The sequence below is a fragment of the Shewanella sp. WXL01 genome (assembly GCF_012263345.1).
GTDB classification, from domain to species: domain Bacteria; phylum Pseudomonadota; class Gammaproteobacteria; order Enterobacterales; family Shewanellaceae; genus Shewanella; species Shewanella maritima.
Genome location: NZ_JAAIKQ010000001.1, coordinates 1,038,087 through 1,237,819, shown reverse-complemented (window position 1 = coordinate 1,237,819; position 199,733 = coordinate 1,038,087). Strand labels below are relative to the sequence as shown.

Here is a 199,733-nt window from a genome sequence, read left to right as displayed (position 1 = left end):
AATGCACAAAGCGCGATCCAAGGGCTGAAAACAGGTGAGTCGCTCACCGACACCCTGCTGGTACACTCGGTTGATGGCACTGAGCAGAAAATTACTGTCACCATTAACGGCACGGACGATAAAGCGGTAATTGCAGGAACGAGCACTGCGAATCTTACCGAAGACAAAGATGTCCATAGTGGTCAACTGCGCGTCGATGGTGCACTTAACATCACAGATCCTGACCACGGCCAAGCCCAGTTCAGCGCTGAAACTCTGCAAGGGCAATATGGTGAGCTGAGTATCAGCAACTCTGGCCATTGGATCTACACAGCTGACAATTCACAAACAGTGATTCAAAGCCTAAAAACAGGCGAGTCGCTAACAGATACTCTGATCGTACGCTCCGTGGATGGCACAGAGCAGCAGATCACGGTGACCATTAACGGTACAGACGATAGAGCAGTGATTACAGATGCTCAAACAGATATCAATTTACGTGGTGTTACCGAAGATCGAGGATATACCGATACCCATTACGATCTTCATTATGAAGGCAAATTGAACGTTAAAGACCCCGATAAAGGAGAAGGCAGTTTTGACCCCAATATCGGCCCACAAACCTATCAAGGCATTGGATACGATACCAAGTTAGGTGGCCATGTATTATTAATGCGAGATGGCCGTTATACCTACACCTTAGATAATCGCAACATTCAAAACCTCGCTGAGGGAGAAACTCAAAAAGACTCCGCGGTGATCAGAACCGCTGATGGCACAACGCATACCATAGAGCTTACCGTTCATGGCACCAACGATAGGCCAACCATTGCTGCACAGTCGCAATCGGTAGTCGAAGGTGGCACATTGTTGCATGGACAGATGCTAGGTCAAGATATTGATCACGGTGCTATCCTGAGCTATTCAGCCCCACAAATAGATGGATTCACCTTAAATACCGATGGTAGCTACAGCTTTGACCCAAGTCATGCAAGTTATCAATCACTGGTCGCAGGGGCAACAAAAACGCTAACGATTCCAGTTACCGTGACTGATGAGCATAACACCAGCGCAACTCAAAACCTGACGATCACCATTAAGGGCATAAATAATGGCGCGACGATAAGTGGGGTTGATACAGGTGATGTCAATGAGGGCCAAGGCAGTTACGCAGATATGTCTCCAGACTATGCCCAGCCAGGCATGGCTAAGCTGGGTCAAGCCGCATTAACGGCTGATGGCAAGTTAGACATTATTGACCCTGACACTGGTGAATCCCTTTTTGATCCTAAAGGCGGTGCCTGGAATAACTCTTACCATGGACAATATGGACACTTACTTTTAAACCCAGATGGAACGTGGCATTACCATGTCACCGTTGGGAATGTCGATTGGGTAGGAAACCGCAAAACAACAATTGGCACAACCATTGATCAATTAGGTGAGCATCAAACGTTAACTGATACCATTACCGTATACTCCAAAGATGGCACATCTCACGATATTGTTATCACCATTCATGGCGACAATGACCGCCCATACTGCTCTTCAGAAGTGCAACTTGCCAGTGGTAAAGAAGATCTAGCTCAAACCATCTCTGTTACGGATCTTTTAGCAAACACCGTCGACGTGGATGCCAATGACGTCGGCAAACTAACCATTGCCAATATCAGCGTCAATCATGGCTCACTCAAAGATAACCAAGATGGCACCTTTACCTTTACCCCAGACAGAGACTACAACGGTCAAGTCCATTTCAGTTATGACGTAAAAGATGCCCATGGGGGGCTCACGCATACTGGCGCTACTACCACCTTAAGCGCTGTTAGGGATACGGCTATCATTAGTGAAGTCACCACAGAAACAGTTATCGAAGATGGTTCTCATAACAGACAGAACCTTGGACATATCACAGAGCTTGCCTCAGGTAGTTTACAAGTTATTGACCCTGATAGCGGCGAAAATAAATTTAGATATAGCCAATTCGGTGAAACAGCCATAAAAGATCAATTCAATGGTCAGCTTCGAATAGATAGTGCTGGCAACTGGGGATACAGCGTTGACAATAGCAAATTACAACATTTAGCTGCCGGCCAAACTGAAGAAGTGGTTTATCGAGTTCATAGCCAAGATGGCACGGCATATGAACTCCATATCCAAGTTGAAGGTACAAATGATGCCCCGGTGGCCAATATTGTCACTTTATCCAATGGCACTGAAGATACTCATTATCAGATGCAAGCGAGTCAATTTGGCTTTACAGATATCGATACTGGCGACACCTTACAATCTATTGCCATCACCGACCTACCACCAGCATCACAAGGTAAGTTTGTCTTTGACGGACAAACTATTACCGCAGGCCAAAGTATTACGACTGCGGATATCAGCAAGCTGCAATTTATTCCGGCCAAAGACTTTAACGGAGATGTGCAGTTCACCTTCACAGTTAATGACGGTCACGTTGATTCCGCACCAGCTAAAACATCAATTCATATCGCTTCTGTTGATGATCCATTAATTGATAGCGGTATGCGTGATTTAGGTACAGCGGATGAAGATACCACCACACATTTTACAGACGCGCAATTACTCGCAAACTTATCAGATGCCGATGGTGTCTTACATGTAAGCGGCGTGCCGACATCAACTCATGGCACAGTAACAGCGAATGCAACAGGAGGGTATGACTTTACCCCGAATGCAAATTACCATGGACCAGCTGAAATTGATTATAAAGTCAGTGACGGAACGACCGAGTACGCCCAAACGGCTCATTTAAGTGTGAGCTCAGTTACCGATGCAGCAACGACTTCCTTGTCTGCAGAAGTTCAACGTACAGCATTTGGTTTAACCTCATCATCCGACCATGGATATATCAAACCACAAGGCGATCAAATTAATTCGGGAGGTGACTTACACGCTTTTACGGCTGAATTCACTTATATCCACGATCCAAAAATCACCATTGGTACTTATCAGGATTTTGTTATGTTTCATGGGGTTAAACCTGATGGCACGCCTGATATGGATGGCGTTAATTTCGGCATGTGGACCTTTGGCGGTAATTTGAAGTTTACCAGTTCACATATCAGTGGTGATAACGGCAACCCTGGAGTCAATTTTAACGATGGGCAAGACCATCGTATAACCATGACATGGGATGGTAAAACAGATACCGCAAGACTTTACGATAACGGCGTTTTAAAAGTTACCGTTTCTGGTTTCGCTGGAAGCGATCACATTGCTGCCAACCCATTTCTTAACGTAGGCAGTAAATACGTGCCAGGGCATTTTGCAGGACAAGATAAATTTCCAGGACGATTGCTCTCAACTAGTTTTGCCTCGCAAGCACTTACACCAGAACAAATTCAACATGGCCCAGTCTATGAGTCTGTTAGTAAAAATAATGGCCTATTAATCGACATTCGATCCGACAGTCATGGGATTATATCTGACCAGACAGGTCACCATCAGCTTGATATTGCTGACTTACATACGTTTACAGGTGAAATGGTCAATATTGGCTCAACGGCTTTAGCACCAGGCGATGTATTACATATGCACCTGTCAGTAGCCGCTCCTATAGATCATGACGATGTTCTCAGCAAAATAGAGGTATTGGGACTTGCGAAAGGCACGATTCTTACCGATGGCCATCATAGTTTAACGATTGGCTCAGCGGTGCAACATGCGGATGTTACCGGTTGGGATTTAGATAAAGTGACCGCAACATTACCTGCTCATGGCGATCAGAACATGTTAATGCAATTAATCGCTACCACAACAGGGCCAGATGGAGTAAGTGCAACCGATAGTGCAAAACTGCCAATAATATTAGATGTTAATTCCCCGGTTCCTGATGCTGTTATTACCGGAGATGAACACCTAGTAACAGATGAAACCTCTACTGTTTCTGGCCAACTAATTATTACAGATACAGATCCATCGCAAGCACACTTTATTGCTGAAGTGATACCAAGTGCTCATGGTCAATTTATAATAAAGTCTGACGGAAGTTGGGAATTCACCCCTAGTAAATTGGCTGAAACCTTGACTCTAAACCATAACGCCACTGACATCGTTACCGTAAAAACCATTGATGGAACAGAGCAACAATTGAGTGTAACACTCATCGGTAGCGACACCGCCCCAACCACCGTCACCACGGATTTAGGCAAGGTTGAGTCTGGCCACTCCCACGACTTCCAGGCAACAGATTTGCTTGCTAATGTTACCGATGTCGATACCAGTGCAGCGGGATTATCGATTGTGGCAGGCTCACTATCCTCCCCCCATGGAACTGTAGTAACTAATCCTGATGGCAGCTATAGCTTTACTGCAAGTCCAGGTTTTGTTGGTAACGATTTAGCCATTAGTTTCAAAATCAGCGATGGTCATAATACTGTTGATGCCAATGCAATAATCGATGTTACTCCGCCTTTAGCGATTACCCGATTAGAACATGATACAGGTACCAGTGATAGTGACTTTGTTACTAGTGACGGTCGCATAATCTTATACGGAACTGGTGAGCCGGGTGCCACAATCATGGGAACAGGGATTCTCACAGGCCCTAAAACGATTGTCGATGACAATGGACACTGGAAATTAGATGTTAGCGCAACAGATCGAGCCGATGGCACCTATACGCTGGCTGTATATGCACTCAAAACAGACGGTAGCTATGCACAAGCACATCATCGAGTCACTATCGATACAGCCAAACCAACCTTGTCTATCGACCCAATTTCCGACGACGATTGGGTGAATCATCATGACCACCAGCAAGATTTAACGATTACGGGCACCACTACCCATGTGGCTGATGGTAATTCAGTTGAGGTGATTGTGGCTGGTACACACTATAGCGCCAGCGTAAGTAACGATCATTGGCACCTGGTCATTCCGGCAAATCAAGTTGCCAATATTGGCGATAACGCATACCTAGTCCATGCTGAAGTTATCGCTACAGCTACTGGCGATAGTGCTCATGAACAGCGACAACTGGTGGTTTCAGCAGATCTCACCACACTGGTACAAACTAGAGGTGTTGAGGAAGACACTAAGACTAATGCAACGGGAACGTTATTTGCCGTGGGCGCCAGTGAAACAGTTACCACTACGGGCTTATTACAAGGTAACTACGGCACGTTACAGATGAATGCAGATGGTAGTTACCAATACACATTGGACAATAACTCAGCCACTATTCAGCAAATGGGGCAAACCGATAGCCATGCAGACAATTTTTTCATTAGTTACACCAATAACCACGGCGACACCAAGCATGCCGTAGTTAATATAGGTATTCATGGCACCAACGACGCGCCACTACTAACAGGCACCTTTGAGATATCCCGTTCGATTACCACGGGCACAATGACCAATACTCACTCATATGGCTATATCAATATCGATGATATTGATAGCACTGACAACCTCAGCGTCGAGTACATAGATAAACAAGGCGCTCATCATCAATTGGATTTCACTCCCGGTAGCAGTAATAGAATTGATGTACAGGGTATTGGCCACTTTAATATTGATGCAGACGGGCGCTGGGACTTTACCTTTAGCCATAGTGGCTCAGAGCGAGACAAACTCACTCAAGAGGTTGCTGCAGGTAAAATTCATACCGAAAGCGTTACTCTCAGAGTAACAGATATCAGCGGTGAGAGCCGAGAAGAGCATCTGACCGTGCATATTGGTGATGGTAAAACCGGACCGCAAATTTTCGGCGCTTCTGAGTCTGTAGTCACGGAAGATAAGGTCACACGCTCGCACGGTTTACTCGATTTATTAGTCGGTGATGTCAAAGTCGCCAGCGGAGTCACCTGGACATTGCAAGCCGGAACACGTCCGCAATATGGTGACCTAACCTTAAATAGCGATGGCAGTTGGCAATATCAGGCTCATAACGATTCGGCTCGAGTGCAAGCCCTAGCTCAGGGTGAGCGACTTGAAGAAACTGTCATGGTGACAGCTACAGACTCTCTTGGTCACAGCGTTGATCAAGCCATGAAGTTAGTGATCATTGGCACCAATGATATACCCGTTGTCGGCCATGCGCTTTCAGGTACCGTGGTCGAAGATCATCTACTTACACTCACTAAAGCAGATTTACTCGCTAACGTTCATGACTTTGATTTACTTGATCATTTTAATATTAGCCAATTACGCCTTGAAGGTGATGGGAGTATTACCCAGAAAGGTGATCACTGGGTCGTCAATCCAGGCATTAATTTTAGTGGTGAATTAAGGCTGGCTTACAAAGTCTCAGATGGCCACACATCGGTCGACAATAGTATGGCTATCCATGTGTCACCTGATGCTGACACGCCCGCCATGATATTCACTAAACATGTCGGTGACTTATCAGCGCCATTGGATAGTTTTGCTATTCAAGGTAATCAAAATACTGAGCTTGCACTAAACATCAACGTCTCCAGCCCTGACAACAATGAAACGCTTACTGTAGAGATAAGTGGCCTTCCCTCAGGTGCGAGCTTATCTGCTGGTACAGAACATAATGGTGTATGGACCCTACTACAAAATGAGTTAACCAACCTGAAACTGCTGCCTGAAACAGACTTTAGTGGTCATTTTGATATTCAAGTTGTTGCTACAGCCCACGATGGTAATTCAACGGCAAGCAGTCGTCAGACACTTGGTGTCGATGTGCTTCAAACTGTCGCGGCTGTCGCACAAACCTCTGCTGCCGACGAGCCGATCGAGGACAGTCAGGCCAACGTTGTTGAAGAGGTAAGTTCCACCATTGAGCCTAGCTCACCTGTTGACCATTACTTCCAGATGATAGGGATCACCCCGACAGAGGATACGGTTACACCCGCTAATTCACCAACAGAACCGGTAGCCGAGTTTACCCGTACAGTTCAATCGGGTGCTGACGCAGATATGCTAGACGTGACTCTAACAGATGGATTTGAAAATCCGCTGGCTGATCACGACGACCTTTTACCTCATTCTCAATCAGAAGACGTAGATGGGATACCTGGAGACCAAACCGATCATATTGTTAGCGATGATGATCTGTTGAGTCAGGCATTAAACGATATGCACAACCAAATGTAGCCAAACATTAAAAAGCTCACCTTCGGGTGAGCTTTTTGCTTTTATATAGGCAAAATATTCAACCTTGCTATACCCATAAAAAAACGCCGCTAGTTTCCACTATCGGCGTTTTTGTTTAATCAATTTGATAGCTTACAAGCCAACCTCGATTAAAGAGTGACCTAAACCAATATTGTCGGTTTGTTTGATAATCGACAAACCCGCAAGTTCGATAAGCGGCAAGAACTCGTGGCTCATATAGAAACGGCTATTACCATTGGCAATGGCAGTGAAATACAAGCTAGTCGCGTTAAGTGAGTAGCTTGCTGATTCAAATTCCTGACAATCAGGAAACAGCTCAAGAATAAAGATACGCGAGTCTGGGCGCATGGCTTCTTTCACGCGCATCAAGATGCTAACGATTTCTTCTTTTGAGAAGCAATCAAGGAACTGGCTCATCCAGTAAACATCTTTACCTTTTGGCAGAGCATTTTTAGGTGCAAGCAAATCACATGGGAAGGCTTCAACACGCTCGCTATAACCAGCTTCTTCCATATTCACCGTTGCAACGGCTAGCTGCTGCGGCAAGTCAACCATAGTGACCTGAACATCACTGTTATGATTACAGCATTGCTTGGTCCATTTACCGGTATTGGCACCAATATCACACAGTGTGGCAGTAGGTTTGGCAAACACTTCTTTTAACAGCGTTGGAAAGCTGCGATCAGAGTAATAGTGGTCAAAACCAAACCAGCTGTCTTTTTCACGTTGAGTAAGCTTAGACAAACCTTGGTATAAAGTGTCCCACTCGCCTAAGTGCTTTAGTCCTGCAGGCTTAGTATCTTTGATCGCTTCGGTTAACTCACCCATGCCCTGGTAGCAAATGTCTGCGACAAAATCCATGTTAGCAATAGTCATAGGATCAAAGTCGACAAACTGGCCCAGCTTAGTAATTTGGTACTTGCCGTCATTCCAGGTCACAAGGCCTGCGGATAAACCCATATCGAGTAGCACAGCTACGCCGTATTCAGTAACTTGAGTTTGCTCTGCGAGCTCTTTTGCGCTCGCACCTGCTTTTGGTGCATTACCTAAAGCGGCCAGAATACCTAAGTCGCGCAAGCTCTTACTTGCCTGAAACGCAATCGGCGCAAAAGCAAGCCTTTGCGCCTCTTCTTTCGCACTTAATGCGGTGCGATTATCTTCATTATAAAACTTCATTAACTTCTTTCTATCGAGGGTCTACTATTTAGCAGCTGCTTCTCGGATCGATTTCTTAATGTCTAAATTAAGGTTTCTAACCCAGGTCGCTACTTTCTTATGAATTTTGCCGTCTTTATATTTCAGGTTTTCAGAACCGTAATAAAGAATAGAATAATCTTCAGCGCTATATGGAATATCCACTTCCAACATGTGTGAGCGAACATTTAACGTACCGCGCAATAAATTGTCGTTTACTGGAGTAATTTGCCAATTACGAACATAGCCAGCGTCAACAATCGCATTTTTTACTTGCTCTTGAGTCAAGTTGTATCCCACGGGCTCACTTTTAAGCTCAGGCACAGGAATTGTTTTACAGCCAACTAATACAAGTGTGAATATAAGTGCAATTAATTTCTTCATACTTACTCCATGTAACATTCCGTTGATTTAACTCACTAAAATCGATCTAAAAAACAGGATTAAACTCTTGTTTTTAAAATTTATTTTACAGCGTTTTTGTTATCGCTTTGAAAGGTGGTAGCATACTCCATTCGTTAATAAAGAGATACCCCAAATTCGTATGCAGTTTCGCTGTGACATCCAGGCCTGGCATGCTTGTTCAGAGCATGTTTTAGAACTAACCGGACACCCACTTCCGCCAACGCAAAGTAAGGTACCAGCAGGTATAAAACGCCGTGCTAGTCAGTTAAGTAAACTTGTGATCAATACCTGTTTACCTATTATTGCCGAGCGCTCAGTTGACTATATTGTTTTCGCCACTCAACACGGTGAGATTCATCGCACGCTTAATTTGCTAACGGATTTAGCCAGCGAAGAAGAGTTGTCACCAACTGCATTCGCACAATCAGTTACCAGCACAGCACCCGGCTTATTAACTATTGCTAGTAAGCAACCGATTGCATTTACTACGGTTTCTGGCGGTAAAAATACCCTGCAAGCAGGTTTAGTTGAAGTGGCAATGCGATTTTATCAGCAGCCACAAAGTAATATTTTATTGATAGTAACTGATGAAGCCCTACCAGAGATTTATCAACATCACAGTGCTGAACAGCACCAGCAAAACCTGTTAGCGCTTCATTTTACCCAAGGTCAATCCTGGCAAATTGAATGTAACTCTGGCAATAACGGTGAGCACTCAGCAGGTGAAGCAGGACCTGCAGAAACATCAGCACGTACACGATTTGCAGACAAACTTGCTGATAAAACTAGTTTTGATTTCGATTTTACGAACACGCGTTGGTCATGGAAAAAGTTGTAAATAGCCTAAGTAAGTCTCTTAGGGCATGTGCATCGGCAATCTCATTTACGTTTTTTGGGGCTGGCGGCTTAATCCTATCTTACGTGTGGTTTCCGCTACTTTGCGTAGTACACCGCGACAAGAAAAAACGCGAGCTAGCCTGTCAAAAGAGCATTTGTAAAAGCTTTCGTTTTTTTACCTTGTTTATGCACTGGTTGCGGATTTTAGATCTCGATGTAAAGAACCAGGAGAGATTGTCGCAGCGTCACGGTTGTATTGTGGTGGCCAATCACCCTACCTTAATCGATGTGGTCATTTTAATGGGTTACATGGACCAGTGTGATTGCATCGTTAAAAGTGAGTTGTTCCACAATCCTTTTGTGCGTCATATTGTTAACTTGGCAGGTTTTATTCCTAACCAATCAGAAGATCTCATTAACTTGTGCCAGCAAAAGCTCTCACAAAAGCGCAAATTGCTGATTTTCCCTGAAGGCAGTCGCACAGTCCCTGGAGAAAGTGTAAAATGCCAGCGAGGTGCAGCTCATCTTGCAGTGCGATGCGATACAGATATCCAAACAGTGAGAATTCATTGCTCGCCAATCGCGCTATACAAAGGCAGTGCTTGGTATCAAATGCCCGCGTCACCAATGAAATTTACCATAGAGGTCGACCAGCCGATTTCGATAATGCCAATTATTGAAGGCTCGCCGGCACCAGCAACCGCGGCACGACGACTAACACGCTATTTGAATAGCCACTTGCAGCCGAATGTAGCTGACAAATGATTTAAGGACCCAAAAGTGAAAGACTTAGAATTACAACTAAAACAACTAATTATCGATACATTGAACTTAGAAGATTTAACCACTGATGACATTGAGTCTGCTGAGCCACTTTTTGGTGACGGCGATGGTTTAAACCTTGACTCAATTGATGCGCTAGAGCTTGGCTTAGCCATCAAGAAACAATTCAATGTACTTATCAATGGCGACGACCCAAGCGTACGTGAGCACTTTACTAGTGTTGACACCCTAACTCGTTTCATTGAATCGCAACAAACCGCTGAGGTGTAAAGTGACCCGCCAACAGATTTTCGATCTTATTAAAGATGCCATGGTCGAGCTATTTGAGCTTGAGCCAGAAGAAGTAACAGCAGAAGCCAACCTGTTTGAAGACTTAGATCTAGACAGCATTGACGCGGTTGACCTAGTGGTTTTCTTGCAAAACAAAACTGACACTAACTTTGAAGCTGAAATGTTTAAGTCAGTGCGTACCGTGCAAGATGTTGTCGACGCAGTAGTAAAATTAGAAGCAGAATCTAGCGAAATCGCATGAAGCTAGGGAGCTTGATACCAGCCGCTTTGCTGGCTTTGTATCCCTTTCTGGTTTATCTCGCAGTGCAGCACCAACAAACAACAGCCTTACTGTTGCTTCTTGGTGCTGTGTTTATTGCGCGTTTTATTTTTGCGCCGAGCAACAAGCCACTCAAACTGATGACCTATGTCACCAGTGCGATAGGTCTTGCCTTAGTGTCCGCCAGTAGCTTAATGCCTCAATCAAACTGGCTGCTGTTTTACCCTGTGGTAATTAACGTCAGCCTAAGTTTGATGTTTGCCGGCAGCGTGTGGCTAAAGCAGCCCATTATCACCGCGATTGCTAAGTGGCGTGCCCCTAATCTGCCTGAGTCTGGCATCGTCTACACCAGAAAACTGACGTATGTATGGGCAGTGTTTTGTGGCCTTAACGCCGTTGTTGCAGCTATTACAACCACAATGTCTATCGATATCTGGACCTTATATAACGGTCTTATCAGCTATTTGTTAATCGGCACATTTATGCTGCTTGAATACCTGTACCGCCTAAGAGTAATGCGCCGTGAAAACTAGTCTTCTTCATCAACTGCTACTCTCAAACGAGCTTGAGCGCACTATTGCAATCAATGGCCAGCAACAACTCACCATTGCCGACTTGCAGCGTGATGTAGCCGCATTAATGGCAAGCTTAAGTGCACGCTTGGAGCTGTTATCTACCTCTAACGCACACAGCAACGAGGCTAACCTCGCTGCCGAAAACATAGGGATTATTTGCCAGCAGCCATGGACTTTCTTGGTTGCGTTGCTAGCAGTGCAGCAGCTAGGTAAGCAGCCACTGGTGTTTTCCAATATTCAAGACCGTCAAGCGGCTGAATATTGTCAGCAATGGTTGTGTATTACGGATAAAGATGCGCTTGCTGATAATGCCAACACCCTCGCTATCAAGCAGGTGTTGAGCACCGAGGTGCAGCAAGCTGCCGCAACTGTTCTCAAGGCTGTTAACAGCGAACAAGCCAAACTCACCCTGTACACATCTGGCAGCACAGGTGAGCCAGCGGCAATTGCCAAAACCCTTGCGCAACTTGAGCTTGAAGCGCAAACGCTAGAGCGTGACTTTGGGGCTGAGCTTACAAAAGGCAGTGTATTTGTTGGCACTGTGGCGCATTATCATATCTACGGAATGCTGTTTCGCCTATGTTGGCCGCTACTAAGTCAACGAAAGTTCGATTGCGCACTAATCCAGACTGAAGAGCAGCTGTTACCTAAGCTAACAAAGCCATTAGCCTTTATCTCCAGCCCTGCTTTTTTATCACGATTGCGAGCGATGCCAGGTGTGCAGGCCAAGTCGGGAGGACAAGAACAGCAAACAACCTTTAGCTCTGGTGGCCCATTAGATTTTGCCAGTGCACAACAGGCGAAGATGCAACTTGGCGCATTGCCGATTGAAGTATATGGCAGCACAGAAACGGGCGGCATAGGCTGGCGCAGACAAGATAAGCCAAGCACGCCATGGCAAAAGTTTAGTTTGGTAAAACTTGCGCTTAATGATGGCTGCTTGCACGTTAGCTCTGATTACATCGACGAAGGTCAGTTCCAAACCCAAGATTTAGTTGAGCTGATTGACGAACAACACTTTCGCCTAAAAGGCCGCGCTGACCGTATTGTGAAAATCGCAGAAAAGCGTATCTCCCTTGATGAGCTAGAAAAAACACTCTCCTCTTGTCAGGGCATTGAACACTGCGCCATCATAGCCCTTAAAAATGCCGAGCAAATACGCATTGGCGCGGTCGTCACCTTAAATACTGACTGGCAGCAACAAGTCGCTGATAATGGTCAGGCTTGGTTATGGAAAAATATTCGCGCTCAGCTAAAAGGATTAGTTGAGCCAGTTGCACTGCCAAGGCAAGTTCGCGTTGTTGAAGCGATTGCCGTTAATCAACAAGGCAAGCGCAGCTATGTGGAATTAGAGAAACTATTTCAATGACAGTAAATAAACTTCCTCGGGTCATCAGCGCTCAAACCCAAGACAACACAGCAATCGTTGAGCTGTTTGTTGGCGATGACATTGAGTACTTCAAAGGCCATTTTGACGGACACCCGCTTCTACCAGGTGTGGTGCAGCTTGACTGGGTATTACACTTTTTCAAAGCGCATTTAATCAGTAATTTTCAATTTAAAGGCTGTGATGTGATCAAATATCAGCAGCCAATTTTGCCAAATATGCAGGTCACCCTCACCATGGTATGGAAGAGTGAACGTAGCAAACTTGAGTTTAAATACAGCTCAGCGTCTGGCAATCACGCCTCGGGTAAAATTAAGGTGTTACCTCATGAGCTTTAAGCTGGCAGCGATTATTCCATGCTACAACCACGGCGACACGGCTGATACCGTGGTTGTTGCCTTGCAAGCCAAAGGTTTAGATGTACTCATCGTCAATGACGGCAGTAATCAAGCCACCACAGACACATTGCGGGCGATAAAAGCGAGTCGCGGCATTCATCTGTTAGAGCTTGAGCAAAACTCAGGCAAAGGTGGCGCTGTGATGGCAGGTTTACGCCACCTACACCAGCTAGATTATAGCCATGCGGTACAGGTTGATGCAGACGGTCAGCACGATCTTTCTAAACTCAGCGAGCTAATTGATAGCGCAAAAGCCCATCCGCAAGATGTGATTTCAGGTAAGCCTGTTTACGGTGATGATGTGCCAAAAGGCAGGCTTTATGGGCGCTACTTAACCCATGTGAGCGTGTGGATTGAAACCTTGTCACTGCAAATTCAAGACTCCATGTGCGGCTTTCGCGTTTACCCGCTAGCACCAGTCGAGCAACTGCTAAGCCGCAAACAGCTTGGCACCCGTATGGATTTTGATATCGAAATTCTGGTGCGTCTGTACTGGCAAGGCTTAACCATTCGTCATGTCGATACGCCAGTGAGTTACCCAGAAGATGGCTTAAGTCACTTCAATGCCATAAGCGATAACGTCAAAATATCCTGGCTACATACCCGCTTGATCTGTGGCATGCTGCCGCGTATTCCAAAACTGCTACTGCGAAAGTTTGCCAATGAAGACTAATTCATCAAAGCCAAGTAATTCGCCAAAGCCAAGTAATTCGCCAGATACTTCGCCAGAGCCAGCAGAGGCGCAATCAAGCAAGCAGCACTGGTCTAGCTCTAAAGAGCGCGGCAGCGTGCTGGGTATTAAGTTTATGCTGATCACCTACCGCCTGTTTGGTCGCAAGGTGTTCTCGCTATTCTTGTATCCAATTATTGGCTACTTCTACTTAATGGATAAAGTGAGCCGCAATGCATCTAAGCAGTTTTTAACCCAGCTTGACCAACATCTCATTGCACAAGGCGAAGCGCCGAAACAGCTATCAAGTTTCAAGCACATTTATGCCTTTGGTCAAAGCATTCTCGACAAACTTGCGGGCTGGGGCGGCGACATAGATTACTCCCAGCTTCAGTTTCATAACGAAGATGTACTGCAGCAAATTCTGACCACAGGTAAAGGCGGTCTGATCCTAGGTAGCCATTTGGGTAACTTAGAGCTGTGCCGCGCATTGAGCAGCAAATATGTTGATTTAAAAATCAATGCATTGGTCTTCACCCAGCATGCTGAGAACTTTAATAAAGTCATGGGGCAAGTTAACCCAAGCAGTAATTTGAACCTTATTCAGGTTAACGAGCTTGGGCCAGATACCGCCATGTTGCTAGAGCAGAAGCTAAATGATGGCGAATGGGTGGTGATAGTTGGCGATCGCACCTCAGTTACCCAGCATAAGCGCGTGGTGTGGCAGTCGTTTTTAAGTAAAGATGCGCCGTTTCCGGTTGGGCCTTTTGTATTGGCGGCGATCTTAAAACACCCCGTTTATTTAATGTTTGGTTTTGCCCGTGAGCAAGACGCAACTTACGATATTTTCTTTGAAGAATTTGAAGCGAACCCAAGTCTACCGCGCAAAGGCCGCGACCAAGCTTTACAAGATTTAATTGCACGCTACGCCAGTCGACTAGAGCATTACGCACTGCGCTACCCGCTGCAATGGTTTAACTTTTTTGATTTTTGGACACTAGATAATGACACTAAGTAGTACCCCAGTCGTTTTTGGCGACAGCGAAATCTCAATTAACGAGGTTTGCCAAATAGCCCAGCGCAAGCGCATTGCCGCGCTATCTACCCAGGACGCATTTATCAATAAAATTGATGCAGGGGTAAAGTTTCTTGACGACCTACTTAAAGAAGATGGCGTGATTTACGGTGTTACTACGGGTTACGGCGACAGTGTTACCGTATCAATTCCAAGCCATTTAGTAGAGAGCTTGCCTCATCAGCTTACCCGCTTCCACGGCTGTGGTTTAGGCGCACACTTTGATGAAGCAGAAACCCGCGCCGTTATGGTAGCGCGTCTGGCTTCACTAAGTCGCGGCATGTCAGGTGTTAGCCACGAGTTATTATCACTGCTCACCGCGTTGATTGAGCACGACATATTACCGCTTATTCCAGAAGAAGGCTCAGTTGGTGCATCAGGCGACTTAACCCCACTGTCATACCTTGCAGCCGTGTTAATCGGCGAGCGTCAAGTGCGTTATAAAGGGGAGATTGTTGATACTAGCGTTGCATTTGAGCGCGCTGGTTTAACGCCAATCAAATTACGCCCGAAAGAAGGCCTAGCCTTAATGAATGGCACAGCTGTAATGACAGCCATAGCTTGTTTAAACTGGCAACGCGCAGAGTACCTATGCCAAATGGCAACCCGCATAACCGCTATGGTGAGCGTGGCAATGCAAGGCAACGCATTCCACTTTGACGAAGCGCTGCACGCAGTAAAACCTCATCAAGGACAAATGCTGTGCGCCGAGCGTCTGCGCCATGACTTAAACTCAGATCTGCCACCAAGCAACTCAGATCGGCTGCAAGACCGTTACTCACTGCGCTGTGCACCGCATGTGATTGGTGTGTTGCAAGACACCCTAGATTGGGCCAAAGGCGTGATTGAAATCGAGCTAAACTCAGCCAACGACAACCCAATTATTGACGGAGAAAACCGCCGCGTACTGCACGGTGGTCACTTCTATGGTGGTCACATTGCAATGGTAATGGATAGCCTAAAAACAGCGGTTGCCAATGTGGCAGACTTACTTGATCGTCAACTAGCGCAGCTTTGTGACTACAAGTTTAACAACGGCTTACCGTATAACTTAAGCGGCGCTCCTGAAGACATTCGCCCAATTAACCACGGCTTTAAAGCAGTGCAAATTGGCGTATCATCATGGACAGCTGAAGCATTAAAGAACACCATGCCAGCGTCGGTATTCTCACGCTCTACTGAGTCGCACAACCAAGATAAAGTTAGCATGGGCACCATTGCATCTCGCGATTGTCGCCGCGTACTTGAACAAACCGAGCAAGTATCGGTAGCCTGTTTATATGCAGCAACTCAAGGTGTCGAGCTACGCATTAACGCGCAGCAACTGTCAAAAGGCAGCCTAACGCCAGCGCTACTCACTACCATGGATGATGTTAGAACCGTATCGCCGTTTTTAGCAGAAGATCGCCCATTAGAAACTGAGCTAAGAGCAGGTTTAGCGGCAATTGCCAATCAAGAGTGGCACTTTTACGGCTAGCCCCGAGTTTAGTTAGCGATACACAGGCGAAACCAACAACAATTAGGTTACCCACATTTATAGGGATATAGGCGATGAAAATCACCGCAGAAGCTGAATTATCTGTGCCATTTCAAGATTGCGATCCTATGCAAATTGTCTGGCACGGCAACTACTTCCGCTACCTTGAGGAAGGCCGTCTGGCCTTGCTCGACAAAATCGACTTTGGCTACTTAATCATGCAGCAAGAGGGGTATGCCTATCCTGTTGTCGATACTCGAATGAAGTTTGTCGACTCGGCGCGTTTTCGCGACCGCCTCAAAGTCATCGCTACCCTCGATGAGTGGGAAAATCGCCTCAAAATAAGCTATCGCATTGTACGTGTCAGCGACGGCAAAACCTGCATTAAAGCCTACACCACACACTGCGCTGTAGGATTGGAAGATGGCGAAATGCGCTTTGCTTCGCCATCTTGTTTGCTTGATAGAGTGAATCACTATTTTCAAACCCAGCAAGCGCTAGCGCTAAACCAACAAACGCAGGAGCAATAATGAAGTTACGCTTTGCGAAAAACTGGCTACCACTACCACGCTATCTGGCAGCAACACTCATCTGTCTAACGTCGATTTGTTCGTTACCTAACGCAGTAGCTAGCACTGAAGCGCTTAATATCGACAGCCTAGCTGCTATGTTTAACGAAACTAGCCCAACCCACGGCAGTTTCGAGCAGCAAAAGAACATGTCTGTGCTCACCCTGCCGCTTAACTCCAATGGTGTTTATTTTGTTGACCCAGGCAAGACCATTGTTTGGCAACAGCTCCAGCCTTTTACGCAAACCACCTTGATCCAAAATGGTGAGTTAACCCAACTGGTAAATGGTGAGGTGCAGCCCAGTAACCAAGCGGCTGCCAGTGATATGGTGTCAGAGATGATCATGGCGCTATTTTCTGGCAACTGGCAACAGCTAACCCAAGATTTTGCTTTTAAGATCAGCGGCGATAAAAGCAATTGGCAAGCCGAGCTTACGCCAACATCTGGAGCCATGGCTAAGGTATTTAAAGCGATTTACATTCAAGGGTTAGATACACATATTCGCCGTATCTCACTACATGAACACAGTGGCGACAGCACCAACATTAGCCTTGAAGCCGATGATGCGAGTGAGCTACCAGCGTCAATTGAACGAGTGCTAAAACTCGCCGCTCACTAAGAAAAAGCTAATAATAAAAAAGCTCAAGCGAATGAAATCTGACCGACAGACTCAATCACGCAATCATGCCGACAATGCACAGCCTGCCAGCAACAAGCCTCGCTACGCCATGTGGCTATGGCTTGTGTGTCAGCTTGGCTTGTGTATATTGCTGGTTACTCAGGTTATCAATGGTCTGCGCCCAAACAACGACTTTTTAGCTCTGCTCCCCAAAGATGAGCAGCGCCCATGGGTGCAACAAACCATTGAAGCTGCAGCCGGCAGTCTTGAGCAGCGCATGGTGTTTGTAATTAAAGCTGACTCTAAAGCGCAGGCGCTAGATGCAGCCCAAAACTGGCAACAAACGCTTACTGGACTTGAACATGTAGAGCTCATCACTCCAGAGCAAAGTCAGCGCACTTACTATCAAGGGCTGTTTCCTTATCGCGGACAACTGTTAGACGCTGACGCCAAAAACTGGCTTGAGCAGCAACAAGCAGACAAACTCACAACGCGAGTATTAACCCAGCTTTATAACCCTTTTGCAGGTGTCACCGCAGGAGAGCTTGAGCAAGACCCTTGGCTGCTATTTCGTCACTATATGCAGCAAGGCTTTGCCGATAATCAGTTCGAGCTGGTCGATAATCTGCTGTATCTAAGCCAAACAGCAGATAACGACAACGCCGAGCAACAAGCGCACTACACGCTTATTCAAGCCAAGCTAAACGTCGGTGCTTATTCCCAAGCTGCACAGCAAACCATTGATGCAATTAATACTCACGCTGAGCAACTTCAATCCAAGCACTTACAAGCAGGACAAAGCATAGACATCTGGCGTCAAGGCGTGGCGTTTTATGTAGTTGAAGCGGCAAGCAGCGCGAAAAGTGAAGTCAGCATTATTGGCGGCGGCTCATTGCTTGGGGTGATATTGCTGATCTTATTGGTATTTAAAAGCGTGCGCCCATTACTGATGTGCCTTACTTCTATCAGTATTGGGGTAATTAGCGCCGCTGGCATTACCGTGCTGCTGTTTGGCGAAATCCACAGTTTTACGCTAGTGATTGGCGCCAGCTTAATCGGTGTGTCGGTAGATTATGCGTTCCACTATTTAAGTTGCCGCGCTTGCAGCAGTCACTGGCACAGCGTTAAGGCCGCAGCCCACCTGCGCCCAGTGTTACTACTTGGGCTAATCTCAAGTGTGCTCGCCTACAGTGCCTTGTTATGGGCAAACTTTCCTGGGCTAAATCAGGTCGCGGTGTTTTCAAGTGCCGGGCTTATTGCCAGTTTAATCACCGTGCTTATACTCTACCCTCAGCTGTCACAAGCGAGCGCCAAACACAAACCCATCAAGCTTGCTAATGGTCTACTAAATCTGGTGCAAGGCTATCAACAAAGTAAAGTGGCGTGGGCGGTCATTACGCTAATGACGCTAGGTAGCGTTGTTGGCATCAGCAAACTTAATTTTGATGACGATATTCGCTTGCTGCAATCAGCGCCTCAATGGCTAAAACAGCAAGAGCAGCAAATCGCTGAGCTAACTGGCGTGAGTCAATCGCAGCAATGGTTAGTGCTTAATGGCGAAAGTCAGGCGCAATTACGCCAAGCAGAACAAACGCTTGCGCCTAAGCTAAATGCGCTAAAGCAGCAAGGCATCATTAGCGACTTTAGCGGCGTGTATCAATTGCTGCCTGGCGAGGCTGAGCTAAAGCACAACCATCAATTAATCGACAAGCTTTATCGCGAGCAAGCAAGCGCGCTAACCGCGCAAATTGGCTTGCAACCTAACGCATACGCGCCATATCAAGCGCTCGACTGGCATGCTTTGGCAGAACTTGCGCCACACACGCCCTATCTTTGGGGCGAGCTTGCCAATGGCAGAGCTTATAGCGTTATCACCTTATCAGGCGTTACCGATGTCGCGCCGCTAGTTAAATTAACTACTCTTGCAAACAAAGCATCTCTTGCAAACAGAGATTCGATTCGTAGCGGATCAGCACTCACTCTCGCTTATGTTTCCCGCGCTGATGAAATAAGTGCCCTGCTAGGCGATTACCGTAAATTTACCCTATACATGCTCGCCATCGCCTATGGCCTAGTGCTGCTGTTATTAACCATGCGCTATTCATTTAAAGATGCTATTTGCGTACTTGCCGCGCCGCTACTTGCTGGCATCTTTGCCCTTGCATTGCCTGGGCTATTTTCCATGCCAGCCAATCTGTTCAATGTAGTCGCGCTGCTGCTCATTTTTGGTATTGGTATCGATTACAGCTTGTTTCTGCGCTTTCATCTCAATCAGGCTCACGCCACCCTTGCGGTGCTGCTTGCAGGTATCACCACCTTGTTATCGTTTGGGTTAATGGGACTTTCCAGCAATCATGCAATTGCCAGCTTTGGCTTAACCATCGCAGGCGGTATTTTGGCATCTTGGGTATTAGCGCCGGTATTTTCGCAGTATTTACATACTCGCCATCAAGCGGTTCAAAACCGCATAGGAGGCAATCAATGATGCGTTTACTCATTATCGCGCTTTTACTGATTGCGCCGCTAATCTCTGGTTGCACTGCGCTTAAACAAAGCGCTGCTCAAGCCATGATGCCGGCCTCGCAGCAGCCACATTGGCCAACGCCTGAATCACTTGGGTTTAACTTACAAGCCCAGCAAGTGCTCTCCATTAATCATGGCGATGATTCCCATACCATGACGGTGGCGCTAGAAGTCAATCCGCAAAAGCTCACCTTAGTAGCGCTGTCGCCTGTAGGCCTACCTATCGCAATCATCACCTGGGATGGTGTTAAGCTAGATAAACAAAGCCCGACTGGAATGGATATCAGCGTTATTCCGTTTGAGCTAATCTTAGATAGCATTTTCTACAGTTACTGGCCTGAGGCAGCACTTGAGGCCATGCTAGATGATCGCAATTGGCAACTGCAGCAAACATATGACACAAATATTGCCGCCTCAAACGCTAGCCAAACAAGTCTGATCGAGCGTAAAGTGTTGCAAAATAATAAGTTAATTTTAGAGATTAACTATAAAAAACACCGTCAGCCACAAGGTCAAATCAACCTAGTTGACCACCGCACAAAACTTGCCACTGCGCTGACGACAATTCAATGGATCCAATCATGACGCCAATTTACATTCATGGCATCGCTGCACTAAGCGCCTTAGGCAGCGGAAAACAGGCCACCTTAGCAGGCATTCGCAGTGGTCAATCAGCAGGGCTACAAGCCTATGACGCTAAGCTGTACTCAGGCCGCAGCACCTTTGTCGGTAAGGTTACTGAGCCTTTGGTTGAACTGGCACCAAAGCTTAATGACGCCAAAAACCGCAACAACTTGATTGCTGCCACTGCCTATCAGCAAATAGCTGATGTAATTGAGGCAATTAAACAAACTACCGCAGCTAGTCGCATTGGCGTAGTGGTTGGCACCAGCACTACAGCTATTGCAGAGGGTGAAAGCGCGATTAAGCATCATCAACAACATGGCGAGTTGCCAGATGATTTTCGTTTCGCTCATCAAGATATTGGCGACACTGCAGACTTTATCGCCCGCCTAGCACAAGTATCAGGGCCAACTTACAGTTTATCGACCGCTTGCTCGTCATCAAATCGCGCCTTTATTTCAGCCCAAGGGCTGTTGGAGTCAGGTTTATGTGATGTAGTGATTTGCGGCGGTGTCGACAGTTTGTGTGAACTGACCGTCAATGGTTTTGATTCCTTAGAGCAAGTCTCGCCAGAGCCAAGCCGCCCATTTGATTCTCGCCGCCGTGGCATCAATATTGGTGAGGCAGCAGGTTTATTCGTACTAAGCAAAACACCATCAAAGCTGGCACTTGTTGGTTGGGGCGAGTCTGGCGAGGGCCATCACATGTCTGCGCCTATGCCTTGTGGTAGCGGCGCAAAACGCGCAATGGAGCAAGCGCTTGAGTCAGCAAACTTGCAGCCAGCTGATATTGGCTACATCAATGCCCACGGCACCGCAACTCAGCTAAATGACGCCATGGAGTCTACCGCGATTGAAGAGCTATTTGGCAATCAAGTGCCAGTTAGCTCAACCAAGGCATTAACTGGACACTGCTTAGGTGCAGCTGGCGCGATTGAAGCCGCCATTTGTTGCTACTTACTTGAGCAAAAGCAATCTGCGCCGCAATGGCCACAAGACTTTACACAGGCAGATGACGTAAAATCACTAAACTTTACGGCAAGTTCAGGACAACTATCCAGCCTAAGGATATTATCTAACAGCTTTGCCTTTGGCGGAAACAACGCCTCATTAGTTTTTGAGTTAAATGAGCACAACCATGACTGAACCAACCTTTCCAGACATTGAGCAGCTATTGCCCCATCAAGCTCCTATGCTGCTTATCGACCGTGTACTTAGCGCACAGGAAGACACCATTAGCTGCGAAGTTGTCATTAAGCAAGACAGCATCTTTTTTAATGAGTCGCTAAACGGTATTCCGTCACACGTGGGTATCGAGTACATGGCACAAACCATTGGCGCATTAGCAGGCTTAAAAGCCCACAAAAAAGGCGAACAAGCTCCCATTGGCTTGCTGCTTGGCGGCCGCAGTTATAAAGATGTCGGCCTGACCTACCCGCTAGGGCAAAAACTAGTGGTGTCGGCAAAATTAACCATGAGCGATGAATCTATGGGCGTTTACCACGCAAAGATTGAGCTCGACGGCGAAGAAGTGGCAAGCAGTCAAGTTAACGCATACGTACCAAGCAAAGATGTGCTAGCACAATTAACCTCAGCCCAATAATGCTTTTTGTAAAGAGTTCGGAAAATTTAGGAATAGTGATGAAACAAGTATTGGTCACTGGTGCCAGCAAAGGTATCGGTAAAGCAATCGCAATCGAGCTAGGGAAAGCTGGCTATGAAATTGCAATCCATTATGGCCGCGATGAGCAAGGCGCACTTGATACCCTTAGCCAAATTGAAGCCGCTTCGGGCAAAGGGCGTATTTTAAGTTTTGATATTTCAGACCGCGAACAATGCAAAGCTGAAATTGACAAAGACATCGCCGAGCATGGCGCTTATTACGGTGTGGTAGTCAATGCTGGTATTACCCGAGATACCGCTTTTCCATCTATGTTAGGCGAAGAGTGGGATCAGGTTATCCATACCAACCTAGACGGTTTTTATAACGTGGTTCATCCAACCATTATGCCAATGGTTGGTGCGCGCACTGGCCGTATCGTGACTATTTCATCCCTGTCTGGGCAAATTGGTAACCGTGGTCAGGTGAACTATTCAGCCTCAAAGGCTGGCCTGATTGGCGCAACCAAAGCGTTAGCTACTGAGCTAAGTAACAAACGCCGCGCGATCACGGTTAACTGTGTCGCACCAGGCTTAATCGACACAGGTATGGTGGAAGATCATGTAAAAGATCACGTGCTGCCAGCAGTACCGTTAAAGCGCATGGGTAAGCCAGAAGAAGTAGCTGGTTTAGTGGAGTTTTTACTAAGCGATAAAGCCGCCTACATTAACCGTCAGGTGATTGGCGTGAACGGAGGCCTACACTAATGGCAAAGCGCGTTGTTGTAACCGGCATGTCAGGCATTACTGCTTTAGGTGACAACCTAGAAATGGTAATGGCGGCCCTTAAAAAAGGCGAAAATGCCGTGGTAAAAATGGACGACTGGCAAAAGTATCAAGGATTGAAAATCAATCTTGCGGCGCCGATTGCAGATTTTAGCTTACCTAAGCACTACACCCGCAAACGCATTCGCTCAATGAGCCGCGTCTCGCATCTATCAACGCGCGCAACTGAGCTAGCACTTGAGCAAGCTGGTCTGCTTGAAACCGATATTCTCACTAGCGGTCAAACCGGTATCGCTTACGGCAGCTGCTCAGGTAGTACAGTTGCAGGTAACGCGTTTACTACGGTACTTAAAGATCACAGCACCCGCGACTTAGACGCCAACACCTATGTGAAAATGATGTCCCATAGCGCTGCAGTTAACACAGGCTTGTTCTTTGGTTTGCGCGGCCGCGTAGTGCCAACATCAAGTGCATGTACCTCTGGCTCGCAAGGTATCGGCTTTGCCTATGAGGCAATTAAATACGGTCAGCAGCAAGTCATGGTCGGCGGTGGAGCAGAAGAGCTTTGCCCGACTCAGTCGGCTGTATTTGATACCTTATTCGCCACCAGCGGCAAGAACGACACCCCCAAGCTAACCCCGCGCCCATACGATAAGGACCGTGACGGCCTGGTAATTGGTGAAGGTGCTGGCTCACTGATTTTAGAAGATGCCGATTTTGCCGCTGCTCGCGGCGCTAAACCTATCGCTGAAGTGGTCGGTTTTGCCACCAATTGTGATGCGGCCCATGTGACGCAACCGCGCGCAGAAACCATGCAAGTATGTATGGAAATGGCACTTCGCGATGCTGGGCTTAAGCCTGAGCAAATTGGCTATGTGAATGGTCACGGCACCGCAACAGACTTAGGCGATATTGCAGAAACCACAGCAACCAATGCGGTATTTGGTAGCCAACAAAAAATCTCTAGTCTTAAAAGCTACTTTGGTCACACCTTAGGAGCCTGCGGCGCAATTGAAGCCTGGCTGAGCATTGAAATGATGCGCAGCGGCTGGTTTGCACCAACGATTAACCTGGATAATGTTGATGAGCGCTGCGGCGAGCTAGATTACATTACTGGCAACGGCAGAGAAATGGATTGCCAGTACGTTATGACCAACAACTTCGCATTCGGCGGCATTAACACCTCGCTTATCTTTAAGTTGTTGTAGCATTGCACGAGCTTATTAACGGCGAGCTAGACAATCAGCTCACATAACAAAAAGGCTTAGCCAGTAATTGGCTAAGCCTTTTTAGTGCTTGTTCTTCTAATGCGGTTTCACAACAAGCTTCTGTTTATATTGGTTCTTGTAACCCACTAATTTTGGTAATCCACTAACTTTGCCTGGCGCTTAGCAAGATTTGTTGCGGCGCGTTCAGGGGCGATAGCTAGCACCTCGCGGTTACCCTGCTCGCTAGGCTCAGTTAAGGTCACTGAAGTGATTAACCAGTCACCGTCAATCTGGGTCAGAGTAAAATGGTAGCGCCCAGCCACTTGCCAAAAGCCTTTATCTTCGTGCTCTTTAACGCTAACACCGTTCGCGTCAGCCTTATCGCGATTACCAGCATCTTTAATAAAGTGGCTTGCACTAAAGCGCATCGTAGCTTTTGCGTTGGTAGCATTATCTTGATCAAGCTCTACCTTAATATCACTGACTTGATGGTAGGTCACATCGAATCCAGGTAAAAAGCCTGCCCATTGTTGCATTAAGGCCTCGCGAGTTAAGCTCTGCGGTTCACCACCCCATAGCGCGGTGTAATCAACAGTCACCTTTGGCGCAAATAGGCGACCTAAATATGCAAACGCATTTTGGTCGGCAAGCACCGCATAACTTGCTAGATTGCGGGCGATTGTCGCCTCAGCCATTGATGGTGTTGTTAACTCACTACCACTTGTGTTGGCTTTAACACTCGTTTTCGCGTTAGCACTCATTGATGCAACTCCCAAAATCAAACCTAAGACCAGACTAAAAACCATGCCCTTATTCGGGGTACACATCACAGTTAAAGCTCGAGTAAACATCTCTTCCCTCCTATTGCTTTGCAGCCTATAAATGGGCGTTAAAGTGTTTCGCAATATTTTCTACCGCTTGTGATACCGCATCAGCTTGGTCATAGAAATCAAACTGAGTCACATTATCTAGCCACACCGCTGATACATTGCCTTTTGCGGCATCTAGATATTCATGAGCGCCTGCTGGCAACGCCATTGCTTCAGATGCCACCATTAACGTTGGCTGCTCAAGACTTGTCGCGCTTAACTGCGCATTGTAGTTAAGCCAGCCATCCCACGATGCCACATTGAATTGGTTATCATACTCAGGGATTAAGCCGCGATCGTTCTCGGTGTAGTAAGGCGCTTGATACATCAAGGCGTTCTCATTGGTTAAGCTTGCAGCTTCAATATAAACTTCAGCGCCTTTGGCTGCAGCCGCGGCTTTTAACAAGCTTGCTGCTTGCTCATCACCACCATAAATTTGTGTTGCCATTGCTGGAGTATGTAACCAAGGTGCCACCACGGCAGCGGCGCTTACCTTGCCATTGCCAGCAACCGCATCAAGCATATAACCAGCCGATGCACATATTCCCACGCCAGCAATACGGCTAGCATCTACTTGCTCTACACTCGCTAAGGCGTCAATCACAGCGCGAATATCGTCGGCTTTACGGCTTGGGTCTTCTAAATAGCGAATCGCATCTTCTGATCTGCCCCAACCACGAAAATCAAAAGTAATTGCTGCAAAACCTTTATCGGCTAGCGCTTTAGCATACACAGCTGGCATTTGTTCTTTCACCGTAGTCCAGGCTCCTGTCACCACAACAACAGGCGGATTTTCAACACCTTGAGGTAGGTATAGGTTTGCCGCTAATGTACCAAGGCGTGTATCTAGATTAATTGATTGCATAGTAAAACCCTCTTGTTGTGAATTGGCAGAAAATGACAAAACTAATAACGCTAGTAGCAACAGCTTGTTAATCATCTCGTCCTCCTTGATTAAATACGCTCACATGATTGCGAGTGCTCAGTTGTTGATGACTAGAATAGCGATACCTTGAAAATCAATATTGAAGATTGCTGCTCAGGTTTTTGTACATTCTTGCTTGGTAAATAGTTGCTCAGTGAGATACTTGCCCAATAAAGAGTTGCTTAACACTGGTAAAAAAAAAGAAGTGGCCTTTAGTGTTTGACCCTAGCCAATTCCATAAGCTAAGGTCAAAAAACTAAGGTAATAGTGATGAGAGCTATGGGCAGCCAAAGAAGCGAGCCACAAGCTGACTCAAGTGCAGTACAGAGTACGCAAGCCTAAGTGAAGAGAAGAGAAGAGAAGAGAAGAGAAATAAAGGAAAATACTCAGCGATGAAGTCAAATTTAAAGTTCTTCGACTATGACTCAAAGCAATTGTCTAACTGCGGCGAGGTGCTCAATATTGAGCTATCGAGTGAGCCACTAAATTGGCAAGGTGTGGCACTGGAAAAAGGCGCATCACCGCACTTTTATCCGCAAAATGTGTATACGCCCTACTTTTACTTCGCGCTGGCATTAGATAAAGACCTAACCTGGTCGGCGATGAACGATGGCAACGTAACGCCGCTACAAACTACGCCCGGTGATATTTGGATAAACCCACCTGCCACGCCTTTTACTCATAATATTGATGAGCCTTGTTACTTCATTATTCTAGCCATTGAAGAACAAACATTACTGGCGAACTGCCCACTCAATCTACAAGGAAAACAGCTTAACTTCCTCAACAACTACAATGTGCATGACGATGTCATCAAAGGCTTAATGGAGCTGTTCCTGCTAGAGCTGCGCAACAAGGGGCGAAATGGCAGCGTGTATCTCAATAACCTAATCTCGCTGCTAGCAATCCACTATATTCAAAACTATTCCAACTATGCCGATCTGCAAACTCAGCAAAATGACGCGTCTAAGTTTGATCAAGCCCAAATCAGCAAAATCGACGCCTACATCGACGCCAATATTTCAGAGGCTATCACAGTTGATGACCTAGCCGAGCTACTTAACTGCAGCAAGTTTTACTTTCTGCGAGAGTTTAAAAAACTCATGGGCAACACGCCCTATCAATATCTAATGAGCAAACGCCTAGAACTTGCCAAACAGATGCTCGGCAATAACAACGCCAGCATCTCCATTGTCGGTCAAGAAGTCGGCTTTAACGACCAATCACACTTCACCCGCGCATTTAAAAGCCAGTTTGGCATCACGCCGAATCAGTTTTTGAAAGGCAACTGATCGGCAAGCACACTGAGGTTCGCCATTCACAATTTTCAACACAGTAGATCCTGCAACAAATTCTGTCGAAGCTGAGTCAAAATTGCTCAACATCCATGAATTTTTGCAGCAACATTCGCAGGTGAAAGATGATGAGAAAGCGGATGATGACAAGCACTGAAATGATGGTTACCTAGATTTAGACGTGCCAACATATAAGCGCAAGCAAAGTTGATGCAAACTAGGTTAACCCTGAGTGACGACTGGTGCCCTTGAGCGTAAGTTATCTAAACTTACGCTGCCAGCTTTGCCAATCTCGCTCCAAGCCGCTAAAACCATTTGGGTAAAATTTAATTAATTGATCAACATTTTTCGCTGTGCAGCGGTTTTCAGAAAAATATTTAAACAAGCTTCTTAGGTAGCTTCGTCCTTTAGAAGTCGTCATTAGCATTCGCATAAGTCGATGTGAATTGTCATATAGCTTACTGCGTAAACTGCCTTGCCAATCGCGACCATCACTATACAACACCGCCTTTAATGGCAGCCAAGCCGCTCGCTTAAATTCCAGATTATCACGCCTTAGCTGTTTGTCACTGACCAACTGGTAATAATCACTATTATGTACTGTCGTTAAAAATGAGCCTGATTGAAAATACTCTGCTAACCCTTCATTAAACCACATTGGAGTTGAGCCGAATTGCCCTGCATTCATTACATGCACACTTTCATGAATGGCTGTAGTAAATGCCTGCAGGTCGTTGCGATGCCAAACCGCCGCTAAATTGCGGCCTGGAGAATAAAAACCTTGGGAGTTATTTGCAGTAAAACCGTCACCAGATAGCTTGTTGTACTCATGCTTGTTGCCTGCGAGCATGATATTAATCTTGATCGGCTGCAATTGCTTTTTAGGTAACAATTGGCGGTAGCGTTTATCAATATCTTTTAATGTAGCTCGCATTTTGTCGCGCAAAAAGGCTGGAGGGTTGGTTGCTTTTGAGTCGATAAAAATTGAAAAATTGTACTGAGCATCTTTGTATTGAGTTAGTTCACTTGCAGCACTTGCATTAGCTGCGTCACTAAAGTGCTGCTGACCATTTTCATCAACCCAACTGTATATGCCACGATCTGTTTTTTGCAACGCATTTGCTTGCGATACAGCCAATGAGCCACAACCTGCAGGCTTAAACGACAGATGCTTTTCATAAGCATAATCAGTAGTTATTGACTCTGGTTGTTGCAAATCTAGCATTTCCGCCTGCTGCTCAATTTGCGTATAAAGCCAGCCCAAAGACACTCTTACCCACTTACCGTTATAGTGATCAATAATCAGCGCCAGTGTCACCATCAAACTTATGACTAAAATGTATCTTCTTAATTGGCTATCCATTGCCACTCCAAATCAAAGTTAACTAAGCAGTAACCCGCTATTTCCATGTGATTCAAATTGCTTACCGTGAAGCCATAACGAAGAATTGCTATTGGCAGCCATTTGATACGCCCAAGTGGTAATTGCCTCGCTACGCTCGCTTTCGCATACAAAGTATTTACTCATTTCAGCGTCAATAATGTGTTTGTGCTGGATGATATTTTGTTCAAACCAACGGTCTTTGTGCTGCTCTGCAGCAAGGTAATCTTTCTTAGCATTGTTGCAGCTACTGTGTGCAAGCACAAAGTTATGGGCAAGGTCATTCGGGTAGCGCGCCCAAGGGATAAAGTGGTCGACTTCGCCGTTTTCTTTCAGCGGTTTACCACAATAAAAGCAATTACCATGTTGGATCTCGGTCAAGATGGGTCTAGCGGCTGTGATGGTTTGTCTGTCTCGACCGAATAAGAAGTCAGACACATTACCCAAGCCGCCAATCACAGATTGGTTTGCAGGAATATCACAAACCTTTTGCACCCAATGAGTTCGCGCAAGCGATACAACTAAGTCATAGAAACGCCTAAAGCAGTAAGCTATGCCTGAGTTGAGGCGAATATGTTTAAGCTTTTTGTCATGGGCGTAGTAAAAACACTCTTCTTGTCCAGATAAGATCTGTAATCGCCACAAAGGCCCCTCTTTAAAGGTTGCTCGAGTTTTGCTCTTAAGTGTTTTCCACTTCGGGTGCATTTTTAACTGAGTAAATGATCTGACGCCTTGGGCGCGAAACTCACTCAAGTTACGGATCAGCGCTGATTGCTTACCGGTATTTTGCAGCAAGATAATCGCTTGACTGTCTTCAACGCCATACGGCAACGAGTGATACCAGTAGAGTTCAATAAACTTCTCAACAAGAGCATCAATGGTAATGATGTTTGGGTCTAATTCTGAACTTGGGTTTTGCTGTAAGTGAGCCGCAAGCTCTGCAGTAATTGGCCTTTCAATGCAAATATCCGCAATGGCATGTAGTAAGGCAAACTTGTAGGTTGCGACAAACTCGCCCTCAACTAATAAGCGTTGTAGATAAGCAATAAAATCGACCTGTTGCTGAGCTGTTGCAGGTGTAGTTGGCATCAAGCACCTCGCTGCAATACGATTGTTTGCCATTGCACATGGCTGCGCCCTAGCTGGTCTTGATTAAGATCGGTTACAAGCATTGTAGATAATAGATTGTTGTTAGCTAACGCTAGCACCTCTTTGGCATCTACATGGTGCATAGCGCGGCCTCTAAGCTCTTGCTCAGTTTGCCCATGGCGCAGTGACATTACCAGTAAGCCTTGTGGTTTAAGTAAGCTTGCAAGGCTCGCCATTGCCTCTGCGCGCAGCTGTGGATCAAGATGCATCCACACGGCGCTGAGTAAAATTAGGTCAAATTGCTTATCGAGTGCTTTAATTGCCGTCAGCTTGGGCATTGCATCATCTAACCAATTCACACTTAGCTCTTGGGTGTTAGCTTGCCCTAACCTACGCAGCTGCGCTGCTGGCTCAACTGCCACAAAGTATTGAGATGAGTGAGATTCAGATAAATGAATCTTTGCTTGAGCAGCTAAATAACCAATATCGCGCCCTGAACCAGCGCCAACATCAAGTACTGCGAGCTCATGCTTCGTAAGCTTGTCTGGTGACTTGAACAAGCCTGGCAATAGATGCGCCCAGTCACTATGCACCTGCATAAAAGACTTAGACTGATATTGCTCTGCTAACTCAGCGGCATTCTGGTTATAAAACTGACTACTCGGCGTTGACAACTAAACAAGCCCTATTAGTTAAAATATGTAAGCTAAATAAAAACTTAGCTAAGTTCCTTTACGATACTGCGATTGTCACTATGGGTAAATAGCAAACAAAACAAAAACACCCGCATAATCTCAATTATGCGGGTGTTTTTTAAACTAAACCTCACTAGGAGGTTTAATCATGCTCTTAAAGCGCTGTCAGTGAGTCTATGCTTGAAACACTTAAAGCGCGTTACACCAAATTAGTTTTGCTTACGCACAAACTTAGATTTCAGCATCATTTGGCCGTGGCCATCTACTTTACAATCAATGTCGTGGTCAGCGTCTACAAAGCGCTTGATAACCGCTTTAGTGCCTACTTTAAGTACCAGTGAAGAACCTTTTACTTTAAGGTCTTTGATTAAGGTTACCTTGTCTTCTTCAGCCAGTAGGTTGCCTACTGCATCTTTTAAAATGATTGCATCTGGGTCTTCAATCACTTCATTTGGGTTCCACTCATGAGCACACTCAGGGCAGATTAGTAGTGAACCGTCTTCATATACATATTCAGACTCACATTTTGGGCATGGTGGGATATTGCTCATGGGTATGTTCTCTTTTACTTGGTACAAATAATTTAGCCTAATGTTTATGCAAACAACCATAAGCATTAGGCAATAGATAAGTAGAATTATACGTAAAACTAGGCAAAGCAGCTATATTGGAGATATGAGCCTACTCACATAATGTGTAGTTTTTCATTCATGACTAGTGCAAGTTATGCGTGCCTTTTAACTTGGTAACAATATGTATCACCAAGATTCATCAAGCAGTTGTTTCTGCTAAGAAATACTGAAAAATATCTTATTCATGCTTTACTATCGTCCCGATAAAATGCCAACATGAGCAAGATATGAATATGCTGTACGCTAACCAAGCTAGCATTATAGGTTGAGATACAGCATTAATCTTTTTTAAACACCTAGCACCGATAAAGTCAGGACAAGTTAACTAAGGAAAGGTTGCTTTTGAGTTTATTTAAGCACTACGCCCATAAGTGGAAAAGCAGACTACTAATGTTCGCTTTACTGCTGTGCTTGCTACCAATTCAAACTTGGCTGATTAATCACCTCGCATCAGATTCACTCGAGCCACACACCTTAACCGTATCCCTGCCCTTACCTGACTCAACTCTTGAGCTCAACGGCATCAGTCAGCCAACAAACATAGATAAAATATTTATCTCAGGTAACTTTTCAGATTGGTATAGCGATGACCCGTTTTATCAAATGCAACAAGTTGATGAAAATCGATGGCAATATCAGCTCGCGCTGCACCCTGGACTGGTTGAATACAAGATGGCTATATACCTAAAAGATAGCCCTGACCCAGTTTGGATAACCGACCCCAGTAACCCAGACACTGCCGAGAACCCTTGGGGCGGCATTAACTCAGTATTAAATGTGCCTGACTGGCCGAAAATTCGCATTACTACCAAGCTATTTACGCTATCTCTGCTCGGCGCGATTTTACTGTTCTTTTGTTTAGAGCCAATTCTGTATTGGCTATTGCATTTAAACATGCCGTTCCATCGCAAGTTGATGTGGGCGAACTTGTTAATTCTTATTTGTGCGCAAGTGGTGTTCTTTGGCTATCAGCTGCATCAAAGCCGCCAACTGATCAAGCTGAGCCTAACTGATGCTGTGCACAATATGCACCTGATGCTCGCCTCTGAAGACATTGACTTTAACCGCCTGCCAGAGCAACGCGCCAAATTAAAGTATGAGATAGATGACTTTTTTACCCGCGCAACCACGCGAATTGACAGCAAGCAAAATAGCCTATTTCAAATCACTATTTCAGATTTTGCGGTATTTGATGCCAATGGTGAACTGCTTACGCTGCACCATAGAGATCAAAACCGTGGCATACAGCAAGACCGAGCAGCACGATTAGGGTTCGATAGTACCGAAGACTATTTTACCCAGGGTGTGTGGGCCGAGATTATTCCTATAGCTAAAGCGCAAGCTTTGTCGGGGCAGCTAGTCACTGGCAAACGCTCACGATTAATCAATAGCGTAGAAACCGGCCGCACCTTTCAATCTGAATGGGCGTTAGGTTTTAGCCAGATGATCCAGCCGATTGTTATTAGAGGTCAGCTGCAAGGTTTTTACGGCGCGTCAATTCAGGTGAAACTGTTCGGCGCTGAGCTACTTAAAATGCTGCTATTCCAGCTGTTATTGCTCTCTGGCGTACTCGCGCTAGCTAGTTGGCTGCTGATCCGCGTGGGTAAGATAGTCACAGAGGATGTACTACTGCTTACAAGCTGGACGCAGAAGATTGTTAAAGGCGATTTGAACGAGCAATTAAAGATTAACAGCCAAGATGAGATCCAGCAGCTGGCCGAAAACTTTGAGCTTATGCGCCAATCACTCAACGGCAGTTTTAACCGCATTGAACAGCAAAAATCTAACCTCTATTTTGAGGCTTACTTTAATAACCTAACTGGCTTACCTAACCGTAAAAAGCTCTACAGCGATATGGCTGAGCAAACACCGCATGCGTTGATGGTGCTAAACATCAATCAGTTTGGGCAAATTAACGACTTTTATAGCCTGGCTACCGGTGATGCTATCTTGCAAGAAGTGGCCAGCCGTTTGGTCGATTATGCTAAAGAGCACCACGCTAACGAGCATCAGGTATACAAAACCAGTGCAGATGAATTTGCCATTACCATTGCCAATCCGATGGACGAGCAGCAACTGATGACCTTGGCTGAGCGCATTATGGATGAAGTGAGCGAGCATGCTATTGAAATTGATGACAATGAGCTTTACATCAATATGATCGCTGGCGCGGCGCTGTGTGTCGATAACAATTATTCACGCTTGCATCAACAGGCTGACTTAGCAAGGCGTTTTGCCCGCGACCGCCACCAAAGGTTTAGGCTATTTACGGAAGACCTTCTCGACCCTAAAGCTTTTGAAGACAACATGCATCAAAGCCGTTTAGTAGCACAGGCGGTGCAAAATGACTTGGTCGTACCGTTTGTACAAATGATTAAGCCGCTTACAGGCGGCGTTCCTAAATTTGAGTGTTTAATGCGTATTCGCCTTGAAGACGGGCATATTCTAACGCCAGCCATGTTTATGCAAACCGCGCTGCGCTCACGCTTGTACCCACATTTAATGCAAAGCATGCTCGAGAAGTCATTCGCGCTATTTGCTAATCAACCTTACGATTTTTCGGTTAATGTCACGCTAGATGATATTGCCGACCCTATTCGCTTAAAACAGCTACAGGCACTACTACAAGCTAACCCAGAAACCTGTAAGCGCCTGACGTTTGAGCTGTTAGAGAGCGAGCAAATCACTAACTATGATCTAGTGCGCGACTTTATTAAGCTGGTGAAACCTATGGGCTGTACCATCGCCATTGACGACTTTGGCGCAGGTTACTCGAACTTCGTGCACTTACTAGGCCTAGATATCGACATAGTAAAAATTGATGGCTCGCTTATTCGTAATTTAGATACCGATGCTAAGGCGCAGCAGCTGGTAGAGACTGTGGTGAGTTTTGCTAAGAAGATGGGGATTTTAACTGTTGCCGAGTTTGTCGACTCACAACAAGTGCTTGATAAAGTGATTGAGTATCAAATCGACTTTGCCCAAGGCTTTTATCTTGGTAAACCCCAGCCTTGTATTAACTCAGCTAGGCGCTGTCGTTCTAGTAATTAACCCCAATGTTTCCTTTGATAAAGCGCATTCATCAGACACAAAAAAATGACACCATTGGGTGTCATTTTTTGGTTAACAGCCTTTCGCAATGGCCTGCAGCGTGAGTGATAAGTTACTCTGCTACAACCTTTTGCGAATATACACGCTCGCCCAATGAGTTCAGAATTCGACACTCACCATCTAGTACCGCAATAATGGATTTATTGACCCTAAAATCATCAGGAATAATCACCCTGCCACTTTGGCTGATATCAAGGTCGTACAGCACAGCATTGTGCATTTCTAAGCCCACTGGCGCTTCATAATACAGCACGGTCACAGTGGCTTTACCAGTGTCATTGGTTGACGAAAGCACTTGTTGTACTACTTGTTCTGAACTCATAAATTGGACTCACTTAAATTTGTCACATGCTTAATGTCATCGCCGGTCAACAACCTAGCAACAATTAAGCTTTATCGGTTGCCATACTAATAGAGTTACCCCTTATTAGCTAGCCTCACTCATCAGTTACTATATTGACTGAAGGTATTGCAGAGCCAAACGTACATGAAACTCTACATGGTGTGAGACACCACAAGTCTATAACAAAAATTGCTAAATCTGGTTGGATATCAGTCGCTTTTTTATGAATAAATTCAGTCATCCGCTAAACAGTCGTGGGGAATCCTGCTAGAATCGGGAAAATTTAAAAAATCCATTATAGATACAAAACGAGATTAAGATGGGCAGAGCATATCAAAACCGTAAAGAATCAATGGCTAAAACAGCCGGTCAAAAAACCCGTTTATATTCGCGCTATGGTAAAGAGATTTACGTTTGCGCTAAGCAAGGTGGTGTTGACCCTGACGGTAACCTAGCATTACGTAGCTTGATTGCTCGCGCAAAGAAAGACCAGGTACCTGCACACGTTATTGAGCGCGCGATTGAAAAGGCTCGCGGCGGCGGTGGTGAAGATTACGACACCGCACGTTACGAAGGTTTCGGCCCAGGTAACTGTATGGTGATTGTTGACTGCTTAACCGACAATGGTAAGCGTACCTTCACTGAAGTTCGTCAAGCGTTTGTAAAAAATGGCGCTAAGTTAGGCGGTCCAGGTACAGTTGCACACATGTTCGATCACCAGGCTGTATTCGTGTTTGAAGGTGACGACGATGAAGCAATCTTAGAAATGCTAATGATGGCTGATGTTGATGTAACTGACGTTGAACTTGAAGACGGTATGATCAGCGTATTTGCTCCTGTACCTGAGTTTAGCAAGGTACGTAACGCGCTAACTGAAGAAATGCCAAACATCGACTTTAAAGTTGAGAACCTATCTTTCGTGCCACAAACCATGGCTGAGATCAGCGGTGAAGACGTAGAGATTTTCGATAAGTTTATCGCAGCACTTGAAGATTGTGACGACGTACAAAACGTTTACCACAACGCTGAGATTAACGACTAGTCTAATACGGCTAAGCCAAAAGCTTAGTTAGAAGATAGATAATAAAAATGCAGCCAATTGGCTGCATTTTTTGTATTCGATTCCTGAAGCTTTAGTTCAGGTTCATTTCTTGTACTTTTTCGTACGCAATTTCAGGGGCTGTTACATCAGGCTTTGCATGCTTGTCTGCTTTCAGTTGGCCTTTACGATGTTTTAGTGCCGCGTCTAGTTTTTTGTTTGCTGCCGCAATAGCTGGCCACATAACAGGATCTGTACCTTTAGCCGCAACGCTCGCACCTTCATAGTTGGTACGAACTTCAACTTCAAACTCACCATGTTCTTTAGTGATGGTGACATCTAGTGAAATAAGAGTGGGGAAATGGCTAGCAATCTTGGCAAATTTTTCGTCTACATGTTGTTTTACAGAATCTGTTACGTCGACGTGGTGTCCTGAAAGATTTATTTTCATAAAGTATCCTTAATTCAGCTTGCCTATTATTTCAATTTCATACATTTACATGCTCGCTTTAATAGACATAAGGGCATGGTTTGCTAAAACAAGAGGCTAATACAAACGGGCTACAACTTTGATAGCTGGATCACATTGCTTAACTTCATCATGTACGAAATGTTCGCTGAGATAAAACAAGATTTACGAGCTTTACATTGTCAGCGATGCGCCTTGTTGGCGCAGTGTAAGCACCTTGCAACGTAAGCGTTGTCAAAGTGCTGTTAAGCTTGAGTATAGCCCTATTCTTCAGGCAAAGGTTGCAACTTTTGGTTTGTTTGCTCAAAAAATGACAAGCTAGTTGATATAAAACAAATTTACTGAGCCTTTTTGTTTAAAACTTAGTCGCTACAACTATAGTCGTAACCCTTAAAGCGCATTTTTTGTGGAGCAAAAACAAAGCCCAACTTAGCGTTGGGCTTGGTAGTTTGCGACTTATCTTATTACTTCTAGCTAGGAGCTCTTAGTAAAAGCTTCTCAAAAAGAGTCTCTCTAGCCATATTAAACAGCTAGTTCAACTCAGTCACCATAAGGCTCGGGCTATCAGCAGATGGCCCTGTGATAGTGAAGCGGTATGTTGCAGCATTTGGCACATCAAACTTAATGTTTGCGCCTTTTCTTGCCATGGTTTTAGCTTCACCAACTACCACATTTTCATCGCCACCAATTGCGCCAAAGTCCACTGTATCCCAGTCACCGGTCGCAACCTTAAATTCAGTCGCACCAGCTTCTAGGGCTATGTCGACACTATAAACCGAAGAGCCTTGATAACTTAATGCGTCAACCTCACCCCAACCGTTCATGCCGCCGCGGATATAAACCGTGTTACCTGCGAACATGTCTGTCTTATTAATGGTTAGCGTAGGCTCGTCGCGATTACTCATGTCAAAGGTAAAGGTGTACATTTCTTCGCTGTCGAACTCGAAGCTTAAGTTGCCACCTTTTACTGCTAACTGTTTTACCTCGCCTAAGCTAACTACACCGTCAGCTTCGCCGCTACCATAATCAACCGTGCTCCAGTCAGACGATGCCACTTTAAACTCGTGGGTCGCAACACCAACCATCACCTCAGCCTGATAAATACTGCCGCCCATGTAGACTAACTCATTATCAGTCGACCAGCCGTTCATGCCACCGCGCAGGTACACTGCCGTGCCTACAAATGGCTCCTCGTTGTAAACGGTTAACACTGGGTTATCTTTATCTGATGCATCAAGTGAGAACACATAGGTACCAGCCATGCTCGGCGTAAAGCTTAGGTTTGCACCTTTTGCTGCTAATGCTTCAGCTACGTCTTCGTCCACACCAGCCTCAGCTGCACTTACGCCACCAAAGTCGACGGTGTTCCAGTCTGCTGAAGCAATCTTGAACTCATAAGACTCGGCATTGAGAGCTATCGCTACGCGGTATTCTCCGCTACCGACATATTCAAAGGCATCGACTTCACCCCAACCATTCATGCCACCTCGGACAAACACGGTTGTGCTGCCGTAAGGTACAACATCAGGCGCTCCTGCTGTGGCATCTGCACTTAAGCCGCTGCCTTGAGCCTCGCCCTGAAGTTTTACAAACACAGCTGTCGTGAGTGCCGGTACTGTAAATGTGCCTTCACCTTCTCCCTGGTTAAAGCTTGCATCAGCCATGCGACTATCAACCGAGCTTGCCAGTGCGCTGTGTAGACTAAAGTCTGCTGCGGTTGAAACAGTGATTGACTGCGACTCGTGCGAGCCATTTACCATCACGACCATAGCATCAACGGCAGGGTCGATATCAACCAGCCCTTCGCCGTCATCAACACTCATGACAATTACGCCTTGAGTTTGGTTTTTGCCAATGTTGTGGAAGCCCACGCGGTCGATAATATCTTGCGCTGTGGTCAGGCGCAGAAGCGGGCTGTCGCGGCGGATAGATAAAAACTCATTGAATACGCCAGAGGCAAACTCAATTTCGCTCATCGACGCCGCAGAGTTAGGGTTACCCGACAACTCGATAATCTGCTCCATTTTAGCGTTGTTATCTTGAGCCAGTGGTAAACCTACATTCCAGTTATTGGTCTCCATAGTGAAGTCGACATAGTTAAACCAATCGCCTGAGTCATAGGTGTTACGGTCAAGTGATTTAGAACGCATCATGTCGCCGCCCATTTGCAAGAATGGGATGCCCTGACTCATTAGCGGAATTGTTGCGGCAATGTTTTGTACGCGTACGCGATCTTCAATCGACAAGGTAATGTCGTTTGAGTACTGCAGAATATCCCACAAGCTTTCGTTATCGTGCTTCGACACATAGTTAATACTATCGGCAGGGTCTTTGGCATAAGCCGTTGGCTGAGTATTCCAGCTGAAGCTACTACCTGTTGCAGTATTACCGTTGAAGTCTTTGAGCACATAGGTGTCGATGTTACCTGCCATAGACAAACGCAAGGTGTCATGATCGCGCAGGTAGTCGTCTTTTTGCTCCATGGCAAACAGTGCACCACCACGGACAGCTTCACGGATGCGGTCGTTAAAGGTACCCACTTCGGTACCTGCCATATTGGCTTGTACCGCTTGCTCAAATAGGCGGTTATCCACTACTTCGCCAAAGTTCCAACCTTCACCATAGAAGTAGTTGTCAGCATCAACAGCTTGTACAGCGTCACGTGCAGCCAAGATGCTACTTTTTGGCATGTGTCCCATGATGTCAAAGCGGAAGCTGTCAAAACCATATTGTTCAGCAAGGATCACCATAGAGTCAGCAACAAACTTATCCATCATCACATGCTCTGTTGCCGTGTTATCACAACAGGTTGATGATTCAATTTTGCCGCTAATCTCGTTGTATCTGTGATAATAGCCGGGCACAACTTTATCGAATACTGAGTTATCCCACAGTCCAGATGCATTGGTGTGGTTGTAGACAACATCTAGCACCACTCGCAAACCAAGCTCATGCAGTGCTTGGTTCATCGCGCGCAGCTCAACAATACGCGCGGTACCTTCAGCGCTGCTGGCATAGCTGCCTTCAGGTGCAATAAAGTGGTGAGGGTCGTAACCCCAGTTAAAGCTGTCATAGCCGCGCATCGCATTAACTAGGTTTTGCGCGTCATCAGAGCCTGCAATAAAGCCAGCTAAAACTTCTTCGATAGTGGAGTTTTTATCTTCAGTTTTACAAGCATCAGCGTTGTCATCAATCTTGTCACACAGCTTGCCTAAGGTATCGCTAATATCAACGCGCTCTGCAGCGTCTTCGTTAACACTGGCGATGTCATTCACTGGCAACAGATGGAAGTGAGTCACACCACTTTGTGTAAGCTTACGTAAATGCTCAACTGGCGCACTGCCTTCCTCAGTAAAGGCTAAGTACTTACCGCGGTTGGCGGCTGAGGTTGACTCATCGCGTGCGCTGAAGTCACGAACATGACCTTCATAAATCACCGCATCTTCAACATTAGTGATAGTTGGCACATCGTGACTGTCCCAACCCTCAGGCTTTAAGTCTGCATCAGCAAGGTTCACAAACTGACTATAACGACCATTGGTTGATACATTAAGCGAGTATGGATCGGTGGTTTCTAGCACTTCAATCTTAGCGCTGACAGGGTGATAAACTGTCACTTCATAACGGTAGTATTGACGGTCTAACTCACTGCCGCCCATGTATGACCATATACCCGTAGCGCTGTCTTCGCTCATGGCATGGGTTGCCAGCTCATTTTTAGCCGCGTCATATACTTTTAAGTTTACGCTGTGCGCGGTTGGCGCCCACACTTTGGCGCTGATGTTATCACCCGAGTAAATCACACCTAGGCTTGCTTCGTTAGCATCCATCTCACCCTTGGTGTAAAGATCATCGAGCACTTTCGCCACTTGCACATTGGATGCTGCCGATGGTTTGCCATCAGCATCGTAGGCAGCCATGACCAATTGTTGCTTGGCAATGGCTTTGGCTGCGTCCATATCAAGCTGCGCTTGATAAGCTGGCCAATCAGCTAGGTGCGGGACTAAGGCTTTTTGGGCATCGGTAAGCTCGGTAGCCATTACCTCAAACTGCTCTCCGCCAATAGCCGTGCCATCATCATTTAACACAGCTTCTGCTGTGCTTGAGTGATGTACTAAGAACTTAGCGATACCATCAGGGGCGGCATTCCAAATAAAGGTATTTTGGTCTAGCCAATGGGCGCTAGCACCTTCGATTGCAAAGCCCACTTCTAACAATGGGAAGTCGTACACATCCCCTTGCCCATGGATAGTGAAGTTAGCGCGATCAAATAGCGCCTCTGGCGCAGATTGGTCATCATAAGGTTTTAGGTTCATCTTAAGGTCGGCATCACCCAATGCCTTGCCTGAACCTTCAGTGCCGATGTGAACGATAAAGTTGGCACATTCACTGTGGCCTTCTTTTAAGTCCAAAATCCAATAGGCACCATAGTTAGGGTCGATACCATCATAAGAGTGACCATTGGCCCAGTCGGTAGAATCAAACGGCGGCGCGTAAGCGTCACACGCATCGTTATTCCAAGTATGCAGCTTGTAGCCAGGATAGTTTGGGTTGCTATCAGAGTTATCGTTATCTTTAATGCGGTTGTAATACAGCACTGCCTGATTAGGGCCAGCAAGCGCGACTGGCTCTGGTAATTCAGGGTTATAACCGACAATACATGATTCATTTTTAGCATCTGGGAATTGCGGCGCCGGGCAGCTAAGTGGCGGCGGCGGTACACACTCAGTTCCTGCCGCATTTGGCACGTTTGGCACATCACAGGTCAGTAGCACTTCACCAGGCTCTGAGCTATCGCTGCCACAAGCTGAGAGCATTAGCGCGCTGGCTGCCAATAGCGGTAATTTTAGCGGTTGATAAAAGCGACTCATGGTAGCTTTCTCCCTCATTATTGTTATTTTTTGTGGGTTTTTACATGACATAGTTCACCCCCAGATAAAATTCGCGGCCAAAGTATTGAATGGTGCCGGTTTTAGACTCAGTGCCGAAGTAACTCTTGGTTGGCTCGTCGGTTAAGTTATTCACCTGGAACAACACACCTAAGCCTTCAGTGACTTGATATGACGCTTGATAATCCACAACGGTTTCGGCATCGAAGTTGACCACTTGCTCGTTAATTGCTACCTGCTCAGAAACAAAGTCAGAGCGGTAACGAGCACTAATGCGGGTTTCAAAGCCTTCGTACTCATAGAACAAGGTCGCATTAGCAACGTGATCAGATAAGCCATCAAGCGATTGCTTAACGCTATCGCCACCAAGGCTAGTGATAGATTCAACTTCTGATTGTGTATATGAGTAGCTACCGCTAAAGCCTAAGCCTGAGAATGCATCAGGTAAGAAAGTGAAGATTTGCGTATACGCTAGCTCTAGGCCACGAATGTAACCACCATCAGCATTGTTTACCGCCGTTGTGTAGGTGCCATTGGTGGTTTTGATTTGCTCGCCGCTGTCTTCGTCAATGATGTAGTCAGGTACGTTGAAGCCGTTACCTTTGAAGTCATAGCCCTCAATGGCGAAAGTATCGATAAATGAGTCGATATCCTTATAGAAAAGTGCTGCGACAAACGCGCCCTCTTCAAAATAACGCTCATACGATAAGTCATACTGAGTCGCATAAAACGGTATTAAGAATGGGTTATTTGTACTTGAGCCGTTAATCTCACCATCGTCATTAACCGTGGCGCTAATATCGCCTGCTAGGCGGTTAATTGGTGGGCGCGACATAACCTTCGCTGCCGCAAAACGAATTTGCGAATTATCAGTAATGCCAAAATTTAAGTTAATTGACGGTAGGTAATCGGTATAGGTTAAGCCTTGCACCGTTGGTGCATAATTTTGGTTAATAATGCCGATTTCATCGGTTATGTTTTGCGCACCTAACTCAGGGTCGCCCTCAACATTTTGCAGCATGGTTGCTGACTGGTCGGTATGCACCACGCGCACACCAAAGTTACCGGTGACAGGAATATCACCTAACTCCATGTTGATGTTGGCCATCACATAACCCGAAGTGACCTTTTCAAACACATCACCACTTTGCAGCACCGACCAAGAGTAGTTAGTGGTGTAGCCTTTAGGGTCGATTACACCACCAGCATTACCCCAGGTTTGTACAGGTTGTGGAATACCGCTCGGGAACCAGGCATTTAAGGCGCTGTTTAAATCGATAGCAAGGTAAGATGGGAAGTAGCTGAAGTCGCCCTCCCAATTCACCACAGTTGCCATATCTGAAGTGAGTTGTAATGGCGGCTCAGATTTTGAAAACGCGCCGTCGTTACCATATTCAAATACTGAGCGATCGTTTGAATAAGTGCGATCAGAGTAGCGCGCACCGAACTCAATACTTGAGATGTATTCGTTGTCTAAGGTGTATTCAAAATCAACGCGGTAAGCTTTAAGTTCATCTTCATTTTCAAATGGGTAGATACCGTATTTACTCACCATCACCCGGTCGATATCGGTAAAGGCATCAGCTTGATTAAAACCAACATCAGGTAAATCTAACCCATTCAGCAAATAGCTAATTGACACGTTTTCATCAAACAGTGGTGTGTCTGCGGTTGCATCCACCGCAACGTTAGACCATAACAAACCGTTGCGAAAATCGCTTTTAGCCGAAGATAACGACACGTCGACATTGACGTTTAGATTGTCTGTGACTTGCCAGTCGGCATTGATGCCATAGTTGTCGACTTCATCGAAGTCCTGATTATCGTCATTCACTAACTCAACGCGGGTAAAGCTTTTAGAAGTACGATTGAACGTGCCACCAATCACTGAATTACCATCAAGCACAGGGTTGGCAACTGATGCACCCTGCCCGCCCAGCTTAACCCTAAAGCCACGTGCAAAGGCTTCACTGTCAAAACGCGAGATAAAGGCATCGGCTTTTAAGGTGAAATTATCAACTGGCGCCCATTCAATCGCGCCCATGTAACCGTTACGCCTCTCAACGCCGCCTAAATGCTGCAGCTCGAATCCTTCACTGATGTATTCACACTCAGGACAATCTTCAGTGCCGTCCATGTCACCTGCGATACCGTCAACGTCTTTGACATCGTTGTAAGCCAAACCAATAAACTGAGTAGCTACGCTAGGCTGATCTAGACGAGCATAACCCACTGCCACGCCTAAGGTGTCTTCAAGGTACTTACCTTGATAAGAAAAACTGACCCTGTGACCATATTCCTCAGCGCCATAAACCTCGCTCGCACGGTCGTTGTACATGCCGCGTACATTGGCAACAAAGTTATGAGTGTCAGTTTTACTCAGCGGGCTAACTGTTGCTAGTTCAACCGTACCCGCAACACCGCCTTCAATTAGCGATGCTTTTGGTGACTTATACACCGCTGCTGACGTAATTAGCTCAGATGGATATTGGTCAAACTCAATACTACGTGAGCCACTGGTTGATACCTGCTCACGACCATTCAAGGTTGAAAAAACAAAACCACCAGACATACCGCGAATATTGATTTCGGCAGCCTGACCACCAGTACGCACCGCACTGATCCCCGGCAGACGCGTCAGTGCATCGGCCATGGACACATCAGGTAGCGAGCCTAAATCATCGGCAGATAACTGTTCAGAAACGGTATCACCAAAGCGTTTTGCATTAATCGAATCAATCAAGCTGCGGCTATAACCACGAACACTGATACGCTCAATATCGCCCGCTTCTTCTGCGGCAGCATCGCTAGAGTTGGTGTTACTTGTAGTCGTTGAAGCTGCATTTTGCGCAGCGGTGGCTGAAACTTCTATTTCGGTTTCAGCATTATTGGTGGTTTGTTCTGCAGCTAGAGCAGTACTGGGTATGAACATCATTTTCATACCAGCAGCCATAGCCACAGTCAAAAGACTGGGCTTGAACTTGAGCATCGGCTTCCCCTTGAACCATATTGGTTTTTTAGTCACCCAATACTCAGTCATACAACTCATCCTAAAAGAGTGTATGGGCAGTTTTTTATCTCGATATACTAGGCATCGTCAGGATTTTCTAACAAGCTAATGCATACGTATTCATTACAACTTTGTAACAATCATAGGTGGGTGATATATGAGTTAAATCGGTTAAAATCCAATTAAGTCAATCGATTAGCCAATAATACTTTTAGGTAGGTTAGATTGGCGTTTTTTTACTGGTTAGCCAAAGGTGTGAAGAAGTTATGCCACTTTCGGGTATATCTGATGTCATATTTTCATAAGTTCTGTGACCAAACAGGCTTACATACTGGCTAAATTTTCTTGTAAACTCTGGATTCATTTTTCCACTCCCTGCCAGTATTGGCACCTTGGAGCAAGTAATGGGATTTAATTTAACTGTTAACTGGCAAACATCGCCAGCAGACGAAGGTGAGTTCAATCGCGACCATCAAATTGAGTTTGGCAGTGGTCAGGTTATTCAGGCCTCATCAGCCCCTGAGTACAAGGGCAGCGAAGACAAGATTAATCCAGAAGAGAACTTATTAGCGGCGTTATCTTCTTGCCACATGCTAACCTTCTTAGCCATTGCCCACTTAAAGCGCTTACCGGTTGCCAGCTATGTCGATAACGCCAAAGCTGAACTGGGTAAAAACGCCAGCGGCAAAATTGCTGTGACTAAAATGAGTTTGTTTCCAGAAGTGGTATTCGCCGATGGTGTTGAAGTTAGCCCTGAAGTGATTGATAAAATTCATCAAAAAGCCCACGCGAACTGCTTTATTGCAAATTCTCTCGCCTGCGAGGTTGAGATTAACTACTAGCTTGTTAGCTAATCTCTCACGAAGCTAGCTAGACACTAAAAAGCCCACCTAAAATAATTTAGGTGGGCTTTTGTTTGTAAGCGGTTTAGCTAGCTAATATGCAGGCTTACTGTTTAATTAGCTTAACGTCTGCTGCAGGGCCGTTTACTGGCATAGGTTTGACTTCAAACGGCAAGATTGGCTGCTTTTGCACTTCATCTTTAAGATATTGAATTGCTGCATCAAGCTGCGCATCGCCACCTTGGTATGTCGCGTACGGCAGGTTATCGACTTCAATGTCAGGCTCAACACCATGACCTTCAACTACCCAAGTGCCATCTAGCGAGTATTGTGGGTACTCAGCGACGCGCGCCATACCATTATCAGTAACCGCGTTGCGACCAGATAACCACACTCCCGCGCCCGCAGTTTGCTTACCAATCAATGGTGCTAAACCAAGTGATTTAATACCTGCCGAGAAGGTCTCGCCATCTGAATAGGTCATTTGGTCGGTTAACACGACCAGGTGGCCGCGGAAGGTTTGCTGCATGTTACCCCAGCTGCTGCCACGAGTTGGCTGCCAGAACATCCAGCTACGGCGCAATAACTTCTCTATAATCCAGCTATCAATGTTGCCACCGCGGTTACGGCGTACGTCGATAATCAAACCCGGCTTGTCATAGTGAGTGTAAAACTCACGAGCAAAGCTCTCGATGTCGTTAGACACCATGGAGTAAAGATGCAAGTAACCAAACTCACCTTTGGATTCTTCAGTCACTTTTTCAGCGTTTTGGAATACCCAATCGTGATAACGCATATATAAATCATCGCGTGATGAATACGGCTCAACCACGGTTTGATGCTCATTGCGACCACGCTTAAGGGTTAACAGCACTTGTTTACCCACTTGATTGCTTAGCATCTTAGTCAGCTCGGCAATGCTCGCCACATTTTGGCCATTCATTGCGGTGATCACATCACCATTTTGAACATCCACACCTACGCGGGCTAAAGGTGCGGCATGACTTGGCTGCTCAGGATCGGTTTGGTAAATATGCTCAACCTTTACACCACCTTTAACGTTAGCAAACTTGGCACCCAAAGCTGCAGCTTGTGGACGATTAGGGTCTTTAGCGATATCACCACCGCGCACTTGTGAGTGCAATGAATCAAGCTCGCCCATCATTTGCTTAAAGATGTCATTAAGCTCGTTACGGTCGGTCAATCTATCGAGTAACGGCTGATATTTTTGCTTGGTCTTGGCCCAATCCAGACCGCGCATATTGGCGTCATAGAAAGAGTCGCGATGCATTAACCAAGCATCTTCAAACATTTGTTGCCACTCAAGTTTTGGCGAGATGCTTAGCTGCCAGTCACTCACATTCACTTTGGCATCTGCAGTGTCGCCCGGCAGTTTATCACCAGCATCAACAATCAGAATTTCACTTGGGTTTGATGCTCGGGTTAGCATCAGTTTGTCAGCATCATTCGACAGTTGGTAATCAGCAACATCTTCACTGAAGATTTCAGCTTTAGCGCCGCGATTGCTGAACTTAACCACTAACAAATTGGCTGATTCAGCTTGATGGTCTAGTAGGTAAAGCTTACCTTTGGCAGCGCTAAGGCTTGAGTAGTTACCGGCATCGACCGGCACTTGCCATAAGCGAGTGTTGATGTCGTCCCAATCAACTTTAACCTTGGCTTGCTTGTCATCTTTATCGTCTTTCTTTGCCGCTTTAGTTAGCTCAGTGGCTTTAGCAAACGGGAACTTGGCTTTTGGATCGAGGGCAATCGCGAACACTTGGGTGCGCTTATCAAACATTGGCCCCATGTTTCTGTCACCCCAAGGAGATGTTGGGTTAGCATTAAATTCGCGGTTAGATAAGAAGTACAGCCATTGACCGTCCTGACTAAAGGTCGGCGAGAAAGATTCATATTTGTCTGTGGTTAACGGCACTTCTTTGTTATCAGATATCGAGTACAACACCACTTGCGAGCGCTGTTTACCCACTTCTGATTTGGTCAGTGCTAGGTAGCGATTATCGTGCGACCAAACAATATCTTGGTATTCGCCAAGACCTTCACCATTAGTGATAATTTTCTTGTTTTTGTTGTCACTTAAATCAAGCAACCACACATTACCCTGGTAGTCTTCATGGGCGATAAGCTTACCGTTTGGCGACAGGTGTAATCCGGTGCGTAAGGTGTTGCCATCTTTGGTTAATTGTTTGGCATCACTGCTACCATCTGCGGCAAAGCGCCAAATTTCTTGCTCGCCAGAAGCATCGCTAATGGCATAAACATAGTCACCATTTTTCGATAACACACCATTACGCAAACGACTATCTTGCGGCGCACTCACTTGAACTAAGCGGCCTGACTCGTTACTGGTTATGGCTATGTGGCTGCGGGCAGTAATGGCTACTTTATCGCCCTCTCCTGCAAAGTTGATTGAAGTGGCGTAATCCATTGGGTTATTGACCCACTTGGCGCGGCGTTCGCTAAAATCAGAGGTTAAGCCGATATCTAGATTGATTAACTGCTGAGAGGCTAGGTCGAATAATTTGATGTCGGCGCCTTGTTGGAATACTACGCGACCATTATTTAGCTGGGCATCACGTACTTGCCAGTCTGCAAATTGAGTGTGCTGCTTAAAGTCGCCACCGCGCTGATTCATCGACCAAATGTTGTCATTACCTGAGGCGTCAGAGATAAAGTAAACCCTTTCATTCCAGTACATTGGTTGACGCACTGTGCCGATATGCTCGCCAGTTAGCTTTTCAGCCTCTTGTTTGCTGCCAAGCTTAAAACGCCAGATATCACCTTTAGCGCCGCCGCGATACACCTTGGCATTGTCGGTACTTAATTGCAGGCCAAACTGGGTGAAATAAATGTACTCACCTTTATCATCAAGGCTGCCTTCAACGGCGTCAGCTAACGGGATATCAGTAACGGTTAAATCGGATGGGTCGACAATTTTAAGCGCCCATGAATTAGCTGGGGTAAAAGCATGGTCAGTTGCATATAATAGCTTGCCGTCTGCGGTCCAACCTTGCACTGTGACTCGGCTGTTCTCAAACGTAACTCGCTTGGCAACGCCGCCAGCAATAGGCATCACATAAGCTTCTTTTACGCCGTCATAATCTGCGGTGTAAGCCACCCATTGGCCATCATGGGAAATACTGGCATCTATTTCTTCAGTGACTTGAGTGGTTAAGCGTGTGGCAGATTGTGCGTTGATGCTCGCCTTCCACAAATCACCTTCGGCGGTAAAGACTACAGTCGTGTCATGCAGTGCTGGCGCACGGTAGTAGCCTTTTTGACTATTCTCTGCAGCGACAGCCTCTACCGCAACAGCTGCGCTTGATAATGTGCCGAGTGCGAGCAAGCAACTCAAAACAGATTGGCGTAGTTTCATTGTTATATGCCTTTGAAAGGGTTACTAAAGTGCCCTCACGTTAGCAAAGATTCGCCTGAGTGTCAGGCAGACATTGTTTCAAGAAGTAACGGGGCTAATACTAGACTCAGAGAATATGTAAAAGCTGGATTACACCGCTTAAGACGAATGGCTTTGCTGCCCTTGAGACTTGCGTCAATGAGGCTTGCTTCAATGAGGCGCATGAGTGGCAGCCATAACATCGCACAACCCCTTAAAGCTATTAACGCTTAACCGAGTCAACCTCGGCCTGGATTAGCTCGCGATACTCACCTAGCGGCAAATCTGCCAGTTTTATTTCGCCAATAGCAGTGCGATGCAGCGCGACCACAGGGTTACGAAAGCGGCCAAACATGCGCTTAATTTGATGATACTTGCCCTCTCGCAGTGTCACTTTAGCTTGATAATCTGACACTATCTCAAGCTCAGCGGGCTTGGTGGTAATGTCTTCATAGCCGAAATACATGCCATCTAAAAAGGGCTGAATATAGCTAGCATCAATTGGATTACCTAAGGTGACCAGATACTCTTTGGCGACTTTGCGCTCGGGCGCCATTAATGCATCTGACCATTTGGCATCATTGGTTATGATAAGTGCGCCAGTAGAGTTCAGGTCGAGCCGACCGGCAATATGTAGCATTGCTTGTTCACTTTCTTTTATCGGCAGCAAACTAAGCGCGGTTGGATGAATATCATCTTTAGTCGCACTCACTACGCCAACGGGTTTATGCAGTAAATAGTAACGGCGGGTAAATTGTTGCAACACCTCACTAGCACACACAATATGGCTAAACTCATCGATTTGCTGATCAAGCCCAGTGGCTAATTCACCATCAACCCATAATTGTTTTTCAATCAGCAGATTACGCACCGCTTTTTTCGAAATTTGCAGCCGTTTGGCAACAAAACTATCGAGTCTGCCTCGCTTAGCCATTCACTGATTCCTCAACCATACGTATGCAAAACTCATCTAAGTTATACATTTTAGGTTGTAAACAAATTGTAAATATATGCATAATTATTCAAGTCAAAGTGTTTGCAGAAAAAATTGGGGTTGATACAACAGATATGTTTTCGTTACCAGAAGCCGCTCAGCTACGCGCAGATATGACCATCAGCGAGCTAAAACATGCGATAAAAGCACTCGATGAGCAGCTTCATGCGTGCATTTTAGATTATTCAATTAACGAAACGCTACTAAAACGCGCCGAGTTTTTTGACCAGCTACTAACATTGCTTTGGCAGCAACAAGGTTTTGATTCAAACAACCTATCGCTCAATGCTGTCGGCGGTTATGGCCGCAAAACACTGCACCCTTATTCAGACATCGATATCTGCATCATCCATAGCAATGCGTTAAGTACAGAAGACGGCGACAAAGTCGGCGCATTTCTTACCGCGTTATGGGACTTAAATCTCGACCTAGGTCATGGCGTTCGTTCACTAAATGATACCTTCAGCGCCTGTAAAGATGACATCACCATTGCCACCAGCCATTTAGAAATCCGCCATATTTGCGGCAATAGTGAACACGAGCAACAAGTACTACAGGCCATGTATGCCGACAAGCTTTGGAGCAGCCAAAGCTTCTTTTCTGCAAAACACCAAGAGCAGCAATTGCGCCATCAAAAAGCGGGCGGCACAGCTTATAGCATTGAACCCAACCTTAAAAATAGTCCAGGTGGCATTCGCGATATTCAAACGCTGACCTGGATTTCACGCAAACACTTCAACGCCGCTGATATGCATGGTGTACGTAGTCAGGGTTTTTTCAGTAATGACGAATACGCCGAATTAATTGAGTGTCAGAACATTTTATTTAGAGTGCGCTTTGCTTTGCATCAAGTTGCAGGGCGCAGTGAAAACCGTTTACTACTGCAATATCAGGCCGATGTCGCCAAAATGATGGGCTTTGGCGAAGGCTCTTCCTTAGGTGAAGGCGGCAATATCGCCATTGAAAAAATGATGCGCCAGCTATTTAGAGTAATGAAGCGCATCCGCGAGCTTAATCAGCTACTTATGGCGTATTTTGAGCGCGCGATTTTGCCAAAAAACCATACCGAACCACTGGTGCTCAATGAGCAATTCGAAATAGTCGACAATCATATTCACGTGCGCCATGACGATGTATTTATTGACCGCACGCAAATTCTGGCTTTGTTTGAACTCATCGCTGAGCACCATGAGCAAATCGTTGGTATTACCCCTGAAGCTCTGCGATTACTAAGGCAGGTTCGGCGCCGTTTAATGGCCGATTTGCAAGATTTTCAGGCATGCCGTGAAAAATTCGTTGCCATATTTAACAATCATCGCGGCCTAGGTTTAGCGCTCACCTTAATGCATCAGCACGGTATTCTGTCATCTTATTTACCCCAATGGCGACAAATCGTAGGCCAAATGCAATTTGACCTATTCCATGCTTACACGGTCGATGAACACACTCACAAGGTGGTGCAGAACGTACTTAGATATGCCCACACCAAACCAGATGGAGCGGTTGATTCAGCTACACGCCTAGCAAGTGAGATTTATCAAAAGATGTCGAACAAATCGAGCTTGTTGTTTGGTGCCTTATTTCACGACCTGGCCAAAGGTCGCGGCGGCGATCACAGCGAATTAGGCGCTGTCGATGCGCTGCACTTTGCCCGTTATCACGGCTTAAAGCAGTCACAGCAACAATTGGTCAGCTGGCTTGTTGAGCAGCACTTGTTAATGTCGGTCACCTCCCAGCGCATGGATATTTACGACCCTGACGTGGTACAGCGTTTTGCTAAACAAGTCGGTACCCAAACACGGCTGGATGCGCTTTACTGCCTGACGATTGCCGACATTCAGGCCACTAATGTCGATTTATGGAATGACTGGAAAGCAGCGTTAATTCGCGACTTGTATTTCGCCACTCGTAATGTGCTGAGAAGCGGCGGCGAAAATGTACTGCAACTGCGCACCATTGTCAGAGAGCATAAACAAGAAGCCCTTGGTTTAATGCAGCTAGACGATAATGGCGCACAGGCGGTCAAAGAAGTTTGGAAACAATTACCTATTTCGTTTTTCAGCCATGCCGAAGCAGACGACATCGCCCGTTACTCCAAAGCATTAGTCGCTCACAAAGCCAATTTGCCAAATGCCGATAACCCGTTTGACACCTTGATTGTCATCGATGACACAGTGGTTAAGGGCTGCAGCGATGTGTTTGTGTACACTCAAGATAGAGCAGGTTTATTTGTTAAGTTATTCAAAACCTTATCGGCGTTGAAGATATCGGTGAAACAAGCGCAGATCTCGCGCACGAAAGATGGTTATGTGGTTGAGTCATTCAAAATTCTCGACTTTGATGAAAAGCCAATCGACAGTCAGTCTCGCCGCGAGCTGATTATCAACAAGCTTAAAAGCGTGCTCGACAATAACGCCAAACCGCCTAAGCAGCGTTTATCACGCCAACACCAAAGCTTTGATAACCAGCCAAACGTTGAATTCCTGTATTCGCGCCACTCAACCCGCAGCCTGATAAGTGTATCTGCACTCGACACTCACGAGTTTATGGATAAAGTCGCCAGTGCCTTTAGAGAGTTAGACTTAAATATTCACTCAGCGACCATTAGTAGCGTGGGTGAGCGCGCAGATAACGTGTTTTTGGTATCCAACAGCCAAGGACAGCAGCTTGACCAGAGTGAGCAACAGGCATTATCTAACTTGCTGATTAATAGAATTAATGACGAGCAGGCTGCTGTAGGCGAATTTGAAATTTAATCTTGGACTGTGCTAGTTCTGTGTTTGGGGCAAATTTTGCCCGTGCTCTTGGATATGCGACAATACGCCACAGTCGCCATAGATTGATAGAGAGCCACAGTGAGCCAAGCACATTTCCAAGCCCGCTACACCCTAGATAAAGCCTATTTTGCCGAATGCTTTGACCAAACCGCCAGTATACCCACTGGCAAAAAGCCGTTTTATAAAGCCATAGGCTTTGCAATTGCAGGCTTATTACTGATCACAGTATTCGCCAGCCTCGCCAGTGATGAGTTAGTACAAAACACCTATTACCTGGGTTACTTCTTTATCGGTCTAGCGGTGGTTGAGGTGTTTAGCATCAAGTTTAAACGTACCTGGTGGCTGTGGCGTCAAATGATGAGTAAAGCAGCTGGCAACCCGTTAACCCTTACCATTGATGAACAAGGCATTCATAGCTATTCAGATTTTATTAACCACAAACTCAGCTGGCAACAAATCACCAGCCACACTGAGTCTGAAGTGGGTTTTACCTTACAAGTTGACCAGCAAAAACAATATCTTTCTAAACGTGAACTCAGTGAAGAATGTATTGAATTTGTCCGTGAACAGCTAGCTAAAGTCTAAAGCTTGCAACAAGCTAATATTTTTTAAAAGACTCGCTAAAACGCCTGACAAAAAATCCCAATTGCGCTGCCAATGGCTACAAACCATGATAGGGAGCGCAATGTCCCTTTCCCTGCCAAATAGAAAATGTGATACACACAGCGAGCCACAATGTGAACAACTGCCAGCGTTGCTGCAGTGTCATTAACTTTGTCGGTCGCGAGCACAACCAAACAGGCAATGGCAAACAGAATTAGCGATTCAAACGCATTCTCGTGTGCAGCTAATGCTCTTGCGCCAAACCCAGTTAACTTTGCCTGCTGTAATCTTGGGTGCTCATTATCATAACCTTGTAAATCAGCCATGGCTTTGGCAACCGGCGCTTTAGCCAGGTAAGGCAGTATCATCGCAATTAGCAGGCAAACCAGTATTGTTGTCATCACATTTCCTTATTTTTGTGTATTCAATCAGCTTCGCAGGGTGTTAACACCTAGCAAGCTAGGGTTCTTAGGGCAAGCGCATGAGTGATTAATCATCTGCCATGTACTAAGGATTAACGAACTTTGATTGCGCAAGGCGCCGTTAAATCCCCCCCTATGGTTACGTTAGGGGCTCCGCTTTAGCATCCCTGCTAAAGAGGCTTGCTTACTCAAAGCTCATTAATCTCATAAAATAACGCGCGAAATGTTCATGTTCTCGCCCAGCTAGGCTACTAAGGTATTCACCTGCTAAACGCTCGCATAGCAGAAACCTACTGCTTTAGTATGATTTTTTATATCCAATAATTAGTAGTGCTAGTAGCAAGCTAAACCAAAGTCATCAAATCGGACTATCTACATCTTAAACTTGTGTTTTAAATACGCCTGCAAAGTCAGGCAGGATACAAAATATTAACATCAAGCTTGTTACAATTGAGCCGAGTCACTCTTCCATGTATACGCGAATATACTCTCTAGTGATTAATTTCAAACAGTAAAATACAAATATCCTTCGCAATTATTGTAAACGACCTTTGACACTGTTGTTAAATCTTTGTTAACTTAAAGCTTGAGCTCAATAGCTCCTAAAAACAATACTAAAGTATGGATGCGCTGGCTTTAATGACCTAAGTAACATCAGCATTTTGTCTGTTGTACTAACAAATATGTATGACTAAAGCTCAAAATTAACTGTTACTCGCCTGCGTCCAAAAACAATAATAAGGATGCGCCCGACAATGAAAAAACTGCTAGCGGCAACTGTGCTACTTTTCAGTCTGCCTGTATCTGCAAAATCACTTCCGCCAATTCTTGAGTATTTACCAAGCTGTTCCCCGAATGTTATTGATGGTATTTATGTTGAGAAACAACTTGCGGATATTCCTAAGAACAAATTGATTGAAAGCAGTTTTCATCAGGTGCGGACTATCGCCAAAGATAAACGCGTTGATGCAGTCATTATTACCAACCTAATTCAAACCAATAAGCTGATCATCACGGCAGATCTGATTGACTATTGTGATGAAGACCGCAGCTTGTCGGGGATTCGCACCGCATATAATCAACTAAGCCGCAGACCGATTACCTTTGAGCGCACCAATCCAAGCTCAATTAGCACGCCAAAGAAAAAGTCGCCTGCCAGTATTTCAATTCCTGAAACCCGTGTAGCCCAAGCTCAAACTTCGCCGCAGCCTAAAGCTAAGCCTGCGCCAAAGCCTGCAGCTCGCGCATCTAGCACCCCTAGATATACAGGCGTAAGGAACTTTAAGTCAGAGCTTTTGAGCGAATTGGAGTTAGCTAAGATAGCCGCTAAAGCTGACCGTAATTCAGGCTCAAACGTGACACTATCTGGCGCTTATGGCGTCAACATTAACAACTCAGCCAAATACGTTCGTAACCTACTAGGACCTGCTAGCGCAGAGTTCACCCTTGGCCGAGATACTAAAGCTTGGTTATATGGCCGCGACTTATGGGTGATTTTTGAAAACGATAAAGTGCAAAAAGTCACTTACCGCGAACGCTCACTGTTGAACTACACTGGCCGTAATATCATCTTGTACGATCAAGACTTTGATAATAACTGGCTAATCGATGACAAAGCAGGCTTTAGGGACGATGTTCCTAACGTGCGCCGCAAGCTGAACTATCTAAAACAGCAGTCTAAAACCGAGTTCACTGTATCGAACCAAAAGAACTTGCTGAAACTCGACTTTGCTGAGTTCTCGTCATACAACACTACCGAGCCAGAGGTGCTACTAAGTGGCTTTACCTTCCACTCGCGCGACTACTACCAAGATATAGGTGACATCATTTACTCGCAAATTGATGAAACTTTGCTTGATGATTTGCTATTGCCTAACTTTAATGCGCCTGATTTAAAGTTAGAAGATATTGTCGTTAGCTACGTACCTAATATCATTAACTACTCTCAAGACGGCAGCTGGGAGGTACTATCTAAGTACCTACAAGTGAAACATGACGACCATGAAATCACTCAAGTCAGACTCACAGAAAGTATTAACTACCCTGTTGAAACTGATCAGGACTTTATGAACTTCTTAAGACAAGCCAATATTCCGGCAACGAAAGAAGAGATGATGAGACAGTATCCAACCAATGCAGAAGTATGGGCTGAAAACTTGATGGTTACCCATGACGACTACGAGGTTAGAGCGGAATTCGCCTCAGATGATGATGACGCTATGCTGATTTCTCTAGAGGTGATTTACCTTTAAAGTTCAACGCACATCAAGCTAGATTAGTAATATAAAAACGCCTGCGACGATGCAGGCGTTTTTTATTACGGGTGGTTTATCGGGTTTGGTTTAACTCACAGCTTGGTGCACATCAACTGGCAGCCATAGGCTGACACTCAAGCCACCTTCTGCGCGATTTTTCATACTGATATGTCCGCCGTGAGCTTCAACTATCTCGCGGCACAATGGCAAGCCAATACCTGTACCTGATTGTTTAGTAGAATAAAACGGTAACAAGGCTTGGGCTAATACCTCACTCGGCATCCCTGAGCCAGCATCATCAAGGGTAATCAACACCCCTTGCATTGGCTGTGCAAGGTAACGAATATCTAACGTGATTTCATCTGGGTTTGAGCCAGATTCATGGGCGTTTTTAAGTAGGTTTATCAATACCTGTTCAAGCTGCACACTGTCTAACAACACCTGCCGGTATACGTTAGCATCTTGCCCGACTTGAGACTGATGCACATTGTTTGCGGCATCAGGAACTAAAAGCTCTGGCACAATCGGCCTTAATAAACGAAAACGATACTGCTGTTGTAGCTGCGCAACCAAACCTGTCCAATCCACTACCTTTCTATCTGGCAGCGGCAACTTAGCAAACTGAGCGTAATGAGAAATAAACTGACTTAGGTGCGAGGTGCGGCTCTCGATGGTATCGAATATTAACTGCAGCTTACTGTTTTGCTGGTCTTGAGTCAGCAGGCGTCCTGAATTGACCATAGATGCGATCGGCGCTACCGAGTTGTTAAGCTCATGGCTGATAATACGGATAACCTTTTTCCACACTGCCACTTCTTGTCGATTTAGCTCCTTGGTGAGCTGTTTAAGTAAAATTAGGTGATGTTGCTGGTTATTCTGATTAAAGCTACCACGGGAGATATGCCAGCGCTCAAGTTCTGCTTCATTAAGGTTGTCTGTATCAACATCACTATTTTCAACTTCACCAACATCGTCAGCATGCACCGTAAACAAGCCTTCTTGCTCGCTCGCCAATACCTGACGCAGGCCTTGAGGTAAATCGGCTATTAGCTCAGTTAACGCCATCCCCTCAATGCGAATGCCCTTATTAAATAAATGCCGCGCGGCGTCATTGGCGTATAAAATTCGCTGATGATCATCCACCAGCATCATTACATTGGGAGAGTTTTGAATGACTTTATCGAGCATTAATTCACGCTGATAAATATATTGCCGCTCATCGCGCATCTTAGCAGCGGCCTGATTATAAAGCTTTGCAATCGCATCAAGCTGTGGCTCGCCGTAGGTGTGCAATGCTGCGCTAAATTCGTTGTCTTTAAGGTTAAGCAAACCAATCTCTAGTGATTGCAAGCTGGCATCAAGTTTACGGGTAAGCCACATGACTAATAAAAAACACATCCCAAGCCCAAGCAGCACGGCTGAAACAACTGAATCAAGCGCTAAGTAATGCCAACATAGCCACACGACTGTACCGGCAATAGCGCAGCTTAGCATGCTGCCAAGTACCAGTTTATATCTGAGGCTAAGCAAGCCTCGGGATGTCATTTTCGGAGTTGATTTTGCCGCAGGTTTATCGATTGTCGCGCTCATTGTGCTCACTTATTTTTTACTAGAAAGGGCGTGCTTCTCCATACGGCGATATAACGCCTGACGGCTCAAGCCGAGTGACTTTGCCACTCTGGCGATCACGCCATTATGCTCAATTAGCGCGGCTTCGATATCACTCTTACTTGGCTCATAATTTGCGCTTCTATCTAGCTCTGGGCTGACGTTTGTTGGTTCACTGATATTGTTGCTTACCGCTGAAGTAGAGTTAACTGATTGAGCTATATCAAGCTGTGAAGCTTGTGCTGGCTGAGCCGTTTGCTCGAGATGCTGTTCAGGCCGCGACTCAAAGCGCTCAAGACCTAAATCGGCAACACCAATTAAATCAGATTGCGCTAGCAACACTGCACGCTTACACACATTCTCAAGTTCACGTACATTGCCTGACCAAGCATGAGCTAACATGGCTTGCTGCGCTTGCTTATCAAAGCGATAACCTTGGCCGACAAAGTGCTGAGCCAGCGGCAAAATATCATCCACACGCTGATTTAACGGCGCGAGTGTTAGCTCAATTACATTGAGGCGATAAAACAAATCCTCGCGGAAACTGCCGTTACTGATATCTTGTGCAAGATCAGCATTGGTTGCGCTAATCACTCGCACGTTTACTTTGCGCGTTTGATGGCTGCCCAAACGTTCAAATTCTCCCGTTTGTAGCACTCTTAATAGTTTAATTTGCCCAGATAACGGCAGATTACCGATTTCATCAAGAAACAAGGTGCCGCCATCTGCCGCTTCAAATCGCCCAATCCTAACTTTAGTCGCGCCTGTAAATGCACCAGCTTCAGCACCAAATAACTCGGCCTCTAATAAATCGACAGGCAAAGCGCCAATGTTAACCTTAATGAAGGGTTTGTCATGCAGCAGCGAGTTTGCCTGAATAATGTCGGCGAGCTTGTCTTTACCCGCGCCATTTGGCCCAGTGATCATCACTGACACATCAGACTTTGCCACTTGCAGCGCTAAATCAATTGAGCGTTGCATAGCGCCGCTACCGAAAACAATGCCGCACAAATTAGCCTGACTAATCGCCTGCATGCGCTCTGAGTCAACTCGGCTCAGCTGCTGATTTTGTTTAGAGAGATGATATATCGATAGCAGGTTATTAATGCTAGTGAGCAACTTAGCATCATCCCATGGCTTGCCCATATAATCTGCCGCGCCAGCTTTAACTAGCTCAACGGCGGTTTCTAATTGGGTCCAGGCGGTCATTAAGATGATAGGCAACTGAGCTTGCTGCTCACGCAAGGTATAGAACAAGCGCTTGCCTTCCTCGCCGGAGGTGGTGTCACGGCTAAAGTTCATGTCCTGAATCACCAAGCTTATATCCTGCTCGGCAACCAGCTTTATCGCATCCTCTGGAGTATGACAAACTAGCGTTTTGTAGCCGTGGATTTCCAGCATAAGAGAAAGCGCGCTGCAAATAGCCTGATTGTCATCGACGATTAAAATGCTATCCATAAAAAACAGTAAATTATCCTTGTGTTGCTTGTTTAAAACTCTTGCCGCCATGCAGTCAAAAGGTAGCTCAGCTTCTTAATCTAGCGACTTAATCTTGCTAAGCTATCTTATTTACTAGCATTTTTCGAGTTTGCGCTTGAATCCACTCAAAGCTGTTATACCGTTCTGGTTGCAGTGGCAGGCGCGATATTAGCCGCCCTAAAGGCTGGGAAGATAACCGCGAGCGTTGTGACTAATAGCAATCCAACCACTGCGGCAATTGGGTACATATTAGGTAGCATAGGCAACGAGTACAGGTTCATTAGCTGCTCACCAAGCTGCAGCGCTAGCAAGCCTCCAATAACGCCACCAGCGATACAAATCAGGTAGTTTTCCACCATAAAGTGCTTAATGATATCCATTTTGCTTGCACCTAACGCGCGGCGTGTGCCGATTTGTTTAGTGCGGCGCTGAATATTAAACATCACCATACCGGTTAAACCTAAAGCAGTGATCAGTAACAAAAGCACCACCATGGTACTTAATAGCCATGCCATTAAGCGGTGATTATTGTAGGTAAGCTGCTTAATATCGCTTAGGGTATCGAAATCGTTAATCACTCGATTTGGGTTTTCGGCAAGTAGCGCTTCGGTTACCTGCTCTTCAAAATTTTCCATATGCTCAGGCAATAAGCGCACTGCATAGGTTTTGTTTTGCGAGCTGCCACCAAAGTCGATGTTTTGAATGACGCTGTACTCAAAATGGCGGTGATCAACCCAGGCACCTTGCAATTGCTTGATAACACCGATGATCTCAATAGTTTGGTCGCCTTGATACATAATTTTGCCAACTGGAGACTCATCTCCCCAAAACTCAGTTGCCAAAGCTTGTGACACCATGGCTTTCATGCCTGTGTCATCCAGGCGAGTATTAATCTCATCTGGGCGGAAATTACGTCCGTCGGCTAACTCTGCGCCAAATACATCAAGTAGATGCTGATTACCCAAATACAAAGCAAAACCAGGCATGCTTTTAGCGGTATCTGGATTTGGGCCGTCTACGTAGCGGTCCATCCAACCACTGCCGCTCACAGGCATCATATTGGTTGAACTTACAGCCATCACATTTGGCAGGTCTCGAATAATTTGCTGATCAATGACGTTTTGCTGCACATGGTCAATTGTTGGCTCAAAGCTATACACGTTAAAACGTACAATTTGCTCTTCAACCACGCCTGAGTCGCGTGCCATTAACGACAGGCGCTCGTGGATAATAAAGCTAGCATTGGCAACAATCGCTACCGACAATATAATCTGTAATAGCAGCAGTATTGGGCCGCTTTTGCTACGTAGTAGGCTAGAAATAATAGGTTTAATATGTAACATGGTTTGGTCCTTGCTTAAGACTCTCGCGAAGTAGCTTCTTGCGAACTAGTTTTTACTAAGTTGCTTCTTGCCACTTGTTTTTGGCTAAGTTGCTTTTTGCAAAATAAATCACTGCGCTTTTAAGTACACGCTCGGTTTGGTTCGACACACCACCCAGGCTGGATAAACGCCCGCAAGCACGGCTGTCGAAATAGCGATAGCTGGCGTGATAATCCACATACTGGCATCAAGGCCTGTTACCGCGGCGTCCATGCCAAACTCACCATGTAAGATTGATAGTGCGCCCCACGCCCAAAGCAGACCAACGACACCACCGATAAAGCCAATCACGCCCACTTCAACCATATACTGGGCGAATATTTGCCCCTGGCTGGCACCAATGGCTCTACGTACTCCTACCTCTGGCGCGCGTTTTAGGAATTTAGTTAGCAGTAATCCAAGAATGTTCACTAAACACACACTTAAAAACAGCGCGCTTAGCCCAACCAAAATCTTGCTGTCACGAGGAACCACATTGTTATCCTCTAACCACTTATCTACATCGCTTATTTGCGCCAACTCAGTCACTTGCTTGGCTGTGTCGGTATAACGCCCCATTTGCCTTTGCTCTATAACATATTGGGTTAGCCATTGCTGCAGTTGCGCTTTATCTTCTTTAGTATCTAAAAATGTCCAAAATTGAATCCACACCTTTTCAGAGTTGAGCCTGTCTTGATGGTTGAGCATAGGCTCAAACTTCCAACCACTGGTGTTGCCCCAAACAGCAAACTCTTGCTCTGCGACTAACGAAAATGGAATAAAGATTTGTTCGGCATCATTAAAAGGGCCATTAAGTGGGTCAAAATACTTAGGCTGCGGATTCCATTCTTTTATCACCCCAGCTATTTGAAACGGCTTGCGGTCTAAAAACACCGTTTGCCCAACACTATTAGCACCATTAAAGAAGGTTTGATTAAGCTGCTCACTGATAACAACTTGATAACCGCCCTGCACGTCTACCTCTGCCGCCCATTTATCACCGTATAAAAACTCCACCTCGAAAATGTCGAAAAAGTCACGGTCAGTCATGCGCACGCTGTTAAGTTCAGGCTTGATGTCTGTGTTTTCGGATTGAATAGCCAAGCCTGTACGAAAGGATGCAGCTTTTAAGGAAATATCCTGGTTATTGCGCAGATTCATAGCATCGGTATAGGTGATGTTTGAACTAAACTCATCCCAGGTATCAAGCCCTTGCGTCCAAAGCTGAATCGAGTTGATTTGCTCACTACGATCGCCTGCGGGGTTATAAGACATGGTCTTGTAAACATTAAGAGTGGTGATGGTAATTCCAATACCAATCGAGATAGCAAGCACCATTAGCAGCGACAAAATAGGCGTTTTTTTAATGCTGCGCCAGGCAAGATCACAATAATAAATAAACATAATGACCTCCGCTTACTGACCACTATTGGCGACTTGTTGCAGCTCTTGCATCATCTGCTGCGGCTTTTGATACTGAGTAAAATCACACACCTGACCGTCGACAATTTGAATATTGCGCTGGGCGCGGCGAGCAAGCTCAACATCATGGGTCACCATAATGATGGTAGTGCCAGACTGATTAATATCTTCAAGCAGCTCCATCACCTGACGCGCCATTAAGCTATCTAAATTACCGGTTGGCTCATCGGCGAGTAAGAATCTAGGCTCGCCTGCAAGTGCACGCGCAATAGCTACGCGTTGCTGCTGACCACCAGAAAGCTGAGTTGGCAAGTGCTTCATTCTCGATGCTAACCCCACTTTCTCCAACGCCTCAGTCACACGGCGTTGGCGCTCTTTGGCATTGATGCCACGATAGCGCAATGGCACTTCAACGTTCTCAGCTAGGTTTAAATCAGGAATTAGGTTAAAGCCTTGAAAGATAAAGCCAATCTTTTCGTTACGTACTTTAGCGCTGTGGTTATCTGATAGGTTCGATACATTGACGCCATCAAGTAAATACTCACCTGAGCTAAAACCTTCTAGTAAGCCTGCTATGTTCAAAAACGTAGTTTTACCTGAGCCTGACGGGCCAGTTACCGCCACAAATTCGCCTTCATTAACTTGCAAACTAAAGTCTCGCAGCGCATGGGTCTCCACTAAATCCGTTTTAAATACCTTGCTGATGTTGGTCATGGTTAACATGGTGATGTCCTTGTAATCTAATTCTGTTGTTTATAAATGTTGCTGACGGTTAAAACAGCCAATCCAATATCAGCCGCATAAGCTCTGCTGCGTTAATTCGTAACGCCTCGCCTGAAATACTGATAATCGGTGTATCTGGCACTGCTGGCATTTGCATTGAAGTGGTGAATTGCCCGGTGGCATCAATAATTTGAAAACTAACCAGTAACCAGTCGATGCCTTGCTCTAGTCGATAACTAATCGCCAGCGCCAGTACCGCAAGGGCGATAAAACCTAATAACTGCTTTGATTTGCTTGTGTGTCTGCTAACTTGTTTCATCTCTGACTCCACTTCCTTGAATCTTTGTCTTATTGCTAGGTGCTAGGTGCTAGGTGTACTAGCGCAGTTGAATTTGTTTATCGCGACCAAACTCTTCAGTACCTGATACCACCCAAACATCGCCCTCATTAGCACCTGCGATAACTTCAACATGGCTCATGCTACGCGCGCCTAGCGTCACTTCCGCTAGCGAAGCGACATCATCATTCACCACAAAGGCACTTGCGCCGCCATGATTTAAAAAGTCGCCACGTTTTACCATCAGCACATCTGGGCGATGCTCTAGCAATACACGGGCTGAAAGTCGTTGATTTTGTCTAAGAGATAATTCATCGGTTGGGGTGAAGCGCACTCTGGCAACCACTTCACGATTGCGCACTTCAGGAGAAATAGATGCCAGCTGACCTATCACCTTGATATGACCAAAGCTCAGCTCAACATCCATGCCTATTCCGAGGTCATCAGCGTAAGATTCAGGCACAGCTAACTCAGCTTCAAAGGCGCTTAAATCCACAACCGTTAGCAATGATTGGCTAGCACCAATACGCGCTTTTTGCTCGACTAACCAATTACCAATAATGCCGTCAACAGGTGCCTTGATATTCAGCGCTTCAATTTGTCTTGCTAGCTCATTGACCACTAACGCTTGACGGTCAACTTCTAAAGCGCGGTTTTTTAACTCAAAGGTTAAGGTATCGCGCATCAGGTCAACTTCTTGCAACGCATGCTTATGCAGCAGCTTAGCTTTATGCAGATCATCTTTGCCTTTTTCAAAGTCGATGCGGCTAATTAGGCTGGTTTCAATCAATTGATCGCCGCGGCGACTTTCACGATCTGCTGCTTCTAAATCCACTTTGGCCATATCGAGCACTTGACTAACGCGCAGCTGCTCACGCCTTGCATCAAGCTTGGCGCGCTCTAAATCGCTTTGCATCGCGGCAAGTAACGATTTTTGTTGCTCAAAACGGCTTTGCAATTTAGGGCTGGCAATGGTGGCGACCACTTGCTGGGCACTGACAGTGTCACCAGGCTGACTCAGTAGGGTTACCACCCCTTGCTCTGTGCTGTACAAAATCGGCGCGTTTGCCGCAACAATTTTACCCGTCGCAGCAATATCACGAACCAGAGTGCCGCGACTCACGGTAGCGAAACGGAGTTGCTCACTGTCTACCGAGCGAATGCTGGTATCACGGTCGAAACTGGCAAAGCCAAGAGCGCTAACCAGTAATAAAGCGCCACCAGCAACTAAAGGTATGCGGAATTTCTGCCCTAGCTTTTGCCCTAGCGTAGGTGCGATAACGGTATCTTGTGCACTGGTATCTTTAATCATCTGTCGTCCTTAAACCCAATCGAGCTGTCCGCAACAATATTCAATGACTAGATACAGCACAGAGTGTGCCATAACGAATAAAACACTACATAACAGATAGTTAGACTTTAACAGGTAAATTAAAAGTGTCCGCGGACACTTAATAATCTATGAACGGACACAAAAAAAGTGTCCGGCGGACACTTTTGAGTTAAGTGAGGTTTACTTATTCGAACTTAGGTGGACACTAGGTCGATGACTAGGTTAGAGATTGACTCAACAAAGTCGCTATCTCGCCTTATCAATCGCCTCACACATAGCGCGAACGCCTTTAACCGCTCGCGGCGCGGCGCGGTGAAGTAAGTCGGCATCTAACTGATAAATGTGCTTATTGCTCACTGCTGGTAACTCTGGCCATTTGCTCCATTCAATACCAAGGTAGTTACCCTTTTCCTGACTTTGCAAAATCACCTCTGCGCCGCCTAACAGCACGTTTTCAATGCTCACTATCGGGTATTCACTTGCTGCATCATAAAAGATGTTGTCGCCATTACAGGCGCTGATGATTTGCTCAATCCAACTGCCCTTTGCCACTGTGCGCAGTGGGTTTGACCACAGCTGGTAAAAAACCTTTACTGGCGCTTTTGTCTGGTACTGGGCACGAATTGCGGCAAGCTCAGTTTCATACGCCGTCGCGGCTTGCTCAGCTTGAGAGCGATGACCGGTTAGCTCGCCCAGTTCACGTAAATGCTTGGCAACATCATCTAAGGTTTTGGCGCTAGAGTTGTAGATAGGAAAACCAAGCTCAATGAGTTGATTAATATCATTAAGCTTGTTGCCTGATTGCCAAACCACGATTAAATCTGGGTCAATCTCAATCACACGCTCGATTTGAATACCATGATAACCGCCAATACGCGGAATTGATTTAGCCGCTTCTGGGTAATCAGCGTGTTCAGTAGTGCCAAGGATTTTATCTCCTGCGCCGATGGCGTATAGCAGCTCGACAGAGTGCGGTGACAAAGCGATGATTTTTTTCGCAGGTTTCACGCTTGTTTCAAAGCTGTTTGCTTCAGAGCGGTTAGTCTCAGCTTGGCTGTTAGCTTCAGAGCGGCGAGTCTCAGCTTGTACTTGCAAAGTAATGACCATTGCAGAGGCAGATAATCCACACACCACAGCAAAGCCTAAAAGGCGGCACGCTTTAGCAGCTACCCTTGTTCCTACTCCAAATGACCCAGCTCCTAAGGACTCTGCTCCCAATACCGCCGCAGCCTTTGATTTTTTTACTAACAAAACAATTCCTTATCCCCAGCTTTATCTGGCGCTAGTCTACCAAATTATCGGGCCAACCAAAGTCATCGATATAAGATTGTAAGTTCTTAGGACGGTAGCTTGCGTCATTGTCCCAGCGCTGTTTTACTGAGCGGTGGATCAGCACTGGCGCAACCTGGTTATCTAGATCGCGATAAAATTTACGTTTAATGCGATAAAAACTGCGCCTTGAATTGTGCAGTCTTGCCATCGGTGTAGGCGCGAGTCTGTCAGTAAGATGAGCCTCAATCTGCAAATTTGCGGCTGTTGCCTGCTGCAGCATCCAAATAAGTGCGTTGTCAGATAACATTTGCCCATTTTTATCGGGTAAATAGCTACCACCAATATTGCTGTGGGCGCCTGCAAACCAAACCTGCTGCATGTCTACACCGTCACGTACCTGCCAAATTGTCGGCTCGAAATCACGTCTATGCTCGTCGATGGCTAAAGCGTGACGGGCAATCGACACATTGCTACCTATCTTGGTATCGTAAAACTCGTCTTTATCTTCAAACAAACCCAGCAGTGAACTAGGTATCCCCATTGCGCCAACGGTATCCCAAACACCAACAAAGTGAATTTGCCTTGACTGATGGCTGTACTGCGCGCGAAATTGCAGCGATTTAGCACCATCTGGTGCATAGGATTTAGCTTGGGTTTTATAATGGTCAAATGCTTGCTGGATCAGTTTGGCATCAGCGCGTTTTACTATGCCGCAATTGTTGATCAGCCCGCATAGACAGCGCACGGTATAAGCACCTCGGCTAAAGCCAAATAAATAGATTTGATCGCCAGCTTCATAGTTCTGCACTATGTAGCGATAGCAGTCGACAATATTTTTATGTAACCCTCGACCTGTAGCACCGCCAATCACATTGTCGTAATACGAACCTACGCCCCAGTCGTAAAACACTTGCTGATTGACCCCATCACTTGCCACAGGCGTTATCGCTCTGGCAAGCTGCAGTACATTACTGGCTTGATCTTTAGTTAGATCTTCTTCTGGTCGATTCCAGGTGCCATCAGCACATATCACTATCCGTTTTGCCATTTTAATCCCTCGCGCATCGTGCAGCTATTACCATACAGGCAAAAGCTGCAGTTTGCTTAATACCTATGATTGCTTTTGTCGCTAGTTCAACTTTTGCTGAGAAGTTTCAACGAAAGTTTGGCTGATATTTTTAACCGTATTGTGTATCACACCCTCTAAAAACCGCAGCAATTATTATTGATAAGTTAACTAAATTAGCTAATTGATATATTTGGAGCGATTCCATTGCTTAGTCCTTGCAATACGCTATTTTACAACGCAAAATCGCGCGGTTATTACAACATCCCCATGATAAGACATTTACGCCACCGCTATTTAGCTAGGTTTATGTCACGAACTGGTAACGATACACTGCACAGAGAGCAAGATGAAACAGTCAATCCTCCATCCACACAGATTGAATCAAGTAAGCAAGCTTGTTACCCGCATCGCTTCATCAAAAGCCCTGAAAACCGGTTTGATCGCCGGTGCATTAACCTTACCCGGCTATATGACTGTCGAAGCTGCGCAGTGTAAAACCAGTTCGCAACACGCAAAAATGCCAGCACTGAAAAAAGGCAAGTTCAGTGTTAATCGCATTACCAAAAACGTGTATATGCATAGCTCGTACGTGCAAACGCAAAACTTTGGCATGGTTGGCTCAAACGGATTAATTTATGTGGATGGTAAACAAGCCTATTTGATCGATACGCCGTGGACAGCAGAAGACACCATGCAACTGGTCGCCTGGGTTGATAAGCAAGGTTTAACCTTAGCAGCTAGCATTTCGACCCATTCCCATGCTGATCGTACTGGTGGAGTTGGCTATTTAAACAGCATTAACGTGCCAACTTATGTGTCTGACAAGACCAATGCGCTGCTACAAAAAACAGGTCAGCCACTGGCAAGCGAGAGCTTTAGTGGTGACTTTTTTGCAATGCTAGAGAATAAAATTGAAGTCCACTATGTTGGCGCAGGCCATACCGAAGACAACCTAGTCGTCTGGTTACCTGAACATAAATTCCTGTACGGTGGCTGCCTAGTAAAAAGTATCCGCAGCCGCACTTTAGGTTATGTGGGTGAAGCCAATATTGACGCCTGGCCGAGCTCAATTGCCCATCTTAAAGACAAATTCAAAGATGCAAAAACCATCATGCCTGGCCATGGCGCCATTGGCGATCAGTGTCTGCTAGATCACACCATAGATCTCATTGAAAAATACACCGCGGGTATGATGAAGTAAGCCTAGCGGTTCGCTATTCAAAGCTAGCTCGAACAAAGCTAAACATCACTGAATGTGAGAGCCACCTTGTTGCTAAGGTGGCTTTGTTATTTAGAGGCTATGTTATTTAGTGACTCTGTTAGCTTACTTCTATTAGCTAGCTTACTTTTAACGGTAGCTTTTTGGGTGACCGTTAGTAATACTGGCGCTATAAACGTCACAAGTATGAGCCACAGCTAGGTGCAGCTGCTAAAACGAAAGCGCGCTAATATTCTCCTATGATCAATCAAATCAATCTCGCGGACCTTAGGGCATTTGTAATAATTGCCGAGCAAGGCAACCTCACTAAAGCGGCTGAAATACTGGCCGTTTCGCGCTCCCATGTGTCACGTCAATTAAGCTCGCTTGAAAAGCAACTAGGTGTCACCCTGGTGATCCGCACCACTCGCAGCTTAAAGATCACCCAAGCAGGTGAACAGCTATTAAAACAGGCACAAACAGCATTAAACCAACTTGATCAGGCGCTACTTGCCACCATTGATGATAATGACGCCATTCGCGGCAAACTCGCAATCAATTGTGTTGGCGGTCCGATTGGGGAAGATGTGGTTACTGAACTGATTAGCGATTTTATGCTGCAACACCCTGAAGTGGATATCGAGCTCGATTTTAGCAGCCATCGAATTGATCTGATTAAAGATGAGTTTGACCTGGCATTTCGTATGGGTGAGTTAGATGATGCAGGTTTCGTTGGCCGTAAATTAATGCAAATAGATATGCTTACCCTAGCCAGCCCAGCTTATTTAGCGAAGTATGGCAAGCCAAAGCATCCAAGCGAACTAAAACACCACCGTTGCATTACAGGGTCAGTGACTCAATGGCGCTATCGCGCAAGCGAAGCAAATACAGAATTGAACAACACGGCTACTGACAAAAACGGCTCTGTGCAGCAGCAAACTAGCCCTCATTACGAAGTCAATATTGCGGGTAAACTTCGCTGTAAAAATGGTCGTACTTTGGTTAACGCAGCGCTTAAAGGCAACGGCATTATTCGCGTGCCTGAAATGTATTGCCGAGCACAAATTCAGTCAGGTGAACTCGTCGCAATTATGCCCAATTGGCATATCGCCAGCGTCCCCTTTTATGCTATTTATCATAAAGACAAATATCAACCAAAACGCCTCCGTGCCTTTATCGAGTTTTGTGTTGAGCGCTTTAGGTATTAGGCATGCACTACAAGATAAAGATGACATAGACCCAATTGTACCTATGCCAAATTGGCATACTTTAAACCCACAGCGTCCCCTTTTACGCCATTTACCATAAAGACAAATATCAACCCAAGCGCCTGCGTGCCTTTATTGAGTTTTGTGTTAAGCGCTTTAGGTAGTGATAGCATGCGCCATAAAACAATGATGACAGAGACCCAATTGTACCTATGCCAAATTGGCATACTTTAAACCCACAGCATCCCCTTTTACGCCATTTACCATAAAGACAAATATCAACCCAAGCGCCTGCGTGCCTTTATCGAGTTTTGTGTTAAGCGCTTTAGGCACTAATAGCTATCTAATTTAGTAGCCTTTTTAAAAAAGCATTGATTCACAAGCTATAAAAATACAAAAGGAAGCACTTGGCTTCCTTTTGTTTAAGTGCGGCCAACACTGCCATCTACACGCTACCTAACTCTACCATTAACGCGCTAATTAACACTAAGAGCTAATTATGGCTGCTGACGTGTTGGTGCCAATGCAATCTCACGAATACACACATTTTGTGGTTGGCTATAGGCAAAGCTTACCGCGCGCGCCACATCATCAGCAGCTAATACGCCGCCCATGTCTTGTTTCCAACTATCGTAACCAGCTTTGATTTCATCAGATGTTGTATGTGATAACAGCTCAGTTTCAACGGCACCTGGAGAAATCGTGGTTAAACGCACATCACTATCTGCGACTTCTTCACGAACGGTTTCAGTAATAGCGTGAACCGCGAATTTAGTACCACAGTAGGCGGCATGGTTAGCAAACGTTTTACGACCAGCAATCGAGCTGATATTAATCACAGTACCTGTTTTACGCTGCTTCATATCCTTAAGTACAGTTTGCATACCGTGCAATAGCCCCATGACATTGACATCAAACATACGCTGCCACTCGTCACTATCTTGAGTGTCGATTTGACCAAGCAACATCACGCCTGCATTATTAATTAAGCAATCTACCGCGCCAAATTGTGCCTCAGCCTTTGCCACTGCAGCACTAAACGCTTGTTTGTCAGTCACATCAACTGCTTCACAAAGCGCATTTGGTAAATTTAGCGCAGTTATACGCTCAACACGACGAGCAATCAGTAGTAGAGGATGACCCTCATCGCTCAAACGTTTTGAAATGCTTTCACCAATACCTGAACTTGCACCTGTAATAACCACTAACTTTTTCATCGCTTACCTCTAACTTGTATATCTACCAATTCAGTTTGCGCAGCCGGTATCTAGTTGGCTGCGACAGTGAGGTAATAATAACGAGTCAAGTTTTGTTGATATATAGCGATAAAGCTCACAGACTGTTGCCAAATTACAACAATAAAACTTAGGTTTGGGCTTGTGGCTTAGCTTTGAGGGCTAAGCTTTGAGAATCGAGAATTAAAATTGCTGATTGGTTTAGCTTTGCTCCGCTTTAGCTTGTTGACGTTTAGCGCGCTTTTTCTTGTAGTGCGCTTTAGTGGAGATATACAAGGTCTTCTTCACTTCGCAAAATACCTTGTCTCTGGCTTTGTTGGTTAATTGGGTAGTTTTAATCAGGTTGATTTCTTGTTGCTGCTCAACATCGCGCTTGATTTGCTCAAGCTCTTGCTCAGTAAATACAAAATCAGCATATAAATCTTCACGGGCTGGCGCTTTAAAGTAGATTTCAGCTGACTTATCCCACACCACATACTGACTATCAAGCAGGTTAATCAGTTGCACCATAGGAATTGGGTCAACCGCAGAAAACATACTGCCACCAAAGATAGAGCCTACATAGTTGCGGTTGCGGTAAGACAAAGGTAAACGCATAGTCACCTCGGTTAAGTCTTTCGACACCGATACTATCCGCCCAGTACTGCGACGATACATAGGCAGCCAATTAAAACCGTATTTAAACAGCTTATCTTGACCAATTAGCTTAGGCCCAACTTTGGCAATCTTTTGATAGATAGTCACAGGCAACTTCTCCCTAACTTGCTCAGCAATAAAATCAAACACTCGTTTGAACAGAGTATAGAAAACTCAAGTTGGAGTAAATGCCCTATTACTGCAAGCCCACCACTACGACTACAACACTAAACTACTTATCTAAATTGGGTCAGAGTAAACCTATAAAGCATTGATTAAACTTAACTTTAAAAAGTAGTTTTATTCCAAATGGAATCAGTTAAGCGTTATCTAAAGAACAGATACCTATTCCCAAGCTTGCTAGGCTCTTAAGCTTATTCTGTTTTAAAGAGGGCTCAAGATGATGTATCGACGCGCAACTATTGAAGATGTCAGCCAATTAGTTGCTTTGCAGCAATCCTGCCATATCGACAGTCTCGACGGGCAAGATAAGTCGCAAGGGTTTCTCAATACTGTATTAAGCGCTGAGCAACTCACTCACATCATCGAAACAGAACAAACGGTTTACGTAGCTGAGTTAGGCATCGCTGAGTTAGACGTCGCTGAACTAAAAGCTGACAAGTCGAAAGTAAAAGAACTCAATACCTCTGGGCCTTATAACTCTGAACTCAGCGTTACTCAGCAACGCAGGCAAATTGTCGCCATGGCGGTTTGTGCTTCATGGCAGTTTTGGCAGTGCTCTGCCACGCTGACTCAGCTAAGTGGAAGCCTAGTGAACATTAGCCATAAACAAGGTGTTATCACTCCAGCAAATAGCTATTTTTGGGGACCTGTATGTGTGGGTGAGCAGTGCCGCGGCCAAGGAGTATTTGCCAAACTTTACGAGTACAGCGCAATGGAAATGGCAACAAACTACCAGTTTGTTTACACCTATGTTCATCAAGATAACGCCCGCTCTCTTGCGGCTCACATCAACAAAGCTGGTTTTAGCTATATCAAAGATATTGAATTTAACGGCGATACCTTCAAAGAGCTTATCAACACCACTTCCAGCAACTAAAGCAGCAAATTGGGTCAGAGTAAAACGCTAAGCAACTGAATTTATTACAAGTGAAAAGACTCATCTATGCACTTAGATTTCAATTTGGTTGCTTAAGACTATCAAGGTAAAATAGCGCGAATTTTATTTTAGGTTGTTAGTTGTAATATGTCGGTGAAAACAAGCGGTTCAATAGATAGTGCACAAGCTGATATCAATGCCAATGCGTACGATGCAGACTGCTTTATTGAGTTTAATGATGATATCAGTCAAATCGCTTTGCCTGAGAAATTTACATTTCCCTTCTATTATCAGCCGCATGCGCTGTCTGAGCTAGCGGCGAAACAACTGCAACAAGATTATCTTGAGCCTAACCCTTGGCAGCATAACTTTGGTTTAAATGACAGTGATGAACAACAATCTGCTGTCGGTAAGATGTTTGGTGTATTAGTGGTTAAAAACCAGCAGGGCAAGCTGGGTTTTATTGCGGCATTTTCAGGCAAGCTTGCCGATCAAAATCTACTGTCTCCGTTTGTACCACCTGTATTCGACATGCTGACGCAAGACAGTTTTTTCGCCAAGCAGAGCCAAGAAATAAACCAAATCAATGCGCAAATTGAGTCGCTGAGTCAAAGTGAGCAACTCGCGCAATTCCAAGTTAACAAGCAATCGCTAACCGAGCAGCGTGACCAAGCGATTCAAGCCCAACAACAGTTAATGGTAACTGGGCGCAAACAACGAAAAGCCCAGCGAAAACAGGCTCAGGCGCAGCTAGAGCAGCTAGTCATTACCGAGCAAGTATTCAATAACTTATCGATAGAACTTAGTCGCCAAAGCGTGACACAAAAAAACCAGCTGGCTGAGATAAAAGCACATTGGCTTGAGCGAATCACTGAAGTTGAGCGCGCGTTAGATAAATTAACTGACGAATTACAAGGCTTAAAGGCGGCTCGCAAACAGCAATCAAACCAATTGCAGCAGCAACTATTTGCCGAGTACCAATTCAACAATGGCCTGGGTGAGATTAAAGATCTCAATGCGATTTTTGCTGATACCCCAAATCACTTGCCACCAGCGGCGGCAGGAGAGTGCGCGGCACCTAAGCTACTGCAGTACGCCTTTACCCATAAGTTTGAGCCCATCGCAATGGCGGAGTTCTGGTGGGGTAAAGCGCCTAAGTCTGAAGTAAAGCAGCATAAAAACTACTATCCAGCCTGTCACAGCAAATGTCGCCCTATACTTGGCCACATGCTACAAGGGCTAAATGTCGAGCCAGACCCGCTACTGATCAATACCGCTGCGGATAAACAAATCGAAATTATTTATGAAGACGCGCACATCGTAGTCATTAACAAGCCTGCTGAAATGCTATCAGTTGCGGGTAAACATATTAGCGATTCGGTGCAAACACGAATGAAGCAGCGCTATCCGAAAGCTAGCGGGCCGCTAATTGTTCACCGTCTTGATATGTCTACTTCAGGCTTGATGGTTATCGCCCTTTCTAGCGAAGCCAACAAAGCGTTAGTGCAGCAGTTTATTGAACGCACTGTATGTAAACGTTATGTGGCATTAATTGACGATGTGCCAGCGCAGCAAAGCGGGGATATCAGCTTACCACTGCGAGTCGATCTCGATGATAGACCTAAGCAGCTGGTGTGTTATGAACACGGCAAGCATGCCGAAACACACTGGCAGCTTGAGCGCGTGATTGATGGTAAAGCCTTATTAGCCTTGTATCCAAAAACAGGACGTACTCATCAACTAAGAATGCACTGCGCCCACCACCTTGGATTAGGCATGGCGATCGTTGGTGATGACTTATATGGCAAGCACGATAAGCGATTACACCTCCATGCCCAGCAATTGAGCTTTAATCACCCGGATACGGGCGCACTGATGCAATTCGAAGTGAAAGCCGAGTTTGAATAATCTCGTCTATCGGACGGGTAAGATTAGGAAAGCTTAGCTTTAAGCGCCTTTACCTCATCATACTCATACGTGGTTATCTCGAACGGATTAGCAAATGGGTCGCTAAAGTAAATCGACCAGCTTAAATCATGATCGTACTCTTTAAAGACCACATTGTGTTGATTTAGTTGCGTTTGCCAAGCTAAAAAGTCTTCAGCGCTTACCCCAAATGCCACTGTAGTGCGCTTGTTGGCCTCAGACTCAAACAAGGCAAGGTGAATATCATCATGTTTAATGGTTAGCGGGCCGCCATCTTTACTCCAAAAACGAAGCGCTTCAATCACATGAAAATCTAACACCTGTTGATACCAATCAACAGCCTGCTCGCGGTTGGACACATAGATATGAATATGATCAATCCTTTGTAAACTAGCCATAGCATGCTCCTACTGCAACAAACGGGGTAACACTCGGTAGAACTCTAAGTCTGAATAGTGTTAATTCAAATTTATTAAAAACAACACTTTACACCAGTTAGTGGCTAGTTAGTATAGCGGTATTAATTTTGACTAGGATGGATTATGTCAACGCCCAGCCAGCCTCAAAGGATGGATAAACCCTACAACAATAAACAGCTCAGCCTATTTTTAGCCAAGCTTAAACGCCAGGCTACGGGCTCACCCTCGATTGATACCATTAAAGACTGCCTTGATCAGGCTATTGCCCTGCCCTATGCCACCAAGTATCGCAATCAGTACCATTATATTTCGCTGCTACTTGGCACCATCGCCAGTATCGGACTATGGCTGTATCTCGACCGTCTGGGCTATAGCTTTTCATACTATCAACAGACTCATTGGCTGGCGTTTGCGCTGCTATTTAGCGTCATAATTGGCTGCGTTATCACCCTAACCATTCGCCATAAGCGTATTAAAAGCACTTCCAAGCTGCTGCGCGATGAAACCATTAAGCATCTCTATAATATGACTGAGTGTGATGGTATATTTTTGGCGCAAGCCCAAAGCAAGTTTGTTGATTTTCAGCGTGGTAATCACAGCCGCAATGTTGAGTGGGGCAAGGAAATTGACTTTCATACCCAAGCCGGAGTTATCCGCGCTAGCGTAATTCATCATCACTATGTTGACCAGCGCCAGGAAACCTATACTGAGACCGATAGCAAGGGGAATACTCAAACCCGTACTCGCACCGTTTACGACCATTATCATCGCGAAGGGGTGATTTTCCCACCAATTAATAAGTGTCATAGTCTGGTCATGAGCGAGCTTAGAGCGCAAAAACATTGGCCAGAGAAGTTTATGCCTGCATCGCGCGAGTTTGAAAAACGTTTTAATGTGCAAACCGCTAGCGAGTTTGAAGCCGCCAAGTTCCTTGAACCCGTTGTGGTTATCGCCTGTGAAGAGCTTGGCAAACAATTACCGCAACTCACCATCGAGTTTGCAGCAGATGGCAGCTTACTCATCAACCAAAATGAAGCCAACCTACTTAACCCCAAAATGGATCACGATATAACGACTCCACGCGCGTTTAAAAACGAGCTGTTAACTGACACCTCGCTTGATACAGTTAATCGCATATTTGGCTTCGTAAATAAGATTATTCACCACAGTGTCGGCCCTACTCGATAAGGATTAAAAATGGACGTTTCTATGATTTTGCTAATAATTGCTGGCGTAGTGTTACTCGGTATTTGGATTATTTATAACCGCATCGTTAAAGAGCATAACTCGGTGCAACGAGGTTGGGCTGACGTGCTTACCCAAGAGCGCCAACGTGGTCGTATCATTCCCGAGTTAGACCGCGTTTTGCAGCGGCATCAAGATTATGAAAAGCAAATCTTGCCGCAGATCACTGCGCTGCGCCAAGGCATTAACGCCCTAAAAGATGGTGAGATTGATACTAAGCTGCAAAACCAAATTGACCAACAATCACAAGAGCTAATTAAAGGCATCAATGTGGCGGTAGAAGCCTACCCAGAACTACGTGCGTCTGAGTCGTTCTCGAAGTTTATGTATGAAATTACCGAACAAGAAGAAAACGTTGGTGCAGCGGTGCGTATTTTCAACCAAAATGTTGCCAGCTTTAACTCATGTATTCAGGTATTTCCTAACAACCTGGTTAACGGCATGTTCAATAAAAAGCAGGTAATTGAAGTGTTTAGCGACTCAACAGCGTCGGAGTCGTTTGAATACAAGCCTAAGTTTTAGGGCTTATCAATAAGACTAAACGTTGTCGCCCAGCCAGTTGAAGTCGATACTGGCGGGCAATTAATTTTAACCGTTTTGGAGAGTCAGAGACGTTACAGCTTAAAAAGCACTATTCCACCAAAGCACCACATTTATGACACTTATCTTGTGGCCAACGTAACGAGAAAATACTCAAACCCCAAAATACTTGTCTCGCTCCGCATCGGTTGCAACCTAAGCTAAATGCGTACACAAAAGTAAAGATGCCCCAGCACATTCCAAGCCAGTAAGTCCAATTTGATATGTGGTAAAAATTAGTTTCATCAAACAGGGTTGGTGTAGCTTTATGAATGACAGTAATGGCTAGCTGGACAGATAAAATCACAATCAGTCTTAGTTTATATTTATTCACATATCACCAGTAGAAACCAACTAACCACCGAATCGATGAAAGGCATTGATTAAAATCCTGCTGCCTAACTTAAATCGCTGGCACTTTAAACTCAGTGCCGTCGATATCTAAAATCACATCGCGCGGACGAATTTCAATGATGGTCATCTTACCGCCAATTTTGTCACCTTGTTGCAGCTCAGCGCCATCGACATTTAACCAACGCTGCGCTGGCTCTGATGAATAGACATGGGCGACAATATTAAACTCAGGCACTTGCAATTGTACGCTAGCTGGTAAGTCACCATAGCTAGGAAGTACCTTGTCTTGGGTTTTAGGGATAGGATCAAGCTGCTCAGCAGTTACCGACTGATTTGCAGATTGCTCATACTCAACTTCTTTTAAGGCAGCCTCAAAAGCGAGCATCAAGTTATTGCGCTCAGCCTGCTCAACTTTAGTTTGTTCAAAGTTGACCGATTTAGCCGCACTATCCACTTCATATTGCAGCTTGGCTAACTCTTTGCGTCCACGTTCATTCGGATTAGCGCCGAGAATAATCGGCTCTTGCTCATTAACACCCGTATTTGCTGCCAAGTCAGGCATTTGTGATGCTTGGTTAGCTGCACCAGTTGACACCAAGCCATTCTCAACATCGTACTGATAACTTAAGGCCTCAAGCTGCGCCAAGGTAATGCCAGAGTAGGTGGGCTCTAATGGCTGAGATTGCGCTATAGATTGAGCATTTTGGTTAGCTGATGCATAAGTTGCAGCCACATTTTGACCAACTCCCGAAGGCTGAATGCTTGAAGCAGACGGTTCTAAAGTTTGCTGATAACTAGGTTGGTTAACTTGCCCCTGCACAGGTCGAGTATTACTGATTGCTGTAGTCGAATAATGCTTAGCCACAGGCAAAGCCACTTTCCCAGCCAAGCGCACGTTAGCGCTAGATTCAGCCTGGCTACCGTTTGATTTGATATTATCAGGCAGCGGCGACTGTTTACTTGCCGCCATTTGCTCAACATTCTCTGCAGTACTTGTCTGGTTAGCTTGACTGCCATTAGTCTGAGTTTCTACAGTTTTAGGGCTAAGTAACCAAGTATGGCTTGCCCAGGCTAGCGCGCCGCCTAAACTCACTGTAACAACTAAACCTAGCACTTGCTTAACCGCTAATGGCAACTGCGCCTTTGGCTTTGCAGTTACAGGCGCGGGCTGGGTTACCATATCAATTGGCGATTGCTGCTGTTGGTTTTGTTGCTGCTTTTGCTTCGACACAGCGTCCAATAAAATCGACATTAGCTCAGCTCCTGCCCGCTCGCGTTATTCACTATAGATTTTGACTGATTGCGTGAAAGGTTAAATGAAGCTTGGCTTGATGTACGAGACAGTTTTGGCCCGTGCTGGCTTAGCAACAAGTGTATTTTCACCAGTGTTTGACTACCCGCAATACCGTCCGCTTTTAAGCCATTACGACGCTGAAACTCCATCACATGTTGCGATAGTTGCTGATCAAAATTACTTAATAAGCGAGACGGCCGCTGCTGAATACTGGCTAGACTATTTTCAAGCCACTGAGCGTGCGAAAGGCTTGCGGTTGGGCCAATTTCGCGCGGAGTGTTATCTGCACCCGCCCAAAGGATCTCAAAGGTGCCAGCGAAATGACGTTCGAACCAGGCTTTATCTACCCAAAACTGTTGCTCAGATAGTTGCAGTAAAATCTGCTCACCTTGACGCTCAACCACGACACCATAAAAGTTATCGCCAGCATTGTTATAAAGGTACACAACCGCTGGGTAATTAAGCTGAGCAACACTGTTCCAGTTGCCTTGCTGTTGGTAACAAGCTAACCCTTGCTCAGTTGCGGCCTGACAAAAAGTCAGCCCAATAATCGGTTGCTTTTGCCATAAACCAAACAGCGCCGCGTAAGCGTGGTCGATTTGCTTAGCACTGCTCATTGCCGTGCGTAATATCGATTGCTCAATTCCCTTTGGTGCTTGTGGCTTAACAGAAGTCTGCTTAGAAGATGCTTGTGTATTGACAGTTTGCGCACTATCGGTTTGCTCAACTTTGGCAGCAACCTGCTGATTTGAAGAGTTACCATCCAGCTGCTGCAGCACAAGCAGCACACCAACGAAAGCAACCACCAATGAACCGGCTAACACCCAAGGCCAACGCTTGCTTTCAATCACTTCATCAGCACCTAACACTTCTTTGGCAGCCTGATTCACCATTTTATGATCAACCGGCACTTTTGATTGCCCGTAGCCTGCCATTAGCGCACGCTCACATAATAGGTTGGTCAATCTTGGAATACCGCCACTGTACTTATGTAGCACCTTAATGGCTTTGTTGGTAAACAGTGGTTCATGGCGACCAGCCACTTGCAAACGGTGACGTACATAAAAGCCTAACTCTTCAACTGAAAGCGGCAATAAGTGGTATCTGGCGGTAATTCGCTGCGCAAGCTGACGCAGATCCTGGCGCTTCAATAATTGTTGCAGTTCAGGCTGACCAATAAGGATAACTTGCAACAGCTTTTTGGTGTCGGTTTCAAGATTTGTCAGTAAGCGCAGTTGCTCGAGCACTTCAGAGCGAAGATGCTGCGCTTCATCGATAATTAATACGGTATTGCGCTTTTTCTCATGATTTGCGAGCAAGAACTGACTGATCAAATCGGTAAGCTGTTTAAGGCTTGGGTTTTCACCATATTTAATCCCCAGCTCATCACACAAGGTTGCGAGCAATTCAAGCTCAGTCAGTGACGGATTGAGAATAAATGCAGTGTCGGTATTTTCTGGAAGCTGCTGTAATAGACAACGAGACACTGTGGTTTTACCCGTGCCGACTTCACCAGTTAACAACACAAAGCCACCCGTTTCCCCAAGGCCATAGGTTAAATGGGCCAGTGCTTCTTTATGGCGATCACTTAAAAATAAATAGTGAGGATTTGGGGCAATAGAGAATGGATTGTCAGTTAATCCATAAAAGGCTTTATACATCCGACTTGAGTCCTAATTTGACAGTACCGCGTCAAGTTAATACCTGCGCAAGGTGATGTCAAAAGTTAGCCGCGAAAATCTATCTCTGGTAAGCTGTTTGCCAGTATTCTTTATCAAAAATCAGCACTAGCACACATGCAAGTATTTCTCGTCGGCGGCGCAGTTCGCGATAAATTATTAAACCTTCCAGTGAAAGACAAAGACTATATGGTGGTCGGCAGCACGGTCGAAGCCATGTTAGATAAAGGCTTTCAACAGGTTGGTAAAGACTTCCCGGTTTTTTTACACCCGAAAACCCAGCAAGAGTATGCGCTCGCGCGTACTGAGCGCAAAAGTGGCCGTGGTTACGAAGGCTTTGTTTGCCACGCTGATGAAAGTGTCACCCTTGAACAAGACTTACTGCGCCGCGATTTAACGATTAATGCCATTGCTGAAGATGAATCAGGCAAGCTACACGACCCGTATAACGGCATTAAAGATCTTGAAAGCCGCATTCTGCGTCATGTATCCGCCGCCTTTAGTGAAGACCCTCTTAGGGTACTGAGAGTCGCGCGTTTTGCCGCGAGATTTGCTCCGCAAGGATTTACCGTTGCCAGTGAGACCGTGGCATTAATGCAGCAAATGGCGGACTCAGGCGAGTTAAAAGCGCTAACTGCAGAGCGAGTTTGGCAAGAGATCGACAAGGTACTCGATTGCGCCCAGCCGCAGGTGTTTTTTGAGGTACTCAGGCAATGCGGCGCACTTAAAGAGATATTGCCAGAGATAGATGCATTATTTGGTGTGCCGCAACCAGAAAAGTGGCACCCTGAAATAGACAGCGGCATCCACACCATGATGGTGCTAGAGCAAGCCGCCAAATTAACCACAGATAAAGCAGTGCGTTTTGCCGCACTTACCCATGACTTAGGCAAAGCATTAACCCCAAAAGATCAATGGCCAAAGCACCATGGTCACGGCCAAAAAGGTTTAGCACCAATTAAGCAACTCTGCAGTCGTATTCGCGTACCGAATGAGCTACGTGATTTAGCCTTGCTGATGAGCGATCAGCACCAGAACATCCATAATGCGTTTGAGCTACGAGCTGAAACCTTACTCAAAATATTCGACAAAGCCGACTTTTGGCGTAAACCACAAAGACTCAGTCAATTGCTAGTATGCTGCCACAGTGATATTCGAGGCCGCACTGGATTTGAAGATAAGGACTACCCGCAAGCTGAGTATGTCACTCAATGTTTTAATTTGGCGTCAGAGATTGCGGTCAAACCTATTGTTGAAGCAGGGTATAAAGGGGCTGATATCAAGCAGCAGCTGAGCAAACAACGTATTGAGGTGATTGCTGAGTATAAAGCCGCTCAGTCAAAAGCGCGATTTTAACTCAAACTTCATATTCACCATTTATACTAAATGTTTACAGATGGATGACACTGGCACATCTAACAAAGGTGCAGCTAGGTAAAACAAGGATTTACCTATATTCAGTGGATTCTGCGTAAATTTGTGCAAAAACCCAACCAAGGCCATGTTTTTTGGTGGTGTAGCCCACATTTTTGCTTGAATTCATTAATTTAAAGCAATATCTTATATCTACCCATGGTATTTGAAATATTGTGTGTCGTTTAGACGTTACTGTCGTAAAGACAATGGTGCAGAAATATGTTCTGCATTATCTACAACCTATTTGATTAAGGGATTTACCCATGAAAAAAACTATGATGATTGCTGGTGTTGCTTTAACTGCTCTTTTAGGTGGCTGTGCTAACACTACTGCTCTAGAAGAAAGCGTCGCAAACCTAGGTAACAAAGTAGACCAACTATCTGCTGAAGTGGGTGCACTAAAATCTGAGCAAAGCAAACTTTCTGCTGACGTTAAAGGCGCTAAAGCAGCTGCAATGGACGCTCAAGCTGAAGCTAAACGTGCTAACGACCGTTTAGACAACATGGCTTCTTCTTACAAGAAGTAATCGCCATTTAAATTAGCTTATTTTATAGGTTGATTATTAAGGCTTGATACTAAAGTCACTCACAAGTGGTTTTAGTATCAAGCCTTAATTTTTGTGCGAGTATAAAATTAGTGAGATTATCTAAATTACAGAGCTTATCTAAACTCGCATACAATCAAGGCACTCTCCCCAACAACTTTCACTACTATCTAAAATCGCTAAACCCAGTTACCAACCATTCTGCTCACCAGCCGATTCCCCTCGCCAACCAGGTCTAGTTAACTTATCCGGTTGGTTTCATTCAGCACTCCTGATACTACAAAAAGTCTATTGTGCTTTTGCAAGCTCCAATATTTGCCAGGCAAAAGTTAACTTCATTGGTGAGAACTGAGTGACTTTTTGTGCTTGTTTGCTGGCGCGCCAACCAAAACTTGTTTGCTCATATAAGCTTTGAGCTTGCTCAGCGCTAACGTCTTGCACAAGTTGAACACTGTGATCAACAACTAGCTCTAATCCGCTGGGTAAATTTAACTGCGTAGGTTTTAGTTCAACATCACCTTGCTGCAACTGCCTAAGCTCAAGTAAATGTTCTGGTGTTGGCACAACAAGTAACATACGACCATCGGCTTTAAGCACGCGCTGACACTCTTTACCTTTAAGCTGACTATCCAGCACTGTGATGAGATCAAAGCTTTCATCATTAAACGGTAAGCCCTTAGCTGAGCCATTGAACAATTGCGCAGGTGTTTGCTGCTTACTGGCAGCAAATAGCGCGTTTTCAGCATCTGAAAAACCATAGCAATTAACAGCGCCAATCTGACTTTCATCACCACTGTTGAAGCCTATAACCTTGCTAAGCTCACGAAGATAAAAACCTTCACCACACTGATAGTCCAGCCAGTTTAGTGGCTGTTTTTCATCTGCAGCGTGCTTGTGCATCGGGCGAATTACATCTGCGAGCTTATCCACTAAGCCTTGATACAAGCCCGATGCTAACAAAAACTGCTTTGCACGCATTTGCGCGCGAGTCATGGGTTTCGGCTTGTTTTTATTGTTAATAAAGCACGGGTAAAAGCCTTGCTCAGTCTTATCTAGGCGGTGCTTGTTATCACAATAATAGCCGTTTGAGGCTTGATGAAGTTGCATCGGTGACTGGCAAATTGGACAGCGAACTGGCGTGGTGGTCATATCAATCTCGGCTATAACGAGTCACTGTTGAGAATAAGTGACGACTAAACAAAAGAGTCGGGGTAAACCCGACTCTTAACAATATTTGTGATTAATTCTAGCGGCAACGGCAGTTAATCGCAGCCTTTAACTAAGGCATCAATAAGGGACAACATACTAGGCAATTATCACAGACACTTATCACTATCAGCGTAAGTCTCTGCTACATAAACACAAAACCGCACAATACTATGCCTAAGGCCAGACGATAGATGACAAACGGCGTCATGCCCATTTTACTGATGATTTTCAAAAAGAAGAAAATACAGGCATAAGCCGCGATAAACGACATCACGATGCCTAAGCCCATTGCTTGATAGTCAATCACTGCATCCGTATTCATGGCATCTTTACTCATTAGAATCGCAGCGCCAAGAATCACGGGAATTGACATTAAGAATGAGAAACGAGCAGCTGCTTCGCGCTTGAGCCCTAACAATAATGCTGCAGTAATAGTAATGCCACTACGTGATGTACCTGGGATAATCGCAATAGCTTGAGCAAAACCAATCAGCAAGGCTTTACGCCAACCTGTTTGATACTCGGTTAGCTCATCGCGCGATAGCTTGTCGCCCACCCATAGCAGCAAACCAAATACGATAGTGGTAATTGCAATGACGCCGGGGCCGCGAAGGTGCTCTTGAATAAAGTCTTTTGCAACAAAGCCAAAGGCTACAGCTGGCAAGGTGGCCAAAATAATCCACCAAGCGAGCTTACTGTCTTCAGTATGCAGCCCTTTAAAAATACTAGCTAGCCAAGCTTTAAGCATGGTCCAGACTTCAACGCGGAAATAGATAATCACAGCTAGCAGCGAGCCAATATGCACTGCGACATCAAATGATAAGCCTTGATCTTCCCAACCGAGTAGCTGCGCGGGCAAGATGAGGTGCGCCGAGCTAGAAATTGGCAAAAACTCAGTTAAACCCTGAATTAATGCCAGTAAGATAACCTGCAAAGTGTCCATAATACTCCTTGTTATTATCTTTAAAGCTTCTAACTAGCATTGGCTGAAACTACTTCCTGATTAGTAAAAACTACGCAGTGTCCACCAATGCTAACTCTATCTCCGCTTAGGTCTTATTGTGCAGTTTAAACCTAAGCAAGAGAAATTAAGTCGATGATTAAGCCTGATTTTCTACCATGAATAAAGTGAAACTTAGTTTACGAGCTCGTTTAATACGTTATAGGGTTAATTGCTCGGGAAATGTAAATTCTACTGGCCATAATTGTTGCGACGGTTTGTCGTACTCGTGCCATAGCTGAGCATAAGTTTTACCAGCAATAGGGTGTGTTAATCCCGGCGCGACTTCCGCCATCGGCCACAGAACAAAAGCATTATAGAGGATTTCACCGCGAGGCAAACTTACCGGCAGCTCACATATCACATCGTCATAAAGCAATAGGTCGATATCTAGACTACGTGGGCTAAACTTTTTCTCGCCTCGAATACGGCCGTTGTCTTGCTCAATTTGCTTAAAAATAGCCACCACTTCGGCAATAGGCAGCTCAGTTTGTGCAGCTGCCACCATATTTAGAAAGTTAGTGCCGTTAAAGCCAACGGGTTCACTTTCAAACACGCGCGATAGTGCAAGCTTGCCAAAATATTGCTGTAGCTCTACAAGCCCTGCACCAAGGTGCTTATGGGGCTCAATGTTAGTGCCTAAACTAATATAAATAGTTGCCATCTGCTTAGCTCGCTTGTGACGCTGATTGGCTGCGCTCAATTTCAACTGCAACTGATTGCGCCTGCTTAACTGCACCAGGTTTCTTCACTACCACCTTTACCCAGCTCACATTAAACTCTTCAAGCAAAATCGTGGCGATCATTTCTGCTACCGTTTCAATTAACTCAATAGGCTTTTCGATGATTTTCTCAATCACGCGGTTAGATACAGTTTCATAACACAGCGCATATTGATAATCATCGGTCGCAGCCGCTTGGCGGTTATCCCAGGCCATGTCTAAGTCGACGAGTAAACGTTGCTCTATGGTTTTTTCCCAATCATAAACACCAATAACAGTGTTTATCTCTAAACCACGGATAAGCACTTTATCCATTACGACTCCTTGTTGCATTTGACCTTAAGCTTGCGACTAGGCGTAGCTCAAAACAATCATTACGCAGAATTATTTACGGTTAGCGGATAGGATATTGACAGATATTACGCAATAAGCCTTTTTCATTGCCTATTAAAGCAGTAGGATAACGGCATAAAAATTATCTGATAACGTCTCTTCCAGAATTTGCAGGCGCGATAATACCCTAACAAGCGTAAGGAAACCAAGTTGAACGACATTGCCATTACCCTTTTGATGATCACTGCTGCATATATTGCTGGCTCGATCTCAAGTGCGATATTGGTATGTAAGCTTCGTCGTTTGCCAGACCCACGCACCAACGGCTCAGGTAACCCAGGGGCAACCAATGTATTGCGTATTGGCGGCGCAAGCTCTGCGGCTATGGTGTTGTTCTTCGACATGCTTAAAGGCGCTGCGCCATCTTATATAGGCTATAAAATTGGTCTCGATGCGCCATCACTTGGCTTTATAGCCATTGCTGCCTGTCTTGGGCATATCTTCCCATTGTTTTTTGGTTTTAAAGGCGGCAAAGGTGTAGCAACGGCTTTTGGGGCGATGGCACCGATTGGCGGTGATTTAGCCATTACCTTGATGATAACCTGGGCTGTACTGGTATTTATTACTCGCTATTCATCCGTGGCGGCAATGGCAACCGCTGTGCTTGCGCCAGTATATACATGGTTTTTCGATGAACGCTTTGTGCTCCCTGCTGCCATGCTATCCACACTCATTCTTATTCGCCACAAAGATAATATTGAAAGGCTGCGCATAGGCGAAGAGTCTAAAGTATCGCGAAAAAAGAAAGCCTAGTGTCTTTGACACGCTAATGCTTCGAGACGTTTAGTCTTTTGACACGCTGAGCAGCATTCAAAAATAATTAACAAAAAGCCCGCTTAGATTAAGCGGGCTTTCATTTTCTCAATAAACTAACACTTACTCAGGTATTTGAGTATCAAAAACGGTTACACAGGCGGTAAGCTATCTAATGGCCAGCGTGGTTGCCCTTTAACTGCTAAGTCTTCAGTTTGCTCCGCTTTTAAACGTTGCAAACCTGCATAGGCAATCATCGCGCCATTATCTGTGCAAAACTCACCGCGTGGATAAAACACTTTACCACCGATGTTGCTCATCATCTCAGCCAAAGATTCACGCAAGCGAGTATTGGCACTTACGCCACCAGCAATGACTAAGCGTTTATAACCTGTTTGCTTTAATGCACGTTTACATTTAATCGCCAAAGTATCAACCACAGCCTCTTCAAAAGCGCGAGCAATATTAGCGCGAGTTTGTTCATCATCAGGCTCTGCATTAATGGTATTAGCTGTGAAGGTCTTTAGACCTGAAAAGCTAAAGTCAAGCCCTGGTCTATCAGTCATTGGTCTTGGGAATTTATAGCAGTTAGGCTCACCTTGAGCAGCCAACTTGGCAAGACGAGGGCCGCCCGGATAATCAAGGCCCATTAATTTAGCGGTTTTATCAAACGCTTCACCGGCTGCATCATCAACGGACTCGCCAAGTACTTCATATTGACCAATACCTTTTACATCTACCAGCATGGTGTGACCGCCAGATACAAGAAGCGCAATAAATGGAAACTCAGGCGCGTCGTCTTCTAGCATAGGAGCAAGTAAATGACCTTCCATATGATGCACGCCAACCGCAGGCTTGCCCCAAGAATATGCTAGTGAGCGACCAACACAGGCACCAACTAATAGTGCACCGATTAAACCTGGTCCCTTGGTGTAAGCGACACCATCAATGTCATCGAGCGTTGAATTAGCATCTTTCAGCGCCTGTTTAATTAACGGCACAATTTTACGAACATGATCGCGCGAGGCCAGCTCTGGCACTACTCCGCCGTAGTCTGCATGCAATTTAACCTGGCTATATAACATGTGTGACAGCAAACCTTGTTCGTCATCATAAACGGCGATACCGGTCTCATCACAAGAGGTTTCAATTCCTATTACTCGCATAGTTCTATCTTGTTCGCTCAATCAGCTTAGGGAATGGGCGCTAATTCTACCTAGATAGATAAGATTGCGCCAGTTGTGTGCCATAGCCCAACTCGACGACAATGCGCCGCGTTAAAGAAGACCAACCTGATATCAGCTAGCTGAATGTCACTGACTCGTAACTTATATACGTTAAGATGCTAGGATTATTGGCCTAATATCAACAAGCTAGCGCCCAGATATCTTCGAAATACATTCAGGGGTTTACAAGTCGTATTTAGTCGGTGTAAAATTCCGCACCATTTTAATTAGCCTTTGGCCTATTTGGGTGCCGATTTTTCGGGATTTAACGGGTCAACACAACTACACCTAAGGGGTGATGGCGTATGCCAATTATTAAAGTACGTGAAAACGAACCATTCGACGTAGCTCTACGTCGTTTCAAGCGCTCTTGTGAAAAAGCAGGTATCCTAGCAGACGTGCGTGCTCGTGAATTCTACGAGAAGCCAACTACTGCACGTAAGCGCGCTAAAGCTGCTGCAGTTAAACGTCTTGCGAAGAAGCTTTCTCGCGAAAACGCACGTCGCGTACGTTTATACTAATATCTCATTATGAGCCTAGTAGACCAGCTTAAAGACCAAATGAAAGTTGCTATGCGCGCCAAAGAGAAGGTGCGCTTAGGAACAATTCGTATGGCACTTGCCGCCATCAAACAAGTTGAAGTGGACACACGCGAAGCTTTAACTGATGAACAAGCGATAGCTGTTTTAACCAAAATGGTAAAGCAACGCCGCGATTCTATTGCTCAATATGAAGCAGCCAATCGTCCGGAGTTAGCTGAAGCTGAAGCGCTGGAAGTTCAAGTCATTGAAACCTTCTTGCCAAAACCACTAACTGAAGAAGAAGTTGCAGCATTAATTGACGCAACTATTGAACAAGTTGGTGCGGCGTCCATGGCGGATATGGGTAAAGTAATGGGAGCATTAAAACCAAAAGTTCAAGGACGTGCAGACATGGGAGCCATTAGCTCTCTTATCCGTGCCAAATTAAACTAGTAGGTTTTTAATGTTGAATAAGCCGTGCACCTGCACGGCTTGTTTGTTTTAATCAGTTGATAAACGTAAAGTCTCAATTGATAAAGGTAAAAAGTCGAGTAACTAGCAATTCATGGCGATCCCTCGTGATTTTATCAATGAGCTTATTGCTCGCACAGACATAGTCGATCTCATTGATCGCAAAGTTCCGTTGAAAAAAGCCGGTAAAAATCACACGGCTTGTTGTCCTTTTCATAGTGAAAAATCACCTTCGTTTACCGTCAGCCGCGACAAACAGTTTTATCATTGCTTTGGCTGTGGTGCACACGGCAATGCGATTGATTTTGTCATGGAATATGATCGCTTAGAATTCGTTGATGCCATTGAAGAGTTAGCCGGCCAACTTGGACTTGAAGTACCAAGAGAGAAAGGCACTGGCAAACGCGTTGACCATGGTTTAAGCCGCGATTTATATGAGTTGATGGATGAAGCAAACCACTACTTCCAAACCCAGCTGCGTCAACACAGCGACAAACAAAAAGTTGTCGACTACCTCGCCTTTCGTGACTTAAGTGACGAAGTGGTTGAAAAATTCGGGATTGGTTTTGCACCCGATGGCTGGGACGGACTATTAAGCCGTTACCGTCAAAATCAAGATGCGCAAGACAAGTTACTAACCGCGGGAATGCTAATTGCCAACGATAATGGCAAACGTTACGACAGGTTCCGCGACAGACTCATGTTTCCAATTCGCGACCGCCGCGGTCGTGTGGTTGGCTTTGGTGGCCGAGTATTAGGAGACGGTACTCCTAAATACTTGAATTCACCAGAAACGCCCATATTTCATAAGGGTAATGAACTTTATGGATTATACGAGCTAAAACAGCAGCATCGTGACCCTCAACATGTACTCATTGTTGAAGGTTATATGGACGTTGTCGCACTAGCTCAGTTTGGCGTTGACTACGCTGTGGCATCTTTGGGAACCTCCACCACAGCAGAACAATTTCAACTTTTGGTTCGCAGTGCTAAAGAAGTCGTATGCTGCTACGACGGTGATAACGCCGGTCGTGAAGCTGCATGGCGAGCACTAGAAACCGCATTACCTTTGCTCAAACCTGGTGACACTGTGAAGTTTATGTTTTTACCGCAAGGTGAAGACCCAGACACTATGGTAAGGCAAATCGGTAAACAAGCCTTTGAGCAGTTAATTGAACAAGCAATGGGGCTTCCTGAGTTCCTGTTTGACACACTAACTCGCACTCATGGCACCGATAAGGGTGCATTGGCAAAACAAGCTATTGCTCTTATCCAAAAGATTCAGGACTCCGTTCTACAAAACTTGTTGCTCGAAAACCTCGCGCACAAACTTGGTATGAACAGTGCTGATGACTTAAAAAAGAAACTAGGCTTTGTTGAACAAAAAGCCAAACCGCTAAATGCCAAGGGCTTACAAGGTAGAGGAACGCCATTAAGGCTCGCGATTGCCTTACTCGTACAGGCCCCACAATTGGGCTATGGCTTACCTAAGCAACCAGCATTAAGCAAAATACAGCTCACAGGCATAGACTTATTCAATAGCCTGTTGGATATAACTCGCGACAAACAGTTGAACAGCGCACAACTACTTGAACTATATAGAGAGCATCAACAACATTCGATGCTGATCAAATTGGCCCAATGGGACCATCAAGTGGCGGATGAAAACCAGGAATCCGAGTTTAAACAATCCTTATTATGGCTGAGTGATAAATACATCGAGCAGCGATATCAAGAGCTTAGCCTTAAACAACCATTGTCGAAAGAAGAGAAAGTACAACTACTTAAACTGATCACGATAATGAAAGGCAAAAACAAATAAAGCAGATTTTTCTGCGCTAGAACAAAGTCTCGGACTAGCTTACAAGCTAACGCGAGGCTATAATGTTCGATTCGCATAAATCTTAACCCAGTTAAGATGCGGTCGATTTTCAGTTACCAAAACTTGGATGATATCTATGGATCAAACTCCGCAGTCGCAACTTAAATTGTTGCTAGCTAAAGGTAAAGAACAAGGTTACTTAACCTATGCAGAAGTGAACGATCACTTACCTGCAGACATGGTCGACTCTGACCAGATTGAAGATATTATCCAGATGATAAATGACATGGGTATCCGTGTGTTTGAAGAAGCACCCGATGCCGATGACATGATGATGTCGGAAGACAGCACAGACGAAGATGCAGCTGAAGAAGCTGCCGCAGCCCTTGCTACCGTAGAAAGCGAATTAGGCCGCACCACTGACCCTGTACGTATGTATATGCGTGAAATGGGTACAGTAGAGCTACTTACCCGCGAAGGCGAGATTGTTATTGCTAAGCGCATTGAAGAAGGTATTAATACCGTTCAATGTTCAGTGAGTGAATACCCACAAGCAATCGCCATGATCTTGGAGCAATTCGACCAGTACGAAGCTGACGAAATTCGCTTGTCTGATATTATCTCTGGATTTGTCAATCCTGACGAAGATGACGTTGCCCCAACCGCGACTCACGTTGGTTCTGAGCTTTCTGAAGAAGAGCTTGAAGATGAAGACGATGATGGCGACGATGACGAAGAAGAGGAAGAAGGCAACAAAGGCCCTTGCCCTGAAGAAGCCAAAGAAAAATTCACTCAACTTCGTGAAGCTTATGAAAAGAGCTTAGCAATTATCGCTGAGAAAGGTCGTGACCACCCTGAGTCTATCGGCTCACTATTCATAATCGGTGAGCTATTTAAAGAGTTCCGTCTTGTACCTAAGCAATTTGACCGACTAGTTAAAAGCATGCGCACCATGATGGACCGCGTACGCGTACAAGAGCGTCTAATTCTTAAGCTGTGTGTTGAACAAGCTAAAATGCCTAAGAAGAACTTCGTTAAGGCATTTACTAGCAACGAAACCAACCTTGAGTGGTTTGAAGCAGAGAAAACTAGCACTAAGCCATACGCAGAAGGCCTACGCATGGTTGAATTCGACGTAGAACGCTGTGTTGGTAAGTTAGAAGCTATCGAGCAAGAAACTGACCTAACCATTGCTGGTATTAAAGACATCAACCGTCGTATGTCTATCGGTGAAGCAAAAGCTCGCCGCGCTAAGAAAGAAATGGTTGAAGCGAACTTACGTCTAGTAATTTCTATCGCGAAAAAGTACACCAACCGTGGCCTACAATTCCTGGATCTTATCCAGGAAGGTAACATCGGTCTGATGAAAGCGGTAGACAAGTTCGAATACCGTCGTGGTTACAAGTTCTCGACTTACGCAACTTGGTGGATCCGTCAGGCGATCACTCGCTCGATTGCTGACCAAGCACGTACAATTCGTATTCCTGTGCACATGATTGAGACGATCAACAAGCTAAACCGTATCTCTCGTCAAATGCTACAAGAAATGGGTCGTGAGCCATCTCCAGAAGAGCTAGCTGAGCGCATGATGATGCCTGAAGACAAGATCCGTAAGGTACTCAAGATTGCTAAAGAGCCTATCTCAATGGAAACCCCAATCGGTGATGATGAAGATTCGCACTTAGGTGATTTCATTGAAGATACCACGCTAGAGCTGCCATTGGATTCAGCGACAGGTGAAAGCTTACGTAACGCAACTCACGAAGTGTTAGCAGGTCTAACGGCTCGTGAAGCTAAAGTGCTACGTATGCGCTTTGGTATCGACATGAACACAGACCACACGCTTGAAGAAGTAGGTAAGCAGTTTGACGTTACTCGTGAGCGTATCCGTCAGATTGAAGCGAAAGCACTGCGTAAACTACGCCACCCTTCTCGCTCAGAGATCTTAAAGTCGTTCTTAGACGAGTAAGTCCACAAAGAGACGAGTAAGTCAATTGAGAGTCGAATAAGTCTGCAATCGCGATATCGACATTAAAAACCTGCTACGGCAGGTTTTTTTATGCCTGATACATTTAGTAGCTTGAAGCAACAGCCTATGTTTGTACAACAGATAACCAAATGAATCTCAAAATGAAAATTCAATGACAAACACAGGTGACAAGCCAATATAAACTTCGTATACTCTTTTTCGCTTTCAGTAGTGACGACTACTTTAAGTCGGCCCCTTAGCTCAGTTGGTTAGAGCACACGACTCATAATCGTTAGGTCCCCAGTTCGAGTCTGGGAGGGGCCACCATCAGATTTTACAAAAAAGCCCATCATTAGATGGGCTTTTTTGTGTTTATGTCCAGTCGATAAACACTGCAGCTTGAACTTGGACGCCATTTGGGCGCGCATTTATCCACCACGCAATGTCATACTCCCTCAAACGCGAACCAAATCTAAGGCAACGGGAACTCGCTAAAGTGCGCTTTAGCCATGGCGACAAAGCTGCTGATCTTGTTAGTCAGTTTTAGTCGGTGTGGGAATACCGCTGATACCATCAAATTGTTAATGCTATATTCAGGCATAACTTCTACAAGACGCCCCTGATTTACATACTCATTTACTGAATAGGTTGGCGCTTGAATAATCCCCTGCCCGCTAGCAGCGGCTTCATTAAGTAAACGGCCATTGTCTGATGACCAGGTCCAAGGCAACTTTTGAGTAAATCGCTCACCGTTATGCTCAAATATCCACTGCTCTTTACGAATGCTGTGAGAGAAAAATAACAGCTCGTGCTCAATCAAACCTTCGGGCGATGTCGGCTCGCCGAATTTAGCTAGATAATCTGGGCTTGCCCATAAGCTCAGGCGAGATTGGCCGATACTTTGGGCTATGTAACTAGCATTGGGTAAATTAGGCGCGACGCGAAAGGCGAGATCAATATCAGATTCGAATAAATCTGCGGGGCTATTTGCCAAGCGAATATTTAACTCAACCTTTGGATATTGCTTGCGATATTTAGCAATCAGAGGCGCAAAGTATTGCCCACCCATTTCGAAGGTAGTTGATATGGTCAGCTTGCCGCTTGGCTGCTCACTAAACTGCCCCATCATAGCTTCAACTGAGTTGAGTTTCTTAAGCAAAGGGCGAATTTGCTCAAGGTATTGTTCACCTGCTGGGGTGAGATAAACCTTGCGCGTATTGCGCTTCAACAGCAAGCACCCCAAAGTTTGCTCAAGCTGTTTCACATGACGACTCACTAACGTGTTCGACACACCTAACTCTCGCGCCGCTGCTGAAAAATTTTGCTGCTCGGCAACCACGCAAAATGCCGTCATGGCCTCTAGCTTATTCATTCACGCTCCAAATATAAACAATATGTTTATAGACTATAAACCAAATCGCAGTTTTTAGTCACCTAGGTTTAAGTTAACCTCTCGATAACAAATGTTTTGTGCCCTAAACAACGAGAACAACTATGGCTAATCATTCATGTCTATCAACAGCATCGCTAGCATTTGCTATTGCAAGCCTATTTAGCGCGCCGAGCATCGCTGACTCTATCGCGCTAACCAATATCAATATTATCGATGTAGAAAGCCTCACAATAAATAAGGCGCAACACGTGCTGATTGAAGACGATAGAATTGTATCAATCAAGAGCCGTAAACCTCGCTATAAAAAGCATGTTCGAGTGATTGATATGAGCGATAAATATCTTATCCCAGGCTACATCGACACTCATGTGCATCATGCAACTGTGCCCGATGGCAGCGACAACGACATAACGACCCGTAAGCGGCTGCGCCACCTACTTCAGGGCGGTGTCACTTCAGTTAGAGACATGGGCGGTGATGTGCGTGCACTTAGTTCGCTTAAACGCCGCGCTGAGATTGATGCGATTCAATCGCCTGATATTTACTATTCGGTGATCATCGGTGGCGAGGAGTTTTTTGCTGACCCACGCACTGTGGCATCTGCATTAGGTCGCGAGCCCGGTAAGGTAGATTGGATGCGTGCGGTAGATGAGAATAGTGACTTTGATACCATCATGCTACGTGCCCTTGGCACAGGTGCAACTGGCATAAAAATCTACGCCAAGGTGCCAGCAAATGTCGTTGAAATGCTTGCAAGTGCAGCCAAGAAACATGGATTAAAAGTGTGGTCTCATGCCTATATTGGCCCAGCTAAGCCGCAAGAGATTGTTAACGCTGGGGTAGAGACGATTTCCCACGCGCCAGATATCTCTGCCCATGTGGTTGATAACTTTTACGAGCTGCGCCGTAAAGGTGAGTTAATCACCGACAAGCAACTACAAGACTCGCAGCAATTGTCGCGCTATGAAGGGCTAATGCAAGACATGCTAAGCAAGGACACTATTCTCGACTCGACCCTTACCGTGTTTGAACAAACCAAAGCCCAGCGCGGCGCTCGCGGTGAAATGCTTGAAAACTGGGGCTATGAATTTACCAAACTGGCGCACATGAACGGCATTACCATCGCCACAGGTACAGACTCAGCCAGCGACTACTTTGGTCATACGACGCCATTAGTGTTCAACGAAATGCAGCTGCTGGTACATGAAGCAAGCCTTTCACCATTAGAGGCGATTCAAGCGGCAACGATTAATGGCGCTAAAGTGATTGGAATCGAGCAAGACTATGGCTCAATTGCAGTGGGCAAAAAAGCCAATCTAGTGGTGTTAAATCAAGACCCAAGCGACAACATTCATTTTGCCAGTGACATCGCCCACGTGATCAAAAATGGCGAGTTTGTGTATCGCGGCTCTAACCCTAAGCTGCCATTTGTAGATGCAAAAAAAGCTGGCGGCATGCTGTGGATGTCAGGACAGCTCGGTAATTACCCAACCACAATGACCTTGGCGGGCGATGATATTAAATCGCAAATGACTCAGGCGATGAAGAACATAGGCAATGTGCTTGAGCAACACGATTTAGGCTATCAAGACATCGTTAAATGCACCCTGATGTTGGAAGATATTGACCAGTGGCAAGCAGCGAATGAAGCCTACACACCGTTTTTTGACTCTTACCCAACTCGCAGCGCCTTTGGTAAGGCTGACTTGGCGTTAGGCGCCAAAGTCGAAGTTGAATGTATTGCCGAGCTATAAGGAACTAGCCATGGATATCGAACAAGTAAATTCGCAGCAACTCACTAAACGTCAAACAAGTCGTCGGCAATTCATCAAACTTTGTGGCCTCACCACCTTAGCAGCTAGCTTGCCATCACTGAGTTTATCCGTTATCGCACAAGAACAAAGCTGGGCAGCTTACAACAAAAGCATAGTGATAGATGGACTCAGCGCGCTGTTTGATTATGGTATCAATGAGTTAAGTGCTGAGACGTTAGCGCAATTTAAACGCTCAGGTGTGACGGCGGTAAATGCAACCGTACCTTACCCCGGTGATGATTTTGCTGCAGCAAAAGCGAAAATTGCCCATGTAAAACAAATCACCGCTTTGTACCCGCAGCATCTTCGCATTGTGTACAACCTTGATGATATTTTGCAGGCTAAAGCACAAGGGCAAATAGGGATTATCATCGGCTTTCAATCAACAGAAATGTTCGCCGATGACTTAAGCCGAATTGATTATTTTGCCAAGCAAGGCGCGCGCTATATGCAGCTGAGCTATAACGGCCCATCGCAATATGGCTCAGGCGGTTTGGTAAAACACGATACAGGCCTAACCGAGCTTGGCCGTCAGGCAGTGGCACAAATACAAAATGCTAAGGTGTTACTTGACCTATCCCACTCGGGCAAACAAACTGTCGCTGATGCGATTAAAGCTGCAAGTAAGCCGTTAACGCTCTCCCACACGGGTTGTAACGCGGTTTATCAGCACCCGAGAAACAATGACGATACTGAGCTAAAAGCAATAGCAGATAAAGGCGGCGTAGTCGGTATTTATCTGATGCCATTTCTTGAAGGCGGCGATGGTGAAATTACCGCAGCCGCCTTTATGCGCCACTTAAATCATGCCATTAATGTCTGCGGTGAAGACCATGTTGCCATTGGTAGCGATCAGGGGATCTTGCCTGTCAACGATGGCCCTGAGTACCGCGAGATGATCCGCAAAGATGTTGAGCGCCGCAAAGCTGCTGGTATTTCAGCGCCAGGTGAGTCAGCTAATCGTCCGCCATTTATCCCGCAACTAAACAGCATTCGCCGTATGGAGCTTATTGCCCACTATATGCAACGTTCAGGGCATTCAGACAAGGTGATTACTAAGGTACTTGGCAGCAATCTCGTTAATCTCTATCGAGAGGTTTGGTAATCGCTTAGCCTGTTAAACTAAACAAGAGCAAAATGAAACAGGCAGCTAAAAGCTGCCTGTTATGTATAACGCACATGTATGTACTGCAGATATGTGAAGTGTAAAAAACCTTATTTTACCCGTGCAATTTCTTCATCGGTCAAATAACGCCATTCACACTCTTCGAGATCATGATCCATCTCTATTGGGCCAATCGCCTCGCGGTGCAAGTTGACCACTTTGTTACCTACAGCTGCAAACATGCGTTTTACCTGATGATATTTACCTTCGACAATTGTCAACCTAGCATTATGGCTGTCGATAATATCTAACTCAGCAGGTTTAGTGAGCCCATCTTCACTTTTCAGCTCAATGCCCTGCTTAAATACATCAACTAAGTCTTTGCTAAGTGGCTCAGCTACTTCGACTAAATAACGCTTACCACAGCCTTTTTTTGGTGAAGTGATCTTATGTGACCATTGACCATCGCTGGTGATTAAAATCAATCCTGTGGTATCAACATCTAAGCGGCCAGCAATATGCAGTGCTTCAGGCTTTTCAATGTCCATTAGACTCAGCACAGACTGATATTCCTCATCAACGGTTGAGCAAATAGTATCGATGGGCTTGTGCATCATAATATAGCGCTCGCCGATTAGGTTAAGCTCATTACCATCAACCTCAATCAGCATAGCATCGGTAACTTTAAAGCTTGGATCTTTAACCACTTCACCATCACAGGTGACTTCACCTGATTTAAGCAGCTTTTTCGCCATAGAGCGGGTTAGCTCGGTGCTTTCGCAAATGAATTTATCTAATCTCACGGGGATCTCTTACCAAAATCAATGAGGGCAGATACTAACATATCTGACCCTAACCGAATACTTACGCACAATTCTGTAGCAAGGCTAAACCCTCTTAGGCGATAACAATAGCCGCTTTAGCTTGTTAGGCTTGATTGGTTTAAGCAGAAAGGGATAAGGCAAAATGGAGCGAACGCTGGCTTCTGCCGACATCACGATAATATTCACTGGTTCAAACAAGCGACCGTTTTCGGCTAGCACCCGAGCGCTGTCTGTATTTTGCAAATGAAAATCTAGCAATAACCAATCAGGCGTGGTTTGCTCAAGTGCGCTAATTAAGCTGTGATGGTCATAGAAAATACGATACTCAAGCTGCCACTTGCCAAGTACAGTCGCCAGTGAGTCAGCGCTTTCTTGATGATCATCAAGCACCCATACCTCGCCAATATTGGTACTTGGCTCAGCGTGAGCAACCTGTCTCGCCAGCGGCAAGCTAAAACTCATTTTAGTGCCTTTGCTGCTTGAGTTAACCGCTAAGCCAAGATTGAGAACATGGTTGATTTTATTAACAATGGTCAAACCAAGGCCAGTACCGGACGCTTTATTATGGGTAACAAATGGCTCAAACAGCTGCGACTTAATCGATGCAGGAATACCAGCCCCTTGGTCGGTAATTTCCACTACACACATATCATTTAGCTGTTTCGCAGCTAAACTCACCGTCAGCCCCGGTTTACTGACCTCAATGGCGTTGATGACTACATTAAGCAGCACCCGCTCTATCAACAAGCTATCGCTTTCAACATTCAAATTGTGCCAGGCGCTGCACTCAAGATTAACCTGGTATTTAGCCGCAACCGGCGATAACTCTACAATTAAATCATTCAGCAAATTTTGCGTTTCAAATGAGCGCACAAATGGCTTAAAGTGCGCCGATTCGACTTTAGATAAATCGAGAATCGACTCAATTAAACGCGACAAGCTGCCTATGCTGTCTTGCATGCGTTTAAAGAACATTGTTTGACCCACTTCATCATTTTGATTCGCTTCAAGTAGCAATTTCGCTGAATTGAGCGGGTGGCGAATGTCATGGCTCGCGGTGGCAATAAACGCGGTTTTATCCTGGTTAGCTTGCTCGGCGTCTAAGGTTTTCTGCTCAAGCACCGCTGTACGCTCATTAACTAACTGCTCGAGTTGCTCATTAAGCTGAGTGAGTTGCTTGGCTTCTTGCTCTTTAAGCTGATACTTAAGTCTAGCCGCGCGCAGTTTCAACAGCACAATCCATATGAATATCGCAATGGAAATAATGAAATAAGCCGCATAGGCATAGTAAGACTTGTACCAAAGCGCAGTGACTTTTAGTGGGTAACGGCTGACTTCAGAGGTGTCTCCGGCGTCGTTATAAGCGTATAACTCAAGCTGATAATCACCAACAGGTAAGTTAGTAAATACAAACTCGTTGCTGCGTGAGATAAGCCATTGTGACTGATAGCCTTTTAGGCGGTAACGATAAGTCATATTTTGCATCAACTTATCGGTATTAAGCGTCACCACAAAACGATAAATCGGGTTTTCTGCTACCTTTTGGGTTTGTTTTCCTAGCACGGTATTGATTTGTTTGTCGGCACTTAATAGCTGCACTTGTTGCGGTGCAATGGTTTTCGCGCGTTGTACTTGAAGGTTATCAGCATCAACCAAATCAATGGTGTTATAGCCACTAAAATAAAGCTGTTCGCCAATACTGCCACAGGCTTTTTGATTAAAATCAGAATTACTCAAACCTTCCATTTGTCCAAAATGAATCAGCTGCTGCGAGCCTGGTACTGACATTATCAACCCATCTAAGGTTGCCATCCATAAACGCTGCTGTTTGTCTTGCGCCATACAAACAATGGTGCGACTAGGGAATTGATCATTTAACGCAAACGGTTTAACACTGTATTGGCTGTTAGAGCGCGATGGCGTATTGAGGCGGTACATGCCATCTTCTGCCGTCATCAACCAAATCTGACCGTCACTGGCTTGAAAGCTCTCTAGCACCATCGCGGGTTTTGATGCTATGTATTGCTGCTTGGGCGACTCACCTTGAGCGCTAAACACCCAAGTACCATCGCGAAAGCTGGTCGCAACCACAATATCGCCAAACTGATTCAAGCTGAAAAATCGTCTTGATGCAGTAGATGCGATCAAATCATGTTCAAGCGTCTCAAAATCAACAAGATAGATACCATCGGGAGTCGCTAGCCATAGCTTACCTGCAATCACTTTCATGTCGTATATGGTGACAGCAACATCAGATTGCCTCAGCAACTCAAACTGCTCGCTTAGCTCGATAAAACCAAGCCCTTGAGAAGCGACATAGGTCTTACCTTGATACTGCAGCATTCTGATAAATGTTTGATTTGGCCTAGCTGAATACAACCGCTGCTTTTGCTGGGTTTGAATATTGAGGCGATAGATAGCTTCGCTATCAAGTACTAGAAAATCAGTGGTTGAAGTATTGGTACCACCATCTAGCTCGAGTGTTTGCACTGCATCGATGTTTTCAAAACCCTCTTCCTTTACCTGAGGAGTGCGCCCTATATACCTGGAGCTATCACTTAACGCTAATATCCCGGTACCAGAACCAAGTAGATATTGTTCAGAGCTCAGTTGCAGAGAAGAAAATATATTTAAACCACTCACATAGTTTCGATTAAACGCAGTCAGGTGAAGTTTCTTTAGCTGCAGGTCTGATAAATTTAAGCTAAGAAACTGATTATGCAGATCAATAAGTAACTCATCATTAAATAAACTCAAACGATAGATATTTACCCCTTCAATCACCTGTTCAACTGAACTTTCATCAGTCAAATTTAATGCTTTTAAGCCATGATGGCGCGTCCCTAGCCACAGCTTACCCTTGCCATAAACCATTGAGCGAATGATCAGCCCATCAGTGGCATTAAGTTTAGTTAGCGACGTAGAGGCTAAATTCAGCCTATAGACCCCTTCATCACTGCCTAAATACACCTTACCAGCCGCCGACACTAAATGTGGGAAGCGCAGTGTCACGCCATATTTAGCAAAGTCGATATGGGCATCAATTTTATGGGTATTGATATTGGCAATGATTAAACGCTCGCGCGTAGCAAATAACACTTGATCGCCGACAACCAGCAAGGCACGAATGTCACGGCTATATTGCTCTGGCCAGGTGCTAATTAATGATGACGGTGCAAGCACATTGTTGCTGAGGTCGAACTCATCAAGCCCTTTAGTACTGGCAATCCACAAACGATTATTACGGTCAACTTGCAGAGCATTGATTAACCCACCCGATAAGGTTTGTCCACCATGAGTACCGTAACCATATTGAGTAACTTCGTTACCCGAAATTCGATTAAGACCATTTTGGGTTCCAACCCATAAATTGTGCTGCTGGTCTTGTGCCAGCGCCATAATGGTACTTTGCGATAAGCCATCAAGATAATCGATGACCTTTACTGTGCGACTGCTTGATGGTATTTCGTTTGCAACGAGCCCAACCTGGGTATTTTCAGCAGTAATATCTACATCAGAAAGCATCTCATCATTGGCATTCACTTTATTTGGCAGCAATAGAATGAAAGACGCCAGCAAAACCAGCGATAATAGCAACCTACTTTTGCCTAAAGCACTCGCATTTAATTCACGCAATCGATGGGACAAGTTCGCCACGCTAATGCTGCCAAGATGTCGTTAAGGCTAATCCAGCGACAAACTTAGCCGCCTGAGTGCGGTTACCCACATCGAGAATTTTAAAAATTTTCGATAAGTGTGCTTTCACCGTTTTCTCAGAGATTTCTAGCTGCGCGGCAATTTGCTTATTGAGCAAACCATCAGCAACTAAGGACAGAATATGAAATTGGTGTGGCGTTAATTGCATCACCTTGTGATAGCGCAGCTGCTCTTGCTGAGCTAATGCAGCCATATTTAATTGCGGGGACAACACATCATCGCTTTCAAGTAAGTGGCTTATTTTGCTCACGATGGTATCGCTTGATGCCGTTTTAGATACGAATCCATCTGCATTAAATAGCTGACACTGACTCATAATTTCTGCGCTGTTATGGGCGGTAATAATCAGTACCGGAATTTCAGGGAAGTACTTCTTAATAAAGATTAAGCCACTATAGCCCTGACAACCGGGCATACTCAAATCCAGTAATACCAAATCAATCTCGTCGCGCTGCTCCTTAAGCATGTCAAACAGCGACAAATAATCTGCAGATTCTAATAGCGTAAGTTCGGGTAACTGTTTAACGATTGAACCAATCAAAGCTTCACGATATAGCGGGTGATCATCTGCAATGACGACGGTACTTTGCATAGTGACTCCATTGTTATTATTAGGGGCGAGCACTCTTTCCTTTTACTTGTTTTCATTAAAGAATTCAACGACCAAACATGTAGGACTTTAGTCTTACCGTATGCAGTCCCAAGTCCAATTTAGCTCACTTCCCTTACACGATACGATGCAAAGGTCAACATCACTATAACAAAGCAGTAATGACACGGTAATCAACATAAGAGTCGCATTTCCCACCAAATTCTAACGATAATGAAGGACGAATAATGACTACAAAAACCCAACTCGGGCTAGCGATAGGACTGGCATTAAGCTCAATGTCAGCCTCAGCAGCTTGGCATAATGATCAAACTAATTTCGCTACTATTGCCAGTGAGGGTGTCATCCCACAATGGACGACCACCAAAACCGGTAACCATTACGCAGGTTTCCTTAAGGCCGATGACTGGGAGAACTCGGTTTATCACGGCTATGACATGTACCTACAGCGCGTTAACCAAAAAGGTGAAGTCGTTTGGGATGATGAGCCGCTATTAGTTATTGATAGAAGTAAATCATATGTTTATGACTATTCTATCGCAGCGCTAGATAACGAGTCAGTTCGTATCGCTATTCGTGATGAGCGCGAAAACACTGACGGTAATATTCAAGATGTCGTAGTGATCTATGAAGTCAGCGCAGACAAAAAGTCTCGTTGGGAAACAGGGATTGAAATTACTTCACCGACGGGCCTAAGCCATGTTGGTGTACCGCATGTTACTGCTGTTGGTAACGGTTCAATCGTGACCTGGGATGAATCAGAAGATGTTAATGGTGACTTAGACTATTACGGTGACCCAACTAACGCGCACATCGCTTATGTTGATGAAAACGGCGAAATAAAGTGGCACGTTCATGAACAACTGCACGATGCGAGCTACCCTGTAGAGCGCGCATTAGTAAGCGATGGCTTTATTGTTGTTTATCAAGATATCGCCCCTGAATATGGCTCACACCTAAGTATTCAAAAGTACTCACTGGAAAATGGTGAGCCAATGTGGGGTGATAAGCCAGTTGCCTTTACCAAAGGCGATTTAGAGAACATTCCAGACTCACCTGCTCCTAACTCAGATATTACTATCGATGAACACGAGAACGTAATTATTGCATGGCGTCTACCAACAGACTCTGGTGCGATGCTAATGATGCAAGAATTTGATCGCATGGGTAACAAGCGCTTCAGCGGTAACCTGCGTATCTCTCATGGCGATGCTGACTACAACCCAAGTGGTCCTAGCATTGAAGTGGTGAACGGTGACCGTATCATCACATTCGCAGTACTCCTTGATGGCTCGACACCTGAAACAGGTATTTTTGCGCAAAAAGTTTCTGCTGACGGCAAAGTTATTTGGAGCGAGCCAAGAGAAATTGTTCAATTGACCTCTGGTGATTTCGATACCGGCTTCAACGGTTACTTAGACGTGGTTAACACTTCTAGCCGCAACGGCGTTGTTAATGCCTACTTCATGAAAGTATGGGACTACTGGCCAATTACCTATAACTATGTGCAGTTTGATGCTGACGGTAAGGCTGGTGAAGAAAAGACAATCGATGGCAACAAAAACACCAAAGGCAACCTGCAGCTACATACTAACCCTATCGGTGATGTCATTTATTGGTCAGAAGACGGTACTAATAACAGCCCTATATATGCTCAAAACATCCATAACGATGGCACCCATGGTTTAACTGCTGATATTAAATTAGCCGTGAAGCCAAACCTTGCCACATTAGAAGACATGAGCAAGGTAATGACATTTACCATCCATGATGAAACGTCGCAAAACCATGATGTCCAGTTAACCACAGAAACCACTGATATCACTATCACAGACGTAGTTAAGGCCGCAACTCATGTTAGCGCGACCATCACACCTAGTGCTGATTACATTGGTGAAGCAACTTTCACACTTGCAGTAACCGATTTAGACAACAGCTCACGCTCTGCCACTCAAGACTACACCCTTAATGTTGTGACAATTGACGATGCTCCAGAAATTGAAATTGCCAACAACATCGAAGTTTTTGAAGGCGAGTCCACCACTGTCAGCGCCGTCGTGACTGATGTTGACTCAGATGATGTATCAGTAAGCTGGACTCACAATAGCGACATCGAGCTTAACGTTTTTTGGTCGAACAACGAACTGACAGTTTCTGCTCCACTTGTTGATAACACTCAAAGCATTGAATTAACCGGAACACTTGATGATGGCGTCAATACTGTAGAAAAAACAGTGACCGTTAAGGTTAATAAAGTCGAGTCTGACTCAGGTAGTGCACTTGGTAGCTTATGGTTATTCGCTTTACTTGGCTTATTCACAAGAAAAATTAAAAAATAATAAGGGCCTAATTCATGAACAAATCAAAATTATGGTTAGCACTATCTGTTGCAATGCTAACTGGCGCAAGTGCCCAAGCCGCACCTGTAAAAAGCAACGTTCAAAAGACCTTCTTAGCAGGTCACAAAAACCACGTAGGTATTAGCGGTAAGATCACCAATGCAGAAAAGCAAACCTACATTATCGAGCTTAAAGATGACGCGGTAAGCAGCTTCCAGGGTAATGATAAGTTTGCTGGTACTAAGCAACTGCTTAAGCAAGGTGTAAAAACCAAAGCTGCGCCGCAAATTCAGCAGTACAAGCAACACCTACAAAGCCGTCAAAACAGCGCGTTAGCTAGTATTGCTAAAGCAACAAGCTTATCGGTTTCGCCAACAGTGCGTTACCACTTCGCGATGAATGGTTTTGCTCTTGAGCTTTCGAAAAAGCAAGCTCAGCGCATTGCACAGCTAGCAGAAGTAAAAGCAGTATACCCAGAGCAAATTCACCAGTTAAACACTGATGTTGGCCCGCAGCATATTGGCGCGGACAAAATTTGGGAAAGCGCTGTACCTGAACTTGCAGGCAAAGGCGAAGGTGTACTGCTAGGTATTATCGACAGTGGTATCAATACAGATAACATTTCATTTGCTGAAGTAGGCGGTGACGGTTACGTGCACACCAACCCGTATGGTGATGGTGTATTTGTTGGTGACTGTGAAACAGACGCTAGCCTATGTAACAACAAGCTAATTGGTGTATATAGCTTCCCAGAAGTCACCGACAACTATGCAGGCTTGGCAGCACCTGTTGGTGAAGATTATAACGGTCACGGCTCGCATACCTCTGGTACTGCTGGCGGTAACGTACTAGCAGACCAACCTATCCTTAAGCAAGACAACACAAATCAAGGTGATGGTACACCAATTGGTGATGCGAAATTTGCGCGCCTATCGGGTGTTGCACCACATGCAAACATCATCTCGTACCAAACTTGTAATGAAGAAGGCTCGTGCTTTGACTCACTGACAGTTAAAGCGGTTGACCTTGCGATTGAGCATGGCGTAGATGTCATCAACTTCTCTATTGGCCCAGGCGGTGATGGCGGTAGCCCATGGACCTCGGCTTCAGGTATGGCTTTCTTAAAAGCACGTGAAGCGGGTATCTTCGTTGCAGCCGCTGCGGGTAACGCTGGCCCTGGTGAAAGCACTGTAGGTAACGTTGCCCCTTGGACGACCGTTGTCGCTAACTACACTCACTCGCGTATCTTTACTAAGTCATTCACTGGTACAAACGATGAAGGTGTCGACTTAGCGACTATCGAAGGTGTTGGTGGACTGAGCGATGAAGTCACTGCTGGCGTGGTTTACGCTGGTGACTTAGGTGACGGCTCAATCGACTACAGCCTTTGTGATTTCACCTTCTATGATGACCTTCCTGAAATCCAGGACAAGATCCTCATCTGTGACCGCGGTGACATTGCGCTATATGATAAGTCAGTCAACGCGCAAGACAAAGGTGCTGTAGGCGTACTAATCCGCAACGTACCGCAAAGCGGCTCAGATATGTACAACATTCCTTATGCAATTCCTGGCATGTTGTTGACCGAAGAAAGCGGTGAAGAGCTAATGAACTGGGTTGCAAGCTCAACTAACCCAACATTAACCATTGCTCAAGGTGAAGTCGGTTATTCAGACCTAATGGCAAACTCTGCTAACGCGTCTAGTTCACGTGGTCCGTCTCTGTACGCAGCAGAGAACATGGTGCCGCACATTGCTGCGCCAGGTACTGACATTTACGCCGCTTACTCTGATGATCAACCATTCGCGTGGGAGCCAGGTACTGCAGACTTTGCGTTCCTAACCGGTACGTCAATGGCATCACCTCACGTAGCAGGTGCTGCAGCACTATTTACTCAGGTTCACCCTGACGCAACACCAGCACAGATTCAATCAGCGTTAATGTTGACCGCTAACAGCGAAACCACCATTCAAGACTTAGCAACCCCATCACAAGTATGGGATCACGGCTCAGGTATGACCCAAGTTGACCTAGCAGTGAAAGCAGGCCTGTGGATGGATGAGACCATTGACAACTATGTTGCAGCGAACCCAGAAGTTGGCGGTACACCAAAAGAGCTTAACGGTGCTTACTTCGTTGACAGTAACTGTAAAGGTGAATGTGAGTTCACTCGTGCCTTTACCGCAACACAAGCGGGTAACTGGTCACTGGCTTACACTGGCGCATCAGAATTAGACGTGACTATCTCACCAACCTCAGCAGTACTAGCTGAAGGTGAGTCACTTGAAGTGACTGTAAGCATCAAGGTTGCTGACAACGCAGGTGATAGCTGGAACTACGGCCGCTTGAAACTAACCGACAGCACAGGTGCATCACCAGAGCTATCATTGCCTATTGCAATTCAACCTATGGTTGCAGATATTGCTGATTGGAACACGGTTGAAGTCTTCCACGGCAATGCAAGCATCGAAAACAATGACTATGCATTCCGCCGCCCATTGGCGGTATCAGCAACCTCTGATGGCTTAATGCCATCTGAGTCATTCCACTTCTCGCTAGCAGGCGACACTGACAACCGCTCACCAGTAGATGATCTAACTGATGGCGTAAAAGTGGTGACTGTTAACGTGGGTGACGACGTTGAAGAGCTAGTCGCCATCATTGGTAAAACTAAGAGTTATGACGCTGATATCTACATCGGTTGGGATAACAACAATAACGGCACAATTGAAGAAGTAGAGTTTATTTGTGCTGGTAACTATGCAGACCTTGCACAATTTGAAGTTTGCAGCATCGACAATCCAGCTCCAGGCCAATACTGGGTGATGACTCACAACTGGTTATCTGAAGCAGATGGCTCGATTGACGATTTCCGTGTTGATGTTATTCAACGTCGTGAGGCAGATATGATCCCAATAGATATCACTGTTGACAGCTCTGTTGAGCCATACTCAACAATGCCATTAACCATCGAGTGGGCGTCTAAGCTTGCTAATAAAGCTTACTACACAGCGATTGATTTCACTGAAAACAACGACGGTGTAGAAATGGAGCTAGGTCAATCAATCGTAGTATTCGACCACACTCGCAACGCGCTAAACGTTAGCACTGATGCAAGCTCTGTCACCTCAGGTCAAGAAGTCGCATACTCAGTGGTTATCCCTGAAGGTGCAGCATCTGCTGATCAACCAATGCAAGTTGAGTTAAAGCTATCTGAAAAAATGCAGTGGTTAGACTCAGAGCAAGGTAGCGTAAGCGGTCAGACCCTAACGTTTGAAGCGACTCAAGGTGGTGAGTTTGTAGCTAAAGCTCAAGTGCTAGCGAACCAAAGTGGTGACATGTCTACCGCGTGGAGCTACAGCGTTGAAGGCACAAGCGTAACAGACAGCGGCGCAGTTGCCCTTTCTAACCCTAACTCACGTCCTGATGCAAAAGTGAAAGTGGCTTCAATGAGTGCAGACGAAGGTACTTCGGTAACCCTAAGCGCACAAATGAGTGAAGATGCTGACAACGACGCACTAAGCTTTACTTGGACGCAAGTTGAAGGTACTAAGGCGACCATCAGCTCAGCTGACAGCGCAGAAGCAACAGTTTCACTACCAAATGTTAGTGGCAATGAAACCCTAGTGTTTGAAGTGACTGTATCTGACGGTGAGCTAAGCGAAACCGAAACAGTTAAAGTTGATGTTATCAACCAAGACGACGGTGGCTCGCTAGGTGCACTATGGTTGAGCATACTGGCTATGCTAGGCCTACGCCGCCGCGCCAAAGCTTAATTACCAAGAGTTAAGTGAACGAATAGCCCGGCACTCCCAACTGCCGGACAAACTAAAAAGCCATACCTGCAAAGGTATGGCTTTTTACATGTCAGCTTAGTCGCGAGATACAGCGTTACACTTGTGCGCAGCGACTGCGACTTATATTGTAAGCGACCTTCGCTAACGCGGTTAGCGCCATAAATACCGCAAGTGTTGGAATAATCCACGCGGCATTGTATTGGTATAGCGGTAAGTATTGATTAAATGCTTGCTCTAGATCCGCTGGCATCTGACCTAAGATGTTTAACGCATCAATCACACCAAATAAGATTGCCGTCGTTACCGTTGTTCCCCACACCATTAAATTAAACGGCTTATGTTTGTAGAACACGGCTAACGCTACAACACTAATGGTCACAGGGTGCAATACCACCACCAGCGGTAAGGTGATTTCAATTAACTTAGCTAAGCCTACGTTAGCAACAACCGTAGTGACTGCCACAATAGTAACTACAGCTGGCTTGTAGCTAACAAACTTAAAGTTATCACTAAAGTACTTAGCGCTCGCGCAGCTAAGGCCAATTGCCGTGGTTAGACAAGCTAACGTCATGATTGCGCCAAGTAAAATTGCGCCTGTATTGCCGTACATCCACTGAGTGTAGCTAGACAACAGTTCACCACCGTTGCTCACCTGAGCGCCATATTGGCTACCAATCCATGCCATTGCCATATATAACGCAGTAATGATACTGGCATACACAACCACAATCTTGCTCATTTTTTTGGTTAACGAGCCAGAATCTGCGTTCATGCGCTGACTGATAATCGCAATAACTAAGCCACCAAAACCAATTGCGCCTAACACGTCCATAGTCATATAACCTTCACTTAAGCCAGAAGCAAAAGCAGATTCAAGGTAACGAGCAGATACGTCAGTTGGGGTGCCGTGAGGCATCATGTAAACACTTACAATCAAAACCACGAAGATAGTGATTAAACACGGGGTGATTAGCTTACCGACCCTGTCCATCAACTTGCTTGGTGACAAAGCAAAAAACAAGGTGATAGCCGCAAACACTAAGGTAACGAACGGCATTAAATCATCGCCGTAGAATGGCTTAGCAGTAAACTCATATGCCACGCTGAAGGTACGCGGCATATTGAAAAATGGACCAATGGTCAGGAACAAGGTGCTCCAAAAGGTGAGTTGTAACCAACGCGGTAATTTCTCGGTCACGCCCTCGCCACTGCCCATCCAGGCAATGGCTATCAAGGTAACAGCGGGCAAGCCTACCGCAGTTAACAAAAAGCCAATTAACGCTTGAGAAAAGAACTCACCCGATGCAAATCCCAGCATCGGCGGGAAAATAATATTACCAGCCCCTAAAAACAGTGCGAAAACCATAAAACCAGCAAACAATGTTTGTTGTCTTGTCACTCGGAGCCTCTCTTGATGAATTTATACAATTTTCTTTATGTTAAAGCCTGAACTATTACCAAGAAAGTTAACTACTATTACTAATTCCTATTGATGCCCTTGCGAAAAAATACCGGCAAATTTAACAGCGCCGGCTGTCAGGCCGAATTTATTACAAAAGATAAACCCAATAATTTCAGAAACATAACCAATAGCGAAACATCGAAATTGTCAGTTATCCTGTTGGATACTGCTCGATTACCGCGCAAAACTCGAACTGCAGACTTACCGCTATTCATTGTTTTTTAGTGATATGCCTAGTAAAACCATAAAAACGCTTACTCATTCAAACTGAGTTACAAGGAACGCGTTTGCCATAAACCGATACTGTAACCGCCAACGACCTTGAATATATTGCGCTCAAAAGTGTAATTGAGTAGCCCGTACAGATTAGTCAGTCAGCAATATTGCATAACCTCTCACTAGTAACTTTTCGTCACACAATATCCAATAAAACTGCGGCAAAAACCTTGTTAATCAAGGGTTACATCCTTAACATGGAGTCCACAATAACAATATACCGAACGCAGTGAGGCGACTTGTGAGCAAATTGCATAAGCCCCATTAACGACTCGGTAATCCAATCCGTCATTTGCCAAACTGACTTTTGATGAGTAACAGTCAGATTTAGCAAAAGGCGGATGCAACCAACAACACAAATAACAACAGCAGGGATTCAACATGAAAAAACTAGTTATTAGTGGCCTGTGCGCCTCACTAATTGCAAGTCTTAGTGCATGTAACTCAGAAAAAGCACCTGAACCACAAGCCGCTGAAACACCAGCGCCGCAAGTCGCTAAAAAGCCAGCAGCGGCTGCAGTTGAGCAAGCGCTAACATCAGGTATCGATTTCGAAAACATTGATAAAAGTGTCCGCCCACAAGACGACTTCTACTTATACGTGAACGGCGGCTGGCTGAAAACAGCTGAAATCCCAGGCGATCGCACGAACATTGGCGCATTTTACGACCTACGCGAAAAAGCCCGTGAAGACGTAAAAGCGATTATTGAAGACGTAAGTGCCACTGAAAACCTAGAAATGGGTAGTGACGAGCAAAAAGTAGCTGACCTTTACCGCGCATTTATGGATGTTGAAACCTTAAACAAGCTAGGTATCAAACCAATCCAGCCAACGCTTGATAAAATTGCCGGCCTAAAAGACAAAGCTGCGATAACAGCCTTCTTTGGTGAAAGCCAGGTTAATGGCGGCGGCACCCCACTTGCATTTTACATCAACCCAGACGCAAAGGACTCAACGCGTTACGCAACTCACATCTGGCAATATGGTTTGAGCCTGCCAGAAAAAGACTATTACTTTAATGAAGAAGAGCGCTTCGTAAATATCCGCGCTAAATTCGTTGAGCATATTGAGAAAATGTATGACCTAGCGGGCTTACCAAACGGTAAGCAAGCAGCGAAAACCATCCTAGCGCTAGAAACAGCGATTGCAGAAAAGCACTGGGATGTAGTTGAAGTACGCGACAGCACCAAGACCTATAACAAGTACCAGGTTAAAGATCTTGCCAAGCTTGCACCAAACATCAACTGGGATGGTTACTTAAAAGCACTAGGTGGCGACAAGCAAGCTGACATCATTATCAATCAACCAAGCTTCGTCTCTGGTTTGAGTGAAGTGATCGGCGCTCATAGCTTAGAAGACTGGAAAACCTACCTAACCTGGAACGAGCTAACTCACAGTGCCAGCAACCTAACTGAAGCACTAGACACTGAAAACTTTGAGTTCTTCTCCAAAACTCTTAACGGTCAAGCTGAACAAGAACCACGTTGGAAGCGCGGCGTAAGCAGTGTCAGTAACACCCTAGGTGAAGTTGTAGGTAAAGTTTACGTTAAGCGTCACTTCGTACCTGAAGCGAAAAAACGCATGACCGAGCTAGTAGAGAACCTACGCAGCGCCTATGGTGCGAGCATTGACTCTTTGGACTGGATGAGCGATGCAACTAAGGTTGCCGCAAAAGATAAACTTGCCAAATTCAATCCAAAAATTGGTTACCCTGATAAATGGAAAGACTACAGCAAGCTAACCATTGCCGCTGACGACCTAATCGGTAACAAGGTTCGCGCCGCCCAGTTAAGCCATGCACAAAGCGTTGCTAAGCTTGGTCAGCCTATCGATAAAGGCGAGTGGTTTATGACCCCGCAAACCGTGAACGCTTACTACAATCCAACAATGAACGAGATTGTGTTCCCGGCGGCTATCTTGCAACCACCATTCTTCAACCTAGCGGCTGAAGATGCGGTTAACTATGGTGGTATCGGCGCGGTTATCGGTCACGAAATGGGTCATGGTTTTGACGACCAAGGTGCTAAGTTTGACGGCGAAGGTAACATGCGCGATTGGTGGACAGAGGAAGACCTAAAGGCCTTTACTGAAAAAGGTGCTGCACTTATCGCTCAGTACGACGGCTACCAAGTTTATGACGATTTAAACGTCAATGGCGAGCTAACCCTAGGTGAGAACATTGGTGACCTTTCAGGCGCAACTATTGCCTACAAGGCGTATAAGATGTCGCTTAACGGTAAAGAAGCACCGGTAATTGACGGCCTAACAGGCGATGAGCGTTTCTTCATGGGCTTTAGCCAAATCTGGCGCGTGAAAATGAAAGAAGAAGCAATGCGTAACCGTGTTGCAACTGACCCACATGCACCTGGTCACTTCCGCGCTATTGGCGCACTGTCTAACATGCCAGAGTTCTACGAAACATATGGTGTGAAAGAAGGTGACAAGATGTACCTACCACCAGAAAAGCGTGTAAAAATCTGGTAATCACTGCAAGTATTACAATCTTAAAAAGGTGCCTCACGGCACCTTTTTTATTACCGATTAACGAAAACTTTGATACTGCCCCCGCGAATTTAAGGTTTCTAAATCAAGTTTAATCTTGCAGGTATTTTCGTTCAGCAAAGATTCAGTATGCTATAGGTACATTGACATAAATACATTGATATCAGTTATTTTTTGACAGCGATCCACTTACCACTGTCACAGACTGATTAGTTTCACAAAGAGGTGAATTAATGAATCGATTGTTTCGTACCCTTTTTATTTTTCTTGTCCTGTTAACCACCCGCGGCGCAGTCGCCCAACCAGTGCAAGCCAAAATTAGTGTCGTCAACTCTAACGGTTATAGCGTCACTCAAGCAGCCCGCAGTGAAGTCGACGAGCTAAATGAACTAGAAGACTTCCAACGTTACTTACCATTGCAAAATAGCCGTGACCTTGACGAGTTAATGCAACAAACCGAGGCAGCGCAAAGCGAGCTTACTAGCCTAATTAATCTTGTCAGTGCACAGACTCAAACCCAGGCGATTATCGCCCAGCCAAAATCACGTATTCGCGCAGAGCAAAAAATTGCCACTAAATTTGCTGGTGAAACGGCAAAAATCACCGACCTTGCCCGTGCAAGCATTGTTGCCAGTGATGTAAGTAGCCTAATGAGCGCCTACAAACAGCTAGAACAACATGCTGAAATTGTGCAGCTTAAAAATCGTTTTGCTAACCCAAAAGCATCTGGCTATCGCGATCTAAATGCCTTGGTGAAACTGCCTAACAGCCAAATGATTGTTGAAGTGCAATTGCACCTTAATGACATTGCCGAAATCAAAAGCGGCGCAGAGCACGACACCTATGTTCAGGTTCAAGCTATTGAAGCAAATGCTAAACGCCAGCAGCGCCAATTGAACGATATTGAAACGGCGCAAATAACCAAGTTAAGACAAGCCTCTCACAAGCTGTATCACAAAGCGTGGCTTGGCTATAAACGCCAAAATATGGCAGCTCATACCCTAACGGCGGCTTAAACAACGACCATAGTTATTACCGACTCTCCACCAACCTTGGCCCACTTTTACAGTGGGCTTTTTTTGTCTTGAATAAGCGACACGGCTCATTGAGCCCCAATTAAATCTCGGTGATTTATGGATGTTTTGCTATACTCGCGCTCATTAATTCGAGCCAGTTGAAATAACCATGAACGAAATTATTGAGCAGCTACAAGAGCTCAGCGAAACCGTGCCAGTACCGCTAACTCTGCCAACCTTTGAGCAGCTAGTTGAAGTGGAAGAGCAAATTCTGATCTCTCTGCCAAATGCATTAAAAGAGTACTTACTGTTCGGCAGTGACGTTATTTATGGTGTGTATGAGCCTGTAACGGCATCAGATCCCTACTCTCACACTTATTTACCTGAAGTGACCAGCTACGCTTGGTCGATTGGTATGCCACGTGACTTAATCGCAATTTGTCAGCAAGGTGATGATTTCTATTGCATCGACCAGGAAGGTCAGGTGCGCCTATATCAAGATGGCGACCTCACCGATGACCTTTGGGAGTCAATCTGGGATTGGATTGAAGAGGTTTGGCTAGCGCACTAGTTAAACTGGACACCGCCAAAACAAAATACAGTTAATTTTAACGCTAGTGACATATATCGATGCCATTAGCGAAACGCACAAGCGAGATAAACATGTCAAAGATTACTCCGATGAATGCCATCGAAATGCAATGCCTGCGTCAATCATTCGCACTCAGCACAGCTCAAATGGCTGAGTTGACCAAGGTTAGCGAAGCAGAAGTCATTGCCTGGGAAAATGGCGAAGCAGAAGCGCCAATGAAAATTCAAAAGCAACTGACTGAAATCGATGACACCATCGAAATGCAGGTGCTTAACACCACTGACGGCATTGAAGCCTTATTTAAAACAGAGCCAAAACGCCGTTTAGCTTTTGTGGTTTACCCAACTCAAGCGATTTACACTCAGTACAACCCTGAGTTTTTAAGCTCGCTGCCATTAACAGAGCTGTACAACACAGCTGCATGGCGCATTAAAAAAGAGTGCAAGATTGTACTCGATGTTGAAGTGACTTTAATCCCGCTAGATGTTGAAGCTTACAAAGCGTACAGAGCGGATAACAATATGAGTGAAAGCCGCGAAAGTCGCGCTAAATGGGCAAAAACACAATTATAATTTGGCCTGCTAGCTTGGCTTGATGCTGAAGCATTAATGCTAACTTGAAAAAAGCGCTAGCAACGAATACTGAAGCAAAAACTAAAAAAGGAAGCCTTGGCTTCCTTTTTGTTTAGCTAATGCAGCGCAGTTATGATTACTCTTGTGCTAGCACGGCTTTGGCAATAGCTTCGGTCTTTTGCAGTGCACTCGCGAGCGCTGGTCGATGCTGCAGTCTATCGCGCAGTGCGGTTAATTTAGGAGGCAAGTCTTGCTCAAATACAGTTGCCCACAGCAAGGTTTGTCCGATTAAAATATCACTGTAGGTAATAGTCTCGCCTAGCAAGAAACCATCTTCTGGCGTCCACTGCTCAGCAATTGCAGCCGCCCTATCAAACTCGAATTTCGCGACTTTCTGCATTTCTGGCAGACGCTGCTCTTCAGGTAAGGCAAATTTATGCTTGCCCATGCTCCACAAAGGCTGCTCTAGCTCAGTCATAATAAAACTTACCCAGCGATGATGTTTGGCAGCATCAGCTGTACCTGCCGCAGGTACAAATGCGCCACCACCATAACGCTCCACCAGGTACTGCATAATTGCCGCAGACTCAGTCAGCACTATATCGCCGTCGGTGATCACTGGCATCTTGCCGCTTGGGTTTAATGCTAAAAACTCCACCGAGCGATTATCGCCCTTAGCAAAGTTTAGAAACTTAAATTCCCACTCAAGATTAAGCTCTTCCAACAGCCATGATATACGCAGCGCGCGGCTTCTTGGGGTGCCATACAGTGTGATCATTGCAGCTCCTTTCTTATTGTATTGATACAAGTATTAATCCATTCTCAACGCTAAGTATTAAACCTAGCGTAAATTTTAAACAAGCTAAAACAAATTTACTGCACCTTTGGTTGAACCTAGGCTAATTTAGCGTATGTTACCAATAGTAACTTAGCGCTAGTCGACTCAAGCTAAATGAAATATGCGAAGGATATGTTATGCAAGAGCAAACCTTATTAACCGCCACTTTCCACAATAAACTCGCTACTTACTGGCTCACCTCGGGTGCTGTTGTGTTGGCTATTACGCTAGTAGGGATCCCATTGTTGCTATTATGGTTTCCGATAGGCTTACTGCTTACTCGAGCTTACATCAACAACATGAGCGCAGAGCTAACCGAAACTAAGCTTATCGTTCGTAAAGGCATTCTGCAGCGTACCGAAAATACTGTACCTTTAGATAAAATTACCGACCTTGCATTAATACAAGGACCGTTAATGCGCATGTATGGCATTCATAAGCTAACTGTTGAAACGGCAGGTCAATCTGGTGCTGGTGCCTTGATCAATCTAATTGGTGTTAACGATGTAGAAGCGTTTCGCGCTAAGGTATTAGAACAAAAGCAAATACTTAATGACAAAGTAACACCAGTTAGTAGCCCTAATGGTCAACATGAAAGCGACCAAAGCCTGGTATACCTAGCGCAAATGAGTCAGTCACTAAAGAACATTGAAGCAATGCTGGCTAACTCTCAAAACAAATCCAAATAGCAAGACTAATACCAAACAAGCAGGCCAACTAAACGCTTTATCGGTAAATCATCAATAGCTTTCACTTAACAACTAGCATTATGAACAAGCTTACCCACTTTACATTCGCCCTTGCTGTGCTTGCATACTTAGCCCTAGCCAGTGGTTCTATTAAAGCTGAGACGCAAACCGCAAGTCACCCAGGTTTTCCACGTCAAGCACTAGCGCAAATCATCGAACAAGAATTAGCTCAGGCACCCCGCCCCTTTTTCGGCACCATTTTGATAGCTGATCATGCCAGCACTCAGGTACTCATAAACAAAATGACTTCGGGTGTAAGTGAGCCAGCTGTCAGCGAGCCGCAATATATCATTGGCTCACTATCTAAGATGATCACTGCAACACTGGTGTTGCGCGCAATCGACCAAGGTAAATTACAGCTCAATGATAAAGTCAGCCTTTATCTCGGCGATAATATTCACGCTGACGTGACCGTTGCAGGGCTGCTAAGCCACACATCGGGAATTAGGGGGGATGCTAAAATACTTACTGATGAAAACGCTTATGCAAACAAGCACTTTCAGTACTCAAACCTTGGCTATCAATTACTTGGTCAGCTACTCACTGCAATCAATAACCGGCCATTAGCTAAGCAAATCAGCGATTTTGGCAGACAGTTTGATCTCAATTTACATGCAAGCTTTGGCGACCTTAAAGACGCGCAATTGCAAAACCCATCTTTACTGGCAGGCTTTAATGAGAACGTTGCTGTTAAACCCACTCAAACCAGTGAAGACAAACAGCTTAAAAGTGACAAGCCAAACACAGCAACCTACCAACGTAGTCAGGTTGAGAGCTTAAACTTTACCGAGAGCGAGCTAGCCTCAGGATTTATCCAGACAGATGCAGCCAGCTTTGCTCGCTTTATGCACTTGCTACATACAGGCAAGCTATTGTCGTCTGCTAGCTATCAGGCAATGACCACAACTTATGGGGAGCGCAAACATCGTTGGGGGCAATTGGGCTATGGGTATGGCGTGCAGATCAATCAAATCACTCAAATCACTAACGCTCAGCGAGTAAAACCTATTGTTGAGTACAGCCACTCTGGCTATGTTAGTGGCTTTATCAGCAGCAGTATTTACTATCCTCAAAGCCAAACCAGTATAGTGATTTTAGAAAACACTTCTTGGTCATTGGATGACATATCTAGAGTATTTTCTGTGCACGACATCATTCGCCAGCAAGTATTACAACAGCTCATTGTAAAATAACGCGGTAGTCGATGAGTAAGGCAATAAAGCTGCACATCAGCGGCCTAAAGCAGGTATAATTTGCGCGAATTAAATAATCGCGCAGCCGCGCATGAGAGAGCTATGTTAAACAACGATATTCTTCGCCGTGTCCGTTTTGTCTTTGATTTTTCAAATGAAAAAATGGTTGAAATTTTTGCTAAAGCCAATAAAACGGTCACTACCGAGCAGGTTATTGCCATCCTAAAGAAAGAGGATGACAAGGGTTATCAAGCCTGTAACGACCTAACAATGTGCCAGTTTTTAGATGGGCTTATCATCAATAACCGTGGCCTTAAGCCTGGTAGCGATGTCCCTGAACCAAGTAAAAAGCTGAACAACAATCTGATCTTTAAAAAGCTGCGCATCGCATTAGAGCTACGTGAAGAAGACATTATTGCCACACTTGAGCTGGCTAAGTTCAGAACCTCTAAATCAGAGCTAAGCGCGCTATTTAGAAACCCGGGCCATAAAAACTTTAAAGTCTGCGGCGATCAGTTCTTGCGCAACTTTTTAAAAGGCTTATCAATCAAACACCGCGGCATGTAGTGCACAGCATCAACTTGCACAATCAAACAAGTCCAAACTCAATATACTGAGTTAAATACCGTAAAAAACGCAGCCAAGGCTGCGTTTTTTGTTATTTACCTTTACGCGTTTAAAATTTTAACGAAAAAACGTGAAATACCTCACTTAACAGACCACAATCTGTAACAGTCGTGGTAATCTAGCGACATTTTCAAAAGAACCCATAAATCGATAATACTAAACACTAAGGTTCCCCATGGACGATAACAAACGCCCCCTCTATCTTCCTTTTGCAGGTCCAGCAATCCTTGAGTCTCCACTACTAAACAAAGGCACAGCCTTTAGTGAAGAAGAACGTATTTTCTTTAACCTAGAAGGTTTGATCCCATGGGAGATCGAAACCATTGAGGAACAAGCAGAGCGCGCTTATCAGCAATACACCAGCTTTAATAATGATCTCGATAAGCATATTTATCTGCGTAACATTCAAGACACCAACGAAACCCTATTTTATCGATTAGTACGTAATCACATTAGTGAAATGATGCCTATCATCTACACCCCAACTGTGGGTCTGGCGTGTGAGCGTTTTTCTAAAGATTATCGTCGTAACCGTGGCCTGTTTATTTCATACCCAAATAAAGACCGCATTGACGACATTCTCAACAACTCAACTCGTCACAAAGTTAAAGTGATTGTTGTTACCGACGGTGAACGTATTCTTGGTTTAGGCGACCAAGGGATCGGCGGCATGGGGATCCCAATTGGTAAACTGTCGCTTTACACCAGCTGTGGCGGTATCTCACCTGCGTATTGTCTACCTATTACCCTTGATGTGGGTACAGATAACCCACATCTTCTTGAAGATCCTATGTACATGGGCTGGCCACATCAGCGCATTGTGGGTGAAGAATACGACGCGTTTGTTGAAGAGTTTATGCAAGCGGTTCATCGCCGCTGGCCCGATGCGCTAATCCAATTTGAGGATTTTGCGCAAAAGAATGCTATGCCGCTGCTTGAGCGTTACAAAGACAAATACTGTACCTTCAACGATGATATTCAAGGCACAGCAGCCGTCACGGTTGGTTCACTGTTAGCCGCCTGTAAAGCTGCAAAAACTAAGCTTTCACAGCAGCGAATTACTTTCTTAGGTGCAGGCAGTGCTGGTTGCGGTATTGCTGAAGCGATTATCGCGCAAATGGTATCAGAGGGGATCAGCGAAACTCAGGCTCGCTCTCAAGTATTTATGGTAGACCGTTGGGGTCTACTGCAAGACAATATGCCGAATCTGCTGCCATTCCAGCAAAAGCTGACGCAAAAAGCCGAAGTTATCGAAAGCTGGCAGCACGACGGTGAAAACGTGTCACTGCTTGATGTCGTCAACAACGCTAAGCCAACCGTGCTCATTGGTGTGTCTGGTGCGCCAGGATTGTTCACCGAAGAAATCATTCGTGCCATGCACAGCCATTGCCCACGCCCAATTGTGTTCCCATTGTCGAATCCAACTAGTCGCGTGGAAGCAACGCCAAAGAACATCATTCACTGGACCGACGGTCAAGCATTGGTGGCGACAGGTAGCCCATTTGAACCTGTAATTTATAACGATGAGACTTACCACATTGCCCAGTGCAATAACTCATTTATCTTCCCAGGCATTGGTCTTGGCGTATTGTCATGTGGTGCATCACGGGTATCAGATGAAATGCTGATGGCATCAAGCCGTGCACTGGCTGAGTGCTCACCACTTGGTGAAAGCGGTGAAGGCTCATTGCTGCCAGATTTAGAAGATATTCAAAAAGTGAGTAAGTACATCGCCTTTGCGGTAGCGAAAAAAGCGATTGAAGAGGGTCATGCCCTGCCTTGTGATGATGAGCTGCTAAAACAGCGCATTGAAAACAACTTCTGGGAGCCTGAGTATCGCCGTTACAAGCGTACTTCGTTCTAGCCCCACTAGTCATAAAAAATTGGGTCAGAGTAAACGGCCATTCAATTGGAAATAACCGTTTACTCTGACCCAGTTTTAGTTCTGCTACTCAGCCATCACTTGCTTGATACTGTTAAGTAAGGCGCGGTCGGTACGTGCTTTCTTAAGCTTACGCAAACTCTCTTTCAATGATGCTTCCGCTAGACGCCCAAATACACCGTCGTATTGCTTATCATTCATTTCTTCTTCGGTTTCCGCGCTGTCAGCAATCTCTTGCGCTACACGACTTAATTGCATCCAGGCATTAGCGATGTAAAAACCATGGAACTCAGCAACAGGAAACAACTTTTGTGCACTTGCCGGCAATGCATCCCAAGATGCTTGAAAGTGGCCTGTTTTGTCAGCAATCAGTTCAGCAAATAGACCTTCATAGGCTTCAAGCAAGGTTGCCGGCATTTTTGCCATAGGTAGTACACGGTTTGACACGTTGTAAGCTACCTTTTTGGCTGTTTCAACGTACTGTGGATCTTTATCGCTCATAATCGTTACTCTTTAACTATCTTGGCAGCGAAGTCAATACAGAGTTGACCACGCTTAAAACTTTAAACGCAGCATTATACTGCATTCAAACCGGGATTTAGACTGCTTTATTATTGATACTCAATATCACAGCTAAACTCGCTACTATTAACAATGTAAAGTTGTGAAAAGTCGCCGCTGCAGCTATCAAAGCAGTTTAAAATAGCCACCTATTAGCAAAGTGGTGATAAATGTAACATTTTTATCCAAAACTCAAATGTTACCTTCATGTTACACAGCTTTGTATCTATAATAGCCTTATGCATTTCATGGGAATGCGCTGTCTCAAACACTGCGCGACCTAAAAATAATAATTGATGCTCAGGAACGCCAATTGCTCAAATTCATGCTCAATCGTGGACACGTGAAGTATAGTTTTGTTATCGCTAAGCTAAGCGTTATTTCTATATGTATCAGTTTTTTAAGCTTAACAAGCTTGAGCCTAAAAGCAGAAGAACTCACCAATTCCGAAAAGGCTGATGCCATCTTTCGTCAGTTCGATTTAGGTGAAATCGATTACCCAGAGCAAAGCGACAAAATGCTTGCTGAATTAGACAGATTAATTGCCGATGACGACCTTAAACGTCGTCATAAACTTGTTGGGCTAAGGTGTTGGTATCAAGACAGCGCAACGACTGAGGAAATTAATGTCGCTATTGAGCATGCCAGTAAGCTAATTTTACTGTATTCAGATCCAAAGCCGTCATACATTTTAACTGAGCTGCTAATGTGCCGCGGCTTTTACTACAACCTTAATTCATTTACTGATAAAGCTTTAGTCGATTACAACAAAGCGGTAGATGATTCTTACAAGCTAGAAAGCCCAAGACTCATCGCCGATGCCCGCAGTTTGCGCGGTACCATGTTTTCTTACCAGGGTGAATACAGCACCGCACTTGAAGATTTAATTACTGCTCAGCAAATCTATGAATCGCTAGACACACCATACTGGGAAATTTTTAATCTCACCGAGCTTGCTACCGCATACCGCCGCTTTGGCGATCCTGCCACCGCTCTGCGTTATCAAGAAAAGCTGCTAGCAAGCTTTACCGAAACGGATCAAAATCTGGATGCCAATGAAGTGCGAGTACAAATGGGATACTCCTATGAAGCGCTTGGGCAGTTCGATAAAGCAATTGAGCATTTCAAGGCTGCAAAACTATACTGGGAAGCCAATGACGACCCGGAAATGGCAGCTGATATGGCGGTGACTATCGCAAATGCGTACATGGCACTAGGCCAATACGACAAAGCTAAGCCACTTTTAGAGAATCATAAACACATTATCCCTGCGGATTTTGATGCTCCCTATAGCCACCTCATGTACGCTCTTGCCCAAATGGCCCACCATGAAGGAAATAGCAAACAAGCTTTAGCCTACCTTGAAGAGTCACAACAAGCATTCAACAAAAGCGCCAATAATCGCGGTCTGACCGATGCGCAAAAACTCACCAGTGAGGTTCATGCTAGTGAGCAAAACTGGCAACAAGCCTACCTAGAGTTAGTTGAATACAACAAAACCCACGCAGCTTTAGATGAGAAGCTATTGTCAGATCGTAATGCCGAAATGTTGGCTCGTTTTGATAACTCCAAGTTTAAGCGTGAAAACGAATTACTAGAACGCGCGGCTAAAGCAAGAGAACAACAACTTGCAGTTATGGAGCGTAACGATACTCTGCAAATTGTGGTAATCGTGCTCAGTGTGATTATCCTAGTTATCCTGTCGATTTTTGCCTACAAACAACTGATTAGGCAGCGCACCTACCGCCAGCTTGCGCTGACAGATGAATTAACAGGGTTATCGAATCGCCGTGACACATACAACCAAGGGCAATTATTCCTTAAGCAGGCTAAAGCTTCAGGTAAACCTTTCTCGGTAATATCGTTCGATGCGGACCACTTTAAAGCAGTAAATGACACCCTAGGACATGAAGTAGGCGATAAAGTACTGATAAAACTTGCCGAAATAGCCTCGAGCATGATGCGTGATACTGACGTGGTCGGCCGCGTCGGTGGTGAGGAGTTTTTAATTCTGTTACCAAATGTAGAACAAGGCACTGCGGTGGAAATTGCCAACCGACTATTAAGCACTATTGCCAACTTTGACTGGCAACAGGTGGCACCTGAATTAAAGCAAACCGTTAGCGCCGGTGTAGCTAGTTTTAGTAATGAAACCACCCTATCTCCGCTGTTACTCAAAGCAGATAAGGCGCTTTATAAGGCCAAAGAGTCAGGTCGTAACTGCGTGAAAGCAGTGTAACTACCTCATTACTTGACCATGTAAAATCTTGATTTTATAAAACGCAAAAGAGGCTGATTATTCAGCCTCTTTTATTTTGTGCGGCGACTTAGTTCAACAGCGAATAGTCTGCCTTTCGGTCAGTTGTTACCATCAATACCTTGTTAGTATCAAATAGGCACTTGCCAGTACCTTGCTCAGTTGGACTGCGGAGAAATTTAAAATGCGCTTTTCCGCCAGACTTATCAGCATACAACTCGGTATCAATAAGCTCGATATTCGTTCCGACATTGGCTAAACGAGCCTTACAAATCTGAATATGTCCATCGACAGAGGTTTCAGTCATATCTTCTGCTTTGTTCCAACCAAACGGAATACCTTCAGTAGAAATCCCCATCAAGCCTAACCCTTTACTATCAACATAAACGCGCAAGGCAGTGCCATTAGGCCAGGTTGCCGCATAAGGCGTGTTCCATGATTTAGCAGGGAGTTCGCCAGTTAATTTACTCACTGTACACTTACTTGAATACAATGGCTTAGCTGCTGCCTCACCTTGTGAGCGCTTATATAGCATTCTTGCGGTTTGACACACGGATCTTGCATCCCACTTCGAAGATATATCTACACCGCTATACAATTTGTCATCATTGCCACACCCAGTAATCAAGCTAGTTAATGCTATTGCTATCAGTACTTTTTTCAACTTTATCTCTCTCATATCTATTTGGACTAAGCGGCTACAGACATATGGTCATAGCTGCTGACTAGCGCTAGCTAATTAACAACAACTGACTCAGCTAACCTGGTTTGATTGGCTGTGCCTAAGAAAGTTAGAAACTGGGCAGGAGCTAACGGCACACTATATAAGTATCCTTGAATCGCATGGCAATCGTGAGACAAAAAGAACTGTGCTTGTTCTCTGCTCTCGACCCCTTCAGCGACGGTTTTTATGCCAAGGGATTTTGCCAACGACATAGAGGCATTAATCACCGCCATGCTCTTTTTGTCGGTAAACATGTCTCGCACAAAGCTGATATCAATTTTCAGCTCAGAAAATGGCGAACGAATGAGCTGCATCAGTGAAGAGTGGCCTGTGCCAAAATCATCAATTGAAATGTTTACTCCACGCATGCGTAGGCGCGTTAAAATTTCTAATGATTTCGCCAGGTCGAGTGTCATTTCAGTTTCGGTGACTTCCACCGTGAGAAAACGTGGATTCAACTGACTTTTATCCAGCTCAGCCAAAATGTAATTGGCGAGATGAGTATCAGATAAATCACTTGCCGACACGTTGACCGATACACCAATTTCAAACCCAGCTTGATGCCACTGTTTACACTGCTTAACCGCGCTGCGAATAACAAAACGCGCCATTTCCAGTGACAAACCATGACTCATGATAGAGCTTAAAAACTTATCAGGCGTTAGTAGGCCTAAGCTTGGATGCTGCCAACGTACTAAGGCTTCTGCACCAATGACCTGCTCTTTAGCTGGGTCGACATGGGGCTGATAAAACAAGCACAGCTGATTATGAAACATAGCTTGAGTGAGCTCTACGTCAGTAAACCCTTGCGCAGCGCTATCGGTATGCTGTTGAGGTTTATGCGACGTCGTTTGCAACGCTTGCAGCAACACCAGCTCAAGATCTTTGCTAGTAATGGGCTTTTTCAAACTGTTTACACTGGCAAAACCATAGCTTCTAGACATTAGCTTAACCGACTGCAAAATCTCATCAGACTCTGCACTTAGCAGCACGATATGACCGGTAAAATGCAAAGTTGCAATAATTCTTAGTAACTCAATGCCGTCAACACCAGGCATATTTAAATCGCAAAAAATCACGTCTGGCTGAAAACCATTAATCATCGCCAGCATCGCGGCTTCACCATCCTCTGCCGCTACGACTTCTGAATTACATAACTTGGTAACTTGTTTGTTAACTAGGTGGCGTTGAAAGTCGTCATCTTCAACAATCAGAATACGCTCAATCGCGGTTAAATCTTGCTTATTTGAAATATCTAGCATCACAGTTAACTCGCAAGTTGTAGCTGACGGTTCAGCACAGTCATTTCAGAGCTGATATCAGTATTAATTAAACTGCGATTATCCTGCAGTAAGGTTTTGCACTTGGCTACAAGCGATGAAACAGTGTGCTTGTCCCACTCTTGCGGCCAGGCTTTTGATAAGTTCTTCAGCAATAATTCGGCGATAGAGAGGTCATATAACCCCACTTCAAATGCTTTTGAAAGGCGCTTAACACCAGGCTCAAACTGCTGCTTAGCAAAGTCGGCCAACGCTTGATCTTTTAGCTGCGCGACCAATTTTGTCTTAGCGCTGAATTGACCATACCAGGCGCCGTAATATTGCTTAACACACAAGGTGCGCATATCCATTTTAGCAACTGGAATAGTTTCAAATTGCTTTAACATCTTAACCAGGCTTAACTCTCCGCGCAGCCTATGTAGCACCCGTGCATATTCTATTTGTTCTAACTGACTACCACTTTTACCCGCCACAGATTCAGCTAACCACTGCTCATATTCTTCTAATGACTGATTGGCTTTTTCATAGCGGCCAAGCAAGGCATGAGCACGGGCAAACAACAACAGCTCAGCGCCAATATAATATTTCTTTAAAAACTTGCTGCGCCAGGTAATCGCAAGCTTAAGTAACTGATTGATGTAATTACTGCGCTCTTTGATATCAAACTCTTGCTCAGCGGCGTCAAGTAACATGCTGCCTTTACTGAAATAAAGGTCGATATGCTCTCTAAAGGAGTCACGGGTTAAGCGAATAACACGATTAATGCTTTGTAATCCCGTCTCAAAATCACCACTGGCACAGGCAATCTGGAACTGAGTGCCTACCTGCTCAATACTGCTTGGTGCTAGTTTGACGGCTTCATTGATGATGGCTAAGGCTTTTGGCTTATTGTCTTGGCGCAAAGCAATCTCAGCAGCGTACTGCATTGCTTTTGGCTTTTGGAATGGGAAACCTTCTAACTCAGATATGAGTGACTGGGCTTCGTCATAGTGTTGATGTTGAATAGCATGGCGCAGCAATACACCTAGGGCTTTAGTGTGCAGCGTTGAGCCAAGCAAGCTCTTTAACAAGCTCACTCCTACATCTGCATCACCCATTTTAAGGTATGACTTAGCACTTAGGTACTGGCACCACTGCATCAACTCAGGATTAGTGGAGTCATATTGCTTAGCGGTTTCAATCACCAACTCATACTCACGCGCGGTATACATTTTTAGCAGAGGTTCAAGCTCACGTTTACGGCGGGTAAAACGCGGCAGTCGGTCAGCTAGCGTGACATAGTTAAGCGGCTTGATCAGGTAGCCATCGGGATCTTGCTCAGCAAAGCCTGTCACTACGCCCTTACTTGAGTCTCCGGTTACCACTACTAACACACAGCTAGGAGGAAGTAATTTGCTAGATTTCAGTTCATCCAACAACTGAATACCATTTTTGCTGTCGCCCAAGTTATAGTCGAAGAACACAAGCTTCAACTCTTTGGTACGGGCGATCTGCAGCGCCGAGTTAGCGTCAGCAGCAAACAGTACGTTGTCATTATGAAAGCCCATCTTCACTAGCATTCCTTTGAGTGCAGTTCGATACACCGGACAATCATCGATAATCAACACAGACTTTTTACTGTTAACAAACTCGTTAAACTTCATTGGCATCCCCACCCAGTTCAAAATTCGAACAGATGTTACAAAATGCCAATCTATACTTCTGTTACGACAAGAACAGAACCCAATTCATATTCGGCTAATATAACGTCAATTATTGTTGGGGGGATGTATGGTAAATAGTGGCGTTAAGTTGTCATTAAGATCTTTGTTTTTGTTATTTTTTTCTATCGCTTTGCTAAATCAAGCAAGTGCTTATACCGCTATAGAGGTAGTTGATAAAAGCACAGCTACAGAGCAAACAGGTGTACGTCAAACCGCTTCAGAGGCGATTGCAGTTACGTCTGATTCAGCCACTAACGAGCGTCAGACTGATACAAATATAATTGACCACCAGCAAAAACAAACCTTCCGTGTAGGTATTCCTGATATCAACGATATAAGTCAGGATTACAATTTTGATTACTTTCAGGGCATTCAGTTTGTTAAAAAATTCTGGCAATACTGGGGCAAGGAGAACAACTATCACATCGAGTTTGTGGTCATCACCTATGCACAAAGCACTGATGAGCTTCTAGAAAAAGGCGCTTTTGATATTGCGGCGCTTACCACCTATCAACCTACTAAAAGTGAGCGCTACGCCTACAGCGTACCCTATTTCTCGATTGTGCCTGCGGAATATGTATTAAATGAGGCAAAGCAAACTGGCTTAAATATTGGTGTACATTCACCTTATCACTTCAACCTCGGCTGGTCTGGTCAAGCTATTGCTAACCTAACAACAGACAAAAGTTCAGCCAAATTGCTGACAAGTACAGAACCATACGATGTAATTTATAGCTGGCTCCCTAAGCAATTTGAGGTAGAGCTAAGAAAGTCTCAATATGCTGAGCAATACACTCGGGTTAACAATGCTAAACATAAGGTATTTTTAAGAGCAAAAGTAAAACCTGAAAATAAACACCTACTGCAGCAAATTAATACATTCATGCACGGGAAAGGCGGTAAATTGGCAAAAGATTTACCACCAAGCAAGAGTGGTAGCCCAATTATTAATGGTCTGGCTCGCAATTTAAGCGATGATCTTCAACAGTACATCATCGACAACCCAATGGTTAATTATGGTTTTTTAACCGACGGAATTTTGCCTTATATTTATGTTGAAAATGGTGTAGCCAAAGGTTACATCGTGGAACTACTTCAGAAAATCACTGAAAAGACAGGTATTGAATTTAGTTACCATACCTACCGCAATATTCCACTTCTGGTAAAAAGCCTAAAAGAAACAGGCGACGTGCGCTTTGTACCCAATGTCATCCAAACCCCAGAACGTATGGAGCAATTCAACTTTTCAACCGCCTATGAGCCTATTACACCGACACTGGCCGCGATTGCTGATCATGAATTTACCCATATTAGTGAGTTAGAAGGTGCAACCATCGCAGTCGTGCCTGGCGCTTATTTCACTAAGAGATTGAGAACTAGCTTATCCCGAGCCAAGTTCATTGAAGCGCAGACCATTCCTGAAGCACTGAAACTCGTCAACAGTAAGCAGGCTGACTTTTATCTGGGTAGCAGTATTAACACCACTTATTATCGCAGTAAGCTCAGTTACACCAATATGGAACTGACGCAAATTGATATTGGCGATCACAACTACAGTTACCGTTTTGGCTTCAAAAAATCAGAAACCGTCCTAAGAGAACTCGTCAACGCTGCCCTTGCAGATATGAGTACCATGGATATTGAGTCTGTGCGCCAGCAATGGATTAACAGCCTAATTATCGACAATTCCAACAACACCCAATACAACCAACTCTACAAACGTAGCTTGCTTGGCTTTGGTATGTTCTTTGGCATCTTGTTGTTGCTCGCTATTATCTTTAAGTGGCAACTTAGGGTAAAAGCCAGCCACCAAAAAGAGTTAGAGGCTGCGTTAATTAAAGCGCAACAAGCAGAGCTTGCCGCCATTGAAGCGGGTAAATCAAAAACCAACTTCCTTGCTAAAATGAGCCATGAAATCCGTACGCCTATGAACGGTATTCTCGGCATGACCGAGTCGTTAAGTTATACCAATCTATCTCCAGCGCAAACCGACCTGCTCGACACACTAACAGGCTCAGCCAAACATTTAATGGGCCTACTCAATGACGTACTCGACTTCTCCAAAATGGATGCCGACAAGATGGAGTTGGAGCTGATTGAGTTCAATTTACAGTCGATTTTACAGGCAAGCTTAGACAACTTTAAATACAAGGCACAAAGTGCGGGTATCGCGTTGAGCCTGGCGATTGATAGCAGTAAAGATCAGTTATTTATTGGTGACCCAAGCCGTTTAATGCAGGTCGTCAACAACCTTATTTCTAACGCAATTAAGTTTACCGAAAAAGGTAGCATTGATATTCGCGCCCATATAATCAAACAACAAGATGATGTATTCACCGTAAAAATCGACATTCGCGATACAGGTATCGGCATCGATAAAACTAAGCTTGCAGGCTTGTTTAACCCGTTTGAGCAAGCAGAGTCTGACACCACTCGCCGCTTTGGCGGCACAGGTTTAGGGCTAGCTATTTGCCGCGAAATTGTTGAAGCGATGGCAGGTGAAATTAAGGTTTCATCCATCATAGGTCACGGCAGTTTATTTAGCATAGTGTTGCCACTAAAACAGGCTGAGCTAACCTTAACCGAGCATCGTCAAAACCAGCTGCAACCTGTGGTTGGACCGCAATTATATTCGCCGCACACCCTGTCTAAACTGTCAGTACTAATGGCTGAAGATAACCCGGTGAATCGTAAAGTCATCACTGGTCAGCTGCACCGATTGGGCATTTCTGCCGACGTTGCCCATGATGGTCAGCAAGCGCTAGATATGGCAAATGCAAAGCATTATGACCTGATCATCTCGGACTGTCATATGCCAAACCTGGACGGATTTGGCCTAGCTGCAGCCCTAAGAAATGACAAAAAACATGATAATACTTATCTGATCGCACTGACTGCAGACGCCTTAAGCGGCTCAGCGCAGAAGTGTTTGGACGCAGGCTTTGATGACTATCTGTCTAAGCCTTGCCCACAGGATTTACTGTCACAAAAAATCAGCGCTGTTATTGAGCGTTTAGATAACGATGAGCAACACGACATTCAAACTAAAGCCGATCCACTGGCTGAGTTTGACTACATGGATGAAGTTAATCTTGATGAGTTAAACACGCCTGCTGATGTAAACCTTGATGACTTTGATGAAATAGATGAACTTCATCATCAACTAAGCGACTTTGCTAACTTAGGTCAAAGCCAGACTGAGCAGTCTCCTTATAACAGTCCTGCTTTAGCTGAGCTGCAGGATTTATTTGGTGATATCGAGTTAGTCAGTAAGCAACAAACAAAAGTACAGTCGGATGTTGAGCAACAAGTTCGTGCTCAATTTGAGCTCGATGAGTCAGCAGGTGTTGCAGGCGAACCACAAGATTTAAAAGCTAATGACAATATTGAACAAGACGAAATGAGCACACTCGCCGCAGAGTTTGGTCTTGAGTCAATTGAAAACAAACCTGATAACAGCCTTGAGCCAGCAAACAGCCTTGAGCCAGTAAACAGCCTTGCACAAGACACAATCTACCAAGCCAACGATGTACCTCGCACCGCGCCATCTTCAGCTAGTTACTCTAAGCAATTGTTTATTGCAGATAAGCTCATCCAACTGAGTGACGATGACACTGAATTAGCGGTCGATATTTTGTCGGTATTTGTTGAGTCTGCTCCCGCAGATATCAGTAAACTGCGTGAAGCCTATGACACTAAATCGAGTGAAACTCACAATATTGCACATAAAATCAAAGGCTCATTGCGCTATCTTGCTGCAGAGTCGTTAGTAGATGCAGTAACGACTATTGAACGATGGCAGCAAATCACCCATAGCGACGAGCAAAATACCCTAGTTGACAGCTTTTTTAACGATCTTGTTGTCATGCTAGAGCAAGCACAAGCCTGGTATCAAACTCACAAGGTGGCATCATGATTTTGAATATTCCACTGAAAAAACAAGTTTGCTTATTTACCATCATCGCGATTGTGATTGCAGTGATTTATCAGTTCACCGTGAGCATGAGTATCTTTGATAAGCTCAGACAAGACGGAGAAGTGCAGCGTCTTAAAAACCTTGGTGAGGTGATCATCAAGCTGGAAACTCGCCGCTTTGAAGATCTTTCCACCATGACCCAGGACTATGCCATTTGGGAGCAAACCTATAATACGATTGAGGAGTTCAATCGCACTGGTAAACAAAAACAAATCTCTACTGCGACCGCAATAATTGAAGCCGAGCAACTGCAGCTATCTAATCTGGTAGCAATGCGCCTAAGTAATAATGCAAACCAAACCGTTAAAACCACCAGCATTTTTGACGACACCACTCATAACCAACTAATGAGTCTGTTTTCAGTTCAAGAAAGCCTGAACCCAGAGAAAGGTATCGTGATTTTGAACGGTCAAATCATTGATTATGTTTCCATGCATGTAAAACAAGCTGAAAACAAACTACATAGCAACGGCATGCTGACTTTCTTTCGTAAACAAAACCAAATGGTCATAGACGATATTGCCGAAGACTTTGGCGTTGATATTCATCAGCAAATCAAAGTCGGTGACGGCAAGCCATTTCGCGTGGAAATAGATGATATTATTACAACCAAGTTGCAGCTACACCAATGGTCTGGCGATACGATTATTGGTAACTTTTCATTGCACCTTAAAGGTAGAGTAATGCCGGTTGAGCTGTCGGTCGCAATCCCTGTTAACCAAACCATGCGCCAAAAACTCAGTATTATTTTGGTAATTCAATCGTCCATTTTGATTATTGCAGCATTGATTTGGGTAAGCTTCATGCGCCGCAAGGTAGTATTGCCAATCAGCGCTGTGATTGAGCAAGTTAATACAGCAAAACAGGTTAATGCCAGCCACCTGCCAAAGCTTGAAAATATACAAAGCGGCAGCCACTTTGAAATTGATCAACTGATCAACGATATCAATCATTTCTCGAGCCAACAGCAACAGCAACTTGAACGTTTTAAGCAGTTACTCGATGCTAGTCAGGACCTGATTATTATGGTTAATACTGAGCAGGAAATTGATAGCGTCAACCAAAAAGCGCAGCAATGGCTAACAGTCGATACCAAGCAGCTTGTCGGACAACCTGTGGACTTTTGCTTACAGCAAGCTTCACCATTTAAGTATTCCATTGCCTATGTGATAAATCAGGTGTTTACCAGCAAACAGCCACAAACTATGCCTGTGAAGCTAAAAAATAACCTGGCTAACTCGCCAGAAATTCACGGTCAAATTGTAGTGAGCTTTTTGATGGATGAGCAGCAACAGCCAAAAGTGATGTTGTCGATTCAGCCTAAGTACAACCTGATATAAGAGCGATACAACCTAGCGTAGTCAGCTAATTATTAAAGCTGCTAAATCTTGAAAACACTAGAATTTACAGGCAAAGCCTAATTGATGATACCCACCGACCAAAGCAGGTGATTAAGGGCCTGAAAAGCAAAACGCTAACCCAAAGGTTAGCGTTTTTCATGCCAGTAATATTCAAACTCGTTACTCTGGATCCGCTGATGCAACCCGGGTAAATCCAGCAAGGTGATCCTACCTCGGTCAATGGCTATTAATCCTTCATTGACTAACGCTTTTAAGGTTTCATTGGTGCGTGGGCGGCTCACATTGATAATTTCGCTAAGCAGTTGCTGAGTAATCGACAATGATGGTTTTACACCTGCTGGCGTTTCAACCTTACGCATCATTTCCGTTAGGTAAAAAATCACCTTAGACTCAGGCTTAAAAAAGCTAATATGCGAGCTTTGCATTAGTTTATTGGTCATCCGCTTAGCAAGATAAAACAGAAACTGATACACAGAGCTATCCTGTTGCATTAACTCTACTATTGCTTTCTCTGGGATATACAAAAACTCGCTATCTTGTACTTCATTAACGGCGATATTGGCTTTTAATGAAGCTAACGCTGTCTTAACTGGCGTTAATGCCAAGCCATCATCAATACGATTAACCCCAGCCCAATCGCCTTTACCCACAACCAAAGACACGAGTAACTGCCCATCCAACCGGGTATTACTCATGGTGCTAATACCTTTAGTGCAATAAAGCAGTCCACGAAAAGTCGGGTCATCAAACATTTTGTTCAGTACATCTATGCCTTGATAAGGCTGACTCGCCTCGAGCAATTTTTGCTGCACGTTACTGTCCATTTTGCATGGCCAGTTTATTTCATCGATTGTATACGGCTTACTCAAACTCATATCCTTAATGCCGCTTCGTCACAGTCACCCCTGCTGTGCAAAGCTTATTTATCGGTAAATCTGACTCTTTAATGGAATTGAGTCACTGTTAAACCATTTTTTATATAATTTACGGTATTCGTTTGTGGCTTTAAACTCAACAAGTGTATCAAACCATTGATTAATTATTTGATCCTGCGTTTGTTTTGAAAAAGCAAAGTACAAGGTAAGCTCAGAAAGATTCACAGCCACTTTAACCCGGTCTTGTTCGGCATTGATTAAATTAAGCATGAAAGGCACCCCAAGGTCAGCCTGACACCAGAAACGAATGCGTCCTTTAAGCAGTTGTTGCGCGGTTTGTTTAGGAAAGCTAGCAATAGAAAAGTTACTTAACCCATGTTTTTTTAGTTGATACTCGCAGGCGCCATCACGATAAATGCCTATGCGCCCTTGACCGCTAAGCTCACTAGGGTTAGCAAACTCAGCGCTGTCATCTGCGCGCATATACACAGCAATATTGCCTTCGGCTACAGGGCCAACAAAGCTAAAGTGTTCTAATCGTTCAGGGGTTTTGACCATTGAAATCAGCAATACATTGGCGCGACTACGCCCTAACTGCTGCGCCCTTGCCCAGGGAAGAAAAAAGATGTCTTGGCGCATACCCAGGCGCTGCTGAATGTGATTTACCAACTCAATAGCAAAGCCTTTATGCTCTCCATTTTGATGAAAACTCACTGGTGGCCAGTCTTCAGCAATAATGGTTAAACGCTCATCGGTGGCAAATGCCCCACGTGATAAAAAAGCATATAAGATTAAAATAACCGCAGCGGCGAGCTTCAATAGTGACTCCTATTATAATTATTTGTCTCTATGCGACTTGCATTGGCGTATAATCGACAACGAACAACACTCGCAGATAAATCAACCACATGGTTCAACACGCATGACACAACAACCCCAAGCCAATAGCGGTAACACCTGTGTGACCTCGTCATATTTAAGTGTAACCGAACTAGATGAACTTGCTGGCAAAATCAAAGTTTGGGGTCAGGAATTAGGTTTCGCTCATGTCGGCATTACTCACGTCGATTTATCTGCGCATGAAAATAAACTACAGCAATGGTTAGACAACAACTACCATGGTGAAATGAGCTACATGGCAACCCATGGCATGATGCGCGCTCGCCCGGCAGAGCTGCACCCAGGCACAATTAGAGTGATCAGCGCGCGTATGGACTATCTTCCACCCAACGCCGGTTTCGCTACCAACCTTGCTGACCCTAACCTAGGTTATATATCACGCTACGCTGGCGGACGTGACTATCATAAACTCATGCGCCAACGCCTTAAGAAACTCGGTGAGAAAATTAGCTCCCACTGTGAAAGCTTAGGTTCTAGCAAGCACAATTTTCGTCCTTTTGTCGATTCAGCACCTATTCTCGAGCGGCCACTCGCTGACAACGCAGGCCTAGGTTGGACCGGCAAGCACACCTTACTCATTCATCCAGAGGCCGGCAGCTGGTTCTTCTTAGGTGAGCTGCTCGTTGATATTCCACTGCCAATCGATGAACCAATTGCGCCGCAATGCAACACCTGCGTAGCCTGCATAAAATCTTGCCCAACCGATGCCATCGTGGCTGAAGGTATTGTCGATGCCCGCCGCTGCATCTCCTATTTAACTATTGAGCTTCAAGGCGTCATCCCAGTTGAATTTAGGGAAGCTATTGGCAATCGCATTTACGGGTGTGATGACTGTCAGTTAGTGTGCCCGTTTAATGCGAGCGCGCCACTGACCCAAGAGCGCGACTTTCACACCCGCGACAACCTAATTCAGCCAGATTTGCTCACCCTATTTGCCTGGGATGAACAACACTTTTTAACCACAACTCAAGGCAGTGCTATCCGCCGTATTGGTCATAAAAGCTGGCTAAGAAATATTGCTATTGCGCTGGGCAACGCGCCATACAGTGAAGATATTGTTCAAGCGCTACAAGACAAGCGCAGCTCACAGCAAGTTGATGACATGGTAATAGAACACATCGACTGGGCAATAGAGCGACAGCAAACTAAAAGCGTTGAGATTAGCCGCAAAACCCAAAGGGTTATCAGAACAGTACAAAAAGGGTTAAGCCGCGATGCTTAAACTAGAGATGATGAGTCGATAGCGATGCAAATTAGCTAACTCGCCATTACAGATCCAACGTAGCATACCGAGCCTAAACTAGCAGCGGCGCGGGCGAGGTAGCTTAGGTAGCTCGAGTCCTACGTGAAGTAAGCGTACCATTAATGGTAATAATGGCATTAGCACAAACCACACAGCCAACGGCATAAAATCAGGTTTAGTGTCGCACACGGGAGCGGGTTCCATATGACAAGTGCGAAACTCATCATTTTGATTAGCAAATGAATAATCTGGCGTAACGTTAATCGCTTCAACTGGGATCATTACCTGACCAAATGCTTGAGCTGGTAAAATGCATAAACACAGAACAAACAGCATAAACTGACGATTAAAAAACAACACATTTACCTCCCATCATACGATTAATCACTCACGTTATTCGCCACAAATGTTCTTCAAAGAACAGACAGAGCGCCAAATTTCAGTGCGTATAGTTAAACGGCAATCGTCAATAAGATAAAGCGGTAAATTTTATGGATTTTTCATTTGTTGATCTGCAACAGCCTTTCAAGACAAAAGCGAACCTGTATCACGGGTTCGCTTTTTAAGGTTAAGTTAAGACTGTTAACACAATTGGCGTCTAAGTTCTCTTGTTGCTGCAACAATATTAACCAATGCAGGCTCAACCTCATCCCAAGTTCGGGTTTTTAAACCACAATCTGGGTTAACCCAAAGTCGAGACACAGGGATTTTATCCGCCGCTTTTTGCAATAAGTGAGTAATATCTTGCTGTTTAGGAATGTTCGGTGAATGAATATCATAAACACCAGGGCCAATCTCATTCGGGTAAGCAAAATCCTCAAACGCATCAAGTAATGCCATTTGCGAGCGCGAAGTTTCAATGGTTATTACATCCGCATCCATTGCCGCAATCGCTTCAATAGTATGATTGAACTCGCTATAACACATATGGGTATGGATCTGGGTTTTATCCTCAACACCACTGGCACTTAACCTAAACGCCTTCACCGCCCAATCAAGATAACCTTGCCACTCACTTTGCTTAATCGGTAACCCTTCCCTAAAGGCTGGCTCATCAATTTGGATAATACCTATCCCTGCTTGTTCAAGGTCTACAACCTCATCTCGTATCGCCAGTCCAATTTGGTTAGCAATCACCTCGCGGTCAATATCTTCGCGAGCAAACGACCAATGTAAAATGGTAACAGGTCCAGTCAACATACCTTTCACCGGCTTGTCGGTTAGGCTTTGAGCATAGGTTGTCCAATCTAGCGTCATTGGTTTCGCGCGGCTAACATCACCATAGATGAGCGGCGGTTTAACACAACGTGAACCATAGCTTTGTACCCAACCTTTTTGCGTAAAGGCAAAACCTTCGAGCTGCTCGCCAAAATACTCCACCATGTCGTTACGCTCTGATTCACCATGAACCAGCACATCAATGCCAATACTCGACTGACGCTCAATGGTGTCTTTAATCACTGCTTTTATATGCTGCTGATAATCAAGTTCAGCAAGCTCGCCTTGACGCCAGCGGCGGCGCAGACCTCGAATCGCAGCAGTTTGCGGGAATGAACCAATCGTTGTAATAGGCAAACTTGGCAGTTTTAACGCATTGGCTTGTGCAACTTGGCGCTGCTTGTAAGCACTGCCGCGCTCAAAATCTTGCTCAGTGAGATTATTAAGACGTTGATAGACGGCCTCGTTACGCCTTGCACTACGTGCTTGCTTGCGCTTAGCACAAAGGCTACGTATATGTTGGCTGCGCTCACTTTGTGGATGGGTAACAAGATGCCCCAGTTCAGTTAGCTCATTGAGTTTTTGCTTGGCAAACGCTAGCTGCAGCTTAAGCTCATCATTTAGCTCAGTCTCAGCATCAAGATCCACAGGGCTATGTAGCAGCGAACAAGACGGCGCCAGCCAGATTTGCTCATCATAATCATTGATTAAGCTTTGTACTTGCTCAGCAATATCGTCAATATCTGCTGCCCACACGTTGCGACCGTTAATGACCCCCAGCGACAGCACTTTTTGCTGTTCAAGCGTTGGTAAAAACGGTGCTGCAGTTTGGCTGCCCGCAACCAGGTCAATATGCAGACCTTCAACCGGCAGTTGATTAACAAGCTGGGCATGGTGCTGAATGTCACCATAATAGCTAGCAAGTAAGACTTTAATAGACGAGGGCTTGCTATCAGCAAAATACTGATAAGTTTGGCTAATAGCCTGCTGCCAGCTCTGACTCAGCTCGCTAGCGAGTATAGGCTCATCAAACTGCACCCAAGTCACACCTTGCTCTGCAAATCGCTGTAATATAATTTCATAAACTGGCAGTAATTTCGTCAATAGTTGTAGCTTATCGAACTCGCCTTTTGCTTGAGACAAGGCTAAAAAGCTCACTGGGCCAAGTAACACAGGTTTTGGCTGATGACCGCAGGCTTTAGCCTGCTCTACCTCTTCAAAGATTTGCTCAAATGCCAACTCAAACACCTGATCTTGTTCTAATTCAGGTACTTGATAATGATAGTTAGTATTAAAAAACTTCTTCATTGCGCTAGCACTTGCTTGCTCGCCATTCACCTCAGCGCCCCGGGCAATATTGAACAAAGTGTCTAGGGTAATCTTTGCTGCAGTGCCGTCTGCATTGAGTTGGCGATGGCGCGCCGGAATAACATTGAGCGTCGCGCTTAACGTTAAAACATGGTCATAGTATGCAAAGTCACCAACCGGGATAAGCTCGATACCGGCGTCAGCCTGCCATTGCCAGTGAGTTTGCTTAAGGGTTAGCGCTTGAGCTTCTAACTGCGCCTGATCAATCTCTCCGCGCCAATATTGCTCTAAAGCGAACTTTAACTCGCGATCACGACCAATCCTTGGAAATCCTAAGTTTGTAATTTTCATACCCTTTTCTCCTAACACAGCAGTAATTGTTGCCTATATGTAAAAAAATTACACAGGCGTCTGGACGTCTAGAAGTTTATTGTGTTAGTCTGAATGCAATCAATCGAATTGATTTCAATGGCAACGTGAACAGATTTCATGTGGGGACAAAATGATAGAGCTAAGACACCTTCGCACTTTAATGGCGTTAAAAGAGAGCGGCAGTTTAGCGGGCGCAGCAAAGAAGCGCTTTGTAACTCAATCTGCCTTGTCACATCAAATTAAGGAACTGGAAACTCGCATTAACTCTGCGATTTTTGTTCGTAAAAGCAAACCGTTAGCCTTTACCCATGAAGGTGCGCGCTTGCTCGATCTTGCCGAAGAAATTCTGCCGAAAGTGATCGAAACTGAGTCTGATCTGAAACGCGGCCTAGAGGGAGAAGCCCAAAGCTTTAAACTGGGCATCGAGTGTCATAGCTGCTTTCGCTGGCTAATGCCTGTCATTGAAGAGTTCAAAGCTCAATTTCCACAGGCACAAATCGATATTTCTAGCCGCTATGCATTTGACTCGCTCAATGCGCTGCAGTCTGGTGAGCTGGATATTGTATTGACTTCAGACCCTGTGCCGGGGCACACGGTGTCGTATCAACACCTATTCGACTTTGAAGTTAAACTGCTGGTTTCGACCGAGCATCCACTTGCAGCAAAATCTGTGGTTGCGCCAAGCGACTTAGGCCAGCAAGCCATTATTAGCTATCCAGTGCCGCTAACTAAACTTGATTTATACAAACACTTTTTGGAGCCAGCAGGTGTTGAACCTGGAGTGCAAAAGCAATGTGAGCTCACACCAATGCTGCTGCAACGTGTCGCCTGTAATGACGGCGTGACGACTTTGCCGAACTGGTCTATGAATGAGGGTCAAGGCTTGAGCTTGAAAGCGCTAAAACTAGGCAGTGAAGGATTGAAGAGGCCGCTGTTTGGTGCGTATCGTCGCAACACAACCAACACCAACCTCATCCATAAATGGTTTGAGCTAGTCGCTCAGGAAGGGCTAAAACTACAGCGCATGAATTAATACCGCTTTACAGGAACAGCTCACTTATAAAGCAACTGCTCGCTTACAAAGGGTTAATCAGCAGTTGTCTCTTGGCCAATACTCGCCTTAGCACAAGCCCTGCCGAATTAGGGTTTGTGGTTTGTGCGAGGTTATGGGCAACCATAAACTCCTGCCTTAAATCGTCATCTAAGCCTAAATTTTCAAACGCATCTAATGACAACGATTTTTGCTGCTTATCAATTATCGACTTTACGATTCGCAGTGACAGCGGCGGCTCAGCATTGGCATTTAAATAAGCAAACGCAGTTAAAGTGATCACCTGCCCAAACACACTAAATAGCGCTAGGGTTTGCACTTCGTCAACATCAATATTGACCTGTTTGCCTGCATCAACATCTTGCTTGATTAACTCTAAAGCAGAGCTGGCAATATCCTCAGTTAGCTGCCAATAACCGTGTACTAACTTACGGTATGGCTCAACTAAAGCATCAAGTCGCTCTTTTAAATAAAACGCAAAAGCGTAGCGATAAATATTCACCTGCCCTAAACGGATAAGCGCATCTTTCACACTGCGATTTTTTGATTGCACAGCGCCTGCGGCTTGAGCTGAATTGGCGCGAATAAGTAAGTGCGCAGCTAACGCGGGGTCGGCCGATACTGTATCGATAACCACACGAATATCAGCTTCATTGATTAAGGCTTTTTTTAGCGGAGTGAGAATGTCTCGGCGACCTAACACTTGCTCTTCATTGCTAATGATAGCTCGTACCTGATCGAACACTTCACGCTCTAATGACGTCATATTTATCCAGCACCTTGTTATTATTTTTACCTTGGAATTTATCCATAGAAGTGAGCCCTAGGTCAAGCTATCAGCACCAAAGAATACAAAAAAAGCCAGCATAGTGTGCTGGCTATTATCTTCAATGCTGTCTCTATCAAATTTATTAGAAACGGTAGCCTGCGGTTAAACGAATTTCACGCCCAGTACCTGAGTAGTAACCATTACCCCAAGTTGAGAAATAACCAGAGCTAACATACTGTTTATCGAACAGGTTATCGACACGTAGGCTAGCTTTCCAGTCACCACGGTTATAGTTAACTGCAAGGTTAGTCAGCAGGTAACTATCAATCTTGTTCCCAACATTGGCATTGTCGCCCTGCATGAAGCGATCGCCGGTATAGCTCGCCTCTAAAAAGGTTTGTAGGTTGTCAGTGATATCGTAGTTAATAAAGCTGCGACCTGAATGCTCAGCAACCCAAGACAGCTTTTTGCCTTTGTTAACGCCTTCGGTAAACTCAGCATCGATATAGTTATACTCGATACCCCACAACCAAGCTTTGGCGAAACTAACTTCGTATTTTGCATGTACGCCGTAACGACGCGAAGCTTCCGCGTTAACGTTAGCGCCGTTGAAGTTACCACCCTCAGGCTTTTCAGCACTTGGATCAAAGATGATTTCATCTTCAAGGTCTAAACGGTAAGCGTTGATGCTAATCGCGTTGGCACCGCTTGCAAAGTCCCAACCGGCTTCATACGAGCGACCAACCTGAGGTTTTAGACCAACCACGCCTTTAGGTGTATAAGCTTGCTCATCAACCTTAGCAAAACGGAAGTTATCATCTGCGCGCACATATAAGCGTTGTGACTCAGTTGGACGATAGTTCAAACCTAGCTCAAATGCATGAGCTGACTGGTCTAAATCAACACCTGCAGGATAAACCGCTTGGTCGACTAAATCGTCTTTTGCTTTCGCATAACGGCCACCCACAACGTAAGACACACTGCTGGTTAATGGCACGGTTGCGTGGACATAGCCACTTAACTGAGTTTGGGTATTGCTACGCCCCATAGAAGAAAAGTCAGCCTTGCCGCTAAGAATGTCTGCACCAGCAACAATGGTCATTTCACCCTGCTCCAACTGGTAAGTACCAACAGCTTTAGGTAAAAAGGCGAATTGGCTGCGTTTGTTACGACTAGCTGACCAGTTAAAGCTTGTGGTCAAAGTATCTGTATAACTAACACCTGTATCAATTGCCCACTGTTCAGAGAGTTGACGCACATAACCCAAACGCGTTGAGTTGGTCATTTCATGGGTATACTTGCTGCTGTCATTATTTGAATGACGTGGGTCCTTGTTGAACTCATCTTCACTAATCGCGCCAGCAAGCAAACGATGGTTATCATAGTAGTTGGCCTCAACAAAGAAGTCCTGCACGTCATCAGCGTATTGCAAACGACCTAAAATAGAAGCGGTTTTACTCTCGTTATTCTTACGGTAATTGTCTGAATTCTTTTGACTACCCGCTAAAAAGTAACGCCAGTTATCGTTAATCTCACCAGCGATATCACCTTTAGCTTCTAACGTATTAAAGCTACCACCAGAAAGCTCAATACCACCGCCGCTGGCTTGTGGTGCACGGGTCACAATATTGATAACGCCGCCAACGGCTTGGTCACCGTAAAGCACACCAGCACTACCTGAAAGCACTTCAACACGTTCAATTAGGTTAACTGGGATTGCACCAATCGTTGGCGCAGAAATATCGATATTATTTAAACGACGGCCATCAACCAAAATGAGTGTGTTGTTTGCCGCACCTGATGAGCCAAAGCCGCGCATTGAAAATACTGGGCCGCTGTTGCTATCAGAAATTTGAATACCCGCCTGGTTGCGCAGTAAAGACTCAATGTTAGTTGCGCCGCTCATTTCAATCTCTGCAGCGTCAATTACCGTCACATTGGCAGCCATATTAATTGGGGTTTGCTCGCTGCGACCAATGACCACAATCTTTTCGATGTCTTGGTCATTAGCGCCGCTTGAAGCCGTTAATTGCTCATCAGCAGCTTGAGCGGAAGAAATGCTAAAGAATGCACTGATAGCCAATGCAGTTAATGTTGGTTTAGTACCCATTTACCTTTAACTCCTAAAAGGAAAAATGGGGCAGGAATGCCGTCATACATAGCCAAGTTGTTTCTTATAGGTGTTAATAAGCAAGCAGCTTCACCGAGAATAACTTGAATATCACACTTCGAGATCTGCCCACCGAAATCTTCGAAATCATCTTTAGGGCCGGTCTCCGGACTTAGGTTCTATATCGCTTTGCAGCGATATACAAATGTCGGTTTTAACGCTGCACATTAAGTAATGCCGCGCCCAACATTCTCACCATTCACCGTTGCGGGGGCAGTAACAGGTTCACACTGTTTTCCCGATTATCCAATAGTGTTTGTCACTATCGGCACCACAAAAGATTGATCATCATTTGCACTCGCATACCATCCAGTATGCGAATGAGGCGTGATTATATACAAGTTGCAGCCCCAGCGGGAGCGATAAACGACTGAAAAGAGAATATTTCATTTAGGACGGAGCAGAGTTGCTGTAAAGCCGCTGAAACTGTTGTAGATAATAGCTGATGATGAGCTAGATTCATAATAATTAGCTGATTAACTATGGTTTCTTGAAATAACTAGATTCTATAACCAATCATGACACTTTTGACTAATTACTACGCGATAAAAAACAAAACGGCTGCTGTGGTAACACAGGCTAGGTCACTCGCAAATCCCCCCAATGAGTTCGAAAATAAGTGATTAAACCCAACCACGCCTGTGGTCATATTTGTTACCTGCGTATTGGTTATCAACGCAAACTATTGAATGCGCACCGAATCGCGCGGCTGTACCAATGACAACAGGGACTATCTCATTAACAACAGTTCAAGGCTAATTAGAGTTCTATGAGGACGCGACATCGTGACCTCCTTTTAATGCTCAAACAAAGCCTAGGTCAGAAACAACAAAGCCCGCAAATACGGGGTTTGTAATCACTTTAACTGATAGACTAAATATTTTTAACTATGGGTGTCTCGCTAATTGCTAAAAAATGCTAAATACCATTTGCTACCTCAGAAAGTACCAAATGCAAAAATTTACAGCTATCAGGGTGTAAACAATCACACTATGAATACGAATTTCTTTTGACAGTCTTGTTAAAACTTCCTCACCCTTATATACATCTAAAAACCTTTCCATCTTATACGTTCCCAAAGTACTGGCTATCAAAAACACTAATATTAGCTCAAGTGCATAATTATCAATATAAAATGACAGTTCTTGAAATAAATAAAGCCCTATACCTATCAAAATCAATGTGGGCAAGCCAATAACAGGTAGCATTAACATGGTCACCGCCTTACCATGCTCAAACTTTTTATTTCTGTAATATGCATAGCCACCAATAATAAAGCTACGAAGATAGTGCATATTTAATTGCCTCTCGATTAGAACTATCACCTGACACCCATTATTAAAACTTAAGATACTTCATTTCACATCGAAGTGTCAGTCATCTCCAACCTCGCACTCCATCTAGCAATAAACCAAGTTTATGAATTGGTCTGAGCAAAAAACGACCTACTTTCTTATTTTTCAGACACGCTGACACTGCAAACTAAAAGTCCGCATAAGAGTTTGTACTTTAGCTAAATATTTGGGATTGACTCTAGGTTGCTAACCAGCGCTGGCAATTAGCAACACCTTGCCGTCGTTTTCGGTGAGTGTGTTCGCAGTACTGAGTAAGAGCAGGTAAATTGCCAACCGCTCCTTTGAATAAGACTTCAAACTCTGTACTTATTTTTAACCAATTGTCTTCTGGAATATTGAGTCTGTTGATGATGTGTAACGTACTGCCGCTAATCGCACCACGTTTATCTTCTCTCATTACCCGGCCAGTATCTTCAACTAGGCACAAGTAGTCTTTGACGCTAAACAACAAACCATTTGGCATATTCATTCGCTCATTACCAACAAACGCCAGCAATTCTTGAGGTTGCTCACCTTTAATTGCCGACTTGATACGCCTTTGAATACTGGTGAAGTCTGACTGTTCGGGCGTAGCTGCCATATTAGCCCTAACAGGATTTAGGTCTACATAAGCCATACAAGCAAGTAAAGCAGCTTCATCGAGTAATGCTTGAGACTTGAACCTTCCTTCCCAGAATCTCCCAGTACAGTTATCTTCTCGATTGGCTTTACGAGCAATGGGTTCACACAAGGAGCGCATAAACCAGCTAATGTCGGTGAGTCGTTCTCGGTATTGAGCTATGCACTCTTTCACTGTTGTTAGCTCAAAGCTTTCAAGCTTATCGCCGTTAACGAACTTGCGAGTAAGCAAGGTACCTTTAAAACCTTTGTGCCATTGCTCAAGGACTTGCTTGTTGCTCCAGCTTTTGGCTTTATCTACATCAACTTTTAGTACAACATGCAGATGATTCGACATCACGGCATAAGCACAAATATCAATGGCAAAGATGGGCGCTAGCTCAAGCATGCGAGACTCTACCCATTCTCTACGATGCTCATAGTCGTCACCAGTGGATTTATCATACCCACACAAAAACGCCTTACGCACCACACGTGATACACAGTGGTAGCAAGGCGTATCTTCTAAACTCACCAACGTCCTTCTCGGCCTTGCCATCTTGAAATCCTTTTCAGTAAAAAAGCGAGTTCAATAAGCGTAGTTTAGCGCTTGCGAATATTCAATAACTATGGGTGGCCATGTTATCTTTATTGCTCAAGAACTTGTTTGTCGCTCCAATTTTTGGCTTTATCCGTATCAACTTTAAGCACAACATGCAGATGATTAGACATCACAGTATAGGCACAAATATCAATGACAAAAATGGTTGATAACTCAAGAATACGAGATTCAACCCACTCTCTGCGATGTTCATAGTCATCACCTGTGGATTTATCATACCCACACAAAAACGCGTTACGTACCACACGTGATACACAGTGGTAGTAAGGCGTATCTTCTAGGCTCACCAATGTCCTTCTCGGCCTTGCCATCTGGAAATCCTTTTCAGTAAAAAAGCGAGTTCAATAAGCGTAGTTTAGTGTTTTTAATATTCAATAACTATGGGTGGCCATATTTTATCAAAAAAGCCCAAAAATGGGGCTGTATGTAAAGATGGTTATATTACTGCCATTAGCAATGGGTGGCACCTTACTTTGCCCGAGACTCAACCCATTCTCTGCGATGTTCATAGGCATCACCTGTAGATTTATCGAATCCACACAAAAATGCCTTACGCACCACACGTGATACACAGTGGTAGTAAGGCGTATTTTCTAAACTCACCAACGTCTTCCTCGGCCTTGCCATCTTGAAATCCTTTTCAATTAAAAAGCAACTTCAATAAGCGTAGTTTAGTGTTTTACAATATTCAATAACCATGCATACCCATAATATTGCCTTATTTTTATTTATGGTGTACATAGGCCACCCACCAAGATAAAATAATAAATAACACCGACACAAAAAAGTAAATCAAATTAGAATAAAACTTCTCCCTTTTTATATTGGTAACATTCATTTTCTGTGCATCAGGGTAGAGAGACTCGTCTGCCATCCATTTATTGGACACCATAATGTATAAAACCCCACTAACAACTGGCACAATCCCAACAATCAGAGATAAATTATTAAAAGCACCAACGCTTACATATACACTCAATGGCAACGTGATTATTGCCAATATTAAACCGATATTTATCCGAGTGAAAAACATAGCCTTGTTTTTCCCCCATGATAATTGATGCCCAATATAAGTTCCCCTAACGAAAACCCTAAACACACTAAATAACATTCCCACAACCTCCATTATAATTAAAATCTTGGAAATAAATTGTACGGATTTTGAGTGTAAGGCAGCTGATTTTTTGGTTGTTCATACCTATTTTCAAAGTGCTTAACAACATCCCGCTTGAGCTGAATGATCCCTGTAATATTTTTATCATTACTATAATTCATATCGACTACCCCATAAACTGTCGCCACTGCTAGTCCATATGGGGAGCTAGTTCCAACTTTTATAGCTGAAGCATCAAAGAAGAACTTTGTAATCCCCTCTGAATAAGAAATATGCCCCTGATTAGCATTATAGAAATTTGACACAAATGAATGTCCTAAAATTGCCGAACCAGTTACACCGCCAATTATTTTTCCCATAACCCCTATATTATTTAAACTATAAGAGCCAGCAGATTGCGAAGCCCCTCTAACAGTTGTCCACTCATTCATGGTCACTCCAGTTGCAAATAATGCCGTTGCTGCACCTTTAGTCGATACTAACGAGTTGCCGCTAAAAGCTAGATCCGCCGCAGCTCCGGCCGTAGAGGCACTAGAAAGAAGATTTCCTGCATCTATTGATTCATAAAAATCTAAAGCTTGTTGTGCGTAATCGACACTAGTATCACTTAGGCTCTCTTGCTTAGCGGCAACTTGCTTTAAGCTGCCAGCATTAGAAATCTCGCTAACACTTGCACTAGAAAGTTTTCCGCCACTGAAGTCTGCAGTAAACGTTTGTGTAGCTCCATTAGAATATGTTGCAGTTCCGGACACTGAAGACGTTACCTCTCTCTTAATCCTAGAACCCGTTACAGCAACCTTTTCCGTTTTTTTGGTGTATTCAATTTTCTCTAGCTCTGGCTCCTCCGCCACATACCCTGTCGGATCCGTTCCCGCTAACGGGTTATTCATGATGTAGGAATAAGGGTTAGGCGACTGCGTAGATGTAGGTGATTGTATAAACGGGTCAACTGACAAGAAGCGGCCAATGTTGTAATCGTACACCCGACCGTTCATATGAATAAGCTGCTGCTCATTCATATGTTCATGATCGGTGAAGCCACGACGATAACGATTGGTTATGTCTAAATCACCATGCCTAGATTTATCAGTATTCTTGTTAAGAATATCACTACGGTGACTCACTCCCATATTCGCTGTTCGGCCAAACGGGTCAAAATAGCGTTGCGTAACGATATCGCCAGTATGGTTTGCGAGTGTTGTGGCACTGCCTAAACGGTCTCGTAAGGTGTATTGCAGTAGATGCTTACGACTCGGGGTGTAACTTAATACTGCAACGTCTTCAATGTATGCACGCCAGCTACCATCGTTATCTGCCTCATATAGCTTATCGACGTAATAGGTTGTCACTTTATCTGAGCTGCGTGTCTGCTTAACACGCATCCCGTCACTGCCGTACCTAAACGTTGTTGTCGTACCGGAGCGATTAATAGATATCGGCTTGTCCATTTCGTTATAAACAAGGCTCAAGCCATCACCTGTCAGCAGGTTTCCTCGCTTATCGTATTGGAAACTCACGTTGCTGCCGTTGAGCTTTGTTAGCCTACAAATTGCGTTTGGCCCGGCATTTTGGCTAGATGAACACCCTGTATCAACGCCGTAACGGTATGCGTTTGCAATGTTGGCACTGTAGTCGGTTTTCTTTAGGAAGTTACCCACACTGTCATAGTCATAGTTTACCGTCGCAGTATAGGTTGGGTTGTTATTACTAAACGTGTAGGTTGTTAAGCGATTTAATGTGTCATAGCTATATTGCTTCCTTAACCCTGTCACACCGTTATGCTCATCTTTAATATTCATAAAGCTGTCATACTCATCGTAGTAATGAGCATGGATTAAGCCGAGTGCGGTATCAACTTTAGTGTAATTTAAGGTGCCTTCTGGGTTGTATAGGTTGGTTTGCGTCATCACCTGGTTGCCAAGTTGCGCGCCTGTGATGTGGCCTTGCTCATTCATATTGGTGATATGACGATACACGTAACCCGATGCGGCATTTGATGTGCTTTCCAAATAACCAAAGTCGTTATAACCGTATTTAAGCGTCAGCCCATTTGGGTACTCCAATGCTTTAGGGCGACCATAGAAACCATCATATTGATGCTTAATCGTATGACTAATACCATTCACGCTAACTGTCATACTGGTTAATTGGCTGCGCGTGTTGTAGCCATAGGTGCGTGTTACATCTGCATTTTTTTCTGATGTCAGCAAGCCTTTTTTGACCGTATCCCAAGTGTAAGTTGACGTATCAGCAGCGTTGCCACCTGTGACTTTCTTTACCGAAATACGACCAAGTTGGTCAAATGTAAATGTTTGTACCACACCATTTGCATCGGTTTGTTTATCTAGCTCACCAAAGGTGTTGTATCCAAATAACGTGGTGCCTTGGTTAGGGTCTATGACTTTTGTTTTATGACCAAAACCGTTGTAGCTGGCGATTATATTTTGTTTGTTAGCGTCTTGGATAACCAGCGGCCGCTTAGCACCATCATAGGAGAAGCGATTTGTTCCGCCTTTTGCGTCAACGGTTTCATACAACAAACCGCCTGCGCCATAGGTGCGTGACATTGAGCGACCTTCAACGTCTATGTCTGTTCTAGTGCCATAATAAGTATAAACCGATGTCAAACCACCAGAAGTACCGTTAGGTATGCTTCGTGAGCCGGGTCTATCCAGCGCATCAAAATTAAAATACTGGGTATATTCGGCGCTGCTTCCATTTCCATATGGTGTTGACTCCTTTGTTAACCTCCCTAGCGCATCATAGTGTTTATCGACATATTGGTATCCCCCATCAAACCCTTGAGTCGCAATACGAACTTCACGGCCTAAACTGTCAGCATACTTTTCAGTTGTAGGCTGCCCAGCTGCAGTCACCCTTACGACAGTCTTGGCGGTATTTACCGTAAATGGTTGATTATCACCTTCGTTCGCCCAAAGGTAACGTAAATATTGCGTAGGCTTGCCAGTTGATGCAACCTCAATTGGACGACCAGCCCCATCATACTGAGTGGTTGTGACCAAGTTGTTTGGGTCTATCACCTTAACGGGTAGCCCAAGCCCCATATCGTAATGCGTTGTGGCTTTATGGCCTTTTGCATTAGTGACCACAAAAGGCAGATAACCGTCAGATGCTGCACTTGTGCCGTTTTTAGTGTAGGTAAATTGTGTTTTTCTGACTGGCAGCGAACCACATGAGCTTGAGCGACCAGTCACTTGTACCCAATTAGGCATGCCGTATGTGTTTAGGCTTAATTCTTCAACACGATTGCAACTACTACCGATTCCGCTCGCAGTAACCGTTGTTTTAGTGGGTTTACGATGGGTTGAGTCCCAGGTATTAACAGTTGTTGTCTGCCAACTGGAAACATCACTTCCAGTAAATGGATCATCAGACCAATTGCGGATAACCTTGCCGTACCAGATTTTCTTCCAGTTATATTTGTTAATCCACCAATTGGACTCACTTGGAACGTAATCGGCTAACTCAACAGAAACATAGCGAATGCTTTGTGTGCCAATATAATCCCAATGGTATTTCGTCCTGCGCTCAATATTTGAATAGGCGTCAATGTCGGCATCATTCACCACAGTTTGTGTTTTAGCTAACCTAACCCCATTTAAATCCCATGTTTGGTTTATGGATTTATGTAAGTAACGACTTTCTACTCCAGAAACATTATGAGCAGGGTTATCCTTCCATGTGTTGTCAGTTTGAGAAATTAGTCTTGAGCCTACTTTTACGGTTTGCTTAGTCAGTAAGCCGATTTCTGGAAACTTTTGTTTAAACGTAGAATGCACGGTTTTTCCCCGTTGCATGTCTTTTTCCCAGATCTGATTAAACCCTGTAAACCCTAGCCCTTGAAGGTTGTACATAGCCCCTTTGTAAGCATATTGAGTTTCGTTGGTTCCACCCTGACCATTTGACTGTTTGAAGGACTGAACGACATACATGCTTGATGCGAAGTGAATATAGCCGTCGCCGACATAGTCATGGTCGGTTTGGTACAATTTATCCTGCCCTGCGCCGCTTTTTCCGGTCGATAGCGGAAGATAACGCCACTCACTACGACTGCCAAAACCATCGGTTATAGACCCGAGATAATCTGAAGGTGCGTAATCACTTTCTGAATACCCCGAACCAGAACCATAGTTTCGAACGATATACGCGCCAAAATCACTTCCAAACGGGCTCGAGCTTTTATTCTTAATCCAGTTTCGCCCTCTTTCTGCATAGATAAAAATAGCATCGAGATTACCATCACCAAATGCGTCAGTTAGCGCAAACTCCGTCGCCGAGCCTACAATTTGAGTACTCTTCTTACTAATTGATATATCGGACTCGGAGTTAACGTCAAAATATATTGCGTCATATTGGTAAATCGAGTCATCATGTTTGTTGGCATCAATAGGCGCAGTAGGGAACTCTGCTCTAGAAGGGTGATATGTGCCGTAAATATCATCGCCACAGAGAGTCTTCTCAACTGGCCCGGCTTTACCGTATACCCAGTTATCCCATACTTTAGTACAAGCTTGGACAATTCTTTTTCCGGGAAATACTAGTTCATTATTGCCATCGCCATTAACGTCAGCCACCCTCAAGCTTGCATAGTATTTTGGGTATTCAATTGTAAACGGCTCAAACTGATTTGCTGAAACTAAAGTGTCATAAGTTCTGGACTCCAATATCCCACTACCGCCCAATGAAACTGGTTCAAAAAAACTAGCATCACCTCGATTAATTCGAGCATACAAACCTCCCTTGCTCCACGTTAAGAAGTCTGCGCGAGCGTCCCCATTAATATCAATTAAGTAATTAAAGATAGATGCCGCACCATCAACCGATAAACTCGGATTTCCAATGCTTGCCGGGACCTCGAAACTAGTGAAGTCGATGCTGCTTCCGCGGCTGTTGTTTAAAAGAAATCTAGCAGGGTTGGGGACAGGTAATGAGCCTAAACGTGCGACGTTGACTTGGCTAACCATCAAGTCTTCCAAACCATTTCCATCAACGTCACCAACAAAAGTTACAGAGTTTGTTGCAACTCTTTCATTTCCAAGTGGCTTAGTCGTAAAGGTGAAAATAGTTTGCTTGCTCGAATAAAACGGTGCAGTTGAAGACCGATTATGAGTATATAACTCTAACCTTGGTGAAACCGCATCGTACCTGTAAATAATAAGGTCAATACTGCCATCACCATTGATATCCTTAGCGTCATAAAGTCTGTCACTTCTAGATGTGCCAACATTTGCAAGTGGGATATTTGTAGAACGGTAACCTGCATCCGTGTGTGAAAAATAAACCTCTAAAAAGCCATTACTTATCCTGTAGGGGTCAGTAATGCCATCGGCATCTAAATCAAAACTGACGCAGTTGTACGTAGCAATTTCGTGATAATAATGGCAAGAGTCTCTGAAAGTAGAATCATTATAAGAAGTTAGCTCAGCTTCTGCGTTCGTATTGTAACCTGGCCAATCAAGAACACCGTCACCATTGACATCCCCTACTGGAATAACTTCTCTTATTGCATTCGCATCTTGAAATACTCTCTGTCCACTAAAAGATAATGCACTAGCACTTCCCCACTTTCGACTATCCTTCCAACCCAGAGAAACCGAAGGTGTGCACTCTATACCAAATTCAGTATCTACACACTTTTTGTAACTTTGTAATAAGCTACGGTTTGTCCCTTTGCTCGACTTATACGAGAGAACAAACTCTGATACAGACTCTAAGCTTCCTAACTTCGATGTAATCGATTTCAATCTGCGCTTAATTTTGATTGCACCACGAGATAGGAAGGTTGTACTTTCATCGGGCCTTGCTTCATATTCAAAGTGAACGGTTCTGGCACCAAGTGAATTAGAAGTTCCCGTATAATAAATTTTCGATAAAAGGTGCTCACCCACAATTGAATTATCATATTCATAGTCAATGGTATTAGAACCATTGGAATAAGACTGTTGAGAAATCTTCCAGGTGAGCGGTGTTGATAAGCCGGCAGGTACAAAGCGACTGTTGGAGGTTCTGCCAAAGGTTGCCGTATGACCATCAGGGTAGTACACAGTAAAGTAGCTGCTGGAGCTATTAATGTGAGAGCTTTGGACGACTTTTACGAAGCTATCCATTTCAGTTCGGTAAGTAGTGCCACTCTGACCATAAGTGCCTGATACCGCTATAAGGCGGTGACCGTTATAGCAAAGTCGATCCGTCGAATCATCAAATGTTACCGAGCGTGTGAATCCATCTTGAGCAAATGTGGCACCACAGCGAGAAATTGAGGAGCCTGCATTCAACGACCAACCGACACCAGCAATACCATTGCCTGATTGAGAGTTATAACTCAGCGATACTTGTGGTTGAACTCCGTTACGCCCTGGGGGTAATTGAATAGGTATTTGATAACTTGCTTGACCACCGCTAACGCTTGCTTGTCCATCCATGACGGCGGTTTTTAAACTCACACTTTCTGAAGGAGGCTGATTTGAGCCATAGTCATCCGGCACTGTAACTTTAGTAAAGTCTTTCCAATTTGACCCACCAATAGAAATCGATACATCAAAACTCGATGAAGTCTTCCAGGCACTGCAGCTTGTCGAACATGCTCTAACACGATATCGATAGGTTCCAGACATCATTCCTTGCGACTTGAATGAGCGGTTACTACCTGAGTATATTGCTGACCAAGCGCCATTATTCACCTGTCTTTGTAGTTGATACCCAGTTGCACCTGAAGATGCAGACCAAGAAACGCTGTAAGTACCTGACGAATTTGTAGAAGGAACAGAAATGCCTGATGGAACTGGAGGGGCAGACACGCCTACTTGCTTAACTAGACTGTACGCACTACAGCCGCCTAAGGAGCACGCATTTATTCGATATGAATAACTCGGTAACGCCTTATTGCTTAAATAAACATGCCTATTAGGATCCCAGTTAATGCATCCACCAATACTACTTGTTGTGGCTTGCATACTCATAATGCCACCACCACTTGCATTACCAACACCCGAATATACCGTCGTCCAAGTTTGCCCATTAAGTGACTCTTGAATGTTCACTTGATGAACATCACACGACATAGACCACTCAAGAAAAACATTACTTCCACTTTTACTGCCATTTAAAGTCAATACTGGTGGTGGAGTAAAGCCACCTCCAGAAAAAGCAAAAGACTCAACAGGTAAAAAGAACAGCAGAAAGGTTAACTTGAATGCTATATAAACAGCATGCATACGCAGTAAAGCTGGCATTTATTCTTCCTTGAACAAAAAACATCCATATAAACGTGAATACCTTACTTAAGAATAAAGTTCACCGCAACAACATTGAAACATAACAATCTAATTGTATCTAAAACACTTTGAATGAGATCTCTTAATAACGATGCAGTAACCAAGACAGTTTTTTGATAAGTAGAATTGAAAATAAGCAGGATCGATTACCAACTCACACGCAACAAAACAACCTATAAAATATTGAAAAAATAAAATTCTACTAACCTATCGATAAGCTTAGCTTGCTATCGGGGGGTAAACTGACAACCCAAAAAAAGAAGATATAAAGAGGAAAGTTGAGGAAACAGCTTAATCCTTTGCCATAAACTCGCGGTAGTTCTCAACGGTGATGGGCGCGTTTTCAACGGTAAAGGTTTTAGTGCGCATCGACTTGTGGATCAGGTACATATCTTCACTGCCGCTCACCACAGTAAAGTAGCCTATCTCACCTTTGAGCTTGGTTAAAAAAGTTTGCGGTGCAAATGGTGTGGCGTGATGAATGTTTGGCATGACAGTGCAGCCAAGAATGCCATGCACAGCGGTTAAGTCATCAACCTTTGATCCACCAAGCTTGTGGTAGATAATCTCGCCCTCGCAATGGTCGCGGTATTTATCTGCCATGGTGTCTAAAAAGCGCTCAGGGTCAACATCATTCGCTAAACCTTTAAAGCCTTGCATACACACCATGCCGCTCCAGTCGTTAAGTGATTCGTTAGCAGGAATAAACTCCGCCATAAACATATCACCTAAGATTTCATGAAACGCCAGCTTCCAATCTTGCGGAGGTAAAAAGCCGAACTGCTTAGCGAACTTAGTTAGCTGCTGCACGTTTTGCGGCATGCCTAAATCTTCTTGCTCGCCAGAGCCAATGGCAGGTAAAACATGGGATTGTTGAGGGGCTTGATTAACTGGCACAGACTTATCAACCGCGCTCACAACAAGTGGAGTGCTTAATAATATAAGCCCTCCAATCAGTGCTAGCTGAGTCGGTTTATTCATCGTCCATGCCCTAAATCATTGCTCACTTGGCGCAAAGATAGTTGCGCGAAAGGTGCAATTGTTTATCTAAAAGATAGTCCAATATCTAAACAGTATATCCTATCAATAACAGGATTGGATAAAAATTGTTTTATTTAACACTATATTAGCAGAATTTATGACCTTTAGTTGTAGCGGTTGCCAACAGCAAAAATCAAAAAAGCCGAATATGAGCAGCACTGATGCGGCATATTCGGCTTTTTCTTTTAACCCATTTATCGTTTTAACGATAACTAACGCTTAACTAACTGATTCGAGCCAACAATCATCATTTCGCACTTCTGGCAGTCAAACACTAGCTTAAGCTTGTCTTTGCCAATATCTAGGTGCATCGGCTCAGCTTTAATGCCTTCAACTTCTTTAGGGCATAAATTAAAGCTGTAACGTAAGCAATGCTTAGTCACCATTAACGGCGCATCGGTGAGGATCTTATTTTTCTCATAGGTGTCTTCAATTTGAATCACACCATGTTGCTCATAAAAGCTACGAGCTTTTTCGTTGGCAACATTCGATAAGAAACTCAGCGACTTTTGTGGGTAAGTGGCACTCGCATCATACTCACCACGCGTTGGACGCTGATAACCGTCAATACGCACCTGCGTTAGCTTTTCAATGGCTTCGCGGCGCAGCTCATTCACTTGCGAGGCTGGCATAAACCACATTTGCTCAGTTTGGAGCTTGGCTTGATTAAGCACAAAGTCAGTTGAACCTAACTTGCCCAATTGCTTTTTCAAGTTAGCTGCGGTTTTCGCCTGGTCATTAGCGGCTTGTTTGTCACACTCTAACTCTACTGTCGCTTCAAAGCCATGAACGTCACGCATAGTCAGTGCGATGCCATTATCGGTATCAGTTAACAATGCATCAACTGCCACTTTGCGCTTGGCTGACTCTTTGTTTAACCCTAACTCAAACTTATGGTCAAAGTTACGGAACATCATCACGCCGACTTTTAAATCTTTTGGCATTTCAGTGAAATGCAGCACATTGCCATCAGCGCGATTCACCCTTAGACCAGCAATTTTATCGTCAGACAAGCGCTGCTTTTCAAAATGCTCAACAAAGTAACAAAGGCCGTCACCATTATTAAAGGTGATGTCTTTACCCGCTTCAGTGGTATCAATCTCAATAAAGTCTTTGCCCATACGCTTAATACGGCCGATTTTCTCACCAATAAACTTAGGCGAGCTAAAGTGCTCAATCGTTTGGGTACGCTCAGTGACGAAGTAGTCTGTTTTACCGCGGTTAAAGCTCTTGTCAGGATCTGGCGTGAAGTTAAACTCACAGCGACCATGAGAGATAGACTCTAGGTCATCACGACGATCGATAATCGCATCAAGCTGCTGACGATAATGTGCGGTGACGTTTTTAAGGTAAGTAATATCTTTTAAGCGGCCTTCAATCTTGAATGAAGTCACACCAACATCAATTAAGGCTTCAAGGTTTTCGGTTTGGTTATTATCTTTTAGCGATAACAAGTGCTGGTTTTCAGCAAGCACTTCACCGTCACGGGTTTCCAAATTACAAGGCAGGCGACATAGCTGCGAACACTCACCACGGTTAGCACTGCGGTTAGAAAACGCATGGCTCAAGTTACATAACCCACTGTAGCTCACACAAAGCGCACCATGAATAAAGTACTCAAGCTTCATCTTGGTGTTATCGGCAATGGCTTTAATCTGCGGCAGATTTAGCTCACGAGCTAACACCACCTGAGTAAAGCCGACTTGCTCTAAGAACACCGACTTTTCAGGAGTACGGTTATCCATTTGCGTACTGGCATGCAGCGCAATTGGTGGCAAATCTAATTGCAATACGCCCATGTCCTGAATAATTAACGCATCAACACCCGCATGATATAAATCCCAAATTAGCTGCTGCGCTTTATCTAACTCGTCATCCATTAAAATGGTGTTCAACGCCACAAAAACTTGGGCGTGATACTGATGGGCAAAGGCACATAAACGCGCAATATCTTCAACACTGTTACCAGCATTATGGCGCGCGCCAAAAGCTGGGCCGCCAATGTATACTGCATCGGCACCATGGCGGATCGCCTCAATACCATAGTCAGCACTTTTCGCCGGAGCTAACAATTCTAATTGACGTTTACTGCCGTCTGCTGCCGGCGTAATTTTTGCGTTATCCAACACTAGCTCGCGAGATTCCTGAGCAGGAGTTTGGAATGTTGCAGGGTTAAAAGTTTCTACAGAAGCCATAGGGTTATTCATCGCAAGAAGATAAAAAAGTGCGCCAACACCACTGTTGACGCACTCTTATCAATAAAACTAATTGAGCTTATTCTAACAAAACTGAGTTAAAAATACCCAGCTTAGATAAATAAATCTTGGATGTTCTTTAAATCGGACTTGCCGTTAGCAATTTCATCCGGCGTTAAACCAGACACTTCATGCGGGAACACTAGCCATTCTTCAGACTCATGAATGAAGTAATCAGGCTTCAAATCTACCTTGGTGTTCTTTGGCTTGTAGTAAGGGCAAGCAATACGAATATCTTTAGGCGTGTTTAAGCGCATAAACTTGTTTAGCTTTTTAATCAGCGCATCAACACTGCGGCCTGAGTCGAACACGTCATCAACAATCAATAAACCGTCGTCAGCGTTAGCATTTTCAATAATGTAATGCAGGCCATGTACTTTAATATTTTTATCTTGCTTGTCGGTACCAATACCATAGTAAGAAGAGGTACGCACAGCAATGTGGTCAGTCTCAACTTGTTTAAAGTCAAAATACTCTTGTACCGCGATACCAATTGGAGCACCACCACGCCAAATACCCACAATAAACTGCGGTCTAAAGCCACTTTCATATACTTGAGCAGCGACTTTGAACGAGTCTTCAAGTAGCTGCTGAGCGCTAATATATAATTTATCTGACATTGGTGAACCCCCTCTAATTTTTGTGCGGCGAATTCTATATCAAATCAGCGACTTTTGCTGCCTGCTTACATCAAAAAAGCGCAAAAATTGTCGAGGCTGGATTGCAATAGTTGATTAATCGAATTTTGGCTAGCCCAAGCTACTAATACTTCCCTAGTACTTTCAGGTGAAATAAGCTAAAAACTTATCGAGATATCGTGCCGTTAGTGTAGATTAGACAAAGCTTGAGTAAAGCGCGAATGCCAACAGCGGCAATGTGTTAGCCAGCAATACTGAGAATTATCGAATAATGCTCGGCAGAACTAACACGGGACAAAAATAAAAAGCACTGGATTGCAAACATGAGTAACTCTCACCCATTAGCCTTACCCTTGGTTAATATTTATGCCAAGGGCGGCTACTGCGTTACATTTGAAATTGGTAGCGAGAAAACGCCGGTAAACCTGATTGTGGATACAGGCAGTAGCACCCTAGTTGTCGGTCAACTCGCCTACAAACCCGAAAACGACACGAGTTTAACCGCAACGCCATACGCACAAGCGGTTAAATATGGCCTAGGCGGTTGGGATGGCCCTTTGGTACACACTGATGTCACCATAAGTAACAATGTGTTCTCCATCACCCTTGAGCAATGCCCATTAGCCATAGTCTCAATCATGGAGCAGCGTAAAACCTTTGCTCAGGCCAATGGTATTTTGGGGCTCGCATATCGCCAACTTAACCCAGGCTATGACTTAACCGAGTACCTTACCGAAGAAGGTCACGACCCGGCTGTCACCTACCCCTGGCCATTTGCCGAACCTGGCTCTGTTTGCCCGCATGAACATAGCGAAATCCAGATAGCCCATGAACAGAAGCAAGAGCAAAGCAATAATGCCAACGCACAAGTCGAAGCAGCGCAATGTGACGATGCCTTTAGTAGCAACGATCTGGCTCGCTTTAAAGCATTTCTTCGAGAGCAACCAGAGCAAGACATCATCCCCTACTTTACCGAATTAGAAACTCAAGGTTTGTGTGCTAACAAGTTTGCTTTTTATTCTCAGCGCAGCAGTATTCACCATGCCACTGACAACCCAACTACAGAACAATTAAAGCAAGATCCACTCAACCAAGGCTGGTTAATTCTCGGCGGCGGTAAAGAGCAAACCCAGCTGTATCAAGGCGAATTTCAACATATTAAAGTAGAGCACGACGTGCACTACAACGTCACCTTGCTTGGCATAAAAGTTGGCGACTTCGACATGATTGAAGCTGCGCCATTAAAACCCCAATACGACTACTTTTTAACGAATGCCATTGTCGATACTGGCGTTAGCGGCATAATGCTGACCGACGTGTTATTTGAAGGCTTTAAGCGTAATCTGGCTGAACTAAAGCAGCAGCGACAAGCAGCAGGTTTACCCGTGCAAGATTACTTAAACTTAATTGCCCCTTTTGTCGATTTGACTTACCAAGATGTTGGCATTGATGCCAGCGAGCTAGATCTAACGCTCTGGCCAGATATTACCTTTGTATTTGCAGGGCATAGCGAGTGTGACGGTACGCCTCACAACGATCACCATGATGACCATCACCACGACCCAGATAACCCAGAGCCTATGATGCTCACCTGCAAGCCACATGACTACTGGCAGGTAAACGCGCCAGCCAAAGGCAAAGCGTGTTTCAAAATAATTGGCAAACTTGCAAGCTGGGCCAACCAAACCCTGGTCGGCTTGCCGCTACTCAATAATTACTATGTGATTTTTGACCGCGAAGAACATGGCACAGGAGTAATTCGCTTCGCCGAGCAAAAACCGCCACATGGCGTATTACCGCAAGTAGAGGCCTAGCAAACAGATGCAATTAAACTTTGCCACCCCACAACTCAAGATGCGCCTGTTAAGCAAAGATGACTTTGCGCTATTTGCCTCACTCTATGGCGATGAGAAAACCATGCGTAAAATTTGTGCACCATTTGATGCTGAGCAATTGGCTAACACTTTCGAGTTGGCGCTAACTCGAACCCATGACCAAGACTACCGTTACTGGATGTGGGTCATTGAGCATCAAGGTAAAGCCATTGGATTGCAGAGTTTGGAACAGAGAAACTCGATTCCAGAACATGCAGAAGCTGGAATAATGTTGCTTCAATCGGCAAATAACAAAGGCCACACTATTGCCGCATCGAAAGCTATAGTCTCTTATGGGTTTAAATGCCTAGATTTCAAGCGAATATATGCAGAGTTCAATGCCACCAACCTTGCAACAAAACGAATTCTCGAACGATTAAATTTTACTTATGAATCAGCACGCAATACCGATAACGGTGACAATACAGTGCAAAAATCGCTCATTTATTATCTAGAGGCTGAAAAATGGCATTTTTAACTGCCCATACGCCGCACAAACTGTTAACTTAACGTAAAAAAACCAACAAACCAGTAACCTTAGGCGCTATTACAATGAAAGGAAGTCTAACCTGCGTCGGCCTTGGCATGACACTAGGTGCCCACATTAGCCCAATTAGCAAAAGCTATATCGATAATGCAGATGTGGTGTTTTCTGGCGTGTCTAATGCCATCGTTGGCCTATGGTTACAAGAAATGCACCATGACGTGCGCGACTTACAGAAATACTATCAACAAGGAAAATCACGTAACACAACCTATCAACAATGGGTCGATGCCATGCTAGAGCAAGTTCGCCTTGGTAAAAATGTTGTCGGTGCATTTTACGGTCACCCAGGCGTATTTGCCAAAGCCCCCCATGTCGCGATTGCACAAGCTAAAAAAGAAGGCTTTGATGCCAAAATGCTACCCGGTATATCTGCCGAAGACTGCTTATTTGCAGATCTTGGCATAGATCCAGGTCGGGTAGGATGCCAGCAATACGAAGCCAGCCAGTTTATGTTTTATCGCCGTCAGCTCGACCCATCGGCCTATTTAATTTTATGGCAAGTAGGTGTGGCTGGAGACATGTCTCTAGGCCGCTTTAAAACTGGCTGTGCTCATAGGCAGCTTCTAGTCGAATTGCTGCTAGAAACCTACCCTGCACAGCATGAAGTAATTTTGTATGAAGCGGCGGTATTACCTATCGATAAAGTACGCCAGCAAACGGTGACGTTAGGCGAACTAGCTAAAGCGCAGGTCCACCAGCACACAACGCTAGTTATACCGCCAAGCGAAAAGCTGCAACAAAACACGGATATGCTTGCACGAATAGAACTGCTAGAAGCTGAGCTCCTCGCCCAAGCTGAGGCTGTAACAGAATAAAAGGCTAGCTAACTGGGATATTTAAAGTTAGATAGCAAGAACTTAATAGTAAACCAACGACATTTGCAAAGTACTAGTAGGATTTGCAATAAAAATTAAGGAGATAAGATGTCAAATATCATTCAACTTTTAGAGCGTATGGGTCAAGATGCTCAGCTACAAGATGCGCAGCAACTGGCTCAAGAAATTGCTCAAGCTGAAATCTCAGCGGAGCAAAAGCAAGCACTGATTAACCAAGATACGCAAGCGCTACACGATGAGCTAGATGTATGTGCAGATGTGGTATGCATGATGGTTCCAGCAAAAGACGACAAGCCAAAGGATGATAAAGAGTCAGAAACGAAACCTGACTCCGAAACCTCATCTCTTTTATTGCAAGCATAATCAAGAGCGAAGATAAATATGTTCAGTAAGTTGTTAAAAATGTCGATATTTATCTTCGCCTTTAGCTTGTCGACAAACTTAAATGCTAATTACTTGGATAATTTGCTAGAAAAAGCAGATAAAATTCGAAGTAGCAATCCAGAAGAATTCAAAAGTATCCTAACAGAATTAGAACAAAGCCATTTACAGCTAACTCCCGCACAACTTGGATACTATCAATATCTACTTGCTTATCAAAAGTCGTTTGAAGGTGATTTCAAAGAGGCTATAAGCATTTACGAGAATATCGTTAACCAAGCGCATTTTCCAAAAGAAGTTGTTTATCGAGCAAACCTTTCACTAGTGAACATTTACGCAATTTCTAAAAATTGGAATAAAGGACTCAAGCACCTGCTTCAGTCTCAGCAAGCAATGATAGCTATAGATAAAAAAGAACTGCTTGATATGGGGCTGCTGGTCAACAGCGTTTTCTATAATCAGCTAGGACAATACGAGCTCGGTCTTGACTATGCAGAAAAGCTGACTTTGTCAGTTGAAAGTGGAAGAGAGCACTGTTTTGCTCTTCAGCACATGGTCGAGTCAAGGTTCAAACTAGGCTCACTAAACCAAGACACTGAACTCGTTGGTTCCGCTATAAAATCGTGTGAAAAAGCAAATGAACCAGTGTTGTTGAGCGGCATATATATTATCGAAGCCGATGTGTACATTAAATCAAATGATTATTTAGCGGCTAAGTCCAAACTTGAAAAACATCAGTCATTGTTTGAGTCAACTCAGTATGCTCCAATCTTGGCATATGCATATAGCTTGTTTTCTCAAGTTCATTTCGCTTTAAACAACAATGAAACAGCAGAGAGTTTCGCATTAAAAACTCTAAGCTATGCCAAAACACTCGGCAGTTCCGAATCAAAAGTTATCGCCAATCAAGTGCTTTATAGTTTGGCTGAGCAGCGTGGTGACACCGAAGCAGCATTGAAGTTCTTCAAACAATACGCAGAGGCTGACAAAGCCTATTTGGACGATATTAAAACCAAGCACCTTGCGTTCCAGCTGGCACAACATCGAGCTGCCGAGCAGCGCAGTCACATCGAGTATTTAAGCCAGCAGAATAACCTGCTGTTACTAAAACAGAAATACGACAAGGTTCAGGCTGAGAATAACCGCCTGTTTATCGCCCTACTCATCCTCGCGATTTCACTGCTGTCGATTTTCGCTTATCGCAGTAAAACGACTCAGGCTAAGTTGCGCCATCTGGCACAGAATGACGGTTTAACCGGCCTGTTCAACCGCCGCCACTTCACTCAAGAAGCGAACCGCGCGATTGCCAAATGCCTTAAGTACTCGCAATCGGGTAGCTGTATTTTGTTCGACCTGGATAAGTTTAAGTCCATCAATGACACCTACGGCCACAAAACCGGTGACTGGGTGCTAAAACAAGTGGCGCAGCACTGTAAGCCTATGGTGCGCAAACAAGATATTTTCGCCCGTATTGGTGGTGAAGAATTCTGTTTGTTCTTACCTAACTGCACCAAAGAAGATGCGGCAGCGATAGCTGAAGAATACCGTGAAAAGCTCACCCAAATTAGCACGCAAGAAACTAGTTTTAGCTTCAACATTAGCGGCAGTTTTGGCGTCAGTGACTTTAGCTCGTCAGGCTCATCGCTCGATAAGCTTATTGCAGATGCGGATGCGGCGATGTATCAAGCTAAAACATCTGGGCGTAATAAGGTGTGCCAATTTAACACTGATGCCAACACCTAACATTTTGTGTAGATAATAAAGGTGCGCTCAATGCCCCAGCTCAATAGCAATAACAATACAAATCCAAATGCTGCATCTACCGCCCAAGCGAGTGAGCCAACATCACCGCTACGAATAGCCGTGTTTGGCGCAGGTGCCACTGGTTGTTATCTAGCTGGTAAGTTATCGCAGGCAGGATTTAACGTCACTGTTATTGGTCGTGACTACACCAAGAGACTAATTACTGAAAACGGCGGCATTGGTTTAAGCCATTACAATGGCGAGACCGACAGAGTACAAGTAGACAACGTAATTACTCGTGCCTCTGAAGCTAATGAGTTATTCGACATCATTTTTATCACTCTAAAATGCCACCACTTACCACTGGTTGCTGAAGACTTAGTTGCCATCAGCCATCAACAAACCTGCATGGTGTTCATGCAAAATGGCTTAGGCAGTCAGCAGCAAATTGCTGAGCAACTAATCCCTCGCCCATGTGTGCAAGGTATTACTCAGTTCAACGTGATAACCAAGGCTAACGGTGTATACCATCAAGCGACTGAGGGCATATTTTTATTTGCCAAACACCCTCAGTTAACAGCGGTTACTACTGCGCTGGAGCAGTTAAACTCTGCGCAAACAAGTGATGACATTAACGCAATCATCCACGGGAAATTGCTGCTAAACCTCAATAATGCCATCAACGCCATTAGTGACTTACCGCTAAAAACTCAACTTGAGCACAAGCCATATCGCAAGCTGCTCGCCAGTGCGATGCAAGAATGGTTGGATATCTGCGCCGCAGCCAAGTTGCCGATTGCGCAACTGACTAAAGTAAAACCAACATGGTTACCCCGCATTTTGCGTTTACCCGACTTTTTATTTACCCGTGTAGCAAAACAAATGCTCGATATAGACCCAAGTGCCCGCTCGTCTATGTGGCAAGACATTCAAGATGGACGCAAAACTGAGATTGAATTTCTAAATGGTGCTGTTGCGGATTTGGGTAAACAACATGGCATCGCCACGCCTGCCAATGCAGCAATAAGCCGTGCTATTGGTCAGCTAGAGCAAGGACAAACAGTGAGTATTGAAGCAGTTTTGGTTGAGGTGCGAGCTTAGACAAAGTAGAGATAGAAGCTTAGATATAAGCTGATGAATCACTTGCTGGAGCGCGTTAACCATTAACCATTAACTAGCGTGCATCGCCATATAAGCTGCCATCCCTGTTTGCTGATTGGCTTTATCAGCCAGTACCTTTTCAGCCTCAGATGCAAATTCACAATCCCACGCCTTTAGCTTGGGGATCATCAGCTTGTGCCACAGTGGCGGGATCATCGCGATGGTTACAGTAAACAGATAACCGCTGATCATCATTGGCGCATCTTGGTAGGGTTTTAAGTCTTGATACTTAACCTGAGCTTTAGCGTGATGATGCGAGTGACGGGTTAAGTTAAACAACGACCATGAGCTAACCAGCTTATTGGTATTCCAGGAGTGATAGGCTTGCACTCGAGTACCGCGCTCACGCACCAGTCCATAGTGCTCCATGTAATTAACAATCTCCAACGTGGCTTTCGCCCACAAGGCTGTAATGACGAAAAAAGCTAAGCCTTGCCAACTCGTCAGCATACTGACAATAACAACTAGCAATAGACTCATGGCATAGCCACGCAACGCTTGATTATGAACGGAGAATAAAGCTTGCTTACGCTTAGCTAATCTATGCTGCTCTATACGCCAGGCACTGATATTGCCATCAATGGTAGAGCGCCAAATATGCTGATAAACATTACGCCCTCTTGGGGCTGAGGCAGGGTCGATGTCGGTACTCACATGTCTATGATGGCCAAACACATGCTCAATCGAGAAGTTCGCATCAAAGCTAAATGCAAGTAGCCAGCGGCCAATGGTGAGCGATATTTTGTCATTTAGTCGATGGATTAACTCATGGCCTGTCACAGTACCAATCACACCAATGACAAAGCCAACAAACACACATAATACGAGGTTGGCATACCAAGGTGTCGCACTCTTAGCAGCATTGGCGTTATAGCCCGTTAGCTGCTCAACAATATAGCCATAGTTAGCAATATCGGTTGGCGCGAAGTGCCAGCAAAACACAAAGGTAATTAAACAAAGCAGCGGCAGGGCCAGCCATAATTGCCAGGTCAGCAACTTAGGATACTTATACTCAGGCGTACTGGTGTCATCGCCCAAGATGCCATCACCGCCGATGTAGAATATCGTCCATAATAGATAGCCATAGACTATGTACTCCTGCCCTAGGGTGATCACTACCACGGCATACAAGCCCATTAAGTGAATGGTCATAAACTTTAAGTAATGCCATATCGCCATCTTGTTATCCTTTTCGCACGCTTATTGATTGTGACTGATATCTTGCCTTAACTGTTAAGCCACGATTACCACCAACCTAGTATCTAATATGACTGCTTCGTTTACTTTAGCAACAGTTAAATCATAGCCTCAAAAATAATTTTAAATTTTTTAACCCCTTTTCAGGTTTGCTGCGTTTATAGGATTAACTTTCACATACAACAGTCGTTAGTTTACGCAAACTAGCTACACATTATTTCTTTGGAGTATTTTATGAAGCTATCTCAAAAACTGTCTCAAAAGCCGTCTCGCCAGCCTTCTCGCCTAGCAGGTCAAATTGGTGCTGTTGCGTTGCTTATTAGCTCATGCTTTTTGTTCTCAAACGCGGCAAATGCCAGTGCGCCAGAGTTTCCTCACCTTGAAACTGTGGGTAGTAGCGAGATTTTAGTATCACCAGATATGGCTGAAATTGTTGTTGCAGTGCGTGTTGAAGCGGCTAATGCCAAACAAGCTAAGGCTGAATCAGACAAAGCGGTTGCCGCCTTTGTCAGCAAACTCAAGCAAGCCCAAATTGCTACCAATGATATTGCTAGCGCTAACCTAAACTTGCGCGCCCAATATCATTACGACAAAGAAAATGGCAGGCAACTTACAGGTTACGAGGCGCACCGTGATATCACAGTGACTGTGCGAGACTTAAATATACTAAATGAGCTACTAGATAGCGCGCTTGAGCAAGGTATTAACCATGTAAATCAAATCAATCTTAAGTCGAGCAAAGAGGCGCAATACAAGCAACAAGCACGTGAGTTAGCGATTAAAGATGCCCGCGAAAAAGCACAAGCTATCGCCAAGAGTTTTGGCACTCAGGTACAAGGAGTATGGCAAGTGCGTTATCACGACTATCAAGTCCCTAAGCGTCACACAGAAATGCGCGCAATGGCAGATGCAGGGGCAATCAACCAAAGCTATCAGCAAGGACAAATCGCCATTACCGATACCATTGAAGCGATATTTCGTTTGCAGGATTAATTGGTTAACTAACCCGTACGAACCAAGTAGATTTAACCAAGTCTTCAACCTATAAAACAGCGGCGTAGATTATCTACGCCGCTGTTTTATAATTATCGATAGTAAGACCTATGCCTTAATCCAAGTGCCCTGCTATATGAACTGAGTCACGTGTACTGAGTAATGCGCTCTAAAGCATACGCACTTAACCATACACACTTAGCTATACGCACTTAACCATACGAACTGGGAACGCGAGCCACCATGCAGTTAATTGAAGTTGGTCCAAATGACCTACCCACCGAATTACTACTCGAAGCCGACCCATGTGTTAACAGCATTGCACGCTATTTAAATGAACAGAGTTTCTGCTTTGCGGCATATGTGCCTACCACTGAAACAGCTGTTGGGGCATGTATTGTTGCTAAAAAGGCTGCGCATAGCGTTGAGATTATGAATATCAGTATTACCCCTGAACATCAAAAACTTGGCATAGGCACTGCGTTACTAAAGTTTGTACTGGAGCAATTAAAAACCAAAGGTGTTACTCGCGTGGAGCTTGGCACTGGCACCTTTGGTCATCAACTAAGCTATTATCAACGCTGCGGTTTTCGTGTCGATGCAGTGATAAAAGACCATTTTATTGATAACTATGACCAGCCAATTTTCGAAAACGGTATTCAACATCAGGACATGCTTAGGCTTTATATTGAGCTCTAGCTAATACTCAATCCCCTTGCGGGCCTGCAATCCTTGCTCTAAACCATGTTTGACATTGTTGACTTGTGAGACTGTATCGGCGATTTGCTTAAGCTTTCTATGCGCGCCGCGGCCAGTCAAAATAACTGATTGATTTTCCGGGCGAGCTTGAATAGCAGCTACCATGTCATCCACATCTAAGTGTTTGCGCGCCAGAGTGTAAGTCACCTCATCAAGCAGTAGCACGTCGATCCTAGCATCGTTAAGTAGTGGCAAAGTTTGCTGCCACACTTGCTGAGCACGGACTCGCTCATGCTCGGCGCAGTAACCATCCTTAAACGAGCAGCCTGTATTCATAGTGATCACTTTAACGCCCAATTGCTCGAGCAAATTACGCTCTCCGCACTGGGCATCACCTTTTAAAAACTGCACCACAGCGCAGGTTTGCCCATGGCCTAATGCCCTAAACACCATGCCAAAGCCCGAGCTGGTTTTGCCTTTACCATTGCCTGTAAGCAACACCACGCGGTGGCAGTCTTGGGTTGCAAGTGCAGATTTCTGCCTAACTTGCTTTTTAATCTGCTGATGACGCTGTGTTTGTTTAGCCAGTTTTTGTTTTTCAGCAGCAGACAGCGAACTAGATTGGTGAGTGACTGTATTAGACATGGAATAAAATGCGAGAAAAGATAAGCGAATGAGGCCGATACTAGCGCTAGCACACACTCGCAGCAAGGACATTCGTTAACGATTCATCATTACGTACGGTAACTGATGGCAAGCTATACAAGTTTTCAGATAAACAGCCTTTTACTTAACTTACGGTTAAATAAACTGTGCTTGCTTCACCTGTCCGTGAACATCTAGATTGATCACACATTGATAAAACGAAAAGTTAATTGGGCTGCTAAAAGTAATGGTACTGCCGGTATCAGTAGGCACAATTGAATAGCGTGACAACTCAGCCGTATCGAGCTGCCTAAGTACACTGCGCTCACTCACCCCAATATGAAAATTGCCACACAAAAAATACACTTCGTCACGGGCGAACTTCCAAAACGCGCCATATACAATAACTAACAATGCAAGCACTATTGTTAAGGCTAATTGCATTTGTTTCGCTAAATCCATTTATGCTGCTCCTAGGCTGGAATTAAACAATATCCATTTGCTAATTAAAGTTTGAGCCTCGACACGACTACAGCATTAAAGCTCAAAATCAAAATCGTAAAAGTGCTGACCATTCTCGCGATGAATTGCCATGCTGCCGCTCAACCCAACTAACTCACTGGTACCAGAGTCGGGCACAACCTCTAAAATCAGTTGCTCACCGCCTGCTCCCATAATGCCATAGTGCTGCAATACAAAAGTGCCCTGCCTGCCACAAAGCGTGCCATCTACTTTCTCAATTGCCACATATCCCGCCGAGCCTTTAACTGGAGTCATTACACTTAGCATGTTGCCTTGGCTTTGCGCTGTTAAATCTCCCTGATAACGTTTCAACAATTTATTTTGCCCGAGGTGATTACCGTCTGTACCAGCGATATCAACATCCATTGGTTGCATTTCAACGTCGAAAGAGCCAGATATTTTCATCAGTGTTCCTTACCAAGTATCTGTTTTGTATGACATACCCTTGTAAAAATATGTCTGTATAAAGGTATGTATAAAACATACCTCAATTTTGGCAAACAAAAACGCCTACTGGTCAACCTGTAGGCGTTTTACAACTAAAGTGCTAGATATTCGTACAATGATTGAACAAGTTATACCCTTCAGGGTCAACAAGTTAGCACTGATTAGTCAGCATAATTAATCAGACAGGCACAAAAAAAATGCAGCTGCGGAAATTGAATCATCAACGCCACAACTGCATTTTGATAGCTCAAATTAAGCTCAAGCCAGTTAAACCATTCTCTATTAAGCCACGCTCTATTAAGTCATGCCCTATAAAAATCAGGGGCTATCAGGCTTTATCAGGTTTTTCTGCGACAAATAAAGCGCGAGCAAATAGCACAATACCCACAGCTAAAAACGGCACGCTTAACGCTTGGCCTGTTGTTAAGAACTGCTCTTGGTATGCAGTTTGACTCACTTTCACCGCTTCAATTGCCCAGCGAGCGCTAAAAATAAGCAGCAGGAATAGCCCGAAAATACCACCATGTTTTTGCTTGAGTGAAGTGAAATGGTACACACAATAAAGCACGGCAAAGCTAGTGAGGTAGGCAATTGCCTCGTAAAGCTGCGCAGGATGGCGAGCAACACTATCGATGCGGGCAAACACAATGCCAAATGCTGAGTTTGTCGGCTCGCCAAGGATTTCTGAATTGACAAAGTTCGCCATGCGCACGAAAAAGCCAAAAATTGCCGTCGCAATGGCTAAGCGGTCAAGTAAGAACAAGAATGGTAGTTGCATCTTTTTGTGATAATAAAACAGCGCTAGAATCGCACCTAAACCACCACCATGACTGGCTAACCCACCTTCCCAGATATATAAAATCTTAATTGGATTACTCAGATAAAAATCAGGATCATAGAACAAGCAATGGGCAAGCCTTGCGCCTACAATGATGCCAACAACGCAATACATCAATAAATCGTCTAACGATTGTACAGGCAAGTTTTCACGCTTATAGATATGCTTCATCACCATAAAACCAGCGGCGATGGCTGTTGCAAATAATACACCGTACCAGTGTACTTTCAGAGGCCCCAGACTAAGCAGTACAGGGTCAACGTTCCATACAAAATGTTCCAAAAGTGGTTCTCCAAATGGGTTTATCGCAGCAATCATATCCCTATCAACAGCGGATTTCGAGTTAACATTATTTGAATCTTGTGCCTAAACAAATAAATAACGTAAGATCGCCTTTATTCAATGGCTTTGCCGCGATCAATCACAACAAACTACCCCATGACCCAAAGCAAAATAGAGTGCCATATTAAGGTAAGCCAGCCAGACCAAGATGCAGTGAGTCTGCTTGCTGAGCAAACCAAGTTGTCAAAACAGGTGATTAAAAATGCCATGCAAAAAGGTGCGGTATGGCTTACTCGTGGTAAGCAAACCTCGCGCTTGAGACGTGCCAAAAAAGCACTAGCTGTGGGTAACGAGCTACACCTGTACTACAACGCCCATATTCTTGCGGAGCAAGTTACTCCAGCAAAAATGCTATTTGATGAAGGGCAATACAGCTTGTGGTACAAGCCTTACGGCATGCGTTGTCAGGGCTCAAAATGGAGCGACCACACAACGATTGATCGCTTTGTTGAGCTAAACGCCACGCCGCAGCGCAGTGCCTATCTAATTCATCGACTAGACAGAGCTGCAACAGGCTTGATTATTCTTGGGCATACCAAACAAGCAACTCGCGACATTGCAAAAATGTTCGAAACCCGCAATTTGAGCAAACATTATCAGGTCATCGTCAATGGTCGTTTCCCTGATGATGAAGTCACCATTAATACCGATGTTGATAATAAACCTGCGTTATCGCGAGCCAGACGTTTGCAATACAACAGCGAGCTAGATCAATCATTAGTTCAGGTAAAAATTGAATCAGGTCGCAAGCATCAAATACGCATTCATATGGCAAGCTTAGGTCACAGCGTAGTTGGCGATCGCCTCCACGGCGATGCCGACGAAACCAGCCCAGACTTAAAACTCACCAGTTGCTACTTTGAGTTTATTTGCCCAGTAAGCAATGAGCGCAAAGTGTTCGAACTACCAGAGCAATATCGCCCCACGTTTGGCTAAATAAGCAACTTAGCTCAAAGTTGGGATTGAGTATGACACTTGGATTAAATAATCAAAGTCGCCGCCCATTTTACGCTAAGCTAAAAACACAAACTCTCATGGAGCATCTCACTATGCAAGTTCGCCTTTTAAACCGTCTGTCTCAGGTAAGTATTTTTATCGCCTTGTTAGCTGCTAATACACTTATTAGCACCAATGCGAGTGCCAACATAGATTTGAAGTATGACGACAACATTGAGCTCATTGCGGTTAACGGCGAGCTAGTTGAAGATGAGGGCACAACAAGACTAGAAGACACCAAGGCGAAACAACAGCTAGTGTTTAATGTGCGCAGTTTTTTCATGGAACGAGGCAATCGCGAGAAGTTTATCTCTGATGTAATTGTCGTAACCTTTGATACTGCCTCGGTTATTTCTACAAATGCGCTTACCCTAAGCGCGGGTACGGTGCGCTCAAAAAAGGCTGGGAAAAAGTTTAATAAAAATCCTCAAATTAGCCTTGAAACCAATACTGGCAATCAAGTTAGTTTTGTATACGACACCCTAAAGGTCAGTGGAATGCAACTTGGGCGTAACTATCAAGCAGAAATCGCAGCATATAATCAAAGTAGTGATAGAGCATCTGTAGCCGCGCTAGCACCTGCGGTTACGGTTGCAACGCCCGTAGCAGCTTCAATAGCACAAGTACAACCCCAACCTCAATCAACGGTACCAAGTGCACCAGCACCGCAAGCTAGCACAGAAATGACAGTCAAAACCATTGAGCAAGATCAAGCTGAAATCTTACAAATGCTGGATTACTGGTACAACAAAGCAGACGATACAACTAAGGCTAAATTTAAAGACAAGATCAACAACTGATTTTCGTCGTTTTCCCTATCAGGATATCTAGTCATTTACGGGTAAGGTTTGATAGTATTTCTGAAACGATAACAATCAGATAAATCATGCAAATCCTTACCCTTACCCAAGCTCAAGGTCCACTTTGGGATCAATCAATGGCCATCTATTGTGAGGTATTCCCCCAGTGGGAGCGTGAGCCTATTGATGAAATGGCGGCTGCTGTTAATGCAGGTTCATCGCGCTGTATTGTCGCTGTTATAGACGGTAAAGCTGTTGGAATGACACTTACCGAGCTGTATCCCCAAATGAACTTTGCCCTACTGGGTTATCTGTTTATCTCGCCAAATCACCAGGGACAAGGCCTAGGTAAACAACTTTGTCAGGAATTGTTCGACTACTTTGCCAAGCGTGATGAATACCATTGGTTACTGGTAGAAGCCGAAGCGGGGCCAGAAAAGTTCTATCAACGCTTAGGGTTTATCCGCTTCAACATCGAGTTTTTGTCACCACACTACGACGATGACCAGTCAACGCCTATGGCATTGATGTATCACGCTGAGTCCAGTCTTGTTAAACCCACACCAGAAAAACTAACGAAAATGGTGGGTCATATTTTCCGTCAAAGCTATTACCTCAGTGATGACGACCCAAGACTAATTAAGCAACTTGCCCATATCCAAGCACAGGACGCATTATGAGTTTCGACATTAAATCCATTGAGCCGTTAATCCACAGCTTTTTTGGTTTTATTCAAGAAGAAGAATTTGAGAAATGTTTCCATTGGGCGAAAACCGAGTTACAAGCCACTAAATCTAGCGCCTTATCTATGGTGGAAAGCATAGAAACTACGCCAAAGATTGAGCTTAAACACTGTGAAGCCCTCACAGATGAACAAGCTTTTTTGCTGTTTGCCGCTTGTTATGGCCTAGCCAGACACGAGGTAGAAGAAAGTAACTGGTATTATCACGCCGAAACCTTAGTTCGCTCTTCAATTACTGCGCTCGAGTCTATGCCAGATTGTCGCTTGCTTAAGGTGCTAGAGAAGTTCGCTGCGATTCAAATCGATATTTGTACAATCGACCGAGGCATCTATACCAGTCAGGAATGGCTGATGCAGCAAGCCACTGAAAATATTGAAGTGTACCTTGCCAATGTTAATGCGCTAAGCAACCTGTTTAATGACGTTGAAGCTAGTATTTATTCTGAATATTTATTGCCAGAGTTTACTGCCTATAAACACTACAGCAGCGGCGTAAAAGTGGTTTCAGATCTATACGCTATTCGTTGGCAAGATCCTAAAGTGCTCACTGCAAAAATGGCGCAAAACAAGCCGCTATTCTTGCAGGCCGTTGATCAGCTTACGCAAGCCGATAAATACATTATGTCTACAGACCTCGAGTCACTTTGGCCGCCGTTAGACTTCTTTAGCGAGCAGCGTAAGCCCGGGACAGGCGAGCTCTTTATCGAGCGCGGCGCCATTAGCATTTCTTATTTCGCCACGGTCAGCCACAACGTCAGCCAAGAGTTTCGTCAAGTGCTATCTGACATTATCGACAACCGCTGCCCTAACCATAAGCTTTACTTTGAACAATGGAACGACAAGGTTCCTCAGCGCAACATGCTTAACGATATCTGGTCTGGTATTTCTCAAGACTTTGCTGATATCTACTCATGGGAGTTACCCAAACTCACTATGCCATTTCGCGACAATGGCGATATTTGTACTAACCTCGAGTTTGATATTGAGCTGGTGTATTACCCGATGGGGATCTTTGCGCTTAACCTTAAAGGCCAGCTAGATAAAGTCAGCGCAAGTGGCGTGCGCCATGCAATGTCGCTAGGCACACCGTTTGCTATGGATCAGCTAATGCACTGGAATGGCCAACAAGTCGGCTTATTCCAAGAATTTGCCGATGAGCGCTTCGCCGAGGTAGCCAGTGCACTACACGCCCATTTTGACATTGAACAAACACCAGGTAACGCCCTGCTGCACTACAACACGGTCGAAAACCGTTATGTATCAACAAGACTCGATCGCATGATGGAGTACATGAACGGCGAATTCACCCCAGTTGATGCTAAAGCCCTAAAAGCCCATATAGGTTACCCTGCTTTTGTATTGCCGCAGCGAGAGCTTCGCAGTGCGGTTGATGACTGGTGTTTGCGCACAGTCACTGCCGAAGAACACAATCTAAATAAAGCCTGCTATAACCGTCAGGAATTTGTTTACACCAACCGTCATGAATGTGTTTTAGGTCTATTGGAACAACCTAACTGGGTGCTCGACCAAAGCGCTGAAATGATGGATGTAGCTGCAGTTATTACCAATATGTTCCAACTAACGAATACTGAACTTGGCATGCAGCTCAAGAAAAATCAGCTATCGACTACACCTGCTATTAACGGTTCAAAAAAACAGTCAGCCAAAGTATTAAAAGCACGTATTGAAGTACTAAAAGCTGAGCGCAAAAGCCTGAAGCAATTTACTAGCGACGCTCACTGGCTACTGGATTTGATTAACGCTGGCAGTATGATGACCTTCCCTGATCATACTCGCATGGTAAAGCAAGTTTTTGAGTATATGGATTTTGAGAATCTTCATAGCCGCACTCAAGACACACTAGCCAAAATCCAATATCGTCAGGATGAAATTATCGCTGAAAGCGCACGTATTTATGAGCAGCTGCAAAGTCGTAATACCAAGCGCTTAACCAGTGTGCTGTCTGGCTCAATGGCACTAATTTCCGTCGGTGCACTTAAAGATATCTTCGATATTCTTAACGGCTCTAACATGGGTTTTGTGATTTCGGGTGAACTTCAGGTCAGTATTGTGACCCTATTTGCACTGCTGCTGATCATCTTGCTGATCAACAAAAACGACAATCAGAAATAGTTAACACTCATAAAGACTAAAGGCTTGCTAACACTCCCACTTGGGAAAGTTAGCAAGCCTTTTAAATATCTTACGACTAATCGTTTGATTATTGTCCGTCTGAGTCTGCTACTTGAGAAATGGTGATACGCTCTTGATTCGATAAACGAATTTGAATGCCGTCAACGGTAGTAATTCTTTGCATTTCAATATCTTTACGGCGTACCTGGTAGGTTTGCGATTGCCCCTCAACCGGTGATGTAATCGTCACATTCACCACAGTATTGTCTTGATACCAACCCCAGCCCCAATAGGCCATCGTCGCCACAAGTGATAAGGCTATCACGCCATAAATGCTTAACTTGGCACCCGACACCTTACCATGAGCCTGCTCATATCTTTGGGTATCTTGCTGTTGTTGTTTTCGGCCATGGCGCAAATATGCCATAGCACCAGCAATGACGAGCAATGTGATGAGTATTTTAGTTAGCACTGACTAACCCTTATCGATAGAGACAATTGCAGCAAGTGTACCTTGAATGCAACAAAATTTCTGTTATCAATAACAGAGAATTGGCATAAACACGGCGCGTTAAGGTTTCACAAACCGAGCAATCAACTTATGAATGATAACGGTTAGCCACCGAGCAATTCGGCAACTTCTCTTGGCTTATCTAAGGTGACATCATGCCCTGCATTGTCTATCACATGTAATTCAGCACCATAGAAGCGGCTTAAATTCTCGCTACAGTTAGTGCTTACTAACTTATCTTCACGCCCCACAATCACCTGCAAAGGGCATGTTAATTGAGGTGCACTAAACCTAGCCGCAGCCAACAGCTGCCTCGCACCATCATTTAGTGAGGTTGTATTATCATGGCGATATTGCGACCAGTCCTCAATGATTTTTGCATTTTGATGATGAAGCACTGAAGTCAGCTGCAAGGTATAGCACTCAAACCATGACCAATGTTGGCAACGCTCAGGCTTAGCCGCTGGAGATAACAGCTGACGTTTAAATGCCGATAACAAACCCGTGATTTTAAACCTTTGATACCAAGGCGATAAATTACCCGCACTTGAGTTAAGCAAGCTCACTTTAGCCACTTTAAGTGCAACGTTTTGCGTTACTTGTTGTGTATCTTGCACTGCGACCTGACTTTGTAGCCATTCACTTTCTAACTGCCGTGCCAGCAAGGTGGCAAGCATGCCGCCCATAGACAAGCCGACAATATGCAGCGTTGGCAATTCGCTCTGCTTATCACGTGATACTATTTCCGCTAACTGCTCTCGTATCTGTGTGATCAGTGCTGGGCAATAATCTTGAAGAACGGTTGGGCTTGACTGCTGCGCCAACTTGCCACTGCCGGGCACATCAATACAAATCACCTTATGCCCTAGCTCACGCAAACGCTGCTCAAACCCTGCCCAATGGCGACTGTCTCGCATTAAACCGCGTAGTAACACTATGACCATCCGTCCTCCCAAATCCCCATCTAACTTTCCATCACTCGTGCTCGTTTAGTTTTTAGCGCTTGTACCATTTAGCGTGAGCTTGCTGACGATATTGCTCAAATGCTGAGTTTGGCATTTTCTCCAATACCTCACTACAAGCGGCATCAAGTAAAAACTGCATCAAGGTAATATGACGACGTAAAATGCGTTGATGCCGATGGCGTTGCTGTGGGTTAAAATAACCATGAAAGTTAAACACTTGCCTTGGATTCTTTTTTACCCACGCCCACGAGCCCATTTCTAGGGTTAACGGCACTAACTTTGGCAAGCTGCTCCCCCTATTTCCTGCATCAACTGAAGCTGGCATATTTTGCTGATAAATATAATCCCAAAGGTCACCATGGGTGCGATAAAACTGACTCTGGGGCGCACATTGATAGTAACTATGGTGAGGATAACCCGCGTCAAACAACTGCTTTAAATACTGCACATAAGCAGCACCTGCAAATGGCGCTTTAGTGTAGGCGTTGGGAAACCATAAATGATCTAACAACCCAAACCCTGAATGCACATCAAGTGAAATAAGGCTTGAGCTGCTATCAATTAAGCGCTGCACATAGTCGATCAGCACCTGAGTTTCTAACTCAGTATCACCTTGGCCTCGATACCAGGGTAAGTGCTTACTCACCGATTGACCACCAACCATAAAGGTCACAGGCTCAATGGCTGAAAGTGGTGCATTACGCATTAAATCCACATTATTGCCATTGCCGCGCGTGCCTTTAAATACGCCTACAGGATTGGCAATGGGCACAAATGCAATTCGCACTTTTTGCAGCAATTGCTGTAAATGCACATCCCAGTCAAGGCGTTTAAGCAGGCTTGATAGAAAAGATAAAACAACCTGAGAGCCGATGCGTTCAACGCCATGAATACCGCCAACGAACAACACTGTGGGCATACCTGAGCCGCGAGCACCCAGCTCAATTGCTTTTACAGGAAGAGGCTGACCAAGGCACATACGCTCAGCAAGGGTGTGATGACGAAACAAATGCTGATGCTGAGCGATAATTCTCGCCAGCATATCCACTTCAAAAGTCCGTTGCCTTGCAAATAATGCCATACAGTCATCATCAAGTTAGTCGTAATATCCAAGCTAGCTCGGCTATAAGACAAAGTGATGACATTGATGTAAAAACAGCGAGTTACTAGCGGTTTTATCGAGTTAATTAAGATCGCATAGGCGTAATTTGCGAAAAAGTTTAGCTAATAGCTATTTTCGTATTTGATAGCGTTACCTCTCCTATGGGCAATAGATTATTACTCTAAACAAGCATCATGTACTCAATACAAATGCAATCGCCAGCAAATGTTACATTTAGCTGACGTTGCTTTATTTAGTCATCGTTATCTTAAATTACAGCAAGCACTCAGGAATGGTTAACTCGGAGTAACTATCTTAGTTTTGGCGTTAGAGAGTATCTTCTCCATCGTTTGCAAATACTCTTTACTTATTAAGTAATCGGCACTTTCGGATTGATTGATTTCGTCTGCTCGTAACATAAAGCGATCCATTTCACCTTTGGTATTTTGAATGATTTTAGTCGCATAGTTTTTTTGTTCTAGAACATACTGGTTAGCAGCGATTTTGGCTGCCGATATTTTTTGCGTTCGCTCAGCAACCGCATCTTGAACTAATTTACGCTTTTCTGCTGGCGCAATTTGTAATCTATCAAATTGCAGCCTAATGCTTCGCGGCGTTTCCAAACGATGGACCAAAATCGAAGTTACATTCACACCAGCGTTGAACTCATCTAGCGCTGCTTGCACTCGTTGACGTACATCTTGTTGAAGCATACTTCGCCCAGATGCTAACAAAGGTTCGAGTTGTTGCTGAGAGACATAATCGATAAGCTCGGAGGTCGTGATGAACTCAATTAGAGTTGGGATATCATTAGCTGAGTTTAAGTAACTCGCAGGATCAGTAATACTGTACTGAATTTCATATGCCATCTCAGCTAAGTCACCGCGTTGAGTGATCATATCAGGCTGTAGCCTACCGTCTCTGCCTTGTTGAGAGTATGCAACCTCTGTCGACTGCAATTCCACTTGATTTACCACCTCGATGCTATCGACAGGCCAAGGTAGCCGATAGTGCATGCCCGGAGGTACATTGCTGTTCATCACCTGACCAAATCGGGATAGCACGCCTCGTTGCTCCATCTCTATCGAGTAAAAACCACTTGCTAAATAAATCAATGGAACACCGACAAGTACAAGTAGCCTAGCTTTGGGCCAAAACTCTTGCCAGATTGCCCTCAGGTCAATACTTACTGAACGACTCATTTTTTCACCTCTGGCGCATCAAATAACTGTTTAAACAGTGGAAGGTCAGTGGGCAAAATGAGCGTTGCGTTATCTTTTAGTACTTTCTCGTAAGCCTCCATGTATCGAGAGAAAGTGAAGTACTCTTCGTTCTCCTCATAGGCTTTGGCATAGATGGCGGCAGCCTGCGCTTCGCTTTCACCTCGTATCACCTGTCCTTCACGATACGCTTCAGCTTCAATTTTGCTTACCAAACGATTGGTTTCAGCGCGAATACCAGCCGCTTCTTCTTCACCTTCAGCAAGGTATTTCTTTTCTAAGTGCTGCCACTCAGACTCCATGCGGTTGTATATTGCAGCAAGACTTTGAATAGGAAAACCCAGACGTTTCGCTCGCAAAGTAGTAACTTTAATGCCAAGTTCGCGTCTCGATTTAGCATCTAATTGCTCGGTGATCTGCTCAAACAGTACCTTTACCGTCTTATCTTCTTCGGTCATACCAAATAGAGTAGGCAGATTAACCGAACTAATCGCAATCCCCACTTCAGCATTGGCTAGTGCCGCTAATCGAGTTGAGGCTACATCCTTATTTCCCACTGAAGTCAGGTAGCGAATAGGATCAGCAATTTCCCATACAAGAAAGTTTTCAATCACTAAGTTACTTCGGTCGGCGGTGCCGTATTCGTTATGTTGCAGTGAAAGTACTTGTGCACGACTGTCAATATGCGTCACCGATTGCACTGGCGTCGGTAGCTTAAACATCAAACCCGCAGTGTTGACGACTTTCACAGGGCTGCCAAACTGGCTAATCACGGCTTGCTGGCCCTCATTAACAATAACCAAGCTATCAAAAGCCAAATATCCAAGGCCAATTACTGCAATGGCAACCCATTTCAATTTGTTTGATAAAAGAGTTTTCATACTCATTGTTTTGCGCTCCAAATTCGGTAGTCATGTTTGTCAAATCTTGGGTCTGCGATCGTCAACGGTCGACCCGATAGAGTTCTTTGAAAACTCTCGGTTTGTAGCTTTAACTTGTAAGCTTCTGGCTTTCTGTTGTAGCTCTGGGCTATCGAGTTAAAACGAGTGATATCACCTTCTGCTCGAGTGTTATGAGCATGAGCGTACGCTTTGTCTTGCTCGATAATTTGCACTGCATTCGCCCTGGCAGCGGATAACTGAAAGTATTTTTCCGTCAGCGCTTGATTCACTTTGTCTACTTTGAGCTGCCGAGCTTGCAACAACTTGCGATAGGTATTCACCACCGGACCTGGAGGCTGGATACTTTCGAATGAGAACGACACAATTTCAATTGGATAATTTAATTGTTCAGCACCACGGCTGATGAAACTATTTAGTTGGTCGGCAAGTTCCTGCCTGTCACCTTGAATCAGCTCTAAATATGTTTTTCTTGACACTAACTCCCATAGCGATGAGTTAGCCAGTTCAGTAACCATTGTGTCTAGCTCGGGATAGCTTGTAGCGGCTTTGGTTGGCGAGGTTACTCGGTATAAAAGCTCGCCGCTAACAAACACTAGGTTTTGGTCACCAGTGTGTAAATAGCCGGTATTGTCATCTTTGCGAGTTCGGCTAGACACACTGAACCATGCACCGTCAGATACGCGTTGAGTAACAGCAGAGGGTATTAAGCCCACATTAGCTTTACGAACGTCGCCATCACGGATCAAGTTAATTTGAGCAAAGGGCCATGGCGCATGTAGATAAGCTCCCACAGGTAAGTCTGCTTGAGTTTGTTTTGCCAACACAACTTTCTGACCTACATAACCCAATGGGACGATAGACACTGCTGTGACGGCGTAAGCGAGGACAACTCCTGAGGCAATGACGTATCTCAGCTTGTAAAGTACAGTGGTCGTCGCATTAATAGTGCGTTTGGTTGCGGTGACAAATGGGATGGCACTGAGTTTTTTACCACACCATTCAATTAAAGAGAGTTGATCAAACTCTTGGCTGCTTATTAGACTTCTTAAACCAGAAACCAACATTTCTACACCCAGTAACGCAATCATCGCTGCGATGATAACAGCCAACACTTTATCAAGATGAATACCAGCTAGACTTCCGACTAGCGAGAGTAGCACTGCTGCAGAGGTGATTAAATCAGCCTTACTGTGATAGCCGTCAGCTTCCAACGTTACTGAGTTGGTTTCGCGCCCGACACGTTGTTTAAGTTTGGCCAAGAAATAAATCACGACCATAACAACCGCCGTACCCGCGATTGCTAACCACAAGTATTCAATTTGTGGTGTTTCAGTCTTGTATAAGCGATCGAAAATTGCCACTGCTGCGAATAACACAGCGATAGCCGAGAAAATGACTGCCGATGACTCAACATAGTTAATCAATTTGGGGCTAAATTTTTTACTGCGATCGTTAGAAACTCGGAACATGAGAACGAAGAACAGTACAAACGAAACCCAAACGTCACTTAACGCGTGTACCCCATCGGCCATCAATGCCAGGCTACCCGTCATCATTGCCAGTGCACATCGAAAGCCACCTAGTAGCAACTCTGTGATTAGGCAAAGAGCTGAGGCTCTTAAACGTTTATCTTTAAACATAGTTTCACTCTTCAAACATATAGCATATGAGGTGACTGAACCCATGCCTTATTCCACGCACTTAGTTTCAAGCTATCTACAATGCTTTTCAGTGCAACTTTTGAGCGCTAGGGTTCAGTTTCTGCTAAAGAACGAGCGCATCCTTCAAGCCACTGCGGCAATCTGTTGATGATTCTCGTATGTAATGAGTAGTAACACTAAAGAGTGTCACTACTGCAGTGTAGGTAGCATCAGTCGGTTGACGCTGTTTGTAATAGCTTGCTTAGTAAGTTGATAAAACTCATCAAGCTGCCTACAGAAAATCCTTTATTTTTGTCGGCCAGAAACCGCGGTGCCTGGCCGATTTTTCGCGACTATATCAATCGACAACAAATCGATTAACAGTCATAGGCAGTGATTAAATACCATCTTTGAATGTAAATTCACCGCCTAGGACAGTTCCGACAACCTTGCCGTTCTCAACCAAAGAACTTGGGTCTTGAGCAGCCACGTCGCGCAGGTTGTTTTCAAAGATGGCCATATCAGCCAGCTTACCTACTTCAAGCGAGCCGACTTTCTCTTCAATGTGCAACTGCCATGCTGGGATGGTGGTATGTGCTTTCATTACCTGATCAAAAGTCATCGACTTACGCCATGTTGGGAATGGGTTACCACCGGCGGTTGGATCCATACGGGTCATCGCGGCTTGCATGTTATACACAGGGTAAGCCTTTTCAATTGGCATACCTGGTGAGTCACCAGAGATAGATACGTTGTCGTAACGATGCGCTAGATCCGTGTAAGAACCGTAAGCGTTCTTGATGTAATCATTGTCCATCGCTTCAAACAACAACTCACCACCAGGGCTGGCATCGATTTCGTTCGCAAACGCTGGAGTTGCGTTAACACCGATGTTGGCTTCAACCATGCGGTCACGGTCAGCTTTCATTGCGAAGTCTAAGTGCTCAAAACGGTTACGCGCTTCTGGGTACAACGCTTGTGCTTCTAGGTATACGTCTAGTAGACGGTTAACCATACGCGCACCGTTTACATGGGAGTAAACACTGTAGCCACGCTTGTTCGCTTCGTTAACCACTTTGTGTGAAAAGTCGATTGGTAGGCCGTACTTACCGAAGTTATCTAGGCCGTCTTTGCCTTTAACGCGGTAAGGTACCATTTGAGTTGCGCTGCCATCTTGCCATGCTGCTTCTGTGTGCAGTTTAATCCCGGCAACCCACTGCATGTCGCTGTTGTACTTAGCAGAAATCTCGTCAGCGGTTTCCATGTACTCAACAACGTCAGAGTCTGGTAGTTTGAAGATAGGCATGTGACCGATACGCATGGTCGCTTCGCCATTGTCGATACGCTTTTGCAGAATTTCAGCCGCCAAACGATACTCTTTAATTACCGCATCACCGCTGATGATTACCGCTGGAGTCATCACACCCGGTACGATCGAAGTGGTTACACCTTGAGTGGTTAAGTAGCCTTGCAGGTAATCAGATGCTTCTGGAATGTCAGTTTCTGGGTTCCAAGCACCCATGTTCACATAGCCCTGTGCCCACTGGCCTTCAATAGCCAAACCAGTTGCACGGCCGTTTTCATCGCGCTCCCAGTAGATAACGCCAGGCTGCAAGTCTTCAGCTGTGTCTAAGTCGATACCCGCAGCAGCAAGCCCTAGGCTGTTGAATACGGCGTCGTGACAGAAGTTACCAACTAGAACCATAGGTACAGGAATGTCTAGGCTGTCTAAGAATTCCGCAGTCAGGAATTTTTCTAAGTTACCGTAAACCCAGCCGTTACCAACGATCATTTTTACATCAGGGTTAGCAGCGTAGTAGTCTTTAAGAATCTGACCCAGCTCAGCGGTTGACTTAGCTTGGCTCAAATCGACGCCAGAAGTCATCCAAGTTGAACCAACTACGTGGTTGTGGGATTCAATGAACCCTGGCGTGACATATTTGCCTTTTAGGTCGATAACCGAATCAGCGTCAGCAGCATATTTTTCAGCACCTTTAGCATCACCGACGTATACAATCACCCCATCTTTGACAGCCATTGCTTCAGCTGTTGGCTGAGCTTCATTCATTGTTTCAAATTCACCGTTGGTGAATACGGTGTCTGCTAATTCGCCAGCGATTGCAACACCAGAAACATTTGCTGCGAACGTTGCAGCTAAAGTTAACGCTAGTAAGGACTTTTTCATTTCATAACCTCATTGAGAAAATACAAGCCCAGCCGTGGGCATTCGGATCTCCATTTCGTTGTGAGAGATTATTTCAATATGAAATCAATTAGCGAAGTCGCTAAGAACAAGTAAATCTTGTGCTTGATTTTGATACCTAACTTGCGTGGTGATAGCCTTACGCAGTTTTCAAAGGTCGTGGAAGAGGTAGGTCGTGCAAAGTATTGTCAGAGTTTTTTGTATATTTTTAGTAGTAGTCAGTGGAACAGTCATAAGCCAAACTTATCTCGTGAAAGGCCCAAATTATGCTCAAGAGATAAAGACTCTTGCAGGCCAAGAAGTCATGGTGTCGCGGAGTGATTCGTTTACTGTGATGTTAATGCCCATAAAAGAATTACTTGCAGCAGGTAAGCCTGTCAGGCTTGCTTTAGCTATTACTAACCATACTAAAGAAAGAATCATTCTCTCAGCTAATTCAGTGAGTATCCATGATAGGAAATCTGAACTAGGTCTACTTTCATTTGAACAATTAATGGATAGCTACAAACAAGATCCCGAATCAGGACAACTTGCACTTTCTGCACTCAATTCGCTCAAAATGAGGTCATTATTTGTAACTAATCAAGCTGATTTAATCTTAGGTTTTTCATTGGCAGAGCAAGATAGTGTATTGGTCGATAAACCTAACATCGATGCATTGTCGGGAGCGACTAAAAAACAAGCGGCAAACAGTGCAAAAGTTCGGGAGCAAGCGAAAAAACTGTATGCGTGGAATACTCGCAAAACAAAAGCTGCGCTAACGATTACACCGGCAACGAACTTTATTGCAGAGTTGCATTCTCAGGCAATGTTACTGGGTGATAGTGATGCTAAGCTGACAGTTTCGCTAAATATAGCCGATGAAAAACATCAGTTCTCCTTTTCCCCTAAAAGGGATTAACAGGTAGATTATTGTGTCTTCGGGGGACAGATGTTTTCCTGGCTTATCTGGTGTGATGAGTCTGATCTTCTTTGCGATAAATGTCGTTAAAACAATACCTAACTGTCTAGTTCCATTAACTTTTGCAATAGGTAATCAGCCGCTAAAGAGAGTTCATCTTCATGTCTGTACACGCAATCTGCCATCCATTGATAGTGAGGTCCTCCCTCGAGAGAAATTTCAACTAGATTGTCAGACCTTAAGACGGTTTTTGATGATATATCTGGTACAACACTCCAACCCACACCTTCCTCTACCAAGCTGAGTAACTGGCTCAAATTATTGGTCACTATTACTTGATCACTCACGACGTGGGATTTATCCATACTTAAATCATAAACCGTTTCATAGACGATTTGAGGGATTAAGTGCAGTTGCTCCTCGGTAACGACCTCCCCTGGATGAAACTTATCAGCGGGAGCGGCAAACAGTAAGCCAAAGCTAAAAACATTGACCAAAGTGAGCTGGCTTGACTTCTTAAGTGTTGATAGTTGTAACCCAATATCAGCCTTTCCAGTTTCAACCCAACGGGTTACCTCTCGGGTTGTGCCAACCAAGACTTCAATAGCTGCATCGGGATATTGCTGAGCTACTGCTTTACAGCAAGCACTGACTTCGTTACATACTAAAAAACTATCTACAGCCAAAATAACATTATTGTTATCTGGCAACTGTACACTGTTTAATAACAAATTGAGCTTCAATGATTCATTCAGAGCTCGTCTAGCGGCGGAAAGTAATCGTGTTCCTGTCTCTGTAATTTCTAGACTCTTGGGCTTTCGTACAAACAGCACTAGGTTGTTTGACTCTTCAAGCGCAGCTACCAATTGAGATATTGCTTGAGAGCGCTTGTTGAGTTTAGTTGCTGCCGCTTGGAAACTTCCCATTTCTGCGGTTGTTACAAATGCTTGAAGCTGGGCAAGAGAAAAATTCATATAAGGCCTACATATCGTTTTGCATTTAATCAACCGATCCCCTGCAATCTAATGACAACTGCATGGCATCACCGAGAGAGTACGATGTGAAAGCCACTACAAAGCGGTTAATATCGATACTGTCAATTTGAGCTAGCCAACCAAAACAATCTGCAGCGATATCTGCTATATCTTTGATAATCATAGTAACTGATTACACTCATTCGGATACACTCCACTAAGCATCCAGTTTAAAAAAATGTTGTGTGGCGATTCAATCCTGAAATCGAGCAAATCATTAAAGAAAAAAGCAACACTGATAGCACTTGCAGTGACTTAGCGATTTCAGAATAAAATTAAGCAAAAGAGTGTTAGCTACTTAACCATTTATTGAGTGCCATTGCCGAAACTTACACAAAAAACCGCCTAAAAAGGCGGTTTTTTTAATTATCTAACTTAGTCGCTTTACCTCAAACAACTAGTAACCCGTGCTAGCGATTGGGTCCCAGTGTTTTTCGATCTCTTGCTTGATAAAGGCGTCTTTAGCCTTTTGTGCATCCGACTCAACAAAGCCGATGGCCTTGTGGGCCGCCTCTTTGGTGCTGATATCTGGATACTGCGGCTCGCTGGCACCAATATGTCCAGCGACAAACTTAAGCACGTTGCGGGCATCGGTTACCTGCTCAATGGCTTTATCTAGTAAAGCGTGACCCTCTTGTGGATTATGAGCATAAAGGCCGTGTGATGCCATGGCAAAATCCCAGCGCCATTGGGCATGGCGAATCCCCATAATCGCATCATTCATCATTGGCCAAGTAGCACCAGCATCCCAGGCCGCTTTTGCTTCATAGTGAGCTTTTACAAGTAAATCCTCTACCTTGCGAGCTTTAGCATCAATGTCCTTTTTGTGTTTATCAAGGGTTGAGGTAAGCTCAGCTTGGCTCTCATGGCAGCCTGCACAAGCACTGTCGAAATGCTGTAGAGAATTGCCCACTTGATGGTCAGTGTACTCATTACCTTTAGCATCTGTTGCAGCTGGCATGTGGCAAGTCACGCAGGTGACGTTGACTTCGGCATGTTTGCTGCGACTCCAGTGCTCAAACTCTGGGTGACGCGCTTTTAAAATTGGCGTTTTCGAAATTGGATGGATCCACTCGTAAAAACGGCGTGTGTCGTAGTATTTCTCGATATCGTCAGCCGTGTTGCCGAAAATCCACGGAATATTCACCTTGTTCTTGCGCTCGGGCTGGAAGTAATAAGTCACATGGCACTGACCACAGGTTTGCGCCCCTTGCATCGCGCTAGATTGCTTTTCAAACGGCAGGTGTACTTTTGCCATGGCGTCTTGTGCATGAGGACGTGGTAAAGCCAGCTTAGCGCTGCCATCGATATGACAATCGCTACAGTAAACCACTGACTTTATCTCTTGCCCTAAATCGACAAAGTTAGCATCACTAAATCCTTCAACACCCATTTCTTTCATCAGTCTTGGCGCATCGGGCGTTTTACAAGTCCAGCAACTTGCCGATAAACCTTTTTCGCCTGCCGGTACGGCCGTGCCAGTGCGCAGAGTACGTGACACATCGGCTACAGCAAATTGGTGACCTCTTGGGCTACGGTACTCTTTGGCAAACGAGCTACCCGCCCACAAGATAATGCTGGCAGGATAATGCGCCAACATGTCTTCTGACTCAGACTGGGTTTGGGTAGCAGCCCAGGTTTCAAACTGCTTAGGAAACTTAACCTGATTAGCATCCGTTTTCGGCTGAGCAACTGCAGTGAGGGGCAACAGTAACGCCACACCACACCACTTTAAAAAACTAGTACGACTCTCTCTCATCATTTTGTCCTACTCATCAATTTAGATTCTTACCCTGGGCGACCATCAACTCGTGGTCGAGATAATATGGGAGCATAAAACCAAACAAACATACCAAAACCCAAAGACCAACAAGCGCCAGCTAACCATAGCCACATTTGAGTGTGCTCTGGCATCCACAGCGGCATCACAGCTCTTAGCAGACCAGCAATAGGCAAACACACAAAGGCCAACACCATATTTGGCCCTTGATAAATATTACGACTGGTATGCCCTAGTGATACCCGCGATATCATCGACAAGCATAATGACGCTAACCCACCTACGGCAAATAAGTGCAGCAAGGTGCGATAAGCAAACTCATTGTTGACATGCCATGCCATGGCGAGCAAGGTGACTGGCAGTGCAAGGTATGAAACATGTAATGACCACAACATAGGTTCTTTTAAGGTTTTGTGGCCTTGCCAACGACTAAAGCGCACTAACTGCAATAATCCGGCGGCGGCAAGAATGACCTGCTCGACACCTTTTGGCAACATATGCGTCAAAGCTTGTACAAATAGCGTGATCATCAGCAAGATTATGCACCAATCTAACCCTACAATTGGCTCAGGCTTGTCGGCTTTCATGCGCATCGCGGTAAAAAACGGGATAACCCTGCCGCCCACAATGGTTATCACTACAGCAACCCACCAAATCATCGCCTGCCAAATCTGCGTAGAGAGCGAGAAATCACGACTATATAAAGCGTAGTAACTGAGTAAGTTAACGAGCGCGGCAACCGTTAATAGGATAGGAAAACCAATATTGCGCCACTGTTTAACCCTGTAAATACAGCGCCACAGCACACCTGCACTAATTAATAAAAATGCACTATCAAATATAGCTGGCAATATTAGGGGAATATTAAACGGCAACAGCAGCAATAAACGGGCTGCGAGCCAGCAGGCAAAGATAAGTGCTAGCGACTTACCTTTTACTGAGGGTTGATTGGTCCAAGTTTGCACTGCGGTAAGCAAAAAGCCACACACTATCGCTAGGGTAAAACCAAATAGCATTTCGTGAGGATGCCACCAAAGCGGCAGCACATTTGCCCAAAACTCACCGTTAAACAAGCTGTATTTAGGGGTATACCATCCCATCAGCCACAGCGGAATGTACAACATGGCAAGTGCAGCGCCGCCAAGGAAGAATGGCCTAAAGCCAAGTCTGAAAATTGCGGGAGTGGTTTCTACCTGCTTAGGGTCGTCGATATTGAGCATAGGTAAACTCTTTCACAGCTATAAGAAATTGACCCCGCTACTATAACACCTAAACATGCATTTAATATACATGTTTAATATTTTTGCGACTGAGGTCAATATTCAGCATAAACTAAAAAGCGCTAAGTGGTTAATGTGGCGAGCATAAATGTACCGAGAACCCAAAATGCATTGTGAACTTAAAATGCATGGAGAAAATATGAAGTAAGCCTCAAAGTCTCAGCTTAGACTATTCGTCAGATGAGTTAGCCGAAAATTGGATTAACTAGAAAAATGAGTTAACCCAAACCTAAGACTTCTTCAATGCGGCTAGCACTTCAATCGCGCGGGTACGAGCAAAGCTATGCTCTACAATCGGCGATGGATAACAGACGGCCTGCGCTTGTTCACCACTAGCATTAACGCCACTAGTGTCACTCATATTAGCACTAGCACTAACATTAACATCGGCGAACATATCTATCACTCTTGGTTCATTGTACTTAGCCTGACTCTCACTTTTGGAGTGCGTATTACCGAGATAGCCCCCACCGCTTGGAGGTTTGTGCAAAAGCTTAGGAGCGACGTTATTTAGCTCAGGCACAAAGCGTTTGATAAATATAGCTTGCGGGTCAAACTTCTCACTTTGCAAATACGGGTTGAATACTCGAAAATACGGCTGAGCATCACAACCCGTGCCTGCCGACCATTGCCAGCCACCATTATTGGCAGCAAGGTCACCATCAATCAGCTTTTGTCTGAAATATCTCTCGCCCCAACGCCAGTCCACCAGCAAGTGTTTGGTTAAAAAGCTAGCAACAATCATCCGCAATCGGTTATGCATCCAACCAGTTTGATTGAGTTGTCGCATGGCGGCATCTACTATCGGGTAACCTGTGCGCCCCTCACACCAAGCTGCAAATTCATCAGCGTCATTGCGCCATTCAATTCCATCACCAAGAACATTGAAATTAGCGTTTTTACTTAAGCGTGGAAACGCCGCAAGTAAGTGGCGGTAAAACTCTCGCCAAATAAGCTCGTTAATCCATGTTTTACACACACTGGTTTCATTGACTAAAGCATCAGGATAATAGAACAATACAGCGGCAATACACTGGCGAGGACTCAATACCCCCAAAGCCAAATAGGGCGATAAACTACTAGTACCATCAATGGCAGGGATATCTCGCTTAGCTGAATACTGACTAATATGTCCTTCAATGAACTGATTTAAGCGCTCACTCGCAGCCTCCTCGCCCGCACTCCACTGTTCACTTGACACGCGCTCGATATAACTATCACCAAGCTCAAACCTAACAGGCTCATATGCAACTTGGCTCCCCTGCTCACATCCATGTATAACTTCGGGCACAGGCAGAGGAGTAAAAGACTCAGACATAGCTTTGGCTCGCCACTGCTTACTAAACGGCGTAAACACCTTATACATGTCACCGCTTAGGTTGGCGACACTACCAGGTGTAATGGCGCAGTGCTGCTCAAATAGGTTTAAGCTAATGCTTTTACTTTCAAGCAGCGCATGTAGCCGAGCATCACGCTGGCGCTCGTTGTGTTCCAGTTCACTCGATGCGTAAATAGCCTTAATGTCATGCTGTGCAACATAAGCTAATAACAGCTCATCAACGCCATCAAAATCATCACAGGTGAGCACATCTAGCTCAATGCCCAGCTTGGCAAGGTTCTCGCCCAGCAAATTGACATGACGCTCAATAAAGTCGATTTGCATAGCGCCAACATCATGGGCAAGCCACTGTTTAGGCGTAACAATATAGGTCGCACGCAATTGGGCTGTTGAGGCCGCATTTGCTTCAGTGACAGTGGCTGTTTTCGCATCTACGACAGTAGCAGTGTTGCGCGAGCGAATGTCGCTGCAGGCTTGATAAAAAGCCTTATTGTCCGCCAGGCGTAGATCCTGACGGAACCAGATCAATGAGTTCATAGTTAGCTAATAAAAGTTGGTGACAGTACTGTTATTGAAAACTGTGGTTAACGCTAGTAGGCGTAACGTAAACGCATCTCTTCAGGGTGTGGGTTTAAATACACCTGATCTTCAATGTAAGGCGTTGGAAACTGAGCCAAATAATGGTTAATTAGTGTAATTGGCACCAGCAGGGGCACAAGTCCTTCGCGATACTTCATAATGCTTTGGGTCAGCTCTTGCTTTTGAACTGGAGAAAGCTGCTTTTTAAAATAGCCTTGAATGTGTTGCAAAGTGCTAGTGTGATTTTTTCTAGTGGCGCGAATTTTTAGCGCGGTCATAAAGCCATCAAAATAAGCATCAGCCGTAGCGTCAAGGTCTTGAATATCTGCAAGCAGAGGCCCTAACTCACGATACCAAACTGGGCTATGCGCCATCAGCAAATACTTATAGCGAGAGTGAAACTTAATTAGCTTGTGCTTGGTTAAACCTGAGCGGCGCATTTGCTGCCAATCATTGTGTGCATAAACGCGGGTGAAAAAGTTCTCTCTCAGTACCAGATCATGCAAACGCCCTGATTCTTCAACAGGCAGGTGCGGATAGGTAGCCATTAACTTTTTAGTGAATACACCAACACCATCTTTGCTGCCGTTGTTGGTATCGATTTTATATTCGGTTACGCGCTCCATCCCACAAGTGGGCGATTTGGCACAAACGATATAGCCATCAAGGTGCGCAAGACTGGGAATTTTTTTATCGCTAAAAGCTTCAAGCTGCTCGGTAACGTCCAAGCTACCGTCTGCGCTGCGCACATATAGTTTGTCGCCATCTCGCACTTGACGAATACTTTTGCGGGGCGCGCCCATACCGATCGCCATTTCAGGGCATACTGGCACGTAATCAAAAAATGGAGCGATTTCTTTCTTGCAGTATAGCGACTGCTTATGCCCGCCATCAAAGCGAACCTTTTCGCCCAGCAAGCAGCTACTAATACCAATATTAATCTTGTGTACACCTTGCTCAGAAACTTGTTCCATAATCACCTCACCTGACCAATCTAAGTTGGGTTCCTTGGCTTGCTAAAAACTGAAGCTCACCTTCATGACAAGCATTAAAATCGTTTTTAAAGTATACGCTTAACAGACAAAAAAGGTTTAATTTCAAGGATAAAACTAAAAAATAATTACACTAAAATTGGCATAAAAAAAGCAGAGTCTAGACTCTGCTTTTTGGCTTTGTAACATTTAGATTCTATGCGGCATGCTTTTTAGATACCTTGGCAAAAATTTCCAGCCCCCATACAAGGCCGATTCCCACCAAGCAGCACACAATCGCGATACCAATTTGTGCCGACTCACCACTGACCACCTCAAACTGCATTGGTGATAGGTTAGCTTCGGTTAGCGGCACCTGCTCACCTTTTGAATTGGTGCGCCAGGTTAGCACTTCTTTCCATGGCCAAATTTTGCCGAGAGTGCCAAGCATTAAACCGGTCAAGAACATTAAGGTTTCATCATGGAATTTGCGCAGCAATGCTGATAGCACATGACTAAAGCTAAGCAGACCAATACCACAACCCGCAGCAAAACAGCCAAGAGATACCACATCAAAGCCTTTAGCTGCCGCAAGTACTGCAGGATACAAACCAAGCAGTAGCAAAATAAAGCTGCCAGAAATACCCGGCAGGATCATCGCACAAATGGCAATTGCACCACCAATGAAGAAGGTTAAATAGTTAGCTTCCAACTCGATAGGATTCAGCACCGTGATAAACCAAGCAAATGCCACACCGGCAATAAACAAGGCGATACGCGCAGCGTTAAAGCCTTTTACCTGTTTGACCATATGGATAACCGAAAACAGAATTAAGCCGAAAAAGAATGACCACACCGGGATGGGTTGGTTCGCCAGCAGCCAGGAAATAATCTTCGCCAAGGTGAAAATACTGGTGAGAATACCGCCAAACACGCAAACCAAAAACGGGCCATTAATATGTAAAAATGCCGCTTTAATACCTTGCTGCTTAATAATGCCGAATAATGACGGGTTAATTTTGCGAATTGCGTCTAACAAAGGGTCAAGAATCCCTGTAATAAAAGCGATAGTACCACCCGAAACCCCTGGTACTACGTCGGCGGCGCCCATTGCCATGCCTTTTAGATAGTTAAGCAAGTAATTCAAAACAAACCCTTATTTATATAGATAATGATGGATTATAACCAGCTTCTATAGCCGTATTAACCCCATGATACTGCAATCTTTGAATAATTATCGTTTCAAAAGTGTTAATAACAGTGTTAACCTCATCCGACCAGATGAAGAAAGATAATATAGAAACCCACTCTACAGACACAGAAACTCGGCGCGAGTTCCGCTCTATCCGGTTTAAGGACAATACCGCTATGACAACAAAAACCAATAAAGTGATGGCACTTTACAAAAAAGTGACCAGTTATCCTTTCGGCAATCATATCTTCTCAAAAATGGTGTCACGCATGGCGCCTTACTTTGGCACGGTTAAACCTTATGTTCAGTCACTCACAGCTAACCGTTGTGAAGTGCTGATTAAAAAACGTAAAGGTGTGCAAAATCACATAGGCACAGTACATGTCATTGCGATTTGTAATGGTTTAGAAATGGCAATGGGCACCATGGCTGAGGCGTCTATTCCTAAGCACCTGCGCTGGATACCAAAAGGCATGAATGTAGAATATACAGCTAAAGCGGGCAGCGATATTTTGTGTGTAGCGCAGGTTCATCCTGACCAATGGCAAGTGGGCGACCTGTATGTTGATGTAAAAGCTTATGACACTGAAGGTGTGGTAGTCGTTGATGGCAAAATTAAGCTGTGGATCACCGAAAAGCCGGTTAAGTAAATCAATACACAAACCAATCGTCAGCTATCACTGATGATTAAACAGTTAAGGCAACCGTTTGAGTTGCCTTATTTTTTTGTTATAGACTCGGGCGTTAAGCCGCTTTAAACTCGAACAACTAGCAACAGCCCAATTTTGTCGAATGGAACTCGTCATGACCACTAACCACTCAACTCCCTTACCTCAAGCGCTGCATAGCCAAAGCACTGGAATAGGCACTGAAGCCGATCTGCAAGCAAGCATACAAACCAAGCCAAAAGCTGACTCAAGCTATGAAACTAGTGCAGCAACAACTCGCACACGCTTCGCTAACCTTGATGCAATTCGCGGCCTAGCTCTACTTGGCATCTTCTTTCTCAATATCCTGATGATGAGTAACTCACTGATGGGTTACGCGCCCCACTCGCCCGAAATTGCCAGTGACATAGCAGTAGGTGTGTTTACCAGCATCTTTTTAGAAGGGCGCTTTATCAGCTTGTTTTCTATGTTGTTTGGGGTGGCTCTGCTACTACAAGTGCAGAAAGTCACGCAACACAATGAGCTAACTCCACTAGCAGCGACGCCAATAAAACAGCGCCTTAAATGGTTAATTTTATTTGGCTTTGCCCATGGCTGCTTATTGTTTCCGGGCGATATTTTACTGACTTATGGTGTATGCGGCTTATTGATTTATCGCTACACCCAGTTGAGTGTCGATGAGTTATACACCAAGGCGAAAAAGTTTATCGCCATTGGTTTTGTCGTCTTTTTGCTCATGACACTTATCCCACTTGATGAAGAATGGCATCGTGGTAGTGAGCTGTTTAATCAAGAGCTTGCAATTTGGACCGGCAGTTACGTCTACCAGCTAGTACATCAGGTTGGGCTGACATTTTTGATGATTTTCATGCTGCCGATATCAACCTTGTGGTTCTGCTCTGGGCTAATGGTGCTTGGCATGGCGCTGTGGAAACAAGGCTATTTTGAGCAAGGCTTTAGCCAAACGCAGCTAATAAAATTCGCTGCTGCAAGCTTGCTGTTAAGCGCTTTAGACTGTGGATTACGCTATAGCGGCAATGCAACACTTGTCCAAGCGTCTGCCGCTATTATGACGATCAGTGCGATACCAATGGCGGCTATTTACCTGCATATTATTGTTAAACTGTGCCAAAACAACCCATTAAAACTGCAGTGGCTGCAAAATGTCGGCAAGTTGTCACTAAGCCTGTACATACTGCAATCAATTATTGGTGTGAGTTTACTTAGGTTTATCTTCCCGCAGTGGCAGAGCGAGTTTAATCTTATCGATTATTTCCTATTGGCGCTGGGCGTCGCGGCGGCTCAACTAGTGATCGCCAATGTGTACGTAAGAGTATTTAAGCAAGGGCCATTAGAAAAGCTATTACGTTTGCTTGCCAAACCAAAACTGCAATAGCATTAAAAATAAACTGAATGTAAAGGAGTCGTCAGTGAAACCTCTCAAGACTATAAGCAACGATTTATACCAAGTTATAGAATCTATCCGCTCAACGCTGAAAGCCAGCATTAAGCTAGTAACCTCACGCGCGAGTACAGTGTTATCGACTAGCTTAGTTATTGCTTTGCTTAGTAGTTGCGTCAGCTGGGTGACTCCCAAGGTTGAATCAGAGCTTGTTGAACTTGAGCAAGGCGAATATCAGCTTGATAAAAACCATGCCGCGCTCTTATTTAAAATCGGCCACCTTGGGCTATCGGCCTATGTTGGGCGCTTTAATGACTTTGATGCCAGCCTAAGTTTTGATCCAAATAATATGACCCAGGCCAAAATGCAGGCAAGCGTGACGATAAAATCGTTAGACATTAATAACGCTGAACTATCTGACACCTTAATGGGCGACAGTTGGTTTGATGAGCAGCGATATCCGCAAGCTGTCTTTACCTCTACATCTGTAACCCCAATTAGCGACAACCAATTTAATTTCAATGGCGAGCTCACCTTGCACGGCGTAACTAAGGCAGTAAGCTTTGCGGCGACCTTTCATGGCGGCGCAGATAATTGGATGACAGGCAAATACACCCTAGGCTTTAGCGCGAGCGGCACCATTAAACGCTCTGATTTTGATATGGGCAGCTATGTACCGCTTATTGGCGATGAAGTGACGTTGGAGATTTATGCCGAGTTCGTCAAATAAAGTGCTCGTGAAGTAAAAAGGCTCGTGAAGTAAAAAGGCTAGTGAAGTAAAAAGCGAACTTTGTATAAATGTGAATGAGTAATCCAAAAGGCGAAACGAAAACCGCTACAATAGCGACCTTGTCCCCCTCAGTAACAAACCGAGACTCACTAAATTGATAAAGCTTATTGCACTTATTTGTGCCCCGCTGTTTGCCGCTGTTATCTACTCGCTGAATGTTGATGCCTTATGGCTATGGTTAGGCATTTGCCTGTGGAGTTTTTGCCTATACGCCATAGATAAGCTTTGCGCCATTAAAGGCTGGCAACGAGTATCTGAAAAAATGCTGCTAGTTAGTGGTGCCTTTGCTAGCTGGCCAGCGGCCTATTTCGCTCAGCAGAGCTTACGACACAAGACTCAAAAACAGCCTTTCAAGCGTAACTTCTATCTAATCGCGGTATTGCAAACCTGCATTATCGCCAGCTTGGGGTACTTCCTGTTTCAGTCGCAATCTCTGAACATCCCCTACATCAGTAAATGGACAAATTGACGATCGATTTAACAAACGCGATTATTTAACAAAACGAGAGCATTAAAATAAACAGCAACCTACTTAGGGGATAAATGGGCTTTGAGAAAGCAAGCCTCTTTAGCAGGGATGCTAAAGCGGAGCCATCATGGATGATTTCACGGCGTCTTGCGCGATCAAAGCTCATTTGTCCAAATAAAAGACTGACACCAACCTTATCGACATCTAGATTTACTATCGTCTGATATCAATAGATACGATACACTCACCCTGTTAATCAAACTAGCTGACGAACTTATAAAATTTATCGGCGTTCAGTATTCACACCTAAAGGTTAAAGATAAAACTATGAAAATGTTACTAGCGGTATTTTGCATCGCAGGGGTAATTTTTTACTTCTTCACTCAATCAAACAACTCAAAAAAAGCTGCAGAGAATATCGAAAAAGGTAAAGTCTTTTTAGCCGAAAACGCCAAACGTGAAAGCGTTGTAGAAACCCTATCTGGCCTGCAATATGAAGTATTGGTTAAAGGTGAAGGTACTGAACATCCAAAAGCGACTGACAAGGTGACAGTGCACTACCACGGCACACTTATCGACGGCACAGTGTTTGACAGCTCAGTTGATCGCGGTGAAACCATTGCCTTCCCACTAAATCAGGTGATTAAAGGCTGGACTGAAGGCGTACAGCTGATGACAGTTGGCGATAAGTTCCGTTTTTATATTCCAAGCCAATTAGCCTACGGCAACCGCGCTGCAGGTAAAATTGAAGGCGGCTCTGTACTGATTTTTGATGTTGAGCTATTTGCTATTAACTAATACCAATTGACACAAGTTTTTGATCATTCTTACTGATTAAAACCGCTTATAACTTCGTTAGAAATTTTGTAGGTAGAACAACTAGCTAGCTGCAATTTCCGCCTTGTTCTAAGCGATTTTTCCTGTGTAATCTCTGATCACTTATTTATCCCAATTGGTATAACAAGTTCATGCACCTATTCTAAAGCTCACGCTATAAACAACAAAGCCTACAAATTTGTAGGCTTTGTTGTATTAAACTGAGTGTTTGCGCCGCTACTTAATATAATCAATGCCCCTTGTTTTAGCATTAATCTCCAACTCATTTTGCGCCGCTATAAATGCTTTTACCGCACGTGAATGAAACTCGCGGCGGTAAAGGGTATAAACAACGAGTAAACTAGCAATAATCAGCGCATGTGGGTTCCAAAACCAACATAGGCTAGCCATGGCAAAGTAATAACAACGAAGGCCATAGTTATAGGCATGAGCTGCTTGATCGCCAACCGTTGCCATTTGTCTGGCATAGGCGAATAATGCCTTATCACGCCCAGTACTGTCATATGGCGCCGCACCTATCATCACATTTAAAAAACCATATTGGCGCATCGCCCAAGTGAAATGAAAAAAGGCGAGCACAAAAATACCCACCAGCACCCCTAGCTTAACTTGCACTAGCGCATGGTTAGGCGCAGAAGCATACGGAATGGAATTAATCACTTCTTCAAGTTTATCAACTTGAGCAAATAGGGTTAATACACCGGCAAGCACCAGCAAGGTCGACGAAGCAAAAAAGGCAATGTTGCGCTCGATGTTTGCCATTAACGCCGCTTCCCCCACTCTCACATCACGGCTGAGTAACGAATTCATCCAGTGAATACGGTGTTGGTGTAAACATCGAGAAATACAGTCGGTGTTTTTAGCCTTTAAGCGAGAAAAGTTAGTGTAGCCAATCCAACAGGTGGCAAAACACAAAAAAGCGATGGTATCGATTAAAGAGAAGCTCATAAATGACGGTTCCGAGGCGCACAAGCCATTATTATGCCTAATATAAAGTGTTGGTTAAACAAGCAAGCTAAATGGGGATTCAACGCCCCTGACACAGATACTTTTGCACTAGATACTCTTCGATGCCCTCTTTGCCACCTTCCCGCCCATAACCTGAAGCTTTAATGCCACCAAATGGTGCAACTTCGGTAGAGATAAGCCCAGTATTGATCCCAACCATGCCATAGGCTAACTCTGCGCCGAAACGGTGAATGTGGGATACATTCTGACTATAGACGTAAGCCGCTAACCCAAATGGGGTGTCATTGGCATAGTTAATCACCTGTTCGATATCATCAAACGCAATAATTGCTGCAACAGGGCCAAAGGTCTCTTCCTTTGCAAAGCGCATACCGTGACTGGCGTTAGTTATTATTGTTGCGGGATAAAACAACCTTTTTGTCGCCTTGCCACCACATACCAGTGTTGCGCCATTGGCAATCGCATCATCAACATGTTGCTGAACTTTTTCCACCGCAGCCTGATTAATCAAAGGCCCTAAATGAACGTCATTATCAAAGCCATTACCAAGATTTAGCTTGGCGACTTTATTGGTAAATTGCTGGCAAAACTCAGCGTAAATAGCACGATGAACATAGATACGATTGGCACACACGCAGGTTTGGCCGCTGTTACGGAATTTAGATTGAATCAAGCCATCAACGGCATCTTCAATAATGGCATCATCCATAACAATAAACGGGGCATTTCCACCTAATTCAAGCGATAGCTTAGTCACGTTGCTGGCACTTTGACGGATAAGCTGCTGCCCGACAGCAGTGGAGCCTGTAAACGACAGCTTTTTAATGATTGGGTTTTGACAAAATTGCCCACCTATCATGACTGCATCACCTGTCACCACATTAAATAATCCTGCCGGAATGCCTGCTTGCTCAGCAAGCGAAGCTAGCGCAAATGCAGTAAATGGCGTTGCTGGCGCAGGCTTGACGATTATGGCGCAGCCCGCTGCCAACGCCGGAGCTGCTTTACGAGCAATCATAGCCGCAGGGAAATTCCACGGTGTTATCGCGGCGCAAACGCCTACTGCTTGCTTTACCACAGTGAGCTGCAGCTGCGCTTGATGGGCTGGAATAACCTCGCCATACACGCGTTTCGCTTGCTCAGCATACCACTGCACATAGCTAGCAGCGTAATTCACCTCGGCTAATGCCTCCGCTAACGGCTTACCTTGCTCTGTGGTAATTATCTGCGCAAGTGACTCTTGGTTAGCAACAATTAACTCATACCATTTTTGCAACAATGCTGATCTATGCTTTGCGGTTTGTGCCTGCCAGCTTGTTTGCGCCTGCTGCGAAAATATCATTGCCTGACTCAATTGAGTTTCGCTGATCTTCGGCGAGTAACCAATCACCTCACTCGTTGCAGGATTAATCACAGCATCAGTTTCACCTCCTTCCCCATCACACCACTTACCAGAGATATAGCATTGCTGCTTGAATAGCGGATTCGCCGCAAGCTTTGGTAATGACTTCAAGATACTTTCTTCTCTGTTCTTGAGTGACTTCTTGGGTGACTTAGTGGACGAGTTCTTGGATGAATTAGTGGGCGAGTTCATGGATGATTGACCTAGTTATGCTGCACAAATAACTTCTAACAATAATCGCACTATAGCACAGCAAACTGCTTGCTATCACCGCCGCAGCTTAAAGCTGCAAGACACAAAAAAGCCTCTAACAATAGAGGCTTGATGTTAATTTTTACTGTGGATTACTTAATTTCAGTATCGCTTGATGCTCTAGCAAAGCAGTCACTTTCTAATTGGCACTTAAAGCTGTCCCAATTAGACATTAAATCTTTTAACTGCTCATCACGCTGAGGGAATTTACCAGCCAAATTTGCCAGTAATGATTTTTGAATTTCACAGATCTCGCTCCAACGAGCGGCATTAGTTACAGCCATAATATCATCCTTAAAGTTATCGATTGCCTTCCATTGCTTACTGTTGTTGATGACTATTTAACTGTTAAATCATATCGTTAGCTTACGCATCTAGTTTAACCATTACTCATCAAGCAAGCGCTAATGTAATAAAAGTGTAACATAGAACTCATCGCGTGCTATTAAATGTACAAACTGTTACAAAGTGATACGAGATGACAAGCCTATCTACCTAGCTCACACACTCGAACATGAGTGGAACGATACCATTGTTGTCAGCAGGTTATGTTGTTAGAGTCGTTAAGGAACACGGAGAGTATGCCTATGTTAGACACAATTATAAAAATCACCTTCTTAGCTGCCGCTGCCTTTCTTGCTTACAAACTGATTTTCGCAGGAAAAAAAGGGCTGACATTATTTGAAATGCACTATAAAGATGGACGCTTAGATAAACACAAGGGCAAAATTCCAGAAAAGTTTCTTCGCGAAAGCCGCGTCATCGCTAAAAAACACAAGCTCACGTGTACTATTCGCGCTGACCGCTTAGGTGATGTAAGGCTGAATATTTCAGCTAATGTGGGTGACAATATTGCTCAGCAGCTACGCAACGTATTTCCTTTTGAATATTTTGATCGTAAACAAGTCGATAATTCTAAACTTAAGGGCTAAGGGCTTAAATCTGGGGGTCTTAAATATAGAGCCTTAAACCTAGCGCCCGTTAACCTTTGAAATGACTAGAGTCACCTTAGCGACGATGATACCAAACTTAATAATATCGCTTTTGTTAATAATGGTGTTGTCGTCTACAAGGTACATCCAATCGTCAAAATGAACCTGATAGGTATCGCCATCAACGGGCAGCATCATATCGTAACGCCAGCGCAAAGCACTGCCCTTAGCTTGACCCAGTGCTTCACCTAATATGTCATCCGCTCTGCCCTTGTATTTACCATCACCAAGATCTGTCAAATACCAAAAGCGCGTCTGTTTTTCACCATCATCATAGATAAACCACTCTTTTAGCAGCCCTTCATTCCCTTGCCATGATCCTTCCATCGACACGGTGAACTTTCGCACAACTTTGCCTGAATAATCCTCAACTACACCTGCGGCGTATAACTCGCCTTCAAAAAACTTTTTTAAATCAAGTTTGGGATTCGTATCGACATAATCATCAATGCTAGGCGATGCGCAGGATGCCAATAGCAAGGTAAACAAGACAAAAACAAACGCCTTAACTCTATTCATCATTTGCTCCTACGGGGTTTAGCTGTGAGACTTTTTGAGGATGGGAGTTTGGTTGGGCATTTGATAAAGAGTTTAGTGGCGTATTTGACGCTGTCGCGGAGTCAGCGTTTAGAGTATCGCTCGATACTCCTTGAGCATAAGTTATCGACGAATCTACACTTGCTTCAGAATCAATAGATTCAAGAGGTAAGCCAAAACTGTCGCCTAACAATGCTTGCCTAAGGCCGGGTTCACTGGTGTTTTCAGATAACCAAATCGATACAAACGCCTGACTAAAATAGGGAGTTGTGACGGTGTGGACATGCTCATCATTGTACCAAAATGCACCTTCGCCATTGGTGTTAACTTTAAATGTCAGCCTGTCGCCTTGTTTAACATCCGGCCAAGCATGCTTTAGTGAGGGAGCAAACTCATCAATCAAAGACTGCGCCATACCGAGGTGTTGCCATTGATCAACCGTTGCCTCAATTAAGTCGTCAGCTTCAATATCGCGATAATACTCAATGTCCAAAATCAGCGGCTGCTGCTTACTAAAATATCTACCATCTTCAGTAAGTAACTTGGCTCGGTAAACATCAAACCACATAAATGACATTTCTCCTTCGCCCACTAACTTGAACTCTTCAAAGCTAACATTATTGGGTAGAGGCTGAGCAGCCAAATTTTTTGCTACAAGCCCACTACTCACTAGACTCGACATCATTAGCAATCCAGCTAGCGCTGGTGTAGACAGATTTGATTTAGTGGGAAATAGGTTCGATTTATTGGGTAATAGATTGATCATCTTGGCCTCGATTAACTGCGCTCATGTTGGCAATAGCAATCAATACGGGCAGTAAGATAGACCAGATCAAAATTAAAGCTATGACACTGTTGGTCATCGAGTAACCAAGCTCAACCGCGCCAAACTTGTAGCCTGCTAAATAACTAATTGTGCCGAACACGCCACCGAAAATCGCTTGAAGGTAAACAGAGAGGCGAGACAAGAAGCCCAAACTATATTGTAGGCTTATCGCAAAAATTCCCCAAAGCACCATCAGCCACACAGGGGTTGAAGAAAAGATAAAAAAGCCAGAAAAGATGAGCGCAGCATCAACACTGATACCAATTAGTGAAACAAACCACATGACGCGCAAATCACGCATTTTGTGTTTTGATAAAACGAAGTGTCCAAGCAACAGCAAGCTAGATAACCACAGGTAAATATTGCCCCAAAGCACACCGAGCCACCAAATAGCCTGAAAGCTAACCAGGTTAAAAATCATCATATACAACGAGGTCATATTTCCTCCTACGATAACCTTTCAAACTGTTGATGGGCTAGATATTGCGAGACGCTAACTAATGCTAATGCGATAATCTGGCTTGTTAGCCACCAGATGCACTGCACTGGTTGTACGCTCTAAAAAGCCACCTTCGCAGTAACTAAAATAAAACTTCCACATACGAACGAAATCATCGCCATAACCCAGTTGTTTTACCTTGTCGTACGCGGCGTCGAAATTATGATGCCAGTCAGCCAATGTACGCGCATAATCATAGCCAATATCATCAATCGAACACGCCACCATATCAGTCTTATTCGCGAGGTGTTTGGTCATCTCACTCACTGATGGCAAACAACCGCCGGGGAAGATATAGGTCTGAATAAAGTCAACTCCACTGCGATAGCTATCATACCTTTGATCAGCAATGGTAATAGCCTGTATGAGCATGCGTCCGTCTGATTTGAGCAACGAGTTAAGCTTGCCAAAGAATCCACTTAGATATTCATGTCCCACAGCCTCAATCATTTCGATAGACACTAGTCGGTCGTATTTACCCTCGAGTAAACGGTAGTCTTGCTTAAGCAGGGTAACTTTATCCTGTAAACCCAGCTTTTCAATACGCGCTTTTGCGTAGTCATACTGAGCGTCCGATATCGTAGTTGTGGTTACCTCAACGCCATAGTGCTGAGCAGCATAAATGGCTAACGCGCCCCAACCGGTACCAATCTCAAGTAAGGTCTGGCC

General features: G+C 44.7%; 157 protein-coding genes, 1 tRNA gene, 2 pseudogenes and 1 riboswitch (1 of these 161 only partly in view). Of the genes and pseudogenes, 76 read left to right on the top strand and 84 right to left on the bottom strand.

Going from position 1 to position 199,733, the window contains the following annotated elements; translation table 11 throughout:
• Positions 1-7,074, top strand: a 7,074-nt coding sequence (locus G3R49_RS05260) for a VCBS domain-containing protein (protein ID WP_167868859.1), incomplete at its 5' end; no start/stop codon positions are given.
• A 132-nt stretch (positions 7,075-7,206) separates the two neighbouring features.
• Here G3R49_RS05260 and G3R49_RS05255 read toward each other — a convergent pair.
• On the bottom strand, positions 7,207-8,271 hold the full coding sequence (locus G3R49_RS05255) for a methyltransferase (protein ID WP_167868858.1): 1,065 nt from the start codon (positions 8,269-8,271) through the stop codon (positions 7,207-7,209).
• 24 nt (positions 8,272-8,295) lie between these two features.
• Positions 8,296-8,673, bottom strand: coding sequence for a hypothetical protein (locus G3R49_RS05250; RefSeq protein ID WP_130597946.1), 378 nt, complete (start codon positions 8,671-8,673; stop codon positions 8,296-8,298).
• A 160-nt stretch (positions 8,674-8,833) separates the two neighbouring features.
• Between G3R49_RS05250 and G3R49_RS05245 the strand changes: the two genes are divergently transcribed.
• The 18 genes from G3R49_RS05245 to G3R49_RS05160 all read left to right on the top strand — a co-directional run bounded on the left by G3R49_RS05245 (position 8,834) and on the right by G3R49_RS05160 (position 24,374).
• Positions 8,834-9,532 carry a beta-ketoacyl synthase chain length factor gene (locus tag G3R49_RS05245; protein WP_167868857.1) on the top strand — a complete coding sequence of 233 codons (699 nt, stop codon included), beginning with the start codon at positions 8,834-8,836 and terminating at the stop codon, positions 9,530-9,532.
• Positions 9,517-10,296: a 1-acyl-sn-glycerol-3-phosphate acyltransferase gene (locus tag G3R49_RS05240; RefSeq protein WP_167868856.1), complete on the top strand. Its 780-nt coding sequence runs from the start codon at positions 9,517-9,519 to the stop codon at positions 10,294-10,296. The genes G3R49_RS05245 and G3R49_RS05240 overlap by 16 nt, the downstream gene beginning before the upstream one ends.
• Positions 10,297-10,311: 15 nt before the next feature.
• Positions 10,312-10,584: a phosphopantetheine-binding protein gene (locus G3R49_RS05235; RefSeq protein ID WP_130597949.1), complete on the top strand. Its 273-nt coding sequence runs from the start codon at positions 10,312-10,314 to the stop codon at positions 10,582-10,584.
• 1 nt (position 10,585) lies between these two features.
• Entirely contained in the window at positions 10,586-10,846 is a 261-nt protein-coding gene (locus G3R49_RS05230) for an acyl carrier protein (protein ID WP_207234099.1), read from the top strand.
• A complete protein-coding gene (locus G3R49_RS05225; protein WP_167868855.1) occupies positions 10,843-11,397 on the top strand; it encodes a hypothetical protein in 555 nt (184 codons plus the stop codon). Before G3R49_RS05230 ends, G3R49_RS05225 begins: the two co-directional genes overlap by 4 nt.
• Positions 11,387-12,808 (top strand): AMP-binding protein, encoded by a 1,422-nt coding sequence (locus G3R49_RS05220; protein WP_167868854.1) that lies wholly within the window; start codon positions 11,387-11,389, stop codon positions 12,806-12,808. Before G3R49_RS05225 ends, G3R49_RS05220 begins: the two co-directional genes overlap by 11 nt.
• Positions 12,805-13,164, top strand: a complete 360-nt coding sequence (locus G3R49_RS05215; protein WP_167868853.1) for a 3-hydroxyacyl-ACP dehydratase — start codon at positions 12,805-12,807, stop codon at positions 13,162-13,164. Before G3R49_RS05220 ends, G3R49_RS05215 begins: the two co-directional genes overlap by 4 nt.
• The gene (locus G3R49_RS05210) at positions 13,154-13,897 is read left to right on the top strand and encodes a glycosyltransferase family 2 protein (protein ID WP_167868852.1); all 744 of its coding nucleotides are present in this window, start codon (positions 13,154-13,156) and stop codon (positions 13,895-13,897) included. Before G3R49_RS05215 ends, G3R49_RS05210 begins: the two co-directional genes overlap by 11 nt.
• Entirely contained in the window at positions 13,887-14,912 is a 1,026-nt protein-coding gene (locus G3R49_RS05205) for a hypothetical protein (protein WP_167868851.1), read from the top strand. The genes G3R49_RS05210 and G3R49_RS05205 overlap by 11 nt, the downstream gene beginning before the upstream one ends.
• A complete protein-coding gene (gene hutH, locus G3R49_RS05200; RefSeq protein WP_167868850.1) occupies positions 14,899-16,446 on the top strand; it encodes a histidine ammonia-lyase in 1,548 nt (515 codons plus the stop codon). Before G3R49_RS05205 ends, hutH begins: the two co-directional genes overlap by 14 nt.
• Positions 16,447-16,520: 74 nt before the next feature.
• A complete protein-coding gene (locus G3R49_RS05195) occupies positions 16,521-16,976 on the top strand; it encodes a thioesterase family protein (RefSeq protein WP_167868849.1) in 456 nt (151 codons plus the stop codon).
• Positions 16,976-17,635 (top strand): outer membrane lipoprotein carrier protein LolA, encoded by a 660-nt coding sequence (locus tag G3R49_RS05190; RefSeq protein WP_167868848.1) that lies wholly within the window; start codon positions 16,976-16,978, stop codon positions 17,633-17,635. The genes G3R49_RS05195 and G3R49_RS05190 overlap by 1 nt, the downstream gene beginning before the upstream one ends.
• A 31-nt stretch (positions 17,636-17,666) precedes the next feature.
• Positions 17,667-20,120, top strand: a complete 2,454-nt coding sequence (locus tag G3R49_RS05185) for an MMPL family transporter (RefSeq protein ID WP_167868847.1) — start codon at positions 17,667-17,669, stop codon at positions 20,118-20,120.
• Entirely contained in the window at positions 20,117-20,743 is a 627-nt protein-coding gene (locus G3R49_RS05180; RefSeq protein WP_167868846.1) for a DUF3261 domain-containing protein, read from the top strand. Before G3R49_RS05185 ends, G3R49_RS05180 begins: the two co-directional genes overlap by 4 nt.
• Positions 20,740-21,927, top strand: coding sequence for a beta-ketoacyl-ACP synthase (locus G3R49_RS05175; RefSeq protein WP_210147095.1), 1,188 nt, complete (start codon positions 20,740-20,742; stop codon positions 21,925-21,927). Before G3R49_RS05180 ends, G3R49_RS05175 begins: the two co-directional genes overlap by 4 nt.
• The gene (locus G3R49_RS05170) at positions 21,920-22,384 is read left to right on the top strand and encodes a 3-hydroxydecanoyl-ACP dehydratase (RefSeq protein WP_167868844.1); all 465 of its coding nucleotides are present in this window, start codon (positions 21,920-21,922) and stop codon (positions 22,382-22,384) included. The genes G3R49_RS05175 and G3R49_RS05170 overlap by 8 nt, the downstream gene beginning before the upstream one ends.
• Before the next feature lie 35 nt (positions 22,385-22,419).
• On the top strand, positions 22,420-23,148 hold the full coding sequence (gene fabG / locus G3R49_RS05165) for a 3-oxoacyl-ACP reductase FabG (protein WP_130597960.1): 729 nt from the start codon (positions 22,420-22,422) through the stop codon (positions 23,146-23,148).
• Positions 23,148-24,374, top strand: a complete 1,227-nt coding sequence (locus tag G3R49_RS05160; protein ID WP_167868843.1) for a beta-ketoacyl-ACP synthase — start codon at positions 23,148-23,150, stop codon at positions 24,372-24,374. The genes fabG and G3R49_RS05160 overlap by 1 nt, the downstream gene beginning before the upstream one ends.
• Positions 24,375-24,520: 146 nt before the next feature.
• Here G3R49_RS05160 and G3R49_RS05155 read toward each other — a convergent pair whose 3' ends face one another.
• Positions 24,521-25,225, bottom strand: coding sequence for a nuclear transport factor 2 family protein (locus G3R49_RS05155; RefSeq protein WP_210147093.1), 705 nt, complete (start codon positions 25,223-25,225; stop codon positions 24,521-24,523).
• 25 nt (positions 25,226-25,250) lie between these two features.
• Positions 25,251-26,183 carry an alpha/beta hydrolase gene (locus tag G3R49_RS05150; RefSeq protein WP_167868842.1) on the bottom strand — a complete coding sequence of 311 codons (933 nt, stop codon included), beginning with the start codon at positions 26,181-26,183 and terminating at the stop codon, positions 25,251-25,253.
• A gap of 377 nt (positions 26,184-26,560) precedes the next feature.
• On the opposite strand from G3R49_RS05150, the gene G3R49_RS05145 reads away from it, so the two are divergent.
• Positions 26,561-27,460 (top strand): AraC family transcriptional regulator, encoded by a 900-nt coding sequence (locus G3R49_RS05145; RefSeq protein WP_167868841.1) that lies wholly within the window; start codon positions 26,561-26,563, stop codon positions 27,458-27,460.
• A gap of 262 nt (positions 27,461-27,722) precedes the next feature.
• On the opposite strand, the gene G3R49_RS05140 is transcribed toward G3R49_RS05145, so the two are convergent.
• The 4 genes from G3R49_RS05140 to G3R49_RS05125 all read right to left on the bottom strand — a co-directional run bounded on the left by G3R49_RS05140 (position 27,723) and on the right by G3R49_RS05125 (position 31,179).
• Positions 27,723-28,826, bottom strand: a complete 1,104-nt coding sequence (locus tag G3R49_RS05140; protein ID WP_167868840.1) for a DUF4124 domain-containing protein — start codon at positions 28,824-28,826, stop codon at positions 27,723-27,725.
• Positions 28,827-28,844: 18 nt separating this feature from the next.
• The gene (locus G3R49_RS05135; RefSeq protein WP_245335238.1) at positions 28,845-29,966 is read right to left on the bottom strand and encodes an HNH endonuclease; all 1,122 of its coding nucleotides are present in this window, start codon (positions 29,964-29,966) and stop codon (positions 28,845-28,847) included.
• Positions 29,933-30,607, bottom strand: coding sequence for a bifunctional 2-polyprenyl-6-hydroxyphenol methylase/3-demethylubiquinol 3-O-methyltransferase UbiG (locus tag G3R49_RS05130; RefSeq protein ID WP_167868839.1), 675 nt, complete (start codon positions 30,605-30,607; stop codon positions 29,933-29,935). Before G3R49_RS05130 ends, G3R49_RS05135 begins: the two co-directional genes overlap by 34 nt.
• A gap of 230 nt (positions 30,608-30,837) precedes the next feature.
• Complete coding sequence (locus G3R49_RS05125) at positions 30,838-31,179, bottom strand: zinc ribbon domain-containing protein YjdM (protein WP_130597967.1); 342 nt, start codon at positions 31,177-31,179, stop codon at positions 30,838-30,840.
• A gap of 471 nt (positions 31,180-31,650) precedes the next feature.
• Between G3R49_RS05125 and G3R49_RS05120 the strand changes: the two genes are divergently transcribed.
• Entirely contained in the window at positions 31,651-34,311 is a 2,661-nt protein-coding gene (locus tag G3R49_RS05120) for an EAL domain-containing protein (RefSeq protein WP_167868838.1), read from the top strand.
• Between the two features lie 112 nt (positions 34,312-34,423).
• Here the strand turns inward: G3R49_RS05120 and G3R49_RS05115 are convergent, their stop codons facing one another.
• Positions 34,424-34,693 carry a TIGR02922 family protein gene (locus G3R49_RS05115; RefSeq protein ID WP_130597969.1) on the bottom strand — a complete coding sequence of 90 codons (270 nt, stop codon included), beginning with the start codon at positions 34,691-34,693 and terminating at the stop codon, positions 34,424-34,426.
• Between the two features lie 340 nt (positions 34,694-35,033).
• Between G3R49_RS05115 and G3R49_RS05110 the strand changes: the two genes are divergently transcribed.
• The gene (locus G3R49_RS05110; RefSeq protein ID WP_130597970.1) at positions 35,034-35,756 is read left to right on the top strand and encodes a YebC/PmpR family DNA-binding transcriptional regulator; all 723 of its coding nucleotides are present in this window, start codon (positions 35,034-35,036) and stop codon (positions 35,754-35,756) included.
• Positions 35,757-35,847: 91 nt separating this feature from the next.
• Here the strand turns inward: G3R49_RS05110 and raiA are convergent, their stop codons facing one another.
• From raiA to G3R49_RS05095, 3 genes are all read right to left on the bottom strand, one after another.
• Positions 35,848-36,204: a ribosome-associated translation inhibitor RaiA gene (gene raiA, locus G3R49_RS05105; protein WP_130597971.1), complete on the bottom strand. Its 357-nt coding sequence runs from the start codon at positions 36,202-36,204 to the stop codon at positions 35,848-35,850.
• A gap of 548 nt (positions 36,205-36,752) precedes the next feature.
• Positions 36,753-41,093: an alpha-1,6-glucosidase domain-containing protein gene (locus tag G3R49_RS05100; RefSeq protein WP_167868837.1), complete on the bottom strand. Its 4,341-nt coding sequence runs from the start codon at positions 41,091-41,093 to the stop codon at positions 36,753-36,755.
• A 40-nt stretch (positions 41,094-41,133) separates the two neighbouring features.
• A complete protein-coding gene (locus G3R49_RS05095) occupies positions 41,134-44,100 on the bottom strand; it encodes a TonB-dependent receptor (protein ID WP_167868836.1) in 2,967 nt (988 codons plus the stop codon).
• A 425-nt stretch (positions 44,101-44,525) separates the two neighbouring features.
• Between G3R49_RS05095 and G3R49_RS05090 the strand changes: the two genes are divergently transcribed.
• On the top strand, positions 44,526-44,963 hold the full coding sequence (locus G3R49_RS05090) for an OsmC family protein (RefSeq protein ID WP_167868835.1): 438 nt from the start codon (positions 44,526-44,528) through the stop codon (positions 44,961-44,963).
• A 106-nt stretch (positions 44,964-45,069) separates the two neighbouring features.
• Here the strand turns inward: G3R49_RS05090 and G3R49_RS05085 are convergent, their stop codons facing one another.
• Both G3R49_RS05085 and G3R49_RS05080 read right to left on the bottom strand, forming a co-directional pair.
• Positions 45,070-48,360 carry a S41 family peptidase gene (locus G3R49_RS05085; RefSeq protein WP_167868834.1) on the bottom strand — a complete coding sequence of 1,097 codons (3,291 nt, stop codon included), beginning with the start codon at positions 48,358-48,360 and terminating at the stop codon, positions 45,070-45,072.
• Positions 48,361-48,601: 241 nt separating this feature from the next.
• The gene (locus tag G3R49_RS05080) at positions 48,602-49,312 is read right to left on the bottom strand and encodes a 16S rRNA pseudouridine(516) synthase (protein ID WP_167868833.1); all 711 of its coding nucleotides are present in this window, start codon (positions 49,310-49,312) and stop codon (positions 48,602-48,604) included.
• A gap of 134 nt (positions 49,313-49,446) precedes the next feature.
• Between G3R49_RS05080 and glnD the strand changes: the two genes are divergently transcribed.
• Positions 49,447-52,128, top strand: coding sequence for a [protein-PII] uridylyltransferase (glnD, locus tag G3R49_RS05075; RefSeq protein WP_167868832.1), 2,682 nt, complete (start codon positions 49,447-49,449; stop codon positions 52,126-52,128).
• Positions 52,129-52,227: 99 nt separating this feature from the next.
• Positions 52,228-52,734, top strand: coding sequence for a YcxB family protein (locus tag G3R49_RS05070; RefSeq protein WP_167868831.1), 507 nt, complete (start codon positions 52,228-52,230; stop codon positions 52,732-52,734).
• A gap of 35 nt (positions 52,735-52,769) precedes the next feature.
• Here the strand turns inward: G3R49_RS05070 and G3R49_RS05065 are convergent, their stop codons facing one another.
• Positions 52,770-53,153, bottom strand: coding sequence for an MAPEG family protein (locus tag G3R49_RS05065; protein ID WP_167868830.1), 384 nt, complete (start codon positions 53,151-53,153; stop codon positions 52,770-52,772).
• 776 nt (positions 53,154-53,929) lie between these two features.
• On the opposite strand from G3R49_RS05065, the gene G3R49_RS05060 reads away from it, so the two are divergent.
• Positions 53,930-55,426, top strand: a complete 1,497-nt coding sequence (locus G3R49_RS05060) for a hypothetical protein (RefSeq protein WP_130597980.1) — start codon at positions 53,930-53,932, stop codon at positions 55,424-55,426.
• Between the two features lie 90 nt (positions 55,427-55,516).
• Here the strand turns inward: G3R49_RS05060 and G3R49_RS05055 are convergent, their stop codons facing one another.
• From G3R49_RS05055 to G3R49_RS05015, 9 genes are all read right to left on the bottom strand, one after another.
• Positions 55,517-57,019 (bottom strand): PAS domain-containing sensor histidine kinase, encoded by a 1,503-nt coding sequence (locus G3R49_RS05055; RefSeq protein WP_245335237.1) that lies wholly within the window; start codon positions 57,017-57,019, stop codon positions 55,517-55,519.
• Positions 57,020-57,028: 9 nt separating this feature from the next.
• Complete coding sequence (locus G3R49_RS05050) at positions 57,029-58,495, bottom strand: sigma-54 dependent transcriptional regulator (RefSeq protein WP_167868829.1); 1,467 nt, start codon at positions 58,493-58,495, stop codon at positions 57,029-57,031.
• Between the two features lie 155 nt (positions 58,496-58,650).
• Positions 58,651-59,859 carry an ABC transporter permease gene (locus tag G3R49_RS05045; RefSeq protein ID WP_167868828.1) on the bottom strand — a complete coding sequence of 403 codons (1,209 nt, stop codon included), beginning with the start codon at positions 59,857-59,859 and terminating at the stop codon, positions 58,651-58,653.
• Between the two features lie 108 nt (positions 59,860-59,967).
• On the bottom strand, positions 59,968-61,281 hold the full coding sequence (locus G3R49_RS05040; protein ID WP_167868827.1) for an ABC transporter permease: 1,314 nt from the start codon (positions 61,279-61,281) through the stop codon (positions 59,968-59,970).
• Between the two features lie 12 nt (positions 61,282-61,293).
• Complete coding sequence (locus tag G3R49_RS05035; RefSeq protein WP_130597985.1) at positions 61,294-62,022, bottom strand: ABC transporter ATP-binding protein; 729 nt, start codon at positions 62,020-62,022, stop codon at positions 61,294-61,296.
• Between the two features lie 49 nt (positions 62,023-62,071).
• Positions 62,072-62,341, bottom strand: a complete 270-nt coding sequence (locus G3R49_RS05030) for a hypothetical protein (protein WP_130597986.1) — start codon at positions 62,339-62,341, stop codon at positions 62,072-62,074.
• 58 nt (positions 62,342-62,399) lie between these two features.
• Positions 62,400-63,671, bottom strand: a complete 1,272-nt coding sequence (locus tag G3R49_RS05025; protein ID WP_167868826.1) for an efflux RND transporter periplasmic adaptor subunit — start codon at positions 63,669-63,671, stop codon at positions 62,400-62,402.
• Positions 63,672-63,938: 267 nt separating this feature from the next.
• Positions 63,939-64,943, bottom strand: coding sequence for a cobalamin-binding protein (locus G3R49_RS05020; RefSeq protein WP_348633907.1), 1,005 nt, complete (start codon positions 64,941-64,943; stop codon positions 63,939-63,941).
• 31 nt (positions 64,944-64,974) lie between these two features.
• Positions 64,975-66,012 (bottom strand): DUF2235 domain-containing protein, encoded by a 1,038-nt coding sequence (locus G3R49_RS05015; protein WP_167868825.1) that lies wholly within the window; start codon positions 66,010-66,012, stop codon positions 64,975-64,977.
• A gap of 367 nt (positions 66,013-66,379) precedes the next feature.
• Between G3R49_RS05015 and bla the strand changes: the two genes are divergently transcribed.
• On the top strand, positions 66,380-67,234 hold the full coding sequence (gene bla, locus G3R49_RS05010; protein ID WP_167868824.1) for a subclass B1 metallo-beta-lactamase: 855 nt from the start codon (positions 66,380-66,382) through the stop codon (positions 67,232-67,234).
• Positions 67,235-67,491: 257 nt separating this feature from the next.
• Complete coding sequence (locus G3R49_RS05005; RefSeq protein ID WP_167868823.1) at positions 67,492-68,439, top strand: LysR family transcriptional regulator; 948 nt, start codon at positions 67,492-67,494, stop codon at positions 68,437-68,439.
• 497 nt (positions 68,440-68,936) lie between these two features.
• On the opposite strand, the gene G3R49_RS04990 is transcribed toward G3R49_RS05005, so the two are convergent.
• Together G3R49_RS04990 and G3R49_RS04985 are read right to left on the bottom strand one after the other, a co-directional pair.
• Positions 68,937-69,656 (bottom strand): SDR family oxidoreductase, encoded by a 720-nt coding sequence (locus G3R49_RS04990; protein ID WP_167868822.1) that lies wholly within the window; start codon positions 69,654-69,656, stop codon positions 68,937-68,939.
• A gap of 219 nt (positions 69,657-69,875) precedes the next feature.
• Positions 69,876-70,418 (bottom strand): DUF4442 domain-containing protein, encoded by a 543-nt coding sequence (locus G3R49_RS04985; RefSeq protein ID WP_130603241.1) that lies wholly within the window; start codon positions 70,416-70,418, stop codon positions 69,876-69,878.
• 292 nt (positions 70,419-70,710) lie between these two features.
• Between G3R49_RS04985 and G3R49_RS04980 the strand changes: the two genes are divergently transcribed.
• Complete coding sequence (locus G3R49_RS04980) at positions 70,711-71,370, top strand: hypothetical protein (RefSeq protein ID WP_167868821.1); 660 nt, start codon at positions 70,711-70,713, stop codon at positions 71,368-71,370.
• 147 nt (positions 71,371-71,517) lie between these two features.
• Positions 71,518-73,278 (top strand): RluA family pseudouridine synthase, encoded by a 1,761-nt coding sequence (locus tag G3R49_RS04975; protein ID WP_167868820.1) that lies wholly within the window; start codon positions 71,518-71,520, stop codon positions 73,276-73,278.
• A gap of 23 nt (positions 73,279-73,301) precedes the next feature.
• Here the strand turns inward: G3R49_RS04975 and G3R49_RS04970 are convergent, their stop codons facing one another.
• Positions 73,302-73,694, bottom strand: a complete 393-nt coding sequence (locus G3R49_RS04970; RefSeq protein WP_167868819.1) for a VOC family protein — start codon at positions 73,692-73,694, stop codon at positions 73,302-73,304.
• Positions 73,695-73,838: 144 nt separating this feature from the next.
• On the opposite strand from G3R49_RS04970, the gene G3R49_RS04965 reads away from it, so the two are divergent.
• Positions 73,839-74,903: a hypothetical protein gene (locus G3R49_RS04965; RefSeq protein WP_167868818.1), complete on the top strand. Its 1,065-nt coding sequence runs from the start codon at positions 73,839-73,841 to the stop codon at positions 74,901-74,903.
• Between the two features lie 9 nt (positions 74,904-74,912).
• Positions 74,913-75,482: a LemA family protein gene (locus G3R49_RS04960; protein ID WP_167868817.1), complete on the top strand. Its 570-nt coding sequence runs from the start codon at positions 74,913-74,915 to the stop codon at positions 75,480-75,482.
• Between the two features lie 460 nt (positions 75,483-75,942).
• On the opposite strand, the gene G3R49_RS04955 is transcribed toward G3R49_RS04960, so the two are convergent.
• Together G3R49_RS04955 and G3R49_RS04950 are read right to left on the bottom strand one after the other, a co-directional pair.
• On the bottom strand, positions 75,943-77,145 hold the full coding sequence (locus G3R49_RS04955) for a general secretion pathway protein GspB (RefSeq protein ID WP_245335236.1): 1,203 nt from the start codon (positions 77,143-77,145) through the stop codon (positions 75,943-75,945).
• Positions 77,145-78,848 carry an ExeA family protein gene (locus tag G3R49_RS04950; RefSeq protein WP_167868816.1) on the bottom strand — a complete coding sequence of 568 codons (1,704 nt, stop codon included), beginning with the start codon at positions 78,846-78,848 and terminating at the stop codon, positions 77,145-77,147. Before G3R49_RS04950 ends, G3R49_RS04955 begins: the two co-directional genes overlap by 1 nt.
• A gap of 135 nt (positions 78,849-78,983) precedes the next feature.
• Here G3R49_RS04950 and G3R49_RS04945 point away from each other — a divergent pair, with 135 nt between their 5' ends.
• Both G3R49_RS04945 and G3R49_RS04940 read left to right on the top strand, forming a co-directional pair.
• Entirely contained in the window at positions 78,984-80,222 is a 1,239-nt protein-coding gene (locus G3R49_RS04945) for a multifunctional CCA addition/repair protein (protein WP_167868815.1), read from the top strand.
• 323 nt (positions 80,223-80,545) lie between these two features.
• Positions 80,546-80,809 (top strand): Lpp/OprI family alanine-zipper lipoprotein, encoded by a 264-nt coding sequence (locus G3R49_RS04940; protein WP_130597999.1) that lies wholly within the window; start codon positions 80,546-80,548, stop codon positions 80,807-80,809.
• A 306-nt stretch (positions 80,810-81,115) separates the two neighbouring features.
• Here the strand turns inward: G3R49_RS04940 and G3R49_RS04935 are convergent, their stop codons facing one another.
• From G3R49_RS04935 to folB, 4 genes are all read right to left on the bottom strand, one after another.
• Complete coding sequence (locus G3R49_RS04935) at positions 81,116-81,976, bottom strand: methyltransferase domain-containing protein (protein WP_167868814.1); 861 nt, start codon at positions 81,974-81,976, stop codon at positions 81,116-81,118.
• 202 nt (positions 81,977-82,178) lie between these two features.
• Positions 82,179-82,979, bottom strand: coding sequence for an undecaprenyl-diphosphate phosphatase (locus G3R49_RS04930; protein ID WP_167868813.1), 801 nt, complete (start codon positions 82,977-82,979; stop codon positions 82,179-82,181).
• 217 nt (positions 82,980-83,196) lie between these two features.
• The gene (folK, locus tag G3R49_RS04925) at positions 83,197-83,700 is read right to left on the bottom strand and encodes a 2-amino-4-hydroxy-6-hydroxymethyldihydropteridine diphosphokinase (RefSeq protein ID WP_167868812.1); all 504 of its coding nucleotides are present in this window, start codon (positions 83,698-83,700) and stop codon (positions 83,197-83,199) included.
• A gap of 4 nt (positions 83,701-83,704) precedes the next feature.
• Positions 83,705-84,073 (bottom strand): dihydroneopterin aldolase, encoded by a 369-nt coding sequence (gene folB / locus G3R49_RS04920; protein ID WP_167868811.1) that lies wholly within the window; start codon positions 84,071-84,073, stop codon positions 83,705-83,707.
• A 228-nt stretch (positions 84,074-84,301) separates the two neighbouring features.
• Here folB and plsY point away from each other — a divergent pair, with 228 nt between their 5' ends.
• Positions 84,302-84,904 carry a glycerol-3-phosphate 1-O-acyltransferase PlsY gene (gene plsY / locus G3R49_RS04915; RefSeq protein ID WP_130598004.1) on the top strand — a complete coding sequence of 201 codons (603 nt, stop codon included), beginning with the start codon at positions 84,302-84,304 and terminating at the stop codon, positions 84,902-84,904.
• 152 nt (positions 84,905-85,056) lie between these two features.
• Here plsY and tsaD read toward each other — a convergent pair whose 3' ends face one another.
• Positions 85,057-86,070: a tRNA (adenosine(37)-N6)-threonylcarbamoyltransferase complex transferase subunit TsaD gene (tsaD, locus tag G3R49_RS04910; protein WP_130598005.1), complete on the bottom strand. Its 1,014-nt coding sequence runs from the start codon at positions 86,068-86,070 to the stop codon at positions 85,057-85,059.
• A 365-nt stretch (positions 86,071-86,435) separates the two neighbouring features.
• On the opposite strand from tsaD, the gene rpsU reads away from it, so the two are divergent.
• The 5 genes from rpsU to G3R49_RS04885 all read left to right on the top strand — a co-directional run bounded on the left by rpsU (position 86,436) and on the right by G3R49_RS04885 (position 91,240).
• Complete coding sequence (gene rpsU, locus G3R49_RS04905) at positions 86,436-86,651, top strand: 30S ribosomal protein S21 (protein ID WP_006080725.1); 216 nt, start codon at positions 86,436-86,438, stop codon at positions 86,649-86,651.
• A gap of 9 nt (positions 86,652-86,660) precedes the next feature.
• Positions 86,661-87,104 (top strand): GatB/YqeY domain-containing protein, encoded by a 444-nt coding sequence (locus tag G3R49_RS04900; protein WP_130598006.1) that lies wholly within the window; start codon positions 86,661-86,663, stop codon positions 87,102-87,104.
• Between the two features lie 112 nt (positions 87,105-87,216).
• On the top strand, positions 87,217-88,944 hold the full coding sequence (dnaG, locus tag G3R49_RS04895; RefSeq protein ID WP_167868810.1) for a DNA primase: 1,728 nt from the start codon (positions 87,217-87,219) through the stop codon (positions 88,942-88,944).
• 136 nt (positions 88,945-89,080) lie between these two features.
• Positions 89,081-90,913 carry an RNA polymerase sigma factor RpoD gene (gene rpoD, locus G3R49_RS04890; protein ID WP_210147092.1) on the top strand — a complete coding sequence of 611 codons (1,833 nt, stop codon included), beginning with the start codon at positions 89,081-89,083 and terminating at the stop codon, positions 90,911-90,913.
• Positions 90,914-91,163: 250 nt separating this feature from the next.
• A tRNA-Ile gene (locus G3R49_RS04885) sits at positions 91,164-91,240 on the top strand.
• Between the two features lie 145 nt (positions 91,241-91,385).
• Here the strand turns inward: G3R49_RS04885 and G3R49_RS04880 are convergent.
• Positions 91,386-92,285, bottom strand: coding sequence for a LysR family transcriptional regulator (locus G3R49_RS04880; RefSeq protein WP_130598009.1), 900 nt, complete (start codon positions 92,283-92,285; stop codon positions 91,386-91,388).
• Between the two features lie 122 nt (positions 92,286-92,407).
• Here G3R49_RS04880 and G3R49_RS04875 point away from each other — a divergent pair, with 122 nt between their 5' ends.
• Entirely contained in the window at positions 92,408-94,060 is a 1,653-nt protein-coding gene (locus G3R49_RS04875; protein WP_167868808.1) for an amidohydrolase family protein, read from the top strand.
• 10 nt (positions 94,061-94,070) lie between these two features.
• The gene (locus G3R49_RS04870; protein WP_130598011.1) at positions 94,071-95,225 is read left to right on the top strand and encodes a dipeptidase; all 1,155 of its coding nucleotides are present in this window, start codon (positions 94,071-94,073) and stop codon (positions 95,223-95,225) included.
• Between the two features lie 110 nt (positions 95,226-95,335).
• Here G3R49_RS04870 and rsuA read toward each other — a convergent pair whose 3' ends face one another.
• The 3 genes from rsuA to G3R49_RS04855 all read right to left on the bottom strand — a co-directional run bounded on the left by rsuA (position 95,336) and on the right by G3R49_RS04855 (position 100,358).
• Positions 95,336-96,028: a 16S rRNA pseudouridine(516) synthase RsuA gene (rsuA, locus tag G3R49_RS04865; RefSeq protein WP_130598012.1), complete on the bottom strand. Its 693-nt coding sequence runs from the start codon at positions 96,026-96,028 to the stop codon at positions 95,336-95,338.
• Between the two features lie 84 nt (positions 96,029-96,112).
• Positions 96,113-99,706, bottom strand: coding sequence for an ATP-binding protein (locus tag G3R49_RS04860; RefSeq protein ID WP_167868807.1), 3,594 nt, complete (start codon positions 99,704-99,706; stop codon positions 96,113-96,115).
• Position 99,707: 1 nt separating this feature from the next.
• Entirely contained in the window at positions 99,708-100,358 is a 651-nt protein-coding gene (locus tag G3R49_RS04855; RefSeq protein WP_130598014.1) for a response regulator transcription factor, read from the bottom strand.
• 245 nt (positions 100,359-100,603) lie between these two features.
• Here G3R49_RS04855 and G3R49_RS04850 point away from each other — a divergent pair, with 245 nt between their 5' ends.
• Together G3R49_RS04850 and G3R49_RS04845 are read left to right on the top strand one after the other, a co-directional pair.
• On the top strand, positions 100,604-102,715 hold the full coding sequence (locus G3R49_RS04850) for a hypothetical protein (RefSeq protein ID WP_167868806.1): 2,112 nt from the start codon (positions 100,604-100,606) through the stop codon (positions 102,713-102,715).
• A 14-nt stretch (positions 102,716-102,729) separates the two neighbouring features.
• Complete coding sequence (locus tag G3R49_RS04845; protein ID WP_167868805.1) at positions 102,730-106,491, top strand: S8 family serine peptidase; 3,762 nt, start codon at positions 102,730-102,732, stop codon at positions 106,489-106,491.
• Between the two features lie 115 nt (positions 106,492-106,606).
• Here the strand turns inward: G3R49_RS04845 and brnQ are convergent, their stop codons facing one another.
• Positions 106,607-107,911, bottom strand: coding sequence for a branched-chain amino acid transport system II carrier protein (gene brnQ / locus G3R49_RS04840; RefSeq protein ID WP_167868804.1), 1,305 nt, complete (start codon positions 107,909-107,911; stop codon positions 106,607-106,609).
• Between the two features lie 720 nt (positions 107,912-108,631).
• Between brnQ and G3R49_RS04835 the strand changes: the two genes are divergently transcribed.
• From G3R49_RS04835 to G3R49_RS04820, 4 genes are all read left to right on the top strand, one after another.
• Positions 108,632-110,734, top strand: coding sequence for a M13 family metallopeptidase (locus tag G3R49_RS04835; protein ID WP_167868803.1), 2,103 nt, complete (start codon positions 108,632-108,634; stop codon positions 110,732-110,734).
• 251 nt (positions 110,735-110,985) lie between these two features.
• Positions 110,986-111,768, top strand: coding sequence for a GTP pyrophosphokinase (locus G3R49_RS04830; protein ID WP_167868802.1), 783 nt, complete (start codon positions 110,986-110,988; stop codon positions 111,766-111,768).
• A 169-nt stretch (positions 111,769-111,937) separates the two neighbouring features.
• Positions 111,938-112,339 (top strand): SMI1/KNR4 family protein, encoded by a 402-nt coding sequence (locus G3R49_RS04825; RefSeq protein WP_130598020.1) that lies wholly within the window; start codon positions 111,938-111,940, stop codon positions 112,337-112,339.
• A gap of 92 nt (positions 112,340-112,431) precedes the next feature.
• The gene (locus G3R49_RS04820) at positions 112,432-112,932 is read left to right on the top strand and encodes a DUF4447 family protein (RefSeq protein WP_167868801.1); all 501 of its coding nucleotides are present in this window, start codon (positions 112,432-112,434) and stop codon (positions 112,930-112,932) included.
• A gap of 136 nt (positions 112,933-113,068) precedes the next feature.
• Here G3R49_RS04820 and G3R49_RS04815 read toward each other — a convergent pair whose 3' ends face one another.
• Positions 113,069-113,710, bottom strand: coding sequence for a glutathione S-transferase family protein (locus tag G3R49_RS04815; RefSeq protein WP_167868800.1), 642 nt, complete (start codon positions 113,708-113,710; stop codon positions 113,069-113,071).
• 197 nt (positions 113,711-113,907) lie between these two features.
• On the opposite strand from G3R49_RS04815, the gene G3R49_RS04810 reads away from it, so the two are divergent.
• The 4 genes from G3R49_RS04810 (at position 113,908) to G3R49_RS04795 (ending at position 118,203) form a co-directional block, all read left to right on the top strand.
• The gene (locus G3R49_RS04810; protein ID WP_167868799.1) at positions 113,908-114,459 is read left to right on the top strand and encodes a PH domain-containing protein; all 552 of its coding nucleotides are present in this window, start codon (positions 113,908-113,910) and stop codon (positions 114,457-114,459) included.
• 80 nt (positions 114,460-114,539) lie between these two features.
• On the top strand, positions 114,540-115,712 hold the full coding sequence (locus G3R49_RS04805; RefSeq protein ID WP_167868798.1) for a serine hydrolase: 1,173 nt from the start codon (positions 114,540-114,542) through the stop codon (positions 115,710-115,712).
• Positions 115,713-115,814: 102 nt separating this feature from the next.
• On the top strand, positions 115,815-116,279 hold the full coding sequence (locus G3R49_RS04800; RefSeq protein WP_167868797.1) for a DUF1456 family protein: 465 nt from the start codon (positions 115,815-115,817) through the stop codon (positions 116,277-116,279).
• A 235-nt stretch (positions 116,280-116,514) separates the two neighbouring features.
• Positions 116,515-118,203, top strand: a complete 1,689-nt coding sequence (locus G3R49_RS04795) for an NAD-dependent malic enzyme (RefSeq protein WP_167868796.1) — start codon at positions 116,515-116,517, stop codon at positions 118,201-118,203.
• Positions 118,204-118,287: 84 nt separating this feature from the next.
• Here the strand turns inward: G3R49_RS04795 and G3R49_RS04790 are convergent, their stop codons facing one another.
• The gene (locus G3R49_RS04790) at positions 118,288-118,722 is read right to left on the bottom strand and encodes a DUF3069 domain-containing protein (RefSeq protein ID WP_167868795.1); all 435 of its coding nucleotides are present in this window, start codon (positions 118,720-118,722) and stop codon (positions 118,288-118,290) included.
• Positions 118,723-119,125: 403 nt separating this feature from the next.
• Here G3R49_RS04790 and G3R49_RS04785 point away from each other — a divergent pair, with 403 nt between their 5' ends.
• Complete coding sequence (locus G3R49_RS04785; protein WP_167868794.1) at positions 119,126-121,021, top strand: tetratricopeptide repeat-containing diguanylate cyclase; 1,896 nt, start codon at positions 119,126-119,128, stop codon at positions 121,019-121,021.
• Between the two features lie 88 nt (positions 121,022-121,109).
• On the opposite strand, the gene G3R49_RS04780 is transcribed toward G3R49_RS04785, so the two are convergent.
• From G3R49_RS04780 to G3R49_RS04770, 3 genes are all read right to left on the bottom strand, one after another.
• The gene (locus G3R49_RS04780) at positions 121,110-121,511 is read right to left on the bottom strand and encodes a hypothetical protein (protein WP_167868793.1); all 402 of its coding nucleotides are present in this window, start codon (positions 121,509-121,511) and stop codon (positions 121,110-121,112) included.
• A 263-nt stretch (positions 121,512-121,774) separates the two neighbouring features.
• Positions 121,775-123,025 carry an EAL domain-containing protein gene (locus G3R49_RS04775; protein WP_167868792.1) on the bottom strand — a complete coding sequence of 417 codons (1,251 nt, stop codon included), beginning with the start codon at positions 123,023-123,025 and terminating at the stop codon, positions 121,775-121,777.
• A 5-nt stretch (positions 123,026-123,030) separates the two neighbouring features.
• On the bottom strand, positions 123,031-124,686 hold the full coding sequence (locus G3R49_RS04770; protein ID WP_167868791.1) for a response regulator: 1,656 nt from the start codon (positions 124,684-124,686) through the stop codon (positions 123,031-123,033).
• A gap of 127 nt (positions 124,687-124,813) precedes the next feature.
• Here G3R49_RS04770 and G3R49_RS04765 point away from each other — a divergent pair, with 127 nt between their 5' ends.
• On the top strand, positions 124,814-128,662 hold the full coding sequence (locus G3R49_RS04765) for a transporter substrate-binding domain-containing protein (protein WP_167868790.1): 3,849 nt from the start codon (positions 124,814-124,816) through the stop codon (positions 128,660-128,662).
• Positions 128,659-130,062 (top strand): CHASE4 domain-containing protein, encoded by a 1,404-nt coding sequence (locus tag G3R49_RS04760; protein ID WP_167868789.1) that lies wholly within the window; start codon positions 128,659-128,661, stop codon positions 130,060-130,062. The genes G3R49_RS04765 and G3R49_RS04760 overlap by 4 nt, the downstream gene beginning before the upstream one ends.
• Positions 130,063-130,208: 146 nt before the next feature.
• On the opposite strand, the gene G3R49_RS04755 is transcribed toward G3R49_RS04760, so the two are convergent.
• The gene (locus G3R49_RS04755; RefSeq protein ID WP_165398967.1) at positions 130,209-130,952 is read right to left on the bottom strand and encodes a Crp/Fnr family transcriptional regulator; all 744 of its coding nucleotides are present in this window, start codon (positions 130,950-130,952) and stop codon (positions 130,209-130,211) included.
• Positions 130,953-131,006: 54 nt separating this feature from the next.
• Positions 131,007-131,777 carry an ABC transporter substrate-binding protein gene (locus G3R49_RS04750; protein ID WP_167868788.1) on the bottom strand — a complete coding sequence of 257 codons (771 nt, stop codon included), beginning with the start codon at positions 131,775-131,777 and terminating at the stop codon, positions 131,007-131,009.
• A gap of 103 nt (positions 131,778-131,880) precedes the next feature.
• Between G3R49_RS04750 and queG the strand changes: the two genes are divergently transcribed.
• Positions 131,881-133,080 carry a tRNA epoxyqueuosine(34) reductase QueG gene (queG, locus tag G3R49_RS04745; RefSeq protein ID WP_167868787.1) on the top strand — a complete coding sequence of 400 codons (1,200 nt, stop codon included), beginning with the start codon at positions 131,881-131,883 and terminating at the stop codon, positions 133,078-133,080.
• A gap of 78 nt (positions 133,081-133,158) precedes the next feature.
• Here queG and G3R49_RS04740 read toward each other — a convergent pair whose 3' ends face one another.
• Together G3R49_RS04740 and metE are read right to left on the bottom strand one after the other, a co-directional pair.
• Positions 133,159-133,461 (bottom strand): hypothetical protein, encoded by a 303-nt coding sequence (locus G3R49_RS04740; RefSeq protein WP_167868786.1) that lies wholly within the window; start codon positions 133,459-133,461, stop codon positions 133,159-133,161.
• 222 nt (positions 133,462-133,683) lie between these two features.
• Positions 133,684-135,978: a 5-methyltetrahydropteroyltriglutamate--homocysteine S-methyltransferase gene (gene metE / locus G3R49_RS04735; RefSeq protein WP_167868785.1), complete on the bottom strand. Its 2,295-nt coding sequence runs from the start codon at positions 135,976-135,978 to the stop codon at positions 133,684-133,686.
• 151 nt (positions 135,979-136,129) lie between these two features.
• On the opposite strand from metE, the gene G3R49_RS04730 reads away from it, so the two are divergent.
• Positions 136,130-137,032 (top strand): LysR family transcriptional regulator, encoded by a 903-nt coding sequence (locus tag G3R49_RS04730; protein ID WP_130598040.1) that lies wholly within the window; start codon positions 136,130-136,132, stop codon positions 137,030-137,032.
• Positions 137,033-137,075: 43 nt separating this feature from the next.
• Here G3R49_RS04730 and G3R49_RS04725 read toward each other — a convergent pair whose 3' ends face one another.
• The 11 genes and pseudogenes from G3R49_RS04725 to G3R49_RS04675 form a co-directional block, all read right to left on the bottom strand.
• The gene (locus tag G3R49_RS04725) at positions 137,076-137,816 is read right to left on the bottom strand and encodes an HDOD domain-containing protein (protein WP_167868784.1); all 741 of its coding nucleotides are present in this window, start codon (positions 137,814-137,816) and stop codon (positions 137,076-137,078) included.
• Positions 137,817-137,961: 145 nt separating this feature from the next.
• The gene (locus G3R49_RS04720; protein WP_167868783.1) at positions 137,962-139,929 is read right to left on the bottom strand and encodes a TonB-dependent receptor; all 1,968 of its coding nucleotides are present in this window, start codon (positions 139,927-139,929) and stop codon (positions 137,962-137,964) included.
• A 139-nt stretch (positions 139,930-140,068) separates the two neighbouring features.
• Positions 140,069-140,280: riboswitch (cobalamin riboswitch) on the bottom strand.
• A 641-nt stretch (positions 140,281-140,921) separates the two neighbouring features.
• Positions 140,922-141,284, bottom strand: a complete 363-nt coding sequence (locus G3R49_RS04715; RefSeq protein WP_167868782.1) for a hypothetical protein — start codon at positions 141,282-141,284, stop codon at positions 140,922-140,924.
• A 238-nt stretch (positions 141,285-141,522) separates the two neighbouring features.
• On the bottom strand, positions 141,523-142,500 hold the full coding sequence (locus G3R49_RS04710; RefSeq protein ID WP_167868781.1) for a transposase: 978 nt from the start codon (positions 142,498-142,500) through the stop codon (positions 141,523-141,525).
• A gap of 92 nt (positions 142,501-142,592) precedes the next feature.
• Positions 142,593-142,874 (bottom strand): annotated as a pseudogene (locus G3R49_RS04705) (transposase); the annotation flags it as partial.
• Positions 142,875-143,040: 166 nt separating this feature from the next.
• A pseudogene (locus G3R49_RS04700) lies at positions 143,041-143,190 on the bottom strand (transposase); the annotation flags it as partial.
• Between the two features lie 97 nt (positions 143,191-143,287).
• Positions 143,288-143,674: a hypothetical protein gene (locus G3R49_RS04695; protein WP_167868780.1), complete on the bottom strand. Its 387-nt coding sequence runs from the start codon at positions 143,672-143,674 to the stop codon at positions 143,288-143,290.
• A 20-nt stretch (positions 143,675-143,694) separates the two neighbouring features.
• The gene (locus G3R49_RS04690; protein WP_167868779.1) at positions 143,695-150,930 is read right to left on the bottom strand and encodes a SpvB/TcaC N-terminal domain-containing protein; all 7,236 of its coding nucleotides are present in this window, start codon (positions 150,928-150,930) and stop codon (positions 143,695-143,697) included.
• A gap of 333 nt (positions 150,931-151,263) precedes the next feature.
• Positions 151,264-151,953, bottom strand: coding sequence for a hypothetical protein (locus G3R49_RS04685; protein WP_130598043.1), 690 nt, complete (start codon positions 151,951-151,953; stop codon positions 151,264-151,266).
• A gap of 272 nt (positions 151,954-152,225) precedes the next feature.
• Positions 152,226-154,208, bottom strand: a complete 1,983-nt coding sequence (locus G3R49_RS04680; RefSeq protein WP_167868778.1) for a U32 family peptidase — start codon at positions 154,206-154,208, stop codon at positions 152,226-152,228.
• A 113-nt stretch (positions 154,209-154,321) separates the two neighbouring features.
• Positions 154,322-154,888, bottom strand: coding sequence for a phosphoribosyltransferase (locus tag G3R49_RS04675; protein ID WP_130598045.1), 567 nt, complete (start codon positions 154,886-154,888; stop codon positions 154,322-154,324).
• Positions 154,889-155,229: 341 nt separating this feature from the next.
• On the opposite strand from G3R49_RS04675, the gene G3R49_RS04670 reads away from it, so the two are divergent.
• The 6 genes from G3R49_RS04670 to G3R49_RS04645 all read left to right on the top strand — a co-directional run bounded on the left by G3R49_RS04670 (position 155,230) and on the right by G3R49_RS04645 (position 161,388).
• Complete coding sequence (locus tag G3R49_RS04670) at positions 155,230-156,720, top strand: pepsin-like aspartic protease (protein ID WP_167868777.1); 1,491 nt, start codon at positions 155,230-155,232, stop codon at positions 156,718-156,720.
• 7 nt (positions 156,721-156,727) lie between these two features.
• A complete protein-coding gene (locus tag G3R49_RS04665) occupies positions 156,728-157,258 on the top strand; it encodes a GNAT family N-acetyltransferase (protein WP_167868776.1) in 531 nt (176 codons plus the stop codon).
• Between the two features lie 74 nt (positions 157,259-157,332).
• Positions 157,333-158,142: an SAM-dependent methyltransferase gene (locus G3R49_RS04660; RefSeq protein ID WP_167868775.1), complete on the top strand. Its 810-nt coding sequence runs from the start codon at positions 157,333-157,335 to the stop codon at positions 158,140-158,142.
• 108 nt (positions 158,143-158,250) lie between these two features.
• Positions 158,251-158,526 carry a hypothetical protein gene (locus tag G3R49_RS04655; protein WP_167868774.1) on the top strand — a complete coding sequence of 92 codons (276 nt, stop codon included), beginning with the start codon at positions 158,251-158,253 and terminating at the stop codon, positions 158,524-158,526.
• 18 nt (positions 158,527-158,544) lie between these two features.
• The gene (locus tag G3R49_RS04650; RefSeq protein ID WP_167868773.1) at positions 158,545-160,287 is read left to right on the top strand and encodes a GGDEF domain-containing protein; all 1,743 of its coding nucleotides are present in this window, start codon (positions 158,545-158,547) and stop codon (positions 160,285-160,287) included.
• Between the two features lie 30 nt (positions 160,288-160,317).
• Positions 160,318-161,388 carry a 2-dehydropantoate 2-reductase gene (locus tag G3R49_RS04645; RefSeq protein ID WP_167868772.1) on the top strand — a complete coding sequence of 357 codons (1,071 nt, stop codon included), beginning with the start codon at positions 160,318-160,320 and terminating at the stop codon, positions 161,386-161,388.
• A gap of 69 nt (positions 161,389-161,457) precedes the next feature.
• On the opposite strand, the gene G3R49_RS04640 is transcribed toward G3R49_RS04645, so the two are convergent.
• Entirely contained in the window at positions 161,458-162,627 is a 1,170-nt protein-coding gene (locus tag G3R49_RS04640; RefSeq protein WP_167868771.1) for an alkane 1-monooxygenase, read from the bottom strand.
• 252 nt (positions 162,628-162,879) lie between these two features.
• Here G3R49_RS04640 and G3R49_RS04635 point away from each other — a divergent pair, with 252 nt between their 5' ends.
• Positions 162,880-163,638, top strand: coding sequence for an oxidative stress defense protein (locus G3R49_RS04635; RefSeq protein WP_167868770.1), 759 nt, complete (start codon positions 162,880-162,882; stop codon positions 163,636-163,638).
• Between the two features lie 243 nt (positions 163,639-163,881).
• Positions 163,882-164,337 carry an N-acetyltransferase gene (locus tag G3R49_RS04630; protein WP_167868769.1) on the top strand — a complete coding sequence of 152 codons (456 nt, stop codon included), beginning with the start codon at positions 163,882-163,884 and terminating at the stop codon, positions 164,335-164,337.
• On the opposite strand, the gene G3R49_RS04625 is transcribed toward G3R49_RS04630, so the two are convergent.
• From G3R49_RS04625 to lgt, 4 genes are all read right to left on the bottom strand, one after another.
• Entirely contained in the window at positions 164,338-164,982 is a 645-nt protein-coding gene (locus tag G3R49_RS04625) for a cob(I)yrinic acid a,c-diamide adenosyltransferase (protein WP_167868768.1), read from the bottom strand.
• 156 nt (positions 164,983-165,138) lie between these two features.
• The gene (locus G3R49_RS04620) at positions 165,139-165,444 is read right to left on the bottom strand and encodes a hypothetical protein (RefSeq protein WP_167868767.1); all 306 of its coding nucleotides are present in this window, start codon (positions 165,442-165,444) and stop codon (positions 165,139-165,141) included.
• A gap of 75 nt (positions 165,445-165,519) precedes the next feature.
• Positions 165,520-165,909: a DUF3224 domain-containing protein gene (locus G3R49_RS04615; protein WP_167868766.1), complete on the bottom strand. Its 390-nt coding sequence runs from the start codon at positions 165,907-165,909 to the stop codon at positions 165,520-165,522.
• A 370-nt stretch (positions 165,910-166,279) separates the two neighbouring features.
• The gene (gene lgt, locus G3R49_RS04610; protein WP_167868765.1) at positions 166,280-167,071 is read right to left on the bottom strand and encodes a prolipoprotein diacylglyceryl transferase; all 792 of its coding nucleotides are present in this window, start codon (positions 167,069-167,071) and stop codon (positions 166,280-166,282) included.
• A gap of 156 nt (positions 167,072-167,227) precedes the next feature.
• On the opposite strand from lgt, the gene G3R49_RS04605 reads away from it, so the two are divergent.
• The 4 genes from G3R49_RS04605 (at position 167,228) to G3R49_RS04590 (ending at position 171,802) form a co-directional block, all read left to right on the top strand.
• Entirely contained in the window at positions 167,228-168,067 is an 840-nt protein-coding gene (locus G3R49_RS04605; protein ID WP_130598059.1) for an RNA pseudouridine synthase, read from the top strand.
• A gap of 32 nt (positions 168,068-168,099) precedes the next feature.
• Positions 168,100-168,927, top strand: coding sequence for a DUF2057 domain-containing protein (locus tag G3R49_RS04600; RefSeq protein ID WP_167868764.1), 828 nt, complete (start codon positions 168,100-168,102; stop codon positions 168,925-168,927).
• Positions 168,928-169,013: 86 nt separating this feature from the next.
• The gene (locus G3R49_RS04595) at positions 169,014-169,607 is read left to right on the top strand and encodes a GNAT family N-acetyltransferase (RefSeq protein ID WP_130598061.1); all 594 of its coding nucleotides are present in this window, start codon (positions 169,014-169,016) and stop codon (positions 169,605-169,607) included.
• The gene (locus G3R49_RS04590; RefSeq protein ID WP_167868763.1) at positions 169,604-171,802 is read left to right on the top strand and encodes a hypothetical protein; all 2,199 of its coding nucleotides are present in this window, start codon (positions 169,604-169,606) and stop codon (positions 171,800-171,802) included. The genes G3R49_RS04595 and G3R49_RS04590 overlap by 4 nt, the downstream gene beginning before the upstream one ends.
• A gap of 88 nt (positions 171,803-171,890) precedes the next feature.
• Here the strand turns inward: G3R49_RS04590 and G3R49_RS04585 are convergent, their stop codons facing one another.
• From G3R49_RS04585 to G3R49_RS04555, 7 genes are all read right to left on the bottom strand, one after another.
• Positions 171,891-172,274, bottom strand: coding sequence for a hypothetical protein (locus G3R49_RS04585; RefSeq protein ID WP_130598063.1), 384 nt, complete (start codon positions 172,272-172,274; stop codon positions 171,891-171,893).
• A gap of 143 nt (positions 172,275-172,417) precedes the next feature.
• Entirely contained in the window at positions 172,418-173,257 is an 840-nt protein-coding gene (locus tag G3R49_RS04580) for an alpha/beta fold hydrolase (protein ID WP_167868762.1), read from the bottom strand.
• 52 nt (positions 173,258-173,309) lie between these two features.
• Positions 173,310-174,359, bottom strand: a complete 1,050-nt coding sequence (locus tag G3R49_RS04575) for a M14 family zinc carboxypeptidase (RefSeq protein ID WP_167868761.1) — start codon at positions 174,357-174,359, stop codon at positions 173,310-173,312.
• A gap of 317 nt (positions 174,360-174,676) precedes the next feature.
• A complete protein-coding gene (hflK, locus tag G3R49_RS04570; RefSeq protein WP_167868760.1) occupies positions 174,677-175,582 on the bottom strand; it encodes a protease modulator HflK in 906 nt (301 codons plus the stop codon).
• Positions 175,579-176,487 (bottom strand): protease modulator HflC, encoded by a 909-nt coding sequence (gene hflC, locus G3R49_RS04565; RefSeq protein ID WP_167868759.1) that lies wholly within the window; start codon positions 176,485-176,487, stop codon positions 175,579-175,581. Before hflC ends, hflK begins: the two co-directional genes overlap by 4 nt.
• Entirely contained in the window at positions 176,484-178,142 is a 1,659-nt protein-coding gene (locus G3R49_RS04560; RefSeq protein ID WP_167868758.1) for a cation transporter, read from the bottom strand. Before G3R49_RS04560 ends, hflC begins: the two co-directional genes overlap by 4 nt.
• A 397-nt stretch (positions 178,143-178,539) precedes the next feature.
• Entirely contained in the window at positions 178,540-180,327 is a 1,788-nt protein-coding gene (locus G3R49_RS04555; protein WP_167868757.1) for an amidohydrolase, read from the bottom strand.
• 193 nt (positions 180,328-180,520) lie between these two features.
• On the opposite strand from G3R49_RS04555, the gene G3R49_RS04550 reads away from it, so the two are divergent.
• Entirely contained in the window at positions 180,521-181,246 is a 726-nt protein-coding gene (locus G3R49_RS04550; RefSeq protein ID WP_167868756.1) for a hypothetical protein, read from the top strand.
• Between the two features lie 98 nt (positions 181,247-181,344).
• On the opposite strand, the gene G3R49_RS04545 is transcribed toward G3R49_RS04550, so the two are convergent.
• From G3R49_RS04545 to G3R49_RS04520, 6 genes are all read right to left on the bottom strand, one after another.
• A complete protein-coding gene (locus tag G3R49_RS04545; RefSeq protein ID WP_167868755.1) occupies positions 181,345-182,220 on the bottom strand; it encodes a LysR family transcriptional regulator in 876 nt (291 codons plus the stop codon).
• Between the two features lie 457 nt (positions 182,221-182,677).
• Complete coding sequence (locus G3R49_RS04540) at positions 182,678-184,039, bottom strand: ammonia-forming cytochrome c nitrite reductase subunit c552 (RefSeq protein WP_245335235.1); 1,362 nt, start codon at positions 184,037-184,039, stop codon at positions 182,678-182,680.
• 29 nt (positions 184,040-184,068) lie between these two features.
• Positions 184,069-185,280 (bottom strand): NnrS family protein, encoded by a 1,212-nt coding sequence (locus G3R49_RS04535; protein ID WP_167868753.1) that lies wholly within the window; start codon positions 185,278-185,280, stop codon positions 184,069-184,071.
• A 289-nt stretch (positions 185,281-185,569) separates the two neighbouring features.
• Positions 185,570-187,216, bottom strand: coding sequence for a deoxyribodipyrimidine photo-lyase (locus G3R49_RS04530; protein WP_167868752.1), 1,647 nt, complete (start codon positions 187,214-187,216; stop codon positions 185,570-185,572).
• Positions 187,217-187,269: 53 nt separating this feature from the next.
• The gene (locus G3R49_RS04525) at positions 187,270-188,232 is read right to left on the bottom strand and encodes a DUF523 and DUF1722 domain-containing protein (RefSeq protein WP_130598070.1); all 963 of its coding nucleotides are present in this window, start codon (positions 188,230-188,232) and stop codon (positions 187,270-187,272) included.
• Positions 188,233-188,446: 214 nt separating this feature from the next.
• Entirely contained in the window at positions 188,447-189,376 is a 930-nt protein-coding gene (locus G3R49_RS04520; RefSeq protein WP_130598071.1) for a DUF368 domain-containing protein, read from the bottom strand.
• 221 nt (positions 189,377-189,597) lie between these two features.
• Between G3R49_RS04520 and G3R49_RS04515 the strand changes: the two genes are divergently transcribed.
• The 5 genes from G3R49_RS04515 to G3R49_RS04495 all read left to right on the top strand — a co-directional run bounded on the left by G3R49_RS04515 (position 189,598) and on the right by G3R49_RS04495 (position 193,548).
• Entirely contained in the window at positions 189,598-190,071 is a 474-nt protein-coding gene (locus G3R49_RS04515; protein WP_167868751.1) for a hotdog fold domain-containing protein, read from the top strand.
• A 154-nt stretch (positions 190,072-190,225) separates the two neighbouring features.
• Positions 190,226-191,485 (top strand): DUF418 domain-containing protein, encoded by a 1,260-nt coding sequence (locus G3R49_RS04510; protein ID WP_167868750.1) that lies wholly within the window; start codon positions 190,226-190,228, stop codon positions 191,483-191,485.
• A 34-nt stretch (positions 191,486-191,519) separates the two neighbouring features.
• On the top strand, positions 191,520-192,221 hold the full coding sequence (locus G3R49_RS04505; RefSeq protein WP_348633906.1) for a YceI family protein: 702 nt from the start codon (positions 191,520-191,522) through the stop codon (positions 192,219-192,221).
• 154 nt (positions 192,222-192,375) lie between these two features.
• A complete protein-coding gene (locus G3R49_RS04500) occupies positions 192,376-192,750 on the top strand; it encodes a DUF1294 domain-containing protein (protein ID WP_130598074.1) in 375 nt (124 codons plus the stop codon).
• Positions 192,751-193,077: 327 nt separating this feature from the next.
• Complete coding sequence (locus tag G3R49_RS04495; RefSeq protein ID WP_130598075.1) at positions 193,078-193,548, top strand: FKBP-type peptidyl-prolyl cis-trans isomerase; 471 nt, start codon at positions 193,078-193,080, stop codon at positions 193,546-193,548.
• 255 nt (positions 193,549-193,803) lie between these two features.
• Here G3R49_RS04495 and G3R49_RS04490 read toward each other — a convergent pair whose 3' ends face one another.
• From G3R49_RS04490 to G3R49_RS04480, 3 genes are all read right to left on the bottom strand, one after another.
• Complete coding sequence (locus G3R49_RS04490) at positions 193,804-194,535, bottom strand: DUF599 domain-containing protein (RefSeq protein WP_130598076.1); 732 nt, start codon at positions 194,533-194,535, stop codon at positions 193,804-193,806.
• Positions 194,536-194,614: 79 nt separating this feature from the next.
• Positions 194,615-196,069, bottom strand: a complete 1,455-nt coding sequence (locus tag G3R49_RS04485) for an NAD-dependent succinate-semialdehyde dehydrogenase (protein WP_245335234.1) — start codon at positions 196,067-196,069, stop codon at positions 194,615-194,617.
• Between the two features lie 233 nt (positions 196,070-196,302).
• Positions 196,303-196,494, bottom strand: coding sequence for a hypothetical protein (locus G3R49_RS04480; protein WP_167868748.1), 192 nt, complete (start codon positions 196,492-196,494; stop codon positions 196,303-196,305).
• Positions 196,495-196,797: 303 nt separating this feature from the next.
• Between G3R49_RS04480 and G3R49_RS04475 the strand changes: the two genes are divergently transcribed.
• Positions 196,798-197,142, top strand: coding sequence for a DUF3634 family protein (locus tag G3R49_RS04475; RefSeq protein WP_167868747.1), 345 nt, complete (start codon positions 196,798-196,800; stop codon positions 197,140-197,142).
• A gap of 39 nt (positions 197,143-197,181) precedes the next feature.
• On the opposite strand, the gene G3R49_RS04470 is transcribed toward G3R49_RS04475, so the two are convergent.
• The 4 genes in view from G3R49_RS04470 to G3R49_RS04455 are tightly spaced (at most 54 nt apart) and all read right to left on the bottom strand, a layout consistent with a single transcriptional unit that may run on beyond the window.
• Positions 197,182-197,721 carry a DUF3833 domain-containing protein gene (locus G3R49_RS04470; RefSeq protein WP_167868746.1) on the bottom strand — a complete coding sequence of 180 codons (540 nt, stop codon included), beginning with the start codon at positions 197,719-197,721 and terminating at the stop codon, positions 197,182-197,184.
• Positions 197,714-198,505 (bottom strand): chalcone isomerase family protein, encoded by a 792-nt coding sequence (locus G3R49_RS04465; protein ID WP_167868745.1) that lies wholly within the window; start codon positions 198,503-198,505, stop codon positions 197,714-197,716. The genes G3R49_RS04470 and G3R49_RS04465 overlap by 8 nt, the downstream gene beginning before the upstream one ends.
• Positions 198,483-199,004: a DUF2878 domain-containing protein gene (locus G3R49_RS04460; RefSeq protein ID WP_167868744.1), complete on the bottom strand. Its 522-nt coding sequence runs from the start codon at positions 199,002-199,004 to the stop codon at positions 198,483-198,485. The genes G3R49_RS04465 and G3R49_RS04460 overlap by 23 nt, the downstream gene beginning before the upstream one ends.
• Before the next feature lie 54 nt (positions 199,005-199,058).
• On the bottom strand, positions 199,059-199,733 hold the 3' portion of the coding sequence (locus tag G3R49_RS04455; RefSeq protein WP_167868743.1) for a cyclopropane-fatty-acyl-phospholipid synthase family protein. 585 nt of this gene lie beyond the right edge of the window; 675 of the gene's 1,260 nt are visible here — the last part of the coding sequence; its start codon lies beyond the right edge, outside the window — the gene reads right to left on this strand; it ends in the stop codon at positions 199,059-199,061.

Bases quoted from the DNA above. Each gene is read 5' to 3' on its own strand.
- G3R49_RS05255 (WP_167868858.1), bottom strand. From the start codon at position 8,271: ATGAAGTTTTATAATGAAGATAATCGCACCGCATTAAGTGCGAAAGAA.
- G3R49_RS05250 (WP_130597946.1), bottom strand. From the start codon at position 8,673: ATGAAGAAATTAATTGCACTTATATTCACACTTGTATTAGTTGGCTGT.
- G3R49_RS05245 (WP_167868857.1), top strand. From the start codon at position 8,834: ATGCAGTTTCGCTGTGACATCCAGGCCTGGCATGCTTGTTCAGAGCAT.
- G3R49_RS05240 (WP_167868856.1), top strand. From the start codon at position 9,517: ATGGAAAAAGTTGTAAATAGCCTAAGTAAGTCTCTTAGGGCATGTGCA.
- G3R49_RS05225 (WP_167868855.1), top strand. From the start codon at position 10,843: ATGAAGCTAGGGAGCTTGATACCAGCCGCTTTGCTGGCTTTGTATCCC.
- G3R49_RS05215 (WP_167868853.1), top strand. From the start codon at position 12,805: ATGACAGTAAATAAACTTCCTCGGGTCATCAGCGCTCAAACCCAAGAC.
- G3R49_RS05210 (WP_167868852.1), top strand. From the start codon at position 13,154: ATGAGCTTTAAGCTGGCAGCGATTATTCCATGCTACAACCACGGCGAC.
- G3R49_RS05205 (WP_167868851.1), top strand. From the start codon at position 13,887: ATGAAGACTAATTCATCAAAGCCAAGTAATTCGCCAAAGCCAAGTAAT.
- hutH (WP_167868850.1), top strand. From the start codon at position 14,899: ATGACACTAAGTAGTACCCCAGTCGTTTTTGGCGACAGCGAAATCTCA.
- G3R49_RS05195 (WP_167868849.1), top strand. From the start codon at position 16,521: ATGAAAATCACCGCAGAAGCTGAATTATCTGTGCCATTTCAAGATTGC.
- G3R49_RS05190 (WP_167868848.1), top strand. From the start codon at position 16,976: ATGAAGTTACGCTTTGCGAAAAACTGGCTACCACTACCACGCTATCTG.
- G3R49_RS05185 (WP_167868847.1), top strand. From the start codon at position 17,667: ATGAAATCTGACCGACAGACTCAATCACGCAATCATGCCGACAATGCA.
- G3R49_RS05180 (WP_167868846.1), top strand. From the start codon at position 20,117: ATGATGCGTTTACTCATTATCGCGCTTTTACTGATTGCGCCGCTAATC.
- G3R49_RS05175 (WP_210147095.1), top strand. From the start codon at position 20,740: ATGACGCCAATTTACATTCATGGCATCGCTGCACTAAGCGCCTTAGGC.
- G3R49_RS05170 (WP_167868844.1), top strand. From the start codon at position 21,920: ATGACTGAACCAACCTTTCCAGACATTGAGCAGCTATTGCCCCATCAA.
- G3R49_RS05160 (WP_167868843.1), top strand. From the start codon at position 23,148: ATGGCAAAGCGCGTTGTTGTAACCGGCATGTCAGGCATTACTGCTTTA.
- G3R49_RS05155 (WP_210147093.1), bottom strand. From the start codon at position 25,225: ATGTTTACTCGAGCTTTAACTGTGATGTGTACCCCGAATAAGGGCATG.
- G3R49_RS05150 (WP_167868842.1), bottom strand. From the start codon at position 26,183: ATGATTAACAAGCTGTTGCTACTAGCGTTATTAGTTTTGTCATTTTCT.
- G3R49_RS05145 (WP_167868841.1), top strand. From the start codon at position 26,561: ATGAAGTCAAATTTAAAGTTCTTCGACTATGACTCAAAGCAATTGTCT.
- G3R49_RS05140 (WP_167868840.1), bottom strand. From the start codon at position 28,826: ATGGATAGCCAATTAAGAAGATACATTTTAGTCATAAGTTTGATGGTG.
- G3R49_RS05135 (WP_245335238.1), bottom strand. From the start codon at position 29,966: ATGGCAAACAATCGTATTGCAGCGAGGTGCTTGATGCCAACTACACCT.
- G3R49_RS05125 (WP_130597967.1), bottom strand. From the start codon at position 31,179: ATGAGCAATATCCCACCATGCCCAAAATGTGAGTCTGAATATGTATAT.
- G3R49_RS05120 (WP_167868838.1), top strand. From the start codon at position 31,651: ATGTTCGCTTTACTGCTGTGCTTGCTACCAATTCAAACTTGGCTGATT.
- G3R49_RS05115 (WP_130597969.1), bottom strand. From the start codon at position 34,693: ATGAGTTCAGAACAAGTAGTACAACAAGTGCTTTCGTCAACCAATGAC.
- G3R49_RS05110 (WP_130597970.1), top strand. From the start codon at position 35,034: ATGGGCAGAGCATATCAAAACCGTAAAGAATCAATGGCTAAAACAGCC.
- raiA (WP_130597971.1), bottom strand. From the start codon at position 36,204: ATGAAAATAAATCTTTCAGGACACCACGTCGACGTAACAGATTCTGTA.
- G3R49_RS05100 (WP_167868837.1), bottom strand. From the start codon at position 41,093: ATGAGTCGCTTTTATCAACCGCTAAAATTACCGCTATTGGCAGCCAGC.
- G3R49_RS05095 (WP_167868836.1), bottom strand. From the start codon at position 44,100: ATGCTCAAGTTCAAGCCCAGTCTTTTGACTGTGGCTATGGCTGCTGGT.
- G3R49_RS05090 (WP_167868835.1), top strand. From the start codon at position 44,526: ATGGGATTTAATTTAACTGTTAACTGGCAAACATCGCCAGCAGACGAA.
- G3R49_RS05085 (WP_167868834.1), bottom strand. From the start codon at position 48,360: ATGAAACTACGCCAATCTGTTTTGAGTTGCTTGCTCGCACTCGGCACA.
- G3R49_RS05080 (WP_167868833.1), bottom strand. From the start codon at position 49,312: ATGGCTAAGCGAGGCAGACTCGATAGTTTTGTTGCCAAACGGCTGCAA.
- glnD (WP_167868832.1), top strand. From the start codon at position 49,447: ATGTTTTCGTTACCAGAAGCCGCTCAGCTACGCGCAGATATGACCATC.
- G3R49_RS05065 (WP_167868830.1), bottom strand. From the start codon at position 53,153: ATGACAACAATACTGGTTTGCCTGCTAATTGCGATGATACTGCCTTAC.
- G3R49_RS05060 (WP_130597980.1), top strand. From the start codon at position 53,930: ATGAAAAAACTGCTAGCGGCAACTGTGCTACTTTTCAGTCTGCCTGTA.
- G3R49_RS05055 (WP_245335237.1), bottom strand. From the start codon at position 57,019: ATGAGCGCGACAATCGATAAACCTGCGGCAAAATCAACTCCGAAAATG.
- G3R49_RS05050 (WP_167868829.1), bottom strand. From the start codon at position 58,495: ATGGATAGCATTTTAATCGTCGATGACAATCAGGCTATTTGCAGCGCG.
- G3R49_RS05045 (WP_167868828.1), bottom strand. From the start codon at position 59,859: ATGTTACATATTAAACCTATTATTTCTAGCCTACTACGTAGCAAAAGC.
- G3R49_RS05040 (WP_167868827.1), bottom strand. From the start codon at position 61,281: ATGTTTATTTATTATTGTGATCTTGCCTGGCGCAGCATTAAAAAAACG.
- G3R49_RS05035 (WP_130597985.1), bottom strand. From the start codon at position 62,022: ATGTTAACCATGACCAACATCAGCAAGGTATTTAAAACGGATTTAGTG.
- G3R49_RS05030 (WP_130597986.1), bottom strand. From the start codon at position 62,341: ATGAAACAAGTTAGCAGACACACAAGCAAATCAAAGCAGTTATTAGGT.
- G3R49_RS05025 (WP_167868826.1), bottom strand. From the start codon at position 63,671: ATGATTAAAGATACCAGTGCACAAGATACCGTTATCGCACCTACGCTA.
- G3R49_RS05015 (WP_167868825.1), bottom strand. From the start codon at position 66,012: ATGGCAAAACGGATAGTGATATGTGCTGATGGCACCTGGAATCGACCA.
- bla (WP_167868824.1), top strand. From the start codon at position 66,380: ATGAAACAGTCAATCCTCCATCCACACAGATTGAATCAAGTAAGCAAG.
- G3R49_RS05005 (WP_167868823.1), top strand. From the start codon at position 67,492: ATGATCAATCAAATCAATCTCGCGGACCTTAGGGCATTTGTAATAATT.
- G3R49_RS04990 (WP_167868822.1), bottom strand. From the start codon at position 69,656: ATGAAAAAGTTAGTGGTTATTACAGGTGCAAGTTCAGGTATTGGTGAA.
- G3R49_RS04980 (WP_167868821.1), top strand. From the start codon at position 70,711: ATGATGTATCGACGCGCAACTATTGAAGATGTCAGCCAATTAGTTGCT.
- G3R49_RS04975 (WP_167868820.1), top strand. From the start codon at position 71,518: ATGTCGGTGAAAACAAGCGGTTCAATAGATAGTGCACAAGCTGATATC.
- G3R49_RS04970 (WP_167868819.1), bottom strand. From the start codon at position 73,694: ATGGCTAGTTTACAAAGGATTGATCATATTCATATCTATGTGTCCAAC.
- G3R49_RS04965 (WP_167868818.1), top strand. From the start codon at position 73,839: ATGTCAACGCCCAGCCAGCCTCAAAGGATGGATAAACCCTACAACAAT.
- G3R49_RS04960 (WP_167868817.1), top strand. From the start codon at position 74,913: ATGGACGTTTCTATGATTTTGCTAATAATTGCTGGCGTAGTGTTACTC.
- G3R49_RS04955 (WP_245335236.1), bottom strand. From the start codon at position 77,145: ATGTCGATTTTATTGGACGCTGTGTCGAAGCAAAAGCAGCAACAAAAC.
- G3R49_RS04950 (WP_167868816.1), bottom strand. From the start codon at position 78,848: ATGTATAAAGCCTTTTATGGATTAACTGACAATCCATTCTCTATTGCC.
- G3R49_RS04945 (WP_167868815.1), top strand. From the start codon at position 78,984: ATGCAAGTATTTCTCGTCGGCGGCGCAGTTCGCGATAAATTATTAAAC.
- G3R49_RS04940 (WP_130597999.1), top strand. From the start codon at position 80,546: ATGAAAAAAACTATGATGATTGCTGGTGTTGCTTTAACTGCTCTTTTA.
- G3R49_RS04935 (WP_167868814.1), bottom strand. From the start codon at position 81,976: ATGACCACCACGCCAGTTCGCTGTCCAATTTGCCAGTCACCGATGCAA.
- G3R49_RS04930 (WP_167868813.1), bottom strand. From the start codon at position 82,979: ATGGACACTTTGCAGGTTATCTTACTGGCATTAATTCAGGGTTTAACT.
- folK (WP_167868812.1), bottom strand. From the start codon at position 83,700: ATGGCAACTATTTATATTAGTTTAGGCACTAACATTGAGCCCCATAAG.
- folB (WP_167868811.1), bottom strand. From the start codon at position 84,073: ATGGATAAAGTGCTTATCCGTGGTTTAGAGATAAACACTGTTATTGGT.
- tsaD (WP_130598005.1), bottom strand. From the start codon at position 86,070: ATGCGAGTAATAGGAATTGAAACCTCTTGTGATGAGACCGGTATCGCC.
- rpsU (WP_006080725.1), top strand. From the start codon at position 86,436: ATGCCAATTATTAAAGTACGTGAAAACGAACCATTCGACGTAGCTCTA.
- G3R49_RS04900 (WP_130598006.1), top strand. From the start codon at position 86,661: ATGAGCCTAGTAGACCAGCTTAAAGACCAAATGAAAGTTGCTATGCGC.
- dnaG (WP_167868810.1), top strand. From the start codon at position 87,217: ATGGCGATCCCTCGTGATTTTATCAATGAGCTTATTGCTCGCACAGAC.
- rpoD (WP_210147092.1), top strand. From the start codon at position 89,081: ATGGATCAAACTCCGCAGTCGCAACTTAAATTGTTGCTAGCTAAAGGT.
- G3R49_RS04880 (WP_130598009.1), bottom strand. From the start codon at position 92,285: ATGAATAAGCTAGAGGCCATGACGGCATTTTGCGTGGTTGCCGAGCAG.
- G3R49_RS04875 (WP_167868808.1), top strand. From the start codon at position 92,408: ATGGCTAATCATTCATGTCTATCAACAGCATCGCTAGCATTTGCTATT.
- G3R49_RS04870 (WP_130598011.1), top strand. From the start codon at position 94,071: ATGGATATCGAACAAGTAAATTCGCAGCAACTCACTAAACGTCAAACA.
- G3R49_RS04855 (WP_130598014.1), bottom strand. From the start codon at position 100,358: ATGCAAAGTACCGTCGTCATTGCAGATGATCACCCGCTATATCGTGAA.
- G3R49_RS04850 (WP_167868806.1), top strand. From the start codon at position 100,604: ATGACTACAAAAACCCAACTCGGGCTAGCGATAGGACTGGCATTAAGC.
- G3R49_RS04845 (WP_167868805.1), top strand. From the start codon at position 102,730: ATGAACAAATCAAAATTATGGTTAGCACTATCTGTTGCAATGCTAACT.
- G3R49_RS04835 (WP_167868803.1), top strand. From the start codon at position 108,632: ATGAAAAAACTAGTTATTAGTGGCCTGTGCGCCTCACTAATTGCAAGT.
- G3R49_RS04830 (WP_167868802.1), top strand. From the start codon at position 110,986: ATGAATCGATTGTTTCGTACCCTTTTTATTTTTCTTGTCCTGTTAACC.
- G3R49_RS04825 (WP_130598020.1), top strand. From the start codon at position 111,938: ATGAACGAAATTATTGAGCAGCTACAAGAGCTCAGCGAAACCGTGCCA.
- G3R49_RS04820 (WP_167868801.1), top strand. From the start codon at position 112,432: ATGTCAAAGATTACTCCGATGAATGCCATCGAAATGCAATGCCTGCGT.
- G3R49_RS04815 (WP_167868800.1), bottom strand. From the start codon at position 113,710: ATGATCACACTGTATGGCACCCCAAGAAGCCGCGCGCTGCGTATATCA.
- G3R49_RS04810 (WP_167868799.1), top strand. From the start codon at position 113,908: ATGCAAGAGCAAACCTTATTAACCGCCACTTTCCACAATAAACTCGCT.
- G3R49_RS04805 (WP_167868798.1), top strand. From the start codon at position 114,540: ATGAACAAGCTTACCCACTTTACATTCGCCCTTGCTGTGCTTGCATAC.
- G3R49_RS04800 (WP_167868797.1), top strand. From the start codon at position 115,815: ATGTTAAACAACGATATTCTTCGCCGTGTCCGTTTTGTCTTTGATTTT.
- G3R49_RS04795 (WP_167868796.1), top strand. From the start codon at position 116,515: ATGGACGATAACAAACGCCCCCTCTATCTTCCTTTTGCAGGTCCAGCA.
- G3R49_RS04790 (WP_167868795.1), bottom strand. From the start codon at position 118,722: ATGAGCGATAAAGATCCACAGTACGTTGAAACAGCCAAAAAGGTAGCT.
- G3R49_RS04775 (WP_167868792.1), bottom strand. From the start codon at position 123,025: ATGCTAGATATTTCAAATAAGCAAGATTTAACCGCGATTGAGCGTATT.
- G3R49_RS04770 (WP_167868791.1), bottom strand. From the start codon at position 124,686: ATGAAGTTTAACGAGTTTGTTAACAGTAAAAAGTCTGTGTTGATTATC.
- G3R49_RS04765 (WP_167868790.1), top strand. From the start codon at position 124,814: ATGGTAAATAGTGGCGTTAAGTTGTCATTAAGATCTTTGTTTTTGTTA.
- G3R49_RS04760 (WP_167868789.1), top strand. From the start codon at position 128,659: ATGATTTTGAATATTCCACTGAAAAAACAAGTTTGCTTATTTACCATC.
- queG (WP_167868787.1), top strand. From the start codon at position 131,881: ATGACACAACAACCCCAAGCCAATAGCGGTAACACCTGTGTGACCTCG.
- metE (WP_167868785.1), bottom strand. From the start codon at position 135,978: ATGAAAATTACAAACTTAGGATTTCCAAGGATTGGTCGTGATCGCGAG.
- G3R49_RS04730 (WP_130598040.1), top strand. From the start codon at position 136,130: ATGATAGAGCTAAGACACCTTCGCACTTTAATGGCGTTAAAAGAGAGC.
- G3R49_RS04725 (WP_167868784.1), bottom strand. From the start codon at position 137,816: ATGACGTCATTAGAGCGTGAAGTGTTCGATCAGGTACGAGCTATCATT.
- G3R49_RS04720 (WP_167868783.1), bottom strand. From the start codon at position 139,929: ATGGGTACTAAACCAACATTAACTGCATTGGCTATCAGTGCATTCTTT.
- G3R49_RS04715 (WP_167868782.1), bottom strand. From the start codon at position 141,284: ATGCACTATCTTCGTAGCTTTATTATTGGTGGCTATGCATATTACAGA.
- G3R49_RS04710 (WP_167868781.1), bottom strand. From the start codon at position 142,500: ATGGCAAGGCCGAGAAGGACGTTGGTGAGTTTAGAAGATACGCCTTGC.
- G3R49_RS04695 (WP_167868780.1), bottom strand. From the start codon at position 143,674: ATGTTATTTAGTGTGTTTAGGGTTTTCGTTAGGGGAACTTATATTGGG.
- G3R49_RS04690 (WP_167868779.1), bottom strand. From the start codon at position 150,930: ATGCCAGCTTTACTGCGTATGCATGCTGTTTATATAGCATTCAAGTTA.
- G3R49_RS04685 (WP_130598043.1), bottom strand. From the start codon at position 151,953: ATGAATAAACCGACTCAGCTAGCACTGATTGGAGGGCTTATATTATTA.
- G3R49_RS04680 (WP_167868778.1), bottom strand. From the start codon at position 154,208: ATGGCTTCTGTAGAAACTTTTAACCCTGCAACATTCCAAACTCCTGCT.
- G3R49_RS04675 (WP_130598045.1), bottom strand. From the start codon at position 154,888: ATGTCAGATAAATTATATATTAGCGCTCAGCAGCTACTTGAAGACTCG.
- G3R49_RS04670 (WP_167868777.1), top strand. From the start codon at position 155,230: ATGAGTAACTCTCACCCATTAGCCTTACCCTTGGTTAATATTTATGCC.
- G3R49_RS04665 (WP_167868776.1), top strand. From the start codon at position 156,728: ATGCAATTAAACTTTGCCACCCCACAACTCAAGATGCGCCTGTTAAGC.
- G3R49_RS04660 (WP_167868775.1), top strand. From the start codon at position 157,333: ATGAAAGGAAGTCTAACCTGCGTCGGCCTTGGCATGACACTAGGTGCC.
- G3R49_RS04655 (WP_167868774.1), top strand. From the start codon at position 158,251: ATGTCAAATATCATTCAACTTTTAGAGCGTATGGGTCAAGATGCTCAG.
- G3R49_RS04650 (WP_167868773.1), top strand. From the start codon at position 158,545: ATGTTCAGTAAGTTGTTAAAAATGTCGATATTTATCTTCGCCTTTAGC.
- G3R49_RS04645 (WP_167868772.1), top strand. From the start codon at position 160,318: ATGCCCCAGCTCAATAGCAATAACAATACAAATCCAAATGCTGCATCT.
- G3R49_RS04640 (WP_167868771.1), bottom strand. From the start codon at position 162,627: ATGGCGATATGGCATTACTTAAAGTTTATGACCATTCACTTAATGGGC.
- G3R49_RS04635 (WP_167868770.1), top strand. From the start codon at position 162,880: ATGAAGCTATCTCAAAAACTGTCTCAAAAGCCGTCTCGCCAGCCTTCT.
- G3R49_RS04630 (WP_167868769.1), top strand. From the start codon at position 163,882: ATGCAGTTAATTGAAGTTGGTCCAAATGACCTACCCACCGAATTACTA.
- G3R49_RS04625 (WP_167868768.1), bottom strand. From the start codon at position 164,982: ATGTCTAATACAGTCACTCACCAATCTAGTTCGCTGTCTGCTGCTGAA.
- G3R49_RS04620 (WP_167868767.1), bottom strand. From the start codon at position 165,444: ATGGATTTAGCGAAACAAATGCAATTAGCCTTAACAATAGTGCTTGCA.
- G3R49_RS04615 (WP_167868766.1), bottom strand. From the start codon at position 165,909: ATGAAAATATCTGGCTCTTTCGACGTTGAAATGCAACCAATGGATGTT.
- G3R49_RS04605 (WP_130598059.1), top strand. From the start codon at position 167,228: ATGACCCAAAGCAAAATAGAGTGCCATATTAAGGTAAGCCAGCCAGAC.
- G3R49_RS04600 (WP_167868764.1), top strand. From the start codon at position 168,100: ATGACACTTGGATTAAATAATCAAAGTCGCCGCCCATTTTACGCTAAG.
- G3R49_RS04595 (WP_130598061.1), top strand. From the start codon at position 169,014: ATGCAAATCCTTACCCTTACCCAAGCTCAAGGTCCACTTTGGGATCAA.
- G3R49_RS04590 (WP_167868763.1), top strand. From the start codon at position 169,604: ATGAGTTTCGACATTAAATCCATTGAGCCGTTAATCCACAGCTTTTTT.
- G3R49_RS04580 (WP_167868762.1), bottom strand. From the start codon at position 173,257: ATGGTCATAGTGTTACTACGCGGTTTAATGCGAGACAGTCGCCATTGG.
- G3R49_RS04575 (WP_167868761.1), bottom strand. From the start codon at position 174,359: ATGGCATTATTTGCAAGGCAACGGACTTTTGAAGTGGATATGCTGGCG.
- hflK (WP_167868760.1), bottom strand. From the start codon at position 175,582: ATGAGTCGTTCAGTAAGTATTGACCTGAGGGCAATCTGGCAAGAGTTT.
- hflC (WP_167868759.1), bottom strand. From the start codon at position 176,487: ATGAGTATGAAAACTCTTTTATCAAACAAATTGAAATGGGTTGCCATT.
- G3R49_RS04560 (WP_167868758.1), bottom strand. From the start codon at position 178,142: ATGTTTAAAGATAAACGTTTAAGAGCCTCAGCTCTTTGCCTAATCACA.
- G3R49_RS04555 (WP_167868757.1), bottom strand. From the start codon at position 180,327: ATGAAAAAGTCCTTACTAGCGTTAACTTTAGCTGCAACGTTCGCAGCA.
- G3R49_RS04545 (WP_167868755.1), bottom strand. From the start codon at position 182,220: ATGAATTTTTCTCTTGCCCAGCTTCAAGCATTTGTAACAACCGCAGAA.
- G3R49_RS04540 (WP_245335235.1), bottom strand. From the start codon at position 184,039: ATGAGAGAGAGTCGTACTAGTTTTTTAAAGTGGTGTGGTGTGGCGTTA.
- G3R49_RS04535 (WP_167868753.1), bottom strand. From the start codon at position 185,280: ATGCTCAATATCGACGACCCTAAGCAGGTAGAAACCACTCCCGCAATT.
- G3R49_RS04530 (WP_167868752.1), bottom strand. From the start codon at position 187,216: ATGAACTCATTGATCTGGTTCCGTCAGGATCTACGCCTGGCGGACAAT.
- G3R49_RS04525 (WP_130598070.1), bottom strand. From the start codon at position 188,232: ATGGAACAAGTTTCTGAGCAAGGTGTACACAAGATTAATATTGGTATT.
- G3R49_RS04515 (WP_167868751.1), top strand. From the start codon at position 189,598: ATGACAACAAAAACCAATAAAGTGATGGCACTTTACAAAAAAGTGACC.
- G3R49_RS04510 (WP_167868750.1), top strand. From the start codon at position 190,226: ATGACCACTAACCACTCAACTCCCTTACCTCAAGCGCTGCATAGCCAA.
- G3R49_RS04495 (WP_130598075.1), top strand. From the start codon at position 193,078: ATGAAAATGTTACTAGCGGTATTTTGCATCGCAGGGGTAATTTTTTAC.
- G3R49_RS04490 (WP_130598076.1), bottom strand. From the start codon at position 194,535: ATGAGCTTCTCTTTAATCGATACCATCGCTTTTTTGTGTTTTGCCACC.
- G3R49_RS04480 (WP_167868748.1), bottom strand. From the start codon at position 196,494: ATGGCTGTAACTAATGCCGCTCGTTGGAGCGAGATCTGTGAAATTCAA.
- G3R49_RS04475 (WP_167868747.1), top strand. From the start codon at position 196,798: ATGTTAGACACAATTATAAAAATCACCTTCTTAGCTGCCGCTGCCTTT.
- G3R49_RS04470 (WP_167868746.1), bottom strand. From the start codon at position 197,721: ATGAATAGAGTTAAGGCGTTTGTTTTTGTCTTGTTTACCTTGCTATTG.
- G3R49_RS04465 (WP_167868745.1), bottom strand. From the start codon at position 198,505: ATGATCAATCTATTACCCAATAAATCGAACCTATTTCCCACTAAATCA.
- G3R49_RS04460 (WP_167868744.1), bottom strand. From the start codon at position 199,004: ATGACCTCGTTGTATATGATGATTTTTAACCTGGTTAGCTTTCAGGCT.